This is a genomic window from Streptomyces sp. NPDC020965 (assembly GCF_044333555.1).
In the GTDB taxonomy this organism is placed as follows: Bacteria; Actinomycetota; Actinomycetes; order Streptomycetales; family Streptomycetaceae; genus Streptomyces.
The window spans coordinates 1-229117 of the sequence record NZ_JBIRRE010000011.1 but is presented as its reverse complement, the minus strand read 5'-3'; the positions used below and the strand labels follow the sequence as shown (position 1 = coordinate 229117).

General features: G+C 71.3%; 194 protein-coding genes, 1 pseudogene and 2 riboswitches (1 of these 197 cut by a window edge). Of the genes and pseudogenes, 104 read left to right on the top strand and 91 right to left on the bottom strand.

What is annotated here, in order from left to right; all coding sequences use genetic code 11:
* The 4 genes from ACH4S7_RS29895 to ACH4S7_RS29880 form a co-directional block, all read right to left on the bottom strand.
* Window positions 1-1552: the 5' portion of a DEAD/DEAH box helicase gene (locus ACH4S7_RS29895; protein WP_398524455.1), read on the bottom strand. 5 nt of this gene lie to the left of the window's left edge; the window shows 1552 of its 1557 coding nt (coding positions 1-1552); its start codon is at window positions 1550-1552; its stop codon lies beyond the left edge, outside the window.
* 370 nt (window positions 1553-1922) lie between these two features.
* The gene (locus ACH4S7_RS29890) at window positions 1923-2126 is read right to left on the bottom strand and encodes a cold-shock protein (RefSeq protein WP_018536328.1); all 204 of its coding nucleotides are present in this window, start codon (window positions 2124-2126) and stop codon (window positions 1923-1925) included.
* A 421-nt stretch (window positions 2127-2547) separates the two neighbouring features.
* Window positions 2548-5787 carry an amidohydrolase family protein gene (locus ACH4S7_RS29885; protein ID WP_398524454.1) on the bottom strand — a complete coding sequence of 1080 codons (3240 nt, stop codon included), beginning with the start codon at window positions 5785-5787 and terminating at the stop codon, window positions 2548-2550.
* A 771-nt stretch (window positions 5788-6558) separates the two neighbouring features.
* The gene (locus tag ACH4S7_RS29880; protein WP_398524453.1) at window positions 6559-7062 is read right to left on the bottom strand and encodes a MarR family winged helix-turn-helix transcriptional regulator; all 504 of its coding nucleotides are present in this window, start codon (window positions 7060-7062) and stop codon (window positions 6559-6561) included.
* 664 nt (window positions 7063-7726) lie between these two features.
* Between ACH4S7_RS29880 and ACH4S7_RS29875 the strand changes: the two genes are divergently transcribed.
* The 8 genes from ACH4S7_RS29875 (at window position 7727) to ACH4S7_RS29840 (ending at window position 17774) form a co-directional block, all read left to right on the top strand.
* Window positions 7727-8884, top strand: a complete 1158-nt coding sequence (locus ACH4S7_RS29875) for an NAD(P)-dependent alcohol dehydrogenase (RefSeq protein WP_398524452.1) — start codon at window positions 7727-7729, stop codon at window positions 8882-8884.
* An 84-nt stretch (window positions 8885-8968) separates the two neighbouring features.
* Window positions 8969-10039, top strand: a complete 1071-nt coding sequence (locus ACH4S7_RS29870) for an MBL fold metallo-hydrolase (RefSeq protein ID WP_398524451.1) — start codon at window positions 8969-8971, stop codon at window positions 10037-10039.
* 112 nt (window positions 10040-10151) lie between these two features.
* Complete coding sequence (locus tag ACH4S7_RS29865) at window positions 10152-10679, top strand: MarR family winged helix-turn-helix transcriptional regulator (RefSeq protein WP_398524450.1); 528 nt, start codon at window positions 10152-10154, stop codon at window positions 10677-10679.
* 84 nt (window positions 10680-10763) lie between these two features.
* Window positions 10764-12308: an LLM class flavin-dependent oxidoreductase gene (locus ACH4S7_RS29860; RefSeq protein ID WP_398524449.1), complete on the top strand. Its 1545-nt coding sequence runs from the start codon at window positions 10764-10766 to the stop codon at window positions 12306-12308.
* A gap of 381 nt (window positions 12309-12689) precedes the next feature.
* Window positions 12690-14069 (top strand): polyprenyl synthetase family protein, encoded by a 1380-nt coding sequence (locus ACH4S7_RS29855; protein ID WP_398524448.1) that lies wholly within the window; start codon window positions 12690-12692, stop codon window positions 14067-14069.
* Complete coding sequence (crtI, locus tag ACH4S7_RS29850) at window positions 14066-15718, top strand: phytoene desaturase family protein (protein WP_398524447.1); 1653 nt, start codon at window positions 14066-14068, stop codon at window positions 15716-15718. The genes ACH4S7_RS29855 and crtI overlap by 4 nt, the downstream gene beginning before the upstream one ends.
* Entirely contained in the window at window positions 15715-16728 is a 1014-nt protein-coding gene (locus ACH4S7_RS29845) for a phytoene/squalene synthase family protein (RefSeq protein ID WP_398524446.1), read from the top strand. The genes crtI and ACH4S7_RS29845 overlap by 4 nt, the downstream gene beginning before the upstream one ends.
* Window positions 16725-17774 (top strand): DUF5914 domain-containing protein, encoded by a 1050-nt coding sequence (locus ACH4S7_RS29840; protein ID WP_398524445.1) that lies wholly within the window; start codon window positions 16725-16727, stop codon window positions 17772-17774. Before ACH4S7_RS29845 ends, ACH4S7_RS29840 begins: the two co-directional genes overlap by 4 nt.
* Window positions 17775-17970: 196 nt before the next feature.
* Here ACH4S7_RS29840 and ACH4S7_RS29835 read toward each other — a convergent pair whose 3' ends face one another.
* The 3 genes from ACH4S7_RS29835 to ACH4S7_RS29825 all read right to left on the bottom strand — a co-directional run bounded on the left by ACH4S7_RS29835 (window position 17971) and on the right by ACH4S7_RS29825 (window position 21869).
* The gene (locus ACH4S7_RS29835; RefSeq protein ID WP_398524444.1) at window positions 17971-19530 is read right to left on the bottom strand and encodes an FAD-dependent oxidoreductase; all 1560 of its coding nucleotides are present in this window, start codon (window positions 19528-19530) and stop codon (window positions 17971-17973) included.
* Between the two features lie 186 nt (window positions 19531-19716).
* On the bottom strand, window positions 19717-20952 hold the full coding sequence (locus ACH4S7_RS29830; RefSeq protein ID WP_398524443.1) for a lycopene cyclase family protein: 1236 nt from the start codon (window positions 20950-20952) through the stop codon (window positions 19717-19719).
* Window positions 20953-21251: 299 nt separating this feature from the next.
* The gene (locus ACH4S7_RS29825) at window positions 21252-21869 is read right to left on the bottom strand and encodes a sigma-70 family RNA polymerase sigma factor (protein WP_398524482.1); all 618 of its coding nucleotides are present in this window, start codon (window positions 21867-21869) and stop codon (window positions 21252-21254) included.
* 316 nt (window positions 21870-22185) lie between these two features.
* Here ACH4S7_RS29825 and ACH4S7_RS29820 point away from each other — a divergent pair, with 316 nt between their 5' ends.
* On the top strand, window positions 22186-23169 hold the full coding sequence (locus ACH4S7_RS29820; RefSeq protein ID WP_398524442.1) for a MerR family transcriptional regulator: 984 nt from the start codon (window positions 22186-22188) through the stop codon (window positions 23167-23169).
* A 136-nt stretch (window positions 23170-23305) separates the two neighbouring features.
* Here ACH4S7_RS29820 and ACH4S7_RS29815 read toward each other — a convergent pair whose 3' ends face one another.
* Window positions 23306-23935, bottom strand: a complete 630-nt coding sequence (locus tag ACH4S7_RS29815) for a TetR family transcriptional regulator (protein ID WP_398524441.1) — start codon at window positions 23933-23935, stop codon at window positions 23306-23308.
* A 341-nt stretch (window positions 23936-24276) separates the two neighbouring features.
* On the opposite strand from ACH4S7_RS29815, the gene ACH4S7_RS29810 reads away from it, so the two are divergent.
* The 4 genes from ACH4S7_RS29810 to ACH4S7_RS29795 all read left to right on the top strand — a co-directional run bounded on the left by ACH4S7_RS29810 (window position 24277) and on the right by ACH4S7_RS29795 (window position 29693).
* The gene (locus ACH4S7_RS29810; protein WP_398524440.1) at window positions 24277-25590 is read left to right on the top strand and encodes a UDP-glucose dehydrogenase family protein; all 1314 of its coding nucleotides are present in this window, start codon (window positions 24277-24279) and stop codon (window positions 25588-25590) included.
* A 194-nt stretch (window positions 25591-25784) separates the two neighbouring features.
* Complete coding sequence (locus tag ACH4S7_RS29805; protein ID WP_398524439.1) at window positions 25785-27002, top strand: glycosyltransferase; 1218 nt, start codon at window positions 25785-25787, stop codon at window positions 27000-27002.
* Between the two features lie 243 nt (window positions 27003-27245).
* Complete coding sequence (locus tag ACH4S7_RS29800) at window positions 27246-28880, top strand: MDR family MFS transporter (protein WP_398524438.1); 1635 nt, start codon at window positions 27246-27248, stop codon at window positions 28878-28880.
* Window positions 28881-29102: 222 nt separating this feature from the next.
* On the top strand, window positions 29103-29693 hold the full coding sequence (locus ACH4S7_RS29795) for a lytic polysaccharide monooxygenase (protein WP_398524437.1): 591 nt from the start codon (window positions 29103-29105) through the stop codon (window positions 29691-29693).
* A 108-nt stretch (window positions 29694-29801) separates the two neighbouring features.
* On the opposite strand, the gene ACH4S7_RS29790 is transcribed toward ACH4S7_RS29795, so the two are convergent.
* The 10 genes from ACH4S7_RS29790 to ACH4S7_RS29745 form a co-directional block, all read right to left on the bottom strand.
* Window positions 29802-30755 carry a restriction endonuclease gene (locus ACH4S7_RS29790; RefSeq protein WP_398524436.1) on the bottom strand — a complete coding sequence of 318 codons (954 nt, stop codon included), beginning with the start codon at window positions 30753-30755 and terminating at the stop codon, window positions 29802-29804.
* A 65-nt stretch (window positions 30756-30820) separates the two neighbouring features.
* Entirely contained in the window at window positions 30821-31909 is a 1089-nt protein-coding gene (gene ppk2 / locus ACH4S7_RS29785; RefSeq protein WP_398524435.1) for a polyphosphate kinase 2, read from the bottom strand.
* A 222-nt stretch (window positions 31910-32131) separates the two neighbouring features.
* The gene (locus ACH4S7_RS29780) at window positions 32132-32479 is read right to left on the bottom strand and encodes a PRC-barrel domain containing protein (protein ID WP_398524434.1); all 348 of its coding nucleotides are present in this window, start codon (window positions 32477-32479) and stop codon (window positions 32132-32134) included.
* Window positions 32480-32773: 294 nt separating this feature from the next.
* Window positions 32774-33595 carry an ABC transporter ATP-binding protein gene (locus ACH4S7_RS29775; RefSeq protein ID WP_398524481.1) on the bottom strand — a complete coding sequence of 274 codons (822 nt, stop codon included), beginning with the start codon at window positions 33593-33595 and terminating at the stop codon, window positions 32774-32776.
* Window positions 33596-33702: 107 nt separating this feature from the next.
* Window positions 33703-34758, bottom strand: coding sequence for a FecCD family ABC transporter permease (locus ACH4S7_RS29770; protein ID WP_398524433.1), 1056 nt, complete (start codon window positions 34756-34758; stop codon window positions 33703-33705).
* A complete protein-coding gene (locus tag ACH4S7_RS29765) occupies window positions 34755-35873 on the bottom strand; it encodes a FecCD family ABC transporter permease (RefSeq protein ID WP_398524432.1) in 1119 nt (372 codons plus the stop codon). The genes ACH4S7_RS29770 and ACH4S7_RS29765 overlap by 4 nt, the downstream gene beginning before the upstream one ends.
* Complete coding sequence (locus tag ACH4S7_RS29760; RefSeq protein ID WP_398524431.1) at window positions 35870-36757, bottom strand: siderophore-interacting protein; 888 nt, start codon at window positions 36755-36757, stop codon at window positions 35870-35872. Before ACH4S7_RS29760 ends, ACH4S7_RS29765 begins: the two co-directional genes overlap by 4 nt.
* Complete coding sequence (locus ACH4S7_RS29755) at window positions 36754-37773, bottom strand: ABC transporter substrate-binding protein (RefSeq protein WP_398524430.1); 1020 nt, start codon at window positions 37771-37773, stop codon at window positions 36754-36756. Before ACH4S7_RS29755 ends, ACH4S7_RS29760 begins: the two co-directional genes overlap by 4 nt.
* 254 nt (window positions 37774-38027) lie before the next feature.
* Entirely contained in the window at window positions 38028-38891 is an 864-nt protein-coding gene (locus tag ACH4S7_RS29750) for an AraC family transcriptional regulator (protein ID WP_398524429.1), read from the bottom strand.
* 114 nt (window positions 38892-39005) lie between these two features.
* On the bottom strand, window positions 39006-39950 hold the full coding sequence (locus ACH4S7_RS29745) for an erythromycin esterase family protein (RefSeq protein ID WP_398524428.1): 945 nt from the start codon (window positions 39948-39950) through the stop codon (window positions 39006-39008).
* A 257-nt stretch (window positions 39951-40207) separates the two neighbouring features.
* Between ACH4S7_RS29745 and ACH4S7_RS29740 the strand changes: the two genes are divergently transcribed.
* From ACH4S7_RS29740 to ACH4S7_RS29720, 5 genes are all read left to right on the top strand, one after another.
* Entirely contained in the window at window positions 40208-40546 is a 339-nt protein-coding gene (locus ACH4S7_RS29740) for a PadR family transcriptional regulator (RefSeq protein ID WP_398524427.1), read from the top strand.
* Window positions 40543-41421, top strand: a complete 879-nt coding sequence (locus ACH4S7_RS29735; RefSeq protein ID WP_398524425.1) for a hypothetical protein — start codon at window positions 40543-40545, stop codon at window positions 41419-41421. The genes ACH4S7_RS29740 and ACH4S7_RS29735 overlap by 4 nt, the downstream gene beginning before the upstream one ends.
* Before the next feature lie 287 nt (window positions 41422-41708).
* Window positions 41709-42638, top strand: a complete 930-nt coding sequence (locus ACH4S7_RS29730) for a DUF4184 family protein (RefSeq protein ID WP_398524424.1) — start codon at window positions 41709-41711, stop codon at window positions 42636-42638.
* Window positions 42639-42904: 266 nt separating this feature from the next.
* Window positions 42905-46303, top strand: a complete 3399-nt coding sequence (locus tag ACH4S7_RS29725; protein ID WP_398524423.1) for a hypothetical protein — start codon at window positions 42905-42907, stop codon at window positions 46301-46303.
* Between the two features lie 25 nt (window positions 46304-46328).
* Entirely contained in the window at window positions 46329-47441 is a 1113-nt protein-coding gene (locus tag ACH4S7_RS29720; RefSeq protein WP_398524422.1) for a HEAT repeat domain-containing protein, read from the top strand.
* A 490-nt stretch (window positions 47442-47931) separates the two neighbouring features.
* Here ACH4S7_RS29720 and ACH4S7_RS29715 read toward each other — a convergent pair whose 3' ends face one another.
* Genes ACH4S7_RS29715 through ACH4S7_RS29705 form a run of 3 tightly spaced genes read right to left on the bottom strand, consistent with a single transcriptional unit; the run spans window position 47932 to window position 49784 of the window.
* On the bottom strand, window positions 47932-48522 hold the full coding sequence (locus ACH4S7_RS29715; RefSeq protein WP_398524421.1) for a GNAT family N-acetyltransferase: 591 nt from the start codon (window positions 48520-48522) through the stop codon (window positions 47932-47934).
* Window positions 48523-48526: 4 nt separating this feature from the next.
* Window positions 48527-49147: a hypothetical protein gene (locus ACH4S7_RS29710; RefSeq protein ID WP_398524420.1), complete on the bottom strand. Its 621-nt coding sequence runs from the start codon at window positions 49145-49147 to the stop codon at window positions 48527-48529.
* Window positions 49137-49784, bottom strand: a complete 648-nt coding sequence (locus ACH4S7_RS29705; protein WP_398524419.1) for a TetR/AcrR family transcriptional regulator — start codon at window positions 49782-49784, stop codon at window positions 49137-49139. Before ACH4S7_RS29705 ends, ACH4S7_RS29710 begins: the two co-directional genes overlap by 11 nt.
* A 131-nt stretch (window positions 49785-49915) precedes the next feature.
* Here ACH4S7_RS29705 and ACH4S7_RS29700 point away from each other — a divergent pair, with 131 nt between their 5' ends.
* Window positions 49916-50401, top strand: a complete 486-nt coding sequence (locus ACH4S7_RS29700) for an Lrp/AsnC family transcriptional regulator (protein WP_398524418.1) — start codon at window positions 49916-49918, stop codon at window positions 50399-50401.
* A 64-nt stretch (window positions 50402-50465) separates the two neighbouring features.
* Here ACH4S7_RS29700 and ACH4S7_RS29695 read toward each other — a convergent pair whose 3' ends face one another.
* Window positions 50466-50951, bottom strand: coding sequence for an Lrp/AsnC family transcriptional regulator (locus ACH4S7_RS29695; protein ID WP_398524417.1), 486 nt, complete (start codon window positions 50949-50951; stop codon window positions 50466-50468).
* Between the two features lie 254 nt (window positions 50952-51205).
* On the opposite strand from ACH4S7_RS29695, the gene ACH4S7_RS29690 reads away from it, so the two are divergent.
* From ACH4S7_RS29690 to ACH4S7_RS29660, 7 genes are all read left to right on the top strand, one after another.
* Window positions 51206-52078, top strand: coding sequence for an ABC transporter permease (locus tag ACH4S7_RS29690; RefSeq protein WP_398524416.1), 873 nt, complete (start codon window positions 51206-51208; stop codon window positions 52076-52078).
* On the top strand, window positions 52075-52872 hold the full coding sequence (locus tag ACH4S7_RS29685) for an ABC transporter permease (protein WP_398524415.1): 798 nt from the start codon (window positions 52075-52077) through the stop codon (window positions 52870-52872). The genes ACH4S7_RS29690 and ACH4S7_RS29685 overlap by 4 nt, the downstream gene beginning before the upstream one ends.
* Before the next feature lie 162 nt (window positions 52873-53034).
* Window positions 53035-54108, top strand: coding sequence for a PotD/PotF family extracellular solute-binding protein (locus tag ACH4S7_RS29680; protein ID WP_398524414.1), 1074 nt, complete (start codon window positions 53035-53037; stop codon window positions 54106-54108).
* 1 nt (window position 54109) lies between these two features.
* Window positions 54110-55222: an ABC transporter ATP-binding protein gene (locus ACH4S7_RS29675; RefSeq protein ID WP_398524413.1), complete on the top strand. Its 1113-nt coding sequence runs from the start codon at window positions 54110-54112 to the stop codon at window positions 55220-55222.
* 61 nt (window positions 55223-55283) lie between these two features.
* Window positions 55284-56084, top strand: a complete 801-nt coding sequence (locus ACH4S7_RS29670) for a carbon-nitrogen hydrolase family protein (RefSeq protein WP_398524412.1) — start codon at window positions 55284-55286, stop codon at window positions 56082-56084.
* Between the two features lie 8 nt (window positions 56085-56092).
* Window positions 56093-56758, top strand: a complete 666-nt coding sequence (locus ACH4S7_RS29665) for an RraA family protein (protein WP_398524411.1) — start codon at window positions 56093-56095, stop codon at window positions 56756-56758.
* Window positions 56759-56808: 50 nt separating this feature from the next.
* Entirely contained in the window at window positions 56809-57528 is a 720-nt protein-coding gene (locus tag ACH4S7_RS29660) for a 3-keto-5-aminohexanoate cleavage protein (protein WP_398524410.1), read from the top strand.
* 106 nt (window positions 57529-57634) lie between these two features.
* Here ACH4S7_RS29660 and ACH4S7_RS29655 read toward each other — a convergent pair whose 3' ends face one another.
* Together ACH4S7_RS29655 and ACH4S7_RS29650 are read right to left on the bottom strand one after the other, a co-directional pair.
* Window positions 57635-58591, bottom strand: a complete 957-nt coding sequence (locus ACH4S7_RS29655; protein WP_398524409.1) for an endonuclease/exonuclease/phosphatase family protein — start codon at window positions 58589-58591, stop codon at window positions 57635-57637.
* A gap of 159 nt (window positions 58592-58750) precedes the next feature.
* Window positions 58751-59410: a DUF1707 domain-containing protein gene (locus ACH4S7_RS29650; RefSeq protein WP_398524408.1), complete on the bottom strand. Its 660-nt coding sequence runs from the start codon at window positions 59408-59410 to the stop codon at window positions 58751-58753.
* Between the two features lie 422 nt (window positions 59411-59832).
* Between ACH4S7_RS29650 and ACH4S7_RS29645 the strand changes: the two genes are divergently transcribed.
* The 3 genes from ACH4S7_RS29645 to ACH4S7_RS29635 all read left to right on the top strand — a co-directional run bounded on the left by ACH4S7_RS29645 (window position 59833) and on the right by ACH4S7_RS29635 (window position 70860).
* Window positions 59833-63483, top strand: a complete 3651-nt coding sequence (locus tag ACH4S7_RS29645) for a LamG domain-containing protein (RefSeq protein ID WP_398524407.1) — start codon at window positions 59833-59835, stop codon at window positions 63481-63483.
* Between the two features lie 133 nt (window positions 63484-63616).
* A complete protein-coding gene (locus tag ACH4S7_RS29640) occupies window positions 63617-70576 on the top strand; it encodes a polymorphic toxin-type HINT domain-containing protein (RefSeq protein ID WP_398524406.1) in 6960 nt (2319 codons plus the stop codon).
* Complete coding sequence (locus ACH4S7_RS29635; RefSeq protein ID WP_398524405.1) at window positions 70573-70860, top strand: hypothetical protein; 288 nt, start codon at window positions 70573-70575, stop codon at window positions 70858-70860. The genes ACH4S7_RS29640 and ACH4S7_RS29635 overlap by 4 nt, the downstream gene beginning before the upstream one ends.
* 284 nt (window positions 70861-71144) lie before the next feature.
* Here ACH4S7_RS29635 and ACH4S7_RS29630 read toward each other — a convergent pair whose 3' ends face one another.
* A complete protein-coding gene (locus tag ACH4S7_RS29630) occupies window positions 71145-71567 on the bottom strand; it encodes a secondary thiamine-phosphate synthase enzyme YjbQ (protein WP_398524404.1) in 423 nt (140 codons plus the stop codon).
* A gap of 111 nt (window positions 71568-71678) precedes the next feature.
* Between ACH4S7_RS29630 and ACH4S7_RS29625 the strand changes: the two genes are divergently transcribed.
* The gene (locus ACH4S7_RS29625) at window positions 71679-72788 is read left to right on the top strand and encodes an NAD(P)-binding domain-containing protein (protein ID WP_398524403.1); all 1110 of its coding nucleotides are present in this window, start codon (window positions 71679-71681) and stop codon (window positions 72786-72788) included.
* Here the strand turns inward: ACH4S7_RS29625 and mltG are convergent.
* Entirely contained in the window at window positions 72760-73623 is an 864-nt protein-coding gene (gene mltG / locus ACH4S7_RS29620; protein WP_398524402.1) for an endolytic transglycosylase MltG, read from the bottom strand. The genes ACH4S7_RS29625 and mltG overlap by 29 nt on opposite strands.
* Window positions 73624-73708: 85 nt before the next feature.
* Window positions 73709-75520 carry an ABC transporter ATP-binding protein gene (locus tag ACH4S7_RS29615; RefSeq protein ID WP_398524401.1) on the bottom strand — a complete coding sequence of 604 codons (1812 nt, stop codon included), beginning with the start codon at window positions 75518-75520 and terminating at the stop codon, window positions 73709-73711.
* Window positions 75521-75721: 201 nt separating this feature from the next.
* Here ACH4S7_RS29615 and ACH4S7_RS29610 point away from each other — a divergent pair, with 201 nt between their 5' ends.
* The 4 genes from ACH4S7_RS29610 (at window position 75722) to ACH4S7_RS29595 (ending at window position 81632) form a co-directional block, all read left to right on the top strand.
* On the top strand, window positions 75722-76168 hold the full coding sequence (locus ACH4S7_RS29610) for a MarR family winged helix-turn-helix transcriptional regulator (RefSeq protein ID WP_398524400.1): 447 nt from the start codon (window positions 75722-75724) through the stop codon (window positions 76166-76168).
* Between the two features lie 178 nt (window positions 76169-76346).
* Entirely contained in the window at window positions 76347-77783 is a 1437-nt protein-coding gene (locus tag ACH4S7_RS29605) for a Gfo/Idh/MocA family protein (protein WP_398524399.1), read from the top strand.
* A gap of 169 nt (window positions 77784-77952) precedes the next feature.
* Entirely contained in the window at window positions 77953-79788 is a 1836-nt protein-coding gene (locus ACH4S7_RS29600) for an ABC transporter transmembrane domain-containing protein (RefSeq protein ID WP_398524480.1), read from the top strand.
* A gap of 50 nt (window positions 79789-79838) precedes the next feature.
* Entirely contained in the window at window positions 79839-81632 is a 1794-nt protein-coding gene (locus ACH4S7_RS29595; protein ID WP_398524398.1) for an ABC transporter ATP-binding protein, read from the top strand.
* Between the two features lie 109 nt (window positions 81633-81741).
* On the opposite strand, the gene ACH4S7_RS29590 is transcribed toward ACH4S7_RS29595, so the two are convergent.
* Window positions 81742-82533, bottom strand: coding sequence for a metal-dependent hydrolase (locus ACH4S7_RS29590; RefSeq protein ID WP_398524397.1), 792 nt, complete (start codon window positions 82531-82533; stop codon window positions 81742-81744).
* A 135-nt stretch (window positions 82534-82668) separates the two neighbouring features.
* Between ACH4S7_RS29590 and ACH4S7_RS29585 the strand changes: the two genes are divergently transcribed.
* From ACH4S7_RS29585 to ACH4S7_RS29575, 3 genes are all read left to right on the top strand, one after another.
* A complete protein-coding gene (locus tag ACH4S7_RS29585; RefSeq protein WP_398524396.1) occupies window positions 82669-85182 on the top strand; it encodes a DEAD/DEAH box helicase in 2514 nt (837 codons plus the stop codon).
* A gap of 119 nt (window positions 85183-85301) precedes the next feature.
* Entirely contained in the window at window positions 85302-86249 is a 948-nt protein-coding gene (locus ACH4S7_RS29580) for an acyl-CoA thioesterase (RefSeq protein ID WP_398524395.1), read from the top strand.
* A gap of 10 nt (window positions 86250-86259) precedes the next feature.
* Window positions 86260-86748, top strand: coding sequence for a glutathione peroxidase (locus ACH4S7_RS29575; RefSeq protein ID WP_398524394.1), 489 nt, complete (start codon window positions 86260-86262; stop codon window positions 86746-86748).
* 55 nt (window positions 86749-86803) lie between these two features.
* Here ACH4S7_RS29575 and ACH4S7_RS29570 read toward each other — a convergent pair whose 3' ends face one another.
* Window positions 86804-88033 (bottom strand): acyl-CoA dehydrogenase family protein, encoded by a 1230-nt coding sequence (locus ACH4S7_RS29570; RefSeq protein WP_398524393.1) that lies wholly within the window; start codon window positions 88031-88033, stop codon window positions 86804-86806.
* A gap of 172 nt (window positions 88034-88205) precedes the next feature.
* On the opposite strand from ACH4S7_RS29570, the gene ACH4S7_RS29565 reads away from it, so the two are divergent.
* On the top strand, window positions 88206-88865 hold the full coding sequence (locus ACH4S7_RS29565; RefSeq protein WP_398524392.1) for a TetR family transcriptional regulator: 660 nt from the start codon (window positions 88206-88208) through the stop codon (window positions 88863-88865).
* A gap of 400 nt (window positions 88866-89265) precedes the next feature.
* Here ACH4S7_RS29565 and def read toward each other — a convergent pair whose 3' ends face one another.
* Window positions 89266-89811: a peptide deformylase gene (gene def, locus ACH4S7_RS29560; protein WP_398524391.1), complete on the bottom strand. Its 546-nt coding sequence runs from the start codon at window positions 89809-89811 to the stop codon at window positions 89266-89268.
* Between the two features lie 115 nt (window positions 89812-89926).
* On the opposite strand from def, the gene ACH4S7_RS29555 reads away from it, so the two are divergent.
* The 5 genes from ACH4S7_RS29555 to ACH4S7_RS29535 all read left to right on the top strand — a co-directional run bounded on the left by ACH4S7_RS29555 (window position 89927) and on the right by ACH4S7_RS29535 (window position 94431).
* Window positions 89927-91165, top strand: coding sequence for a MurT ligase domain-containing protein (locus ACH4S7_RS29555; protein WP_398524390.1), 1239 nt, complete (start codon window positions 89927-89929; stop codon window positions 91163-91165).
* Window positions 91166-91247: 82 nt separating this feature from the next.
* Window positions 91248-91976 (top strand): type 1 glutamine amidotransferase, encoded by a 729-nt coding sequence (locus ACH4S7_RS29550; protein WP_398524389.1) that lies wholly within the window; start codon window positions 91248-91250, stop codon window positions 91974-91976.
* A 150-nt stretch (window positions 91977-92126) separates the two neighbouring features.
* Window positions 92127-93152: a 6-phosphofructokinase gene (locus ACH4S7_RS29545; RefSeq protein ID WP_398524388.1), complete on the top strand. Its 1026-nt coding sequence runs from the start codon at window positions 92127-92129 to the stop codon at window positions 93150-93152.
* Window positions 93153-93255: 103 nt separating this feature from the next.
* Window positions 93256-94209: a cytochrome c oxidase assembly protein gene (locus ACH4S7_RS29540; protein WP_398524387.1), complete on the top strand. Its 954-nt coding sequence runs from the start codon at window positions 93256-93258 to the stop codon at window positions 94207-94209.
* 63 nt (window positions 94210-94272) lie between these two features.
* Entirely contained in the window at window positions 94273-94431 is a 159-nt protein-coding gene (locus tag ACH4S7_RS29535; protein WP_398524386.1) for a hypothetical protein, read from the top strand.
* Window positions 94432-94562: 131 nt separating this feature from the next.
* Here the strand turns inward: ACH4S7_RS29535 and ACH4S7_RS29530 are convergent, their stop codons facing one another.
* Together ACH4S7_RS29530 and ACH4S7_RS29525 are read right to left on the bottom strand one after the other, a co-directional pair.
* Window positions 94563-94967, bottom strand: a complete 405-nt coding sequence (locus ACH4S7_RS29530; RefSeq protein ID WP_398524385.1) for an SSI family serine proteinase inhibitor — start codon at window positions 94965-94967, stop codon at window positions 94563-94565.
* A 184-nt stretch (window positions 94968-95151) separates the two neighbouring features.
* Window positions 95152-95622, bottom strand: coding sequence for an ATP-binding protein (locus ACH4S7_RS29525; protein ID WP_398524384.1), 471 nt, complete (start codon window positions 95620-95622; stop codon window positions 95152-95154).
* Window positions 95623-95909: 287 nt separating this feature from the next.
* Here ACH4S7_RS29525 and ACH4S7_RS29520 point away from each other — a divergent pair, with 287 nt between their 5' ends.
* Together ACH4S7_RS29520 and ACH4S7_RS29515 are read left to right on the top strand one after the other, a co-directional pair.
* A complete protein-coding gene (locus ACH4S7_RS29520) occupies window positions 95910-97184 on the top strand; it encodes a serine hydrolase domain-containing protein (protein WP_398524479.1) in 1275 nt (424 codons plus the stop codon).
* 389 nt (window positions 97185-97573) lie between these two features.
* Entirely contained in the window at window positions 97574-98281 is a 708-nt protein-coding gene (locus ACH4S7_RS29515; RefSeq protein ID WP_398524383.1) for a lysophospholipid acyltransferase family protein, read from the top strand.
* 173 nt (window positions 98282-98454) lie between these two features.
* Here the strand turns inward: ACH4S7_RS29515 and ACH4S7_RS29510 are convergent, their stop codons facing one another.
* Window positions 98455-98733: a type II toxin-antitoxin system Phd/YefM family antitoxin gene (locus ACH4S7_RS29510; RefSeq protein ID WP_398524382.1), complete on the bottom strand. Its 279-nt coding sequence runs from the start codon at window positions 98731-98733 to the stop codon at window positions 98455-98457.
* 740 nt (window positions 98734-99473) lie between these two features.
* Window positions 99474-99631: riboswitch (cyclic di-AMP (ydaO/yuaA leader) on the top strand.
* Window positions 99632-99634: 3 nt separating this feature from the next.
* On the opposite strand from ACH4S7_RS29510, the gene ACH4S7_RS29505 reads away from it, so the two are divergent.
* The 5 genes from ACH4S7_RS29505 to ACH4S7_RS29485 all read left to right on the top strand — a co-directional run bounded on the left by ACH4S7_RS29505 (window position 99635) and on the right by ACH4S7_RS29485 (window position 103257).
* Window positions 99635-100111 carry a C40 family peptidase gene (locus ACH4S7_RS29505; RefSeq protein ID WP_398524381.1) on the top strand — a complete coding sequence of 159 codons (477 nt, stop codon included), beginning with the start codon at window positions 99635-99637 and terminating at the stop codon, window positions 100109-100111.
* 311 nt (window positions 100112-100422) lie between these two features.
* Window positions 100423-100914 carry a hypothetical protein gene (locus tag ACH4S7_RS29500; RefSeq protein ID WP_398524380.1) on the top strand — a complete coding sequence of 164 codons (492 nt, stop codon included), beginning with the start codon at window positions 100423-100425 and terminating at the stop codon, window positions 100912-100914.
* A complete protein-coding gene (locus ACH4S7_RS29495; protein WP_398524379.1) occupies window positions 100911-101300 on the top strand; it encodes a transcriptional regulator in 390 nt (129 codons plus the stop codon). Before ACH4S7_RS29500 ends, ACH4S7_RS29495 begins: the two co-directional genes overlap by 4 nt.
* A gap of 134 nt (window positions 101301-101434) precedes the next feature.
* Entirely contained in the window at window positions 101435-102313 is an 879-nt protein-coding gene (locus tag ACH4S7_RS29490) for an ABC transporter ATP-binding protein (protein ID WP_398524378.1), read from the top strand.
* A gap of 131 nt (window positions 102314-102444) precedes the next feature.
* The gene (locus tag ACH4S7_RS29485; RefSeq protein WP_398524478.1) at window positions 102445-103257 is read left to right on the top strand and encodes an ABC transporter permease; all 813 of its coding nucleotides are present in this window, start codon (window positions 102445-102447) and stop codon (window positions 103255-103257) included.
* A gap of 513 nt (window positions 103258-103770) precedes the next feature.
* Here the strand turns inward: ACH4S7_RS29485 and ACH4S7_RS29480 are convergent.
* Both ACH4S7_RS29480 and ACH4S7_RS29475 read right to left on the bottom strand, forming a co-directional pair.
* Window positions 103771-104187, bottom strand: coding sequence for an ATP-binding protein (locus ACH4S7_RS29480; RefSeq protein WP_398524377.1), 417 nt, complete (start codon window positions 104185-104187; stop codon window positions 103771-103773).
* A gap of 286 nt (window positions 104188-104473) precedes the next feature.
* Entirely contained in the window at window positions 104474-105619 is a 1146-nt protein-coding gene (locus ACH4S7_RS29475; RefSeq protein ID WP_398524376.1) for an 8-amino-7-oxononanoate synthase, read from the bottom strand.
* 209 nt (window positions 105620-105828) lie between these two features.
* On the opposite strand from ACH4S7_RS29475, the gene bioB reads away from it, so the two are divergent.
* The 4 genes from bioB to ACH4S7_RS29455 all read left to right on the top strand — a co-directional run bounded on the left by bioB (window position 105829) and on the right by ACH4S7_RS29455 (window position 109438).
* The gene (gene bioB, locus ACH4S7_RS29470; protein ID WP_398524375.1) at window positions 105829-106974 is read left to right on the top strand and encodes a biotin synthase BioB; all 1146 of its coding nucleotides are present in this window, start codon (window positions 105829-105831) and stop codon (window positions 106972-106974) included.
* Complete coding sequence (locus ACH4S7_RS29465; protein ID WP_398524374.1) at window positions 106967-108259, top strand: adenosylmethionine--8-amino-7-oxononanoate transaminase; 1293 nt, start codon at window positions 106967-106969, stop codon at window positions 108257-108259. Before bioB ends, ACH4S7_RS29465 begins: the two co-directional genes overlap by 8 nt.
* 98 nt (window positions 108260-108357) lie before the next feature.
* On the top strand, window positions 108358-109071 hold the full coding sequence (bioD, locus tag ACH4S7_RS29460; RefSeq protein WP_398524373.1) for a dethiobiotin synthase: 714 nt from the start codon (window positions 108358-108360) through the stop codon (window positions 109069-109071).
* Window positions 109072-109075: 4 nt separating this feature from the next.
* Window positions 109076-109438 (top strand): VOC family protein, encoded by a 363-nt coding sequence (locus ACH4S7_RS29455; RefSeq protein WP_398524372.1) that lies wholly within the window; start codon window positions 109076-109078, stop codon window positions 109436-109438.
* Window positions 109439-109488: 50 nt separating this feature from the next.
* Here ACH4S7_RS29455 and ACH4S7_RS29450 read toward each other — a convergent pair whose 3' ends face one another.
* Both ACH4S7_RS29450 and ACH4S7_RS29445 read right to left on the bottom strand, forming a co-directional pair.
* Entirely contained in the window at window positions 109489-109860 is a 372-nt protein-coding gene (locus tag ACH4S7_RS29450; RefSeq protein ID WP_398524371.1) for a fic family toxin-antitoxin system, toxin component, read from the bottom strand.
* A 146-nt stretch (window positions 109861-110006) separates the two neighbouring features.
* Window positions 110007-110210 (bottom strand): annotated as a pseudogene (locus tag ACH4S7_RS29445) (DUF6364 family protein); the annotation flags it as partial.
* A gap of 297 nt (window positions 110211-110507) precedes the next feature.
* Between ACH4S7_RS29445 and ACH4S7_RS29440 the strand changes: the two are divergent.
* From ACH4S7_RS29440 to ACH4S7_RS29415, 6 genes are all read left to right on the top strand, one after another.
* The gene (locus ACH4S7_RS29440; protein ID WP_398524370.1) at window positions 110508-111926 is read left to right on the top strand and encodes a hemolysin family protein; all 1419 of its coding nucleotides are present in this window, start codon (window positions 110508-110510) and stop codon (window positions 111924-111926) included.
* The gene (locus ACH4S7_RS29435; RefSeq protein ID WP_398524369.1) at window positions 111923-112936 is read left to right on the top strand and encodes a hemolysin family protein; all 1014 of its coding nucleotides are present in this window, start codon (window positions 111923-111925) and stop codon (window positions 112934-112936) included. The genes ACH4S7_RS29440 and ACH4S7_RS29435 overlap by 4 nt, the downstream gene beginning before the upstream one ends.
* A 174-nt stretch (window positions 112937-113110) precedes the next feature.
* Entirely contained in the window at window positions 113111-113971 is an 861-nt protein-coding gene (locus ACH4S7_RS29430) for an SGNH/GDSL hydrolase family protein (protein ID WP_398524368.1), read from the top strand.
* Between the two features lie 178 nt (window positions 113972-114149).
* A complete protein-coding gene (gene purB, locus ACH4S7_RS29425) occupies window positions 114150-115592 on the top strand; it encodes an adenylosuccinate lyase (protein ID WP_398524367.1) in 1443 nt (480 codons plus the stop codon).
* Window positions 115593-115636: 44 nt separating this feature from the next.
* Complete coding sequence (gene mug / locus ACH4S7_RS29420) at window positions 115637-116131, top strand: G/U mismatch-specific DNA glycosylase (RefSeq protein ID WP_398524366.1); 495 nt, start codon at window positions 115637-115639, stop codon at window positions 116129-116131.
* Window positions 116132-116288: 157 nt separating this feature from the next.
* Window positions 116289-117446, top strand: coding sequence for an ROK family transcriptional regulator (locus ACH4S7_RS29415; RefSeq protein WP_398524365.1), 1158 nt, complete (start codon window positions 116289-116291; stop codon window positions 117444-117446).
* A gap of 331 nt (window positions 117447-117777) precedes the next feature.
* Here ACH4S7_RS29415 and ACH4S7_RS29410 read toward each other — a convergent pair whose 3' ends face one another.
* Complete coding sequence (locus ACH4S7_RS29410) at window positions 117778-118542, bottom strand: GntR family transcriptional regulator (RefSeq protein WP_398524364.1); 765 nt, start codon at window positions 118540-118542, stop codon at window positions 117778-117780.
* Window positions 118543-118790: 248 nt separating this feature from the next.
* On the bottom strand, window positions 118791-119678 hold the full coding sequence (locus ACH4S7_RS29405) for an RNA polymerase sigma-70 factor (protein WP_398524363.1): 888 nt from the start codon (window positions 119676-119678) through the stop codon (window positions 118791-118793).
* Window positions 119679-119846: 168 nt separating this feature from the next.
* Between ACH4S7_RS29405 and ACH4S7_RS29400 the strand changes: the two genes are divergently transcribed.
* On the top strand, window positions 119847-120707 hold the full coding sequence (locus tag ACH4S7_RS29400) for an alpha/beta fold hydrolase (RefSeq protein ID WP_398524362.1): 861 nt from the start codon (window positions 119847-119849) through the stop codon (window positions 120705-120707).
* A gap of 76 nt (window positions 120708-120783) precedes the next feature.
* Here the strand turns inward: ACH4S7_RS29400 and ACH4S7_RS29395 are convergent, their stop codons facing one another.
* On the bottom strand, window positions 120784-121800 hold the full coding sequence (locus tag ACH4S7_RS29395; RefSeq protein ID WP_398524361.1) for a DMT family transporter: 1017 nt from the start codon (window positions 121798-121800) through the stop codon (window positions 120784-120786).
* 47 nt (window positions 121801-121847) lie between these two features.
* On the opposite strand from ACH4S7_RS29395, the gene ACH4S7_RS29390 reads away from it, so the two are divergent.
* Both ACH4S7_RS29390 and ACH4S7_RS29385 read left to right on the top strand, forming a co-directional pair.
* The gene (locus ACH4S7_RS29390) at window positions 121848-123305 is read left to right on the top strand and encodes a PLP-dependent aminotransferase family protein (protein ID WP_398524360.1); all 1458 of its coding nucleotides are present in this window, start codon (window positions 121848-121850) and stop codon (window positions 123303-123305) included.
* Between the two features lie 375 nt (window positions 123306-123680).
* The gene (locus ACH4S7_RS29385) at window positions 123681-125327 is read left to right on the top strand and encodes an alkaline phosphatase D family protein (protein ID WP_398524359.1); all 1647 of its coding nucleotides are present in this window, start codon (window positions 123681-123683) and stop codon (window positions 125325-125327) included.
* 70 nt (window positions 125328-125397) lie between these two features.
* On the opposite strand, the gene ACH4S7_RS29380 is transcribed toward ACH4S7_RS29385, so the two are convergent.
* The 3 genes from ACH4S7_RS29380 to ACH4S7_RS29370 are packed head-to-tail and all read right to left on the bottom strand — an operon-like array spanning window position 125398 to window position 127890.
* Complete coding sequence (locus ACH4S7_RS29380; protein ID WP_398524358.1) at window positions 125398-126063, bottom strand: hypothetical protein; 666 nt, start codon at window positions 126061-126063, stop codon at window positions 125398-125400.
* On the bottom strand, window positions 126056-126805 hold the full coding sequence (locus tag ACH4S7_RS29375; RefSeq protein ID WP_398524357.1) for an SDR family oxidoreductase: 750 nt from the start codon (window positions 126803-126805) through the stop codon (window positions 126056-126058). Before ACH4S7_RS29375 ends, ACH4S7_RS29380 begins: the two co-directional genes overlap by 8 nt.
* Window positions 126802-127890 carry a helix-turn-helix domain-containing protein gene (locus tag ACH4S7_RS29370; protein ID WP_398524356.1) on the bottom strand — a complete coding sequence of 363 codons (1089 nt, stop codon included), beginning with the start codon at window positions 127888-127890 and terminating at the stop codon, window positions 126802-126804. Before ACH4S7_RS29370 ends, ACH4S7_RS29375 begins: the two co-directional genes overlap by 4 nt.
* A 379-nt stretch (window positions 127891-128269) precedes the next feature.
* On the opposite strand from ACH4S7_RS29370, the gene ACH4S7_RS29365 reads away from it, so the two are divergent.
* From ACH4S7_RS29365 to ACH4S7_RS29355, 3 genes are all read left to right on the top strand, one after another.
* The gene (locus ACH4S7_RS29365; protein WP_398524355.1) at window positions 128270-129751 is read left to right on the top strand and encodes an SWIM zinc finger family protein; all 1482 of its coding nucleotides are present in this window, start codon (window positions 128270-128272) and stop codon (window positions 129749-129751) included.
* The gene (locus tag ACH4S7_RS29360) at window positions 129748-132735 is read left to right on the top strand and encodes a DUF6493 family protein (RefSeq protein ID WP_398524354.1); all 2988 of its coding nucleotides are present in this window, start codon (window positions 129748-129750) and stop codon (window positions 132733-132735) included. Before ACH4S7_RS29365 ends, ACH4S7_RS29360 begins: the two co-directional genes overlap by 4 nt.
* Before the next feature lie 83 nt (window positions 132736-132818).
* Window positions 132819-134303, top strand: a complete 1485-nt coding sequence (locus ACH4S7_RS29355; protein ID WP_398524353.1) for a GNAT family N-acetyltransferase — start codon at window positions 132819-132821, stop codon at window positions 134301-134303.
* Here ACH4S7_RS29355 and ACH4S7_RS29350 read toward each other — a convergent pair.
* Entirely contained in the window at window positions 134221-135438 is a 1218-nt protein-coding gene (locus ACH4S7_RS29350; protein ID WP_398524352.1) for a trans-sulfuration enzyme family protein, read from the bottom strand. The two genes, ACH4S7_RS29355 and ACH4S7_RS29350, sit on opposite strands and share 83 nt — an antisense overlap.
* 59 nt (window positions 135439-135497) lie before the next feature.
* Here ACH4S7_RS29350 and ACH4S7_RS29345 point away from each other — a divergent pair, with 59 nt between their 5' ends.
* Both ACH4S7_RS29345 and ACH4S7_RS29340 read left to right on the top strand, forming a co-directional pair.
* Window positions 135498-136004: an Lrp/AsnC family transcriptional regulator gene (locus tag ACH4S7_RS29345; protein WP_398524351.1), complete on the top strand. Its 507-nt coding sequence runs from the start codon at window positions 135498-135500 to the stop codon at window positions 136002-136004.
* A 70-nt stretch (window positions 136005-136074) separates the two neighbouring features.
* Window positions 136075-137757, top strand: coding sequence for a DUF885 domain-containing protein (locus tag ACH4S7_RS29340; protein WP_398524350.1), 1683 nt, complete (start codon window positions 136075-136077; stop codon window positions 137755-137757).
* An 89-nt stretch (window positions 137758-137846) separates the two neighbouring features.
* Here the strand turns inward: ACH4S7_RS29340 and ACH4S7_RS29335 are convergent, their stop codons facing one another.
* The gene (locus ACH4S7_RS29335; protein ID WP_398524349.1) at window positions 137847-138698 is read right to left on the bottom strand and encodes an SDR family oxidoreductase; all 852 of its coding nucleotides are present in this window, start codon (window positions 138696-138698) and stop codon (window positions 137847-137849) included.
* Window positions 138699-138929: 231 nt separating this feature from the next.
* On the bottom strand, window positions 138930-139412 hold the full coding sequence (locus tag ACH4S7_RS29330) for a rhodanese-like domain-containing protein (protein ID WP_398524348.1): 483 nt from the start codon (window positions 139410-139412) through the stop codon (window positions 138930-138932).
* 95 nt (window positions 139413-139507) lie between these two features.
* Between ACH4S7_RS29330 and ACH4S7_RS29325 the strand changes: the two genes are divergently transcribed.
* Window positions 139508-139954, top strand: a complete 447-nt coding sequence (locus ACH4S7_RS29325) for an Lrp/AsnC family transcriptional regulator (protein ID WP_398524347.1) — start codon at window positions 139508-139510, stop codon at window positions 139952-139954.
* Here ACH4S7_RS29325 and ACH4S7_RS29320 read toward each other — a convergent pair.
* The 3 genes from ACH4S7_RS29320 to ACH4S7_RS29310 all read right to left on the bottom strand — a co-directional run bounded on the left by ACH4S7_RS29320 (window position 139944) and on the right by ACH4S7_RS29310 (window position 145179).
* Window positions 139944-143117 carry an AAA family ATPase gene (locus ACH4S7_RS29320; RefSeq protein ID WP_398524346.1) on the bottom strand — a complete coding sequence of 1058 codons (3174 nt, stop codon included), beginning with the start codon at window positions 143115-143117 and terminating at the stop codon, window positions 139944-139946. The genes ACH4S7_RS29325 and ACH4S7_RS29320 overlap by 11 nt on opposite strands.
* On the bottom strand, window positions 143114-144298 hold the full coding sequence (locus ACH4S7_RS29315) for an exonuclease SbcCD subunit D (RefSeq protein WP_398524345.1): 1185 nt from the start codon (window positions 144296-144298) through the stop codon (window positions 143114-143116). Before ACH4S7_RS29315 ends, ACH4S7_RS29320 begins: the two co-directional genes overlap by 4 nt.
* Window positions 144299-144552: 254 nt before the next feature.
* The gene (locus ACH4S7_RS29310; RefSeq protein ID WP_398524344.1) at window positions 144553-145179 is read right to left on the bottom strand and encodes a YigZ family protein; all 627 of its coding nucleotides are present in this window, start codon (window positions 145177-145179) and stop codon (window positions 144553-144555) included.
* Window positions 145180-145241: 62 nt separating this feature from the next.
* Between ACH4S7_RS29310 and ACH4S7_RS29305 the strand changes: the two genes are divergently transcribed.
* From ACH4S7_RS29305 to ACH4S7_RS29295, 3 genes are all read left to right on the top strand, one after another.
* On the top strand, window positions 145242-145688 hold the full coding sequence (locus ACH4S7_RS29305; protein ID WP_398524343.1) for a CoA-binding protein: 447 nt from the start codon (window positions 145242-145244) through the stop codon (window positions 145686-145688).
* 216 nt (window positions 145689-145904) lie between these two features.
* Complete coding sequence (locus ACH4S7_RS29300) at window positions 145905-146522, top strand: LmbU family transcriptional regulator (protein ID WP_398524342.1); 618 nt, start codon at window positions 145905-145907, stop codon at window positions 146520-146522.
* 116 nt (window positions 146523-146638) lie between these two features.
* Window positions 146639-147865, top strand: coding sequence for a methyltransferase domain-containing protein (locus ACH4S7_RS29295; protein ID WP_398524341.1), 1227 nt, complete (start codon window positions 146639-146641; stop codon window positions 147863-147865).
* Between the two features lie 431 nt (window positions 147866-148296).
* Here ACH4S7_RS29295 and ACH4S7_RS29290 read toward each other — a convergent pair whose 3' ends face one another.
* A complete protein-coding gene (locus ACH4S7_RS29290; RefSeq protein WP_398524340.1) occupies window positions 148297-149829 on the bottom strand; it encodes an aromatic amino acid lyase in 1533 nt (510 codons plus the stop codon).
* 1109 nt (window positions 149830-150938) lie between these two features.
* On the opposite strand from ACH4S7_RS29290, the gene ACH4S7_RS29285 reads away from it, so the two are divergent.
* From ACH4S7_RS29285 to ACH4S7_RS29270, 4 genes are all read left to right on the top strand, one after another.
* Complete coding sequence (locus ACH4S7_RS29285) at window positions 150939-151487, top strand: LmbU family transcriptional regulator (RefSeq protein ID WP_398524339.1); 549 nt, start codon at window positions 150939-150941, stop codon at window positions 151485-151487.
* Entirely contained in the window at window positions 151484-152593 is a 1110-nt protein-coding gene (locus tag ACH4S7_RS29280; protein WP_398524338.1) for a DegT/DnrJ/EryC1/StrS family aminotransferase, read from the top strand. The genes ACH4S7_RS29285 and ACH4S7_RS29280 overlap by 4 nt, the downstream gene beginning before the upstream one ends.
* 340 nt (window positions 152594-152933) lie before the next feature.
* On the top strand, window positions 152934-153557 hold the full coding sequence (locus tag ACH4S7_RS29275; protein WP_398524337.1) for a dTDP-4-dehydrorhamnose 3,5-epimerase family protein: 624 nt from the start codon (window positions 152934-152936) through the stop codon (window positions 153555-153557).
* Between the two features lie 58 nt (window positions 153558-153615).
* Window positions 153616-154653 carry an NAD-dependent epimerase/dehydratase family protein gene (locus tag ACH4S7_RS29270; protein WP_398524336.1) on the top strand — a complete coding sequence of 346 codons (1038 nt, stop codon included), beginning with the start codon at window positions 153616-153618 and terminating at the stop codon, window positions 154651-154653.
* 63 nt (window positions 154654-154716) lie between these two features.
* Here ACH4S7_RS29270 and fabG (ACH4S7_RS29265) read toward each other — a convergent pair whose 3' ends face one another.
* Window positions 154717-155427 (bottom strand): 3-oxoacyl-ACP reductase FabG, encoded by a 711-nt coding sequence (fabG, locus tag ACH4S7_RS29265; protein WP_398524335.1) that lies wholly within the window; start codon window positions 155425-155427, stop codon window positions 154717-154719.
* A gap of 151 nt (window positions 155428-155578) precedes the next feature.
* On the bottom strand, window positions 155579-156340 hold the full coding sequence (locus tag ACH4S7_RS29260; RefSeq protein WP_398524334.1) for a TetR/AcrR family transcriptional regulator: 762 nt from the start codon (window positions 156338-156340) through the stop codon (window positions 155579-155581).
* A gap of 211 nt (window positions 156341-156551) precedes the next feature.
* Between ACH4S7_RS29260 and ACH4S7_RS29255 the strand changes: the two genes are divergently transcribed.
* The gene (locus tag ACH4S7_RS29255; protein WP_398524333.1) at window positions 156552-158162 is read left to right on the top strand and encodes an MFS transporter; all 1611 of its coding nucleotides are present in this window, start codon (window positions 156552-156554) and stop codon (window positions 158160-158162) included.
* A gap of 15 nt (window positions 158163-158177) precedes the next feature.
* Here the strand turns inward: ACH4S7_RS29255 and ACH4S7_RS29250 are convergent, their stop codons facing one another.
* From ACH4S7_RS29250 to ACH4S7_RS29240, 3 genes are all read right to left on the bottom strand, one after another.
* Complete coding sequence (locus tag ACH4S7_RS29250; RefSeq protein ID WP_398524332.1) at window positions 158178-158741, bottom strand: YbaK/EbsC family protein; 564 nt, start codon at window positions 158739-158741, stop codon at window positions 158178-158180.
* Between the two features lie 57 nt (window positions 158742-158798).
* Window positions 158799-159389 (bottom strand): helix-turn-helix domain-containing protein, encoded by a 591-nt coding sequence (locus ACH4S7_RS29245; RefSeq protein WP_398524331.1) that lies wholly within the window; start codon window positions 159387-159389, stop codon window positions 158799-158801.
* A 102-nt stretch (window positions 159390-159491) separates the two neighbouring features.
* Window positions 159492-160250, bottom strand: coding sequence for an acyltransferase (locus ACH4S7_RS29240; protein ID WP_398524330.1), 759 nt, complete (start codon window positions 160248-160250; stop codon window positions 159492-159494).
* Between the two features lie 476 nt (window positions 160251-160726).
* Here ACH4S7_RS29240 and ACH4S7_RS29235 point away from each other — a divergent pair, with 476 nt between their 5' ends.
* The 5 genes from ACH4S7_RS29235 (at window position 160727) to ACH4S7_RS29215 (ending at window position 165241) form a co-directional block, all read left to right on the top strand.
* Window positions 160727-162433 (top strand): ATP-binding protein, encoded by a 1707-nt coding sequence (locus ACH4S7_RS29235; RefSeq protein ID WP_398524329.1) that lies wholly within the window; start codon window positions 160727-160729, stop codon window positions 162431-162433.
* Window positions 162434-162590: 157 nt separating this feature from the next.
* Window positions 162591-163010, top strand: coding sequence for a roadblock/LC7 domain-containing protein (locus ACH4S7_RS29230; protein WP_398524328.1), 420 nt, complete (start codon window positions 162591-162593; stop codon window positions 163008-163010).
* Window positions 163007-163366, top strand: a complete 360-nt coding sequence (locus tag ACH4S7_RS29225) for a DUF742 domain-containing protein (protein WP_398524327.1) — start codon at window positions 163007-163009, stop codon at window positions 163364-163366. Before ACH4S7_RS29230 ends, ACH4S7_RS29225 begins: the two co-directional genes overlap by 4 nt.
* Window positions 163347-163961, top strand: a complete 615-nt coding sequence (locus ACH4S7_RS29220) for a GTP-binding protein (protein ID WP_398524326.1) — start codon at window positions 163347-163349, stop codon at window positions 163959-163961. Before ACH4S7_RS29225 ends, ACH4S7_RS29220 begins: the two co-directional genes overlap by 20 nt.
* Window positions 163958-165241, top strand: coding sequence for a cytochrome P450 (locus ACH4S7_RS29215; RefSeq protein ID WP_398524325.1), 1284 nt, complete (start codon window positions 163958-163960; stop codon window positions 165239-165241). Before ACH4S7_RS29220 ends, ACH4S7_RS29215 begins: the two co-directional genes overlap by 4 nt.
* 146 nt (window positions 165242-165387) lie before the next feature.
* Here the strand turns inward: ACH4S7_RS29215 and ACH4S7_RS29210 are convergent, their stop codons facing one another.
* The 3 genes from ACH4S7_RS29210 to ACH4S7_RS29200 all read right to left on the bottom strand — a co-directional run bounded on the left by ACH4S7_RS29210 (window position 165388) and on the right by ACH4S7_RS29200 (window position 167855).
* The gene (locus ACH4S7_RS29210) at window positions 165388-166614 is read right to left on the bottom strand and encodes a cytochrome P450 (RefSeq protein ID WP_398524324.1); all 1227 of its coding nucleotides are present in this window, start codon (window positions 166612-166614) and stop codon (window positions 165388-165390) included.
* Between the two features lie 208 nt (window positions 166615-166822).
* Window positions 166823-167356 (bottom strand): gamma carbonic anhydrase family protein, encoded by a 534-nt coding sequence (locus ACH4S7_RS29205; RefSeq protein ID WP_398524323.1) that lies wholly within the window; start codon window positions 167354-167356, stop codon window positions 166823-166825.
* A gap of 61 nt (window positions 167357-167417) precedes the next feature.
* On the bottom strand, window positions 167418-167855 hold the full coding sequence (locus ACH4S7_RS29200) for a DUF4442 domain-containing protein (protein WP_398524477.1): 438 nt from the start codon (window positions 167853-167855) through the stop codon (window positions 167418-167420).
* 145 nt (window positions 167856-168000) lie between these two features.
* Here ACH4S7_RS29200 and ACH4S7_RS29195 point away from each other — a divergent pair, with 145 nt between their 5' ends.
* Together ACH4S7_RS29195 and ACH4S7_RS29190 are read left to right on the top strand one after the other, a co-directional pair.
* Window positions 168001-169056 (top strand): hypothetical protein, encoded by a 1056-nt coding sequence (locus ACH4S7_RS29195; protein WP_398524322.1) that lies wholly within the window; start codon window positions 168001-168003, stop codon window positions 169054-169056.
* A 65-nt stretch (window positions 169057-169121) separates the two neighbouring features.
* Entirely contained in the window at window positions 169122-170420 is a 1299-nt protein-coding gene (locus ACH4S7_RS29190; protein ID WP_398524321.1) for an MFS transporter, read from the top strand.
* Here ACH4S7_RS29190 and ACH4S7_RS29185 read toward each other — a convergent pair.
* The 3 genes from ACH4S7_RS29185 to ACH4S7_RS29175 all read right to left on the bottom strand — a co-directional run bounded on the left by ACH4S7_RS29185 (window position 170382) and on the right by ACH4S7_RS29175 (window position 172955).
* Window positions 170382-171227 (bottom strand): spermidine synthase, encoded by an 846-nt coding sequence (locus ACH4S7_RS29185; protein WP_398524320.1) that lies wholly within the window; start codon window positions 171225-171227, stop codon window positions 170382-170384. The two genes, ACH4S7_RS29190 and ACH4S7_RS29185, sit on opposite strands and share 39 nt — an antisense overlap.
* 280 nt (window positions 171228-171507) lie before the next feature.
* Window positions 171508-172677, bottom strand: coding sequence for an elongation factor Tu (gene tuf, locus ACH4S7_RS29180; RefSeq protein ID WP_398524319.1), 1170 nt, complete (start codon window positions 172675-172677; stop codon window positions 171508-171510).
* A 143-nt stretch (window positions 172678-172820) separates the two neighbouring features.
* Complete coding sequence (locus tag ACH4S7_RS29175; protein WP_398524318.1) at window positions 172821-172955, bottom strand: hypothetical protein; 135 nt, start codon at window positions 172953-172955, stop codon at window positions 172821-172823.
* A 199-nt stretch (window positions 172956-173154) separates the two neighbouring features.
* On the opposite strand from ACH4S7_RS29175, the gene ACH4S7_RS29170 reads away from it, so the two are divergent.
* The 6 genes from ACH4S7_RS29170 (at window position 173155) to lnt (ending at window position 178908) form a co-directional block, all read left to right on the top strand.
* Window positions 173155-173862, top strand: a complete 708-nt coding sequence (locus ACH4S7_RS29170; RefSeq protein ID WP_398524317.1) for a TVP38/TMEM64 family protein — start codon at window positions 173155-173157, stop codon at window positions 173860-173862.
* A gap of 226 nt (window positions 173863-174088) precedes the next feature.
* A complete protein-coding gene (locus ACH4S7_RS29165; RefSeq protein WP_398524316.1) occupies window positions 174089-174961 on the top strand; it encodes an undecaprenyl-diphosphate phosphatase in 873 nt (290 codons plus the stop codon).
* 103 nt (window positions 174962-175064) lie between these two features.
* A complete protein-coding gene (locus ACH4S7_RS29160) occupies window positions 175065-175208 on the top strand; it encodes a hypothetical protein (protein WP_398524315.1) in 144 nt (47 codons plus the stop codon).
* 132 nt (window positions 175209-175340) lie between these two features.
* The gene (locus tag ACH4S7_RS29155) at window positions 175341-176519 is read left to right on the top strand and encodes a methyltransferase (protein WP_398524314.1); all 1179 of its coding nucleotides are present in this window, start codon (window positions 175341-175343) and stop codon (window positions 176517-176519) included.
* 103 nt (window positions 176520-176622) lie between these two features.
* On the top strand, window positions 176623-177078 hold the full coding sequence (locus tag ACH4S7_RS29150) for a nuclear transport factor 2 family protein (RefSeq protein ID WP_398524313.1): 456 nt from the start codon (window positions 176623-176625) through the stop codon (window positions 177076-177078).
* Between the two features lie 213 nt (window positions 177079-177291).
* Complete coding sequence (gene lnt / locus ACH4S7_RS29145; protein ID WP_398524312.1) at window positions 177292-178908, top strand: apolipoprotein N-acyltransferase; 1617 nt, start codon at window positions 177292-177294, stop codon at window positions 178906-178908.
* Here lnt and ACH4S7_RS29140 read toward each other — a convergent pair.
* The gene (locus tag ACH4S7_RS29140) at window positions 178832-179737 is read right to left on the bottom strand and encodes a Gfo/Idh/MocA family protein (protein WP_398524476.1); all 906 of its coding nucleotides are present in this window, start codon (window positions 179735-179737) and stop codon (window positions 178832-178834) included. The genes lnt and ACH4S7_RS29140 overlap by 77 nt on opposite strands.
* A gap of 619 nt (window positions 179738-180356) precedes the next feature.
* On the opposite strand from ACH4S7_RS29140, the gene ACH4S7_RS29135 reads away from it, so the two are divergent.
* Window positions 180357-180839 (top strand): hypothetical protein, encoded by a 483-nt coding sequence (locus ACH4S7_RS29135; protein WP_398524311.1) that lies wholly within the window; start codon window positions 180357-180359, stop codon window positions 180837-180839.
* A gap of 155 nt (window positions 180840-180994) precedes the next feature.
* Here ACH4S7_RS29135 and ACH4S7_RS29130 read toward each other — a convergent pair whose 3' ends face one another.
* The 8 genes from ACH4S7_RS29130 to ACH4S7_RS29095 form a co-directional block, all read right to left on the bottom strand.
* Window positions 180995-181495, bottom strand: coding sequence for a hypothetical protein (locus tag ACH4S7_RS29130; RefSeq protein ID WP_398524310.1), 501 nt, complete (start codon window positions 181493-181495; stop codon window positions 180995-180997).
* A 304-nt stretch (window positions 181496-181799) separates the two neighbouring features.
* Window positions 181800-182483 carry a uracil-DNA glycosylase gene (locus ACH4S7_RS29125; RefSeq protein WP_398524309.1) on the bottom strand — a complete coding sequence of 228 codons (684 nt, stop codon included), beginning with the start codon at window positions 182481-182483 and terminating at the stop codon, window positions 181800-181802.
* Between the two features lie 120 nt (window positions 182484-182603).
* Window positions 182604-184184: an ABC transporter substrate-binding protein gene (locus tag ACH4S7_RS29120; protein WP_398524308.1), complete on the bottom strand. Its 1581-nt coding sequence runs from the start codon at window positions 184182-184184 to the stop codon at window positions 182604-182606.
* A gap of 115 nt (window positions 184185-184299) precedes the next feature.
* Complete coding sequence (locus ACH4S7_RS29115) at window positions 184300-185058, bottom strand: SDR family oxidoreductase (protein WP_398524307.1); 759 nt, start codon at window positions 185056-185058, stop codon at window positions 184300-184302.
* A 16-nt stretch (window positions 185059-185074) separates the two neighbouring features.
* Window positions 185075-185836: a 3-oxoacyl-ACP reductase FabG gene (fabG, locus tag ACH4S7_RS29110; protein WP_398524306.1), complete on the bottom strand. Its 762-nt coding sequence runs from the start codon at window positions 185834-185836 to the stop codon at window positions 185075-185077.
* A 401-nt stretch (window positions 185837-186237) separates the two neighbouring features.
* A complete protein-coding gene (locus tag ACH4S7_RS29105) occupies window positions 186238-186678 on the bottom strand; it encodes a DUF3037 domain-containing protein (RefSeq protein ID WP_398524305.1) in 441 nt (146 codons plus the stop codon).
* Window positions 186627-187463 (bottom strand): HipA family kinase, encoded by an 837-nt coding sequence (locus tag ACH4S7_RS29100; RefSeq protein WP_398524304.1) that lies wholly within the window; start codon window positions 187461-187463, stop codon window positions 186627-186629. The genes ACH4S7_RS29105 and ACH4S7_RS29100 overlap by 52 nt, the downstream gene beginning before the upstream one ends.
* A gap of 571 nt (window positions 187464-188034) precedes the next feature.
* Window positions 188035-189864 (bottom strand): endonuclease/exonuclease/phosphatase family protein, encoded by a 1830-nt coding sequence (locus ACH4S7_RS29095; protein WP_398524303.1) that lies wholly within the window; start codon window positions 189862-189864, stop codon window positions 188035-188037.
* A gap of 473 nt (window positions 189865-190337) precedes the next feature.
* On the opposite strand from ACH4S7_RS29095, the gene ACH4S7_RS29090 reads away from it, so the two are divergent.
* The 3 genes from ACH4S7_RS29090 to ACH4S7_RS29080 all read left to right on the top strand — a co-directional run bounded on the left by ACH4S7_RS29090 (window position 190338) and on the right by ACH4S7_RS29080 (window position 196202).
* A complete protein-coding gene (locus ACH4S7_RS29090) occupies window positions 190338-191840 on the top strand; it encodes an FG-GAP-like repeat-containing protein (protein WP_398524302.1) in 1503 nt (500 codons plus the stop codon).
* 351 nt (window positions 191841-192191) lie between these two features.
* The gene (locus ACH4S7_RS29085; RefSeq protein ID WP_398524301.1) at window positions 192192-193853 is read left to right on the top strand and encodes a protein kinase; all 1662 of its coding nucleotides are present in this window, start codon (window positions 192192-192194) and stop codon (window positions 193851-193853) included.
* Window positions 193854-194045: 192 nt separating this feature from the next.
* On the top strand, window positions 194046-196202 hold the full coding sequence (locus ACH4S7_RS29080; RefSeq protein WP_398524300.1) for a prolyl oligopeptidase family serine peptidase: 2157 nt from the start codon (window positions 194046-194048) through the stop codon (window positions 196200-196202).
* Here ACH4S7_RS29080 and ACH4S7_RS29075 read toward each other — a convergent pair.
* Window positions 196180-196854 (bottom strand): cysteine hydrolase, encoded by a 675-nt coding sequence (locus ACH4S7_RS29075; RefSeq protein WP_398524299.1) that lies wholly within the window; start codon window positions 196852-196854, stop codon window positions 196180-196182. The two genes, ACH4S7_RS29080 and ACH4S7_RS29075, sit on opposite strands and share 23 nt — an antisense overlap.
* A gap of 260 nt (window positions 196855-197114) precedes the next feature.
* Here ACH4S7_RS29075 and ACH4S7_RS29070 point away from each other — a divergent pair, with 260 nt between their 5' ends.
* Window positions 197115-197576: a pyridoxamine 5'-phosphate oxidase family protein gene (locus tag ACH4S7_RS29070; RefSeq protein ID WP_398524298.1), complete on the top strand. Its 462-nt coding sequence runs from the start codon at window positions 197115-197117 to the stop codon at window positions 197574-197576.
* Window positions 197577-197612: 36 nt separating this feature from the next.
* Here ACH4S7_RS29070 and ACH4S7_RS29065 read toward each other — a convergent pair whose 3' ends face one another.
* Window positions 197613-198512: a LysR family transcriptional regulator gene (locus ACH4S7_RS29065; RefSeq protein WP_398524297.1), complete on the bottom strand. Its 900-nt coding sequence runs from the start codon at window positions 198510-198512 to the stop codon at window positions 197613-197615.
* A gap of 74 nt (window positions 198513-198586) precedes the next feature.
* On the opposite strand from ACH4S7_RS29065, the gene ACH4S7_RS29060 reads away from it, so the two are divergent.
* The gene (locus tag ACH4S7_RS29060; RefSeq protein ID WP_398524296.1) at window positions 198587-199531 is read left to right on the top strand and encodes a DMT family transporter; all 945 of its coding nucleotides are present in this window, start codon (window positions 198587-198589) and stop codon (window positions 199529-199531) included.
* Here ACH4S7_RS29060 and ACH4S7_RS29055 read toward each other — a convergent pair.
* Window positions 199522-200853 (bottom strand): aminotransferase class I/II-fold pyridoxal phosphate-dependent enzyme, encoded by a 1332-nt coding sequence (locus ACH4S7_RS29055; protein WP_398524295.1) that lies wholly within the window; start codon window positions 200851-200853, stop codon window positions 199522-199524. The genes ACH4S7_RS29060 and ACH4S7_RS29055 overlap by 10 nt on opposite strands.
* Window positions 200854-200889: 36 nt before the next feature.
* Here ACH4S7_RS29055 and ACH4S7_RS29050 point away from each other — a divergent pair, with 36 nt between their 5' ends.
* Window positions 200890-201564 carry a pyridoxamine 5'-phosphate oxidase family protein gene (locus ACH4S7_RS29050; RefSeq protein WP_398524294.1) on the top strand — a complete coding sequence of 225 codons (675 nt, stop codon included), beginning with the start codon at window positions 200890-200892 and terminating at the stop codon, window positions 201562-201564.
* A gap of 268 nt (window positions 201565-201832) precedes the next feature.
* On the opposite strand, the gene ACH4S7_RS29045 is transcribed toward ACH4S7_RS29050, so the two are convergent.
* The 3 genes from ACH4S7_RS29045 to ACH4S7_RS29035 form a co-directional block, all read right to left on the bottom strand.
* Window positions 201833-202831, bottom strand: a complete 999-nt coding sequence (locus tag ACH4S7_RS29045) for a DMT family transporter (protein WP_398524293.1) — start codon at window positions 202829-202831, stop codon at window positions 201833-201835.
* A gap of 162 nt (window positions 202832-202993) precedes the next feature.
* Entirely contained in the window at window positions 202994-204046 is a 1053-nt protein-coding gene (locus ACH4S7_RS29040; RefSeq protein WP_398524292.1) for an EamA family transporter, read from the bottom strand.
* Window positions 204047-204217: 171 nt separating this feature from the next.
* Window positions 204218-204742, bottom strand: coding sequence for a Clp protease N-terminal domain-containing protein (locus ACH4S7_RS29035; protein ID WP_398524291.1), 525 nt, complete (start codon window positions 204740-204742; stop codon window positions 204218-204220).
* Between the two features lie 212 nt (window positions 204743-204954).
* Here ACH4S7_RS29035 and ACH4S7_RS29030 point away from each other — a divergent pair, with 212 nt between their 5' ends.
* Together ACH4S7_RS29030 and ACH4S7_RS29025 are read left to right on the top strand one after the other, a co-directional pair.
* Entirely contained in the window at window positions 204955-205149 is a 195-nt protein-coding gene (locus tag ACH4S7_RS29030; protein WP_398524290.1) for a hypothetical protein, read from the top strand.
* Between the two features lie 78 nt (window positions 205150-205227).
* Window positions 205228-205656 (top strand): SRPBCC family protein, encoded by a 429-nt coding sequence (locus ACH4S7_RS29025; RefSeq protein WP_398524289.1) that lies wholly within the window; start codon window positions 205228-205230, stop codon window positions 205654-205656.
* 345 nt (window positions 205657-206001) lie between these two features.
* On the opposite strand, the gene ACH4S7_RS29020 is transcribed toward ACH4S7_RS29025, so the two are convergent.
* Window positions 206002-206607: a PadR family transcriptional regulator gene (locus ACH4S7_RS29020; protein WP_398524288.1), complete on the bottom strand. Its 606-nt coding sequence runs from the start codon at window positions 206605-206607 to the stop codon at window positions 206002-206004.
* A 358-nt stretch (window positions 206608-206965) separates the two neighbouring features.
* Between ACH4S7_RS29020 and ACH4S7_RS29015 the strand changes: the two genes are divergently transcribed.
* Both ACH4S7_RS29015 and ACH4S7_RS29010 read left to right on the top strand, forming a co-directional pair.
* The gene (locus ACH4S7_RS29015) at window positions 206966-207379 is read left to right on the top strand and encodes a YciI family protein (RefSeq protein WP_398524287.1); all 414 of its coding nucleotides are present in this window, start codon (window positions 206966-206968) and stop codon (window positions 207377-207379) included.
* A gap of 1 nt (window position 207380) precedes the next feature.
* Window positions 207381-208640 (top strand): RNA polymerase sigma factor, encoded by a 1260-nt coding sequence (locus ACH4S7_RS29010; protein ID WP_398524286.1) that lies wholly within the window; start codon window positions 207381-207383, stop codon window positions 208638-208640.
* A 15-nt stretch (window positions 208641-208655) separates the two neighbouring features.
* Here ACH4S7_RS29010 and ACH4S7_RS29005 read toward each other — a convergent pair whose 3' ends face one another.
* The 3 genes from ACH4S7_RS29005 to ACH4S7_RS28995 all read right to left on the bottom strand — a co-directional run bounded on the left by ACH4S7_RS29005 (window position 208656) and on the right by ACH4S7_RS28995 (window position 212939).
* Window positions 208656-209543, bottom strand: a complete 888-nt coding sequence (locus ACH4S7_RS29005; protein WP_398524285.1) for a hypothetical protein — start codon at window positions 209541-209543, stop codon at window positions 208656-208658.
* A gap of 599 nt (window positions 209544-210142) precedes the next feature.
* Window positions 210143-210937, bottom strand: a complete 795-nt coding sequence (locus tag ACH4S7_RS29000) for a CPBP family intramembrane glutamic endopeptidase (protein WP_398524284.1) — start codon at window positions 210935-210937, stop codon at window positions 210143-210145.
* Window positions 210938-211424: 487 nt separating this feature from the next.
* The gene (locus ACH4S7_RS28995) at window positions 211425-212939 is read right to left on the bottom strand and encodes a glutamate--cysteine ligase (protein ID WP_398524283.1); all 1515 of its coding nucleotides are present in this window, start codon (window positions 212937-212939) and stop codon (window positions 211425-211427) included.
* A 478-nt stretch (window positions 212940-213417) separates the two neighbouring features.
* On the opposite strand from ACH4S7_RS28995, the gene ACH4S7_RS28990 reads away from it, so the two are divergent.
* Both ACH4S7_RS28990 and ACH4S7_RS28985 read left to right on the top strand, forming a co-directional pair.
* Window positions 213418-214005 carry a hypothetical protein gene (locus ACH4S7_RS28990; protein ID WP_398524282.1) on the top strand — a complete coding sequence of 196 codons (588 nt, stop codon included), beginning with the start codon at window positions 213418-213420 and terminating at the stop codon, window positions 214003-214005.
* A 293-nt stretch (window positions 214006-214298) separates the two neighbouring features.
* Window positions 214299-214496 (top strand): DUF5999 family protein, encoded by a 198-nt coding sequence (locus ACH4S7_RS28985; protein ID WP_398524281.1) that lies wholly within the window; start codon window positions 214299-214301, stop codon window positions 214494-214496.
* 456 nt (window positions 214497-214952) lie between these two features.
* Here the strand turns inward: ACH4S7_RS28985 and gcvP are convergent, their stop codons facing one another.
* On the bottom strand, window positions 214953-217838 hold the full coding sequence (gene gcvP / locus ACH4S7_RS28980) for an aminomethyl-transferring glycine dehydrogenase (RefSeq protein ID WP_398524280.1): 2886 nt from the start codon (window positions 217836-217838) through the stop codon (window positions 214953-214955).
* Window positions 217839-218018: 180 nt separating this feature from the next.
* Window positions 218019-218115: riboswitch (glycine riboswitch) on the bottom strand.
* A gap of 114 nt (window positions 218116-218229) precedes the next feature.
* On the opposite strand from gcvP, the gene ACH4S7_RS28975 reads away from it, so the two are divergent.
* Window positions 218230-218628 carry a PRC-barrel domain-containing protein gene (locus ACH4S7_RS28975; protein WP_398524279.1) on the top strand — a complete coding sequence of 133 codons (399 nt, stop codon included), beginning with the start codon at window positions 218230-218232 and terminating at the stop codon, window positions 218626-218628.
* On the opposite strand, the gene ACH4S7_RS28970 is transcribed toward ACH4S7_RS28975, so the two are convergent.
* The 10 genes from ACH4S7_RS28970 to ACH4S7_RS28925 form a co-directional block, all read right to left on the bottom strand.
* On the bottom strand, window positions 218523-220223 hold the full coding sequence (locus ACH4S7_RS28970) for a DNA polymerase IV (protein WP_398524278.1): 1701 nt from the start codon (window positions 220221-220223) through the stop codon (window positions 218523-218525). The two genes, ACH4S7_RS28975 and ACH4S7_RS28970, sit on opposite strands and share 106 nt — an antisense overlap.
* A gap of 125 nt (window positions 220224-220348) precedes the next feature.
* Window positions 220349-220945: a MerR family transcriptional regulator gene (locus ACH4S7_RS28965; protein ID WP_398524277.1), complete on the bottom strand. Its 597-nt coding sequence runs from the start codon at window positions 220943-220945 to the stop codon at window positions 220349-220351.
* Window positions 220946-221152: 207 nt separating this feature from the next.
* Window positions 221153-221626: a bifunctional nuclease family protein gene (locus tag ACH4S7_RS28960; RefSeq protein ID WP_005475662.1), complete on the bottom strand. Its 474-nt coding sequence runs from the start codon at window positions 221624-221626 to the stop codon at window positions 221153-221155.
* Between the two features lie 53 nt (window positions 221627-221679).
* On the bottom strand, window positions 221680-222420 hold the full coding sequence (locus ACH4S7_RS28955) for a MerR family transcriptional regulator (protein ID WP_398524276.1): 741 nt from the start codon (window positions 222418-222420) through the stop codon (window positions 221680-221682).
* Between the two features lie 17 nt (window positions 222421-222437).
* Window positions 222438-223322 carry an FHA domain-containing protein gene (locus ACH4S7_RS28950; protein WP_398524475.1) on the bottom strand — a complete coding sequence of 295 codons (885 nt, stop codon included), beginning with the start codon at window positions 223320-223322 and terminating at the stop codon, window positions 222438-222440.
* Window positions 223323-223470: 148 nt separating this feature from the next.
* On the bottom strand, window positions 223471-224283 hold the full coding sequence (locus ACH4S7_RS28945; protein WP_398524275.1) for a DUF881 domain-containing protein: 813 nt from the start codon (window positions 224281-224283) through the stop codon (window positions 223471-223473).
* Between the two features lie 5 nt (window positions 224284-224288).
* Window positions 224289-224621: a small basic family protein gene (locus ACH4S7_RS28940; protein WP_003970459.1), complete on the bottom strand. Its 333-nt coding sequence runs from the start codon at window positions 224619-224621 to the stop codon at window positions 224289-224291.
* Window positions 224618-225550, bottom strand: a complete 933-nt coding sequence (locus ACH4S7_RS28935) for a DUF881 domain-containing protein (RefSeq protein ID WP_398524274.1) — start codon at window positions 225548-225550, stop codon at window positions 224618-224620. Before ACH4S7_RS28935 ends, ACH4S7_RS28940 begins: the two co-directional genes overlap by 4 nt.
* 97 nt (window positions 225551-225647) lie before the next feature.
* A complete protein-coding gene (locus ACH4S7_RS28930; RefSeq protein ID WP_398524273.1) occupies window positions 225648-228143 on the bottom strand; it encodes a sugar phosphate nucleotidyltransferase in 2496 nt (831 codons plus the stop codon).
* 112 nt (window positions 228144-228255) lie between these two features.
* A complete protein-coding gene (locus ACH4S7_RS28925) occupies window positions 228256-228864 on the bottom strand; it encodes a CDP-alcohol phosphatidyltransferase family protein (RefSeq protein ID WP_398524272.1) in 609 nt (202 codons plus the stop codon).
* Window positions 228865-229117: the final 253 nt, after the last annotated feature.

Sequence of the window (229117 nt, the reverse complement as noted above, 5' to 3'; positions counted from 1 at the left end):
CCGCGCGGCGGACCCGGGCGGCCTTGCGCGCCTCGGCGGTCTGCCGGGACTCGGTCGTACGGCGGGACTCGCCGCCACCGGAGCGGCCCCGGGCGGTGCCACGGCCACGGAACGGCGCGCCGCCGCCACCGCCGCGCTTCGGCTTGGCAGCCTCCACGACCGGCACATTGACGACGACCGGAACGCCGGACGGAGCCTGCGCGCCGGTGATACGGCTCAGCTCGGCCTCGCCGGAGCGGACCCGGGTGGACTGGGGCGTGATGCCCGCGTCCATCATGAGCCGGTCCATCTCACGACGCTGGTCGGGCAGGACCAGGGTGACGACACTGCCGGACTCCCCCGCGCGGGCGGTGCGCCCGCCACGGTGCAGGTAGTCCTTGTAGTCGGTGGGCGGGTCGACGTTGACCACCAGGTCGAGGTCGTCGACGTGGATACCGCGCGCCGCGACGTTGGTGGCCACCAGCACCGTGACATGACCCGTCTTGAACTGGGCCAGGGTGCGGGTGCGCTGCGGCTGCGACTTGCCACCGTGCAGCGGAGCCGCCCGTACACCGCTGTTCAGCAGGTGCTTGGTCAGCTTGTCGACCGCGTGCTTGGTGTCCAGGAACATGATCACGCGACCGTCACGGGCCGCGATCTCGGTGGTCGTGGCGTACTTGTCGGCGCCCTGGACGTGCAGCAGGTGGTGCTCCATCGTGGTGACGGCACCGCCCGAGGGGTCGACGGAGTGGACCACCGGGTCGTGCAGGTAGCGGCGGACCAGCAGATCGACGTTGCGGTCCAGGGTGGCCGAGAACAGCATCCGCTGACCGTCGGGGCGCACCTGGTCGAGCAGCGCGGTGACCTGGGGCATGAAGCCCATGTCGGCCATCTGGTCGGCCTCGTCCAGGACGGTGATGCTCACCCGGTCCAGACGGCAGTCCTTGCGCTCGATGAGGTCCTTGAGCCGGCCCGGCGTCGCGACGACGACCTCGGCACCGCCACGCAGCGCGCTGGCCTGCCGACCGATCGACATACCGCCGACGACGGTGGCCATCCGGAGCTGGAGCGACCTGGCGTACGGGGTGAGCGCGTCGGTGACCTGCTGGGCCAGCTCACGGGTGGGGACGAGCACCAGCGCCAGCGGCTGGCGGGGCTCAGCGCGCTGTCCGGCGGTACGGGCCAGCATGGCCAGACCGAAGGCGAGCGTCTTGCCGGAGCCGGTGCGACCGCGGCCCAGGACGTCCCGGCCCGCGAGGGAGTTCGGCAGCGTGGCCGCCTGGATCGGGAAGGGCTCGGTCACCTCAAGGCTGGTGAGCGTCTTCAGCAGGGGCGCCGGCATGTCCATCTCGGCGAAGGTCTCGGCCGCCGGGAGGGCCGGGGTGATGGTGTTCGGCAGCGCGAACTCGCCCTGCGGCGCGGGACGCCGACCGGATCCGGCCGAGCGGTTTCCACCGCGGCCCTGACCCTTCGGACGGGACCGGCCACCGCGCCCGGCAGCGGCGGCCGCGGAGCCACCCTGACGGGGGTTGGAGAAGCGACTGTTCGTGTTCGTGCGAGCTGAGCGGTTCAAAAGAGAACCTTTCCTCGATAGGGCACGTATCGAGGAATCCTCGGCAGAACTGAGCCGAACGAATTGCAAGAACGAGCCGAGTAAATACTTGTGACACCGACGGGTGTCACCACAGTAAAAAGCTTTCCGGGTGTCGTAGCACCAGGGAATTCACCGGTAGGCGGTGACTGTGGCCGGCGTCACGGGGCGCGGGCGGACGGATCTCCGGCCGCGAGCCCTGGACAGGTCCGTCCGCCGCGCGGCGGGCAGCCGCGCGTGGCCCGATGTCATGCGGACGTCACAGGCCCTGTGGGGCGGATCGCCCCACAGACACCAACGAGCTGGGGCCGCACCTTGAGGTGCGGCCCCAGCTACGTCGGGCGCTTCAGCGTCAGGCGGGAACGATGTTCTCGGCCTGCGGGCCCTTCTGGCCCTGCGTGACGTCGAAGTTCACCTTCTGGCCTTCCTGAAGCTCACGGAAGCCCTGGGTGGCGATGTTCGAGTAGTGGGCGAAGACGTCCGGGCCGCCACCCTCCTGCTCGATGAAGCCGAAGCCCTTTTCCGCGTTGAACCACTTCACGGTGCCAGTAGCCATTTTAAATCTCCTTCGGGGCAATATCCGGGGGCCGCACTGCGCGACCTCCGTGTCGCCGCGATGATTGCCCCGTCCGGAAAAAAGCACCGAAAACAAAAAGCGCCCAACGACATTCTGCCGTTGAAGCACTTGAAGCGCATGGGAACCACAACTGCAACTGAGACCAACAGTAGCACGACTACTCGGAAGACATCGAGTGGCGCCGTCGCCGATCTCTCCGCCAGCGCTATTGAACGAAGCCCCTTCCCCGGGCCCCGCACGGGGGAAACCACCGTCCCGGGTGTTTTCCGGGACCTTGAATCCGGGGCCGTTCCGACGACGGAACAGCGTCACGGCCCATATGGCACAACGATTGTCCCGCCATCCGCACCCGCGCACCGCACCACGGCGGCTCGACCGGCCCCCGACCGACCGGCCCGGCTCAGACGCCCGGGTCGCAGCAGCCGTCCCGCCGCATCAGCCGCCCGGCCGCCAGCCAGTCGACCCCGACCCCGGCCGCTCGCGCCCCGGGCACCGACTCCCGCCGGAAGGCTGCCACCAGGTCCGATGTGACGTATGACACTCCACCCCGGAACACCGACACCGTCCGCACCAGGGTGTCGAAATCCGTGAAGGGATCGCCGTCCACCACGGTCAGATCGGCGAGTTTGCCCGGCTCCACCGTGCCGAGGTCCCGATCGACGCCCAGGAGGCGGGCCGGGAGCACCGTCGCCGTGCGCAGCGCCGCCACCGGGGACAGCCCTTCCCGGTGCAGCGCCCGCAGGCCCAGATGGAGTGCGAGGCCGACCGGCGTGAGCGGCGCGTCCGAACCCAGCGCGACCAGCCCGCCGGCCGCCATGACCCGCCGGTAGACGCCGGTCTCCACGCTCAGCGTCGCGAGCTGCGCCGGGGTCGGTGGCCGCTCGGCCGTCCTGCGCACCAGCGCGACGTCCCAGGGGGGCATCACGGCGGTGACCCGGGGATCGTCGGCGAGCCCCGGATCGGCGCCCAACAGCGACAGCGCGGTGAAGGGGGTGGCGATCAGCCCGAAACCGATGCCCCGCCCGCTGTAGATCTCCACCACGTCGTCGTAGGCACGCCCCGACGCGGTCACCGCGCGCCCGGTCTCGGCCCGCTGGGTGGCCTGGAGGTGGGTGGTCAGATCGTGCCCCAGTTGGACGCCCGGTGACAAGAGGTGACTGCCGGTGCGCACCCCGAGGCGCTCCCGCGCGAAACGTGCGGCCTCCGCCATCACCCAGCCCGGGGCCCGTACATAGGTCTTGACCAGGTCCCAGTCGAGCGCGGCGCCCCGCTCCAGGGACCGGCGCAGTCCTTCCCGGGTGCGGTGGGCGCGGCCCATGCTGTAGGCGACCCGGGCCCCGTCGAGCAGCTCTCCGGTGGTCAGCAGGCGGGGCCCGGCCAGTTGCCCGGCCGCGACCGCCTCACGGATCCGCGCCTGCTCATGGGCGAAGCCGCCGAGGGAGACGGCGGTGGTGATGCCGTAGGTCAACTGTCCGACGCCCTGGCGGGCGCCGTAGGTGGTCTGCCACGGGTGGGTGTGGGTGTCCCACAGTCCGGGGACGACGGTCTGCCGCGAGGCGTCGACCTTCCGGAGCGCGGCCCGACGCCCCCCGCGGTGGGGTTCCACGGCGGCGATCCGCCCGTCCCGTACGACGATGTCGACGTCGTCCCGCACGGTGTCCCCGGTGCCGTCCCACAGCCGTCCCGCATGGATGACGGTGTCGGCAGGTGCGGGCCGGCGTCGGTCGAGCAGTACGGGGACGGTCCGGGCGGGGCCGCCGTCGACCCCGATGAGCCGCAGCCGGGAGCCGGACAGATAGAGCAGCGTGGTGGAGTCACCCGACCAGGAGGGGTGGTCGGCGGCTTCGGTGGTCAGGGTGCGGAGCGGGCCGGTCGGGGTGCCGTCGGGGTCGACGGGGAGCACACCGAGGGCGGATTCCACGATCACCGCCAATAGGCGGCCGTCGGGCGACCAGACGGGTCCCGAGTCGTAGCGGTCGGAGAGGGAGGCATGGGGCGCCACGGGGTGGAGCCGGTCGGCGCCGGTCGTGGCGTCGACGACGCGGATGAGGTTGTACCCCTCGCGGAAGCGCAGATTGAGGCGGTTGCGGTCGCAGAGGGCGAGCCGGCGCCCGTCGGGGGACCAGCTCGGCCGGCCGGGCAGTCCGCCCCCGCCCAGCGGCTCGACCAGTACCCGTTCGGCACCGGTCGCCAGATCGCGGACGAGCAGCCGGCCGGCCAGATCGAGACAGGCGAGCCGGGTCCCGTCGGGCGACAGCGCCGGGAAGACCCGGCCGCCGGTGGCGACGGCGGTCTCCGCACCGGTGGCGAGCGAGCGCCGGTACACCCCGAGCAGCCCGTCCCGGTCGTCGGCGTACAGCAGTGAGCGGCCGTCCCGCGCCCAGACGGGACCGAGGAGATAGCGGGTGGGGGACGATCGGCGCAGCGGCTCCGGCGGTCGGTGGCCCGCGGTGTCCGCCAGCCACAGGGTGTTGAGGGCGGCGAAGGCGATCCGCCGCCCGTCGGGCGAGAGCGCGGGCAGATGGACACCGCGCACCGGGCGCACCCGTCCGTCGCCGAGGTCGTACTCCTTGACCTGGTAGCGCGGCCGGTCCACCGGGAGCGTCCCGGTGAAGGGGATCGTCTCCGGCTCCTCCGGCCGGTCGGCCCGTACGAGGGTGAAGCGGCCGTCCACGGTCAGCAGCAGCTCGCCGGCGGCGGTCCAGCGCGGGGGCACGGCGGCGATGTCCCCGGCGACGGGGACGGCGGCGCCGTCGACGACGAGCGCGCAGGAGCCGTTGGGCGCCGCCGTGGTCCGCAGATGGGCCAGGCGCCGGCCGTCCGGCGCGAGGGCCGGGGTCATGATCTGGGTACCGGCCGCCGTCTCGGTGTGGACGACGGTGACCGGTCCGGTGCCACTCGCCGGGACGGCGGCGACGGTACGGGCCTCCAGTGCGGGCCCGGTGGGCGTGGTGACGGCCTTCGCGCGGACGAACAGGATGCGCCGGCCGTCCGGCGACCAGGTGGGGTCGAAGTCCTCCCAGGCGCCGTCCTGGAGGGGGCCGTCCTGCCCGGCGACCCCGGTGACGCGGGTCAGTTCGCCGGTGCGCAGCTCCAGTACGTGGACGCGGTAGGGACCCCCGGCCACCGGATCACCCGCCCGCTCGGAGGCGAAGGCGAGCCGGGTCCCGTCGGGCGACCAGGCGGGACCCCGGTCGTCCCAGGGCCCTTCGGTGCGCTGCCGCGGCTCCGACCCGTCGGGGCGGGCGGTCCAGAGGTGGTGGCCGCCGCCCCGGTAGGCGCAGAACGCGATGAGCGTGCCGTCCGGCGAGTGGGTGGGCCGGCTCGGTTCGAGTCCGGCCGCGGTGAGGGGCACCGCCCGGCCGCCGGCGCGCGGCACGGACCACAGGACGCTCTGGACCTCGGCGACCAGTCGCTCGCCGTCGGGCGAGAGGCTCGCCGCGCCGTTGGTGACGGTCGTGAAGGTCAGCGACAGCCCGGCACGCGCCCGGGCGACCGCCGCACCGGGCCGGAGCGCGGTGGCGGCCCCGGCCGCGCCCGCGACGGCGAGCAGTCCGCGGCGGGAGAGGGCGCCGTCGTTCTCGTGGGAGTGGGGCAGGGCAGCGTTCTCGTGGGAGTGGGGCGAGCCGGCACGGTCCATGGGGAAGACGCTGGCGCACTCGGCGACGGATGGGCAATACCGCCATGCGACACGTCCGGGTACGGCTGCGGGGCCGTACCCGGACGTGCGCTCCCCTCCGGGCCGGCGGGGGTGATCGGGCCGGCGCGTGGCGCGCCTCGCTCGCGGCGGACGACGCGTCCGTCCGCACCTGTAGGGCGTGTTGCGAAGGTAGCGCCGTCCGCCCGCGGGGCGGGGCCTGCGGCGTCCGGCCCCGCGGGGCCTCTCCAGGCCCCACGGGGCCGAGGCATGAGGTCTCCCCAGGCCCCACGGGCCTCAAGCGTGTTACAGAACCCACGAGGCGCTTCATTCGCGCCATGATCTCGCAACGCAGCGGGGACACTTTGCCCGCTTCTGGTGCACCCGGTGCACCCGAGTCGATCTTACCGATGGCGTGCCGAGTGATCATTCCGGCCGTTCGGCAACACCCCTTAGGGGACGCATCGCAAGGCGGTGGAGGCCCCCGGCGAAGCCGAGATCGTCCTCGTACTGGACATACCCCGAGGAGACCGACGACTCCGACAACACAGCGAGGGGGCACCTCCCGCGCCCCCAGGGCGCAGGAGGAGTGCGTGCCGGAGGTCGCGGGCCAGGCGGAACTTTCGCAACACGCCCTATTCCTGAACGGAGTTGGGAGAGGCGACGGAGGTTCCGTCACCCCGTCGGACAGGTGCCACCCGGACCCCGAGGTGCTGGGGTGCTGGGGTGCTGGGCGGCACGCGCCGGTCGGACGGCCGGTCGGACGGCGCCGAATCAGGGTCCCGTCGGTCGTGACTCCCCGGCCGTCGGGGTCGGCGACCGTCCGGTCAGGCGGTGTCGGAGCAGTTCGCTGATGTCTCGCAGTTGGTCGAGCTGGTCGGGGGTGAGGTGGTCCATCAGCCGGGTGTGCGCGCACTCCGCGTGCCAGGGGGCCGCTTCGGCCAGGGCGTTCCGGCCGGTGTCGGTGAGCTGGGCGAGGTGGACACGGCGGTCGGTCGGGCCGGCGAGGCGCCGGATCCAGCCGCGTTGTTCGAGTCGGTCGGCCAGGTGGGAGAGCCGACTGGTGGACACCCCGGTGCGCCGGGCCAGTTCGGTCATCCCCAGCCGGTGGCCGGGGCTCTCGGCGAGCCAGGCCAGCAGCTCGTAGTGGATCTGCGACATGTCGCTCTCGCGGCGCAGTTCCTGTCCCAGCTGTTCGGAGAGCAGGCGCGCGGCGGTCAGGAAGGCCCGCATGGTCTGCTGCGCGTCGTGGTCGGGGTGGGTGGGTGTGAGGGCCATGGGTGCTCCCGGGGCGGATGCCGTGGATCAGGGGTCGGACCGCCCGGCGCGGGGCCACCGGGAGCCGGTCGGTGTGCCGCGTCGACGCGGGTCGACGGCGGCTGACCAGGGGCGGCGGGATCGACAGGGTTGACGGGTTCCGTCAAACGGCACGGCGGGGGGCCGGGCGCGGGCGGGGAGAGGGGCGGTGCGGGGTCGCGCGGCCGTGGGTGGGGGGTGGGTCCGCCGTCCCGGGATGCGCGCCCGGCCGGCCGGGGGGACGGTGGTCACGACGAGCGGCCGGCGCCCGAGAGGCGTGGGCCGCCCGGCGTCGATGGGAGGTGGTCGAATGATCCGACCGGATCGCTCCTCACCAGCAGCGCGCGAAGCGGCAATGCAGTTCGTTCCGCAATCATCCATAACAGGGTCAGCGCTCGGGCGTGAGCAGGCATTCCCCCGACCGGAGCCCCTGATTCCGCTGCCGATACGGATCGCTTGACCCTGCCATAGAAGCGTGCATACTCTTGGTTGCGCAACGAACTAAATGTGGATCGGACGACCCCGTTGAGCGCATCTGTCGCCACCGGTCGGTCCGCCTTCCGCGCCACGCCGCCACGGCGGCCGATGGATCACCGCCCCCACCGGAGCACTCGGGGGGAGCGCATCCGGTTGGGAGAAATTGATCATGGCGGCAGCAGAGGTGTCCCCCGCGCCACCCGCCCACCCCGAGACCTCGGCCCTCCGGGTCACGGCCGCGGTGGTCAGAGACAAGGGGGCGCCGTTCGTGTTCGAGGAGCTCCAGCTCGACACCCGGCTCCGTCCCGACGAGGTACTCGTCCGGGTCGTCGCGACCGGTGTCTGCCAGACCGACATCCACGTACGGGACCAGGCGCTTCCGGTGCCGCTGCCGGCGGTCCTGGGCCATGAGGGCGCGGGGATCGTCGAGCGGGTCGGCCCCGCGGTCACCACGGTCGCTCCCGGCGACCGAGTGATCATGTCCTATCAGTCGTGCGGCCACTGCAAGCCCTGCCTGAGCGGAAGCCCGGCCTACTGCGCCTACTCCTTCCCCAGCAACTTCGGTGGCGCCCGGCTCGACCGGACCAATGCGCTCAGCGTCGCCGGAGCGGAGATCCACGGCCACTTCTTCGGGCAGTCGTCCTTCGCCACCCACGCCCTCGCCACCGAACGCAACGTGGTCAAGGTCGGCACCGATGTGCCGCTGGAGCTGCTGGGCCCGCTGGGCTGCGGCATCCAGACCGGCGCGGGCGCGGTGCTCAACTCGCTCAAGGTCCCGGCCGGGGCGTCCCTTGTGATCATGGGCACCGGAACCGTCGGCCTGGCCGCCGTGATGGCGGCCGTGGTCGCCGGGGCGAGTCCGATCATCGCGGTCGACATCGTCCCGGAGCGGCTCGACCTCGCCCGCGAGCTGGGCGCCACCCATACGGTCAACGCCAAGGAGGAGGACACGGGCGCGCGGATCGCTGAGATCACCGGCGGCGGCGCGGACTACGTCTTGGAGATCACCGCGCGGCCCGAGATGCTCACCCTCGCCGTCGACGCCCTCGCCCCGCTCGGCACCGCGGCCCTGATCGGCGGCGCCCCGGCCGGCGCCCACGCGCCGGTGAACATGAACGCGCTGCTCGGCGGCCGGACCCTCCGGGGCATCGCGCAGGGCGACTCCATCCCCCAGCTCTTCGTCCCCCAGTTGATCGATCTCCACCGGGCGGGGCGGTTCCCCTTCGACCGGCTGATCACCTTCTACGGCTTCGACGAGATCAACGAAGCCGTCAACGACACGCGGACCGGGGCTGCCGTCAAGCCCGTACTCCGCATCGGGGAGTAGCGGCACACCACCCGCGCCTCCCCTCCCCCAGGAGCGCGACACCACCGCCGCACTCCCTCTTCACCCACAGAGGACATACGCACCATGAACGACCACCGCAAGCCTGGCGTCCCCACCGACCGGCACCAGCTCGGCGCCGCCGGGATGCCGCTGAACACCCATGCCGACTACCGACCGATACCCGCCGACAGCTACGGAGCCCTCTTCCTGCCCGGGCGGCTCGCCAAGGGCTACCACGTCGAGGAGATCAACGACGGCGCCTACTACGTCACCTCGGGCGCGTACGACACCATGTTCGTCTCCACCGGTAACGGTGTCGTCGTGGTGGACGCTCCGCCGCTGCTGGGCGAGAACCTCAACCGCGCCATCGCCGAAGTCACCGACGAGCCCGTCACCCACCTCATCTACAGCCACTGGCACTCCGACCACATCGGCGCCGCCGGCATCTTCGCCGACGCCAAGCCGAAGGTGATCGCCCATGACTACACCCGCGAGATGATCGAACGCTGGCCCGACCTCGGCGGCGAGCGCGGCCTTCCCGTACCCACCGAGACGATCACCGAGAGCGACACCCTCGACGTCAACGGCGTCCGGTTCAACCTCGATTACCACGGCGTCAACCACACCCCGGGCAACATCTTCATCTACGCGCCCCAGCAGAAGGCGCTCGCCGCGATCGACATCATCAGTCCCGGATGGAGCGCCTTCAAGCACTGCGACGCATCCGAGAACATCCGCGGCTGGGCCGAGGCCCATGACTGGATCCTCCAGTACGACTTCAAGGGCGTCGTCTCCGGACACGTCAACCGCTACGGCACCCCCGAGGATGCCAAGGCGTCCCGCGATTACACCAACGACATCGTCGAGTTCTCCAAGGAAGCCCTCGAAAACGGCCAGGAGTTCGAGTACATCGAGCGCATCGGCTTCAGCAACGCCTGGCTGCTGTGGGAGAACTACTTCAATGAGATGACCAACTACGTCACCAAGAAGACCCTGGAGAAGGTCACCGACAACGGCCAGACCTGGGCCCAACGGCTCGCCGGCGCGGATGTCATGACCAAGTACCACGCCTACTCGGTCCTGGAGGCACTGCGCCTGGAGTACGGCATGGTCTCCGGCTTCGAGAAGCTCATCCTCCCCAAGCCCCGCGGCTGAGCCGGGCGAGCACCCGGGTCGGGGCCCCTGGCAGAGGGCGTCTGCCGGGGGCCCCGGCCCCGGTGGGGAACCCCTGAACCAACGCGTTGTGCAGCAGTCTTCCGGAGGAACCATGAGCCCGACGAACGGACCCGACGCCCCGGAGTCCGCCCCGCGCCGGGGCACGGACCGGGAGGCTTCGCCGTCCCGCCCGCTGAACCGCACGGAACGGGCGGTATGGCTCGGGTTCCTCGCCACCCATCTGCGGCTGCTGCGCACCCTCGACGCGGAGCTGACGGCCACCGAGCGCATCCCGACATCGACCTTCGAGGTGCTGCTGACGCTCGCGGAGGCACCCGGAGGGCGGGCTCGGATGAAGGACATCGCCGCGTCGCTGCTGATCAGCCGCAGCGGGCTCACCCGCATCGTGGACGACCTCGAACGCCGGGGCCTCGTCGAGCGCCACCGGTGCCCCACCGACGCCCGCGGCTTCGATGCCGTCCTCACGGACGGGGGCCGGAAGGCGTACCGCCGCGCCCGCAAAGTACATCTCGCCGGCCTCCGGCGAGAGTTCCTCGACAAGCTGAGCGACGAGCAGTTGTCGGCGCTCGGCGAGATCTGGACCGCCGTCGGCTTCGACGAGCCGGCCAACGCCTGCTGACCGGCGCGACGGGAGAGCAGGGCCTCCCGAGGGCCCCCGCCCCGGCGCGGCCCTCGGGAGGTCTCGTACGGAAGGACCATCCCCATGACCGACTACGGACACCCGCTCCGGTTCGGCGCGTTCCTGACGCCGACGGCCGATGACCACCAGGGCGTCGTTCGCCTGGCGACCCAGGCCGACCGCGCGGGCCTGGACCTCATCGGCGTCCAGGACCACCCCTACCAGCCGGCGTTCCTCGACACCTGGACCCTGCTGTCGCACCTGGCCGCCCTGACCGAACGCGCGACGCTCTTCCCCCATGTGGCCAACCTGCCCCTGCGCCCTCCGGCCATCTTGGCCCGCTCGGCGGCCACGCTGGACATCCTCAGCGGCGGCCGGGCCGAACTCGGCATCGGGGCGGGCGCGTTCTGGGACGCGATCGTCTCCCTCGGCGGTCCCCGCCGCACCCCGGGCGAGGCCGTCGCCGCGCTGGCGGAAGCGGTCGACGTGATCCGCGCGCTCTGGACCCCCGGACCCGGCGCCGAATTCCACGGCGACCACTACTCCCTCGACGGCGCCCGCCCCGGGCCCTTCCCCGCCCATCCCATCGGGGTCTGGATCGGCTCGTACAAGCGGCGGATGCTGGAGCTGACCGGCCGTACGGGCGACGGCTGGCTGCCCTCCTCCATGTACGCGCCGCCGAGCGAGCTGGCGGGCATGAGTCGGACCATCGACGAAGCGGCCCGTGCGGCGGGGCGTGACCCGGGGGAGGTACGGCGGATCTACACCGTCACCGGACGCTTCTCCCACCTGGCGTCGGACGATTTCCTCAACGGGCCGCCCGCGCAGTGGGCGCAGCAACTGACCGAGCTGGCCCTCACCCACGGGATGAGCGGTTTCGTGCTGGCCCCGGCCGGCGCGGACGCCGAACACGCATTGCGGACCTTCGCCGAGGAAGTGGCCCCGCTGGTCCGGGACGCCGTGGCCGCGGCCCGGGGCGGACCGGCCGCGGGGACATCGGTCGTCGCCGACGCGAAGGCCAGGACCGAGACAGATGGCGTTGTGGGAGGTCGGCCGCTCCCGTCGGAACGGATCGATCTGTGGTCGGCCGACCCGCTCGGCGAGGCGACCCGGCCCCGGGCGCCCAAGCACGGACCGACGGTGGCCGGGCCGGGGAGCACGGGCAACCGCCTGGTGCGGATCCACGACAATCTGCGCGAGGAGATGCGGCAGATCCGGGACGCGGTCGAGCAGGTGGCGGCCGGCCGGCAGGACGCCGCCGCGGCCCGCTCCCTGATCAACAGCCTCACCCTGCGGCAGAACTACTGGACGCTCGGTTCCTTCTGCACCGCCTACAGCCGCACCCTCACCACGCACCACACCATCGAGGACCAGTACATGTTCCCCGAACTGCGCGAGAAGCAGCAGACGCTGGCGCCCGTCGTGGCCCGGCTGGAGGAGGAGCACGAGATCATCGCCGAGGCACTGGCCCGGCTCGACGCCGCCCTCGTCACCCTCGTCCAGGACGACAGCCGAATGAGCGAGGTGCAGGACCTCACCCGGGTGCTGGACCGGATCCTCACCTCACACCTCGGCTACGAGGAGGAGGAGCTGGTGGAACCGCTGGACCGGCTCGGGATCAACGTCTGACCCCCGGGCGGGAGGGCAGCCGGGGGGGGCGTTCCACCGGCCCGTGGGCCCCGGGCCCCGGGCCCCGGCTCTGCCGCTTCTCGCCGTCCTCGGTGCCTCACCCGCTCGCCCCGTTCTCACTGTTCCCCGTGGAGGTTCCCCGTGGAGCTCGCCCGGGTGCGGCTCCCCCGGATGCCGTACAGCCGTGCGCACCTCCCGGGCGAACACCCGTTTCCATCGATCGTGGCGACGGAGAGTGACGGTGTGCCTGTGGTGGAGTGAGCGGCGGGGGCCGGTACGGACCTGGCCCCGCGAACCGCACCCGGCACCGCATCCGGAAGGGGCATCCGAACGGAATGAGCTGAAACGCCATACCGAAGGAACGCGACGAGAGGATGTGCGATGCGCCGCACCCGGACGGAGGCCCTGCCCTTCACCGGTGGTCAGGGCGGGCGGGGCGCCGGACACCAGCAGCCGGGGGTACGGGCGCGTCCGTCGGGCCCCCGCCCCCTGAGTCCGGACCGCGACCACGACCGCCACGGCACCCCGGGTCAGGCCGTCATCGACGGGGACGTCGCCGGAGCCGTCGGGCACACGCTCACGCGCCTGCTGGACGAACGGCTCGACGACGCGCGGGCGGTCGACGCGCTCTTCGCCCGTGACGTGGCCGAGCGCGTCGCCCGCTTCACCCTCGGCGGCGGCCGGCGCATGCGCTCCCAGTTCCTCTGGTGGGGGCTGCGGGCCTGCGGCGGGGGCTCGGACGCGGGACAGAACGAGGCGGCACTGCGGCTGGCAGCCGGGCTCGAACTCATCCAGACGTGCGCGCTGGTCCACGACGACGTGATGGACGGTTCGCCACTGCGCCGGGGCGGCGCCGCCATCCACACCGATCTGGAGGCCCAGTACGGCACCCGGGACGCTCGGCGGCGGGGGGAGTCGTTCGGCAGGGCCGCCGCCATCCTCGTCGGTGACCTCGCGCTGGTGTGGGCCGACGACACGGTGGCGGGTACGGCCCTCGCGCCGGACGCCCGGCAGCGGGTGGGCGCCGTCTGGCAGGCCATGCGGACCGAGATGGTCGCGGGCCAGTACCTCGACCTCCAGGGTCAGACGACCGGCTCCCGGTCCATGACGACGGCGATCCGGGCCGCCGCGCTGAAGAGCGCGCTGTACTCCGTGGAACGGCCCCTCGCGCTCGGCGCGGCCCTGGCCGGCGCGGACCAGCGGACCACCCGGGCGCTCTGCTCCGCGGGCCGCTGCGCGGGGATCGCGTTCCAGCTCCGCGACGACCTCCTCGGTGTGTTCGGCGACCCTGGCCGCACCGGCAAGCCGTCGGGCGGCGACATCCGGGAGGGAAAGCCGACCTATCTGGTGGCGTTGGCACGGGCGCGGGCCGAGGCCGCCGGGGACACCGGCGCGCTCGCCCTGCTGGACACCGCGGTCGGCGACGCCGACCTCTCCGACGACGCTCTGGACCGGGTCCGCGCCGCGCTGGTCGCCACGGGGGCCCGCGCCGCGGTCGAGACCCGGATCGAACGGCTGGTCGCGCACAGCACCCGGCATCTGATGGGCGTGGTACTCACTCCCCCGGCCGACCGCCGGCTGCCCGAACTCTTCCGCGCGGTCGCCGGTGTACCGCTCGGCACGGCGTCCGGCACACCACCCGAGCCGCACGAGCCACCCGAGCCACCCGAACAGCACGAACAGCCGCAGCCGCATGAGCCGCCGGACGGGTCCGCCGCGACCGCACCCCGCCGGACCCGTCCCGAAGCGAGGAACCGATGAGAACCCTCACAGGGCCGACAGACCATGTGGTCGTCGTCGGGGCGGGACTCGCCGGTCTCTCCGCCGCACTGCACCTCCTGGGCGCGGGACGGCGCGTGACCGTGGTCGAACGCGACCCTCTGCCGGGTGGCCGGGCCGGACTGCTCGAACAGGGCGGCTACCGGATCGACACCGGCCCCACCGTCCTGACCATGCCCGACCTCGTCGACGAGGCGTTCGCCGCAGTGGGCGACAGCCTCGCCGACCGGCTGGACCTCGTCCAGTTGCACCCCGCCTACCGGGCCCGGTTCGCCGACGGCGGCGGCCTCGACGTCCATACCGACGCCGAGGCGATGGAGGCCGAGATCGAGCGCTTCGCGGGCGCGCGCGAGGTCGTCGGGTACCGGCGGATGCGGCGGTGGCTGGAGCAGCTCTACCGGGTCCAGCTACGCCGCTTCATCGACACCAACTTCGACTCGCCGCTCCGGCTGGCGCACCCCGATCTCGCCCGCCTCGCGGCGCTGGGCGGCTTCGGCCGGCTGGACGCCCGTATCGGCCGGTTCATCTCCGACGAACGGCTGCGCCGCGTCTTCACCTTCCAGTCCCTGTACGCGGGGGTGGCACCGGCCCGCGCCCTGGCCGCCTACGCGGTCATCGCCTACATGGACACGATCGCGGGCGTGTACTTCCCCCGGGGCGGGATGCACGCCCTGCCCCGGGCGCTGGCCGACGCCGCCGCCGACGCGGGCGCCGACTTCCGCCACGGTCACGACGTCGTCCGGCTGGAGCGCTCCGGGGCACGGATCACGGCGGTCGTCACCGACCGGGAACGGATCGCCTGTGACGCCGTGGTGCTCACCACCGAACTGCCCACCGCCTACCGACTGCTGGGCCACCGGCCGCGCCGCCCGCTCCGTATCCGGCACTCGCCGTCCGCCGTGATCCTGCACGCGGGCACCGATCGCACCTGGCCGGACCTGGCCCACCACACCATCTCCTTCGGCTCCGCCTGGCGGGAGACCTTCCACGAACTGACCCGGGAGGGGCGGCTGATGTCCGATCCGTCGCTGCTGATCACCCGGCCGACGGCGACCGATCCGGCGCTGGCTCCCCCGGGGCGCCATCTCCACTACATCCTGGCGCCCTGCCCCAACACCGAGATCGGACCCGGCGCCCGGGAGTGGCGGGATCTCGCACCCCGCTACCGCGACAGCCTGCTCACCGAACTCGAACGCCGGGGTCTCGACGGCATCGGCGCGGCGATCGAGGAGGAGTGCCTGGTGACGCCCGCCGACTGGACGGCCCAGGGGCATGCGGCCGGTACGCCGTTCTCGGCGGCCCACACCTTCGCGCAGACCGGGCCGTTCCGGCCCCGCAACCTGGTGCGCGGCACCGAGAACGCCGTACTCGCCGGCTGCGGGACCACTCCGGGGGTCGGCGTACCGCCCGTACTGATCTCCGGGAAGCTCGCCGCGGCCCGGGTGACCGGAGTCGGACGGAGCCGCGCGGCCCGGACGTTCACCGGAGCCGCCCGACCAGCCGGACCCGCCGGACCAGCCGGAGCCGCCGGAGCCACCGGAGCCACCGGAGCCACCGGGCCGACTCGACCCGCCGGAACCGTCCGGAGGGACGGAACCACCGGCACGACCACGGAAGGGAGGCCGGCGTGACCAGGCGCGAACTCGACGCGGCGGGCATCACCGACCCCGACCTGCGCCTCGCCTACGCCCGCTGCCGTCGGCTCAACGCCCGGCACGGCAAGACGTACTTCCTCGCCACCCGGCTCCTGCCGATCGAGCGGCGGCCGGCCGTGCACGCCCTGTACGGATTCGCCCGCTGGGCCGACGACATCGTGGACGATCTGGAGTCCGATGCCGCACCGGCCGAGCGGGCCGCGGCGCTGGGGGCCCTGCGGGAGCAGCTCGAATCCGCCCTGCGCGCCGGGACCGGCACGGAGCCGACCGTGACGGCACTCGCCCACACGGCGGCCCGGTACGACATCGACCACCGGCACTTCACGGACTTCATGACCTCCATGGCCCAGGACCTGGAGGTCACCGAGTACGCCGACTACGAAGCGCTCCGCGCCTATATGCACGGCTCCGCCGCGGTGATCGGCCTCCAGATGCTGCCCGTGCTCGGCACCGTCGTCCCGCGCGAGGTGGCGGCCCCGTACGCCGCCGCACTCGGGACGGCCTTCCAACTGACCAACTTCCTCCGTGATGTCGGGGAGGACCTGGACCGGGGGCGGATCTATCTGCCCGGAGACCTGCTGGCCGCGCACGGGGTCGACCGGGAACTCCTGCGCTGGAGCCGGGCCACCGGCTCCCGTGACCCGCGGATCACCGCGGCCCTCAAGGCCGCCGCCGCGCTCACCCGTGAGGTCTACCGCGAGGCCGCTCCCGGGCTGCGGATGCTGCACGCCGTGTCCCGGCCGTGCGTCCGTACCGCCTTCGTGCTGTACCAGGCGATCCTGGACGCCGTCGCGGACGACGGGTACGCCGTACTGCACCGCCGTGCCGTGGTCCCCAGGCGCCGCCGCGCCGCCGTGGCCATCGACGGGCTGGCCCGGCTCGCCGCCGCCCGGGTACGCGCCCCCGGCACGACCGGCCCGGCCGCGGAAGCCCCGTACCCCCGCCACGAGGTCGTCCGGGAGCGGGCGCGGAAGGAGACGGCATGACCACCGACGACGCCGAGAACACCCGCGGCACCGCGGGCCCGGTGAGCTGGCCGCTGCGGCTGCGCCGCCGTCCCGTTCCGTGGGAGAGCCAGCGGCCCACCTGGCGCGAGGCCAGGCCCGACATCATCGGCGGGGCGCTGAAGCGCGCGCTGGCCCGACCGGCCGGCAACTGGTACGTGGTGGGCGGCAGCCGGGAGATCGCCTCCGACCGGCCGCTGGGGCGGACGGTCGCGGGCATCGAGATCGTCCTCTGGCGCGACGCCGGGGGCGTGCTCCGGGCCGGACCCGGCAGTTGCCCGCACCTCGGCGCGCCGCTGAAGGACAGTCCGGTGCGGTGCGGCACGCTCATCTGCCACTGGCACGGCCTCCCGTTCGACGGTGGTGCCACGGCGGGCTGGGAGCCCTACCCGGCGTACGACGACGGAGTGCTGATCTGGGTACGGCTGGACGCGGCCGGGGGCGAGGAGCCAGGGGTCCGGCCGGTCGTCCCCGAACGGCCGGACCCCGCCGCGTCGGTGACGGCCGTCTGTACGGTCGCCGGGCGCTGCGAACCCGACGATGTCATCGCCAACCGTCTCGATCCCTGGCACGGCGCCTGGTTCCACCCGTACTCCTTCGTCGATCTGACCGTGGTCGGCACACCGGGCGACGGCAACGGGGACGGCGGCGGCAACGACGACGGGGACTGCTTCGTCGTGGACGTCTCCTTCAAGGTGGCCGGACGCGCGGTGGTCCCGGTCCGGGCCGAGTTCACGGCGCCCGGGCCGCGTACGGTCGTCATGCGCATCACCGAGGGGGAGGGCCGGGGCTCCGTGGTGGAGACCCATGCCACCCCGCTCGGCCCGGACCGAACCGGACAGCCGCGCACCGCCGTAGTCGAGGCGGTGATCGCCGCCTCCGGGCGCCGGGGGTTCGCCGTGGCCAGGGCCACGGCGCCGGTGCTCCGCCCGCTCATGCGCAGGACCGCGGGGCGGTTGTGGCGTGACGACATCGCCTACGCGGAGCGGCGTTGGGAGCTGCGCCGCACGGGCCGGTTCCCGGGCTGAGGCCCCGGGTGAGGCCCCGGCCTCGGGGTGTCGGGGCCGGGGCCTGAGGTGAGGTACGGAGGCGGGGGTGCGGGCCTCGGGGCGTCAGGGCGGGGCGTCCGGGACGCGGGAGCGGGCGGTCCGGGGATCGGGGGTGGGCGGTCCGGGGGTCGGGGGTGGGCGGTCCGGGGGTCGGGGGTGGGCGGTCCGGGGAGCTTCAGACCCCGGCCAGCCGGTTGAGGGCGCGCAGCGCGCGCACCCGGCCCTCGGCCGGCACGGTCCACAACGTCTGTCCCCGCACGCCCCAGCGTTCGAGCTGCGCGTTCGCCGCGAGGAAGCCCGTCGTGGCCGCCCGCTCCATCAGCGCCACCGGCAGCTCCGTACGCACCAGGTCCCCCGCCAGCGTCACGGTCGGATCGGGGGTGCGCACCCCGGGCCGGTCCCGGTGACCGCCGACGGCGAACAGCGGGCAGTCGGAACGCCACTCGTGCCGTACGTCCACGATTCGGGCGTCGCCGGTCTCCGGGTACACCCGGCGCAACTGGGCGAGCAGACCGTCCTGTTCGGTCGCGTGGTCGGCGTCCGGGTCGACCGCGTACGCATGCAGTTCGACCACCGAGCCGCCGGTACGGGCCGACCAGCGCGCCGCCTCGCCCTCCCAGCGCTCCAGCACGCTCACGTTGTCCAGCGGCCCGTATCCACTCGTCCCCAGGAACCCGGGGCGGTCGGCCGCCACCCGGCGGTCCAGCCAGACCCGGGTGACCAGGAACGGGGGTGTGGTGCGCAGCCCCTGGACGCGGGCGCGCCAGCGCTCGTCGCCCAGCAGCGGCGAGCGGGAGACGACGCCCTGGAGACCGCCCGTGTCCAGCGCCAGGACCACACCGTCGTGGCGCTCCGCGCCGTCCCCGGTGACGACCAGCGATCCGTCGCCGTCGGGCCGTACGCTCTCGACGGCTTGTCCCGTCCGCACGTCCACGCCGTGCGAGGTGAGATAGCGCCCGAGCGGCTCCCACAGAGCGGTGGGGAACGGCTCGTCGGGCACGTCGAAGAGCAGGCCCTCGCTGGAGCCGAGGAAGTAGATATGGAACATCAGGACCAGTTCGGCCGCCGAGAGTTCACGCGGATCGGCGAAGAAGCTCCGGGAGAACACCTCGAACGCCAGGTGGTCCGCGGCGCGCGGGAAGCGGATCCGGTCCAGCAGCTCCCGGGCGCTGACCCCGTCGAACCGCTCGTACACCTCCGGTACCCGGACGTCCAGCAGGGGGAGCGCGGCGCGCGGGTTCATCGCGGCGAGGTCGCGCCAGCCGAAGGTGGGGCTCAGTGCGACGAATCCGAGTGCGCTCCACGGCGGAGTGCGGGGCACCCGGGCGAAGCTGTCCTGGAGCCCGCCGCTGTGCCGGAGCGGGTAGTCGGGCAGTCCGGTGAGCATGGCGAGGCCGGGATCCACCCGGCGGAGCAGCCCGCGCAGGTTGTAGTACTGGCGGAAGAACGCGTGGAACCCACGGCTCATGGTTGCCCGTGAGCCGTCGGCCAGCTCCACGGGCCAGCCCGCCAGCCGGCCGCCGAGCTGGTGGTCGCGCTCGTACAGGGTGACGGCGACGCCCCGTTCGGCCAGCCCGGTGGCGGCGGCGAGGCCCGCGATACCACCGCCGATCACCGCCACGCTGGGTGGTTCGCCCGAGACGCGCGGGCGTCCCGGCCGGGGGGTCAGCACTCGGGCGCGCCGGTCGCGTCCCCGGCGCGCGGCGCCGTTCAGCGGTGTGGCCCATCGGCTCATCGCGCGGCCCGGCGCGAAGAGACGGGGCCGAAGGCCCGGTACGGCGCGGCGGCGGCTCGGTACGGCGCGGCGATGGTGGAGCGGGCGCCCGCGCGCGGCGGAGTCATCTCGGATCGTCCCTCTCGTCGGAGGCATCTGGGGGCTCGGGATCATTTGGGGCTTCGGGGGGCTTCGGGGCGCGGTGCGTCAGGCCGTCGCCCGGTGGTGGGGCGGGCCGGGGCGTCTGCGCAGCCAGGGGAGTTCCACGGCGGTGCGCAGCATGGGGCGGACAGGGGTGCGCAGTCCGATGGTGAGGTCCTCACTCCAGCGGGTGCCGCCGTCGAGGAAGCGGAGGAGCCGTTCCATCGGCACCCCCCGGAACAGACCGGTGAAGAACTCCGCCCCGTCGACCCGGCCGGTGTCGAGCGCGCGCAGCAGCACCGCGTCCATGGCGAGGGAGCGGGCCGGGTGAACGGGCGGCGGCAGCGGTGTCCGCCCCCGCCGATACGCCTCGGCGACGGCGCGCGCCTGACGCTGCACGGCGGCGAAGGTGTAGCCGGTGGACGGGCGGGTCGCGCCGCCCGCGGTGCCGATCCGGAAGACCGAACTCCCCACCCGGCGCGGAAACCGGGCGTCCGTCATCGGGATCGCGCCCTGCTCGACCCCGGTCACCTCGAAGCGGTCCAGGCCGAGCACGTCCACCGCGTAGTGACGCAGCGCCCGTTCGTAGCCCTGGTCGTCGAGGGCGGCGGCGGAGAACTCCGTGTACTCCACCAGCGCTTCGTACGGGCTGGTCGGCAGGATGTAGCCGAACGACAGGCCGTGGGCGGGCCGGGGCGTCCGGAAGTCCATCAGATCGGCCACCCGGGGGTCGAAGACCGGTCGGGCGGCGCGGATGAACCAGCCGCGGAAGTGCTGGAGCAGAGCGGTGCGGCTGGGCGGCAGCTCGGGCAGCGGGCGGGAGTCGAACACCCACCGGGCCCGCAGCGTCAACTCCTCACCCCCGGCGGTGGTGCCCCGCACCCGGGCGCCCCGGCCCAGATCCTGGATCTCTGCGACCGTCGCCTCGATGCGGCGCAGGCCCGGCTGACCGTGGAGGCGCGCTCCGACCAGCGCTTCGAACGCGGTGGAGCGCAGCATCTTGTACCGCAGCGGGGCCGGCCGGCCGACCAGCGACTCCCCGTCGGGGCCCCGTACCCGCAGGGCGTCCCAGACCCCGGAGACCGCTGCGTCGTACTCACCGTCGGGCCGTTCCCAGAAGCACCAGGTGCGTTCGGGGGGCCGGGCCGGGCCCGGCGGGGCGTCGATGATCGTCACGGTGGGGCGGGGGCGGCCCGGCGGGGCGGCGCAGAGCCGGTGCGCGAGGGAGAGTCCGGCCGCGCCCGCGCCGATGACGGCGATCTCGCTGTCCCGGCTGTCCCGACTGTCCCGGCTTTCGCTCACGCGGCCCCTCCCCTTCTTCCTCGCCGTGCCGCCGCCCCGCCACCGATTCCCTTCGGGCCGGTCTCCTCCTCCGGCCGCCACCGTGATCCGGTCCGGGGCCGCCGGTGGGGCAGGACGGTCGGTCCGGATCCAGGGCGGTCCGGATCCAGGGCGGGGGCCACGGCACCCACGATTCCGTACCCGAGGGGCATTCGGATGCGGTGGCGGTGCCGGTGTCGCCTGTCCGCCGGACGGCGCTCCCCCGTTCGCGTCGTTCGCGCGCGTCGTTCGGAGCGCCTCACCCCGGGGTCATCGCCGGCTCATCGCCGACTCATCCAGGGACTGGACCCGTCGAGTTCGAGCGAGCGCCGGAGCCGGTGGAGTCCGCGGCGGGTGTGGCTCTTCACCGTGCCGAGCGGGAGTCCGGTCCGCTCGGCTATCTGTGTCTGGGTCAGGTCCTGGTAGAACGCCAGGTCCAGGACCTGGCGCTGGGCCGAGGGCAGCCGGGACATCTCCTGGGCGATCAGCACCCGGTCGAGTGCGGCCTCCGGGCGGGCGTCCGGGGCCGGCCCGGACGGGCCGCCTCCCACCGCTCCGACGGCGACGAGTTCACCGCGACGGGTCCGCGCGGAGAGGGCGTCGGCGGTCTTCCGGCGCGTGATGCCGACGAGCCAGGCGGAGAGCGGGCCACGTTCCGGCCGATAGCCGTGCCGGCCGCGCCACGCGGCGAGGAAGACCTGCTGGGTGACGTCCTCCGCCTCCCGGGGGTCGCCGAGGGTGCGGGCGGCGAGCCGGTGCACCAGGGCGCCCCAGTCGCGGTAGAGGGTGGCGAAGCTCTGTTCGTCGCCACCGATGAAACCTGCCGCCAACTCCGCCGCTTCGGCCGCCGCCGCTGTGCTCGGCGGTGCCACCGGGGCCGGGGCCGCCGCCGGGTCCAGGTCAGGGGCCGGTTCCGGCGCCCGCTCCGCCGCCCCCCGGCGCTCCGCGTCCCACGCGCCGCAAGGCACGTCCCGCACGCCGCAAGGCACCTCGACGGGCTTCCGCCCCGGCGCGGGACCCGGGCCCCGCGCTACTGCCGTCGTCGCCATGGCTCCGCTCCTCCTGCCTGACCCGGCACTCCGGTCGGACCGGACGGGGCATGGCCGACCGGTACCCCGCCGCCGGGACGCCCCGCGGCGCCCCGGTGGCCCCAAGGCTTGGGGTTGGCGAACCAGCCCGGCAACACGCGTCGATTGTGCGTCGTATGCTGCACGGATGAGCGACACTCCGGCCGGGCGGCGATCGGACACCACCACGACGGGACTGACCACCGGGGCCGTGGCACGGCGCTTCGGCGTCGCGCCGACCACCCTGCGGTCGTGGGACCAGCGCTACGGCATCGGCCCGGCCGCCCGCGAGGACGGCCGCCACCGGCGCTGGACCCCCCAGGACATCGCACTGCTGGAGCGCATGTGCGGGCTGACCGGCGCGGGAGTGCCTCCCGCCGAGGCCGCGCGGGCCGCTCTCACGACCGGGCCGGAGTCCGCCGGAGGGCCGTCCGACCGGGGCGGCCGGTCGATTCCGCCGCCCCGGAGCGCGCCCCCACCGGGTAGCGGTCGCCGCGAGAGCCGGGGGCTGAGCCGGGCGGCGGCACGACTCGACTCGCACGCCATCGACACCTTGCTGACGTCCGCCGTCGCCGACTTCGGTCTGATCGGCGCATGGGACGAAGTGATCATGCCCACGTTGCACGCGGTGGGGCGTAGATGGGAAGCCTCGGGCGAGAAGTACATCGAGGTCGAGCACCTGCTGTCCTGGCACGTGTCAACGGCCCTGCGCCGTGTCGCCGCTCCACCCGTCCGACGGTCGCCGGCCCCGCCGGTGCTCCTGGCGTGCGTCCCCGGCGAGCTGCACACGCTCCCGCTCGAAGCGCTGGCGGCGGCCCTGTCCCAACGCGGCCTGCCCGTCAGCATGTTCGGAGCGGCGGTACCGGTCGAGGCGCTGGAGGAGGCGGTCCGCCGGACCGGGCCCGTCGCCGTCGTGCTGTGGGCCCAGTCCCTGGGCACGGCCAGCCGTCCCCTGGTGCAGCGTCTGACTTCCATGGAATGGGGCGTACGGGGCGCCCGCACCCGCCCCACGGTGCTGGTGGCGGGCCCTGGCTGGGCGGGGCCTCCCGTACCCGGCACCCTGCGTCCGCACCGGTTCCGTGACGCGCTGGAGGCGCTGCTGTCGGTGTCCGGCCGGCGAGCGGCGGAGTAGGCGGAGGGAATGAGCCGGGTGCGGCGGCGGTCGCGGCGCCCCTGATCCCGAGCACGACCACCACCCGCGACCCGGCACCCCGACCGCGACCACCACCCGCCCTGAGCCCGCCCTCGTTCTCAGGGACCGCCCCGAGTCACGGGCAGTCGGTCCGCTCGTGGTCGTCGGGCAGTTTCAGCAGCGGGTCGATGCCCGCCTTCAGGTACTTGAGCAGCGTGCTGTCCGACACCGAGGCCAGCGCCGGGGTGCGGATGGCCGTCCGCATCAGGGTGGTGCCGAGCAGCCAGGCCGAGAGCAGCTCGGCGCGGAGCTCGGCGTCCGGCCCGTCGAGGCGTTTGGCGAAGCTCTCCGAGAAGATCTCGGATATCTCGTCGCGGAGCCGTCCGACGGCCTCCTCCCGGCTCGACGAGCGGAGCACGCACAGCACCGGGTGGGGGACCTCGTCCTCGCTCGGCGCGTTGGCGACGACGTCACGGACCCAGGCCGCCACGTCCTCCAGCGGTAGGCAGCGCAGCGGTTCGAACATGGTGGTGCTCGTTGACACCACCTCGAACAGTGCTTCTTTTGAGCCGAAGTAGCGGTAGACGAGGGCGGCGTCCACACCGGCGTCCCTGGCGATATCGCGCACGCTGGTGCCGTTGTAGCCGTACCGGCCGAAGCGCAGGGCGGCGGCACGTGTCAGGGCGGCGCGTGTGCTCGCCGCGTCGTGCTTACGGGCCTGCGAGGGGGCAACGCCGCCTCGCCTCGATTCGGCCGACGTGTTCACCTGTCATACCTCCGCCTGGTCATGCCGCACGTACTCCCGGTCCACTTACTCGATGTCCAAAAGTCATCGACCGTTGTCATCGATCGTTGACCCACGGCTGAACCGACCATATTTTTCTGGTCACCGGACGGTGACATCGGACGCTACCTTCCCGCTCCTCCTGACCGGGACGACGGCGTCCGACTCGCTTCTTCACGCCTCGTCGGACGTTCGCCGTCCAACAGGGCTCGCAGGGACAGTGGTTCGCGCGACCGCCACTGTCAAGGTCGCCGCTCCGGCCGATGCATCGGCCCAACCACCATGCGCCCCACCTCCGTACCCAGCAGAAGTGGTGATCTCCCGTGCGTGAACGACGCGTCGCCGTCATCGGCACCGGCTACGTCGGCCTGACCACTGGCGCCTGTCTGGCAGCCGTCGGCCATCGAGTGGTGTGCGCGGACGCCGACCACCGCAAGGTCGAGAGACTCGGGCGGGCGGAGGTCGACATCCTGGAGCCGGGACTGCCGGAGCTCGTCAGGGACGGACTGGACTCCGGCCGTCTCACGTTCGTCGGGGACTCCCGCGCCGCCGTCGGCGAAGCCGACGTGGTCTTCCTCTGCCTGCCGACCCCGATGGGCGTCGGCGGCGCCGCCGACCTCGCCGCCGTCGAGGCCGTGGCCGACGAAGTGCGTTCGGCCCTGCGGCGCTCGGCGGTGGTCGTCAACAAGTCCACGGTGCCGGTCGGTACGACGGAACGCGTGGCGGCGCTGCTCGGCCGGCCCGACATCGCCGTCGTGAGCAACCCGGAGTTCCTCCGGGAGGGCCACGCGGTCCAGGACTTCCTCCATCCCGACCGTGTCGTGGTGGGCGCCGCCGACCAGGAGGCCGGCCAGCGGGTGGCCGAACTCTACGCCGAGCTGGACGCCCCGGTCGTCCTCACCGACCCCGCCAGCGCGGAACTCACCAAGTACGCGGCGAACTTCTTCCTGGCCATGAAGCTGTCCTTCGCCAACAACCTGGCCACGCTCTGCGAACGCTTCGACGCGGACATCCACGACGTCGTCACCGGCATCGGCCACGACCCGCGCATCGGCAGGGCGTTCCTCGACCCCGGCCCCGGCTGGGGCGGCTCCTGTCTGCCCAAGGACACGCACGCACTGCTGACCGTCTGCGAGGAGTCCGGAGTGGATTTCCCGCTGCTGCGCGCCACCATCGACACCAATGTCGAGCACCAGCGCCGGCTGGTCGAGCGAGTGGTGGCCGGCTGCTCCCCGGGGAACGGCTCGCTCCGCGGCGTACGGCTGGCGCTGCTCGGTCTGACCTTCAAGGCGGGCACCTCCGATCTACGGGACTCGCCGGCGCTGGCCATCGCCCGGCTGCTCAAGGAGCGGGGCGCCGATCTGTACGCATACGATCCCGCGCTCAGTGAGTCGCCCCCCGACCTCAGCGATCTGCTCACCATCACCGACAGTCCGGAGCGGGCGGCCGACGGGGCCCGCGCCTGTGTCGTCCTCACGGAGTGGCCGCACTTCCGCGAGCTCGACTGGGAGGCCATGGCCGGTCTCCTCGAAGCCCCGGTCGTCTACGACTTCCGCAATCTCCTCGACCCGCTCCGACTCGATCGCGCCGCGCTGTCCTGGGAGGGCATCGGCCGCTCGTACGCGATGGCGGGCTGACTGACCCGGGCCCTCGTTCGTGACGGCGCCGCGACTCGACCCCGTACGCAGATGGCGGCCCGGACCGACCCCGTAGGCGACGGGGCCGGACGACCCCGTACGCGACTGCCGCGACGGGCGCGGGCCGACCCGGGAGGCCCACTCCCCCGACGCCCCACCAGCCGACTGGACCCCGCAACAGAAAGGTGTCATTCGTGCGCATCCTGGTCACAACCCTCGGCAGTCCCTCACACGGGCGTGCCCAACTCCCCCTGGTCCGGGCGCTCGCCGCGGCCGGCCATGAGGTGCTGGTGGCCACCATCCCGGCCCTCGCCACGGTCTTCGAACACGACGACGTCCGGGTGACCACCTGTATGGCCGATTTCGTGCCGGGCGCGCACGCAGCGGCCGAGCTGAAGGAGCTCGTCGAGCGGCCCGACCTGGACGACGAGCAGCAGCGTGCGGAGCTGTTACGCGTCATGTCCCGGACCCTGTCCGGCCCGATGGCGCAGGAGATCCTGGACTCCGTGCTCCCGGTGGCCCGAGAATTCCGGCCCGATCTCATTCTCCGCGACGGTATGGACATGAGCAGCGTCCTCATCGGCGAACTGCACGGCATACCGCAGCTCCCCACCCCGTCCGGGGCGAGCAACTGCTTCGATCCGGGCGAGATCCTGCCGGGGCTCAACGTCCTGCGCGAGACGCTCGGACTGCCCGCGCTCGACGATCCGCTGTCGATCATCCCGCGGGGGCGCATCGACTACGTGCCCCCCGCGCTCTCGTTCTCGCAGCACCTGCCGGCGTCGTGGTCGTACCGGCAGACGGTGGGCGTGGACCGCGCCTCCGTCCTGCCGCAGTGGGTCGTGGACCTCCCCACCGAGCGACCGCTGGTGTTCGCCGCCATCGGCACCGCGCTCCCCATGGTGCACAAGCAGTTGAATGACGAGGACGCTCCGGAGATGCCGTTCCGGATGCCGGAGCCGGCCGACACGCTGCGCTCGATCATCCAGGCCGCCGCACAGCTCGACGAGTGCACCGTGGTCGTGGCGACCTCGGGCATCCCCGCGGACACGGACGGTCTGCCGCTGCACGTCCGGGTCACGGACCGGCTGCCGCAGCCGATCCTGCTGGAAGCCGTCGATCTGTTTCTCACCCACGGCGGGTTCAACAGCGTCCGGGAGTCGCTGCGCACGGCCACGCCCATGGCGGTGCTGCCCCAGTTCGGTGACCAGTACAGCAACGCGGAGCGCGTCCAGGAGCTCGGACTCGGCCGGTGGATCACCGATCCGACGGCGGACGGCATCGCGACCGTCTGCCGTGAAGTGCTGGCCGACCCCGGTATCGGCGCGGTGGCGCGTTCGGCCCGTCTCGCGATGCTGGGACTGCCGGAGGTCGAGAGCGCGGTCGCCGATCTGGAGAAGATCGCCGGATAGTCCGCGCCGCCACGGGACCGGGGCCCGGCACGCGCGACCGGCGCGGGCCCGGCCCCGGTCCCGACCGCCCCGCCCCGCCCCGCCCCGCCCCCGCAGGACAACCAGGACAACCGCAGGCACGGAGCACAGACGTGCGGCAGAGAAGGTGCCGATGGCTTCCCCACTCCTCGCGATCGTCCGAGCCGTGCCCCCGGCAGCCGGCCCGGCTCCCCGCCCCCGCCCGTGCGCGGCGAGGGAGGCAGGGTGAACACCCCGGAAGCGGCCCCGGACGACACGGCGGACGGCCCGGTGGCGGAGTCGGCCGCCCCCGCCCGGCTGACGCACCGGCAGATCGTCACGGTGCTGTCCGGTCTCATGCTCGGCATGTTCCTCGCGGCGCTCGACCAGACGGTGGTCTCCACCGCGCTGCGCACCATCGCCGATGACCTGAACGGACTGACCGCGCAGGCGTGGGTGACGACCGCGTACCTCGTGGCGGGCACCGTCGCCACTCCGATGTACGGAAAGCTCTCCGACATCTACGGCCGCCGCCCGGTCTATCTGTGCGCGATCGTCATCTTCACCGTCGGATCGCTGCTCTGCGGATTCGCCACATCGATCCATCAGCTCGCGGGGTTCCGCGTGGTGCAGGGGCTCGGCGGCGGCGGGTTGATGTCCCTCGCCATGACGGTCATCGCCGATATCACCTCACCGCGCGAACGTGGCCGCTACCAGGGCTACATCACGGCGGTCTTCGCCGGCGCCAGCGTCATCGGCCCGCTGGTGGGCGGGGTGTTCGCGGAGCGCGCCACCCTGCTCGGGGTCGCCGGCTGGCGCTGGATCTTCCTGGTCAACGTGCCGCTGGCGGCGGTGGCCGTCATCGTGGTCCTGCGTGTGCTGCACGTACCGCACCAGCCGGTGCGACACCGGCTGGACTACGGCGGGGCGGCGACGCTGACGATCGGCGTCGTCCCCCTGCTCGTGGTCGCCGAGCAGGGCCGCGGCTGGGGCTGGGGCTCTCCCCCGGCACTGGCCCTGTACACGGTCGGGCTGCTCGGACTGGCCGCCTTCGTCCTGGTCGAGCGCCGGATGGCGGACGCCGCCCTGCTGCCGCTGCGGTTGTTCCGCATCAAAGCCTTCCGACTGGGAACGGTGCTGCACTTCGTCGTCGGGATCGGAATGTTCGGCGCGATGACGATGCTGCCGCTGTACTTGCAGATCGCCCGGGGCATGAGCCCGATGGGGGCGGGGTTCGCCTCCCTGCCCACGGTGGTGGCCAATGTGGTGGTGACGCTGGTCGTCGGCCGGCTGATGTCCCGGACGGGGAAGTTCAAGGTCCATCTGGTGGCCGGGGTCGGGTCCCTCGCCGCCGCCATGGCGGTGTTCGCGACCCTCCGGGTGGACAGCCCGCTCTGGTACATCTCCATCGGCATGGTGTTCCTGGGGGCCGGACTGGGCGCGGCCATGCAGACGATCACCACACTCGCCCAGTCCGAGATACCCCGGCAGGACATGGGGGCGGCGACCGCTTCGGTGAACTTCTTCCGGTCGAACGGCGGCACGGTGGGCACCGCCGCGTTCCTCTCGATCCTCTTCTCGCTGGCGGTGCCGCGGATCGGCGAACGCCTGACGGCGGCCTTCCAGGACCCGTCGTTCCGACGGCTGACGGAGGAGCCGGCGAACGCGGTGCCGCTGGAGGGTGTCATCCGCGCCGACGGCAGCGTGGATCTGGCGGATTCGGCCTTCCTCGACGTCGTGGATCCGCGGATCGCGGCGCCCTTCCTGGAGGGCTATGTGAGCGCCATGCAGGCCGTCTTCGTCACCGGCACGGTGGTGGCCCTGATCGCCCTGGTGATCGCCGCCTGGCGGGTGCCGGACACCAGGCTCTCGGCGGATTGACCGTCCCGGACGTGCTCCGTGCCCCACGGGCCGGCGTCGCGTATCCCGTATCCCGTATCCCGTATCCCCAAGTGTCAACGGGCGCGCATCGCCGGTGACTTGGTCTAGACCTGGCCAGCGGGGCGGGGCTACGCTCGGGCTTGGTCTAGACCGCACTGCTTGGGTCGCCTTTCCCCACGCACTCCAAGGCGACCACCCCCACACCTCCCTCAGGAGCGAAGTATGCGCAGAAAGATCACCTCCGCCCTGCTCGGCCTCGGCATCGTCGGCGGCTCACTCCTCGCGACCTCCGGCAGCGCCCAGAGCCATGGCTACGCCGACTCCGCCGTCAGCCGCCAGCAGCTCTGCGGCGCCGGCACCGTACAGAACTGCGGGCAGATCCAGTGGGAGCCGGAGAGCGTCGAGGGCCTCAAGGGGTTCCCGAGCCGCGGACCCGCCGACGGGAAGATCTGCGCCGGTGGCAATGGGCGCTTCTCCGAACTGGACGACCCGCGCGGCGGAGCCTGGCCCACCACCAAGCTCAACTCGGGCCAGAGCCACACCTTCAGCTGGCGGATCAAGGTCCGGCACGCCACGTCCGACTTCCGCTACTTCATCACCAAGGACGGATACAACCCGGCCAATCCGCTGACCCGGGCCGACCTGGAGCCGCAGCCCTTCCTCACCGTGCCGTTCGGCGGGGTGCGCCCGGGTGCCACGGTGAGCCACACCGGCACCCTGCCCCAGAAGTCCGGCAGGCATATCGTCCTCGGCGTCTGGACGATCGCGGACACCGCGAACGCCTTCTACGCCTGCTCGGACGTACGGTTCTGACACCGCACGGACACCGCTGACGCCCCGCGGCGTTGGGCGGCGGCCGGGTCGTGGGTTCGCCACGACCCGGCCGCCTGGGGGGGGATCAGTCCGTACGGTCGGTGTTCGTCACTCCGCCGCCACCGTGGTCGGCCGCTCGGGTACGGTCGCCTCCCAGGGCGCGGGGCCGGTACCGTCCGCCCAGGCGGCGAGCGCCCGGTGGTCGAAGCAGTGGATGCCGCACTCCGCCGCGTAGTCGGCCGCGGGCTGGGTGAACTCACCGGTGGTCACGATCGCGGCGACATCCGCCGCGTGAACGGCGAAGCAAGTGCCGCCGAAGCGCTGGGTGTCCTGCGAGCCGACCTTGTTCACCGGACCGTAGCGCTTGCACTGGATGACCACGCGCAGGCCGCTGGGGGCGATGGCCGTCACATCGGCACCGAGGTCTCCGGCGCCGCCGTTGACCTCCACGTCGCGGCAGCCGTCGCGCTCGCACAGGGCCGCCACGGCCTGCTCGAAGACCAGCGGATCCATGGAGCCGAAGTCAACGGGGCCGGATGCGGGGCCGGGTTCGGGCTCGTATTCGTCCCCGTACGCGTACTCGTGCCCGGCGGGCTCCGGGTCGGCCGGGGCGTACGGCTCAGGGGCGAAGGGCTCCGGGTCGAAGGGCTCCGCTCGGGTGGGCTCCGGCGCCAAACGTGCCCGCTCGACCGGCTCGGTCTCGGGCTCGACGAGCGCCGACTCCGCGGGGGCGGGATGTACGGGGGCGGTCGCCAGGGGCTCCGCACCGAGGGGCTCCCGCGCGTGGGGCACCTCCGGATGCGCGGCCGGCCACCGTGCCGTCCGCATCCGGGAGCGGCGGCGCGAGCGCACGACGGTCACGAGGAACGCGATGACCGCCAGGGCCGCCACCACCAGGACCAACGGGCCGTACTCGCCCGCGGCCCGGGTGAACGACCGCAGCGCGAGCCCCGCTCCGCAGAGCAGAGCGGCGGCCAGCCCGAACGCGAGCACCGTCTGGCGCAGACTGAACGCCGGGCCGCGCCGCCGTCCGTCGGCTGTGTGCCGCCGCTGTGCCGTCATGGCGGATGACTGCCTTCCTGCTCGGCGGGTACGGGGACTTTGAAGACACGACCTAGGGGCGCGCGTCACCGGCGCGGGCCCGCCGCGTCCGGACCCGCGCCGGGCTCGGGGTGGTTGCCCGAGCCCTGGTCATGGGCGGCCAGCGGAGTGGGCGAGAGATCGGTCGGTGCCTCGCCGGGCTCCAGCAGGGTGTCGGCGGGGCCGATGATCCGCTGGTCGGGGGTGCCGACCGCGTCCGGGTCCTTGGCCGGGTAGTCGCAGCGCCGCAGCAGATGCCGGATGGCTTCGAGCCGTCCCCGCCGCTTGTCGTTGTTCTTCACCACGGTCCATGGGGCGTGCGGGGTGTCCGTCGCACGGAACATGTCCACCTTCGCGGTGGTGTAGGCGTCCCAGAGGTCCAGTGAGGCGAGGTCGGTGGGGGAGAGTTTCCAGCGACGGACCGGGTCGACCTTGCGGATGGCGAAGCGGGTGCGCTGCTCACCGCGCGAGACCGAGAACCAGAACTTCACCAGCACGATTCCGTCGTCGGTCAGCATCTTCTCGAAGAGTGGTGTCTGTTCGAGAAAATGCCGATACTCCTGCGGGGTGCAGAAGCCCATGACGCGTTCCACACCGGCCCGGTTGTACCAGGAGCGATCAAAGAAGACGATCTCACCCGGCGAGGGCAGATGGGCGACGTACCGCTGGAAATACCATTGGCCCGACTCGCGTTCGGTGGGCTTGTCCAGCGCCACCACTCGGGAGCCACGCGGGTTGAGTCTCTCGGTGAATCGGTGAATGGCACCGCCTTTACCGGCCGCGTCACGTCCCTCGCAGACGACCACGATCCGCTGGCCGCTCTCCTTGGCCCACTTCTGGAGCTTCAGGAGTTCGATCTGAAGCAGCCGCTTGCGCTGTTCATAGGCGCGCCGCGCGATTTTGTGGTCGTACGGGTAGTTCTCGCGCCAGGTGGCGATGGGGCTGCCGTCGCCGTCCAGCAGGATCGGCTGCTCCGGCCGCGCCTCGTCCACCCGGAGGCCGTGCAGAAGGCTCTCCCCGTCGCCCGCCGGTGTGTCCGTGCGGCGGGGCGCGGACGGTGGCGGCCCGTCGCCACTCCCCCGCGGCTCGCCGGATGCGGGAGCGGATCCCGGCCGGGGGTGTCTCTCGGTCGGCATAGGTCTCTCCTCGGGGCCGGGTGTCATGGTCGCTGCGCGATATTCCGCGGCTACCCGCTCTTGGGAGACTCATACCAGGTCACGATGGGTTTGCCAGCACCAACCGGGCCGTCCGCCGGTCTGTCTGTCGGCCGTCGCCACGGGGCGGGAACTCCCCGCGACGCGGCGCGGTGGGCGTCCCGTGCCGTACGGGACGCCCACCGTCACACCGGGGCACGACGGTCAGTGACCGGAGCTGTAATAGCCACCGAGCTGATCGCGGTAGGCCGGGTCTCCGAGGTGCTTGTCCTTGTCGAACTCCGGGGACGCCTTGATCTCGTCCTTCGTACGGGCGACGCGGATCGTCCGGTTCTCGTGGTCGACGCTGGTGACGGTGCCGGCCGGCAGCATCACTTCCTTGCCGAAGATCCACACTCCGGTGTCGACGACGATGTACTGCGAGCCGACCTCGGTGGAGTACTTGTCCACCTTGCCGATATGGCCGTCCGTCGCCTCGACGCCGTATCCGGTGAGGTCGTCGTCCGCGGTGTGACCGGCCGTCGGAACGTAGGACCACAGGTGCTCAGACATGAAATACTCCTTCGTCTGTCAACGGTTCACCATTACGCCTCCACGGATTTCCAGTTCCCGATTTTCCGGGCTGACCGTGTACCGCGATTCCGGTGAATGTTGTGAGGATTACTCCACACCATCTGCCCGGATCCCCGACCGGTACTCCATTGCGGGCAGCAACTTTTCCGATGCGCACGGAAACCCCCGGCCGGAGTGCCTTTTCCGTCGACGTCAGGAGCACCGGAGGGCGGTCCGACGCGGCAGGGCTCAGTCGGGCCGGGCGGCGCGGTAGGGGCTCAAGCGGGCCGGGGCTCAGCCGACCCGGGCCGCTCCCGCGCTTCCCAGCGGTATGACGAGCGGGCTGCCGGCGACGGGGTCCTCGATGATCGTGCAGGGGAGCCCGAAAACCTCGTCGACCAGTTCCTCGGTGATGATCTGCGCGGGCGCGCCCTCGGCGACGACGGCGCCGTCCTTCATGGCGATGACGTGGTTCCCGTAACGCGCGGCCTGGTTGAGGTCGTGCAACACCGCGACCAGGGTGCGGCCCTCCCGGTTGAGGCGGGTGAACAGCTCCAGCAGTTCGATCTGGTGCGCGATGTCGAGGAAGGTCGTCGGCTCGTCGAGCAGTAGCAGCGGGGTCTCCTGGGCGAGGACCATCGCCACCCAGACCCGCTGGCGCTGTCCGCCGGAGAGTTCGTCCACCGGACGGGCCGACAGCGCGGTGACGTCCGTCGCCGCCATGGCCCGCAGCACGGCGGCCTCGTCGGCGGCCGACCACTGCCTGATCAGTTTCTGGTGCGGGTGCCTGCCCCGGGCGACGAGGTCGGCGACCGTGATCCCGTCGGGTGCGAGTGAGGTCTGCGGGAGCAGTCCGAGCACCCGGGCCACGTCCTTGGACCGGTAGGAGGTGATGGCCTTGCCGTCCAGTACCACCTGGCCGTTGGTCGGCTTGAGGAGCTTGGCGAGCCCCCGGAGGAGGGTGGACTTGCCGCAGGCGTTCGGTCCGACGATGACCGTGAACGATCCGTCCGGTATCCGTACGGACAGATCCCGCGCAATGGTGCGGCGGTCGTAGCCGATGGTGATGTTCTCCGCCCGCAGCCGGGCCGATGTCGTGTCCGTGACGTCCGTCATTTCCGTCGTGTCTGCGGTGCTCGTGGTGTCGGTGACGTCCGTGGTCTTGTGTATCTGGGCTCTGGTCATGTCCGGTTCCTCGGGTTCTTCGGCTGGCTGCGGTGGGGTCAGGCGGTCCTGCGGGCCTCGCGCACCAGCAGCCAGACGAAGTACAGGCCACCGATCGAGACGGTCACGATGCCGACCGGGAGCTGTACCGGGGCGAAGAGACGCTGGCCGATCAGATCGGCGAGGACGAGCAGGAACGCTCCGACCACGGCGGACGGCAGCAGCGCGACCGACGACGAGCGGGTGACGCGCCGGGCGATCTGCGGCGCCACGAGGGAGATGAAGGCGATGGGTCCGGCGGACGCCGTCACCAGCGCGGTGAGCCCCACCCCCAGGACGACCACGGTCAGGCGTAGGGCGTTGGGTCGGGTGCCGAGCGCCGCCGCCGCGTCGTCGCCGAGTTCGAGCTGTCGCATCCCCGGCCCGGTCGCCAGGGCCAGCGGTATCAGCACGGCGAGGATGGCCAGGACGGGCCAGAGCTGGTCGTACCCGAGGCTGTTGAGGGAGCCGCCGCCCCAGACGACGGCCAGCATGGCTTCCTCGATGTCCGTCCTCAGCACCAGCCAGGTGTTGAAGGCGCCGAGCATGGCGGAGATGGCGATACCGACGATGATGAGCTGGAACGCCTGGGTCCCCTGGCGGTAGGCGAGGACGAAGACCAGGAACGCGGTCGCGATGCCGCCCAGCAGGGAACCGGCGGCCACCTGGTAGTAGCCGCCGCCGGTCAGCAGCATGACGACGAGAGCGCCGGTGTAGGAACCGGAGGAGAAGCCGATGATGTCGGGTGAGCCGAGGGGGTTCCGGCTGACCGACTGGAAGATCGCTCCGGCGACGGCCAGGGCCGCGCCGAAGAGCACGGCGAGCAGCGCCCGGGGGAGCCGCCACTCGATGACGATCTTCCTGGTGCCCTCCGCCCCACCGCCCGTCAGCGTCCGGATCACTTCGCCCAGGGGAATCTCGTAGGTGCCGTACGCGAGGGAGACGAGCACCACCGCCGCCGTGAGCACCAGGAAGACGGCGCAGGTGACGGCGGTGCGCACATCGAAGCGGAGTGACCAGCGGGGGCCGCGGGACACGAGGACGGGGCCGCCGAAGTCGATGGATGTACCGCTCACAGTCCGCTCACCTTCTTGCGGCGGACGAGCAGGATCAGCACCGGGGCGCCGATGAACGCGGTCACGATGCCTACCTGGAGTTCCTGGGGGGTGAGGACGATTCTGCCGACGGTGTCGGAGGCGATCAGCAGGATCGGTGCGCAGACGGCGGTGTACGGGATGATCCAGCGCTGGTCGGGGCCGATGAACCAGCGGGCGACATGGGGGACCATCAGGCCGACGAAGCCGATGGGCCCGGCCGCCGCGGTGGCCGCACCGGCCAGCAGGGTGACGGCGATGACCACGGTCACCCGGGTGCGGCCGATGCTCGCGCCGAGGGACCGGGCGAGGTCGTCGCCGAGTGCCACGGCGTTCAGCGAGCGCGCCGCGACGACGGCCAGCACCAGACCCGCCCCGATGAAGGGGAGGACGGTCCAGAAGATGTCCCAGCCCCGGCCGGCGAGCGATCCCGCCGCCCAGCCCCGCGTCCCGTCGAGGACCTCGGGTTTGAGCAGGACGATGGCGGCGGAGACGCCGGCCAGCACCGCGCTGAGCGCGACGCCGACGAGGGTCAGCTGCACCGGTGTGGCGCCCGCCCGCCCCGCCGAGCCGAGCAGGTACACCAGGGTGGTGACGACGATCGCCCCCACGAAGGACATGCCGAGGTACTGGCCGATGGAGGAGAGCCCGAGGAAGGCGACGCCGATGGTGACGGCGAATCCGGCGCCGGCGTTGACGCCGAGGATGCCGGGGTCGGCCAGTGGGTTGCGGGTGAGGGCCTGGATGAGGGCGCCGGAGACGCCCAGCGCCGCCCCGACGATCAGGCCGAGGAAGGCGCGCGGCACCCGGAGGTCGCGGACGATGAAGGCGTCCTCCGACCCGTCGTAGGCCGTCAGCGCGTTCCAGACGTCCCCGAGGGGGATGGACTTGGCGCCGAAGGCCAGGCTCACCACCAGGCATACGGCCAGCGCGGCCAGCGCGATGAGGAGTCCGAGGGCGCGGCCCGCGTTGGTGCTCACCAGACCGGGACCGCGGCGGTCCCCGTCGTCCCGGCCGTCCCCGCCGGACGGCCCGGACGGCGGGGCCTGGTACCGTCCGGGCCGCCCGGCCGGAGCGGCGGCCACTGTGGTGCTCATAGCCCGAGACGCTCCAGCTGTACTTCGTAGAGGTCGCGGCCGAGTTCCTGGTCGCCGGTCTGTTCCCAGACGCTTTCGAGCCGGGTCACGGTCTCGTCGTCGAGGGCCTCGTACCGCTTCAGCCATTCCTCGTGCTTGAACGTCCAGTAGCCGATCACGGCGTACCACTCGGCCGACAGCCGGAGTTCATGGCGCAGGTACCGCCGTGCGTTGCGGAGTTCCTTCGACTCACCGGCGACCCATACGTAGGTGCCGGGCGTGACGGTGAGTCCGCGGAGCGCCTCGGTGATGGCGCTGGGCGCGACGCCGTTTCCGCGCCGGGGGATCCAGCGCACATCGAGCCGCGCGGCGGGGCTGGTCAGTTCGATGGCGTGGGAGGCGTCCGCGATCTCGATGACGGCCGTGGCCTCGGTCCCTGGTTCCATTTGTTCGAGGAGGCGTCCCAGGGCGGGCAGTCCGGTGGCGTCGGTGACGAAGATCTGCCGGGCCGCGCCGGCCGGGGGCTCGTACAGGCGGCGGGGTGCGCCGAAGACGATGCGGTCACCGGGTACGGCGCTGGTCGCCCAGCCCGCCGCGCGGCCGTGACCGTGCAGGACGAAGTCGATGTCCACCTCGCCGGCGGCCGGGTCGAACCGGCGGATCGTGTAGGGCGCGACATGCGGGTAGCGGCCTTCGGGGTAGTGCCAGTTGCCGTCCTCGCCGACCTCCGGGAGGACGGGTTCGGCTCCCTCGTCGGGGAAGTGCACGCGGACGTACTCGTCGCCGATGCGGGTCGATGGGTAGTCGCGCAGCGCCTCGGCCCGGAGGGTGATCCGGGTCATGCCCGGGGACAGCGACCGTGCTCCGGTCACCTCGGCGAGGACGTACCCGGGGGCGCCGGTCACGACCCGACCTTGGCGTCGATCCGGGCGAGGACCTTGTCGAGCTGGTTCAGGGACTCCGTGCCCCACTCGAAGGAGGAGACCACGGCGGCCGGGGTGTTCTCGAAGACGAGGCCGTTCTTCACCGCCGGGAGGTTCTTCCACACCGTGTTCTTGGCGAGGGAGGTGACGAAATCCTGGATGCCGTATCCGTGGATCAGGATGTCCGCGTTGGACAGCTTCCCGATCTGTTCGATCGACAGCCACTGGCTGACCGTGCCGGGCTCGCCCTTGTGCTCGCCCTTGGTGAAGGGCCGGAACTTGGCTCCCACGGCGTCCCAGGCGGGGACGTAGAAGTGGCCGGCCGGGTAGGTGCCCCAGGTGGTCATATCCTGGCCATAGGCGAAGACGGCGATGGTCTTCTTGGTCAGGATGTCCGCGTACTCCGTCTTCAGCTCGGCCGCGCGCTTGCGGAACACCGCCTGCTGCCGCTTCCCCTCCTCGGCCTTTCCGACGGCCGCGGCGATCATCAGCGTCCGGTCCTCCCAGGCGCCGACGCCCGAGGCGTCGAGCTGTACGACGGGGGCGATGCTCTGGAGGCGCTTCAGTTCGCCCTTCCGGAGGAAACGCGTCTCGGCGAAGATCATGTCGGGGTTCTGCTGGGCCACGGCTTCGACGTTGAGCTCGTAGTAGGTCCCGACGGTCGCGGCCTTGCGCAGCGCCTCGTGGTAGCGCTTGGGGCGCAGGTTGGGATCGGGGTCGTCGAATCCCTCGACGACACCGATCGGCTTGACCCCGAGGTCCACCAGGGCGGCGGGCGAGTAGAAGTCGACCGAGACGATGCGCTTCGGCTTCGCCGGCACCTCGACCTTGCCGGCGATGTCGGTGACCGTGCGGGTCGCGTCGTCCGAGGACTTCCCGGATTCCGTCCCACCCGCCGAGCAGGCACTCATGACCAGCACAGCGGCGAGGCCCGCCGCGGCTGTCGCAAGAGACCTGGCTCTCAGCCGGCGGGATACACGGGTGGTGCGGCGTGTCATCGGACTCCTTCAGGAACCCCGTACGCGGTCGACGGACCGGCGAATTCGGGCTTAGGGCAGGCTTGCCTAAGTAAGGTAACTCAGCCCCTATGAGGGTATGGCGACACTTTGTTCCGGTTTCACGACACGGTGGCCCGGAGGCGGCTCAACGGCACGGCGACGGTGCGGCCCCGGATCGACTCAACGGCGCGGCAAGGCAGCACGACACCGACACCACGGCACACGGCACCGCGGCACCGCGGCACCGGATCTACTCAACGGCCCGTGGCGTCGTCCTGACCGCTCACCGATCGGAAGTACGCGGCGGGGGTGTGGCCGGTCACCTGACGGAAGAGATCGATGAAGGTGCTCGGGTTGGCGTAGCCGAGGCGGCGGGAGACGGCCACCACCGGCTTACCCGCCGCGATGTCGATGAGCGCGGACCGGACCCGGACGAGGATGCGCCACTGGGTCAGGCTGACACCCGTGTCCCGCTGGAACCAGCGCATCAGGGTCCGCCCGCTCAGCCCCAGCTCCCGCGCCCACTCCTCCGTCGTACGGTCGTCCGCCGGGTCGGCGATGATCCGATCGGCGACCGAGCGCAGCTCCGGGGTCTTCGGCAGGGGGATATCGAGCGAGGCCGCCTGGACCGGCCTGATGAGGTCCACCCCGACCTGCTGGAGCCGCAGCCGCGCATCGTCGGGCATCTCCTCCCGCTGATTGTGGAGCAGCACCTCGCGCAAGAGCCGGCTCATCGGGATGCCGGTGACAGTGGGCCAGGCCGTCGGGGTCAGCCCGGGGTTGAGGTAGGTCGCGTACGTCACCGCGCCCGCGCTCGCCCTGACCCGATGCGGCATTTCGGCCGGCAGCCAGATCCCCAACGCGGGTGGCACGAGCCAGACGTGCTCGGCGGCCTCGACCGTCACATTGCCCGTACTGGACCAGAGGAGTTCGGGCTCGGGGTGGGACATCAGCTCCCACTCCATCGCCTCGGACGCGGTGAAGGTGCCCGTGGTGAGCAGCCAGGGATCTTCGACCTGGCGCTCCCCGCTCGGAACGTAGGCGGTCCACTCGTCGGGCTCCAGGGTCGGCGCACCCCAGAGGCGCACCGCGGACACCGCCTGCCGCTTCTCCGTCACGCCATGTGTCGCTTTACCGTCATAACACGCCACGATACCTGCTTGTGTAGCGATCCAGGACGTTCCGCTGATACGGCGATGACCGCCCACGGCCCCCTTCCGCCCGGAACTCCCTCAGCCGGCGAGGAGGCGGACCGGTGCGACCTCCCGTACGTGGACGACGATGTCGAACCAGTCGCCGAGCGAACCGCCGGCCATATGGTGCGCCGCGTCATCCGCGGGGTCGTAGCCGGGGCCGAGGAGTCTCGCCCTGGTCGGCGCGGCGAGCCAGGTCCGGACCGGCGCGGGACTTTCGGCGCGCAGATCCAGGAAGTACGCGTCCAATCCGGCACCGCCCAGTACGGCTTCGGCGAACCGGTCGGGCGGCGCGGGGATCGGACCGGGGGCGGCGCCGTGGTCGAACGTCAGGCCGACGGAGACATAGCCCGACCCCCATCGCTCGCGCAGGTGGCCGCCCGCGTTCCGGTGCGTCGTCGGCGAGGACGAGGGGGAGACGGTGCGCGGATCGCCGTTGGCGGTGTGCGCGAGGCCGCCCCAGTAGACGATCTTGTCCCCGGTGCGCTCGTGCCACCAGAGCGTGTTGTCGGCCAGGGTCCGCTCGATACCGGCGAGACCGTCCGGCACGGGTGCGGCCCCCACCGGACGGGCGGGAATCCCCGCGAACCGAACCGGGTCATCAGGGTGGCGTACGTTGTGGGCACGCATCCACCGGACGACATCGAGGATCTCCCCGGTCCGCCAGAACGACCGGGCTCCGGCCAGCAGCGCCCGCGGGTCCCCCACCCCCGTACGCACATACGCGTCGAGTCCCACCCGCGCCGGGTCGTCACCCTCCAGGGCCAGCGAACGGAATCCCGCCTCCTCGACCAGCAGCCGGAGGATCCGGTGCGATACGGCGGAGAGTTCATGGGCCTCACGGCCGGAGACGCCGAGGGCGACCACCCTCGCATCGCCCACCATCGCGAGCAACGGCCGCAGATCGGTCACCGAGTTCTGGGGGGCGAATGTGGTGACGGGGTACGCGTACTGCCTGATCCATCGGGTCACTGCCTCGGTCATGGCGGGAACTCCTCGATCGTCACGGAAGGCACCGCCCGGCCGGGCGACAGGGACACATCCTCGAAGCTCAAGCGAGGTTGAGGTCAACCCCACGACGACCCTGCGGCGACCCCCACACCGGGTGTGGAGGACGGGCGGCAGCCGCTCCGGCCGCTCAATCCGCCCCGCGTGCCACCCAGCGGCCCGGCTCGGATCGCGCGCGGGCCACCTCGCGACACCCCCGCCGGGAGGTCAGCCGGACGGAATATTCTGGGGGAATGAGTGAGCGTGCGATGCAGGAACTGGCACTGCTGGTGCTGACGGCTCTGGCCGACGCGCCCCGGCACGGGTACGCGATCGCCCAGGAGATCAAGGGCATCACCGACGGCCGGGTTGTCCCGCGCACCGGGGCGCTGTACGGGGCGCTGGACCGGCTGGTGGCGGAGGGCCTGATCGAGGTCCGGCTGGAAGAGGTGGTGGACGGTCGGGCCCGTCGCGTCTTCGCCCTCGCCACCGCGGGCAGGGAGCGATTGACCCTCGAAACCGAGCGGCTGACCGTGGCGGTCCGGGAGGCGCGGCGACGCCTGGGCATCAGCGGCACACCGGTGACCGGGTGATCGACCGCCTGCTCCTCCTGTATCCGCCCGGCTATCGGGCCGCGTACGGGCCGGAGATCGCCGACACCTACCGGGAGATGACCGCCGGCGTACGGCGCACGGCCCGGCTGCGAGAGGGCGCGGATCTGGCCGCGCACGCGCTGCGGGTCCGGTTCGGCCTGGGGTCGGCGGATCCGCTGGGCCGTTTCCTCGCACGGGCGGCTCCGTTCGCGCTGGCAGCGGCGGCGGCGAGCGAGGGCATCCGGCTGACGGCCCGCTACACGTCGATCGCCGCCGCCCCGATCTCGGGGTGGTCATGGCTCCGGAGCATGGACGGTGTTGACGCACTGGGCCTGCTCTTCTCGCTGCTCGTCTGCGTGGGCGCGATCGTCGCCCTGACGGGACGGTGGACGGTGGGCGCGGCGGCGGTCGTGTGCGGATTGTCGGGTACGGCCGTCCTCGCGGTCTGTGTGGGGTGGCTCTTTGGCGATCGGGTGGTCTTCCCCCTGCTCGCCCTGCTCACGGTCGCCGTGGTGCTGGCCTGCCCGCCCGACCTTCGCCCCGGCACGGGCGCTTCAGCCGCCGCCGGAGCGATGGCGGGGGTGGCATGGCTGCCCGCCATCGCCGTGGACGCGGGGGTGGTGGGCCGGGTGAGTACGGACTACGGCGCCTGGCCGCTGCTGGTGCTCACCGGTACGGGGATCGTCCTCGCGCTGCGCGCGCGGTCGTCGGGGCTGCGGGAGATGGCCGTGATGGCGGTGGCCGCGCCGCCGTTCGTCGCCCATGCCTATGTCTTCGCCTGGCACGATGTGCGGCCCGTCGCCGTCATGGTGCTGGCGTTGCCTGCCGCGGCGGCGTTCACCGTGGCCATCGCGAGAGTGCGCCGCCCGGGCTGACCCGACCCGCCACACCGAGAGCCGCCTTCCCCCGGGGAGGGCGGCTCTTTGTCGTGGCGGCGGAGGCGTGCGGAGGTGTGCGAGCCGGCGGAGGATATAGTCACTTCAACGGAATACTCTTCTGACCGGCTCATGCGCATCGGATGTGTCGGGACAGCAGCCGCCGAACCCACCCCTAGCCCGCGCGCCCGCCCGCACCCCGCACCGAAGCCAACTGCCTGCACCGAAGCCAACCGACCGCACCGACCGCACCGACCGCACCGACCCGAGCGAAAGGCCACCCCGAAGTGCCGTTCACCCTGTCCCACCCGGCCGCGGTCATCCCCTTGCTGCGCCCCCCGTTCGTCCCCGTGGCCCTGGTGATGGGCGCCGTGGCACCCGATATCCCGTACTTCCTCCAGATCCCGCGCATACCGGTGACCGCCGGCGCGTGGTACGAGCCGTTCCTCAACGCCACGACGTCCCACTCCCCGACCGGCGCCCTGACCGTCGCACTGCCGCTCGCCCTCACCCTGGTCGCCGGGTACCGGCTGCTGCGCGAACCGGTCAGCGCACTGCTTCCCCCCACGTTCACCCTCCCGCCGCCCGCGCCACCGCGCCGCGCGGGTGAGTTGGCCCGCCGCGCCGGGTGGCTGCTGCTGTCCGCGCTGATCGGTATCGCCACTCATCTGATCTGGGACTCCTTCACCCACGCCGACAGTTACGTGGCCGACCGGGTGGCGTTCCTGCGTGACCCCCTACCGGGCGGGCTGACCGTGGCCCGGCTGCTCCAGCACCTGAGTACGGCGACCGGTCTGGTGGCCATCGGCATCCACCTCCGACGCCTCCGCACCCGCCCGCGCGCAGCGCGCCCGGGGCGCCGTACACCCCTGACTCCCCGCGCCCGCTGGGGCGTGACGGCGCTGCTCATAGCGGCCGCACTCCTGGGCGCAGTGGCCCACACCCGCGGCCTCGACTCCTACCGGCTGGTGACCGTGGACGACACCAGCAACCCCATCACCCGCGACCTCGGCGGCGGGGTGACCGAGACGAGCTACCCCGCCACGACGGAGAACGCCCCCTGGGCCACGGTCGCCGAAGGCGCACTCTCCGACGCGGCCAAGGGCGCGGGCGCCTCACTCGCCGTCGCCCTGGTGCTCTACTCGGCCGCCTGGCACGGCCACCGGGCGCTCGGCCCGCGACGGAGGGTCGACGCCGAGACCTCTCGACGGCACTGAAGCGAGGCCCGAGGGACGCGGATCGAACGGGAACCATCCGTACCCGCCGGACGGCTCTGGAGACGGTTCGGCGACACTCCGACGACGGCCCCGTCACGCCCGTACTGTCACGCTTCGCGAGAAGTATCACGGGATACCGCGACCCTTCGTCACATGCGCCACTTGAGGGGTACGAGGAGTACGGGGAGGCCGCGATGGCACCGGCCCGGACGCGCGCACCCCGGCCGAAGGCGGTGGCACCCACTCCCGCCCCGGTCAGGGATCGGATGGGGACTCCCGCCCCGGTCAGGGACCGGGGCGAGACGCCCGCAGCCGGGGCCCGACCGCCGGGCCCGGTGTCCAACTCCGCCATGGCGGCTGCCCTGGTGGGCCGGCCGGGGGCCCGCCCCCCGGCACCGCAGCCGGGCGGGGCGGCACAGGCCCGGGTGGGAAACAGCGCGGTGGCGGCGGCCCGTGGCAGTGTGCCGGCGGCCGGCCCCACCGCGGCCGAACCCCAGCCGGTCGCCACTGCGGCACCTGCTCCCGACCAAACCGCGGCCCCCGCGGCCGGCGCCGGACGCCGACCCGGCCCCCACGCCGACCCGAAGTTCGCCGCGCTCAAACAGGACGTACGCCGTAAGAAGCGCGCGGTGTCGTCGTCGCATCCGCCGGCCCGGACGGAGGCCGCGGCAGCGCACGCCGCCGCACTGCCCCCGAAGGACGACGCCCAGGCCCAGGGCAGGTCCGCCAATGCGGAGCGGATGAACGAGGCCAAGCCCAAGGAGTTCGACAAGGAAGCCTTCATCGCCGCGGTGGAGAAGGCGATCAAGGAGAAGGCCCCCAAGAATCTGGATGAGGCGGATAAGTTCGCCGACTCGGGCAAGGCGGACGAGGTCCGCACCGAGGTCCAGGGCAAGGTTGGCGAGGGCAAGGAGCAGTCCGCCGGGGAGATCGCCACCACGACCGCGGCCCCGCCCGACACGTCCGCCGCCGTGCCCAAACCCGTCACACCGCTGACGGCGGACCGGCCGCCCGCGACCCCTGGCGCGCCCGACGCGCGGCACGCCGTACCCGACCGGCTGCCGCCCGCAGCCACCGACCTGTCCGCCGGACCCGCCGCGGTCCAGGGGCGGATGGCGGCGGCTCAGATCACCGAAGGCCAGCTCCGGAAGGCCAACGAACCGTCGTTCACCCAGGCACTGGGCCATCAGCGGACCGCCGAGGCACACTCTGCCACCGCCCCCGGCCGGATGCGCAAGGCGGAGGCGGCCGAGCTGAACGGCGCCACCGCACAGGCACGGAAGGCCGGCGCGGCGGCGATGGGGGCGATCGGTGCCCAGCGGCTGGCGGCGGGTCGACGCGTCGACGCCGGCAAGGAAGGCGCCAAGGGTCGCGACGAAGAGAAGCGGGCCCGGGTCGCGACCGTGCTGCAAGGCGTCTTCGATGTGATGAAGAAGGACGTCGAGACCGTCCTGAACGGCCTGGACAAGCTGGTGGACGAGCAGTTCACGGCGGGCGAGAAGGAGGCGCGGGAAACCTTCACCGCCGAGCACCGGCAGAAGATGGAGGAGTACAAGGACCGTCGGTACGGCGGGCCGGGCGGCTCACTGCGCTGGCTCCGGGATCTGTTCGCCGGGCTGCCCGCCGAAGCGGACCGGATCTTCGACCAGGCCCGGGAGGGCTATCTGCGCCGGATGCGGCAGGTCATCTCGAAGGTGGCGACCACCATCGGGACCCAGCTCAACCAGGCCAAGCAGCGGATCGCCACCGGCAGGTCCGAGATGCGCACGGCGGTGGACGGTCTTCCCGCCGAGTTGAAGGCGATCGGCCGGCAGGCCGCGGCCGGGTTCGAGGACCGGTTCGCGGAACTCACCCAGTCCGTGGACGACAAGGGCACCGAACTCGTCGACACCCTGGCCACCCGGTACACCGACGCCCTCAAGTCGGTGGACGACGAGATCGCGGTGGAGCGGGAGAAGAACAAGGGCCTGGTCGCGAAGGCCGTCGAGGCCGTCAAGGGCGTCATCGACACCATCCTGGAGCTGAAGCGGCTCCTGCTGGCGGTGCTGGCCAAGGCCGCGCAGGCGGTCATGATGATCCTCACCGACCCGATCGGGTTCCTCGGCAATCTGGTACGCGCGGTCGGCGCCGGCCTCCGTCAGTTCCTCAACAACATCTGGACACATCTGCGACAGGGCGTCATCTCCTGGCTGCTGGGTCAGGCCAGCGAGGCGGGTATGCAGATCCCGGCGAAGTTCGACGTCCAGGGCGTGCTGTCGTTGCTCGCCTCGCTACTGGGGCTGACCTGGGCCAATATCCGTTCCCGGATCACCCGCCGGGTGCCGGAGCGGCTGGTCGCGGCGGCGGAGACGGCCGTACCGATCATCGCGGAGGTCCGCAGGCGCGGGGTCGCCGCGATGTGGGACGACCTCAAGGCGCGCGTGGGCGACCTGCGCAAGAACCTCCTCGACAAGGTCATCGAGTACGTCGTCCCCACCATCGTCACGGCGGGGATCACCTGGATCCTCTCCCTGCTCAACCCGGCGTCGGCGTTCGTCCGCGCGGTCAAGCTCATCATCGACGTCATCACCTTCGTCGTCACCCAGGGCCGCCGGGTCATCGAGTTCGTCAACGCGGTCCTCGACGCGGTCATCGCCATCGCCCGGGGTGGCAGCGGCGGTGTCCCCGCGCTCGTCGAACGCGCCCTCGCCCGTTCCATCCCCGTACTGCTCGGCTTCCTGGCCTCACTGTTGGGCCTCGGCGGTATCGCCGCGAAGGTCAAGCAGATCGTCCAGGCGCTGGCCAAACCGGTCAACACGGCCGTGGACTGGGTGATCGACAAGATCATCGGTCTGATCAAGAAGGCCGGTTCGAAGCTCGCCGCGAAGTTCACGAAGAAGGACAAGCGCACCCCGCAGGAGCAGGAGCGGGCCCTGGACGCGGCGCTCGGCGACGCGCGGGGGCTGGTGAAACCGGACGCGACCGTCGACGGCGTACGGAAGGGACTGCCCGCGATCCGCCGCCGGCACCGGCTCTCGTCCCTGACACTCGTGGTCGAACAGAGCGACAAGGACAGCAAGACCGTCCACTTCAAGGCGGTCATCAACCCGGAGAAGGAGAGCCGGCCGGACAAGATCAAGGGCGGCGGCCCGGGACTCTACAAGGCGAAGAAGACCGGCCCCAACGCGTTCACCGGCGACTTCGCGAACCTCATCCCGGCCGCCTGGAGCAGATACGACGCCCTGCGCGCCATCGACAAGCATCCGGGCAATGTCTTCCTCAACCGGGCCGACGGCAATGTGCCCCGCCCCAGCGGCCCGTACACCGTCGCCGGCGCGGGCACCCAGAGCGCCCAGTTCACCAAGACCTGGCGCGACGAACTGACCCGCCAGCGGATCCTGGAAAAGGAAGCGCTGTTCCTGAAGAACCCCACCTGGAAGGTGCCGGGAAAGCTGCACCTCGCCGAGAACGGCGCGAAGAAGGCGGTGGCACAGCGGCTCGGACTCGGCTGGGAGGACCTCTGGCTGCTCCGGGGCAGATGGGAAGAGCACCACATCAAGCCGGCCAACTGGGGTGGTACGAACGACCTGCACAACCTGATCTTCATCAAGAACCACCAGCACAGCCCGATCACGACATACTTTGATAAGTGGCTCAAGGTCGAGATCATGAAGGACATCCCGTAGCGATCCCATGGGCGATTGGTGAGGTATGACCGCATACGGCCGGCTCATCCAGGAGGCCCTGGCGGCCGAAGCGACACCGGACACCGAACGGACCGAGCGGGCCGTCCGCGCACTGGCGGCAGCCGGCCCCGACGCGCTGCGCCACGTCCTGACCGTGGCCGACGAACAGGCGGACCGCCACCACCCGGCGCTGTACGAGGTCGTCCGGCGCGGCACGTACCCCGAGGCGGTTCCCGTGCTGATCCCCCACGCGGGTTCGGTGGCCACCGGGGTGGTGGAAAGCGTCCTCCACGCGCTGGCCCGCAGCGGCGAGGACGAGGGCCCGGCCTTCGTCGTGGCCCGGCTCACCGACCGCGCCGAGCCGTTCCTCACCCGGGCGGCGGCCTCGGCGGCCCTTCAGGGGGTTTCCGACACGGCGGCGGGCGACGCCCTCCGCGAGGTGCTGGCGGAGCAACGGGGGGAGCCGGACGAACCGGAATGGCCACTGCTGCTGGTCAACACGGCAACGGCGCTCGCCATGATGAACGACCACAGCGGGGCCACCGCCCTGTACCCCCTGTTCGCGGCCGGCCCGGAGACCGGCCGCTCGCTCGCCGTCGCCGCGTTCCGGCTGGTCCTCGACGAGGACACGCCGCACCAACTGTCCAGGGCCCTGGACGACCCGAGCGCCGAGGTCCGCGCGGCGGCCGTCGATCCGCTCTTCCTGATCGGATCGCCCACCGCCGCACGGCTGCTGTTGCGCCGGGCGGCGGAGGACGGGGACCCACAGGTCCGGCAACACGCCCTCATCCGGTTCGGCGACATCATGGGCCTCGTGCTGAACGACGCGGAGGATCTGCCCTTCGCGCGGGAGAAGTGGGAGGAGCGGGGGGAGGGCCTGGACCCGGCGGTGTGTCACCGTTTCGGAGGGCCCGTCACGCTCGGCGACCTCGTCGAGGAGTTCACGGAGGAGGCGACCCTGCGCGCCGGTGTCGCCGAGGAACTACGGCTCCTCACCGGGGTCGACGTGCCCGCCGTCCTCGCCCGGGACGGCCTCGAAGCGGCCCGGCGCAGCGTGCGGGACGTGCCCTTCACCGCCGGCCGGATCCACAAGTGGGGCCATGCTCAGCCGATGCCGCCGATGCCGCCGCCCGGATAGCCCTGCCCCTCCCCGGGAGACGGTCAGCCGAAGCGGTCGAAGACCGACTGGAGGTATTCCTCCAGCCTGCTCGTGAGCACCGCCGAGGTCAGGTCGTCGCGCCCCAGTTCCCGCCGGGGGGCACCGCGACCCTCTCGGCGTCCGGCGCGAAGACGAGCGCGTCGAGCAGGCGCCCGTAGAGCTGCGCGGCGGGGTCGTCGCTCAACCCGCCGCCGGGGCCGCCGTGTAGTAGTCGGCGAACCGCAGCCCCTCCCGGGGGCCGTGCAGCAGGGCGCGAGTCGTGGATCAGTGCGCCACGTCGAGATCGGCCGGGCCTCGACCGGTACCCGCAGCCGGTGCATCACCCTCAGGGCTGCGCGCACCCAGCGGCCCCCCGGTCAGGACCGCCGACCCCGACCGCCGACCCCGACCGTCATCGGCACGCGCGCCCCGGTCGCTCGCCGTCGGCGGGTCAGGCGGTGGCGGGGCGGGCGGTGGCGGGGCGGGCGGGTCAGGCGGTGGCGGGGCGGTGCATGGCCGTGATGTTCAGGGGCCCCGCGGTGAGGTGCCGCAGGGTGTCGAAGCCGAAGTGCCGGTAGATCGGTACGTTGCCGGGGTCCGCGGTGGTGAGGAAGACACCGGCGGTGGCCGGTGTATCGGCCAGCAGGCGGTCCAGGAGACGGCGCCCGCCGCCCCGGCCCGCGGCGGCGGGGGCCATGCCGATGAACTCCAGGGTCCAGGCCCCGTCGGGCACCTCCGCCTCAGTGGTGTGCAGATAGCGCAGGGTCCGTCCGAGAGCGCGCGGTCCACAGCGCGTGAAGGTCCGGGCGGCCCACCGCGCTTGGGCGATGGACGAGGGGGTGGTGGCGGGCGGGGTGAGGACCGCGGCGCCGACCGGCCGACCGCCCCGGCCGGCCAGGGTGTAGCGGCGGGCGGCGGGGAGGGCGGTCTGGGTGTCCAGGGTGGCGGTGAACCAGTGCCGGCGCGCGGTGGCGGAGGAGCCGCAGATCCAGGAGACGGCCGGCTCGCGGGCGAAGGCGTCGGTCAGGACCCGCGCGCAGGCGTGTGGGGATGGCGAGTCGTCGATCTCCCCGGGTGACATGGGCTCAGCCATCCTGGCGCCGCCGCTTCAGGGGTGCCTCGGGGACGAGGTGGCAGATGTGGAGCTTCAGGAAGAACAGGGGCGCGAACCAGGCGAGCGCGGTGGGTGTCCCCAGCCAGAACAGGTTGACCAGAACGGCGTTCGTGTACACGGCCATGGCCAGCGGTCGCTTGAGGTGCAGGGGGATGAACTCCACCGCGGCGGCGCCGGTCAGGAGCAGTGCGCCGTTGACCAGGGTCCAGGTCCAGTCGCCGGGCAGGACGAGCAGTCCCATCGCCGCGAGGTGCAGCAGATGGGCGCTGACGAAGACGAGCCTGGCGCGCCGGGCTCCCGGGTCCTGACGGTGGTACCAGCGCTTGGCCGCGTTGGTAGCGTTGGTGAGGATGCCGCCGATGAGGTCCAGTCCGGCGAGGACCACGATGGTCAGTTGCAGTGCGGACCAGGTGTGGTGGGCCTCGGTGGACCAGATCCCGGCGGCCAGTACGGCGGCGCAGACGGCCAGGCCCGTGTGCTCAACGGCCGATTCGGAACGGGACTTGCCGGGCCCCATGAACCGCTCCAGCCGCCCCGGCCAACCGCCCGGTGTCGGGGGTATCTCCCAGTCGACGCTCAGATCAGTGCGCATGGCCGCCGACCTCCGGGCCACGGTGGGTGGTGTCCGGCGCGGTCCACAGCCCGCGCAGCAGGCTCCACACCTGGCGGTCCGCGTCAGACCCGGCGGAGCCCGACGTCCCGCCGCCCGGGTCGGACGACTGGAGGCGGGCCAGCGCCCACTCGTCCGCGGCCTGGAACACCGCGGCGGTCACCGATACGAGCAGGTCCCGATCGGTGTCGGTGCGAACGATGCCGAGCTGCTGTCCGTTCTCCACCACCGCGTCGAACCACCGGAGCCACTCCCCCGCGTCACCCTGTGCGAGCGCGACGCCGGCGAGCGCCAGATCATCCGGATAGACGTGCAGATGCGTCACCAGGGCCTGCGACCCCTCTTCCAGCCGCGCCCAGAACTCGTCGGCGGCACCCGCCGCGGACCAGGGTCCCAGCGCATCGGAGAGCCGCTCGCGCACGCCCGCCAGGACCGCCGACAGGAGGTCGTCCCTGCCGTCGAAGTACTGGTAGGCGGCGGTCTTCGAGAAGCCCACGGCTTCGATGATCTTGTTGTACGAGGCGACTTCGGGGCCGTGTTCGGCGAAGTGATGGCGCGCGACGGACAGGATCTGCTCCTGGCGCTCGGGCGCCAGTCGATGGAATCGAGGAAGAGGCATGCACCAATGGTACACACCACTAGCGTGTACTAGTAGTACACATCATCGGTACACGTGGCATTCGACCCCCGAGGCATCGACCGCAGCCCTGGCCGACTGTCCCTTGTGACGGGTATGCCATGGTTGGAGGCGTGCTCGACGACATGGACCGCAGGATCGTGCAGACCCTGACCCGGGACGGCCGGACCCCTTACACGGTCCTCGCCCGGGACCTCGGCGTCTCCGAGGCGACCGTGCGGCAGCGGGTGTCCCGGCTCCAGGAGAGCGGTGTGCTGCGGATCGTGGCACTGTGCAACCCACTGACCCTCGGGCATCAGTCGGTACGGCTGATGATCCGCGTCCGGGACCTGACCCCGCGCGCGGTGGCGAAGTCACTGTCCGGGATGCCGATGATCAACCATGTGGCGCTCTGCGCGGGCAGTCAGGACATCTTCTTGGACGGCACCTGTCGCGACCAGGCGCAGCTCGTGCAGTTGCTGGACGACATCCGGATGCTGCCCGGCGTCTCCCGGGTCCAGGTACTGCTGCTGCTCGAACTCTTCAAGGACTACTCGTGGAACGGCCTGGCGAGCGCCGTGGGGCAGGGCGTCACGGCGGAGCAGGACCCGCCGGCGTGAAGCCGGGGCCCGGACGCCACCGGCCCCACCCTGCGGGCGGACGGCACTCAGCTCGAAACACGCCTCAGCCGGGGATGATCCGCTCGCCGGGCCGCACCGGAACCTCCCGGAAACCGGCCCAGAGGTAGGTGTCCTTGATGACCTCCAGCACCGTCAGCGCCTCCGCGTGTGCGACGCCGTTGACCCGGCGCACCCGTTCGGTGAGGAGTTCCGCGAGGTGTGCGAGGTCCCGGCAGCGGACGTCCACGATGAGGTCGTAGGGCCCGACGCAGGACGCCACGTACCGCATCTCGGGCATCCGGGAGAGTTCGCGGGCGACCAGGGCGACGGGTATGTGGTGGACGCGTACCGCGAGGTGGACCTCCACCTCCCCCATCCGTACCGCGTCCGTCATGCCCACCACCTGGAGCACGCCCTTGCGCTGGAGCCGCTGGTACCGGGCGCGTACGGATGCCTCCGAGAGGCCGACGGTGCGGCCGATCTCGGCGAAGGAGCGACGGCCGTCCACCCGGAGCTGGTCAATGATCTGCCGGTCCAGGTCGTCGATCACGGGACACCTCCAGAGATGGGTGGTACTGACAGTCATCATCTCCCGCACGTCAAGGGTCGACCATCGCCCCGACCCTCGACTGCGAGATCCGTGGAAATAGGCCCCACTTTCCACGGGATTCGTTTCACCTTTATCTTTTCAGCCACTGGCTGATGACCGACGCTGTTCTCCACCGGCGACCCCGCCCCGGACCAAGGAGAACAACGTATGCACACGACCCCTCCGCCCGACCGGATCCCGCGCCGGACGTCCCGGTGACGGCAGCAGCGCCGCGCTCCGCGCGCCGGGCCGCGGTGACCACGGCGCTTCTCGCGCCGGCCGGGATCACGGTGCTCGGTCTGGTGCTCGTGCCGCTGCTCCTGGTGGTGCGGAACAGTTTCGCCTCCGCCGACGCGTACGGCGGGGTGCGGGGCGGGTACACCCTCACGAACTACCAGGACCTGTTCGAGCCGATCTACCTCAAGGTCTTCGGCTACAGCCTCGGCATGGCGGCCCTGAACACCCTCGTCTGCCTCGTCCTCGGCTATGTCGTCTCGTACTACCTCGCCGGCCGGTCCCCGCAGCGCCAGATGCTGCTCCTGCTGCTGATCATCGTGCCGTTCTGGACGGACTTCCTGGTCCGGACGTTCGCGTGGATCAATCTGCTGAGCCCCGGCGGCCCGGTCAACAGCCTCACCGACGCCATCGGGTTCACCGACGGGCCCACCCAGTGGATACCGAGCCAGGGAGCCTCGTTCATCGGTCTGGTGTACGCGTTCCTGCCGACGGCGATCTTCCCGATCTACGCCTCGCTGCGCGGGGTGGACAACTCCCTCGGCGAGGCCGCCCGTGACCTCGGCTGCGGCTGGTGGCGGGTGCACACCCGGGTCCTGCTGCCGATCGCCCGGCCGGGAATGCTCGCGGCGGCACTCCTCACCTTCATCCCGACCCTCGGCGTCTTCGTCATCCCCGTACTGCTCGGCGGCGGACGTGACCAGTTGGTCGGCAACCTGATCGTGACCCTGTACACCGAGTTCCGCAACCAGCCGATGGGCGCCGCGGCGTCCGTGGTCCTGCTGGTGCTGATGGTGGCCTCGATGGCGGTGTTCGGACTGGCCGCCCGGCGGCTGAGGAGGAAGACGGCATGAAGCACGTCCTCGACACCGTGACGGCCTGGCTGGCCCGGGGCGTCATCGCCTTCCTCTACATCCCGATCGTCGTCGTGGTGGTGCTGTCGTTCAATGACTCCGAGGTCACCTACAAGTGGGCCGGGTTCTCCACCCGTTGGTACGGAACGCTCGCCGACAACACCGAACTCCTGGCCGCGCTGCGGGTCAGCGCGGAGGTCGCCCTGATCTCGGCGACCCTCGCCACCGCGTGCGGACTGCTCTCCGCAATGGGCATGGCGCGGCTGGCGAACCGCTGGAAGGCCGTGTTCTCCGGGGGTCTCTTCCTGCCGCTGATCATCCCCGAGATCGTGCTGGGCGTGGCCCTGCTGTCGGTCTTCGGGGCGATGAGCGCGGACCTCGGGATGACGACCCTCGTCCTCGGCCATCTGGTGGTGACCCTGCCGTACGCGGCACTCATCGTCCTCGGCGCCTACAACGCGCTGGACTCCTCGCTCGGGGAGGCGGCGACCGATCTCGGCTGCAATCCCTGGCAGGCGTTCCGGCGGGTGACCCTGCCGCTGCTGCGGCAGCCGCTGCTCGCCGCCTGGCTGCTCTGCTTCACCATCTCGTTCGGCAACATCGTGATGTCGACGTTCACCAACGGCATCGGCTCCACCACCCTGCCCCTGCGGGTGTACTCGATGCTCAAGGGCGGTCTGACACCCGAGATCAACGCGCTGGGCACCCTGCTCGTGCTCTTCACCCTGCTGATCATCCTCGGCGTCGGACTGCGTCAGATGCGTCAGGTGCTGCTGGGCGGCAAGCGCGACTAGCTCTCCCCCTCCCCCGTGCCGAAGCCCTCTCCCCCGAGACCGGGACCCGTCTCCCGACCCGCTTCCCGACCTCGCCTCCCGCCCCCGGATCCCGACCCGGGATCCCGGCCTCGTCTCCGCCCCTGCCTCCCACTTCGCCGACCTCGTGAAAGGCACACCCGCATGCGTACGAGAAGAGTTCGCAGAACCGTACTCGCCGCCTCCGTCGTCACCGTGACCGCGCTCGTCGCCACCAGTTGTGGCGGCTCCGACGCGGCCTCCGGGGGCGGTGGGAAGAAGCTGAACATCTACGCCTGGGCCGGGGAGATACCCGATTCCGTGGTGAAGAAGTTCGAGGCGGAGACCGGCATCAAGGTCACCCTCGACACCTTCGACAGCAACGAGACCATGACGGCCAAGCTCAGCTCCGGTTCGGCGGGCTACGACCTGGTGGAGCCCAGCCAGTACACCGTGCAGCAGCTCATCGGCCAGCAGTTGATCCAGCCGCTCGACCACTCCCGGATCAAGGGCCTGGACAACCTCGCGGCGAAGTTCCGCGACCCGTCGTACGACAAGGGCAACAAGTACAGCGTCCCCTGGATCTGGGGCACCACGGGCTTCGCTTACAACGACACGTGCGTCCCGTCCGCGACCAGTTGGAAGACCCTGTTCGACAAGAAGTACCAGGGCAAGGTCTACATGCTGGACAACATGCTGGCGGCCTATATCGCGGGCCTCCAGCTCACCGGCGCCCGCGCCACCAGCACCGACGAGGGCGAGATCAAGGCCGCGACGAAGGCACTGGAGGACCAGAAGGAGATCCTCGCGGGCTACAACTCCACCAACTACCCGCAGTTGCTCTCCACCGGGCAGGCGTGCGCGGCGCAGGCATGGAGCGGTACGGCGATGGCGAAGGTCGTCGCCGCCAACAAGAACGTCCACTACGTCATCCCCGAAGAGGGCGGCTCGATCTGGACGGACGGACTCTCCATCCCCAAGGCGGCCAAGAACACGGACGCGGCCTACGAGTTCATCAACTTCACCCTGCGTCCCGAGATCGCGGCCATGGCCACCGACGACGGCGGCAGCGCCAGCACCAACGCCAAGGCCCGCGAGTTCGTCAAGGACAAGAAGGCGCTGGAGAACCCGGCGGTCTACGCGACCGACGAAGCGATCAAGAGCGCGGACTTCCTGCTCGACCCGGGGACCGCGATGAAGCACTTCCAGCAGGGCTGGACCAAGGTGAAGGCATCCTGACATGACAGCCACCCTCAAGGCCCCGAAGCCCCGCGCGCAGGCCACCGCGCCCGCCGTCCGGCTGATCGGGGTCGGTAAGTCGTTCGGCGGCACGCCGGCCGTCCAGGACGTGACCCTCGACATCCGGGCGGGCGAGTTCTTCTCCATCCTCGGCCCGTCGGGCTGCGGCAAGACGACCCTGATGCGGATGATCACCGGCTTCGAGACGCCCACCGAGGGCACCGTCGAGCTGGACGGAGTCCCCTCGACGGGCGTACCGCCGCACAAGCGGGACCTCAACATGCTCTTCCAGAGCTACGCCCTCTTCCCGCACCTCAACGTCAGCGAGAACGTCGCCTTCGAGCTGAAGGTCCGTAAGTCCCGGCCCAAGGCGGAGATCGCGGACGCCGTACGGGACGCCCTCGCCCTCGTCCGTCTCGACGGCTACGGGGACCGGGCCATCGGTCGGCTCTCCGGCGGACAGCGGCAGCGGGTCGCCATCGCGCGGGCCCTGATAGGCCGTCCCTCGCTGCTGCTCCTGGACGAGCCGCTGGGCGCCCTCGACCAGAAGCTGCGGGCCGAGATGCAACTGGAGCTGAAGAAGATCCAGCGCGAGGTCGGCGTCACCTTCGTCACCGTCACCCATGACCAGGAGGAGGCGCTGACCATGTCCGACCGCATCGCGGTCATGGAAGGCGGCCGGGTGCTCCAGATCGACACCCCCGAAGCGATCTACGAACGCCCCTCGACCCGCTTCGTCGCCAACTTCATCGGCACCTCCAACTTCCTGACCGGCGTGCTCGGCGGCGGACGACTGGGAGTGGACGGGCTGGGGAACATCGCGGTCCCCGACGGCCACGGACAGCCCGACGGCACCCGGATCCATCTGGCCGTCCGCCCGGAGAACGTACGGCTCGGCCGTGCGGGCGAGGAGCCGGCGGACTGCCCGGTCGTCGCGGACGCCACCCTCCAGCAGATCGTCTACCTCGGCAACGCCACCCGCTACCACCTCACCCTCGCGGACGGCGGTGACTTCGTCGCCGAGGCGCGGGGGACGGACGCGAGCGGACTCGGGATCGGCGAACGGGTCGTCGTCGGCTGGCACCCCCGGCACTCCCGGGTGCTGGCCGAATGAGCACCCGCCGCCCCGCCCGACCCGGTCCCGACCCGTCCCCCCGCAGCAAGGAGATACGACCGTGAAGGTCGCCGCAGCCCAGTTCGCCCCGACCGCCGACCCGGCGGCCAATCTCGCGGTCATCGAGGAGATGACCCGGGACGCCGTCGCGGCGGGCGCCGAACTCATCGTCTTCCCCGAGGAGTCGATGCTCCCCTCGGACACCGATGAGTCCGAAGGGGTCCCGCTCCGCGAACTCGCCGAGCGCCACTGGCCCGTGTTCCTCGACGGGATCACCCGGATCGCTTCCACCCACGGCATCGCGGTCATCGCCGCCGGATTCGAGGGCAGCGGCGAGGCCCTCCCGTACAACACCATCGCCGCCGTGGACGCGAGCGGCGAGGTCCTCGGCCTCTACCGCAAGATGCATCTGTACGACGCCTTCAACTACCAGGAGTCCCGCAAGGTCCAGCGCGGTGACACCGGGCCCGTCGTCGTACGGATCGGTGACTTCAACGTCGGCCTGGTGAACTGCTACGACGTCCGCTTCCCGGAGTTCACCCGGTCCCTGGTGGAGATGGGCGCCGACCTGCTCTCGGTCTCGGCGGCCTGGGTCAAGGGCCCCCTCAAGGAGGACCACTGGGCCACGCTGCTGCGCACCCGGGCCATCGAGAACACCTGCTGGGTCGTGGCCTCGTCGCTGACCACACCCGACTGCATCGGGATGAGCATGGCCGTCGACCCGCTCGGCGTGGTCCGCGCCGGCCTCGGCGAGGAGGAGCGTTCGATGTTCGTCGTGGACGCCGACAAGGACCGGATCGACCGGGCCCGCACGGTCCTCCCCGTGCTCCGCAACCGCCGCATCATCATCGGACCGAGGTGAACCCCGTCATGCCACTCGACCTGCGTGACCTGCCCGCACCCGTCGACGGGGAACTCGTCGAAAAGCTGCGGAAGGTGGACTTCCCGACCCTCGGCCACTATCTGGAGGAGGGCTTCTGCGACCCCCTGCTCCAGCGGCAGGCCGGCACCGACCGGATCGTCGGCCGGGCCGTGACCGTACGGATCACCGCCACCGACTCCACGGTGCTGCACCACGCCGTCGGGCTGATCACACCCGGGGACGTGGTCGTGGTCGACTGCGGCGGCGACCGGCGCCACGCACCGCTCGGCGAGGTCGTCGTCAACGCGCTCGCCTCCCGTGGCGCGGCCGGCGCCGTCGTGGACGGCCTGTGCACCGATATCGACGCGCTGCGGGCGCTCGGACTGCCCGTCTACGCGTACGGGCGGACCGCCCTGACCACCAAGCTGCACGGGATCGCGGACGGTTCGCTGTGCGCGCCGGTCGTCTGCGGCGGTGTCCCCGTCCAGGCCGGTGACCTCGTCCTCGGTGACGCCAACGGCGTGATCATCGCATCCGCGGCGCGGCTCGCCGCCGTCATCGACGAGGCCCTCATCGACGACGCGGAGGAGCCGGCCCTCATCGCGGAGCTGTGGCAGGGCAGACCGCTGGGCGCGCTGACCGGGGCCACCGAGACGCTCCAGCGCCTGAGCTGACCCACCACCTCCCCGCCCCTCCCTCCCCGTACACCCCCGAAAGGACCATCGTGCTCCTCAAAGCCGCTGTCAACGGCGGGCGTTCGCCGGCCGAACGGCCCACCGTCCCGGTCACCGCCGCGGAGATCGCCGCCGACACCCTCGCCGTGCTCGCGGCCGGCGCGGACGTCATCCACTTCCATGTCCGAACCCCCGACGGGGGGCAGACCATCCGGCCCGAGCCCCTCGCCGAGGTGCTCACCGCGATCCGCGCGGTCGCCCCGGACGCCGTCGTCGGCACCACCACGGGCCTGTGGACCTGCTCGGGCCCCGAGGAGCGCTACCGGCTCGTCGAGTCGTGGGAGGTGCTGCCCGACTTCGCGTCCGTCGCCTTCAGCGAGGAGGACGCGGCACGGACGGCGGAGCTGGTCGTGGCGCGCGGCATGGTCCTGGAGAGCGCGGTGTGGACGATGGACGACGTCCCCCGGCTGCTGGCGTCACCGACGCTGCACGACAACGTCCGTATCCTCATCGAGCCCGTGGAGGAGGAGCCGGTGGAGGCCGTCAGGGCGGCCCGCGCGATGGCGGCGCGGATCCGGGAGGCCGGGGTGGTCTGCCCGATCCTCTACCACGGCGACGGCCCGACGGTCTGGCCCCTGGTACGGGCCGCGATCGAGGACGGACACGAGACCCGCGTCGGCTTCGAGGACGGCACGGACCTCCCCGACGGCACGGCCGCCCCCGACAACGCCGCGCTGATCCGTGCCGCCCGCGCCCTGGCCACCGACTGACTCACCGGCTGTTCCACCGGCAGCGGCGATACCTCCGGGGAGCACCGGGTACGGGGTGGGCGCGGCGGGACGGATCCCACCGCGCCCACCGCGCGGGCCTGTCAGGCTACGGCGTGAGGACCGTCAAGGTGGCGTCGACGATGCGATGGTTCGAGCAGGCGATGTACCCGCCGTTGCGATTGCGGCAGCGGTCCTGGGCGACGGGGAGGGCGTCCGCCTGGTACGAGACGAGGCGGCTCTCGGCGGCGAACACCAGGTCCACCTTGGCGGGCTGACCGCAGGCGCCGGCGAGCGCGCCCTCGGTGGTCTGCTCCCCCCAGCCGGGGCAGACCGGATCCTGGTCGTCGAGCTCCCGGAAGGGTCCGGAGTTGTTCCCGTTGGCCGGCGTGGCGACGGACGGCGCGTACCAGGTGTCGAACAGCGGATCGTGCGGCTGGACATTGAAGTCCCCGGCCGTGATCACCGTGCCGCCCGCCGCCGTCACCTCCACCATCTTCGTGTGCACCGCATGGAGCTGAGCCGTCTTGAACGCCGGCTTGAACGTGATGTGCGTGGTGCAGAACCGCGGGGCGCCGGGCAGGCCGGCGATCGGCACGCAGAGCAGCTTCCGGGCCTTGTCCCCGTCGTAGGGCAGCGTGATCCGGTCGGTGCCGGTCGGCGCGAAGCGGCTGAACACGGCCACGCCGTACGGGTCCTGGTCGGCGCCGGGATCGTTGCCGCAGAGGTCCGCGTCCACGTCCGGCATGGGCTCGAACCGGGCGAAGTTGGTCGCGCTCTGCGGCCAGCCGGCGTCCTGTAGGCCCTTGAGGATGGCGCGGTACTGGTCGGGACAGACCTCGTTGAGCGAGATGAAGTCCGGGTTCCGATGGGCCAGCGAACCGAGCACCGCGTCCACGAGGCCGTTCTGGGTGGATCCGTAATTCGCTTCATGGCCGGAGACGTTCCAGTGCCAGACCTTGTACGTCGCCGTGCCGGGCACCGCGGCCGATCCAGCGGGTGCCACCCATGTCGTGAACCCCAGCAGCGCGGCCAGCACGAGGACGATCGTGTGAACTCTTCGCATATGATCCCTTGCCCGATATCGCGGTCAACGCCGGTGCGCAGGCCGGTACCGGCGCGCGGGCGACTGCTCCACCGGCTCAGGAAAACCCTTCTCATGATCGTATGACTTCTCTGCCACACCTCACCGAAATCACCGCAATCACGGACCCGGCGGGGGGAGTCAATCGCGCGCGGGAAGGGCGGGAAGGGAAGGGGACCTGCGCAGCAGCCACTGCGTGAAGGTCCGACGACCGGGCCGCACCACCACGGGGCCGAGGGACTTCACGCCGACCAGCTCCACGCGCAGGGTGACCGGTGTATCGGGAATCGTCCGAGCCCGGCGATATGTGACCCTGCTGTGCACCAGTTGCAGACCGTCCGTATCGACCACGACGCCCGGCCTGGTGACCAGTGTCAGGGTCTTCCCCGTCATGCCGACGTCGATCCGCAGGGTGTCGTGCGTGATCACGGCGTCGGTGAAGTCGAGCTTCACCGGGCAGAAGGTCACCGCGAGCTCCAGCCGCCGCGGTACCACCCAGCGCCCCACCCGCTTGACCGCGCCGCCGTGCACCTGTTCGATCCGGACGACGTCCTTGGCCTCCTCCCTCACCGCGGCCGATCCCGGCGGCAGGTCGGCGGTGAGCGTGGTCAGTTCGCTCAAGGTCCGTGCCGACAGGGCGGTTTCCAGGCGCTCGTCCAACTCGTCCGCGGTCAGCAGGCCGTCCCCCGCGGCGATGCGCAGCACATCCACCACACGGTCCCGGTCCGCGTGGGAGGCGCGCAGTTCGGGCGGTGAGCCGGGCGCGGAATGCTTCCCGGCTGGCGAACTCTCTCCCGACATGCTTCCGTCCTGGTCCTGTCGAAGGTCTCCGCGCGACGCGGGTAGCGGCGTCGGGGTCGTGTCTTCGGAGTTCCCTGCCCGCCATTCCGGCGTGCCCTGACGCTCACACTCCCCGGGAGAAGACTAACGCCGTATCGCAATATGCCCCGGCGAAGGACCGGAATCGGGTTGGTTGAGGTGATGGAGATTTCCTGCGGTCCCTGACCATCTGCACCGATCAGAGATATCTCGTCCGACTCTGTCAATGGGCCAGGCTCCTGCAACTGCCCAGGTCACCGCAGTTTTTCCCTTGTCCGACCTCCACAAGTCCTCTACATTCCACTAACGATCTTTACTGATCGTTTATGTCGGTGGACGGGTCCGGGGAGGGCTCGGGGGTGGGGTGAGTCGTGTCTGCATGTCCACGACGGGTGCGTGCCCGGGTGGCGTTGATCGTGTCGGCGTTGGCGGCGGGGCTGTTGTCCGCCCCCGCCCACGCGGCGCCTGCCGCAAACCCCTCCCCCCAAAGTCCACCGGCTGCGGAACGCTCCCCCACCGAGCGGGCGGCGGCGACCGGCACCCCCGTCGAGGTGATCTCCGAGCGCACCGAGTACAGCCGGACCACCGCCAACCCGGACGGCACTTACACCCTCACCCAGTCCGTGACCCCGCAGCGGATGAAGCACGCCGACGGCAGCTGGCGCGAGCTCGACACCACGCTGGAGCGCCGCCCCGACGGCACGGTCGGCCCCCGCGCCGCCGCCGTCGGACTCTCCTTCTCCGGCGGCGGGGACGGCAAGGACATGGTCCGGCTCTCCGGCGGCAAGGGCTCGGTGACCCTCGGCTGGCCGGGCCGCTTGCCCGCACCGATCCTCCAGGAGGCCACCGCCACCTACCCGGAGGTGCTCCCCGGGGTCGACCTGCGACTGACCGCGACCACCGAGGGCTACCACGAGGTCCTGATCGTCAAATCGGCCCAGGCCGCCGTCAATCCGGCACTGGACGAGGTCTCCCTCCCGGTCACCTCCGACGGACTGACCGTGGCCCCGGGCGAGGGCGGCGGGCTGCGCGCCTTCGACGAGGACGGGAACACGGTCTTCTCCGGACCACCGGGGCTGATGTGGGACTCGGCCGGCAGCGCCACGCCACCGCCGGTGGCCCGAAGCTCCCGACCCGCCCGTACCGCAGCCGCCACGGAGGCGGACACGGCCCCCGGCATGGGGGACGCCAGCGCCGAACTGCCCATCCGGGTCGGCGCCGGAGCGGTCGCGGTCACGCCCGACCTCGGACTGTTGCGCGGTCCTGACACCGTCTACCCGGTCTACATCGACCCCTCCATGGGCCTCGGTGTCTCCGAGCGCACGGTCCTGTCCTCCAACGGCTCCCGATTCCCGGACTTCACCGGTGACCTCGGTGTGGGCCGCTGCTACCGGGTCGGCCCCTACTACTGCGACGCCGACCACACCAACCGGATGTACTTCGAGTTCGGCCCCGCCAGCCTGGTCGGGAAGTACGTCATCGACGCGACCTTCCGCGCCTACGAGACCTGGTCCTTCTCCTGCACGCCGCACTGGATCCAACTGTGGCGCACCGAGAACATCTCTGCCGCCACCCGCTGGCCCGGCCCCCAGCAGCTCGATCTGATGGGCGACCGGCAGGTCTCGGCGGGCCGGGGCGACCACTGCACCCCGGCCCAGCCCGACCGCTGGATCGAATTCAACGACGCGCCATCCGAGCCCGAGGAGAACCTCACCAAGACCGTACGCGCCTTCGCCGACGGCAGGTTCACCCGGCTGACGCTGATGCTGCGCGCCCAGGACGAGAACAACGCGGACGCCTGGAAGCGGTTCAAGGAGAACGCCGAGATCCAGGTGGTGTACGTGCTCAAGCCGGGGGCACCGACCGACGACGGGGTGATCCCCGGCAACGGCGACATACAGGGCTGCTCCACCACCGACCAGAAGCCGGTGATCGCCACCCGCCTCGACCCGATGTTCCAGGGCCGGGTGCGGACCTCCGTGGCACCGAAACCCGGCCTGGAGGAGCAGGGCTCGCTGCGCGCCCACTTCTGGTACGAGCGGAAGATGCCCGACGGGACCTGGCAGGCGGACCGACTCAACGTCCCCACCTCGGGATACCTCGTCCATGGTGATCTGGCCCGGCCTCGGCTGCCCGGCGGAGTCGACGGCGCGCTCTACCGGGTGCGCTCGCTGACCCAGTCGTTCTGGACGTACGAGGGCATCACCACGGCCATCTCGTCCGGGTACCGGCGTTGGTGCTACTTCAAGCTGGACACGGTCGCGCCGTCCGAGCCCCGGGTCACGGCGACCGGGGTGTATCAGGAGTGTGTCTCCTCCAACGACTGCCCGGCGCTGGGCGGCCCGGGAGTGCGGGGTTCCTTCCGGATCAGACCCAATATCGCGGACGACGACATCACGGGCTACCGCTGGCGGCTGCGGACCGAGCGGGGAGCCGCACTGGAATCCGGTACGGACGTCACCATCGAGCCGCGGCCGACCACCGCCGGGATCCAGGTACTGGAAGTGGAGGCCATCGACGTCCGCGAGCGGACGAGTGTGCCGGCTCTCTTCCGGTTCCGGGTGCGTCCGGCCGAGGGCGCGGTGGGCCGCTGGCACTTCGACGACGGCACGCCCGGTTCAGGAGTGGTCACGGCCGCTGACAGTGCCACCGTCGGCGTCCGCCGTCCGATCACCCTGCGCCAGGGCGCCGGAGTCGCCGACTGGTCCGCCCTGGGCCGCGGCGGTACCGGTGATCACTCGCTGCGGCTCAACGACGATGTGACCGACCCCGCCCGGCAGACGGCGTACGCCGACACCAGCGCCCCGCCGGTCAACACCCGGGACTCCTTCACGGTCTCCGCGTGGGTCCGGCTCAACGACGACGGCAAGACCCGGGTGGTCGCGTCGGCGCCCGGCGCCGAGAACACCGCCGCGTTCAACCTCTTCTACTCCGGCAGCGCGAAGAAGTGGGTCTTCAACCGAGGAGTCGCCGACTCCGCGACACCCGCCTACGTCAGCTCCCTCGCGGAGACCGCGAACCCTCCCCTGCGGGTGTGGACCCATCTCGCCGGCGTCTTCGACACGCAGGGCGACACCCGGAACAGCAACGACACCATCCAGCTCTATGTGAACGGCCGTCCACAGGGCGCACCGGTCGTCGTCGACGCGGCCAACCCCGCCTACATCCCGTGGGCGTCGTCGGTCGGGATGAGGGTCGGCGCCTCCAAGGCCGGTGAGCACCTGGTGGGCCGGATCGACGAACTCGCCGTCTGGCAGCGTCCGCTCACTGACGACGAGGTGGCCGAGGAGAGCCGGTACGAGGTCGCCGGGATTCCCGCCACGGAACTCGTGGCGTACTGGGACACCGCGTCGGCGGCGGGCGGCAAGGTGCCCGAGCTGAGTCCGTACGCGCCGGGCCCCATGGACCTGTCCGCGTCCGGGGCGGTCGCCGACCCGGACGAGAACGAGGTCCGCCTCGACGGCGCCTCCGGCCATCTCTCCACCACCGGACCGGTGGTGGACGAGACCGGCTCCTTCACGGTGACGGCCGCCGTCAAGCTCGACGCCGACAAGATGCTCGGGCTGCCGGTCGGCGGGCGCGCCCAGGTGCTGGGCCAGGCCGCGGCGGTCGGACGGGAGTCGACGTGGGCGCTGTGGGTGGAGCGGATCTCCGCGGCGCCGGACGGGTTCCAGTGGAAGTTCGGCCGGACCAGCACCGACGGGTCGGGGAGGGTCGTGGCCACGGCCTCCGCACCGTCTGGGGAAGCCGCCGAGTTCGACACCTGGGTCCAGGTGACCGGGGTTTACGACGCCACCGCAATTGTCGAGAACGGCCCCGTCGGAGCACTCCGGCTGTACCTCGGAGCGGTTCCTCAGCCCTCGCTCGACGACGAGAGCGTCTTCTTCTCCGACCCGCAGCACGGCGCGGGCGCCATCAGCGCGGGTCGGGGCGGCGCCAAGGGGGTCACCGGCCACCATCTGCCCGGAGCGATACGGGAGATGCGGGTCTGGACCGGCGCCATGGCCAGGGACCAGATCCTCGACAAGGTCATGGGTACGCCCGGGGCCGAGTAGGAACCGAGGTCGGCGCCTTCCCGGAAGGCGCCGACCTCCGGGCACCACACCCATCGCGGGGCCGTGGACCGACGGCTCCGCCAGGATCGCCGCTCCGTCGCACGGGCGGCCCAGCGAAAGCAGACACACACAGATGAAACGGTTCCCGTCGGCCGTGGCCCGGGGTGGTAAACGGTCGCGGCGGCGACTGGCCGCCCTCATCGGCTACTCCCTGATCCCGGGGCTGCTGACCCCCGTCGTCTTCGCCGCCCCGATCGCGGCGGCCGACGCCGCCGACCCACTCGGGCGGCTGAAACGCGCCGCCCCCGAGTCGGTCGATGTGAAGCCGTTCACCGAGCGGCCGACCAAGGAGACCAAGGAGCACGCCAGGATCTTCCGCGAGGTTGCCGAGGTCAAACGGAAGGAGATCGCCCGCGCCCGGGAGCACCAGGCGCGGAAGGTCACCTGGCCGGCGGGCGGAACCGCCACGGTCACCGTCCCGGCCAGCGGCACCGCGAAGGCCGCCCCGGGCTCCCTGCCGGTCACGGTCGCCCCGACCGGGAAGAAGGCCACGGCGGCCCGTTCACTCACCGTCGCGGTACTCGATCGGAGGAAAACCGCCGAACTCGGCGTCAAGGGCGTGGTGCTGACCGTCACCGCGCCCGCCAGCGCGCCGGGCACGGCCAGGCTCGGCATCGACTACCGCGCCTTCGCCGCCGCGTACGGCGGTGACTGGGCGGGCCGCCTCCGACTCCAGCGCCTGCCCGACTGCGCCCTGACCACCCCGACCGCCGCGGCGTGCCGGGCACGCACCCCACTGCCCACCACCCACCAGCGCGCGGCCGAGCGGCTGACCGCCGACCTCGCGTTCACGTCGAGCACCACCCGTACCGCCGCCGCCTCCACCACCGGCCGACCCATGGTGCTCGCACTGGCCGCGGGCCCCAATTCCGGCAGCGGTGACTTCAAGGCCACCCCGCTGTCGGCCTCGTCGACCTGGGAGGCGGGCGGCTCCTCCGGCACCTTCGGCTGGTCCTACCCGTTGGAGACCCCGGACCCGGCCGCCGGTCCGCAGCCCGATCTCACCGTGTCGTACGACTCCGGCGCGGTGGACGGCCGTACCGCCAACACCAACAACCAGGGCAGCCTGATCGGCGAGGGCTTCGACCTCACCTCGTCGTACATCGAGCGCAAGTACGGCACCTGTGACGACGACGGACAGACCGACAAGTTCGACCTCTGCTGGAAGTACGAGAACGCCTCACTCGTCCTCAACGGCAGGGCGACGGAACTGGTCAAGAACGACTCCGACGGCACCTGGCGGCTGAAGAACGACGACGCCTCCACCGTCACCCTCGCGACCGGCGCCGACAACCGGGACGACAACGGCGAGCACTGGATCGTCACCACCGGCGACGGCACCAAGTACACCTTCGGCAAGAACGTGCTCCCCGGCGCGCCCGCCGGCGACACCACCGACTCGGTGTGGACCGTGCCCGTCTTCGGCGACGACGCCGGAGAGCCGGGGTACGACCAGGGCACCACCTTCTCCGGCCGTGACCTCAAGCAGGCGTGGCGCTGGAACCTCGACCTGGTCGAGGACACCCGCGACAACGCCATGACGTACTGGTACACCGCCGAGACCAACTACTACGACACGCTCGGCAACGACAGCAACGGCACCTCCTACCACCGCGGCGGCCACCTCAACGAGATCCGCTACGGCCAGCGCGTGGGCGCCCTCTTCACCGGGGCACCAGCCGCCTCCCACAAGGTCGCCTTCTCCTACGCCGAGCGCTGTACGGTCGGTGACTGCGGCTCGCTCACCGAGGCGACCCGCAACAACTGGCCCGACGTGCCCTTCGACGCCGAGTGCAAGTCCGGCCAGAAGTGCACCGGCAACGCCGGCCCCTCCTTCTACACCCGCAAGCGGATGACGGGCGTCGCCACCCAGGCGTGGGACGCCGCAGCCACCACACCGGGCTACGCCTCCGTCGACTCCTGGGCCTTCACCCAGGTCTACCTCGATCCGGGCGACACCGGGGACAGTACCGACCAGTCGCTCTGGCTCGACCGCATCCAGCACACCGGCAAGCGTGGCACCGACATCAAGGCCAACCCGATCGTCTTCGGCCACCAGTCCATGCCGAACCGGGTCGACGGCCGGACCGACGACATCCTGCCGCTGACCAAGCCCCGACTGCGCACCATCGAGACGGAGACCGGCGGCCAGACCCGGATCGACTACAAGCCCGCCGACTGCTCGGCCACCGGTCCCAAGCCGAAGCTCGACGACAACAAGAGCAACTGCTTCCCGGTGTACTGGGCACCCGACGGCGGCAAGATCCCGATTCTGGACTGGTTCCAGAAGTACCCGGTCTCCTCGGTCCTCACCGGCGGCACCAACGGCGGTGTCGAGCTGATCGAGCACACCTACACCTATCCCGAGGGCGGCGCCTGGCGGTACAACGAGGACCCGTTCACCAAGGAGAAGGAGCGCACCTGGTCGCTCTGGCGCGGCTTCGGCGAGGTCGTCCACACCGTCGGCCGACCCGGCCGCACCCAGTCCAAGACCGTCACCGTGCATCTGCGCGGCATGAACGGCGACCGGAAGCTCGGCGCCGGCGGCAAGCCCGACCCCGAGGCCCGCAAGGCCGTCACGGTCACCGGGGTCAAGGCCGGGGCGATATCCGACAGTGAGCAGTACGCGGGCTTCGTCCGCGAGTCGGTGACCTACCACGGCGCCCGGGAGGTCCGGGGCACGATCAACGACCCGTGGTCCCTGCGGACGGCCGTCCAGAAGAAGTCGTACGCGGACACCGAGGCGTACTTCGTCCGCACCGGCGCCAGCCACTCCCGGGTCAGCGTCACCAGTTCCGGCACCGCCAAGGACCGGGTGCGCTCCACGGTCACGGCCTACGACGAGTACGGAATGCCCAAGACCGTCCTCGACCGGGGTGACAACGACAAGCTCGGCGACGAGACCTGCACCCGCACCTGGTACGCCCGGGGCAATGGCTTCACCAACCTGGTCTCCCGCACCAGGGTCGTCGGCAACATCGAACCCCCGGTGGCCGACCCCTGCGTCCTCACCAATGAGCAGCTCGATCTGCCCCTCGACTCCGCCGCCTCCGGTTCGGTGATCTCGGACACCGGGGTCCGGTACGACTCGACCTCACCCTGGAGCCTGTCCCAGGTGCCGACCAGGGGCGACGTCCGCTGGTCGGGCCGTGCCCAGGGCTACACCGCCGCATCCGGCGCCCCGGTCTGGCAGTCCACCGCCACCACCACCTACGACGCGCTCGGCCGGCCGCTGTCCGTCAAGGACAACCAGGACACCGTCACCGCGACCACGGTCTACACCCCGGCGACGACGGGCCCCCTGACCCAGACCCAGGTCACCAACGCCAAGGGCCACGCCTCGACCACCCTCTACGACTTCGCGTCGGGAGCGACGACCCAGGTCACCGACGCCAACCGGAAGGTCACCGCCAGCGAGTACGACAGCCTGGGCCGGATCCTGCGGGTCTGGCTGCCCAACCGCTCGAAGTCTCTCGGCCAGTTGCCCAATCACCTCTACAGCTATCACGTCTCGAACACCGCGAAGCCGTCCTGGATCGCCACCGGAGCCCTCACCAACCAGGGTGGCGGCCACATCACCACGTACCACCTGTACGACTCCCTGCTCCGCTCCCGGCAGACCCAGTCGCCCACGCCCGTCGGCGGCACGGTGATCGCCGAGACGCTCTACGACGAGCGTGGTCTCGCCGTCACCCAGAACTCCGACATCTGGAGCAGTACACGCACCCCGAGCGGCGAACTGGTCGCGACCGACGGCGGTCAGGCACCGCTCCAGGTCGACACGGTGTACGACGGCGCCGAGCGCCCCGTGAAGGCCGACACCAAGGTCAAGAACGTCACCAAGTGGAGCGTGGAGACCGCCCACCTCGGGGACACCGTTACCACCACTGCCCCTGTCGGGGGCCAGGCCGTCGCCGTCGTCAACGACGCGCGCGACCGGATGACCGAACGCCGGGAGTACGCGGGCCCGAATCCGACCGGCTCCGCCACCGCCACCCGGTACACCTACACCCGGGCGGGGAAGCAGGCGTCGGTACGGGGCCCGGACGGGGCCACCTGGTCCTTCGGCTATGACCTCTTCGGCCGTCAGACCCGGGCGACGGACCCCGACAAGGGCACCACGACCACCACGTACAACGACCTGGACCAGCCCGTCAGCGCCACCGACGCCCGCGCGACCACCCTGCACTCCGAGTACGACGTCCTCGGCCGCAAGACCGGTCTGTGGAACGGGTCCAGGACGGACGCCAACAAGCTGGCCGCCTGGACCTATGACAGCCTCGCCAAGGGGAAGACGGACACCGCCGTCCGCTATGTCGGTGGGGTGACCGGGCAGGCGTACACCCAGAAGGTCACCTCCTACAGCCCGCTCTACCAGGTCGTCGGCCGGCAACTGCAACTGCCCCCTGACGAACCGCTGGTCGAGGCGGGGGTGCCCGCCACGCTGGCCATGACGACCTACTACAACCTCGACGGCACAATCTCAGGGACCGACCACCCGGCCGTCGCGGGCCTGAAGTCCGAGGGTCTCAGCCACACCTACAACAGCTTCGGTCAGCACCTCTCCTCCAGCGGCACGACGGGATATCTCCAGTCGGCCCTCTACTCGCCCCTCGGTGAGCTGAACGAGCTCACGCTCGGCGTATCGAGCACGGGGAACAAGGCGTACCTCAGCTACGACTACGAAGCCGGCACCGGCCGCCTCAAGCGCTCCACCGTCTCGGACGACGTCCACAGCTACCTGCCGCAGGAACTGCTCTACACGCAGGACCCGGCCGGAAACGTCACCTCGATCTTCGACACGGCGACCCAGGGCGCCACGGCCAAGCCGGACTACCAGTGCTTCGGCTATGACGGCCACCGCCGACTGACCGACCTGTGGACCCCGAAGACCCCCGACTGCACCACCCCGGTCGCCGACGCGGTCATCGACGGGCCGGCGCCGTACCGGACCCGCTACACCCACAACGCGGCGGGACAGCGGGCCAGCCAAACCAACTACCGGACCACCTCGCCCTCCACCACCACCTACACCTACGGCCCCGCCGCCGATCAGCCCCACACGCTGCTGAAGGCGGACGTCGACAGCACCGGTGCCACCCGCACCTACGCCTACGACGCGGCGGGCAACACCACCAGCCGCCCGGGCCCCCAGGACCAGCAGACCCTGACCTGGAACCCCGAGGGACGGCTCGCCACCCTCAAGGAACCCGCGTCCGGCACCAAGCCCGCCAAGGGCACCGGCTACCTCTACGACGCCTCCGGCGAATTGCTGATCCGGCGCGCCACCACGGCCGACGGCGAAACCGTCCTCCATCTGGGCGCCGACGAGGTCCGGCTGACGGTCAAGGGCACCACCAAAACCCTCACCGGCACCCGCTACTACAGTGCGGCGGGCAAGACGATCGCGGTCCGCACCGGCAAGGCGGGCTCCACCGAGACGGAGCTGACCTTCCTCGCGGGCGACCACCACGGCACCTCGACCCTCGCTCTGGACTCGGTGACCTACGCGGTCACCAAGCGCCATCTGACCCCCTTCGGCGCCCCGCGCGGCAGCACCCCCGCCAACTGGCCCGACGACAAGGGCTTCCTCGGCAAGACAGCCGACACCACGACGGGCCTGACCCATGTCTCGGCCCGCGAGTACGACCCGGCCCTGGGCCAGTTCATCAGCGTCGACCCCCTCCTGGAGACCGACCGGCACCAGAGCCTCAACGGCTACGCGTACGGCCACAACAGCCCGGTCACCAACTCCGACCCCAGCGGCCTGGGCGTTCCCGAGTGCCACTCGGGCGTCTTCGACAAGTGCAACAACGGCACCCCGACGAAGAACTCGGGATACCACCCGGAGCGGGACCCGCAGGGCTGCGTCAGGAACTGCGGTGGCAGCGGCGGCGGGGGCGGTGGCGGCTCAGCCACCCAGAAATGGGGCTGGACCGACGAGTCCCACGGCTTCGACTACAACGGCGACGGGTTCGTCTCCCTGCTGCCGACGGTGGATGTCTCGGTCAAGTGGCGGAAGCTGCCGCAGATCGCGGACGCCTACGCGGCGCGGCTCGGAGATCTCTGCAACAACAAGGACTACCTGGCCTGCTACGCCTACCACGCGGACAAGCCGGTCATGCGCCAGACGGCCGGATCGGTCCTGCACGCCGCGTGCAGGGACGTCACCCGCACCGCCTGCCCCGGCGGCTACAAGATCGGCGCGGCGATCGCCGCCGCCATGCTCATGTCCTTCGAATCGGGTGGCGGGCTCGTCCAGGGCGTCGGCCGAGGACCGGGTAAGGGCCTGAAGAACGGGGGCGGCTGCAAGTGCTTCCTCCCGGGCACGGACGTCCTGATGGCGGACGGCCGCACCAAGGACATCGAGGACGTCAAACTCGGTGACATGGTCCTGGCGACCGACCCGGAGACGGGCGAGTCAGGCCCCCGTGAGGTCACCCACCTGATCGTCACGGACGAGGACCGGCACTTCAACGAGCTGACGATCGAGACGCGCGACGGCCCGGAGAAACTGACCGCGACGCATGAACACCCCTTCTGGTCCCCATCGGCCGACCGCTGGGTGGAGGCCAAGGACCTGACGACCGGCATGACCCTCCGCACGGACGAGGGGTCGACGCTGGAGGTTACGGGGAACCGGCCGTATGCGGAGAAGACGCGGACGTACAACCTGACGGTTGATGATCTGCACACGTATTATGTGCTGGCGGGTGACACGCCGGTCCTCGTTCACAACAGCGAATGCCCGCGGACTCCGACTGGCGGGCGGGGAACGAATTTCAGGAACCTTTCACCGAATAAGCCTGCAACGATCAACGGTCGCGAGTTTTCTGGGCACGCGCTTGATCGAATGCAGGAGCGCGGCATCATGCCTTCCGTGGTTGAAAACACAATCAGCGTCGGCGAAAGGTCGCCGGGAAAGAATGCGGGGACCAGCGCCTACTACGAATCAGGAAACAATGTGACCGTGGTTGTGGACACCGCATCCGGGCGGGTTGTCACAGCCAGTTCTGGAAGGATTAAGCAGTGACTGGGGATTCCGAGACTCAAGAATGGCTGCGTGACGGCGCGCGTCAGTCAATTGAGAAGTATCAGTCGGGAGGTATCACACTCCGTAAGCTGATCGATGATCTCGATGCGATCTGGTCCAACCTCACGCAATCCGCATGGAGTGAGAGCCTCCGCTCGCAATGGTGGGTCCTGGAGGAAATCTATGCTGTTGCTCTAGACCAGGGCGATCTAGAGAAGCTACCTCGCGAGGATCAGCAAGCCATTGAGGGTGCACTCGATGAGATGGTTCAGTTGTTGAGCTGATGGTGAGGGTGATGCCGTTCCAGTATCACCCTCACACCACGCATGACGGCTGCACCGAACGGCATTCTCGATGATTGGCCCGAACGGCTCTGCTGCCCGAAGCCACATCTATTGCACCGGGCAGCAGTAGCAAATACGAGCCCCCGTCAGGTGCGTCCTGGCGGGGCTTTTGCTCGGGGTGACGGCACGTCAGCGAAATAGGTCGGCTCAGGGTGGCAGTTCGCAGCCGTCGTCGGGCCGGCTGGTGGTATCGGAAGCAGCGTCAGAACCACCTGCGCCGCCGACTACCCCAGAAAACTCAACCTGACCCGCCGCCTCACATTGTCCACATTCGTGTCGACCAGGCAGACCGACTGCCAGGTCCCCAGCTCCAGCCGCCCCCCGATCACCGGCAGCGTCGCGTGCGGCGGCACCAGTGCCGGCAGTACGTGGTCGCGGCCGTGGCCGGGGCTGCCGTGGCGGTGCTGCCAGCGGTCGTCGGCCGGGAGCAGGGTGTGCAGGGCCGTGAGGAGGTCGTCGTCGCTGCCCGCGCCCGTCTCGATGACGGCGATGCCGGCCGTGGCATGGGGCACGAAGACATGGAGCAGTCCGTCGCGGCCGGCCGCTCTCTCCTGGAGGAAGCGCTCACAGGCACGGGTCAGATCGGTCACCGTCTCGGCCGGGCCGGTGGTGATGTCGAGCATCGTGGTGGTGAAGGGTCCGGGCATGGGGCCATCCTCTCCCCTCCGGGGCGGTCTCCGCCGTACCGCTGGCGATGTCGGCCGATCCCCGTGCCTGGCGGTGGGAAGATCCACGGCATCCGACCGGTTAGTAGAAACGTGAACAACTTCGGGGTACGGGACGTGGACGTGGTCGTCATCGGTGCCGGGCAGGCGGGACTGTCCGGCGCGCACCATCTGCGGCGGGTCGGGCTGGTCCCCGACCGTGACTTCGTGGTGTTCGACCACGCCCCGCGCCCCGGGGGCGCCTGGCAGTTCCGCTGGCCGTCCCTGACCTACGGCAAGGTGCACGGAATGCACGCACTGCCGGGCATGGAGCTGACCGGCGCCGACGGGACCCGGCCCTCGTCGGAGGTGATCGGTGAGTACTTCGCCGCCTATGAGGACCGCTTCGACCTGCGGGTCCACCGCCCGGTCGCGGTATCCGCCGTACGCGCCGGAGTGGGCGGAAGGCTGCTGGTCGAGACCTCGGAGGGGAGTTGGTCGGCCCGCGCCCTGATCAACGCCACGGGCACCTGGGACCGCCCGTTCTGGCCCCGCTACAGCGGACAGGAGACCTTCCGGGGGCGGCAGTTGCACACCGCCGACTACCCCGGGCCGGAGGAGTTCGCCGACCAGCGGGTGATCGTCGTCGGGGGCGGTGCCTCCGGGACCCAGCATCTGATGGAGATCGCCGAGCACGCGGCGGAGACGTTCTGGGTGACCCGGCGACCGCCCGTCTTCGTCGAGGGGCCCTTCGACGAGAACCTCGGCCGGGAGGCCGTCGCCCGGGTCGAGGACCGGGTGCGCCGCGGGCTGCCGCCGGAGAGCGTGGTCTCGGTGACGGGGTTGCCGTTGAACGACGCGGTGCGGCGGGCCCGCGAGCGCGGCATCCTCGACCGGCTGCCGATGTTCGACCGGATCACCCCCGGCGGCGTCGCCTGGGACGACGGCCGCACGGTGGCGGCGGACGTGATCCTCTGGGCCACCGGTTTCCGGGCGGCGATCGACCACCTCGCGCCGCTGGGGCTGCGCGAGCCGGGCGGTGGCATCCGGATGGAGGGCACCGCGGCGGCCAGGGACGAGCGGATCCATCTGGTGGGGTACGGCCCGTCCGCGTCGACCATCGGGGCGAACCGGGCCGGGCGGGCCGCCGTCCGGGGAATCCAGCGGCTGCTGCGACGCGAGCCGGCGACCGGAGTCAGCGTGCCCGCGCCCGCCGCGCGTTGAACTCCGCCACATGGCGCTGGTGCTCCGGGTAGTCCACGCTGAACCGGGTGTCCCCCGGGGCCACCGTGACGAAGTAGAGCCACTCCCCCGGCGGCGGATCGAGTGCCGCGCGCACCGCCGCCTCGCCCGGGTTGTCGATGGGGGTCGGCGGCAACCCCCGGCGCGCGTAACTGTTGTACGGGCCGGCGATCCTGGTGTCCGCGATCGTGGTGTCGAGCGTGCTGCGGTTCAGCGCGTAGTTCAGCGTCGAGTCCATCTGGAGCGGCATTCCGCGCGCGAGCCGGTTGTAGACGACCCGGGCCACCTTCCCCATGTCCCGCGCGGTGTCGGCCTCGGCCTGCGCCACGCTGGCGATGGTCACGGTCCGGTAGTCCGTCGCCGCGCCGCGCCGCGCGCCCGGTGTCCCCCGGTCGCCGCCGAAGCGTTCGTGGGCGGTGCCGACCATGTAGCGCAGCAGCCCGTGCGGGGTGGTGCCGGAGTCGATCGGGTACGTCGCCGGGAAGAGGTAGCCCTCCGGATTGCCCCGGGCCGCCGCGGGCAACCGCAGCTCCGCCGTGGCCACGGCCCGGCGGGTGGTGCCCGGCCGCTCACCGAGGGCCGCGTCGACGGCCGCGTACACCTGCGCGGCCCGCCAGCCCTCGGGGATCACCAGGGCTCCCGTCCGCTCCCCGGCCAGCCCCAGCAGTCTCTCCGCGGCGTCCCGGAACGGCGGTGACATAAGTACGGTGCCGGCCGCGACGGCGAGCGCCCCCATGAGCGCCCCGACGATATGAACCAGTCGGCGGCGGCCACCGGACCGGGGCCGACGCCCGTGCGACGAGGGTGTGTTCCTCATACGGGCACGCTAACCGCCGCACCGGCCGAACCCGGTCAGGACGCGGCCGATGCGGCGGAACGGCCCGGGGAGGGCGCCGATGTGGTCAGGACGCGACCGGGACGGGCACCTTGCCGTCCCCGCGCAGCAGCGCGGCGTACCGGCCGTCCCGTGCGAGCAGTTCCTCGTGCGTTCCGCGTTCGGCTATGCGCCCGGCCTCCAGGACGACGATGTCGTCGGCGTCCCGTACGGTCGAGAGGCGGTGGGCGATGGTGATGGTCGTCCGGCCCGCCGAGAGCGCGTCGACGGCCTGCTGCACGGCCTGTTCCGTACGGGTGTCCAGCGCGCTGGTCGCCTCGTCGAGGATGAGTACGGGCGGATCGCGCAGGATGGTCCGCGCGATGGCGAGGCGCTGTTTCTCGCCCCCGGAGAAGCGGTACCCACGCTCGCCGACGAGGGTGTCGTACCCGTCCGGCAGCGACGCTATGTGGTCGTGGATCTGCGCGGCCCGGGCGGCGGCCTCCATCTCCGCGTCGGTGGCGTCCGGTTTGGCGAAGCGCAGATTGTCCGCGACGGAGGCGTGGAAGAGGTACGTCTCCTGGGAGACGACGCCCACCGCGCGGGCCAGGGTGTCGAAGCCGAGGTCGCGCACGTCGACCCCGTCGAGCGTGACCCGGCCTCCGGTGACGTCGTACAGCCGGGGTACGAGATGGCTGAGGGTGGACTTGCCGGAGCCGGTGGCTCCGACGACGGCGAGGCTGCCGCCCGGCGGGACGGTGATGTCGATGCCGTCGAGGGTGGGCCGGGACTGCCGGGGCTCGTAGGCGAAGTCGACGGCGTCGAACCGGACCTCGCCGCGGATCTTCGCGAGCCGGACCGGTTCATCGGGCTCGGTGATGTCCACGGGCAGATCGAGGTACTCGAAGATCCGCTGGAAGAGGGCGACCGAGGTCTGCATGTCCACGCCCGTGGAGAGCAGGCTCACCACCGGTCGGAACAGGCCCTGCTGGAGCGAGACGAAGGCGACCAGGGTGCCGATCGAGATGGTCGGCCCGCCGCCCTGTAGCGCGAGGCCGGCGGCCCAGTAGATGAGGGCCGGCATGGCGGCCATCACGATCCCGATGGTCGACATCCGCCACCGGCCGGCCATGCTGGAGCGCACTTCCAGGTCGACGAGACGCTCCGACTCCTTCGCGAAGGAGTCGGTCAGTGAGTCGGCCCGGCCCATGGTGCGGCCGAGCAGGATGCCGCTGACGGAGAGTGATTCGGTGACGGTCGCGGCCATCGCGGCCATCTGCTTCTGCCGCTGGGTGGTGATCCTCTTGCGCTCGCGGCCGACCCGCCGGCTGATCCAGACGAAGAGCGGGAGCAGCAGCAGCGACACGACGGTGAGCCGCCAGTCGAGCGCGAGCATCGCGACGACGGTGGCGATCACGGCGGTGAGGTTGGAGACCAGGGAGGTCGCGGTGGAGGTGACGGTCGCCTGCATGCCGCCGATGTCATTGGCGATGCGCGACTGGACCTCTCCGGTGCGGGTCCTGGTGAAGAAGGCGAGCGGCATCCGCTGCAACCGGGAGTAGACCGCGGTGCGCAGATCGTGCATGACCCGCTGGCCGACGGTGGTGGAGATCAGCGTCTGGAGCACGCCGAAGACGCTGTTCATCACGGCGGTGGCGATCATGCCGAGCGCGAGCAGGGCGAGCAGTCCGGTGCGGCCCTGCGGGATCGCAGTGTCGAGGATCTCGCGCAACAGGAACGGCGAGGCGACGGAGACGACGGACGCCGCGCCGACGAGCAGACCGACGACGGCGAGCCGGCCGCGGTAGGGGCGGAAGAGCCGGAGGATGCGCCGCACCTGCGCGGGCGGCTGCTCCGGCGCACGGGCCGGGGGTGTCCATGGGGTCGGTTCGGGGTGCATGGGCTCCTTCGGGGCGCTGAGGGCTCAGGGGCGCCGGGTGGCATGAGCCGTGGGACATCCGGCCCGGCGGCGGGCGGGTGTGAGGCGTGGGCCCGGGCCGGGTGAACGAGGTGCGGGTGGAGAGCTATGGGTAGAGCTTTTGAGAGCCTAGCTCACTGTTACCTATACTCACAATGAACAAGGTCCTGATATTGTTCCCGTATGACCACACCCGACGCCGACGGCCTGCTGGCCGAACAGCTCCTGCGACTGAGCCGACGGCTCCACCGCAGTCAGAAGCGCCAGCTCGAATCGGCCGATGTCGCGATCACTCCCGCGCAGTCTCGTCTGCTGCGCACCCTCGCGCACTACGACGAGGCGCCCCGGATGGCCGACCTCGCCGCCCGGCTGGAGGTGGTCCCCCGGGCCGTGACCAGCCTGGTGGACGGCCTTGAGGCGAGCGGCCGGGTCCGCCGGGCCCCCGATCCGGCCAATCGCCGGGTGATCCGCATCGAGCTGACCGACACGGGCCGGGCCACGCTCAGGACGCTGCGCGACGCACGCCGGGCCGCCGCCGAGGACATCCTGGCCCCGCTCACCGCCGAGGAGCGTGAGCTGTTCGGGGGGCTGCTCACCACCCTGGTCGACGGGCCGGCACAGGACTGCTGACCGCGACCGGCTCCCCACGGACCGTCCGCGCCACCCTCCCCGCGCGCTCTCCGCGAAGAGTCCATGAAGTCGCACTCAGGAGTCCAAACGCCGCCCTTGCGCACCAGCCGCCCCACCGGCCAGGGTCCTTGCCGAGGTTCATGACCAGCCGCGCACCATCAGCTTTCGTGGAGGCTCGATGAACGACGCAGCAATACCGGACCATGACGGCGGCACGACGAACGACGGCTCCCCGAGCCGTCGTTCTGTTCTGTGGACCACGGCGGGAGTCGCCGGCGCCGGGCTCGGACTCGGCGCACTCGGTACCGGGACGGCCGCGGCGGCCGACAGTGCCGCCACCCCCGACCAGGCGGCGGCACCGGCCCGCAAGGGCCGCACGATGGTCGGCGTGCCCTTCGAGCGCCGTGACACCGTACGCATCGGCATCATCGGCCTCGGCAACCGTGGCGCCGGAATGCTCGATCTCTTCCTCGCCCTGGACGGGGTCCGGGTGGTCGCCCTGTGCGACCCGGTCCGGGCGAAGGCCGAACGGGCCGCCGCCAAGGTCGTGGCGGCCGGCCGACCTGCGCCGGCCCTCTACGCCAACGGAGACGACGACTACGAGAACCTCTGTGGGCGCGGCGACATCGACCTCGTCTATGTGGCCACGCCCTGGGAGACCCACTTCGAGATGGCGAAGGCCGCCATGCTGGGCGGCAAGCACGTCGGCGTCGAGTGCCCGATCGCCATGCGCCTCAGCGAGCTGTGGGCGCTCGTCGACCTCTCCGAGCGCACCCGGCGCCACTGTATGCAGTTGGAGAACTGCTGTTACGGCAGGAACGAGATGCGGGTGCTGCGGATGGCGCACGCCGGCACCTTCGGCGAGCTGCTGCACGGAGCCGGCGCGTACAACCATGATCTGCGCGAGCTGATGTTCGACCCCGACTACTACGAAGGCCCCTGGCGGCGGCTCTGGCACACCCGGCTGCGCGGTGACCTCTACCCCAACCACGGCTTCGGCCCGGTCGCCAACTACATGGACGTCAACCGCGGCGACCGGGTGGTGTCCATCTCCAGCTTCGGCACCCCCGCGCTCGGCCTCGCCGAGTACCGCGAGGCCCACCTGCCCCCGGGCGACCCGAGCTGGAAGGAGTCGTACATCGGGAGCGACCGGACGATCAGCATGATCCGTACCGCGAAGGGCCGGGTCATCCGCCTGGAGCACGATGTGTCCACCCCGCACCCGTACAGCCGGATCAACAGCCTCGGTGGCACCAAGGGCGTCTTCGAGGACTATCCGGCGCGGATCTACGTCGAGCCGGACCACACCGACCACCGGTGGGGCGACTTCTCGAAGTACGCCGACTGGGACCACTGGCTCTGGAAGGAGCACAGCAACCCGCCCGGCGGCCACGGCGGCATGGACTACATCATGCTGTACCGGCTGATCCAGTGCGTCAGGCTGGGCCTGGTGCCGGACTTCGACGTGTACGACGCCGCCACCTGGACGGCGCCGGTGCCGCTCAGCCACGCGTCGATCCGCGCGCAGGGCGCGCCCCAGCAGATCCCCGACTTCACGCGCGGCGAGTGGCGCCGGGCCCGCCCGGGGGTGGACTCCGCCAAGCCCGCGGGATGACGGTCGGCCCGGGGGCCGGTGGCGTCCCGGCCCGGGCCCCCGGGCGCTCCCCGGCAGGTCCCGGTCTGGCGGGATCCGCCCGATCACAAGGGAAAATCGTTTGCGGAAGCAGACCGTCGAGGGCGAACCTTGCACGGTTTGCGCCAACCTCGACTCCTGCTGGGACACCATGCAAATTCGCGACCTTCCGTATGCCGATCCAGGTGATCCCGACGTCCGCTCCGGTAGCCGATTCCTGTTCTGGCTGTGCCGCAACCAACTGGGCGGCCAGCTCAGAGCCCTGGTGTGGGGCCTGCTGAACCAACTGTCCATCGCCGGGCTGCCGTTCGGCGTGGGCCTGGCCGTCCAGGCGGTGGTGGACGATTCCGGCACCCGGCTCGCCTGGGCGGGCGCGCTGATCGTCGTGTGCGGCGCCGGTATCGCGCTCGGCGACACGATGCTGCACCGGGCCGCCATCACCAACTGGATCACCTCGGCCACCCGGGTGCAGCAATTGCTGGCCCGGACCGCCGCCGAGCTGGGCTCGGTGCTGACCCGCCGGGTCGCGGCCGGTGAGGTGGTCGCGGTCTCCACCGGCGATGTGGAGAAGATCGGCTGGTTCGTCGAGGTCATCTCGCGGTTCGCCGCCTCGGTCATCACCCTGATCGTGATCTGTACCGGTCTGCTCTTCTACCAGCCGGCCCTCGGCATCGTCGTCGCCATCGGCCTCCCGCTGCTCGCCCTCGCCGTCCTGCCGCTGCTGCCCGCCGCCACCCGGCGCGCGGACGTCCAGCGCGCGAAGGCCGGCTACGCCACCGAGCTGGCGTCGGACACGGTCGCCGGACTGCGGGTGCTGCGTGGGATCGGCGGCGAGGAGCTGTTCCTCCGCCGCTACCGCGAGGCGTCCCAGCAGGTGCGTCGCGCCGCCATCCGCAGTGCCCGGATGTGGTCGCTGATCGCGGCGATCCAGGTGCTGCTGCCCGGCGTCCTGCTGCTGACGGTCGTCGGATACGGGGCGAGTCTCAGCCTCGACGGCCGGATCTCGGTCGGCGAGCTGGTCACCATCTACAGCGCCGTCCTGCTCACCGGCCACCCGTTGCGGAACTTCGAGGAGATCGCGATGGCGTACTCCTTCTCCAAGCCGTCGGCGAACCGGGCCGCGCGCGTGCTGGCGCTCCGCCGCGCGACCGAGGGGACCGGCGCCTCGTACGCACAGTCCGGCGGGGACCTCTACGACCCGGCCACCGGCGTCCTCGCCCCGGCCGGCCGGCTCACCGCCGTGGTGAGCGGCGATCCGGACGCGGCCGGGGAGCTGGCCGACCGGCTGGGCGGCCATTCGGCGGCCGGTACGGAAGGAGCGGAGTCGGTCCTGCTCGGCGGGGTTCCGCTGGACGGCCTGACGCTGGACGAGGCCCGTACCGCCGTCCTCGTCCAGGACAAGGATCCGGTGCTGCTCTCCGGGACGCTGCGGGAACTGCTCGACGTTCCGTCGTCCGGGAAGGTCTCCGCGACCGACGCCCTGGACGCCGCCCAGTGCGGTGATGTGCTCACCGCACTCTCGCGGACGGCGACCGGCGGCACCGACGACCCGATGGAGGCCCGGATCACCGAACGCGGTCGCTCGCTCTCCGGAGGCCAGCGCCAGCGCCTGGCGCTGGCCCGTTCGCTGGTGACCGACCCCGAGGTGCTGGTGCTGGACGAGCCGACGTCCGCCGTGGACTCGCACACCGAGGCGCGGATCGCGGCCGGTGTCAGAGAGCTGCGCAAGGGCCGGACGACCGTGGTCCTCACCTCGTCGCCGCTGCTGCTGGACCTGGCCGACCAGGTGGTGCTGCTGGACGGCAATACGGTGGTCGCCGTGGGCACGCACCGCGAGCTGCTGCGCGGTGAACCCCACTACCGGGCCGTCGTCACCCGGGAGCCCGACAGCGAGATCGACCGCGGCGGGATCGAACGCGGCGGGATCGAACGCGGCGGGATCGAACGCGGCGGGAAGAGCCTCGCGGAGATAGAGGGATCGGCGTGAGCGGCACGAAAGCGACGAAAGCGACGAGAGACAGGAAAGACGGGCCAGTAGTGGACACGTTCCGGGTGACACCGCCGACGTTCGACCCGGCGGCGTCCGAGTCGGTGACGACCCTGCCGGTCGGCAGCGCCGCGACCGTACGCACCTATGTGCGCGATATGTTGCGCCGCCACCGGCGCGCCTTCGCGGTGCTGATCACCGTGAACACGATCGCCGTGATCGTGTCCATGGTGGGCCCCTATCTGCTGGGCTCCGTGGTGGACCGGCTGACGGCCGGCTCCCGCGAACTCCACCTGGAGCGCACGGTCGCGGTGTTCGCGGTCGCCCTCCTCGTCCAGGCCGTGTTCGTACGGATGGTGCAGTTGCGCGGCGCGATGCTCGGCGAGGAGATGCTCGCCGATCTGCGGGAGGACTTCCTCGTACGGTCGGTGCGGCTGCCCCCGGGCGTGCTGGAGCGGGCCGGGACCGGCGATCTGCTCTCCCGGATCACCACCGATATCGACCGGCTGGCCAACGCCATGCGCGAGGCCGTGCCACAGCTCGCCATCGGTGTGGTGTGGGCGGCGCTGCTGCTCGGCGGCCTCGCCGTGACCGCGCCCCCGCTGGCGCTGGCGGTACTGCTCGCGGCGCCGGTCCTGCTGATCGCCTGCCGCTGGTACTTCCGGCGGGCGCCCGACGCCTACCGCTCCGAGGCGGCGGGGTACGCGGCGGTCGCCGCCGCGCTCGCCGAGACCGTGTACGCGGGACGGACGGTGGACTCCCACCGCCTCGGCGCCCGCCGTACCGCCCTCTCCGACCAGCGGATCAAGGAGTGGACGGCCTGGGAGCGGTACACGCTGTACCTGCGCTCGGTGCTGTTCCCCGCGATCAACCTGACGCACATCACCGTGCTCGCCTCGGTGCTGCTGATCGGTGGCTCGTTCGTCCTCCAGGGCTGGCTGGACGTCGGCCAGCTGACGACCGGCGCCCTGCTGGCGCAGATGCTGGTCGAACCGGTGGGCATCATTCTGCGCTGGTACGACGAGCTCCAGGTGGCCCAGGTGTCGCTGGGCCGGTTGGTCGGCGTCCGCGAGATCGAGCCGGAGGCGGGCGACGATTCGGTACGGCCAGAGGGGCGGGACATCGACGCGGACCGGGTCCGGTTCGGGTACCACGACGGTGTGGACGTCCTCCACCAGGTGTCCCTGGCGGTCGCGCCGGGCACCCGGATCGCGCTGGTCGGCCCGTCCGGCGCCGGTAAGTCGACACTGGGCCGGCTGCTCGCTGGCATCTACGCCCCGCGCGAGGGGCGGGTCGCGCTGGGGGGCACCGAGCTGTCCCGGATGACCGCCGAGCGGGTGCGGGAGCATGTCGCACTGGTCAACCAGGAGCACCATGTGTTCGTGGGTTCGCTCCGCGACAATCTGCTGCTGGCCCGGACCGGCGCGACGGACGCGGAGCTGTGGGCCGCGCTCGGCGCGGTGGACGCCGACGGCTGGGCCCGGTCGATGGACGACGGACTGGGCACCGAGGTCGGCTCCGGCGAGACCGGCCAGCCGCTGACCCCGGCGCAGGCCCAGCAGATCGCCCTGGCCCGGCTGGTCCTGGCGGACCCGCACACCCTGGTCCTGGACGAGGCGACCTCACTTCTCGACCCCCGCGCGGCGCGCGATCTGGAACGCTCGCTCGCCCGCGTACTGGAGGGCCGGACGGTGGTGGCCATCGCCCACCGCCTGCACACCGCCCATGACGCGGATGTGATCGCGGTGGTGGAGGAGGGCCGGATCAGCGAACTGGGCAGCCATGACGAGCTGGTCGCCGCTGACGGGGCGTACGCGGCGCTGTGGCGGTCCTGGCACGGCTGATCGCGACCGGGCGCCGCCCGGTGACAGGACGACCGGGGGCGGGTGTCGGCCGACACCCGCCCCCGGTCCCGTGTGTACGGGCTCCCCCGGCCGGGGGGCCCGTACACCGTCAGATCACATTGAGCGCCGCCGCCCCGCCCACCCCGCCCAGCAGCATGAACACCGGCATCAGCACCTTCAGCTCCACCCAGCTCCCGGCCCGGAAGCGCATCGCCTTCGGCGGGCCGATCGGATACCAGCGCTTCCGGCCGATTGGGATCGGCCACAGGATCGGACAGCCCGAGATGGTCAGCGCGTCCCCGATGTCGTGCACCAGCGCGCCCAGCACGATCGGCAGCCCCAGCCAGAGGTACTCCTGGCCCGGCGCGGTGAAGAGCCAGTCCGCGCCGTTGCCCGGCTGGTCCAGGACGCCCGCCAGGATCCAGGCGCTGGTGGCGCCCAGCAGCCACACCAGCACATCGCTGGAGACCCGCGCCGCCCGCCACAGCAGGCCCTCGACCGCTAGCACCAGATGGACGAAGAGGATCGCGAGGACCGCCCAGCGGCCACCGGTGACCGCCAGCGCCGACGCTCCCCCGCCGATCATGACCGCCCACAGCCAGGTGTGGGTGAGGGTGCGGTGGCCCCCGGTCCTGCGCTTGTCGCCCGGCTTCCGGGTGGCCTGGTAGACGGCGAAGGACATCTTGTCGACGATCTCGCAGAGGATCCGGGAGACCGGCCCGAAGGCCCGGGAGATCGTCGCCGCCTTGTGGTCCAGATCGGGCGCGAGCGCGGCCCCCGCGCAGATCAGCGCGCCGACGACAAGAACCGGCCAGGGCATCGGATGGCCCGCGGCAGTGGTCGCCGCACCCACCCCCAGCCAGGCCGCCGCCCCGGAAAGCGAGTGCGCCGGTCCCATCATGTACTTTCCCCACCCCGTTGGCCGGGCCGCGACAGCGCGGCACGGAAGCCCAGTTGACATATCAGCGTATCGTTCGTGATCTTTCCCGTGTGGTCCGGTTCCCTCATCCGGCCGGAAGACAGGCAAGATGGGGGCGTGACGCTTATCGATCAGTTGCCGCCGGATGCCGACCCCGATGCCCTCTTCGAGGCTTTCTCCTCCTGGGCCGAGGGGAGTGGTATCTCGCTCTATCCGGCGCAGGAGGAGGCGCTGATCGAGGTGGTCTCCGGCGCCAACGTGATCGTCTCCACCCCCACCGGCTCGGGAAAGAGCCTGATCGCGGCGGGTGCGCACTTCACCGCGCTGGCCAAGGACCAGGTCACTTTCTACACCGCGCCGATCAAGGCGCTGGTCTCGGAGAAGTTCTTCGACCTGTGCAAGCTGTTCGGCACGGAGAACGTCGGCATGTTGACGGGTGACGCGTCCGTCAACGCGGACGCGCCGGTCATCTGCTGCACCGCCGAGGTGCTGGCCTCCATCGCACTGCGGGACGGCAGGAACGCCGACGTCGGCCAGGTCGTGATGGACGAGTTCCACTTCTACGCGGAGCCGGACCGTGGCTGGGCCTGGCAGATTCCGCTGCTGGAGCTGCCCCAGGCACAGTTCATCCTGATGTCGGCGACCCTGGGTGACGTCTCCCGGTTCGAGAAGGACCTGACCCGCCGCACCGGCCGCCCGACCGCCGTGGTCCGCTCCGCGACCCGCCCGGTGCCCCTGTCGTACGAATACCGGCGCACCCCGATCACCGAGACGCTGACCGAGCTGCTGGAGACCCGGCAGGCACCGGTCTACATCGTCCACTTCACCCAGGCCGCCGCCGTGGAGCGGGCCCAGTCGCTGATGAGCATCAATATGTGCTCGCGCGAGGAGAAGGACCGGATCGCCGAGATGATCGGCAGTTTCCGGTTCACCACCAAGTTCGGCCGCAATCTCTCCCGCTATGTCCGGCACGGCATCGGCGTCCACCACGCGGGGATGTTGCCCAAGTACCGGCGGCTGGTCGAGAAGCTCGCGCAGGCGGGCCTGCTGAAGGTCATCTGCGGTACGGACACCCTCGGCGTCGGGGTCAACGTCCCGATCCGTACGGTGCTGTTCACCGCGCTCACCAAGTACGACGGCACCCGGGTGCGCACCCTGCGGGCACGCGAGTTCCACCAGATCGCGGGCCGCGCCGGGCGGGCCGGATTCGATACGGCGGGTCTGGTCGCCGCCCAGGCGCCCGAGCACGTCATCGAGAACGAGAAGGCGCTCACCAAGGCGGGCGATGACCCGAAGAAGCGCCGCAAGGTCGTGCGGAAGAAGGCGCCGGAGGGCTTCGTCGCCTGGTCGGACACGACCTTCGACAAGCTGATCGAGTCCGATCCCGAGCCGTTGACCTCCCGGTTCAGGGTCACGCACACGATGCTGCTGTCGGTGATCGCGCGGCCGGGCAACGCCTTCGACGCGATGCGCCATCTGCTGGAGGACAACCACGAGCCGCGCCGCAACCAGCTCCGCCATATCCGCCGCGCCATCGCGATCTACCGTTCGCTGCTCGCCGGCGGTGTGGTGGAGCGACTGCCGGAACCGGACGCCCAGGGCCGGATCGTCCGGCTCACCGTCGACCTCCAGCAGGACTTCGCGCTCAACCAGCCGCTGTCGACGTTCGCGCTGGCCTCCTTCGAGCTGCTGGACCCCGAGTCCCCCTCGTACGCGCTGGACATGGTCTCGGTCGTGGAGTCCACGCTCGACGATCCGCGTCAGATCCTCGCCGCCCAGCAGAACAAGGCGCGCGGCGAGGCGGTGGCGCTGATGAAGGCGGACGGGGTCGAGTACGAGGAGCGGATGGAGCGGCTCCAGGAGGTGACGTACCCGAAGCCGATGGAGGAGGTCCTCTGGCACGCGTACGACGTCTACCGCACCAGCCATCCCTGGGTCGGCGACCATCCCGTCTCGCCGAAGTCGGTCGTCCGTGACATGTACGAACGGGCGCTGTCGTTCACGGAGTTCACCTCGTTCTACGAGCTGGCGCGCACCGAGGGCATCGTGCTGCGCTATCTGGCCGGCGCGTACAAGGCGCTGGAGCACACCATCCCGGACGATCTGAAGTCCGAGGACCTGGAGGACCTGATCGCCTGGCTCGGCGAGATGGTGCGTCAGGTGGACTCCAGTCTGCTGGACGAGTGGGAGCAGCTCGCCAATCCGGAGGTGGAGACCGCCGAGGAGGCCCAGGAGCGGGCCGACCAGGTCAAGCCGGTCACGGCCAACGCGCGGGCGTTCCGTGTGCTCGTACGGAACGCGATGTTCCGCCGGGTGGAGCTGGCCGCGCTCGACAAGGTGCGCGAGCTGGGCGAGCTGGACGCGGAGTCCGGCTGGGACGAGGACGCGTGGGGCGAGGCCATGGACGCGTACTGGGACGACCACGATGAGCTGGGCACCGGTCCGGACGCCCGGGGGCCCAAGCTGCTGCTGATCGAGGAGGACGAGCCGCACGGCCTGTGGCGGGTGCGGCAGATCTTCGCCGACCCGGCCGACGACCATGACTGGGGCATCAGCGCGGAGGTCGATCTGGCCGCGTCCGACGACGAGGGCCGGGCGATCGTCCGGGTCACCTCCGTCGGCCGGCTCTGAAGCGCCGCCCGGACGGAACAATCCGCCCGCCCCGGGAATCCAGCGGCCCAGCCGATCAGCGACCCAACGGATCAGCCCAGCAGTCGAGCAGTCGAGCAGTCGAGGACAGGAGACACCCGATGGCGGACCAGTCGGACCAGACGCCCCGGCCTGACCAGCCGAACCGGACCAACCCGGCCGAGCGCCTGGTGGATCTCCTCGACCTGGAGCGGATCGAGGTCGACATCTTCCGCGGCCGCAGCCCCAACGAGTCCCTGCAACGGGTCTTCGGCGGCCAGGTGGCGGGGCAGGCCCTGGTCGCGGCCGGGCGCACCACGGACGGGGAGCGCCCGGTGCACTCCCTGCACGCGTACTTCCTGCGGCCGGGCCGCCCCGGTGTGCCGATCGTCTACCAGGTCGAGCGGGTCAGGGACGGCCGGTCGTTCACCACCCGCCGGGTCACCGCGATCCAGCAGGGGCGCACGATCTTCAATCTGACGGCCTCCTTCCACCGGCCGGAGGACGGCGGCATCGAGCACCAACTGCCGCCCCGGCTGGACTTCCCGGACCCCGAGACGCTGCCCACGGTGGCCGAGGAGATCCGGGAGCACCTGGGGGCGCTCCCCGAGGCGCTGGAGCGGATGGCGCGGCGCCAGCCCTTCGACATCCGCTATGTCGACCGGCTGCGCTGGACGGCGGAGGAGATCAAGGAGAAGGAGTCCGATCCGCGCAGCGCGGTGTGGATGCGGGCGGTGGGTCCGCTGGGCGACGATCCACTCGTGCACACATGTGCGCTGACCTACGCCAGTGACATGACGCTGCTGGACGCGGTACGTATTCCGGTGGAGCCGCTCTGGGGCGAGCGGGGCTTCGACATGGCGTCGCTGGACCACGCGATGTGGTTCCACCGGCCGTTCCGGGCGGACGAGTGGTTCCTGTACGACCAGGAGTCGCCGATCTCCACGGGGGGCCGGGGGTTGGCGCGCGGGCGGATCTACGACCGCTCGGGCGCGTTGCTGGTGTCGGTGGTCCAGGAGGGCCTGTTCCGCCCGCTGAACGGCCCCGCCACGACCCGTCCGACGACCTGAGGAGAATGTGATGACGACGCTGTACGAGATCCCGCTGCGCACCCTCGCCGGTGAGCCGGCCTCCCTCGCCGACTACCGGGGCCGGGCGGTCCTGGTGGTGAATGTGGCGTCCCAGTGCGGGCTGACCCCGCAGTACGCGGGTCTGGAGCGGTTGCAGCAGCGGTACGCGGAGCGGGGCTTCACCGTCGTCGGCGTCCCGTGCAACCAGTTCGCGGGCCAGGAGCCGGGGACCGCCGACGAGATCGGCACCTTCTGCTCGGCGACGTACGGGGTGACCTTCCCGCTGCTGGAGAAGACCGAGGTGAACGGCGTCGGCCGGCATCCGCTGTACGGGGAGCTGACCCGGGTGGCGGACGCGGCCGGCGAGGCCGGCGACATCCAGTGGAACTTCGAGAAGTTCCTGATCGATGGCCGCGGCGAGGTCGTGGCACGGCTGCGCCCGGGCACGGAGCCGGAGTCGCCCGAGCTGGTGTCGGCGATCGAGGCGCTGCTGCCGTGACGGGCGGGCGGGCCCGGTGGACGGGCCCGCCCCCGCGTGCGGCGGCCGGCCGGTGTCAGCGGATCGGCATCCCCGAGAGGGTCCGGGCGATGACCAGTCGCTGGATCTCGCTGGTGCCTTCGAAGATCGTGTAGATAGCCGCGTCCCGGTGCATCCGCTCGACCGGATACTCCCGGGTGAAGCCGTTTCCGCCCAGGATCTGCACGGCCTGCGCGGTGACCTCCTTGGCCACCTCGCTCGCGTACAGCTTGGACATCGATCCCTCGGCCGCGGTGAACGGCTTTCCGGCCGAGGCCATCCAGGACGCCCGCCACACCAGCAGCCGGGCGGCGTCGATCCGGGTGCGCATGTCGGCGAGCTGGAAGGCGATGCCCTGGTTGTCGATGATCGGGCGGCCGAACTGGGTCCGTGTCTTGGCGTAGTCGAGGGCGACCTCGTACGCGGCACGGGCGGTGCCCACCGCCATCGCGCCGACGGCGGGGCGGGACGCCTCGAAGGTGGCCATGGCGGCGTTCTTCACCCGCTCCGACGCTCCGGCCCGAACGCGTTCACGGGCGCGGGCGAGCCGTTCGTCCAGTTTCTCCTTGCCGCCGAGGAGGCAGTGACCGGGGACGCGCACGCCGTCGAGGACGACCTCCGCGGTGTGCGAGGCGCGGATGCCGTGCTTCTTGAACTTCTGCCCCTGGCTCAGGCCGGGGGTGTTCGGCGGAATGATGAAGGACGCGTGGCCCTTGCTGCCGATCTCGGGGTCGACCACGGCGACGACGACATGGACATCGGCGATGCCGCCGTTGGTGGCCCAGGTCTTGGTGCCGTTGAGCACCCATTCGCCGGTGGCCCCGTCGTGTACGGCGCGGGTGCGCATGGCGCCGACGTCGGAGCCTGCGTCCGGTTCGGACGAGCAGAAGGCGGCGACCTTGACGTCGTCGGCGTCACCGTACATCTGCGGGATCCAGGTGCCGATCTGTTCCTCGGTGCCGTTGGCGAGGACGCCGACGGCCGCGAGTCCGGTGCCGACGATGGAGAGTCCGATGCCGGCGTCGCCCCAGAACAGTTCCTCCATCGTCATGGGTATGCCGAGGCCGGTGGGATCGAAGAACTGTTGGGCGTAGAAGTCGAGCGAGTAGATTCCCACCTTGGCCGCTTCCTGGATGACCGGCCAGGGGGTCTCCTCGCGCTCGTCCCACTCGGCGGCGGCCGGACGCATCACCTCCGAGGCGAAGCCGTGCAGCCAGTCGCGTACCTGCTTCTGGTCATCGTTGAGTTCAAACGTGAACTCGGTCATGTCCCCTCCAGAACTACGGTGACCGCCACCAGTGTTACTTGCGGTAACCGCAGTCTGTTACCGGTAAGTAGACGCTGTCAACCGGCTATCGTCGATCACCAAGCACCGGACGGACCGGGTGTTGGTTCGCGCAGGCGTCAGGCACATCGCAGGGGCGGGGAGAGAAGCGCACATGGAGACCAGACAGCAGCCATCCGAGCAGGCTCGGTCGGCCGCACGGCGCCGCCGCGAGCTACTCGAAGCGGCGGACCGGGTGGTGCTCCGTCAGGGCCCGCGGGCGTCCATGAACGCCATCGCGGCGGAGGCGGGCATCACCAAACCCATCCTCTACCGGCACTTCGGCGACAAGGGCGGCCTCTACCGGGCCCTCGCCAAGCGCCACACGGACGCGCTGCTGACCTCGCTACGGGCGGCGCTCGACGCACCGGCCGAACGGCGCGAGCGGGTGGAGGCGACCCTCGACACCTATCTGGCGGCCATCGAGGCACGGCCGCAGGTCTACCGCTTCCTCATGCACCCGGCGGACGACGCCCACCAGCCCGAGACCGGCTCGGAGGCGGGCTTCGACGTGGGCCGCCACTCCGCACCACTGCTGCGGCGGCTGGGCGAGGAACTCGCGACGGTGATCTACGAACGGGGCGAGCTGGGGCCGGACGGCGAACGGCTGGCCCGGGTCTGGGGCCACGGGATCGTCGGCATGATGCACGCGGCGGGCGACTGGTGGCTCGGGGAGCGGCCGTGCTCGCGGGCCGAGCTGGTACGGAGCCTGGCGGACCTGCTGTGGGGCCGCCTCGCCGAGATCCCCGACAAAACGGAGGGCCCCCGCTTCTGACCCTCCCGTCCGGGGCCTGCCCCGGACCCCGCGCCTCAATCGCCGGCGAGGCTGATCTTTCCCGCCACTGCCCCGTGCGCCGGGAAAGCCCAAGCCCAGCCCGTCCGCGGGCACTGAAGCCCAGCCCGTCCAGGGGCGCTGAAGCCCAACCCGTCCGGGGGCACTCAAGTCCAACCCGTCCGCGGGCACTGAAGCTCAACCGTCCGGGGGCGCTGAAACTCAGCCCGTCCGGCGATTGAGGACGGACCCTGGCGCCCAAGGAGCCGCACGGGCGCGGGCCTCCGCCAAGGGGGGCCTGCCCGTCCGGGGCTCCCAGCGGCAGCCCAGGAGAGCTCAAGTCCAGCCCGTCCGGCGATTGAGGACGCACCCTCCTACCCAAGGAGGCCGCACGGGCGGGGGCTCACCCCCGCCCCGCCCAGGGGGCCCGCCGCGCCGCGCGGAGGACGCGGGAGCGCCGCCACCCCTGCACCCGGTCCGGATAGACCAGCCCGTCCAGGTGATCGCACTCATGCTGGAGGCAGCGCGCGAAGAACCCCGTCCCCGTCACCCGCACCGGCGCCCCGTCCGAGGTCACCCCCTCCACCACGGCCCGGTCGAACCGCTCCGTACCCGCTTCGAGGCCCGGCAGCGAGAGACAGCCCTCCGGCCCCCGCACCACCACCCCGTCCGCCTCCACGAGACGCGGATTGACGACATGTCCGAGATGACGCTCCTCGTCGTCGTCCGGGCAGTCGTAGACGAATACCCTGAGACCGACCCCGACCTGATTCGCCGCGAGGCCCACCCCCGGCGCCGCGTACATCGTCGCGAACATGTCCTCGATGAGTCTGTCGAGCGCGGGACCGAAGTCGGTGACACTCTCACAGGGCGCGTGCAGCACCGGATCCCCGAGGAGGCTCATCGGCCTCACGAGTCCGGAACTGCCGGGGATCGGCCGTTTTCGCATGGAGGCAAGCGTACGTTCAGCCGGCACCGTCCCGGTCCGCGGTGGTGCCGAGGTAAGGGCCGCGGCTCGGACCTGGATAGGCTTGGCCGGACCGATGCAAGGAGGATCAAGGACGATGTCAGGCAACTCGGAGCCACTGACGCCGCGTGCCAAGCTCGCCGTGACGGCGGGCAGAGCCGCTGCCGCGGTCTCGCGCGCGGCCGGACGCGGCAGCGGTTCGGTGATCGGCGGCCGGGTCGCGCTCAAGCTCGACCCGGATCTGCTGGGACGGCTGGCGCAGCACCTGGACGTCGTCCTCGTGTCGGCGACGAACGGCAAGACCACGACGACCCGGCTGATCGCGGAGGCCCTGCGCGCCGCGGGCCCGGTCGTCTCCAACGCGCTCGGCGCCAATATGCCCGCCGGTATCACTTCGGCGCTGGCCGGCGGTTCGGACGCCAAGTTCGGTGTGATCGAGGTCGATGAGAAGTATCTCGCCGGTGTGGCCCGCGATGTGACCCCCAAGGCCATCGCACTGCTCAACCTCTCGCGCGACCAGCTCGACCGCGCCGCCGAGACCCGGATGCTGGCGGAGAAGTGGCGTGAGGGGCTGGCCGGTTCGAAGGCCATCATCATCGCCAACGCCGACGATCCGCTGATCGTGTGGGCCGCCTCCTCCTCGCCGAACGTGGTGTGGGTCGCGGCCGGCCAGGAGTGGAAGGACGACGCCTGGTCCTGCCCGTCCTGCGGTGGTGTGATGCAGCGCCCCGGCGACGACTGGTTCTGTGGTGAGTGCGGTTTCCGCCGCCCCGCCCCGAGCTGGGTGCTCAGCGGCGACTACGTACTGGACCCGCACGGTTCGGCCTGGCCGATCCACCTCCAGCTCCCCGGCCGCGCCAACAAGGCGAACGCGGCGACCTCGGCCGCCGTGGCGGCCTGCTTCGGCGTGCCGCCACAGGTCGCGCTGGAGCGGATGTACTCCGTCCAGGCCGTCGCCGGCCGCTACGACGTGGTCAGCTTCCTCGAACGCGAGCTGCGGCTGCTGCTGGCGAAGAACCCGGCCGGCTGGCTGGAGACGTTCTCGCTGATCGACCCGCCGCCGACGCCGGTGATCCTGGCCGTGAACGCCCGGGGCGCGGACGGCACGGACACCTCCTGGCTCTGGGACGTCGACTACACCCGGCTGGCCGGTCACCCGATCTTCGTGATCGGTGACCGCCGTCTCGACCTGGCCGTCCGGCTGGAGGTCGCGGGGCTGGACTTCCGGGTCTGCGACACGGTGGACGACGCGGTGCACGGGTGCCCGCCGGGACGCATCGAGCTGATCGCCAATTACACCGCCTTCCAGGACGTGCGCCGTCGCGTCGGCAACTGACCCCGCCGGGTGGTCCCCCCGGCCGGGGGGCCGTCCGACGCGGCAACAGAGACTTCGAGCAGAGACTGAAGGACGTACGAGCATGAGCGACAGCAGCCTGCGATTGGTCTGGGTCTACCCCGACCTGCTCAGCACCTACGGTGACCAGGGCAACGCCCTCGTCGTGGAGCGCCGGGCCCGGCAGCGCGGACTCGATGTGCTGCGGATCGACGTACGCAGCGACCAGCAGATCCCGACCTCGGGCGATATCTATCTGATCGGCGGCGGTGAGGACCGTCCGCAGCGGCTGGCGGCCGAGCGGCTGCGCCGCGACGGCGGTCTCTCCCGGGCCTCCGAGAACGGCGCGATCATCTTCTCGGTCTGTGCCGGGTACCAGATCCTCGGCCATGAGTTCATCAACGACCTGGGCGAGCGGGAGCCGGGGCTCGGGCTGATCGACGTGGTCTCCACCCGGGGCGAGGGCGAGCGGTGCGTCGGTGACGTACTGGCCGATATCGACCCCCGGTTCGGTCTGCCGCAGCTGACGGGCTTCGAGAACCACCAGGGCGTCACCCACCTCGGCCCCACGGCCCGCCCGTTCGCGCGGACGGTCATCGGCCGGGGCAACGGCACCGGCGACGGCACCGAGGGCGCGTACAACGACACCGTCTTCGGCACCTATATGCACGGTCCGGTGATGGCCAGGAACCCGCAGATCGCGGATCTGCTGCTCAAGCTGGCCCTCGATGTGAACGCCCTGCCGCCAACGGACGACCGTTGGTACGAGGCCCTGCGCAACGAGCGGATCGCCGCCGCCACCCAGCCGGCCTGAGTCGACGGGCCGCGGCAGCCGTATGGGGCGTCCCACCAGGCGGACGCCCCATTCGATTCCCGCCACCCGGCGCCGGTAGGGTGACGGGGATAGATCCAACCGGACGACGTGGTCCGGGAGTCGGCCCACGTTGCAAAGGTATCTCGGGCAATGCGCATTGGTGTGCTCACCTCCGGCGGCGACTGCCCCGGTCTGAACGCCGTCATCCGCTCCGTCGTGCACCGCGCGGTCGTCGACCACGGCGATGAGGTCATCGGCTTCCACGACGGCTGGAAGGGCCTTCTGGAGTGCGATTACCGCAAGCTCGACCTGGACGCGGTGGGCGGCATCCTGGCCCGTGGCGGCACCATCCTCGGCTCCTCCCGGGTCCGCCCGGAACATCTGCGTGATGGCGTCGAGCGGGCCAAGGGCCACGTCGCGGACCTGGGCCTGGACGCGATCATCCCGATCGGCGGCGAGGGCACGCTCAAGGCGGCCCATCTGCTCTCCGAGGGCGGACTGCCGATCGTCGGCGTGCCGAAGACCATCGACAACGACATCGCGTCGACCGATGTGACCTTCGGGTTCGACACCGCCGTGGGAGTCGCCACCGAGGCGCTCGACCGGCTGAAGACGACCGCCGAATCGCATCAGCGGGTGCTGATCGTGGAGGTCATGGGACGGCACACCGGCTGGATCGCGCTGCACTCCGGCATGGCGGCGGGCGCGCACGCCATCGTCGTGCCCGAGCGGCCCTTCGACATCGAGGAGCTGACCGCGCGGGTCGGTATGCGCTTCGAGGCGGGCAAGCGGTTCGCGATCGTCGTGGTCGCCGAGGGCGCGAAGCCGCGCGAGGGCTCGATGCACTGGGACGAGGGCGGCAAGGACATCTACGGCCACCAGCGTTTCGCGGGCGTCGCCCGGCAGCTCTCGATCGAACTGGAGCAGCGCCTGAACAAGGAGGCGCGTCCGGTGATTCTCGGCCATGTCCAGCGCGGTGGCACACCGACCGCGTACGACCGGGTGCTGGCGACCCGGTTCGGCTGGCACGCGGTGGAGGCGGCGCACCGGGCCGAGTTCGGGATGCTCACCGCGCTCCGGGGCACCGACATCGTGATGGTGCCGCTGGCCGAGGCCGTGGAGACGCTGAAGACCGTCCCGGCCGAGCGTTACGCCGAGGCCGAGTGCGTGCTCTGAGTCACCCACTCCGATGGAACTGCCCCCGGTCGCGTCCGCGACCGGGGGCAGTTCTACGCTGGTGCCCGGCAAACGCACATTCCCGTACGAATCAGGAGCCGGCATGGATCACAGCGGGCACGGCATGACGATGGATCTGCCGCCGTTCACGCTGGGGCGGGGGTTGGAGCTATCACCGGACCCGTTCTTCCTGATCGGCTCGCTGCTGGCACTGGCCCTGTACGCGTACGGGGTGCTGCGGCTGCGCCGGCGCGGCGACGCGTGGCCGGTCGGCCGCACGGTCTTCTTCACGGTCGGTGTGCTGACCGTGCTGTTGGTGATGTGCACCAAGCTCAATGACTACGGCATGGTCATGTTCAGCGTGCACATGGTGCAGCACATGATCATCAGCATGGTCTCCCCCATCTTGCTGCTGCTGGGCGCGCCGGTGACGCTGGCCCTGCGCGCGCTGCCGGTCGCGGGCCGGAACAACCGCAAGGGGCCGCGCGAGCTGCTGCTCGCGCTGCTGCACAGCCGCTATATGCGGATCGTGACCCATCCCGCCTTCACCATTCCGCTCTTCATCGCGAGCCTGTACGCCCTTTACTTCACCCCGCTCTTCGACACGCTGATGGGCTCCAAGCCCGGACACATCGCGATGATGGTGCACTTCCTCGCGGTGGGTCTGGTGTTCTTCTGGCCGATCATGGGCGTGGACCCCGGCCCGCACCGGCCCGGCTATGTGATGCGGATGCTGGAACTGTTCGCGGGGATGCCGTTCCACGCCTTCTTCGGGATCGCGCTGATGATGGCCAGCGAGCCGATGATCAAGGCGTACGAGAACCCCCCGGCCTCACTCGGCATCGACGCGCTGGCCGATCAGCACGCGGCGGGCGGGATCGCCTGGGCGTTCAGTGAGATCCCGTCGGTGATCGTGCTGCTCGCGCTGGTCTTCCAGTGGTACCGCTCCGAGGAGCGGCAGGCCCGGCGCACGGACCGGGCCGCCGACCGGGACGGTGACAAGGAGCTGGTGGCCTACAACGAGTATCTGGCGGCGCTGCACGCGCGCGGCCGGTAGCGGAGAACCGCCCCTCCGGGTGACGATGACCTTCGGCGGCCGAGGGCCGCCCGAGGAGGGCGCATGTCCGGATCCACGAAGGTGATGGGAGTGCTCACGGTCTCGGCCCTGGTGGTCGTGACCGCCTACACGGCGGCACTCGGGAGCAACGGCTGGCTCTGGTTCGGCTGGGTAGTGCTCGGGATGGTGACGATCGGGGTGATCGCCTCGCGCAGCGGCTGAGCGGGTCCGCACCGGCACCCGCGGGCCCCCGGGCCCCGTCCGGCCCCCTGCACACGCCGCAGTCCCGGCCGGGGGCTCCAGGCGGCCCCCGACCGGGACCGGTCGGGTTCAGCGGCGGGGACGGGACGTGCTCAGAAGCGGAACACGGCTCCGGTCGCCGCGCCGAGTTCGCAGGCGTTGCCGTAGGTCCTGGTCCACTCCGTCGGGCGGTCGCCCCAGGTGCCGGTGGCCGCGACCGTCACCGGGTCATACCTCTTGTTGCAGGCGCGGGACTCGGCGGGCAGCTTGTCGAAGTCGCCACGCGCCTTGGTGAGCGCGGCACACGCGGCCGCTGCCTCGGGGTGCGTACCGGCCGGTTCGGGGTCGCACAGCAACTGCACCCCTCGTGTCCAGCCGTTCTCGTTCCCGGAGACGGTCAGCCGGAGCCCTTCGGCGGGCTCGTCCCGCGCGCCCTGGGCGGGACCGGCCAGGGCGAGAGCGAAGAGCGTGGCTACGGCGATGACGAGTCCGCGCCGGGCGCGGTGACTGAGGTGCATCCGGGGTGCTCCTGGGGATCGGGACCGGCGCACGGCCGGGCCGGGGGAACCGGCGGGGAGCCAAGAGCACCCCGCGGCGGCGGCCCCGGGCAAGGGGCCGCGCGGTCGGGGTCGCGCGTACGGGCGACGGAAATCGCCCGTACGGCAGCGTTCGCGGAGAGCGACTCGGCCGTCCCCGGTCAGGTCAACCGACTTCCACGACGGCGGGCAGCGGGCGGAGCGCATGGGTGGGTGGCGTCGGGGCGGGGGCGGCGCCCCGGACGCGTTCGGCGCGGGAGACCCGGCGGCTGAACCAGATGACCTTGCCCGTGGCCGTGGCACAGGTGCCCCAGCTGTCGCTGAGCGCGGCGACGGTGGCGAGCCCGCCGCGCGCCGGGCAGGACGTGGTCAGCCTCGGCATCTGGTGGTCGTTGTCCGCCACGGACGCGATCAGATGGCGTCCGGTCCAGCGCAGCTCGACCACACAGCTCTTGTCGTCGGGGACGTGCCGGACGACATTGCCGATCAGTTCGTCAATCGCCCGGCAGACGGGGCCGACATGCGATTCGAGTTTCCAGTACCGCAGGTACGCGGTGAGAATGCGGCGGACCCGGGGGATCCGATCTGTGGATGCCTGCACTTCCACGATGTACCGGCAGGCGGCCTGAACGTGCATGACCGTTGCTCCTCGTTTCCGCGGCCGGGCCAGCTCTTCGACCGCGGACCCCGAGTACGAAGAGTGACCGTTCAACACTTTTGGGTCACTGCCCAGGGTGACGTCGGCTGCGCGTCTCCGCAACAGATCGCCGGGCGGGCAGGGGCATCCCCGACCGTGCGGCCGGGGGACTACGGGCGGTGGGCGGCGGTGGCGGAACGCTCGTCGCGCGGGGGCGCCGGGGCGGGCCTAGCCTGGTCGGGAGTGTCGTCCTCGTCGGGCAGGAGGCTGCCGTGAGGTACTCGCAGATGCGTTGGCGCAAGGCGTGCGTGGGTCTAGTGGCGATCGGGGCGCTGGTCGCACCGGTGTCCCCGGGGGTCGCACACGGCGCCCCGTCACCGGAGCCACCCCCGTCCACGTCATCGGCTTCCCCCTCCGCCGTCTCCCCCTCCCCCACATCCCCGTCCTCCCCTTCCTCGCCCTCGCCCTCGGAAGGCGGCTTCCCCGAGCTGGGCCCCGCCGTCGCCGGCCGGCTGGACTCCGCGATCCAGCAGGTCATGCGGGAAGCCTCGGTGCCCGGTGTGATCGTCGGACTCTGGGCGCCCGGCAAGGGCAGCTACGTACGCGCCTTCGGCGTCGCCGACAAGTCCACCGGCGCGCCCATGAAGCCCGATCTGAACATGCGGATCGGCAGCGAGACCAAGACCTTCACCGTGACCGCCCTGCTCGAACTGGTCGACCAGGGGAAGGTGGGGCTGGACGATCCGATCTCGCGTTACATCAACGGAGTCCCCAACGGAAGCCGGATCACCCTGCGCGATCTGGCGGGTATGCGCAGCGGACTCTTCAACTACTCCATGGACGAGGACTTCTTCAAGGCCCTCACCTCGGACCCCGAACGCCCCTTCACACCACAGGAGTTGCTGAGCTACTCCTTCCGCCACCCCATACAGTTCCAGCCCGGTGCGGAGTTCGAGTACAGCAACACCAATCTCATCCTGCTGGGACTGGTCGTGGAGCAGGCCGGCGGTCTGCCGCTGAACGAGTACATCGAGCGCCATGTGCTGGAGCCGGCCGGACTGAACCGTACGGTCTTCCCGACCGGCGCAGAGTTCCCCAGCCCACACGCCCACGGCTACACGGAGCAGACCGCCGACGGGAAGATGGCGGACTCCACGGACTGGAACCCCTCCTGGGGCTGGGCGGCCGGGGCGATGATCTCCGATCTGGAGGATCTCCGCAGTTGGGCCAGGACCGTCGCCACCGGCACCCTGCTGACCCCCGAAACCCAGGCCGAGCGCCTCAAGACCGGTCCGACCACCATTCCGGGCGCGGGGTACGGCCTCGGCATCTTCAATGTCCAGGGCTGGATCGGCCACAACGGCTCGCTGCCCGGATACGAGACGCTGACCGTCTACCTCCCCGAGTCGCAGGCGACGATGGTCGTGCTTCTCAATACGGACGTCCTGCACGACGAGGCGGAGCCCAGCACTCTCTTCGGTCAGGCCATCACCCGCATCGTGACCCCGGACCACGTGTTCAATCTGCCGGTGCAGCCGGCCCGTCCGTCCAAGAGCCCCTGAGACAGGCGATTCTCCGACAGCGCGTACGGAGTGCCGCACCCCCGCTCGCCGGTGGCGCCGGCCTCCTCACGGAGGTGGTCCGGGACCAGGGCCGCTCGCTTGGATCCCGGTGACCCACGCCCTCGTGAGCCCGCAGACACCCGCCGTGCGGCGTCGGGCGGTTCCACCATCCGCCCGACGAACAATCTCCCCCTGCCGGAGCGCGCCCCGCCGCCGCGCTCCGGAACACCGCCGAAAAGCCGTCCGACCAGTGGCACCCGCCCGTCATGAGTACGATCGGACCTGGCCGCGGGGGACGGGACCCGCGACCGCGCCGCGCACCCTCAGAACACGCTGCGAGCTGGGATGACGTATCCCCAGAACCAATCCGACCGAGCTGGGAGTTCCTCGTGTTCTACTACGTGCTCAAGTACGTCCTCCTGGGGCCGCTGCTGCGGCTGCTGTTCCGGCCCCGGATCGAAGGACTGGAGCACATCCCCGAGGACGGCGCGGCCATCGTCGCCGGCAACCATCTGTCGTTCTCGGACCACTTCCTGATGCCGGCCATCCTCAAACGACGCATCACCTTCCTCGCGAAGGCGGAGTACTTCACCGGGCCAGGACTCAAGGGCCGGCTGACCGCCGCCTTCTTCCACAGCGTGGGGCAGATCCCGGTGGACCGGTCCGGCAAGGAGGCCGGTCAGGCGGCGATCCGGGAGGGACTCGGGGTGCTGAGCAAGGGTGAGCTGCTGGGCATCTACCCGGAGGGCACCCGTTCCCACGACGGCCGGCTCTACAAGGGCAAGGTCGGAGTCGCGGTGATGGCGCTCCGGGCCGGCGTCCCGGTGATTCCGTGCGCGATGGTGGGGACCTTCGAGATCCAGCCGCCCGGACAGAAGCTGCCGAAGATCAAGCAGGTCACCGTGCGGTTCGGCGAGCCGCTGGAGTTCTCCCGCTACGAGGGCATGGAGAACGAGAAGGCGGTCATCCGCGCGGTCACCGACGAGATCGTCTACGCGATCCTCGGGCTCTCCGGCCAGGAGTACGTGGACCGGTACGCGGCCGAGGTCAAGTCCGAGCTGGAGCAGGCGAAGAAGGCCGGCCGGAAGAAGTCATGACGGGGCCCCAGCCAGGGTTGCCACAGTCAGGGGTTCCCCGGTCGAGCGGCAGAGGGCCGGGCACCATGCGGCCCTGCGGTCAGCCCGGCCGTGCCCATGGTGGCGCTCGGGGCGGGGTGTTGACGTCGGTCGCGGGACGAGCGGAAGGCTGAACGAACCGTACGCGGGCCGGCTCAGCCGGGCGGGTCGGGGTGCCGGTGGTCCGGGGTGAGCCCGAAGTGGCCTCGTTCGGCGGCGGTGGGCAGCGTCCCCAGCGAGGGGACCGATCCGATCACCCGTTCCTCGGCAATCTCCGGGTCTTGTTCGAGCCGCGTCAGGTCGGCGGCGGACACGAGTGCCACGAGCGGTTTCCCATGCCGGGTCACGACGACCCGCTCCCCGCCGTACACCACGCGGTTGATCAGATCAGCGAGCTCTGCACGGGCTTGCGTCACCGGAATCTCGTAGGCCATGGTCCCCAGCTTAATCGGCGGGAACGGCGTCCACATGATTCGCACAAAATAGCTAAACCCCAGGTCAGAGGCGCTCTGGCCAGAACCGATACGCAGTCATGGCGAGAAGCGTCCACGACGGGGGGCCGCCCCAACCTCCCCCGTCTCCTTGACCACATGTCCACAAGGATTCCTCAGACCCGTACACCTCCCAACCGCCTCCCAACCGCCTTCCAATCGTCTTCCGGTCGGCACGCCCACCCGGTCGGGGCCAGGCGAAAACGGTCCCATCGGCCGCCGCGCCCCCGCCCACCGCCCCTGCGTGTTCGAGAAGCCGACGCGCGGCCGATCCCCGACGCGCCCACCGGAGGAACCACCGCCCGACTCCCCCGCACCACCCGGTCGTCGGGCGGGAGGGCGCCGGACCGGGGTGTCAACCGCCATTCGGGTACCAGGGCGGATACCCCATTTGATGTACGCATCACCCGGCCCGCAGTTACGGTCAAGTTGCGTGGTGCGCCGGCGGGTCGTTCCACCCACCGACGTCCGCCCCTGGTGCGGGCATGGTCGCCCGTCGCGCGGCGGACCGGGCGGAGCCACTGTCCACCCGAACAGACGAAGGGTGTGAAAACTCACATATCGCCGTTTCGCTCGGATATTTGACGGGTCGTGGGTCAAGATCCCTGGGACGACAAGCCCCCGTCACCTCGGCGGGGCGGTCCGGGCGGACGCCGAGTCCTGCCGCCGCTTCGGACGACTGGTCGACAGAAGGGCTTCGGCAGGAGTGGAGGACCCAAGCAGTACGGGACACGCCGGAAGGCCCGGAAGTCCCTCGGGGTGAAGCCGCACCGCGCGGCAGGGCACCTTCGTCCGCCCGAACCCGACAGGTCATCCTTCACAGGCGGCTGACGAAGGGTCGCGCATGAGTGCGCAGAACACCGTCCCGTCGCTGATGAGCCGGGCGGGGGCCGTATCGGCCCTCACCCTCGCCGCCGTCGGTGGTTCGCTGCTGGTGCCAGGCGGCACCTCCGAGGCCCATGCCGCGTCGTCGCACGCCGGCAAGGCACTGGAGATCGCCGCGTCCAAGAAGGGCGCCCCCTACCGGTACGGAGCCGCGGGACCGTCCCGCTTCGACTGCTCGGGCCTGACGCTGTACTCGTACAAGAAGGCCGGGAAGAAGCTCCCACGCACCGCGCAGCAGCAGTACAACAAGACGCGCCACATCTCCGCCGGCTCTCGCCAGGTCGGCGATCTGGTCTTCTTCCACTCCGGCCGGAGCGTCTACCACGTCGGCATCTACGCCGGTAAGGGCAAGATCTGGCACTCACCCAAGAGGGGGTCGTGGGTGAAGTTGGACAAGATCTGGAGCAAGAGCGTCAAGTACGGCCGGGTGGGCTGACGATCCCCTACTGAGCGCGCCGGCCCCATCCACCCCTCGGGTGTCCTCCCCCCGCGGGTGTCGCACAGATGCCCGGGTCGGCCGCACAGGACTCCCGGCATGGATCCGTCCGTGCCGGGAGTCCTTCTGTGTCACCCCGCCTCCGGCCCGCGCCCGTCACCGCCCCCTCCGACTTGCCCAGCGGGAAAGTCAGGAGTAGCTTTCCCAGTAGGAAAGTAAAGTGGGCTCGTGTCGCACGGCCATGCGCCACCCCGCCCCTCTCGAACTCCCGTGCATGTCCATCGTCGTGAATCGTCAGGGAAAGGCGGACCGTGAGCACACCGGTCAATGCCGAACAGGCATGGAAAGACCTCCAGCGGATCAGGGTGCCGCAGGAGCGGGTGTACGACGAGATCGAGCGGAGCGCGTCCGGCGGCCCCGGCGCGGCGTACGCCACGGCCGCGATCATGTGGCTCTTCCTGGCCGGTCTGGGCCTGGACCTGCCCCGGTGGGGTGTCTGGCTGGTCGTCGCCGGGTACGTCGCACTGCTGGGCGCGCTGGCCGTGCACCACAACCGCGGGAGCCGGGTGCGGCTGCACCGCTCCCGCTGCACCTGGCGGATGTTCGCCACATTCGCCGCGGGCGGAGTGGTAACCGGCGGGACGGCCCTGCTCTCCGGCCACCTGGTCGAGCCGCTGGAGCCGATGTTCGCCGGTCTGATCCAGGCCACGGTCTCGGCGGCGGTGTTCCTGCTGTACGTCGGGCCGGCGAGCCGCTGGGCGACCGGTTCGCTGCGTGGCCACGGCGTACGGGCGGGCCGATGAGCACCCCCACCGGCTTCGACGAGCTGATCCATCCGGCCACCCGGCTGTCGGTGGTCGCGCTGCTCTCCGCGACGGAATGGGCGGACTTCGCGTTCATCCGCGACAGCCTCTCGCTCAGCGACTCCGCGCTGTCGAAACAGCTCCACACCCTGGAGGAGGCCGCGTACCTGGAGATCCACAAAGAGGGCGGCGGTCGTAAGCGGCGCACGCGGGTGCGGCTGACGGACCGCGGCCGGACCGCCTTCGACGGGCATGTGGCGGCGCTCCGGGCGATCGTCGACGGCGCCGGGCCCAGGGCGGCGACCGGACCGGCTGCCGACGGTGTCCCGACGGCCACGCCCGGGGCGGCCCAGCGGCCCCGGGACCACGCGGAAGCAGGACGATGACGAAGCGCGAGCACCCGCCCGGACAACCCGCCCGTCCCATCCCGTCTCCCCTCCCCACTCCCCGCACCCCACCCGTCTCGCCCAGGCCAGCCGCCACAAGGGCGCAACCCGTCATCCGGGCACGCGATGTGACCATGACGTACGGCGACAACGATGTCCTCCAAGGCATCGATCTCGACATCCACCGCGGCGAGGTCTTCGCACTGCTCGGGCCCAACGGCGCCGGGAAGACCACCACCGTCGAGATCCTGGAGGGCTTCCGGCAGCGCACCTCCGGCGAGGTCCGCGTACTCGGCGCGGATCCGGAGCGGGGCGACGACGCCTGGCGCGGTCGCATCGGACTGGTCCTACAGTCCTGGCGCGACCACCGCCGCTGGCGGGTCGCCGAGTTGCTGACGCACTTCGCGACGTACTACCCCGACCCGCGCGACCCGGTCGAGCTGCTGGCCCTGGTCGGCCTCACCGACCGGGCCGACCAGCGGGTGGACCGACTCTCCGGCGGCCAGCGGCGACGACTGGATGTCGCGCTCGGCATCGTCGGCCGTCCCGAACTCCTCTTCCTGGACGAGCCGACCACCGGATTCGACCCGGAGGCGCGGCACGAGTTCCATGTCCTGATCGAACGACTGGCCCGCGACGACGGCGTCACCGTCCTGCTCACCACACACGATCTGGTGGAGGCCGAGCGGCTCGCCGACACGATCGCCATGCTGGTCAGCGGCCGGATCCGGGCCTTCGGCACCCCATCGGAACTGGCCCGCCGGGCCGCCGCACAGGCCGAGGTCCGCTGGACAGCCGGCGACGGGACGCCCCACCGCGTACGGACCGAGGACCCCTCACGGCTGGTCTGGGAACTGCACCAGGAGGCGGACGGCCCCATCGCCGGTCTGGAGGTCCGCCGCCCGACGCTGGAGGACACCTATTTGCACATGGTGCACCAGGCCAACGACGCCACGGACGGCACGAACGGCACGGACACGGCGGCACGGACGCCAGGAGGGGAACACCGGTGACGAACGAGACGGACAGGGCCGACGAGGCCCATGCGCCGGGCCCGGCGGACGGGAACGACGCACCGGGCGCGACGGGGAAACCGCGCCGCCCCAGCCGTCGCTACTGGCGTGCCGGCCTCCGCCGCGGCGGCATCGAGCTGCGGCATCTCCTGCGCGACCCCAAGGAGTTGTCCGGCCCGCTGACCAATGTGGTCGTCGCGCTGCTGATCGGCGCCTACATCAGCGACGCCGTACCCGGCACCCGGACCCCGATGGCCCATCTGGTGCTCGCGGGCTTCGCCGCCTATCTGGTGTTCCAGATCGGGCTGATCAACCTCCCGCAGATACTCGTGACCGAACGGGAGGAGGGTGCCCTGCTGCGGCTGCGCGCCACTCCGGGTGGGATACCGGCCTATCTCATCGCCAAATGCCTGTTCGTGGTCGTGCTGGCGGTCGGCACTCTGGCCCTGCTCCTGGCGGCGGCGGCGCTGCTGGTGGACGGGCCTCTGCCGCACGGCCCCGGGGGCTGGGTGACGCTGCTGTGGGTCACCACGCTCGGACTGCTCGCCGTCGTACCGCTGGGCGCGGCCATCGGTGCCGTCCTGCCCAACCCGCGCGAGGCGCTGGCGTTGATCATGCTGCCCGCGATGGGGCTACTGGTCGCTTCCGGAGCGGTCTTCCCGATCACCTCGCTGCCCCTGCCGGTCCAGCAGGTGGCCTCGGTCTTCCCGCTGAAGTGGATGGCCCAGGGCCTGCGCTCGGCGCTGCTGCCGGACTCCGCACGGGCCGCCGAAGCGGCCGGCTCCTGGGAGCTGCCCATGGTCGCCCTGGTACTGACCGCATGGGCGGCCCTCGGGTTCCTCCTCGCGATCCCCCTGCTGCGCCGCGCCGCCCGCCGCGAGTCCGGTTCCCGCCTGGCCGCGCGCCACCGCAAGGCGGCACAGAGCGGCGCGATGCCCTCGTAGGCGGGCTCGTGAGGCCGCTTAGGCCCGGTCCGGGCGATGTTGTCGGGCCCGCGACGACAGCTACGGCCGTCCCCTCGGCCCTTGGTGCCTGGGGAGACCCCACGCCTCGACCCACGGAGGCCCGGGGAGGCCCGGGGAGGCCCCACGCCTCGGCCCACGGGGCCTGGGGGGACCCCCACGCTGAGTTGTCCGGAGTCATCGAAGCCATCGGGGTACGTCCAGTACGAGGACGACCTCCCCCTGGCTTCGCCTAGGGGACCCTCACCGCCTTGCGATACGTCCCCTAGGCCCTTGGGGCCTGGGGAGGCCCCACGCCTAGGCCCTTGCGGACCTGGGGAGACCCCACACCACGGCCCCTGCGGGCCTGGGGAGACCCCACGCCTCGGCCCTTGCGGGCCTGGGGAGGCCCCACGCATCTGACGCCGCGGGCTGACCCTCGAAGATCGCCCGGACAGGACCTGGTGCCGTGGGCCCCCGGCGGCCTCAGCCCGGCCGCGGCCGGATCCGGAGCGGCTAGGGCCAGGGGAGGGCGATCCAGACGGTCTTACCGCCCTCCGGGGTCGGGATCACTGACAACCGCCCCCCGCATTCGGCCATCAGGCTGCGGACGATGACCATGCCCCGCCCGTTGTCCTGCCGGACCGCGGCCGGCAGCCGTTGGGGCCAGCGGGGGTGACTGTCGGTCACCCCGATGCGGAGATTCTCGTCCCGCTCCAGGATCAGATCGACGGTGAAGGTCGGCGACTGGCCGAAAGTGTGCTGAACGGCGTTGGTGGTCAGCTCCGAGACGATCAACCGGACGGTGTCGACGGCGTCGGAATCGGCCGACAGGCCCCACTCGGAGACGACATCGGTGGCGTAGGCCCGGGCCGCGGACACCGAGGCGGGATCGCTCGGCAGGGTGATGGAGGCTTCCTGAAGGTCTGCCATGGCGACGTCTGTCCCTTTCCCACCACGGCCGGACTCCCCCTCGTGGCGGAGGGATGCGCGGACGGCCGTGGCTTGCGCTGTCGCGCCAGACTGCCATTCATCCCGCGCCAAAGAGCGGTGATCCACCAAAGTGCGCACATATCTGTCGTTCCCGGTGGTGAACCCTCCTCAGCGAGGACATATTCGGCCACTTACTCCCCGTGAAGCACGGTCGAACCGAGCGGATGAACGAAAGTGGTCGAACACGACAACCACCCCGAGCCGGACCGAGGTTCCGGCCGGGGTGTCAGCCGGCCGGCGCGGTCCGCGCGATGGTCGTGACCGCCCAATCGATCTGCTCATCGGTCAGATCGGCGCGGGCCGTCAGCCTGAGCCGGGAGACCCCGTCCGGCACCGATGGTGGGCGGAAACAACCCACTCCGAGCCCGGCCGCCCGGCAGTCGGCCGCCCAGCCCACCGCCGCATCGGCGGACGGCGCCCGCACCGAGATCACCGCCGCGTCCGGGCGCACGGCGGTCAGACCACGCGCCGTCAGACCGCGGTGCAGGCGCACCGCGACCACGCGCACCCGTCGCGCCCGCTCCGGTTCGGCGCCCAGCAGCCGCAGCCCGGCCAGGGCGGCACCCGCGGCGGCCGGTGCGAGCCCCGTGTCGAAGATGAAGGTCCGGGCGGTGTTGACCAGATGGTCGATCACCCGCGCCGGCCCCAGGACGGCACCGCCCTGGCTCCCCAGGGACTTGGAGAGCGTGACCGTGGCGACCACCCCCGCGCTCCCGGCGATCCCCGCGGCGTGCGGCGCGCCCCGCCCGCCGTCGCCGAGCACTCCGAGGCCGTGCGCGTCGTCCACCAGCAGCGCCGCGCCGTGCGCCCGGCAGGCGTCGGCGACGGCCGCCAGCGGCGCCGCGTCCCCGTCCACCGAGAAGACCGAGTCGGTCACCGCGAGCGAGCGCCGTCCCGGATGCGCGCCGAGCGTCTTCCGCACGGCCGCCGCGTCCGCGTGCGGGACGATCGCCGTCTCCGCCCGGGAGAGCCGGCAACCATCCACGATCGAGGCGTGGTTGGACGCGTCGGAGACGATCAGCGAGCCCGCGGCGGTCAGCGCGGTCACGGCGGCCAGGTTGGCGGCGTAGCCGGAGGACAGCACCAGCCCGGCCTCGAACCCGCAGAAGGCGGCGAGTTCGCCTTCGAGTTCGGCGTGCAGCGCGGTGCTACCGGTGACCAGCCGGGAACCGGTGGAACCGGCACCCCAGCGGCGCGCCGCCGCGGCGGCGGCCCCGGTGATCGCGGGGTGGCGGGTGAGCCCGAGATAGTCGTTGCCGGCGAGATCCAGCAGGGTGGCGTCGGCGGGGCGGGGCCGCAGCGCGCGCACGAGGCCGGCGCGCTCCCGGCGACGCGCCTCCTCGTCGATCCAGTCGAACGGGTCCTGGTTCACGGTGCTCCGGTCCTCCGTTCAGGCGCCCGCCCGGTGTCCGATTCGGGGGACCCGTACGGCGCCCCGCGCCGCGCGCATTTTGTAGGCAGCGCACAGACCCTAACCGGCGCCGCTCAAGGAACCGATGTGGCCATACACACACCTCAACAGCGGTCTGTTGTGGGATTCCGCCTTTCCTCCGACGTGTGCGGTACGCCAGGATCGGCGCCATGGACCTGCTGAACACGCTGGTGGAGAAGGGGCTGCGGCGCGAGTCGCCGACCCGTGAAGAGGCGCTCGCCGTCCTGGCGACCTCCGACGACGAGTTGCTCGACGTGGTGGCGGCGGCGGGCCGGGTACGCCGTCAGTGGTTCGGCCGTCGGGTGAAGCTGAACTACCTCGTCAACCTCAAGTCGGGGCTCTGCCCCGAGGACTGTTCGTACTGTTCCCAGCGGCTCGGGTCGAAGGCGGAGATCCTCAAGTACACCTGGTTGAAACCGGATGAGGCGTCACGGGCGGCGGCCGCCGGGGTCGCGGGCGGCGCCAAGCGCGTCTGTCTGGTCGCGAGCGGCCGGGGTCCGACCGACCGGGACGTCGACCGGGTCTCCAAGACCATCGAGGCGATCAAGGAACAGAACGAAGGGGTCGAGGTCTGCGCCTGCCTCGGACTGCTCCAGGCCGGACAGGCGGAGCGGCTCCGGGACGCGGGGGCCGACGCGTACAACCACAATCTCAACACGTCCGAGGGAACCTACGGGGACATCACCTCCACCCACACCTACGCGGACCGGGTGGAGACCGTGCGGCACGCCCAGGGCGCGGGCCTGTCGGCCTGCTCGGGCCTGATCGCGGGCATGGGCGAACGGGACGAGGATCTGGTCGACGTGGTCTTCGCACTGCGCGAACTGGACCCGGACTCGGTGCCGGTGAACTTCCTGATCCCGTTCGAGGGCACCCCGCTGGCGAAGGAGTGGAACCTCACTCCGCAGCGCTGTCTGCGGATTCTGGCGATGACCCGGTTCGTCTGCCCGGACGTCGAGGTACGACTGGCGGGCGGGCGGGAGGTCCATCTGCGGTCGTTGCAGCCGCTCGCGCTGCACCTGGTGAACTCCATCTTCCTGGGCGACTATCTGACCAGCGAGGGTCAGGCGGGCCAGGCCGATCTGGACATGATCGCGGACGCGGGGTTCGAGGTGGAGGGCGCGGGCACCACGACGCTCCCTGAGCACCGGGCGGCCGGCGGCTGCGGATCGGTCTGCGCCGACACCCCGGCAGCGACTGCCGGGACCGACGAGACGCCCGCCACCGGCCCCCGGACAGATCTGGTGGCGGTGCGCCGCCGCGGCGCCGGCACCGATCTGGCGCCCAATGCCTGAGCACCTCTCCCCCGGTGAGCTGGTGGCGCTGGACCGGGCCCATGTCTGGCATCCGTACGGCCCGATGCCGGGCCGGGTCGACCCGCTCGTCGTGGAATCGGCATCGGGGGTACGGCTGAGGCTCGCCGAACCGGTCCACGGCCAGCGGGAGCTGCTCGACGGCATGTCGTCGTGGTGGTCGGCGATCCACGGCTACAACCATCCCGTCCTCAATGAGGCCGCACAGAGCCAGTTGGGGCGGATGAGCCATGTGATGTTCGGCGGGCTCACCCATGAGCCCGCCGTCCGGCTGGCCACCCGACTGGTCGAGATCACACCCGAACCACTGCGGCACGTCTTCCTCAGCGACTCGGGCTCGGTCGCGGTCGAGGTCGCGGTCAAGATGTGCCTCCAGTTCTGGCGCTCGACCGGCCACCCGGCGAAACAACGGCTGCTCACCTGGCGTGGCGGATACCACGGCGACACCTGGCAGCCGATGTCGGTCTGCGACCCCGACGGCGGAATGCACCAGCTCTGGTCGGGAGCGCTACCGCGGCAGATCTTCGCCGACGCACCACCGGCCGACTTCGACCCGGCCTACGCGGACCGGCTGCGCGCCCTGGTGGCCCGGCACGCCGACGAACTCGCGGCGGTGATCGTGGAACCGGTGGTCCAGGGCGCGGGCGGGATGCGGTTCCACTCCCCCGCCTATCTGGAGGTGCTGCGGGAGGCGTGCGACGCCTACGGGGTGCTGCTGATCTTCGACGAGATAGCGACCGGGTTCGGACGGACGGGAAAGCTGTTCGCCGCCGAGTGGGCGGATGTCTCGCCGGATGTGATGTGCCTGGGGAAGGCGCTCACGGGCGGCTATCTGACGATGGCGGCGACGCTCTGCTCCGCGCGAGTGGCGGAGGGCATCTCCCGCGGCGAGGTCCCGGTACTGGCCCATGGCCCGACGTTCATGGCCAATCCGCTGGCGGCCTCGGTGGCGAACGCCTCGATCGACCTCCTGCTCTCCCGGGACTGGTCCCGGGAGGTGGCCCGGCTGGAATCGGGGTTGCGCGAGGGACTGGCCCCGGCCACGGGAGTGCCGGGGGTGAAGGACGTACGGGTGCTGGGCGGTATCGGGGTCGTCCAGTTGGACCACGAGGTGGACATGGCGGCGGCGACGGAGGCGGCGGTGCGCGCGGGCGTATGGCTGCGGCCGTTCCGGGACCTGGTCTATGTGATGCCGCCCTATGTGATGTCGGAGGACGATCTGGCGCAGGTCTGCGCCGGGGTCTGCGCGGCGGCCCGAGCGTCCTGAGCCCCCACCCCCACTCACTCCTCACTCACCCCTTCACTTCACCACCCTCCCCCGGCCCCCCCGCCCCCACAGCAGATCAAGAGAGGCAGCACAGCACCATGTCCGTCATCGTCGTCTCCGGAACCGGAACCGAGATCGGGAAGACCGTGGTCACCGCCGCGCTGGTCGCCCTCGCGGGAGCGACCGGCGCACGCATCGCCGTACTGAAACCCGCGCAGACCGGAGTGGGTCCTGGCGAGCCGGGTGATCTGGCCGAGGTGGCGCGGCTCGGCGGCGAGGCGCACGGGGTGGAGCTGGTTCGGTTCGGTGAGCCGCTGGCACCCGCCACCGCCGCGCGACGGGCCGGCGCGGCCGGGGTGCGGGCCGAGGAGGTGGCGGAGACGGTCGAGAAGCTCCGTACGGAGTACGACCTGGTGTTGGTCGAGGGCGCCGGGGGGCTGCTCGTCCGCTTCCACGACGGCGGTGACACCCTCGCCGACGCCGCACGACTGCTCGCCGCCCCGGTGCTCGTCGTCACCCCGGCCGGGCTCGGCACCCTCAACTCGGTCGCGCTGACCGGCGAGGCCCTGCGGGCACGCGGGGTGGAGCAGCTCGGGGTGGTCGTCGGTAGCTGGCCGGAGGTGCCGGACCTCGCTGCGCGGTGCAATCTCGTGGATCTGCCGGAGGCCGCCGGGGCACCACTGCTCGGGGCGGTGCCGGAGGGGGCGGGACGGCTGGCACCCGCGGAGTTCCGGGCGGCGGCGGGGGGCTGGCTGGGACCGAGCCTCGGGGGCGGATGGGACGCGGAGGCGTTCACCGCCGCCGTAGGCTGAGGAGATGCGCGCACGAATCGACGAGATCGTCTACGACTGCCACGACCCCGCCCGGCTGGTGCGTTTCTGGGCGGCCCTGCTCGGCGGGGAACCGGTGGACCGCAGCCCCGACTGGTCCTATGTCGACCCGCCAGGGCCGCTACGGATCGCCTTCCAGCGGGTACCGGAGGGCAGGGCCGGCAAGAACCGGCTCCATGTGGATCTCGTGGCCGGTGACGTCGACGCCGCGGCGGACGAGGCCGTGACGCTCGGCGCCGTACGGCTGGGACCGCCCGTCGCCGACGACTACGGGCGGTTCCAGGTTCTCGCGGATCCCGAGGGAAACGAATTCTGCTTCGTCCCTTCCGGGCACGCCGAGTCCGAATGATCCGGAGCCCGGGTGATCCGGAGCCCGGGTGATCCGGAGCCCGGGAGCGCTCAGCCGCTCCAGCGGCGCAGCTCGTCGGCGATCACCCGGACGTCCGCCTTGCCCTCCTGGACCAGCCGCGCCAGGTCCCGTACCCGCTCGGGCGTCGTGACGACCTTCAGCCCGCTGGCGACCAGATAGCCATAGGCGACGGCGGACGCGAACAGCGCGTTGGAGCGCTCCAACGCGGGGACGAGCACGAGCAGTTGGAGCAGGGCGGCGGCACGGGCGTACGGATCGCTGTAGACGGGGATGCCGAAGATCTCCGCCTCATGGCGGCTGACGGCTGCCACGAGGGCTCCCCAGTCCGCCACCTGAGGATCTCCCGGCGTCTTGTGTTCGGCGATCATCAACAGCCAGGCGAGGTCGATCCGCAGGGTCAACGCGCGCCTTCGGGGCCCGCCGTACCGCGGCCGGTCCGTTCATCGCCCGTGCCGCCGCCGGTCCGATCGTCACCCGCACCACGCCCGGCCCGATCGTCACCCTTGCCGCTGCCGATCGTCCTCGCCCCGTGCCCCCCGAAGCCCTCCCCGAACTCCTCCGCGAAGACCGTCTCGTACTGCTTCATGAAGTCCGACGCCGCGTCCACGAAGGTACGGCCCTGCTCCCCCGCGTCCTGCTGGACCAACTCTTCGATGTAGCGGTTGACGCTCATACCGCGCTGCTGGGCCCGTTGGCGCGCCGTCTGTGCCGTGGACTCGTCCACGCGAACGTTCAACTGGGTCTTGGCCATGCCACAACGCTAGCGCGCGGACGCTAGCTCCACCACTCGACTGAGAGGACGGCGAGCGGGTACCGACACGGGGAGCGGTGGCGACGCTGGGTGAAGCCGTCAGGTGATCCCGGCCGGTCCGCGCGCTGGGTAGTCTTGTCCGACCTTCCCTTCGTTGGACTTTGCCGGTCCTTTACGATGGGTGGAACATCACTCTCCGTATGAAAGGTGTGAGCGTCCGTCCATGGACGAGCCTCCCAGTAGACGTCGTCGAGCAGTCCCTCCCCCCCTGACTGATCATGGGACGGAGGTGACCCGATGACTGAAGTGCTACTTCTGTTCGTGGCGCTGTTGCTCTCCCTCGCGTGCGGTGTGTTCGTGGCGGCGGAATTCTCCCTCACCACGATCGAGCGCGGAGACCTCGAACGCGCCGCCGAGCGTGGTGAGCGCGGAGCCGCCAGCGCCCTGAAGGCCGTACGCGGCCTCACCTTCCAGCTCTCCGGGGCCCAGCTCGGCATCACCGTCACCAACCTGGTCGTCGGCATGCTCTCCGAGCCCTCGATCTCGAAGCTGATCCGCGGTCCCGTCGAGGACCTCGGTATCTCCCCCTCGATCGCCTCGTCGATCGCCCTGGTCCTCGGTACCGCGCTCTCCACGGTGGTGCTGATGGTCGTCGGCGAGCTGGTTCCCAAGAACTGGGCCATCTCGTCGCCGCTGGCCGTGGCGAAGGTCGTGGCCCCGGCCCAGCGGCTGTTCACGGCTGCCTTCAAGCCCCTCATCAGCCACCTCAACAACACCGCCAACCGCATTCTGCGACGCCTCGGCATGGAACCGACCGAGGAGCTGGCCTCCGCCCGCAGCCCGCAGGAGCTCGTCGCCCTCGCCCGTCACTCCGCCAAGGAGGGCGCGCTGGAGGCGGACACCGCCGAGCTGTTCGTCCGCACCCTGCACCTGGCCGAGCTGACCGCGGAGAACGTCATGACCCCGCGCGTCCAGGTCACGGCGCTGGAGGTGCAGGCCACGGCGGAGGACGTCGCCAACGCCACCCGCGCGACCGGGCTCTCCCGCTTCCCCGTGTACCGGGGGAATCTGGACACCGTCGTCGGTATCGCGCACATCAAGGACGTCCTGGCCGTGCCCGCCCATCTGCGGCCGCGCCGGAGCGTGGCCGAGGTGCTGCGGGAACCGCTGCTGGTGCCCGAGACCCTGACCGTCGACCGCTTGATGGACCGCCTGGGCGGCCGGTCCACGATGGCCGTCGTCATCGACGAGTACGGCGGTACCGCCGGCGTCGTGACGATGGAGGACATCGTGGAGGAGGTCGTCGGCGAGGTGCGGGACGAGCACGACCCGCATGAGACCCCCGACCTGGCCGCGGCCGGTCAGGACGCCGACGGCAGGTCGCTGTGGTCGGCCGACGGCGCCGCCCGTACCGACCAGCTCGAACGGGTCGGTCTGAAGGTGCCGGAGGGCCCGTACGAGACCCTCGCCGGTCTGGTCGCCACCGAACTGGGCCGCATCCCCGCGGAAGGCGACCGCATCGACCTGGAGGGCTGGCGGCTGGACGTGGTCGACGCGTCCGGGCGGCGCGCCGCCCGGGTGCTGATGCACGCGCCGGAGCCGGGGCTCGCCGGAGACGAGATGGCTGAATCCCGCTCCGTCGGGGTCGGGTCCGGCCGGTCCGCCGGCGGCTCCGGTGCCGCTGGTTCCGCCGCTTCCGGGAGGGACGGCCGATGATCGCCATCCAGTTGTTCATCGGTTTTCTGACCCTGGTGGTCAACGCCTTCTTCGTCGGCGCGGAGTTCGCCCTGATCTCCGTGCGCCGCAGCCAGATCGAACCCGAGGCGGAGGCCGGCAACCGCCGGGCCCGCAGTGTGCTGTGGGGTCTGGAGCATGTGTCGGCGCTGCTGGCGGCGGCACAGCTCGGCATCACCCTGTGCACCCTGATCCTGGGTATCGTCGCCGAACCCGCCATCGCGCACCTGTTGGAGCCGGTGTTCCACTCGTTGGGCGTGCCGGAGGGCGCGATCCATCCGATCTCGTTCGTGATCGCGCTGTCGCTGGCGACCTATCTGCACATGCTGCTGGGCGAGATGGTGCCGAAGAACATCGCGCTGGCCGAGCCGACGCGCACCGCGCTGCTCCTCGGTCCGCCGCTGGTGGCGCTGGCGCGGGCGCTGCGTCCGGTGATCTTCACGATCAACGCCTTCGCCAACACCCTGCTGAAGCTGTTGCGGGTCGAGGCCAAGGACGAGGTCGCCGCCACCTACTCGGACGACGAACTCGCCCGGATGGTGCGGGACGCGGGCGACGCCGGGCTGCTGGACGACCGTTCGGCGGAGCGGCTGCGGGACGCGCTGGAACTGGGCCGCCGCCCGGTGCGCGATGTGGTCATGCCGGTGGAGCAGGTCGTGTACGCCCGGGTCGGGACCACTCCGGAGCAGCTCGAACAGTTGTCGGCCGAGTCCGGGTTCTCACGCTTCCCGGTGATCGACGCGGGCCGCAGCATCCTCGGCTATCTCCATGTGAAGGACGCCCTGGACGCCACGCCGCGTGATGTGCCCTTCCCGGTCACGGCGATGCGACCGATCGCCCGGGTGCGCGCGGTGGCTCCGCTGGACGACGTGCTGACGGCGATGCGCCGCAGCCGGACCCATCTGGCGGCCGTCCTCGACGAGGACGGCACCCCGGAGGGTCTGGTCACCATGGAGGACGTGCTGCGGGAGCTGGTCGGCAGGCGCGACTGAGTTCTGTCGTACGAGGGCGGGCGGCCCCGGGTCTCGATGAGGCCCGGGGCCGCCGTCCCATGGGTGCCCCCGCACCGGTCGCCGCGCGGGCGGCACTCCGCTCCCGGCGAGGAGAACGCCGCTCCCGATTCGGACCGGCGGCGGGACCATACCGCGCGGTACGATCGCTCCGCCATGGTGATGAGTGCTGACTACACAAGCTTTGTCGCGGTAGGGGATTCCTTTACCGAGGGCATGTCGGATCTACTGCCCGACGGCACCTACCGCGGGTGGGCGGATCTCCTCGCGACCCGGATGGCGACCCGTACACCCGGGTTCCGGTACGCGAATCTCGCCGTCCGCGGCAAGCTCATCGGCCAGATCGTGGACGAGCAGGTCGATATCGCGGTGGCGATGCGCCCGGACCTGGTGACACTGGTCGGCGGCCTCAACGACGCCCTGCGCCCGAAGTGCGATATGGGCAGGGTGCGCGGACTGCTGGAGGAGGCCGCGGCGAAGCTGGCGCCCGCGTGCCAACAGTTGGTACTGATGCGCAGCCCCGGACGGGAGGGGCCGGTGCTGGATCGGTTCCGCCCACGGATGGAACAGTTGTTCGGGTACGTCGACGAAGTAGCCGCCCGGCACGGTGCGCTGGTGGTGGACCTGTACGGCTCCGGAGCGCTCGGCGATCAGCGGCTCTGGGACCGGGACCGGCTCCATCTGACGGCGGAGGGGCACCGGCGGGTCGCCGAGGCCGTGTGGGAGACGCTCGGACTGGCGGCGGAGGACGACTGGCGGACACCGCTGCCGCCCGCCGTGCCGATGGGCTGGGGCGCGCGGCGGGCCGAGGACCTCCGGTTCGCGCGGCGGCACCTGGGGCCGTGGATCGGGCGCCGGCTGACGGGGCGCTCCTCCGGCGACGGCCTGCCCGCCAAGCGGCCGGAGCTGCTGCCGTACGAGTCGCCGCAGCGGGCCGATTCACTGCCACCACGGCCCGACGTGCCTCCGAACCGGCCTCTGGAACGGCCTGCGGAGTTCGAGGACCCGGCGCCCTGAGCCGCGCCCGGCGCCTGGGTTGCGAAGGTCCCTCCCCAGGGCCCCGCCTGGAGCACCTCCCCCGGGGGCCTTCCGGCGTCCCCGGGAGTCGGCCCGACGGCCGGGGACGGCCCCTCTCGCGGCCCACCAGCCGGACCGGGGCGCCGGCCTGCGGAAACCGCCAGTAGAATCTGGCCGTGTGACTGCTGTGTCTGCGAAGCCTCGTATCCCCAATGTCCTGGCCGGCCGCTACGCCTCTGCGGAGCTGGCTGCCCTGTGGTCCCCCGAGCAGAAGGTACGGCTGGAGCGTCAGCTCTGGCTCGCGGTGCTGCGCGCGCAGCGGGACCTCGGCGTCGAGGTGCCCGAATCTGCCGTCGCCGACTATGAGCGCGTCCTTGACCAGGTCGACCTCGCGTCGATCGCCGAGCGGGAGAAGGTCACCCGCCACGATGTGAAGGCGCGCATCGAAGAGTTCAACGCGCTCGCCGGGCATGAGCAGATCCACAAGGGAATGACCTCCCGGGACCTCACCGAGAACGTCGAGCAGCTCCAGATCCGCCGTTCCCTGGAGCTGACCCGGGACCGTACGGTCGCGGTCCTCGCCCGGCTGGGCCGGCTCGCCGGGGAGTATGCCGAGCTGGTGATGGCAGGGCGTTCGCACAATGTCGCGGCGCAGGCCACGACGCTCGGCAAGCGGTTCGCGACGACGGCCGACGAGCTGCTGGTGGCGTACGGCCGCCTGGAGGAGCTGATCGCCCGGTACCCGCTGCGCGGGATCAAGGGCCCGGTCGGCACGGCGCAGGACATGCTCGATCTGCTGGGCGGTGACGCGGCGAAGCTCGCCGATCTGGAGCAGCGGGTCGCCGGGCACCTTGGTTTCTCCGACGCCTTCACCTCGGTCGGCCAGGTCTACCCCCGTTCCCTCGACTACGACGTGGTCTCCGCGCTGGTGCAGTTGGCCGCCGCGCCCTCGTCGCTCGCCAAGACGATCCGGCTGATGGCCGGGCACGAACTGGTCACCGAGGGCTTCAAGCCCGGTCAGGTCGGCTCGTCCGCGATGCCGCACAAGATGAACACGCGCTCCTGCGAGCGGGTCAACGGTCTGATGGTGATCCTGCGCGGCTACGCCTCGATGACGGGCGAGCTGGCGGGCGACCAGTGGAACGAGGGCGATGTGTCGTGCTCGGTGGTGCGCCGGGTGGCGCTGCCGGACGCGTTCTTCGCCTTCGACGGACTGCTGGAGACCTTCCTGACGGTGCTGGACGAGTTCGGCGCCTTCCCCGCCGTCGTCGCCCGGGAGCTCGACCGCTACCTCCCCTTCCTCGCCACCACCAAGGTGCTGATGGCCGCCGTACGGGCCGGAGTGGGCCGTGAGGTCGCCCATGAGGCGATCAAGGAGAACGCGGTCGCTTCGGCGCTGGCGATGCGGGAGCAGGGCGCTGAGCGCAATGAGCTGCTCGACAAGCTCGCTGCGGACGAGCGCGTTCCGCTGGACCGGGGTCAGCTCGACGCCCTGATGGCCGACAAGCTGTCGTTCACCGGGGCCGCCGCCGACCAGGTCGCCGCCGTGGTCTCCCGTATCGAGGACGTCGTGAAGCGGCACCCGGCGGCCGCCGCCTACACCCCGGGGTCGATCCTCTGACACCCGACGAGCGGGAAGCCGCCCGCGACCGCGTCATCGACGACGTGGTCGCGGACGGTCTCGCCGTACTCTTCTGCGGGATCAACCCCGGGCTGATGTCGGCGGCGACCGGCCACCACTTCGCCCGCCCGGGGAACCGGTTCTGGCCGGTACTGGAGCTGTCGGGGTTCACCCCCCGGCAGCTCCAGCCGTCGGAGCAGCGCGAGTTGCTCACGTACGGCCTCGGGATCACCAATGTGGTCGCGCGGGCGACCGCGCGCGCCGACGAGCTGACCGACGACGAGTTCCGGGCGGGCGGGCGGCTGCTGACCGCCAAGGTGGAGCGACTGCGTCCGCGGTGGCTGGCCGTCGTCGGCATCACCGCCTACCGCACGGCCTTCGGCGACCGCACGGCGCGGATCGGTCCGCAGGAGCGCGTCATCGGCGCGACGCGGCTCTGGGCGCTGCCCAATCCGAGCGGGCTGAACGCGCACTGGACCGCGGAGTCGATGGCCGAGGAGTTCGGACGGCTGCGGGAGGCGGCCGAATCGCCCGTTTGAGATCTTCTCGGACGGTGGGGTCTCCCGGGCCGGGAGGCCCTGCGCAGAACGTCCGTTGCACCCTTTGCAGCGATCGTGCGCGGCCCTGCGGCCAGCGAGTACGATCCGGCAGACACACACGCCCGAACCGCACGAGCGAGGGCTGGAAGGACACATGGTGGGGCGGCTGACCGGCGGGGATCCGTCGCTGCTGCGGCGGATCAACTCCGCGGTGGTACTCCATGCGCTGCGGGGAGCAGGCTCCCCCACGCTCACGGATCTGACCCGGGCGACCGGCCTGTCCCGGCCGACGGTCGAAGGTGTGATCGAGGGACTGATCGAGGCGGGGCTGGTCGCCGAGTCCCTGCCCGAGGAGGGCGAGGCGCGCCGTCAGGGCCGCCCGGCGCGGCGGTTCCGCTTCCGGGTGGAAGCGGGGCATCTGCTGGGCGTGGAGATCGGCCCGCACCGGGTCGCCGCGCTGGTCTCCGGACTGGACGGGCGCATCATCGGCGCGGGGTTCCGCGAGGTGTCCGAGTCGGCGTCCGCCGCCGACCGGCTGGAGCGGGTCCGGCTGGTGATCGCCGATGTGCTGCGGCGCACCGGGATCCCCCGCACCAGTCTGCGGGCCGTCGGGGTGGGGTCGCCGGGGATAGTGGAGGCGGACGGGACGGTACGGCTGGGGACGGCGCTGCCCGGCTGGACCGGGCTACAGCTCGGGCACCGGCTCCAGCGTTCGTTCCGCTGTCCGGTGCTGGTGGAGAACGACGCCAACGCGGCGGCGGTCGCCGAGCACTGGAAGGGGTCCGCACGGGACTCCGACGACATCGTCTTCGTGCTGGCCGGGCTGAGCCCCGGCGCGGGGTCGCTGATCGGCGGCCGGCTGCACCGAGGCTTCGGCGGGGCGGCGGGGGAGATCGGGGCCCTGCACCTGCTGGGGCGCGAGGTACGGCCCGAAACGCTGCTGTCGACCACGGACGAGCCGCTGCACCCGCTGGACGAGCAGGCGGTGGCCAATGTGTTCGCACTGGCCAGGCAGGGGGACTCACGGGCCCAGGCGGCGGTCGAGCGGTTCATCCAGCGGCTGGTGCACGATGTGGCGGCGCTGGTGCTGGCGTTCGATCCCGAGCTGGTGGTGGTCGGCGGCTGGGCGGCCGGGCTCGACGGCGTACTCGATCCGCTCCGTGACGAGCTGGCGCGGTACTGTCTGCGCCCGCCGCGGGTGACCCTGTCACTGCTCGGTGAGGCGGCCGTGGCGACGGGCGCGCTGCGGCTGGCGCTCGATCATGTGGAGAAGGAGCTGTTCGCGGTGGAGAGCACGGTGACGGCCCGGCGTTGAGCCGGCCGGACCCGGTCTGAGAGGGGCCAGGGCCGGCCTTCAGAGGGCCGGGGCCGGCCCGACAGACCTGGCTACGGTCTGGGGGTACGTTCGAGCCCCCCTGCCGCCTCGGGGCGGCAGGGGGGCTCGAACGATTCTCGGTGTGCGACGTGCCCACTTGCGTCGCGGACGCGCCTTACCTGATTACCTGAGAGGGCTTCCGGGACGCCGTGCTCAGTAAGCCCGGCGCTCCGTCCTGTGTGGTGCCGCGGTCAGAAACCCCGGCGCACTGTCCTGTGTCATGTGCCGGGCTCAGGCAGCCCGGCGCACTGTCCTGTGTCATGTGCCGCGTTCAGGAGGCCCGGCGCTCCGTCCCGTGGTGGCTGATCTCCACGTCGCCCGAGGCGCCGAAGGTCAGCCGGCAGGTGTCCGCCCGGTAGGTGGCGACGGTCACGGCCGCCGTCCTGCCCCGGGAGAAGTAACGCGTGGTGACGAGCAGCACGGGCGCGCCCGGGAGCCGGTCAAGCTCCTTGGCGTCGTCGGCACGGGCCGACCCCAGCTCCACCGCGCGGTCCTGTCCGTCGAGGTCGAGGCGTTGCAACTCGCGCAGCACCGCCCGCGCCAGCGCCGCTCCCGAGGGTGCGTCTATGGCCGTCAGCTCGGGCACGGACGAAGCCGGCACATAGAGCAGTTCGGCCGCGACCGGCTGACCGTGAGTGACGCGCAGCCTTCGCAGCGCGTATGTCTGATCGTCGGCACCGGTCCCCAGCACCCGGGCCACCGCCGCGGGCGGTACGGCCTTGGCGCAGTCGAAGGACTGCCAGGCGTCCTGCGCCGACCCGGGCCAGGCGTGCTGGGTCGTCGAGACGTCCACTCCCATGCGCGGCGGGGCGACGGTCGTACCGACACCCCGGCGCCGCTGGAGCCGCCCTTCGAGTTCGAGTTGTTCGAGTGCTTGTCGGAGCGTCGCGCGCGCGACTCCGAAGCGAGCCGCCAGATCCCGTTCGTTCGGCAGGATCTCCCCGACGGCGAAGTCCGAGTCGAGTGCTTCGCCAATCACTGTCTTGAGGTGCCAGTACTTCGGTTCCGGCACTGATTCCAGCTGCGTGGTCCCCACCCTGATCCTCCGCATTTCGCCGTGTCAGCGGCGGCTTTTCCGCGCCTTTGTTTATTAAAGGTTCCTGCACTATCTCTGCCGACCATAGGGCTGTAGGTCACCTTGGTCAAGACCAATCCTGCGGTCGCCATTCCACGAAGTCGACTCACTTGGCCGAGCATTCACGCGCCGTTAGCACCCCAGTGAAGCGCCCACACCGCCCTGTCCATGGGTTTTCGGACAGGGGGCAGGACAGGCGAGGCGTACGCTCACGCGGTGGCCACCCCGGAGAGTTTGTCGGGGTTGCGCACGATGTAGACACACTGGATGCGCCCGTTCGCGATCCCGAGCTGGAGCACCGTGTCCGGCCTTCCGGCCGACAGGACGAGCAGTGCCGGGGCGCCATTGATCTCGACGAATCGCAACACCATGTCCGGATCCGGCTCTTTCGCCACAGCGAAAAGGAATCGTCCGACCTTGTCCGCAGTCTCCATGATCCGCAGGGGTGCCTTGGATTTGCCGCCGCTGTCGCCGATCAGGCGCACATCGGGGGCGAGGAGGGAGAGCAGGGCATCAAGATCGCCGCCTGATGCGGCGGCCAGAAAGCGTTCGGTCAGATCCCGACATTGTGCGGGATCCACGTCATACCGGGGTTTGCGCTCCTCGACATGACGGCGCGCGCGTGCCGCGAGCTGGCGCACGGCGGCCTCGGACCGGTCGAGGGTGGCGGCGATCTCGGCGTACGGGAACCCGAACGCCTCACGGAGCACGAACACCGCCCGCTCCGAAGGGGAGAGCGACTCCAGCACGACCAGTACGGCGAAGGAGATGGATTCGGCGAGAACTGCCTGTTCAGCAAGGTCGTCGGGGGCGGTGCCCCAGGCTGCCGTGGCGATCGGCTCGGGCAGCCAGGGGCCGACATAGGACTCGCGCCGCGACTGGAGGTGACGCAGTCGGTCGACGGCGAGGCGGGTGGTGATCCGTACCAGATAGCCGCGTGGCGCCACGACGTCCGCCCGATCCTGGGCCGACCAACGCAGCCAGGCTTCCTGCACCACGTCCTCGGCGTCGGACACACGTCCGAGCATGCGATAGGCCACTCCGGTCAGGAGGGGCCGGTGCTCTTCGAAGACGTCGGTCAGAGTGTCGGTCGCCACCTACCCATCCCAACCGACATCACCGTCGGTGTCCAGGCGATCGGGGTGCGTCACTCGTCACGACGGCTGGAAGTGACAGTCCCCTTGAACTGGAAGCTACCGGACGGTAATTGTTACGGACGGGCCGTCCACCACACGGGGAGGGGGCCACGGCAGGAAGCGGTGGACATGGCGGCGACGATTTCCTTCCCCGTCGCATCACCCCGGGGCAGCCGGACAGTGGCCGTTTCGTACGAGCGAAAAGGCACCGGCGAACCGCTGCTGCTGCTCCATGGCATAGGCCACCACCGCCAGGCGTGGGACCCGGTCATCGACATCCTGGCCGTTGAGCGCGAGGTGATCGCCATCGACCTGCCCGGATTCGGTGTCTCGGCGCCGCTGCCCGACGGTGTCCCGTACGAACTGCCGGCCCTCGCCTCGGTCCTGGGCGCGCTCTGCACGGCGCTGGACATCGGACGACCGCACGTCGCGGGCAACTCGCTCGGCGGGCTGCTGGCCCTGATGCTGGCGCGGGAGAATCTCGTACGGTCCGCGACGGCCCTGTCGCCCGCGGGGTTCTGGAGCGAGAGCGAGCGGATGTACGCCTTCGGGACGCTGCGGGCGCTGCGGGCGGCGGCGCGTTCCCTGCCGCTGCCCATGATCGAACGGCTCTCCCGTACGCCGGCCGGCCGGGCGGCGCTGACCGGCATCATCTGTGCGCGGCCCGGCCGGCGCTCGCCCGGGGCGGTCGTCGCCGAGACCTTGGCGCTGCGGACCGCTACCGGTTTCGACCGGACGCTCGCCGCGGGCCGCGACGGGCTCTTCACCGACGACATCACCGGTGTCCCGGTCACCATCGCCTGGGGCACCCGGGATCTGCTGCTCCCGCGCCGCCAGGGAATCCGCGCCAAACACACCGTGCCGGGCGCCCGGCTCATCCGGCTACCGGGCTGCGGTCATGTCCCGATGAACGACGACGCGGCGCTGGTCGCCCGCGTCCTGCTCGACGGTAGCGGGGGCGGGGCGGCCCCCGGGGGCGACGCCGGCTGACGCGCGCACCACCCGGGGCGGCCTCGGCTCCCCCCGGCCGCCCTGGGCCTAGAGGGTCTACGGGATCTCAACGGGCCTACCGGGACTCCTGTGGCCCTTCGGTCCTCTGCGCCCCCGGCACTCCCACGGGTTCACCCAATGTGCCGGATTTACTCGGCTCCCCGGCGCCTGGTGTCCTGTGGCCGGCCGGCGCCTTCCGGGCCCCGACCAACCCCGAGCCGAGCACCGCGCCCGCACCGACCAGCACCCCGCCCGCCGCCTGCGCGGCGCCGAAACCGCCCGTGCCCACCAGTGGTGCGGTGAGCGCGGCGGCGACGGGGATCAGTCCGGTGAAGAGGGTGGCGCGCTCGGTGCCGATTCGCTGAACGCCCATGTACCAGGTGACGAAGCCGATGACCGTCACCACGGCCGCCTGCCAGAGCAGCGCCCAGGTCTCGCCCTGGTCGGGCACCCGGACGAAGCCCGAACCGTCCACCACCAGCCCGATGATCGTGGACTCGACCGCGGCGATCCCACAGACGCACGCCGTGAGCAGCCGGGGCCCGAGCGGACGCAGCACCGGCGCGGCCAGCACCGCGAAGCCGACCTCTCCCAGGAGGGCGGCCACCGACCAGACGATGCCCATCGCGTCGGTACGGCCCCAGCCCTGGACCGTGAAGGCTCCGGCGGCGACCAGGAGGGCCCCGTACAGCACGGGTCGGGTCGGGCGGCGACCGTTCGAGAGCGGTACCAGGACGGCGACGATGACCGGCGCACAGCCGACGAATACGCCCGGAACGGCCGGTTCGGAGGTACGTTCCGCCGCGAGGATGGCCAGATTGAAACCGACCATGCCGACGCCCGCGAGCAAGGCGAGCCGTCCCCACTGGCGCGCGGTCAGGGCACGCAGGGGGCCGAGCGCCCGGCGACCGCCGAGCAGGGGCAGCAGCAGGATGAAGGCGAGGGCGTAGCGGACGGCCTGGCCGCCCGCGTACGGATAGTCGCCGAGGACGCTGTTCGCGGTGAAGGAGGCTCCGACCAGGCAGTAGGCGAATGAAACGAGCAGGACCCCGCGCAGCGCCTGGGCGTTCACGGGGTTTGACGGGTGACTCATGGGGCCGACGCTAAGGATCTGCGCGGTCCCCTTTAAGGTCCACTTCCATGACGTCATCGAGGACCACTTCGGGAGGCCGCCGGGAAGTAGCCGGCGCCGACGGGCCCTGGAGCACCGCGTGGGAACTGCTGCTGCCCGCGGCGGCGGCCCCGGCCAGGCGGCGCGGCCGGGCGCTCCAGTCAGCGCTGCGGGAAGCGGTCCGAACGGGCCGACTGACCGCGGGCACCCGACTGCCGTCCAGTCGCGAGCTCGCCGCCGATCTGGGCGTCTCCCGCGGTCTGGTCACCGAGGCGTACGAGCAGCTCACCGCTGAGGGATATCTGCGCAGCGACCGGGGCTCGGGCACCTGGGTCGGAGACGCAGCGCGCGCCGGGGCGCGCACGGCGCGGAACCTGGCGCCGCGCACGCCCGGGGTCCTGGTGGATTTCCGGCCGGGGACACCCGATCTGTCGCTGTTCCCGCGGGCCGCGTGGGCGGCGGCGCACAAGTCCGTCCTCGCCCGGTTGCCGCACCGGGCACTCGGCTACCCCGATCCGCGCGGGCTCCCCGAACTCCGCACGGCGCTGGCCTCGCTCCTCACCCGACGGCGCGGCGTCGTGGCCGATCCCGAGCGGCTGGTGGTCTGCTCCGGCGTCACCCAGGCGACATCGTTGCTCGGTTACGTCCTGAATCGCCGGGGGATACGGACGGTCGGGGTCGAGGACCCGGGGAGCCCGGAGCACGGGGGCGTGTTCACCTCGGTGGGTCTGACGACGGCTCCCCTGCCGCTCGACGGCGAGGGACTGGCGATGGAGCCGTTGCGCCGTTCCGGGGTACGGGCGGTGATGACCACACCGGCTCATCAGTTCCCCTCCGGGATCGCCTACTCCGCACGCCGTCGCGGCGAACTCCTGGAGTGGGCGCGCTCGGTGGACGGGTTGATCGTCGAGGACGACTACGACGGCGATTTCCGCTATGACCGGGCGCCGGTGGGCGCGCTCCAGGGTCTCGATCCGGAGCATGTCGCGTACAGCGGTTCGGTGAGCAAGTCGCTGGCGCCGGGGCTGCGGCTCGGCTGGCTGCTGGTGCCGCGGGAGTTGACGGATGAGGTGGTCGACCGGAAGCGCGCGATGGATCTCGGTAATCCCGCCCTCGACCAGGCGCTGCTCGCCGATCTCATCGACCGCGGCGGCTACGACCGGCAGTTGCGCCGCTGTCAGCGCGCCTACCGGGAGCGGCGTGACGCGGTCGTCGGCGCCCTGGCCGAGCACTTCCCGGGCACCGAGGTCAGCGGTATCGCGGCGGGATTGCACATCATCGCCCGGCTGCCGGAGCGGTACGGGCCCGAGGAGCTGTTCCTGGCGCGGGCCGCGCGGGCGGGGGTCGGGGTCCGGCCGCTGAGTGCCCATGCGACGGCGCGGACGGCGGATCCGGGGGTGTGGCTGGTTCTCGGATACGCGCATCTGACGCCGTCCGACATCGCGCGGGGGGTGGCGTCGCTGGCGCGGGAGCCCGCGACGGGCTGACGGACGGGCGGGCAGGCGAGGCTGACGGGCGGACGGGCCGGCACTCTGACGGGCGAGCGGGCGGTTTGACGACGGAAATGGGCTGCCGGGCGGGCTGACGGCAGCGGCAAAGCAGCGGGGGCGGAGGCGACGACCGGGGGCCGCAACGGTGTTCCCGCCGGGCGGGCGGTGGCGGCACCTGGGGCCGGGACCCAGGACCCGGGGCCGGAGGGCATCAGGGCGGCACCGGCCGGGGCCCCGCACGTATGCGCGAGGGACAGGGTGGGCCGGGGGCGCCGACAGCGACCCGCACGCCGTTCACCGGGGGTTCTTCCACCCGTCGTGACCGGGCGCTATGCATGGGCTCGGCACCCCCGACCGGCCAGGAGGCCAGCGATGCCGCACAGCCCGCCCCACCACTCCCCGCCCCCGTCCCCCGCCCGCCGCTCCCTGCTGCGCGGCACGGTGGCCGCGTCGGCCGCCCTGGCCCTGCCGGCGCTCGGCCCGCCGAGCGCGCTGGCCGTGCCGGAGCGCGCGCCCGCGCTCACGCTCTCCGGGCGCCCGCGCGCGTCCTGGGGAGTCCAGAGCGGCGATGTGAGCACGTCGTCCGGGGTGGTGTGGGTGCGTTCGGACCGGCCCGCGCGCATGATCGTGGAGACCTCGGCGACGGAGTCCTTCCGGCGCGCCCGGCGCTGGTACGGGCCGCTGCTGGGGCGGGGTACGGACTTCACGGGGACGACCGCGCTGCGCGGACTGCCGCCCGGCGAGCAGATCCACTACCGGGTGACGCTCGCCGACCCGGACGACCCGCGCCGCACCGGAGAGCCGGTGTACGGGACGTTCCGTACGGCACCCGAGCGCCGGCGGCAGGGCGTGCGTTTCCTCTGGTCCGGCGATATCGCGGGACAGGGCTGGGGCATCAATCCGGACACCGGCGGCTACCGGGTCTACGAGGAGATGCGCCGGCTCGATCCGGACTTCTTCCTGTGCAGCGGTGACACCGTCTACGCGGACGGGGTGATCGAGCCGAGCGTGACACTGCCGGACGGCAGAATCTGGCGCAATATCACCACCGTGGAGAAGTCCCGGGTCGCGGAGTCACTGGACGACTTCCGGGGCAACTTCCGCTACAACCTCCTCGACGAGCACGCCCGGCGCTTCAACGCGCAGGTGCCCACGGTGGTGCAGTGGGACGACCACGAGGTCCGCAACAACTGGTACCCCGGCCAGATCCTGGACGACCCGCGCTACACGGAGAAGAACGTGGATGTGCTGGCTCGGCGGGCGATGCGCGCCTTCGGCGAGTACTTCCCCGTCTCGACCCTGCCGGGCGGCGGACCCGGGGCCGGCGACCGGCCGGGTAGCGCTCGGGAGGGACGGCTCCACCGGGTGGTGCGGCACGGGCCGCTGCTCGATGTGTTCGTCCTGGACATGCGCTCCCACCGCGATGCCAACTCCCCCGGCCGGCAGCCGGAGAACCGGCAGGGCATCCTCGGCGTCGAGCAACTGAATTGGCTCAAATCAGAGCTTGCTCGGTCACGCGCGGTGTGGAAGGTGATCGCCGCCGATATGCCGCTGGGGCTCGTCGTACCGGACGGGGCGACGGACTTCGAAGCGGTGGCGCAGGGCGACCCGGGGGCGCCGCTGGGCCGGGAGCTGCAAATCGCCGAACTGCTGCGGTTCATCAAGCACCGGCGGATCACCGGCACGCTCTGGCTCACCGCCGATGTGCACTACACCTCGGCCCAGCACTACGCACCGGAGCGGGCGGCCTTCCGGGACTTCGCGCCGTTCTGGGAGTTCGTCTCCGGCCCGCTGGCGGCGGGCGGTTTCCCGGCGAACGCGCTGGACGGCACCTTCGGCCCCGAGCGGGTCTTCGTCCGGGCGCCGGAGCGGGCGAATGTCTCGCCGATGGAGTCGCCGCAGTACTTCGGGGAGGTCCATATCGACGGCGGCAGCGGGGAGTTGACTGTACGACTCCGGGCGGAGGGCGGCACCGTGCTGTTCGCCAAGGTGCTACAGCCGGGGCGGGTGGGGCAGTAGGGCCCGGCCGCCGCCACCTACGCCACCGACACCGACGCCGGATCTCCTGTCCGGGGCCGGCTCGTACGGCTCAGCCAGGTCCCACGCGCCGTGCTTCCACTTCGGCCAGCACCCGGTCGATCCGGCGTGATCGGCGCAGCAGGCCGGGCGACTTCGCCCCGGTCAGGGCGAGAAGGGCGACGGGGAGCGGGCGGCCCGCCAGTATGGCCAGGGCCACCGTCCAAGGCGGTATCCCGACCAGCGCGCACATCACCACGGCGGCCCGGGGCGTCCACGGAAGCAGCGCGAGAGCGGCCAGCGCCCACCCGCCGTAGCTCTCCACCAGCCCTGCCACCTCGCGCAGTTCGGCCCGGCCGGGCGCGATGGAACCCACCGTCTCCAGCAGCCAGGGTCCGGCCGCGTGGACGGCGGTCGCGGTCAGGAAGGCTCCCAGCACCGACGCGGTGACGAAGGTCAGAGCGATCGTCAACCAGCGTCGGGGATGGAGCGCCGACAGCCCCACGAGCAGCATCTGGTTGGGCAGAACCGGCAGTACGTAGTCGCTCAGTGGGAAGACGGCGAGAGTCGGCAGGAACCAGCGCCGGTGCGCGGCCCGGTCGAGCCGCAGCAACAGCCGTACCGTACGGGTGGAGCCGCTCTTCTCCGGACTCTCCTGCGGGGGCTCTTGCGGGGCTTGCCCCGGGGCGGGGGCCGGGGTCGCGGCGGGGGTCGCGGCGGGGGTCAGGGCCTCAGCCATGGCGGAGGGTCCGGTATCCCAGCGACGGCGAGAGGCGCATCAGGGACGGGAGGAGGCGCGCCTTGCCGATGTAGATCTCCGCCCGGTCCCGGCGGACACCCTCGATCACCGCGTGCGCCGCCTGGGCCGGGCTGATCTTGCCCCGGCCCCGGCCCCGCGTCATATCGGTGTCGACGAGCGGGAGGACCGCGTCGATCACCCGGATGTGCGGCGCACCGTCCTCGCACTGGTAGCGCAGCGACCGGGTGAAGGTCCGGACCGCCGACTTGGCCGCGCAGTACACGGGGGCCGAGGGCTTGGGAACGATGGCCAGTCCACTGGTGATGTTCACGATCGCGGCCGAGGAACGGCTGCTGAGATGGGGCAGCAGCCCGGTGGAGAGGGAGATGACGGCGTCCAGATTGACCGCCAGCTCCCGCCTGAGCACCGATCGCGACTCACGTGGATCGGCGGTGAGGAAATCGCTGAGGTTCTGCACTCCGGCGTTGTTGATGACGACCGAGAGTCCGGGGTGACGGCCGGGCAGTTCATCGCCGAAGGTGTCGACGGCGTCCGGGTCGGAGAGGTCGACGGCCTCGGCGGACACCCGATCGCCGTACTCGGCCTGAAGGGCCGCGAGCGGGCCGGGCGCGCGACCCACGGCCACCACATGCGCGCCGAGCCCGACCAACTGCCGGGTCATCTCGCGGCCGATGCCGCGGGCTCCGCCGGTGACGAGCACCGTTGTGCCGGTGAGTCTCATGCGGTCCTTCTCCTCGCTGGTTCATGGGTACGGGCCGTCCGCGCGGCCGGGCCGGGCGCCTCGTTCGGGCCGGGCCGCTCGTTCGGGCCGGTTCTCCGGAACGCCGCTCGGTAGGCCGCCGGTGTCATCGCGGTACGGAGCCCGAAGTGGCGGGTGAAGTGCGGCTGGTCCGCGTAGCCGCAGGCGAACCCGATGACGCCGATGCTGTGGGCGCTCCGCAGGAGCAGCGCGGCGGCGGCCTCTGTGCGCAGCTCGCCGAGGAGGCCGGTGAATCCGCCCGCGCCCGTCAGCCGCCGCTGGAGGCTCCGCACCGGCAGGTCCATTTCGGCGGCGAGTGCGGCCAGTGTCCAGCGCCGGGCGAGATCGGCGCCGAGCAGTCCCCTGGTGCGCACGACCAGGTCTCTACTGGATTCCGCCGTGGGCGGGTGTAACGGCGGTCCGGTACCCGGGTGGACGGCAGTTGCCCTATGCGGGTGCACGACGGGTGCAATATGCGGGGGTACGGGGGGTGCGGTACGCGGGGGTACGGGGGGTGCCGTGCCAGACCAGGTGAACCGCCAGAGCCCGCTGCCGTGGGCGGGCGGTGCCGCCCTGACAGCACCGTCGGCGAACACGGTGGACGGCGTCCCGCGCCCGACGTCGACGGTGATGTCCCGCGCGCCGGTCAGCGGCAGCAGCGCGGTCAGTACGCCGAGAACCAGGGCGTGTTCGGCGAGTTCGGGCGGCTCCCTGGGCGGTCCCAGATGCTCGGCGACGAGGTGTCCCGTACCGGATTCCCGTACCACCACTCGGTGCCGTGAGTGGGTGAACCGTTCCAGCCGCTGCCACCGTGCGAACAGGTCTCCCGGACCGACCGCGCTCAGCAGCGCCGTTACGGCCGGATCGGACGGGTTGGCCGGTACCAGCGCGCCGGCCCGCAGCAGCGGCAGCAGCCCATGATCGCGCGCCACACCCCTCAGGAACCGCCGCTTCGCCTCGAACGGCAGCAGCGCCCCGCCGCCCCTCGGCGCGATGACCCGGATCCCCTCATCGGCCAACGACCGCTGGACCAGCGCCACCAGTCTGGCGCTCGCGAACTCGTCCATGTCCGGCACCTCTTTCCGTCATCGCCGCCTCTTCCGGAGACGTTAGGCCGGTTGGCGGGGGGTGTCTTGAACGATTGCGCCACCGGCGGCGGCCGGTGCCGGCTGCTCGTCTCGTCGGGGGAGCCTGCCGGGAACTCCTCCCGCCCTTGCGGGCGGTGCCCCGATTGGCGTGAACTCGCCCATCAGGCCGAACCAGCGGCGCTCGCCCCCTGGCGCGAACCCGACCGACCGCGGTGGAACGGTAGCGCCCTGCCGCTGGCGTGGACTCGCCGATTCCGCCAGGAACAGCAGGTGGGAGCCCGGGGGGCGGCCGGTCGGTGTGCCGTGCGCCGACGAGCTGCCGGGCCGATTGTCAGTGGGGCGCTCTACGGTCCCTTCCATGACGCGATCAGTCCAGTCACTCGCCTATCCCCGTCCGTCCGCCGTCGAGTCGTCGGCGGGTGGACGGCTCCTCGGCCTGGAGACCTCGGGTGGCCTCACCCCCGTGGGGGCGCAGGCCCACCCGACCTTCTTCTCCGGCTTCCTGACCTCACCACAGACGGCGGCCCGTGCCCTGCTCGCCGTCGCGGACGTGGCCGCCGCCCGCTATCTCGATCTGACCCGGCGGGCGCTGCTCGATCCGGTGGTGACGGGCAATGGCGACCGGCTGAGATTTGAGTCCTTCTCCGGCTGCTGCGGGGTGTACGCACGGCTCGATGTGCTGCGGGACGGTCTGGACGGCGCGGACACCGGGCACGGCACGACCAATGTCGATGTCAACAACCCACTGCGGGAGGCGCTTTCCCGGCTGACCGGCGACAGCCCGCTCCATCTGCGGGTGGGTCCCGGGGAGCTGGCGGTCACCACACTCGACGGATCGGTGGTGGAGAAGAAGGTCCCGCTGCCGGACCGCTGGCTGCGCGGTTTCGCGGAGGCCCAGGTGGCCACCGCCGGATTCGATCTGCGGGCCGAGCTGAGCGGGGCCGAGGCGGTGCGCTTCCTCCGCTCGCTGCCGCGTTCATCGGTACGGGCCTCCCGGGGCGCGAGCTGGGTGGTGCCGAGCGGCAAGACCCTGCGGCCGACGACCCGACCGGTGGCGGGCGCGGTGTGCCTGCCGGGTCCCGAGCGGCTGGTGGCGCTCCAGCGGGTGCTGCGCCACGCCACCGCCCTGCGGGTGTACGGGCCGGCGGTGACGGACGGCGCGCCGACCTCGGCCGCCTGGGAGGTGGTGCTGCCGGGGATGCGGCTGACTCTCACCCTCTCCCCCGACACCGGGCGCGGTTTCTCCGGCGAGGGGGGCGTGCTGGAGGCGCTGGCGACGGAGGAGGCGGCGCAGGACGCCGAGTTGGTCTCGGTGCTACTCGCCTGGGAGCCGATCATCGACCCGGCCGAGCTGGCCGCGCGGTCGGGTCTTACGGTGGCCCGGGTGCGGGCGGCGCTGGTCCGGCTGGGCACCGCCGGTCGGGTGGGGTACGACGTGGCGGACGCCGCGTACTTCCACCGTGAGCTGCCGTACGACGCGGATCGTGCCGAACGGCACAATCCCCGGCTGGTCGCCGCCCGGACGTTGGCGGCGGCCGGGGCCGTGACGCTGGACGGGCCGTCGGCTTCGGTCGTCTCCGGTGACCGCGTCTACCGAGTCCGGGACGCGGGCGGGCAACTGCGCTGCACCTGCGTCTGGTGGACCGACCACCAGGGCGGTCGGGGACCGTGCAAGCACGCGTTGGCGGTGCGGATGGTCCGGCGCGGGTTGACCGCGACGGACGCGACGGGATCGGCCGCCGCGACGGCGGAGCGGGTTACGGACCCGAGTGTGGGCACGGGCGCGGGTCAGGTTTCGGGTGCGGGTGCGGGTACGACGGGGTTGGGGGACGCGCGATGAAGGAACTGATCGACGTGGTGCGGGCGGGGCGGGTCCAGGAGCTTCCGGGGCGGCTGAAGCCGTTGCCCCGGGACGAGCGGAAGGAGCTGCTCGTCCAGTTGAAGACGCTCCGTTTGGAGCTGCGGGACTCGTCCTGGCGGCAGTGGCGCGAGCGCACGCTCGCCGCGTCCGGCCTGCTGGTCGCGGGCGCCGGCTGTCACACCGGGGTGGCCGCCGCCGCGGCCTGGATCGGCGCCCGTGAGCTGCGCCTCTCCCCGACCATCACCCAGCCGAAGGTACGCGCCGCGCTCCTCGATGTGCTCGCCGACAGGGAGCCCGACTGGCTGGGTCGGCTGGCGCACCGCCTCGCCGCCCGTTCCTCGACCGCGGAGGAGGACTACCACCTGGTCCGTGAGCTCGTGGTGCGGTCCGGCTGTCCGGTGCCGACCACGGACGGATACCTGCGGGGCTGGGTCAACTCGCTCTCCTCGCGGGGCGATATGCGCAAGCGGCTCCACGAGGACCCGCACGCCCCCGCCATGGTGGCCGGGCTGTTCGAGCTGACGGCCTTCCCGCAGGAACTCACCTGGTACTCCGATCCGGACGACCCGTCCCACTGGCCGACGGTGCTCACCGGGCTGATCGGCCACGGCGTCGTGGCGCGATCGCTGCTCGTGGACGGCACGGTCGCCCGGCTGCTGCGCGGCGGCGGCCGGCCGACCGACGCGCGGCTCTTCCTGGCGCTGCTGGAGCGGCTCGCGCTGACGCCCGACGAGCGGGCGGAGCGGGTTCCCGACTGGCTCGGCATGGTGTCGGACGGCACCACCCAGGTGACCGTCTACGCCCAGGGGGTGCTCGCGGAGCTGGCCGAGGACGACCGGCTGTCCACATCGGCGCTGGCTGAGCTGTCGAGCACGGTGTTCTTCCGTCCCGAGAAGAAGTTGGCACGGACACATCTGACGGTGCTCGGCAAGGTGTTGCGGAGGCGCTCGAAGGACACCGCCGCCGTCCGGGAACTGCTGCCGCTGGCGGCGGACGGTTTCGCGCACGAGGACCCCGTGGTCCAGGAGCGGGCGCTGAAGCTGGTGGTCCGGTATCTGCCCAGCGCCGACGACGGACTGCGCGAGGTACTGGCCGAGGCCGCCGCACTTCTCGGCCCGGCGCACCGGGAGGCCGCGCGAGCCGCCTTCGGGTCGCTGCTGCCGGTGGAGGACGCCGCGGTGTACGAGGAGTTCCTGCCCGCGGTGCCGGGCCGCCGCGAACTGGCCCCCGCGACCGACTCGGTGGCGGAGCTGGTCGAGGACTTCATGGTCGGGCTGCGGCGCCGGGACGAAACGGTGATGGTCGACTTCGAGCGGACCCTGGACGGACTGGTGCGACTGGCCCACAGCGACCGCGAGCCGCTGACCAAGGCGCTGCGGGAGGCACTGGCCGACCGCGGGTGGACCGACCCGGAGCACTTCCGGGGCTCACACCTCCACCACCGCTTCGCCCGCGATCCGAACAGCCTGGGCGTGGTGGCCGCCACGCTGCTGGAGGCGCTGCCGGACGACGTGATCCGGAAGACCCGCACCCACGCGGTCCCGTCGGACCTCTGTCAGTACAGCGGACTCACGGCCATCAACTCGGCCCGGGTGTGGGAGGTCGCGCACCACGTCAGGAACGCTCCGCTGCCGTTCCTGCTGGCGACACCCACCTGGGACACGGGGGCGCTGGACCCGGACGACCTGATCGCGCGGCTGCGGGAGTACCACCGGCTCGGCGCGACACCGGCCGCGGCCGATTTCGCGCAGGCTCTGCTCCGGGTGGTCCAGGACGGCGGCGGGCGGGCGGCGGAGGCCGCGGCCGGGCTGGGGACCGCCGAGGGCGACCGGCTGGCCGCGTGGCTCTGCGGGGAGGGGCCGGAGCTGGCCGCGCTCCAGGAGGGTGGCGCGGCCACGCCACCCGTCGGGACCGCCATCGGACTGCTGGGCCATCCGGCACGCACCGCCCGGCTGCTGCTGGACCGCAACCGGGAACGGCGCACCGTCCAGCGGGACTTCCCCGCCGCCTTCCGCTGGCTCGGGCAGCGGCCCAACCCCCGGCACAATCACGGCTACTCCTGTGTGAGCCCGCAGACGACATGGCAGGCAGTGGTACCGCACTGGCCCGCCGTGCTGCCGCACGACCGGGAGAGGCTCGCCGAGTGGCTGCTGCCCGGCCTACTGCTCTCGGCGGAGGCCGGCGCGTACGGATGGGAGATGCCCGCAGCCTCCTGGTGTCTGCCCCGGCTGGCCGAGGGCGAAGGTCCCGGATCCCCCGCCGGTGCGGAGCTGCATCGGGCGCTGGCGGCCGGAGTGGGTGCCCGCACGGTGAGTGACCGGCTGTTGGCGGTGGACGCCCTGCTGGTGCTGGCGGCCCGCGGTCAACTCGACGGCGCGCTGCTCGGCCGGCGGCTGGCCGAGCTGGTCCAGCACGGCCCGGTGAAGATCAACCGGTTCACCGACGCGGCTCGTACGGCGTCGGCGACCGGTGCGTACCGGACGGTCTGGAGCGTGCTCGCCGCCGCACTGCCCCAGCTCGTGCGGGCGCGACCGTTGCCGCGCGGGCTGGGCGGGATCCTGGCCGTGGCCGCGGACTGTGTCGAACAGTGCGGCCCCGCGACAACGGACCCGGCGTCGAACCCTGCGTCGGGTCCGGCGACGACCAGCGCGGAGCCGCGCGCCGCGGACGCCGTGGAGATGGCGGCCGGCCTGGACACCCCCCGTACGACGGCCCCGGCTGAGCGACCCGTACCAGGCGGCACCGCGCGTACGGCAGATCCGGCCGGCCAGGGCGATGCCGTGGACACCACGCGTACAGCGGGTGCGGAGAGTGTGGTGGACGGCGTCGCCGAGGTGATACCCGGGTTGGGCGAATTGGCCGGGCGGGGCGGGTCGGCCCAGGTCGTCGTCCAGGCAGCGCGGCTGCTGGCGGCGCTGCGGGAGGGAGTCGACTCGTCCAGGCCAGAAACGGTCAAAAAATAGTCAATATCCGCATCGATTAATGCTTTACCCATCAGTCACAAACCGTTCGTGATCGCGCAACACGGTTCGTTCACAGTGAGGTCATGAACCAGGTGACCTCCACGAAGATCGCCCGTCGCCCACACCCCTGGCGGCGGGGCCTCGTTGAACCGGCCGCCGTGTGCGCGGCACTGGCGGTCGCCCCTGTCGTCGCGCTCCTCGCCGGGTACGGAACCGTCGGCACATCGGCGCTCATCGCGTCAGCGGTGACCCTGATCGCCACGGCCGTCTTCCTCAGTCGGCTCAGTCGGCTCACGCGGCTCACGCGGCTCATCCGATGGGGACGGCGCCACGGCGCCACCCGTCCGACCCAGCCCACCACCCCGACCTCTCCCACCGAAGCCACCGAAGCCACCGAAGCAGCACAGCAGGAGCGGACATCCGGGCGGGGCGGGGCCGTCGTCGGCACGGCGGACGCCCCGGCGGTGCTCTGGCGGGCGCGCACCACCGTGCGGGACACCCCCGGCAGCCTGGCCGCGCTCTGCACGGCATTCGCCGGCCTCGGCGTCGACATCCTGACCCTCCAGACGCATCCGCTCACCGATGGGACGGTGGACGAGTTCCTGCTGCGCGCGCCCGTGCCGCTCCAGCCCGAGCGGCTGCGTCGGGAGATCGCCGCGGCCGGGGGCGAGGCCATCTGGATCGAGCGGGCCGACCCGCACGACCTCGTCGACACCCCGACACGGATGCTCGGCCTCGCCACCCGTACCGCACTGGACCCGGCCGAGCTGCCTCTCGCCCTCCGTCAACTGCTGGGCCGCTGCACCATCCGCTCACGGCCCGCCGTCTCCTCCACCGGCCGGGCCAACGGCCATCCGCTGCCGGTGGAAGGCGTGCTGGAGGAGACGGTGATGCGGCTGCGCGACCCGGCCGGAGGGGAGCTCACGGTCGAGCGCCCGCACCTCCCCTTCACCCCGACGGAATTCGCCCGGGTGCGCGCGCTGGTGGAGCTGGACGCCCGGCTCGGTACCCGGGTGCCGCGCGGTCAGGAGGTGCTCACCCTCGCCGAGGCCGGTGAGATCACCGTGCGCCGCGCCGGCCGGGGCGACGCCGATGCGGCCCGGGAGATGCACGACCGCTGCTCCGAGCGGACCCTGCGGCAGCGCTACCACGGCCCGGTGGTCGACGCCCAGCGCTATCTGGACCATCTGCTGAGCCCCCGCTTCGGCCGCACCCTCGCCGTGCGGACCGCCTCCGGCCGGCTGATCGCCCTCGGTCATCTCCTCTGGGACGGGGACGAGACCGAGGTGGCCCTCATCGTGGAGGACGACTGGCAGCGCCGCGGCATCGGCGCCGAGCTGCTCGGCCGGCTGGTCGCGCTCGCCCACGAGGCCGGCTGCCGCAACGTGTACGCCGTCACCCAATCGTCCAACACCGCCATGGTGGCGGCGATGCGGGGGCTCGGACTGCCCCTCGACTACGAGACGGCCGAGGGCACGCTCGTCATCACCGCCCGGCTGGACGGAACGGACGGGTACGGATCGGCGCCGCGTTCGTGGTCCGGCTGGTTCGAACCGGCTGAGCGCTGAGGGCTTCGGTCAGATCACGCCAAAGGTCCTCCACGTCCTCAAGCCCCACCGACAGCCGCAGCAGCCGGTCGCTCACCCCGGCCGCGCGGCGGTCCGCGGCGTCCACGACGCGGTGGCTGATGGAGGCCGGATGCTGGATCAGCGTGTCCACGCTGCCCAGGCTCACGGCGGGGGTGATCAGCCGGACACCGGCGATGACGGCGTGCGGATCGCCGTAGACCTCGAAGGAGACCATCGCCCCGCCGATCCGCGGATAGTGGACCCGCGCGATCCGGGGATCGGCGGCAAGCCGGCAGGCCAGGTCGGCGGCAGTGACGGATGCGGCCCGCACCCGTACCGGCAAGGTGGAGAGTCCGCGCAGCAGCAGATAGCCCGCCATCGGATGCAGGATGCCCCCGGTCGCGAAGCGGATCCGGCGCAGCACCCCGGCGAACTCCTCGTCGCAGGCCACCACTCCGCCCAGCACGTCCCCGTGGCCGCCCAGGTACTTGGTCGCACTGTGCAGCACGATCCGGGCGCCGTGCTCCAGCGGCCGTTGCAGCACCGGGGTGGCGAAGGTGTTGTCGACCAGCAGCGGAACCAGGCCGCAGGCGTGTCGTACGGCGTCGAGGTCCACCTCGGCGAGGGTCGGATTGGCCGGTGTCTCGACCATGACCAGACCGGTGTCGGCACGGATCGCGGACTCGATCCCGGCTGGATCGGTCCAGGTCACCTCCGTGCCCAGCAGCCCGGTCGAGAGCAAATGGTCGCTACACCCGTACAGCGGCCGTACCGCCACCACATGGCGCAGCCCCTGAGAGGCGCGCGCCAGGAGTACGGCGGTCAGCGCGGCCATTCCGCTGGCGAAGGCGACCGCGCTCTGGGCGCCTTCGAGTCGGGCGAGGGCGGTCTCGAACCTGGCCGTGGTGGGGTTGTCGAGCCGGCCGTAGACGGGCGGCCCCTCAAGTCGCCCACCGGTGGCGGCGAAGGTGTCTATGCGTTCGGCCTCGGCCGCGGCGTCGTAGGAGGGGTAGGTGGTCGACAGATCCAGCGGTGGGGCGTGCAGCCCGAGTTCCGCGAGGTCGTCCCGTCCGGCGTGGACCGCTTCGGTGGCCAGGGCCCGGCGCGCGGGTCCGGCGAAGGCTGGATTCTCCATGCACGCAGGGTGAACAGTTACCGGAAGGTAGCGGGATCGTCCCGTGTTACGTTCGGCGGATGGCCGAATCTGTCGCTCTTGACCCGGTGGACCTGCATATTCTCCGGCTGTTGCAGAACGACGCCCGGACGACGTACCGGGAGCTGGCGGCCGAGGTCGGAGTGGCGCCCTCCACCTGTCTGGACCGGGTGACCCGGCTGCGGCGGTCCGGGGTGATTCTCGGACATCGGCTGGCGCTGGACCCGGGGCGGCTGGGCCGGGGGCTCCAGGCGCTGCTCTCGGTGCAGGTCCGCCCCCATCGCCGGGAGTTGATCGGCCCGTTCGTGGAGCGGATCCGGGCGCTGCCCGAGTCCCGGGCGCTGTTCCACCTCACCGGCCCCGAGGACTATCTCGTACATGTGGCGGTGGCGGACACGGCGGATCTCCAGCGGCTGGTGGTGGACGAGTTCACCTCGCGGCGCGAAGTCGCCCGGGTGGAGACACGGTTGATCTTCCAGCAGTGGGAGTGCGGCCCCCTGCTGCCCCCGGAGCACCCGTCGAGTTGTGGACCGGAAGGCGGATTGTGACCGGACAACCGCAGGCCACCGCCCTGCGGCGGAGGTGACGCGGAGGCCCCGTCCGTATGAGGATGTGGGTATGTCTGTCACCCCCAGCAGCCCGCTGCCCCGTCAGGTCGCCGACGCCTACGTCGACGCGCTCATCGAACTCGATCCCGCCATCGGCACCTATCTGGGAGCGCGGGAGAGTTCGTCCCGACTCCCCGACTACTCACCCGCCGGCCAGGAGAAGATCGCCGTGCTGGCGCGGGAGACCCTCGCCGCGCTCGACGCGGCCGAGAAGCTGCCCGGTGCCGACAGCGATGTGGAGAGGCGCTGCGGCCGGTTGCTCCGCGAGCGTCTGACGGCCGAACTCGCCGTGCGCGAGGCGGACGAGGGGCTGCGGGTGGTGAGCAACATCAGCTCACCGGTGCATGAGGTGCGGGAGACGTTCACGATGACTCCCGCGAAGACCGAGGAGGACTGGGCGGCCATCGCCCAGCGGCTGCGCGCGGTGCCGGCGGCGCTGGCCGGCTATCGTGCGTCGCTGGAGCTGGGTCTTGAGCGGAAGCTGCCGGCCGGGCCGCGGGCGACCCGTACCAACATCGGGCAGATGACGGAGTGGATCGGTACGGAGCGGAGCTGGTTCGGGGAGTTCGTCTCCGACGGGCCCGACACCCTCCGCGCCGAGCTGGACACGGCGGCCGGAATCGCCACCGATGCCCTGACCGGACTGCGGGACTGGATGCGCGATGTGTACGCGCCGGCCGTGGCGGACGCGCCGGACACGGTGGGCCGGGAGCGCTACGCCCGCTGGTCGCGCTATTACAACGGCACCGATCTGGATCTGGACGAGGCGTACGCCTACGGCTGGTCGGAGTACCACCGGCTGCTCGCCGAGATGCGGGTGGAGGCCGACCGGATCCTGCCGGGAGCGGGCCCGTGGGAGGCGCTCGCCCACCTGGACGAGCACGGCCGGCACATCGACGGTGTCGAAGAGGTACGGGTCTGGCTCCAGGAGCTGATGGACGAGGCCATCGAGGCACTGGACGGCACCCACTTCGAACTCGCCGAGCGGGTCCGGAAGGTGGAGTCCCGGATCGCTCCCCCGGGCAGCGCCGCCGCCCCGTACTACTCCGCGCCCTCCGAGGACTTCTCCCGGCCGGGTCAGACCTGGCTGCCGACGATGGGCGCCACCCGGTTCCCCGTCTACGACCTGGTGACGACCTGGTACCACGAGGGGGTGCCCGGTCACCATCTGCAGCTCGCCCAGTGGGCGCACGTCGCCGACCAGCTCTCCCGCTACCAGGCCACGATCGGCGGGGTCAGCGCGAACCTGGAGGGCTGGGCGCTCTACGCCGAACGGCTCATGGACGAGCTGGGCTTCCTGCCCGACCCCGAGCGGCGGCTCGGCTATCTGGACGCCCAGATGATGCGGGCCTGCCGGGTGATCGTGGACATCGGGATGCATCTGGAGCTGGAGATTCCGGCGGATTCGCCGTTCCATCCGGGTGAGCGCTGGACTCCGGAGCTGGCGGAGGAGTTCACCGACACCCACAGCGGGCGCCCCTCGGATTATGTGGAGAGCGAACTGACCCGCTATCTGTCGATGCCGGCGCAGGCCATCGGCTACAAGCTCGGCGAACGGGCCTGGCTGCTGGGCCGGGAGAACGCCCGCAAGGCGCACGGTGACGCCTTCGACGCGAAGGCGTGGCATATGGCGGCGCTCTCGCAGGGGTCGTTGGGGCTGGACGATCTGGTGGACGAGCTGTCGAAGCTGTGACGGTGAGTGGCCGGGCCCACCGCGGGCCCGGCCGGCCCAGCAGCCAGGCGGTGGTCCCGGCCGACCGCGCTCCCGGGCGGTGGTGCCGGTCAGCGGCGGAAGCCGCCTTCGGAGTCGATGACCTGGCCGGTGATCCACTCCGCCTCGTCGGTGGCCAGCCAGGCGATCAGCCGGGCCGGATCGTCCGGCGCCCCCCACCGCCCGCCGGGGAAGGCGTCCGCGACCCGCCGGTGGTCCGCACCCTCCAGATAGCCGGTGTCCACCGGGCCCGGGTTGACGGTGTTGACGGTCACGGCCAGCTCCGCGAGCGTGGTCGACAGGGACCGGGTGGCCGAGGCGAGAGCGCCCTTGGCCAGTCCGTAGGCCAGTTCGTTCGGCATCCCGCCGGCGATGTCCTGACCCGAGGTCATCATCACGACCCGGCCGCCTGGTGTGCGCGGCGGCAGCTCGGCCCGCCGCCGGGCGTACGCCTGGACCAGCAGCACCACCGCGCGGGTGTCGATGGCCCAGTGGGCGTCGAGCATGGCGGCGTCGATCTCCAGCAGGGTGCCGTCGGTGCCGCTCAGGGCGTGGTTGGCGACCAGGATGTCGAGCCGGCCGCCGAGCGCCTCGGCCGCCGTGGCGACGAGCGCGGCCGGGGCGGCGGCGTCGGACAGATCCCCGGGGCCGTGGACGACCCGCGCCCCGGGGTCCGCGAGGGCCGCCCGCACCCCCGCCGCCACGGCGTCCGGGCCCCCCGGATCCGCTCCCCACGGCAGGCGTTCGTCATGCGGGACATGGTGGTGGAGATAGACGCTCGCGCCGTACGCGGCGAGCCGCCGGGCCACCGCGTACCCGATGCCGGCACGCCGGCTCGCGCCGGTGACGAGGGCGGTACGGCCGCGCAGCGGCAGCGGGTCACGGCGCAGGGCGTCGGGGTGGGGGTGCGGGATCTCGGGCATGGAACCCATCGTGAGGGAACGGCCGGTGGCCGTCATCCGGATTTCGACCGTGGCGCGGGCGCGGGTGTAACGCCGCCCGCGCGCCGGTCCTTTCGGCCGTTTCCCCGGCCGCTCCTCGCTGGCGGGTCGGCCGTCCCTCGGCGCCGGCCGGCCCCCCGGTCGTTCTCGTACGCTCCCCGGCTGTTCCCCGGCGCCGGCTCGGCAGTGGGTCAGCGGTCGGCCGTCGGCGGCTCAGCAGCCGCAGTCGGCCGCCGCGACGGGCGCGGTCAGGGGATCGGTCTCACGCCGGGCGCCGCCGTCCCCCGTCTCGTACCGAAACCCCTCCCGCGCCCAGTACTCGAAGCCGCCGAGCATCTCCTTCACCCGGTGGCCGAGTTCGGCGAGGGCGAGCGCCGCCCTGCCGGCACCGTCGCAGCCGGGGCCCCAGCAGTACGTGACCACCGGCACCGAGCCGTCCAGCAGCCGGCCGGCGTGCTCCGGGATGAGAGCGGTGGGCAGATGGATCGCGCCGGGAATGTGCCCCTGCTCCCAGGATGCGGTGGAGCGGCAGTCGACCAGGACGAAGCCCGGATCGCCCGGTGCCGCCAGTGCGGCGGCGACGTCGGACACATCGGTGTGGCAGGCGAGGCGGGCGGCGAAGTACGCGGCGGCGACGGCGGGCTGGGCCGCGGGGACCCGGAGGACAGGGTTCAGAACCGGCTGTGTTGTCGACATGTCAGTGAATCTATGGCCGGTGACACCGCCTCCTGAAGGAGGAAGCCACGGACCCGAGCTTGATCCACCGGGGATTCCCCTGTTGTCTGTGCGATATGACGGGATATTCACCGGACGCCACGGACTGGCGCATTCTGGCGGCCCTCCAGCGCGACGGCCGGACCGGTTTCGCCGAGCTGGCCCGCACGGTCTCCATGTCCGCCAGCGCGGTGACCGAGCGGGTACGACGACTGGAGGAGGCCGGGATCATCTCCGGCTACACGGCGGTGGTCGACCCGGAGCGGCTGGGCCTTCCGATCCTGGCGTTCGTCCGGCTGCGGTATCCGAACGGCAACTACCGGCCGTTCCACGAGCTGCTGGAGACGACGCCGGAGGTTCTGGAGGCCCACCACGTCACCGGGGACGACTGTTTCGTACTCAAGGTCGCCACCCGGTCGATGAGCCATCTCGAAGAGGTGGCGGGCCGGATCGGCGCGCTCGGCTCGGTGACGACGAGCGTCGTCTACTCGTCGCCCCTACCGCACCGCGCGATCAGCCGCTGAGCGGGGCGGTGCGGAGCCGGACCACCGACCCCCGGCGCTCCTTGACGACATCGAGCTGGGTGGGGATACGGCGGCGGAGATCGGCGACATGGCTGACGATGCCGACACTGCGGTCCTGTTCGCGCAGGGAGTCCAGGACGTCGATGACCTCGTCCAGGGTCTGTTCGTCCAGGCTGCCGAAACCCTCGTCGATGAAGAGGGTGTCCAGTCGAACGCCCCCGGCCTCCTCGGTGACGACATCGGCGAGCCCCAGAGCCAGCGCGAGACTCGCGAAGAAGGTCTCGCCGCCGGAGAGGGTGGCCGTGTCCCGCTCACTGCCGGTCCAGGCGTCCACCACATGGAGCCCGAGCCCCGAGCGCTTCCCGCCCGCGCGGGCGTCGGAGTGCACCAGGGTGTACCGGCCGGAGGACATCCGCCGCAGGCGCACGGTCGCCGCGGCGGCGACCTGCTCCAGCCGGGCCGCCAGGACGTACGACTCCAGGCGCATCCTGCGGTCGTTGTCCGCGGAGGTGCCGGCGGTGAGGGCGGCGAGCCGGGCCACCCGGTCGTAGTCGTCGCGCAGCGGGCCGAGGCGGCGCACCTCGGCGGCGGCCTCCCGGGACAGCTCGGCGAGTGCCGCGCACCGGGCGCGGGCGGCGGCGAGCGCGGAGTCGGCGGCGCGCAGGGCGCGTTCCGCGAGCGCGTGGACGGTCCGGGTTGCCTCGGGATCGGCGGGCGGCCCCTCGGCGGCGGCCCTGGGTTCCGGCTCGGCGAGCCGGTCGGCGACCGCGGCCGCCTCGGTTCGCCAGTCGTCGATCCGGTGCTGGAGTTCGCGCTGCTCCGCGTCGGTGAGCAGGACGTCGGCGGCGGCCGCTGGGGTGGCGAACCCGGCCCGGTACGCGGCGTCGGCGAGCCGGTCATCGGTCTGCTTGAGCCGCAGCGCCGTGAGGTCGAAGGCGCGGACGGCGTCGGCCGCATCGGCGAGTAGCCGGGCCCGCCGCTCCAGGACGGTGACGCGTTCGGCGACGGTGCCGTCGCTCCCCCGGACCCGGTCCAGCTCATCGGCGAGACCGGCCCGCTCCCGGTCCAGCCCTTCCCGCCGCTCGGTGCGCGCGGCGGCCCGGCGCTCGGCGTGCCGCCGCTCCGTGAGCCGCCGCTGATGCTCCTGCTCGGCCCGGTCGAGCGCTTCCCTGGCGGCGTGGGTGTCGGAGGCGAGCCGGTGGGCGTGGCCCTGGTCGCGCTCCAGACCGGCGACGAGCGAGGCCAGCTCGGCCTGGTCCGGATCGCGGGGCGGGTCGGCGGGTCGGTCCGCGATCGGGGTGGTGTCGGCACCGCCAGCGGTGCCGGGGGCCGGAGCGACGGCCGGGGGTGTGGTGACGCGCGGCCGATCGCCGGCCCGGTCGAGCGCTTCCCTGGCGGCGGGGACATCGCGCCGTACGGCGGTGGCCGCACGGGCCTCGTCGGCCGCCGCCGCCAGGGCCTCCCTGACCACGGCCAGCTCCCGCTCCGCCGCGGCACCGGCCGCGTCGGCGCGGGCGTACGCCTCGTACGCCGCGTCCTCCTCGGCGGGGGTGACCTGGTCCTCGGTCGCCCGCGCGGGCGCGGGGTGTTCCGTCCCGCCGCAGACCGCGCACGGGTCCCCTGAGGTCAGGGCGGTGGCCAGCTCCGCGGCGATACCGCGCAGCCGCCGCTCCTTGAGATCGAGCCAGCGCTCCCGCGCCTCGCCCGCCAGGTCGCGGGCGACCCGCAGAGCGGTCTCCCCTTCCCGGGCGCGGTCCGCGAGCCGGTCGCGCTCGCGGGCGGCGCGCAGTCCGCGGCGGGCCGGGTCCAGCAGGCGCGCGAGGTCCGCCGAGCGAGTGCCCGCTTCCTGCGCCGCGGTCACCCGGTCCTGGTGGGAGCGGCGGAGGGTGTCCCACTCGGCCAGCCAGCCGGCCGCATCCCCGAGCAGATCGTCGTCCGCGCGGGCCTCGCGGTCCAGCTCGGCGCGCTCCCGGACGATCTCCTCGGCACGGCGCTCGGCGCGGCGCGCGGCGGCCAGGTCGCCCAGCTCCTGACGGAGTCCGCGCTCCAGCGCGGACAACTGGTCGGCGCCGGCCCCGGCCAGGTCGGGGGAGAGGGCGGCGCGTGCCCGGTCATGGGCCGTGCCGGCGGCGCGGTGCTCGCGCTCGGCGTCTTCCCGCAGCCGCAGCGCGGGGGCGACCAGCTCGGCCTTGCGGGCCCGGTCCAGCCGGGCGCGCCGGGTCTCGTACGCCGGGCGGGCGGCCTCCACCGTCGCATGGCGGCTCAGCGCCTCCTCGTACCGGCGGCGGAGCCGGTCGCGCTCACGGGCGTCGTCGGACGCGCGCCGCGCCGCGGCCTGGCGGCTCTCCGCCGACGACAGCGCCCGGTCGGCGATGTCCGCCCGCTCCAGCGCGCCCGCGCGGGCGACGGCCGCCCACTCCAGGACCGCGTCGGCCAGCCCCGGGTCCCCCGGCTGCTGCCGGGGCGGCGGCCAGTCGTCGGCCGCGGTGCCCGCCGCCTGGGCCATCCGGTGCGCGACCGCGAGCAGCCGTTCGTCCCCGGCCCGCACCCGGGCCTCCGCCGCGCGGCGGCGCTCGCCGAGGCGTTCCTCGACGGCGGCGAAGCGGCGGGTGTCGAAGAGCCGGCCGAGGAGTCTGCCCCGCGCCTCCGCGTCGGCGCGGAGGAAGCGCGCGAAGTCGCCCTGCGGCAGCAGCACCACCTGGCAGAACTGGTCCCGGCTCATGCCGACGAGCTGGGTGATCTCCTCGCCGATCTCCTGGTGGGATCCGCTCAGCGCCCGCCAGGTGCCGCTCTCCGCGTCGTACTCGCGCAGTCCGCTGCGGGCCCGCTCGGAGGTGAACCCGCTGCCGTTCTTCTTGGGGCGGGGCTGGGCGGGGCTGCGCCGGATCTCCAGCCGCCGCCCACCCACGGTCAGTTCGAGCAGCACCTCGGTGGGGGTGCCGGGCTCGGCGTGATCGCTGCGCAAGGAGGCCCCGGGACTCTGCCGGGCGCCGGGGACCGCCCCGTACAACGCGAAGCAGACGGCGTCGAGCACGGAGGTCTTACCGGCCCCCGTCGGTCCGTGGAGCAGGAAGATGCCGCCTTCGGAGAGGCTGTCGAAGTCGACCTCCTGGGTGGCGCCGAAGGGCCCGAAGGCGGTGACGGTCAGCCGGTGCAGCCTCATCGGGTCACCTCGCGCGCGCCGCCGCTCTCCCGCGCCGCCTCCGCGACCCGCACCTCGTCGAACGCGCCGCGCAGCACGGTGCGCTCGCCGTCGTCGGGTCCGCTGCCGCCGCGCACATGCGCCACGAAGTCCTCCGCGATCTGCTGGTCGTCGCGCCCCTTCAGCCGCTGCGCGTAGGACGCGGAGGCGGCTTCGTCGGCGCGGTCAGGCTCGAAGACGAGGCTGAGGGTGTGCGGGAATCGCGCGCTGAGCCGGGCCATCGGCTCGGCCGGACGGACCGGGTCGGTGAGCGTCGCCTCGACGAAGGCGTGCTCGTGCCGGTCGAGCGCCGGATCGTCGAGCAGCTCCGTGAGGTGTCCGCGGAGCCGGGCGAGCGGTCTCGGTACGGGGCAGTCGACGCGCTCGGCGTCGATCTCGCCGCCGGGTCCGAGGTCGATGAGCCACATGGTCTTGCGGTGGGTGGTCTCGGAGAAGGAGTAGGCGAGCGGCGATCCGGAGTAGCGCACCCGGTCGGTGATCGTCTGGCAGCCGTGCAGATGTCCGAGCGCCACGTAGTCCACGCCGTGGAAGACTCCGGCGGGCACCGCGGAGACCCCGCCGACGGTGATGTCCCGCTCGCTGTCGCTCGCCGCGCCCCCGGCGACGAAGGCGTGGGCGAGGACGAGCGACCGGGTCCCGTCGGGGCGGGTCGCGAGATCGGCGCGGACCCGGTCCATGGCCGCACTCAGCACGGCCTCGTGGTGGGCCCTGGCCGTCCGGAACTCGTCCTTCACCAGGGCCGGTTCGAGATAGGGCAGCCCGTAACAGGCGACCTCGCCGTGGGCGTCGGCGAGCAGTACGGGGGTGCCGCAGCCGGCCGGGTCGGTGCGCAGGTGTATGCCGGCGCGCTCGATCAGCCCGGCGCCGACACCGAGGCGGCGTGCCGAGTCGTGATTCCCAGAGATCATCACCGTCGGCACGCCCGCGTCGGCGAGGCGGTGCAGCGCCCGGTCGAACAGCTCCACCGCGGACAGCGGTGGCACGGCCCGGTCGTAGATGTCTCCCGCCACCAGCACCGCGTCCACGTCGCGGGCGCGCACCGTCGCCACCAGGTGGTCGAGGAAGGCGGCCTGGGCGTCGAGCATGGTCACCCGGTGCAGCGACCGCCCCAGGTGCCAGTCCGACGTATGCAGGAGTCTCATGATTCCCGAGAGTATCGGTGGGGTCCGACAGTGGGTGCGGCCCGGGCCGCACCGGTCGCGGTCCGGGGCCGCCCGCCCTGGTTCCGTATGCCTGTACTCAGTGGCCCGCCCGGTTCCGTGTACGCGTACTCCGGCGGCCCGCGAGCCCCGGTTCCGTGTTCCCGGCTGCGGCGGCCCGTACGCTCCACAGGTCGGACACCAGGGACCGGGATACCGCCGCGCTCCCCGGTTGGGGGCGTCTCCGGTGCGCGAAATCACGCGTCGCCGTACGCCTCGCCGCCGAGTTCGAGCCGTGCCGCGCCCGCCGTGGCGTCCGCGAGCCAGCCCCGGAAGGTGTCGACCTCGGCGTCCGGCAACCCGATCTCGATCACGACATTCTCCGCATAGTTCACATTCCGCACAGATCGCCCGGTGGCTCGCAGATCGTTCTCCAGCTTCCCCGCCCGCTGATGATCGACGGTGACGGTGGCCAGCCGGAAGCGCTGCCGGGTGATCGTGCCGAGCGCGTCCAGGGCCTCACCCACCACTCCCCCGTACGCCCGGATCAGTCCGCCCGCGCCGAGCTTCACCCCGCCGTAGTAGCGGGTGACGACGGCCACGGCGTAGCGCACGTCCCGCCGCGTCAGCATCTGGAGCATGGGGACACCGGCCGTACCACCGGGTTCACCGTCGTCGCTCGCCTTCTGTACGGAGGCGTCGGCGCCGATCACATAGGCGAAGCAGTTGTGGGTGGCGGTCGGGTGCTCCCGGCGGACGCGGGCGACGAACGCCTGCGCCTCCTCCTCGGTCGCGGCGGGGGCGAGCGCGCAGATGAAGCGCGATCTGTTGATCTCTGTCTCGTGCACACCCTCATGGGCGACCGTCCGGTACCGCTCCTGCATCAGGCCACCCTATGCGGCAATCGAAGGGGAATGCTCCGCATGGGTCGCCCGTTGTGATCTACATGGACGCAGACACGGACACCATCCACGGCGACGCCGAGGCGGAGACGATCCGCCGGATCCTGACGACGACGGGCGACACCTGGGCGGTGGTGGGCCTGTCCGACAACCAGTCGCGGGCGGCCTACGGCGTCGCCCGCGTCCTCCAGCGCTTCGGCAAGCGGGTGGTGCCCGTACATCCGAAGGCCGCCACCGTCCACGGCGAGCGGGGGTACGCGACACTCGCCGACATCCCCTTCCCCGTCGACGTGGTCGACGTCTTCGTCAATTCCGATCTCGCGGGCGCGGTCGCCGACGACGCCGTCGCGATCGGCGCCAAGGCGGTCTGGTTCCAGCTCGGAGTGGTCGACGAGGAGGCGTACGACCGGACGCGTGCGGCCGGTCTGGACATGGTGATGGACCACTGCCCGGCGATCGAGATCCCCGCACTCACCGGGCAGCCGGGCTGAGGCGTTGGCATCGCGCCCGGCCCGTGAGGCCCCGTACGGCGCGGCCCTTGCACCGCGGGAACGCCGCCCCGTACGGCGCGGCCCTTATACCGCACGAACGGCCCGCCGTCCCGGACACCGCGAGAAACCGAACGATTTCATACAGCCCATGAATGCTTCTTTACGGTCGCTTTAGACAGCATCTAGTCTTGACCGCCCATGGGTTGGAGGTCGTGCATGCAACAGCCGGATGGGGCCTTACCAGCGGCGAGAGCCTCCCGGGGGCGATTGCCGCTCGACGGCAGGGCACAGACCCGGAGATCCTCCCTTTCCCTTCCCGAGGATTTGGCGCTCGACAACTGGAAGGCCATCGGCGAGCAAATCTTCGTCATCGCCGACTCCTCCGCCTGGTGGCTGGGGGACTGGCTCGTCTACGGCCAGGACACATACCCCCATCGCTACCGGCAGGCGATCGAAGAATCATCCCTGGATTATCAGACATTGCGCAACTACGCCTGGATCGCCCGCAAGTTCCCCGCGTCCCGCCGGCACTACGCCCTCAGCCTCCAGCACCATGCCGAGGTCGCCGCGATGGCCGCCGATGAGCAGGACCACTGGCTGGGCCGGGCGGAACGGCTCGGCTGGTCACGCAATGAGCTGCGGCGCAGGATCAGAGCCGCCCGGCCCTGCCGCGAGGGGGCCGGGCGGGACGCGACCGCGGTCCTGGAGGTGATCGCGTCGCCCGAGCAGTGCGAACGCTGGGAAGAGGCCGCCCAGCGGGACGAGCGCGATCTCAGCGGATGGATCATCAAAAGGATCGACGAGGCCGCCGACTCCGCACTCCGACGACACTGACGTAGGCTTTTCCCCATACTTGCGCACCCTGCCTGCCCGTATTCTCGGAAGTGCCGCCGCTTTGCTGAAAGATGAAGCGACTCAACGGCACATCACCATTCACCGAGGAGCCGTATATGCAGGAAACATCCGTGTGCCGCATCTGCGACGGAGAGGTCACTGAATTCATCGACTTCGGCAAGCAACCCCTGGCGGACCGTTTCGTCGCCCCCGGTTCCTCAGCGCCGGAGATGTTCTACCGGCTGGCGGTCGGGAGTTGCTCCACCTGCACGATGGTGCAGTTGCTGGAGGAGGTGCCGCGCGAGTCGATGTTCCACGAGGAGTACCCCTACCACTCCTCCGGCTCGTCCCGGATGCGGGAGCACTTCGCCGCCACGGCCCAGCGCTTCATAGACACCGAACTGACCGGACCCGACCCCTTCATAGTCGAACTCGGCTCCAATGACGGGATCATGCTCGGCACGGTGGCGAAGGCCGGCATCCGCCACCTCGGTGTGGAGCCGTCGGGCGGCGTCGCCGACCTCGCGGCGGCGCACGGCGTCCGGGTGCGGAAGGACTTCTTCGAGGAGTCCACGGCCGCCGACGTCCGGGCCACCGACGGGCCCGCGGACGTCATCTTCGCCGCGAACACCCTCAGCCACATCCCGTACATGGACTCGGTGCTGCGCGGTGTGACGACCCTGCTGGCGCCCAACGGGGTGTTCGTCTTCGAGGACCCGTACTTCGCCGACATAGTACGGAAGACGTCCTTCGACCAGATCTACGACGAGCACTTCTACTTCTTCACGGCGCGGTCGATCCAGGAGATGGCGGCCCGGAACGGCCTGGAGCTGGTCGATGTGGAGCGGCTCCCGGTCCACGGCGGAGAGGTCCGGTACACCCTGGCCCGCGCCGGTGCCCGGCAGCCGACCCCCGCGGTCGCCGACCTGCTCGCGGAGGAGAAGTCCGTACAGCTCACCGAGCGCCACACCCTGGAGGGTTTCCAGCGGTCGGTGCTCAAGACCCGGGACGACCTCGTCAAGCTGCTCCGCGAACTGCGGGACAGCGGAAAGGTGGTGGCGGGCTACGGCGCGACGGCGAAGAGCGCGACGGTGCTCAACTACTGCGGGATCGACTCCGACCTGATCTCGTACGTCAGTGACAGCACCCCGGCCAAGCAGGGTCGGGTGACGCCCGGTACGCACATTCCGGTCGTCTCCCCGGAGGCGTTCGCGGACGACTACCCCGACTACGCGGTCCTGTTCGCCTGGAACCACGCCGAGGAGATTCTGGCGAAGGAGGAGGCATTTCAGAAGGCGGGTGGTCGGTGGATCCGCTATGTCCCCGAGGTGCATCTCGCCTGAGCCGGGACGACCCGGACGGCCCCCGCCACCGGCGATGATCGCGCGCCCATCGGCGTGGCGCGGTCGTCGCCGGTGGTACAGCGCGTGCGGCGGGCCCCCGGCACACGCGGAGGCGCGGCGCCGTACGGGCGCCGCGCCTCCGTCCCTCCGGGCCCGCCGCACGGTGTGCCCCGGTGTGCCGGGTGCCGTCCGCCCAGATGCTCGATGCGGTACGGCGGGGTCCCGGAGCGCCCCGTACGCGCACCCCGCCCTCCCGCGACGCCCCCGCCGACGGCGCGGCGTCGGGCCCCCCGCCGGGGCGAACGGGAGGCGAACGGGAGGCGGACGAGGGCGGTGAGCGGGGTCGGCGCACGGAGGACCGGCCGGCGGGGGGCTCCGGATCCTCGACGACCACCTCGGCGCTGACCGGTGGACCGGCCCGCGCCGGGGGATCAGGAACCGTAGCCGGCGTCGCCGCTCTCCTCCTCGGTCATCAGCCGGGTGGCGTACGCGGTCAGGGCGTCGCGCGCGGCCCGCACCTCGGCGGCGAGCGGCCGGTCGGCCGTCAGCGGGGGCGAGCTGCGGGCGAGTTCGGCCCAGACGCCGTCGCCGGTGACGGACTTTCCGGTCATGGCCGCGTACTGGGTGACGCCGAGGCCGAGCGAACCGACGATCAGCCAGGCCAGCTCGACGGCCTCGCCGACGGAGTTGGCGCCGTTCAGCGCCATGGGTACGTGGTCCTGGTTCCAGCCGTTGGTGGGCAGCGCGGTGAGGCCCGCCGGGTAGACGAGCTGCCGGATGCGCGAGGTGAAGGAGGTGGCGCTGAGCTGGACACCGGCGAGCCCGCTGCCCCCGCCGGGGTTGGGGGTGAGCATGGGCGGCAGATCGCCGTTGGTCTGGGGGGCGCAGAGCAGGGCGAGCTGGCGGTCGGCGAGGAAGGCGATCTGCTGGAGGCAGAGTCCGATCTGGTCGGAGGCGAGGCCGACGGGCATCGCGTGGAAGTTGCCGGCGTGCAGGAACTCGCCCTCGAAGTAGACGGGGTTGTCGGTGCAGCCGGTGGCCTCGCGGACGAGGATGTCCTCCTGCGCGGCGAGCTGGTCGACGACGGCGCCGATGACCTGCGGGGCGCACCGCAGGCTGTACGGCTCCTGGAGGGGGCGGGCGGGGTCGCGCCGCTGGCCGTCGGGGAGACCCTCGCGGATCCAGCGGGCGGCGACGATCTGGCCGAGCTGGCCGCGGACGTGGCCGACACCGCGGTGGTACGCCTCCGGTCCGGCGCCGAGGAGTTCCACGGCGCGGGCGGTGAGCGCGGCGACGGCGCGGCAGAGCAGCATCACCTGGCGGTGGTTGATCATGGTGACGGCGAGGCCGACGCTGGTCCCGTTGACGAAGGCGAGGGCCTGGCGGGCCTGCCAGTCGACCGGGCTCGCGCCGATGGCCGCCAGGGCCTCGGCGGCCGGGCGGACGGTCCACTCCCCCGCGTCGTCGCGCAGCCACGCCTCGCCCTCGCCGGCGAGGGCGAGGGCGGCGTGGGCGAGTGGCTGTAGGTCACCGCTGGCGCTGACCGTGCCGTCGCGCGGGATGACGGGGGTGAAGCCCTTGTTCCACAGGTCGGCGAGACCGTCCCAGAATTCGGGGGCGACGGCCGAGTGGCCCTGCCGCATACTGTTCAGCCGTATCCAGAGCACGAGCCTGCTGACCTCGGGCGCCAGGGGTCCGCCCTGGCCGGTGGCGAGGTGGGCGATGAGTCCGGCGCCCTGTTCGGCGTGGGACTCGCTCGCGGAGTACAGGACGAGGGGGCCGAACCCCCGGGTGACGCCGTAGAGCTGCTCCTCTCCGGCCAGTACCCGGTTGAGCCCTTCGACCCCGGCCCGCATCCGCTCGGCTTCGAGGGGGCCGCACTTCTCCAATACGGCGTCGGCGCGGGCGGAGTGAAGGATGTCGACGAGGCGTTCCTTCGGCGACCCTACGGCCTCTGTGATCACGTGACTGCTCCTGCGTCTGTCGGAAACGGTGACCGGACCCGGCGCAGCTTGCCAGTGCCGGAGCGGTCCATCCGCCCGACAGCGGCCGGCCGGCGCACCGCCGCGGACGGACCCCCCGCGCCGGTGCGCGCGATCAGGACCCGTACGGAGGCGCTCTCGAGCAGCTCGCCGGTGCGGGACTGTCGGTCGGCCCGACCGGGGGGAAGCGACCGGGCAAGCCACATACCGTGGTCGATCAGCAGCGGATCAATAAGGCACCGAACGGTCCCCCCGGCGGCGGCGACATACTCGCCGGGCATTAAATTCCCGACCTTTTCGCTGAACCGTACGGGCGTCCCCAGTCATGGAAAGCGAATCGATTCCGGGCCCGTCGGTCAGGGTTCCTGGGGCGCGAGGTCCGAAGCGCGAACTCCGGCCGCTTTCCCCATCGTTTCGGCGACGCGTTGCAGTGCGCTTCTTTCACCGCCGAGGGCGCCCATTTCCATCTCCCCATTCTTTTGACCGGGAGCAGCGGAACCCCACTCGTGACCGAAACGCAGAGGCTTGTGTCCCGTGTCCCGCCGGCGGGACGGCGGCGGGACACGGGCCTCGGGTCGCGGGTCGGGCGGGATCAGGACACCGAGCCGACAGCCCCGGGGCCGCCCGACCCGCCACCCGGGGGGCCGAACCCCCGCGCGTAGCGGGCGGTGCACCGATCCGAGGAGGACACCCCCGCCCCACCGCCACCGCCAGTGATTCGGACCAATTGACTCCGCATATAACCGCACCGACGGGCGAACGTATGCATGTCAGACCCTGGCAGTTCTTACAGAAACGGCGCATTCCTTTCGCTGGACATCGCAGGTCCGCGTGCGGCAGACTGCCGAGAATACCCGGGCCGGACGGGTAATCAGCATGCTCGAACGGAGGTCACCGTGCCTGTCAAGTTAGGGGAAGAGGCAACTCCCCGCGCGATATCCATGTGGCACTCTCTTCCGCGAACGCCGCAATCCTCGAAAGCGAATACCGTCGCGGAAGTATCCCCGCCAGGGGCCACGAGATCCCCGCTCACCACCTGTCGCACATCACTCGACCTACCGGCCGATATGCCCATGGAACGGTGGAAGAGCGTGGGGAGGCATATCTTCGTCATCAACGACTCCTCCGGCTGGTGGCTCGGTGACTGGCTCATCTACGGCCAGTCCCACTACCCCGACCGCTACAAGGCCGCGGTCGCGGATACCGGCCTCAGCTATCAGACGCTGCGCAACTACGCCTGGACAGCGGGGCGGTTCCCGGTCGCCCGCCGCCACGGCCGCCTCAGCTTGCAGCACCACGCCGAGGTGGCCAGCCTGGCCGTACCGGAACAGGACCGCTGGCTCCGGCTGGCGGAGAGCTCCGGATGGTCCCGGAACGAACTGCGCGGACATCTCAGGGAGAGCCAGCGGCGGGCCCTCGTACCACCACCACCGCCCCGGCCGGCCGGGGTGACGTCCACGCCGCGCGGACCGGACGGCGCGATCCGGTTCCAGGTCTCCACCGAGCGAAGAACGCACTGGGAGAAGGCCGCGGCCAATCAGGGGCAGCACCTGGCCGAATGGATCGTCTCCGTGCTCGACAACTGCCTGCCTGCTCCGACCCCGTCCCCGTTGGTCCACGGAGGGAACGCCCGAGCATGACGATCAACGTATGGAACTACCTCGCGGAGTACGAGGCCGAGCGCGAGGAGATCCTCGACGCCGTCGACACCGTCTTCCGCTCCGGCCGGCTGATCCTCGGCCAACAGGTGACCGACTTCGAGAACGCCTTCGCCGAGTACCACGGTGTACCGCACTGCGTGGGCGTCGACAACGGAACCAACGCCATCGTCCTGGGCTTACGCGCCCTGGGCGTGGGCCGCGGTGACGAGGTCATCACCGTCTCCAACACCGCGGCCCCCACGGTGATCGCCATCGACGCCGTGGGCGCCACCCCGGTCTTCGTCGACATCGATCCGGACACCCTCCTGATGGACGTCGACCGAATACCGGACGCGATCACGGATCGCACCAGGTGCGTCATACCGGTCCATCTGTACGGGCAGTGCGTCGACATGGCCCCGCTCACGGAGCACGCGCGGACGCACGGACTGAAGGTCCTGGAGGACTGCGCCCAGGCCCACGGCGCCCGGCAGCACGGCAGACTGGCCGGGACGACGGGCGACGCGGCGGCCTTCTCCTTCTACCCCACCAAGGTGCTGGGGGCGTACGGCGACGCCGGAGCGACGATCACCACCGACCCGGAGGTCGACGCGGCGCTGCGCAGGCTGCGCTACTACGGCATGGAGGAGCGCTACTACGTCGAGTCCACCCCGGGTCACAACAGCCGGCTGGACGAGGTGCAGGCGGCGATACTGCGGCTCAAGCTGAAACGTCTCGACACCTATCTCGCGGCCCGGCGGGCCGTCGCCGACCGGTACGCCGAGGGGCTCGCCGGCACCGGTCTCGTGCTGCCCCCCGTGGCCCCGGGCAACGAGCACGTGTACTACCTCTACGTCGTGCGACACCCTCAGCGCGACAAGATCATCCATGAGCTGGGCAAGCGCGGTATCGCACTCAACGTCAGCTACCAGTGGCCCGTGCACACCATGAAGGGCTTCGCCCATCTCGGTCACGGACCGGGCGATCTGCCCGTGACGGAGGCGGCGGCGGGCGAGATCTTCTCCCTGCCGATGTACTCCTCGCTCTCCACCGCCGAACAGGACACCGTCATCGAGGCCCTCCGCGAGACCGTCGCCACGCTGTAGCGACGGCCCGCCCCCACCCCCCACTCCTCACACCCAGCGCTCCGGAGGTGCGTCATCGTCGGAACGGACGCCCGGGAGCGCGGCGCGTCGACGGCCGCCGACGCGACCGCGTCCGAAGGCTTCGCCGCCCGGCCGGCGGGGGGCGGCCGTCGGTCACCCCGGTCCCCTTCACCGGCCCCCGGCCGGGCCGGCGCTCCAGCCCTCGCTCCGGTCCGGCCGGCCCGCCGGTCCCGGCACGCCCCCCTGAACACCCCGTGAGCCGGTTCCCGGCATCTCTCCCGAACGGCACCGGCCGTACGCCCGGTCGGCCATCCCCCCATCTGATCGAGAGGATCCCGCCTTGCAGTGGAACGAGTTAGGGGTGCGTGGCGCGTTCGCCTTCACCCCGGACGTCTATCCCGACCGGCGCGGCCTGTTCGTCTCCCCGTTCCAGAACGGACCGTTCACCGAAGCGACCGGCCGGCCGCTCTTCCCGATCACCCTGACCGGACACAGCCGCAATCAGCGCGGCGTGGTGCGCGGGGTGCACTTCACCACCGCGCCCCCCGGCATGGCCACCTATGTCACCTGCTCCCGGGGCAGCGCCGTCGACATGGTGGTCGATCTGCGGGTGGGGTCGCCCACCTTCGGCCAGTGGGACTCCGTGGTGCTGGACTCGGAGAAGTTCCGCGCCGTGTACCTGCCGGTCGGAATGGGCCACGCCTTCCAGGCGCTGGAGGACACCACGGTGATCTCCTACCTGATGTCGGGGGGCTACGTACCCGAGCACGAGAAGGCGATCTCCGTCTTCGACCCGGCGCTCGCCCTCCCCCTGCGGGACGACATCCCGCCGATCCTCTCCGACCGGGACCGCGCGGCACCCACCCTCGCCGAGACCCGGGAACTGGGGCTGCTGCCCGACTACGCCGAATGTCTGCGGCTCGACGCGCTGCTCGGCCGGACCACCGCCCCCGGCGGCGCATGAGACCGGAATGCTCCGAACACGGGGGAGACCGATGTTGCCGACGGCGAGGGAGGCCGCGATGGATGAAGTACAGGGCTGGGCAGGGCTGGGCGGAGAGGAGCGACGGCCCCGGGTGACCGTACTCGGCGCCTCGGGGTTCCTCGGCTCCACCGTCGCCGCGATGCTGTCCCGCGCGCCCGTACGGCTGCGGCTCGTGTCCCGTCGCCCCGGCACGCTCCCGCCCGGCGGTGACGCCGACGTGGAGGTGGTGACGGCCGACCTCACCGACACCGCGCGGCTGGCGGAGGTCGTCGCCGACGCCGACGTGATCGTGCATCTGGTCTGTCACCGGTCCGGCGCCCAGGCGTGGCGCACCGGCGACGATCCCCTCAGCGAGCGGATCAACGTGGGCATGGTGCGCGATCTGGTCGAGGTGCTCCGCGCCCGCACCGGTGAGCCCCGGCCGGTCTGTGTCTTCGCCGGCTCCACCAGTCAGGTGGGGCTCGTCGCGTCCGACCGGGTCGACGGCACGGAGGAGGACAGACCGGCGAGCGGCTACGACCGGCACAAACTGACCGCGGAGCGGGCCCTGTTGGACGCCACCCGGGAGGGGGTGCTCCGGGCCGTCTCCCTGCGGCTGCCGACGGTGTTCGGGGAGTGCTCCACACCGACGGCCTCGGACGGTGGCGTGATCACCGCCATGGCCCGCCGCGCGCTCGCCGGGCAGCCGCTGACGGTCTGGCGTGACGGGGACATCGGGCGTGACCTGCTCCATGTCGAGGACGCGGCCCGCGCCCTGATCGCGGCGGTCGGCCATATCGACGAACTCGCCGGGCGGCACTGGCTGGTGGGCACCGGGCGGACCACCAGTCTCGCCGAACTCTTCTCGACGGTCGCGGAGATCACCTCGGAGCTGACGGAACGACCCCCGGTGCCGGTGATCACGGTGGAGCCGCCGGACCACGCCACCGCGGCGGACTTCCAGAGCTTCACCATCGATTCGTCGGCGTTCTGGAAGGTCACCGGCTGGGAGCCGAGGGTGCCGCAGCGCCAGGGGCTGGTACGGACCGTCGGCTTCCTGGCCCGCACGGCGGCGCCCGGCGGTCCGTCCGTCTGAACGGCCGCAGAGTCGTTCAGGGGGCGGCGACCCGTGTCCCGGGGCGTCGCCCCCTCCCGTCCCTCAGTGCCCCATACCCAGTCCGCCGTCGATGGGGATGACGGCACCGGTGAGACAGCCGGCGTCCGGCCCGGCCACGAACAGCACGGCACGGGCGACCTCCTCGACCGTGCCGGTCCGGCCCAGCGGAATGGCCCGCACCATCGCGGCCCGCCGGGCCTCCGGGATCGCCGCGCTCATGTCCGTGTCGATGAGACCGGGGGTCACGACATTCACGGTGATGTTCCGCGGGGCGAGTTCCCTGGCGAGTGAACGCCCGAATCCGATGAGCCCCGCCTTGGACGCCGAGTAATTTGCCTGCCCGGTCGCGCCGAGCATTCCGGAGACGGATGACACAAGGATGATGCGCCCGCCCCGGTTCTCCACCATCGGCGGCACGGCGCGCCTGGCGACCCGGAAGGCACCGGTGAGATTCGTGTCCAGCACGGTGGCGAATTCGGCCTCCGACATCACGGCGACCAGCCGGTCCGCCGCGATCCCGGCGTTGGCGACCAGCACCTCCACCGGCCCGTGCTCCGCCTCGACCTCCGTGAACGCCCGGTCGACCTGCCCGGCGTCGGTGACATCGCACCGGACGCCGAAGAGGCCGGGGGGCGGGGCGTCGGAGCGGTGGGTGATCGCGACCCGGTCCCCGGCCGCGGCCATGGCCCGGGCGACGGCCAGTCCGATTCCGCGATTTCCCCCGGTTATCAGAACGGACCGTGAGACGGCCACGGGCATTCGCTCCCCCATCGTCACCAGAGCGCTGAAACCGTGCGACGGCTCCCCTCCGCGCGGACGCCCGGAGAAGGCCCAGAGAAGCAGAGAGGCTTTACCGATTCAACCCCGGTGGGAGGGGCTCCGGGGGAACCACCAGCGGCGGGGGTCAGCGGTCCGCCTGGTCGGCGCGGCTCTCGATCAGCCGCTCGATGCCGTCGAGCAGCCGCTGGAGTCCGAAGTCGAACTGATCTCCCGCGTACGGAGTGGCGCCCTGCGACAGGGCCCGCCGAAGCGCCGGATAGCGGTCGAAGTCGACTAGCCGGCCGAGGGCGTCATCGCGCTGGCGGGTCTCCTCGACCCCCGGCACACCGGCGCCCCCGGGCGGCTGACCGCTGTCCAGCCGCAGCCGCGCGAGCCCCCGCACATACGCGTCCACCGACTCGACGGCGGCCAGCTTCTCCGGCTCGCTCAGTCCGGTCGCGTCGAAGACCCGCAGCGCCGAGTCGAGCCAGCGCAGCATGTTGGGGCCGGGCACCTGCTCGGCCCCGCGCAGTCGCAGCACCCAGGGGTGGAGCTGGATCTCCCGCCAGTCGTCATGGGCCCAGGACTCCAGCTTGGCGCGCCAGTCCCCCGGCCATTCGTGCGGCAGTACGGGTCCGGTGGCGACGGCGTCGAGCATCAGCGCCTCCAGCTCGGCCTTGCCGGGCAGATAGGTGTAGAGGGATGCGGTGCCGATGCCGAGCCGGGTCGCCACCCGGCGCATCGACAGCGCGGCCGCTCCCTCGGCCTCCACCAGCTCGATCGCGACGCGCACGATCCGGGTCAGGGTGAGCCCCCGCTCGGGGCCGCGGGAGCCGCGCCGCCCGTCCCTCCAGAGCAGCTCCAGAGCACGCTCCCGCGTGCCGGTCCCGATGGGCGCGTGTGCCATTGATAAGCCCCTGACCTGTCGTTCGACCATCTCTCGCCTGCGCACCGGCGGGAGGGCCGTTTCGCGCACCGTGCCCCCGGCGGGCGGCCTCCACCTGTCCGTGCCCGTACTTTCGCACTCGTACGTCCGCACCCGCGCTTTTGCGCAGCCGAAAAACTCAATATAACGTTCGGAGTTAGACGAACATCGTTCGGAGTTATGAGGTCTGAGCATGATCGGAGACATTCCGGTGTCAGCGGCGAAGGACCCGCGGACACGTCGCCGCCGCGAGGAGAACACCCTGCTGGCGGCCACCCTGACCCATGGGCCCACCGAGCTGATCGACTTCCTGCTCCCCCTCTGGGCCGGGGCGGCCATCGGCCTCAGCGCCACCGAGGTCGGCATTCTGCTCGCCGTGGAGATGGCCGTTTCGGTCGTCATGCGGCCCGTCGCCGGCATCCTCGCCGATACCTACGAACGCCGTAACGTGGCCGCGACCGGTGCCGTGCTCTACGCGCTCTCCGCCCTGGGCTACGCGCTCGCGGAGAGCGCGCCCCTCGCCTACGCGGCGGCCGCGGTCGGCGGGGCGGGCGGCGCGCTGCTCTGGGTCGCCGTCCGGGCGATCATCAGCGAGCGGCTCACGGAGGACTCCGCCGTCTTCCCCCGGCTGCTCGCCGCACAGGAGAACGGCTCCTGGATCGCCTTCCTCGTCGGCATGACCCTGATCAGCGCGATCGACTACCGGGGTGTCTTCCTGGCCTGCGCCGCCGCCTGCGTCGTCGCCGCGGTCCTGCTGCTGGTCTCCCCCCGCCGCGCGGTCCCCGAGAAGCGCGCCGACGAGGGCACGGCGGCGGCCGGGCTCGGCACCGTGGGCCGGAAGCTGCGGCCGATGCTCTTCGCCGTCGCCTTCACCATGACGGCCGAGGCCGCGATCTCCCTGCTGCTGGTGCTCCATCTCCAGCGCGGCTTCGATCTGGAGGTCCTGGAGGTCGCCTTCGTCTTCCTGCCCGGCGCCATCGCGATGAGCATGGCCGCCGAGCGGCTGCACACCTTCGTGGTCCGCTTCGGCCGGACCCGGGTGCTGACCTTCGCCTCGCTCTCCAGCGCGGCGTTCGCCGCCAACCTGGCGTGGGCGCCGCATCCGGTGGTGATCGCGGTGCTCTGGATTCTCAGCGGACTCGCCTGGGCGACCGTGATGCCGATCCAGCAGGCCGTGATCGCCGAGGCATCCGGCGAGCAGGCCGGCCGCGGCATGGGCGTGTACGAGTCGGCGAGCCTGCTGGGCGCGCTGGCCGGGTCGCTGGTGGCGGGCAAGCTCTACGACAGCGCGAACTGGACCGTCGCATGTCTGGTCGCGGCGGCAGCACTGTTGGCCGGGTCGGTGATCGTGCCCCGCTCCGTACGGAGCCTCGGCGTCGCCGACGTACCGCCCCCACCTCCGCCGAAAGCACCCGAAGAGCACAAGGCGCCGGAGGCACCCGAGCACCCCGGTCAAGCCGCTCCGAAGCCGGCCCCCGAGGCCGCTCCGAAGGCACCGCGCCGTCCCGTCAGGGAGCTGGGGGCCCGGCTGGCCGCGTTCGCCGTCGCCCAAGTGGTGCTGCTGATCCTCGGACTCTCCTGGATCGGGGACCTGGTCGCCGAGGGTTTCACCACCAGGCTGATCAATGGTGGCGGCCGGGAATCCGGCTTCGAGGGGATGGTCTACGGCACCGGCAAGATCTGGACCTTCATCGTGCTGGTGGACGTGTGCTGGTCCTGCGGCCTGCTGCTCGTGGCACGGGCCCGCCGCCGGGCGCCCGAGAGCGCGACCCCGGCGAAATCACCGCCGGACGGCGGGAGTTAGGCCGTTCCCGATGGATCAGGCTGGGTCAGCCCCGAGCCCCGCCAGCACGATCGCGCCCGGCAGCGCCGCGAACGCCTTGCCGGGCACGATCAGCTTTCCACGCCGCCGCCCGCTGCCGATGAGCACCCACGGGGTGTCCACGACGGCGGAGTCCACCAGCAGCGGCCAGTCGGCCGGCAGTCCGACGGGCGTGATTCCGCCGTGCTCCATCCCGGTCTCGCCGGTGGCGGTCTCCATAGCGGCGAATGACACCTTGCGGGCGCCGAGCTGTCTACGGACGGCACCGTTGACATCGACACGGGCACCGGAGAGCACCACACAGGCGGCGAGCGTGGTCACACCGCCCCGTTTGGCCGCCACGACGACACAGTTGGCGGACTGTTCGAGCAGCTCAAGGCCGTGTCGTTCGACGAAGACCGCGGTGTCCGCGATCTCCGGCTCGGTGTCGACATGGAGGAACCGTTCGGGGGAATCGGGGTCGTCCAGGTCGCGTACGGCGGCGGCGACCGGCGCGGGCAGCAGATCAAGGCGGTCGGCGGCGGGCCGGGCGTCGTCGAAGGTTCCGATGGGTGCGCGCATACGCGGCACGCTAACAGCGCCGCGACCGGGGGCACCCCACCGTCCCAGGGAGCGGGATCACCGGCCGCGGAGCGTCTGATGCAGCGCCGGGACCGAGACCGCCATCGTCATCTCGACCGGCTCGGCGCCGTCGTTGCGGTACCCGTGCGGCACCTGGGCCTCGAAGCTCGCCGAGGTCCCGGCAGGGACGGTGTACGCCTCCCCGTCGACGATGAGGGTGAGCTCCCCGGCGCTGACGTGGATCAGTTCGACCGTCCCCTCCGCATGCGCGTCGGATTCGCTGCTGTCGCCGGACATCAGCCGCCAGCCCCAGAGCTCCAGCGGACCGGGCTTCTCGGTGCCGATCAGCAGCCGGCCGGAGCTGCCGGTCGATGTGGACCACATCCGCACCGCCTGGTCAGGGGCGACCAGACGGACCTGTGCGCCCTGTTCGTAATCGAGGAGCGTGGTGATGCTGATGCCGAGGGCGTCGGCGAGCTTCACCGTGGTTCCGACGCTCGGATTGGTCCGGGCCTGCTCAATCTGGATGATCATGCCCCGGCTGACCCCCGCGCGAGCGGCGAGGGCGTCCAGGGTGAACGCCCGCTCACCGCGCCAGCGCTTGAGGTTCCGGGCGAGCGACTGGGTGAGCTGGTCGAGGTCCGACACATTCCATCCATGGAGTTAAATGACAGGGTCAAATGTTTTGCACTACGGCGTGCCGCACCCCACCGTTCGCCGCACTGTACTGCGAGGCCCCCCGGGGCCGGATCACTCCGGCGCCGCGATCCGGCCGTCCTCAGCCAGCTTCGCCAGCCCCACGAGCTGCTCGGGAGTGATGTCGTCCGGGATCGGCACCGGCGCTGGCGTACGGATCGGGGGCTGCCAGCCCCGCTCGGGGTCCCAGCTCCGGACGGTGCGCGCAGGGGCCCCGGCCACCACGGAGTGGTCGGCCACCTCACCCCGTACGACCGCACCCGCGGCGACCACCACATTCCGGCCGAGCCGCGCACCGGGAAGCACCACGGCGCCGGTACCCAGCCAGCAGCCGGGGCCGATCGTCACCGGCTCGGTGCGCGGCCACTGCTTGCCGACGGGCTGCGCCGGGTCGTCGTAACTGTGGTTGGTCGAGGTGATGTAGACGTACGGGCCGCAGTACGTGTCGGAGCCGATGATCACCCGGGTGTCGGCGATGACATGGCTGCCGCGGCCGAGGACGACGCCGTCCCCCAGGGTCAGGATCGGGTCGGGGCCCAGATCCAGACCGGGCATCATGCCGGCCGTCAGGGTGACCTGTTCGCCGATGACGCAGTGGTCACCCAGTTCGATCCACTCCTCGCCGAACACGGTGCCCTGCGGAAAGGCCAGCCGGGTGCCGGGCCCGATGGACCGGAAACGCAGCCGTCCGGGGTGCGCGGCGGTGACCGCACCCACCTCGCGGACCCAGTGCCAGCCACGGTGGACGGCGCGGCCGAGAACACCCCGCCACCAGACGGATGGCGATGAGAACGTGTTTCGGTTTCTGGGCACGCGCCCACGGTAGTCGGCGGGACATGGCCGGATCAGGGCAGTGAGCTGTGATGTTCACCCCACGGTCCGGTTGACCCGCGTCATCGGTCGAGATCGGGGCAGGTTGGACTTCAGATGGCTGAAAACAATCGCTCCAACACGCGGATTCGGACTCCTGTGCGCCGTTTTCACCGCTGCCGCCAGGGCACCCGGCGGCCGCCCCACCCCGCACGGCCCCCGACTTTGGGCAGTGTCCTTGAAGAAACACCCGCTTACCACGACCCCCGGAACCAGACGACGACTTCGGGACGAACTCCCCCGATCTGTGGGCTGCGGGCCCCGTGCGGACTCGCCGACTGCGGGGCGTGACTAGCATGAACGCCACATACACACGGAAGATCACCGTCAACTTGTCGGTGCCCCAGTCCACGTGTTCGGCCGACGCGGTGCCGGTCGGCCTGCCTGTTCTCCCCCGGACTAGAGCAGCGAGGGACCGCATGTCAGTGCCAGTCGCCCCCAAACCGCGCAGGATACGAACGTCACGGCCGTTGACCCTCGCCGTTCCGCTGATCTCGATGGCGGTGGCCGGGGCCGTCGGTGGCGCGGCGGTGATGGCGGCTCCCGGCGCCGCCCGCGTCTGGGTCGCGGCCACCGTCGCCGTCGCCTGGCTCTGCCTGGCCGCCACGGTCGCCGGCACCACGCTCAACGCCCGTCGACTGCGCGCCACCGCCATCGCAGCGGGGACCGAACTCCGCGCGGTGCAGGCCGAGTCGGCGCAGGCCGGCGCGGACTCCGCCCATCTCCTGAACGTCACCCTCCCGTCCGTGGTCAAGCGGTTGCGCGACGGTGAGAGCGCCGAGGCGACGCTCTCCGTCACCGCGCCACCCGCCGACCTGCGGCTGCGCAGGCTGCTCCAGTCGTTCGCCGGCGAACTGGCGGCGAGCGAGCGGCGGGCCAGGACCGCCGAGGTGGACAGCGCCAACGCCGTACGACAGCTCGCGCGGGCGGGCGGCGATCTCGACCGACTGACGACGGTCACCCTGCCCGCCGCCTTCGACCGACTGCGCGGCGGCGCCTCCGCCGACACCGCGCTCGCCGAACTGGAGCAGCCGTCCGATCAGCGACTGCGGGTGGCCCTCGACTCGATCGTGCGGGAGTTCGCCTTCAGCGAGCGGCGCGCGGCGGTGGCCCAGGGCGCGAGCACCAAGGTGCTGAGCCGGGTCCAGGCCAAGGCCGTCAGCATGCTCGCCGAGCTCCGCGAGATGCAGGATCGTCACGGCGAAGACGTGTTCGGGGATCTGCTGAGGCTCGATCACAACACCTCACAGCTCGGTCTGCTGACCGACCGGCTGGCGCTGTTGATGGGTGGCCGGGCGAGCCGGGCCTGGAACAAGCCGATCGGCATGGAGAGCATTCTGCGCGGCGCGGTCGGCCGGATCGCGTCCTACCAGCGCGTGCGACTCCACTCCTCCAGCACCGCGGCCGTCGCCGGTTACGCCGCCGAGGGCGTGATGCACCTGCTGGCCGAGCTGATGGACAACGCCGCCAACTTCTCGCCGCCGATCGACGAGGTCCACGTCTACGTCGAGGAGCGCACGGCCGGGCTGGTCATCACCATCGAGGACAGCGGTCTGAAGATGGCCGACGCCGCCATGCGGCGCGCGGAGGAGGCGGTGGCCGGGCGCTTCGACGACCTCGCCACCCTCCAGAGCACCCGGCTCGGGCTCGTCGTGGTCGGCAAGCTGGCCGCCAAGTACCACCTGAGCGTCAACTTCCGGCCCTCGTCGCGTGGCGGCACGGGTGTCGTGGTGCTCTTCCCGCCGCAGTTGCTGCACCAGCAGTCGGGGGTCAATGCCGTGGAGCCGCTGAGCCACCGTCCGGCCCTCGTCCCTGAGCAGTCCCAGCCGCTGCCGCAGGCCCCGGCCCTCCCGGCGACCCCGCCCCCTCCCGGGGGGCACTCCCCCACCGGTTCGGCGGCGCTCCCGGCACCGAACGGCCCCCAGCTGGCGACGCCCAACGGACTGCCCGTACGGCCCCCGGGGCGGACCATGGCCGCCGCCGACCGGGGCCGGCCTGATGCCGATGAGACGCCGGCGCCCCGGCCTCCCGACACCCCAGGCCGCGACGCCGGTACCCAGTTCGGCGCCTTCCACCGCGGGCGCCAGGGCCGGGGCGAGCAGCCCTCGGCGACGCCCGAGCCCTAGGTCGTGGCGATCTTGCCGGGCTGATCCTCGAAGATCGCCCGGACAGGACCTGGGCGCATTGCGCAAGTCCCGCCCGCCGTACCTCCGGGTACGCATCCCAGACAGGAGGCACGGGCCGGTGACCGGACCGTCCGGTATCACTCGCCCCACGCAGACCATGCAGACCACTGACAACAGCCTGACCTGGCTACTCGAAAGCCTTCTTGAGCGCACCCCGGGCACCCGGCACGCCCTGGTGCTCTCCCGGGACGGGCTGAAGCTGTGCTGGACACCTCATCTGACGCTCGACCAGGCCGACCAGCTCGCCGCGATCTGCTCGGGCATCCAGGCGCTGGCCCAGGGCGCGTCGGCCGAGTTCGGCAACGGCAGCGGCGGTGTCCGGCACTCGATGACCGAATTCCACGGTGGGCTGCTCTTCATCGTGGAGGCGGGCGCGGGCGCCCATCTGGCGGTCGTCGCCGCCGACGGAGCCGATCCGGGGGCCGTCGGACACCAGATGACGGAGCTGGTCGAACAGATCGGCGACCATCTGCGGGCCGAACCCCGCCAGTCGTCCCCGGAGAGCCCGCTCTCATGATCCGCCGCCCCGTGGACATGGGCGATCCCGACCGGCTCTACACCGTCACCGGCGGCCGCAGTCGCGCCAACGACGACAGCTTCGATCTGGTGACGCTGATCGTCAGTGAGTGCGACCCGTCCTCCGGCACCCAGTCGGAGCACGTACGGATCCTCGACCTCTGCCGGCACCCGATCGCGGTCGTGGAGATCTCGGCGGAGCTGAAGCTGCCGGTCACGGTGGTACGGATCCTGCTGGGCGATCTCCTGGCGATGGGGCGCATCACGGCCCGCCATCCACGGGCGGCCCGCTCGCTCGTGAACCTGCCCGACTCGGCCCTCTTGGAGGAGGTGCTCCATGGACTCCGTAACCTCTGAAACGACCGGCCGTACTCCGCTCGCCGACTCCGCCGAGACCGGACTGAAGATCGTGATCGTGGGCGGCTTCGGGGTGGGCAAGACGACCCTGGTGCGCTCGGTCAGCGAGATCCGTCCGCTGAACACCGAGGAGCTGATGACCCAGGCCGGTGTCGGTGTCGACGAGACCTACGGGCTCACCACCAAGACCACGACCACGGTGGCCTTCGACTTCGGCCGGATCAGCCTCAACGACCGGATGGTCCTGTACTTGTTCGGGGCACCGGGTCAGGAGAGGTTCTGGTTCCTCTGGGACCGGCTCTTCACCGGCACGCTCGGCGCCGTCGTCCTGGTCGACACCCGCCGGATGAGCGACTCCTGGTACGCCGTCGACCGGCTCGAACACCACCGGACGCCGTTCGTCGTGGCCGTGAACCGCTTCGACGACGACTCCGCCACCCATTCGCTTGACGAGATACGCCAGGCGCTAGCGCTGCCTGCCCATGTGCCGCTGATCGACTGCGACGCCCGGGTCCGCTCTTCCGGCAAGCACGTCCTGATCAGCCTTGTCGACCATCTGCACGCACTGGCCACGGCACGGGAGATGACCCCATGACCGAACTCACGGGACCCGAGACACCCGAAGCGATCCGCCACGGGAGCGCGCCGCCACCGGGCTGTCCCGCGCACGCGGGCGCCATTCCACTGTCCGGCCTGGAGTACCAGCAGAGCCCGTCGGAGCTGTACCGCACGCTGCGTCGGGAGCACGGCTCGGTGGCGCCGATCCTGCTCGACGGCGACATTCCGGCCTGGCTGGTGCTCGGTTACGCCGAGGTCACCTATGTGACCGCGCACGACGAGCTGTTCGCCCGGGACTCGCGGCGCTGGAACCAGTGGCCGGCGATCCCGGCGGACTGGCCGCTGATGCCGTTCGTCGGCTACCAGCAGTCCGTCCTGTTCACCGAGGGTTCGGAGCATCAGCGGCGGGCCGGGGTGATCACCCAGGCGCTGGAGTCGGTGGACCAGTTCGAACTGGCCGACTGGAGCCGGCGGATCGCCCAGCGGCTGATCGACGCGTTCGCCGGCAGCGGGCGGGCCGAGCTGATGTCCACGTACGCCCACGCACTGCCGATGCGGGCGGCCGTCCAGATGTGTGGGATGCCCGCGGGCAGCTCGGACACCGAGGAGCTGGTGCGCGACCTCCAGATCTCGCTCGACGCCCATGAGGGCGACGATCCGGTGGCCGCGTACATCCGGGTGCAGGAGCGCATCCAGCGGCTGGTCAAGGAGAAGCGCACCGCTCCGGGGCCGGACGTCACGTCCAGGATGTTGAGCCATCCGGCCGGGCTGACGGACGAGGAGATCGTCCAGGACCTGATCTCGGTGATCGCGGCGGCGCAGCAGCCGACGGCCAACTGGATCTGCAACACCCTGCGTCTGCTGCTGACCGACGACCGTTTCGCGCTCAATGTGTCCGGTGGCCGGCTCAGTGTCGGTCAGGCGCTCAATGAAGTGCTCTGGCTGGACACGCCCACCCAGAATTTCATCGGCCGGTGGGCGGTGCGGGACACTCAGCTCGGCGGCCGGCAGATCCGGGCCGGCGACTGTGTGGTGCTGGGTCTCGCGGCGGCCAACACCGATCCGCAGATCTGGCCCGAGGGACATGTCGGCGCGGAGAACTCCGCCCACCTCTCCTTCAGCAACGGCGAGCACCGCTGTCCCTATCCGGCGCCGCTGCTGGCCGATGTCATCGCCCGTACGGCGGTGGAGACCCTGCTGGAGCGGCTGCCGGACGTGGTGCTCGCAGTGGAGCCGGAGGAGTTGACCTGGCGCCCGTCGATCTGGATGCGGGGCCTCGCCGCCCTCCCGGTCCGATTCACCCCCGTCATCAGATGACCCCACCCGCCCCCGGGGCCCACTTCCGGGGGCGGACCACCCAGGCATCACTGCACGGTGGTCACGGGAGCAGGGGCGGGAGGGGGCGCCCCGGCCCCACCCGCGCACCCGCGCACCGCCCCCGTTCCCACCCGAGCAGCGCGCCGCTAAGCCGCCACAGGGGTGAACCGCACGGGCAGGGAGACCGGCCCCCGCGTGAACACGCCCTGCTCCGAAGGGGTGAAGCCGTCGGCGAACCGCATGTCCGGCATCGCGTCCAGCAGCAGGTTCACCCCGATCTCCACCTCGGCCCTGGCGAGCAGCGCCCCGACACAGAAGTGCCGCCCGAGCGCGAAGGCCAGATGGTCGGCGGCGGCGGAGAACGCGGTCGTCGCGGTGAGGTCGTCGCGGAAGATGTCGAACGCGTCGGGCTCCCGGTAACGCTCCTCGTCCCGGTTGGCCGCCCCGATCAGACAGGTGACGGTGGCGCCCGGCGGAATGGTCCCGCCGCTGACGGTCACCTCCGTCGCCGTCTGCCGCATGATCATGTGGACCGGCGGAGTGAACCGCAGGGTCTCCGCGAACGCCCGGTCGATCAGAGTGCGGTCCGCGCGGACCGCGGCGAGCTGCTCCGGGTGGGCGAGCAGATTGGCGAAGATGCCCGCTATGGCCTTGTCGGTGGTCTCGCCCCCGGCCGCGAGCAGCAGGCTACAGAACGCCTTGATGTCCTCGTCGCTCATCCGGACACCGTCGACCTCGGCGGCGCAGAGGGTGGAGAGCAGATCGTCGCCGAGGTGCTCGCGTCGGTGCTGAATGATCGGGACCATGTACTCGGCGAACTCCACCCGGGTGCGCTCACCGGCCGCCATGACCTCCGGGTCACCGGCGAGGTTGCCGAGGAAGGCGATGACATTGGTGTACCAGCCGTGGAACCGGGCGTGGTCGGCCTTGTCGAGGCCGAGCATGTCGGCGATGACATTGACGGGGAAGCGGGTGGCGAAGGCGTCGACGAGGTCGGCCTCGCCGGTGTGTCGGACGGCGTCGATGAGTTCGCGGGCGTTGCGCTCGATGACCGGCAGGAATTTCTCCTGGAGGTCGGTGCCCCGGAAGGCGGGGGCGACGAGCGCCCGTCGTACGGCGTGCTCGCGCCCGCTGAGTTGGAGGATCGTCCGGCCGTGGACGGGTTCGATCTGCCAACGGTAGTTGTCGGTGGTGTAGACGGCCGCCTTGTCCTTGAAGGCCCGTTCGACGTCGTCGTAGCGCGAGATCAGATAGCTCTTCGTCGGTTCGTGCCAGAGCAGCGGGGCGTGCTTCCGCATGGCGCGGTAGGCCGGATAGGGGTCGGCGGCGAACTCGGGCGAGAGAATGTCGGGAATGGGCAGGGTGGTGGACATGGACGCTCCCTCGACAGTGACGGACAACGCACACAAGGTTATTGATCGTTCATCAGCCAAGACAGACCGATCTTGGCCGAATCCGATTGTTCACGCCCCGCATGGGTTCCGCCAGGGACGTTCGACCCTCCTGAACGAGCCGCCCGAGTCCCACCCGAGTCCCACCCGGGCGTCGCGCCCACCCGAACGGCCCCCCGCCCAGGGCACTTCACTCCACCCGGACCGCGCCGCGGTGCCCCTCGGCCAGTTCCAGATACATGGCGGCATTGAGCCGGATACCCGCGCGCTCCTCCTCGGTCAGCTCACGCCTGACCTTCGCCGGAACGCCGGCGACGAGGGAGTTGGCGGGGACCCGCATCCCCTGCGGGACGAGGGCCTGCGCGGCGACGAGTGAACCGGCGCCGATGTGGGCGCCGTTGAGAACGGTGGCCCCCATCCCGATGAGCACATCGTCCTCGACGGTGCAGCCGTGGAGCACGGCATTGTGTCCGACGGTGACCCGTTCGCCCACCGTGACGGGGAAGCCGGGGTCGACATGGACGGTGCAGTTGTCCTGGATGTTGGTGTCGGCGCCGATGACGATGGGGCCGCAGTCGGCGCGCAGCACGGCGTGGTACCAGACGCTGGCACCTGGACCCAGGGTGACCTCACCGATCACCACAGAGGTCGGGGCGGTGAAGGCATCCGGTGCGATCTCCGGCTTCCGGCCGGCCACGCCCGCGATCCATGCCTCTGCCGTCATTGACGTCTCCTTCCGGCGCACGCCCCGTCGGCGCACGCCGGGCAGCCTATCCAGCGGGCGATCAGGAGTGCGGGCGCAGGGTCCAGACGACGGTCATCTCACCGGTCACGGCGTCGTCCGCGCGCTGGATGGCTATCCGCACGGGGAACTCCGGGCGCCGGCCGGCGTCCAGTTCGGCGACGACCTCGGCGATCGGTCGACCGAGGGTCGCCGTCGCGGTGACCTCACCCATCGCCAGCTTCTTGTAGCCGATTTCCGCCTTGACAGCGAGCGGTACGGCTCGGTTCATCTGGTCGCCGAAGGCGGCCATGACGACGGCGCCGCTGGCGGTCTCGGCGAGGGTGAACATGGCGCCGGCGTGGGGGCCGCCGAGGTGGTTGTGGTATTCGGGCTGGTCGGGCAGGCGCACCACCGCACGCTCGGCGGTGGTCTCCAGGAATTCCAGCTTGAGGGTGCCGGCCATGGGCACGGTGGCGGCGAGCAGCTCGCCGACGGTCATCTGTTCAGCGTCCATGACAGCGATGTTACCTATGGGTAGCTTCACTGGCCATAGCTGCCGCCGTCGCCCCGGAGAGCCCCACGCGTCCCGGCCGAGTGCCCCACGCGTCCCGACCGTCGCTCCGGCACCTCTATCGTTACTCGCCATGTGGCCAGGACAGCAGCAGCCCGGGGGCGAGAACCCGCAGCAGCAGAACCCGTACCAGCAACCGGGGTACCACCAGCCGAACCCCTATCAGCAACCGGGGTATCAGCAGCCCGATCCGTACCAACAGCCGGGCCAACAGCCGGGCCAACAGCAGCCCGGGTACCAGCAACCGACCGCCCCGCAGTACGTCGTCCACGGGCAGCCGCCCGGTCCACCGCAGCCCCCGGGCGGTGGCGACGACAAGAGGCGGACGGTGATCGTCGCGGTCGTCGCCGCCACGGCGGTCGTCGCCACGGCCGTGATCACCGGCGTCGTGGTCCTCAAGGACGACGACAAGGGCACGTCCGACGAAGGCGCGAAGAGCACGGTCTCGGGGACTCCCAGCGCGCCGCCGTCGTCGGGCGGCGCCGCCCCGGCGCCGTCGGGGAATCCGCGCGCCGCCGACGAGGCGCGCCCGACGATCGCGGGCTGGAAGGTCGTCACCAACCCCCGGCACGGCACCCGGTTCGACGTGCCCGCCGACTGGGAGGTCGCCGCTTCCGGCGTGAACACCGGCTTCGAGGACAAGAAGAAGGGGGACGGCACCCCCGTCAACACCATGTCGGCACCGGCCCACTTCAAGAGCGCCTGGTGCACCGTCGACTCCAACAAGGACGGCCGGGACGAGAAGCACGGTCTGGCCAGCGCCGGCACCAAGGGCGCCAAGGGCGCCAAGGACACCGGGACCGCCGCCTTCAACGAAGCGGGCTCCTGGGCCTGGGCCGCCTATGCCCAGACCGAACCCAAGGGCACGGTCAAGGTCGCCAAGGCCACCCCGTACACCACGAAGTCCGGACTGGTCGGCAGCGTGTCGACGGCCACCGCGACCGGCGTGCGGAAGACGACGAAGTGCGACACCGACGGCAAGGCGATCGCCTTCACCTTCAAGGACGCCAAGGGCGACTTCCGGACCTGGGCGCTGTACGCCAACAAGGGCGTCCCGGACGAGGTGCCGGAGACCACGGTGCGGCGGATCCTCAGCACCGTACGGCTGGCGGACAGCCCCACCGGCTGACCTGAAGGAGTCGCTGACCGCGTTTTTCGTTTGGCAGGACCCCCCGGCGGCGGGATAGTCCCGTGGTGACCAATCCCGCCGCACCGAAACGCCGCCGACCCGAGTGGGCAGGCCGGAACTACACACTGCTGACCGTCGCCGCGGTCGCCACCAATCTCGGCAGCCACGGCGCGCTGATCGCGGCGGCGTTCGCGGTGCTGGAGACCGGTGGTGACACCGGCGACGTGGGGCTGGTGGCGGCGGCCAGGACCGCACCGCTCGTCCTCTTCCTCCTGATCGGCGGCGCGGTCGCCGACCGGCTGCCACGACACCGGGTGATGGTCGCCGCCAACGCCCTCAACTGCGTGTCACAGGGGGTGTTCGCGGCCCTCGTCCTGACGGGCGAACCGCAGTTGTGGCAGATGATGCTGCTGACCGCACTCGGCGGCACCGGACAGGCGTTCTTCAACCCCGCGGCCGAGGGGATGCTGCTCTCCAGCGTCACCGGTGAACAGGCCAGCCGGGCCTTCGCCCTCTTCCGGATGGCCACCCACGGCGCGGCCATCGGCGGAGCCGCGCTGGGCGGGGCGATGATCGCGGCCATGGGCCCCGGCTGGGTGCTCGCGGTGGACGCGGCGGCCTTCGCCGCGGCGGGCGCCCTCCGGGCCTTCCTCGACGTCAGCCACATCCGACCGCGGGAACCCGGCGGCGGGCTGCTCTCCGATCTGCGCGAGGGCTGGCAGGAGTTCATCGGCAGACCGTGGCTGTGGTCCATCGTCCTCCAGTTCTCGGTGGTCGTCGCCGTCACCGGTGCAGCCGAGGGGGTGTACGGGCCCCTGGTGGCCCGGGACGAACTCGGCGGCGCGGCCCCCTGGGGCATAGCCCTCGCCGCGTACGGGGTGGGCACCCTGCTGGGCGCCGTCCTGATGTTCCGCTGGAAACCCCGGCGGCTGCTGCTCGCCGGGTCGCTCTGCGTCTTCCCGCTCGCCGGAATTCCCGCCGCGCTCGCGATACCCCTGCCCGTGGTGCCCCTGTCCGCGGTCCTACTGCTGAGCGGGGTGGCGATCGAGGTGTTCGGCGTCGCCTGGATGACCGCACTGCACCAGGAGATCCCCGAGGAGATGCTCTCCCGCGTCTCCGCCTACGACTGGTTCGGGTCGGTGGCGATGCTGCCGATGGCGATGGCCGCCGCCGGTCCGGTCGAGAACCTGTTCGGGCGGCGCGAGGCGCTCTGGGGGTGCGCGGCGCTGGTGGTCGTGGTGACGGCGGCGGTGCTGCTCGTCCCCGACGTACGGAACCTGACCCGGCGCACCAGGGAGGTCGGCACATCGGCCGGGCGCGGGGACTCAGCCGATGCCGAAGGCCCCGTCGGGCGGCTCGGGTGACGGCAGCGCGGCACTGTCCGCCACCGGTACCGCCGCCCCGATCAGCCGGGCCAGTGACGCGCCGTGCACGACCCGCGCGGGAAACGGGTCCGCGGCGGCCCTACGGGCCAGCGCCTCGGTGTCCAGCGGCGCGTGCGAGGCGACCAACAGGGTGTTGCCGAAGCGACGGCCGCGCAGCACGGCCGGTTCGGCGATCACCAGGAGTTCCCCGAAGACCGTGGCGAAACCGGCCAACTGGGAGCGGAGGAAGGTGAAGGGCGCGCTGTCGGCGAGGTTGGCGGCGTACACCCCGCCGGGGCGCACCACCCGCTCCGCAGCGCGCGCGTACTCGACCGAGGTGAGCTGGGCGGGGACCCGGGAGCCGCCGAAGACGTCCGCGATGACGACGTCCGCCGAATCGGCGGGCGCCGCCTCGACCCATGCGCGGGCGTCGGCGGCGGCCACCTCGATGCCGGCATCGGCGGCCAGCGGCAGCCGCTCCAGAACCAGCGCGATCAGCTCACGGTCGGCCTCCACGACCCGCTGCCGTGAACCCGGCCGGGTCGCGGCGGTGTACCGGGGCAGCGTGAGCGCCCCGCCACCGAGGTGGGTCACATCGAGCGGGGCGCCGTCGGCGGCGTGGCAGTCGATGACATGGGCGAGCCGCCGCGCGTACTCGAACTCCAGATGGGTGGGGTCGTCCAGATCGACGTACGACTGGGGCGCGCCGTCGACGGTGAGCAGCCAGGCCCGCTCCCGATCGATATCGGGCATGAGCTTGGCGGTGCCGGAGGCGACGGTTCGGGTCACGGGTACGGGGTCGTCCACGGGTCCATTGTGCGGCCGGCCACGGTGCCGGCCCGTCCCCGGTATCCGGCACCGCTGCCGGCCGGTGGAGACCCTGTCGCGGTGGAACCGGACGAGAGGGGGGCGCGCAGGAGTGGTGGCGGGACGTAGAGCGTGATTTGTGGCGCTGAGGGTGCCCCGGAAAACGAGCACCCGAGTAGCGCCGTAAATCATGCAGTCCCGCCGCCACACCGGAGCGCACCCCAACCCACCCACACACCCGCACCCGGGCACCGCCCCCGGTCCACGGCGCGGCGGCGAATCAGAGGACGGCCGTCACCGTGCCCGCCCCCACCGTCCGTCCGCCTTCGCGGATTGCGAAGCCGAGCCCCGGCTCCAGCGGTATGTCACGGCCCAGTTCCACGGTCATGGTGACCGTGTCGCCTGGCCGGGCGACGGCCCGCTCGCCGAGGTCGACATCGCCCACGACGTCGGCCGTACGGATGTAGAACTGCGGCCGGTAGCCGGTGGACACCGGAGTGGTCCGGCCGCCCTCCCGCCCCGAGAGCACGTACACCTGCGCGGTGAAGCGCCGGCCCGGGGTGACGCTCCCGGGCGCGGCCACCACATGGCCGCGTCGTACCGCGTCGCGTGGCAGCCCGCGGAGCAGGATCGCGACGTTGTCCCCGGCCTCGGCGGACTCCATCGGCTTGCCGAAGGTCTCCAGGCCGGTGACGACCGTCTCGGTGTCCGCGCCGAGCACTTCCACCCGGCCGCCGACGCGGAGCGTGCCGCGCTCGACGGCGCCCGTGACGACCGTGCCGCGTCCGGTGATGGTGAGCACGTTCTCCACCGACAGCAGGAACGGCGCGTCGGTGTAGCGGACGGGCATCGGCACATAGGTGTCGACGGCGTCGAGCAGCGCCTCCACGGCGGCGGTCCACCGGGGCTCACCCTCCAGCGCCTTGAGTCCGGAGACCCGTACGACGGGGGCCGCGTCCCCGCCGTACCCGTGGGCGGTGAGCAGGTCGCGGACCTCCAGCTCCACCAGGTCGGTCAGCTCGTCGTCGCTCATGTCGGCCATGGTGAGCGCGACGACGATGTGGTCGACGCCCACCTGCCGGGCGAGCAGGACGTGCTCGGCGGTCTGGGGCATGACCCCGTCGAGCGCGGACACGACGAGGATCGCGCCGTCGAGCTGTGCGGCACCCGTGACCATGTTCTTGATGAAGTCGGCGTGGCCGGGCATGTCGACATGGGCGTAGTGCCGGGTGTCGGTCTCGTACTCGACGTGCGCAATGTTGATGGTGATTCCGCGCCGGGCCTCCTCGGGGGCCCGGTCGATGCGGTCGAAGGGAACGTACGTACTGAAACCGCGTCCGCTGAGCACTTTGGTGATGGCGGCGGTGAGGGTGGTCTTGCCGTGGTCGACGTGGCCCATGGTGCCGATGTTGAGGTGCGGCTTGGTGCGCACGTATGCCGTCTTGGACATGCTGCTTCTTCCTCTACCTGAGCGCTTCCTGAACGCTTCCCGGACACTTCCCGGACGCTTCTGGGGAAGCCGAATGCGAGTGAGGACCCCTGGGCCGAGCCGACCCTCCCCCTGAGGGGTCCCACCGGACGGTCCGGGGAGGGTCAGCTTCGGGCGCCGCCGAACGGCGGCAGCGCCGGTGCGGGAGCCGCGGCGGCATCGGCCGCCACGAGGAAGACGGCAGCCTTCGGCGCGTCCGCGACTGCGGACGGCGCTGCGAGGAAGGCGTACCGGAACATGTCCACGATCATCTCGGACGGGCATGACCGCGTCGACCGAATTTCCCCCGGGGGTGGGCGGCGGTGTTTCCCGCGGGGGTGGGCGGGCGTCGATCGTTGTCCCGGAACCGTGCCGGCAGGGGTTCCCCATTCGGTACCGAGACGGCCGTATAGTCCCCCATTGCGGCGATCACCCGCCGATTTCGGTTAGTCTCCCTTGATGTTCGAGCCCGTCCCCAGGCCGACCTCCGCCGGCCTCGCCGTCCGCTGCACCAGGGTGTTGCTCTCCCCCTGGTCGCGGCTCTCGCTGCTCGTCCTCGTGCTGGCCTCGGCCGGCGCGCTGGTGGTGCTGTACGAGCCACAGCGCCTGCTCTCGGACGGCTGGCCCGGTCAACTGGGCGGCGTGGCGGCGGTGGTGCTGTACGCCGTGGCGTACGGGGCGTGCACCGCGGCCTTCGTACCGCGACCGCTCCTCAACCTGGCCGCCGGCGCGCTCTTCGGCGCCCAGGCGGGTCTGGTCTCGGCGCTCGCCGGTACGGTGCTGGGCGCGGGAATCGCCTTCACGCTCGGCCGGTTGCTGGGCCAGGACGCGCTCCGCCCGCTGCTGCGCGGTCGCTGGGTGAAGGCGGCGGACACCCAGTTGAGCAAGCACGGCTTCCGCTCGATGCTGGCGATACGGATCTTCCCCGGTGTGCCGTTCGCCGCCGCCAACTACTGCGCGGCGGTCTCCCGGATGGGGTACGCGCCGTTCCTGCTGGCGACGGCGCTCGGTTCGATCCCCAACACGGCCGCGTATGTGATCGCGGGCAGCCGGGCCGGGTCGCCGACCTCGCCGACCTTCCTGATCGCGATGGGGTTCATCGTGGTGACCGGACTGATATCGGCGGCCGTCGCCTGGCGCAAACGCCACGGCTTGAGCCGCGGTTGAGAGGCGGCCCGAGCAGCGGCCTGTCGGTACCGGGCGCCCCGTCGGAGTGGCCGGCCGGCACCCCGGACCGACAGCCAGGCGACCCCCTCCGAACCCGTCGCTCCCTGTTCATCTGGGGGCGCTACTCTTCCTCACGCACCGGCGCCCGAAGGGCATATGCCGGGCTTTGACCGGGATGGCTGCGCGCCGTCGGACGTGAGCTTCTTCTTGGGTGGCGTAGGTTTCCATGTCGTGGTTTGAGTCATTCATCCTCGGTCTGGTCCAGGGACTGACCGAATTCCTGCCCATCTCCTCCAGCGCGCACCTGCGGCTGACGGCCGCCTTCGCCGGCTGGCACGATCCGGGCGCGGCGTTCACCGCGATCACCCAGATCGGCACCGAGACCGCCGTCCTGATCTACTTCCGCGAGGACATCACGAGGATCGTCTCGGCCTGGTTCCGCTCGCTCACCGACAAGTCGATGCGCGGCGACCACGACGCCCGGATGGGCTGGCTGGTGATCATCGGCTCCCTTCCGATCGGTGTGCTCGGCATCACGCTCAAGGACCAGATCGAGGGCCCGTTCCGCGATCTGCGGCTGATCGCGACCACGCTGATCGTGATGGGCCTGGTCCTCGGCATCGCCGACCGGCTGGCGGCCCGGGACGAGGCGGGCGGCCGGCACCGCGCAGTCAAGGAGCGCAAGACCCTCAAGGACCTGAGCGTCAAGGACGGTCTGATCTACGGTTTCTGCCAGGCGATGGCCCTGATCCCGGGCGTCTCCCGGTCCGGCGCCACGATCAGCGGCGGTCTGCTGATGGGCTACACCCGGGAGGCCGCCGCGCGGTACTCCTTCCTGCTGGCGATTCCCGCGGTGCTGGCGTCCGGCGCGTACGAACTCAAGGACGCCGGCGAGGGACATGTCTCCTGGGGTCCGACGATCTTCGCGACGGTCATCGCCTTCGCGGTGGGGTACGTGGTGATCGCCTGGTTCATGAAGTTCATCACTACGAAAAGTTTCATGCCGTTCGTGATCTACCGCGTGCTCCTGGGAATCGCCCTGTTCATCCTGGTCGGGACGGACACCCTGAGCCCCCACGCGGGCGAGTCGGGTGACTGAGGGCGGCCGTCGGGGGGCAGACGGTGACCTGCGGAGGCCGTAATCTGTTCGCATGTCCCCCCTTCCACGCGAGCCAGAGACTGCCTTGCCCCCCTTGTCCCCTTTGTCGTCGGATTCCGCCGCTGAGCTCAACGCGCGGATCCGCGAGCTGTGGGCCGACGGGCAGCTGCCCGAAGACCGCCGCGCGGAGTATGAGGCGCTCGTATTGAAATGGGCGGCCCTGGAGCGGGTCGAGCGCGCGGCCTGAGGGCAACGGTAGAACGAGTACGCGGGAGCGGAGCCCGGCCGACACGGCCGGGCTCCGCTCCGTTCACACCCCGCGCCACCCGCGCCTCCTCAGGCGCACGCGTCCTGCCGACTCGGCTAGCCTGACGGCACGATGAACCGTTTGAGCACGGCATGGGGCGATGTCGCCCTCGCCCGTTACCCCGAAGACCCCCGCGAGACCCTCCGCGCGTGGGACGCCGCCGACGAGTATCTGCTGCGGCGGCTCGCCGAGGACGATATGAGGGCCTCGCTGCCGTCCCCGCCCGCCGCACCGACGGGGAGCCTCGTCGTCCTCGGTGACCGCTGGGGCGCGCTGACCGTCTCGCTCGCCGCGTACGGCCCCGTACAGATCACCGACTCCTTCCTCGGCCAGAGCGCGACCCGGGCGGCCCTGGCGCGCAACGGCGTCGAGGAGACGGCCGTACGGATGCTCTCCGCCCGGGACACCCCGCCCGCGCGGATCGACGTCCTGCTCGTACGGGTGCCCAAGAGCCTCGCGCTCCTGGAGGACCAGCTGCACCGGCTGGCGCCGGCCGTCCACGCGGACACCGTGATCATCGGGACCGGCATGGTCACCGAGATCCACACCTCCACGCTGAAGCTCTTCGAGCGGATCATCGGTCCGACCAGGACGTCGCTGGCGGTGCGGAAGGCACGGCTGATCTTCTGCACGCCGGACACCTCGATCCCCCGGACGGCCGGACCCTGGCCGTTGCGGTACGCGCTGCCCGACGACGCGGGAACGCCCGGCGGGCGTCCCGGTGTCATCGTCAATCACGCGGGCATCTTCTGTGCCGACCGGCTGGACATCGGCACCCGGTTCTTCCTGAAGAACCTCCCGGCGCGGCACGACGCCGAGCGGGTCGTCGATCTGGGGTGCGGCAACGGTGTCATCGGCACGGCGGTGGCCCTGGCCAATCCGCGGGCGGAGGTGACCTTCGTCGACGAGTCCTTCTCCGCCGTGGCCTCCGCCGAAGCCACCTACCGCGAGAACGTCGACTCCGACGCCCCCGCCGCATTCCTGATCGCCGACGGGGTCTCCGGGATCGCGGACGGATCGGTCGATCTCGTACTGAACAATCCGCCGTTCCACTCCCACCGGGCCACCACGGACACGACGGCACGCCGAATGTTCGAGGGGGCGCGGCGCGTGCTGCGGCCCGGGGGCGAGCTGTGGGTGGTCGGTAACCGGCATCTCGGGTACCACGTACGGCTGCGCAGGCTCTTCGGGAACTGCGAGGTCATGGCGAGCGACCCGAAGTTCGTGGTGCTGCGGGCCGTCCGGAGCTGAGCCCCGCCGTCAAGGCGCTGGTTTCGCTCTCCTGCCGGATATCTCCGGGCGACTGGCGTGCACGGCTCTTGGCCTGAGGGCGCTCCTGCCGGAGACTGAGCCGATGACGCAGCGTGTGGATCTCGCGACGGTGATGGACCGCCTCGCCATCGACGACTTGGTGACCGGCTACGCGGTGGCCGTGGACGACGCCGACTGGGGCGGCTACCGGGCCCTGTTCACCGGGGACGGGCGAGCGGACTACCGCAGTTCGGGCGGGATCGAGGGCCCGGCGTCCGAGGTCGCCGACTGGCTGGCGGAGACGATGCGCCTCTTCCCCGTACGCCAGCACCTCATCGTCAACCGCCGGCTCCGCATCCAGGACCTGGGCGGCTATCCGGGTGACGAGGCCGAGGTGTCGGCCGACTATGTGAATCCGATGCGGCTGGAGTCGGGCGACGAGTACGTCTCCGGCGGCCGGTACGGCTTCGGGGCGCTGCGTACGAACGAGGGGTGGCGGCTGCGGAGCGTGGTGATCGAGGAGAGGTGGCGGCGGGGCGCCGGAGCGGCGGCCGGCTGACCCCGGGACCGGCTCCTAGGCCCCCGCTCCGGGCCGACGCGGTGTTGAGGCGGTCTCCGTTCGCGCCCACACTGGAAGGGCTCCCGCGCGTCGGGGGCTCCGAGCGGCGGCTGCGGAGGTCACCCCCCGGCGGGGGGGGCCGGCACTGCTTCCCGTCGTGGCCGTGCCGTGTGGTGTCGTGGTCCCCTTTCGACGCAGGACGAGGAGGCGCGGATGCGGATCGCGCCGGGCCGCCCGGAAGGCCGCTCCGTCCCCCGCGCCCGCCGACTGTTCACCGGTTCCTGGGGGCGGGCCGCCGGCGCCGTCGTGGCGGGCGCACTGCCCGCGTTGGCGTTTCCGGAACCCGGCCTCTGGTGGTTCGCGTACGGGGCGCTGGTGCCGTGGCTGCTCCTGCTGCGGACCGCGCCGACGGGACGGCGTGCCGCGGTGGAGGGCTGGCTCGGCGGCGTCGGGTTCGTGATCGCGGTGCACCACTGGCTGGCGCCGAGTCTGCACGTCTTCATCGTGGTGCTGGCGGCGCTACTGGGGCTGCTCTGGGCGCCCTGGGGGCTGCTGGTCCATACGCTGCTCCGGGGGAGACCGGGCCCCGCCCATGCCCTGGCCGCGCTCGCGGTCGTCCCGTCGGGCTGGCTGATGATCGAGCTGGCGCGGTCCTGGGAGGGGCTGGGCGGGCCCTGGGGGCTGCTGGGGGCGAGTCAGTGGGAGGTCTCCCCCGCGCTGCGGCTGGCGTCGATGGGCTCCGTATGGCTGGTGAGCCTGTTGGTGGTGCTGGTGAACACCGCGCTCGCCGTGCTGATCGCCGTGGACGGCGCCCGTACGGCCGTGGTCGGCGGTGTGGTCGCCTGCGCGCTCATGGCCGGGGCGGTGTGGGCGGCGGCCCCGCGCCCGGAGGAGGCGGGGCGGACCCGGATCGCCGTCGTCCAGCCCGGGGTGATCGAAGGACCGGGGAGCGTGGAGCGGCGCTTCGCCCGGAGCGAGGAGCTGACCGGGCAACTGGCCGGCCGCGATCTCGACCTGGTGGTCTGGGGCGAGAGCAGTGTGGGCGCCGATCTGGGCGAGCGCCCCGACCTGGCGGCGCGGCTGGCCGCGCTGTCCCGCGCGGTCGGCGCCCATCTGCTGGTCAATGTGGACGCGCGGCGCCCGGCCGCGGACGGCGCCCGTGGGATCTTCAAGAGTTCCGTGCTGGTGGGCCCCCGGGGACCGACCGGCGACCGCTACGACAAGATGCGGCTGGTCCCCTTCGGGGAGTACATACCGGCCCGCGGGCTGCTGGGCTGGGCGACCTCGGTGGGCCGGGCGGCGGATGAGGACCGGCTGCGCGGCAGCCGCCCGGTGGTGATGGACCCGCCCGGCGATGGGCCCCGGCTCGGGCCGCTGGTCTGCTTCGAGTCCGCGTTCCCCGATATGAGCCGGCGGCTGGTCCGCGACGGCGCCGGACTGCTGGTGGCCCAGTCGGCGACCTCGTCGTTCCAGGGGAGCTGGGCGCCGGAGCAGCACGCCTCCCTCGCGGCGCTGCGCGCGGCCGAGACCGGCCGGCCGATGGTGCACGCCACGCTCACCGGGGTCAGCGCGGTCTACGGGCCCGGGGGCGAACGCATCGGCCGCCCCCTGCCCACGGAGAGCAGCGCGGCGGCCGTCTACGACCTACCACTGGCGCGCGGGACGAGCGGGTACACGCGATTCGGCGACTGGCCGGTGTACGGCGCGTTCGCCGTCCTGGCGGGGTTCTGCGCGGTGGCGGGCGTCCGCTCCCTCAGGCCGCCTGCTCCAGGGCCCGGAGCACCACCTGTTCACACAGCTCATGGGTCCGCAGCGCGTCCCGCGCGCTGAGGAGTTCACCCGCGCGCACCGCGTTCAGGAAGGACAGCACGACCTGTTCGATACCGCGCTGGCGGGCGACCGGCACCCAGTCGCCCCGCTTGCGGATGCTGGGCTGCCCCTTGTGGTCGACGATCTCCGAGAGATCGCGCACCTCGCGCTTGCTGTCCCGGCCCGAGACCTCCAGCAACTCCTCGGTGGAGCCGCTCATCCGGTTCATGGCGCCGATGGCGGTGAATCCGTCACCAGAGAGCTGGAGGACGACATGGTGCATCAGTCCGTCGACGATCCGGGCCCGTACGTCGGTGTGCTCCACGGTGCCCGGGACGAGGAAGCGCAGGGTGTCCACGACATGGATGAAGTCGTCGAAGACGAGGGTGCGCGGGTCCTCGGCGAGCCCGACCCGGTTCTTCCGCAGGAGTATCAGGTCGCGGGGGTGCTCCAGGCACTGCGCGTAGCCGGGTGCGAAACGGCGGTTGAAGCCGACGGCGAGGCTGGTGCCGCGCGCCTCGGCGAGCTCCACCAGCCGCTCGGAGGTGGCCAGGTCATAGGCGAGGGGCTTGTCGACGTAGGTCGCCACCCCCGCTTCGAGGAGTGCAGTGGTGATCTCGGCGTGCACCGTGGTCGGGGCGTGGACGAAGGCCGCGTCCAGGTCCTGGGCGAGCAGTGACTCCAAGGTGGTGTGCCGTCGTTCGGCCGGCACGTGGTAGGTCTCGCCGATCTCGGTCAGCGTGGCCGGGGTGCGGGTCTGGAGGTGGAGTTCCACTCCGGGCAGGACTCCGATGACGGGCAGATACGCCTTCCGTGCGATGTCTCCGAGACCGATGCAGCCGACCTTCACAGATGCCTCCTTGTGCGGTGTTCCGGACCCCCGTCGGGGCCCGGTCAGCATACGTGCGGGGTCGGTGGCCGCCAGTCGGCGATACCGACGAAGGCCCGTACCGCGACAGCGGGTCCGAGCCTTCCGGCCAGTGACATCAGCGTCTGCCGGGCGACGACGGCCGGGGCGGCGGCGAGCGACACCGGCCGGTGTGGTGACGACGGCCGGGCGGCTCCCGGGGGACCCGGAGTCGAGCAGCTCGGCCGGGCACCCGGTGCGGACGGCGTCGGCGGGGAGCCGGGCGGCGCTCCGGTCGATCAGGGTGGCGCGGTGGACCAGCACCAGCGGGCCGCCGAGACGCTCGGCCAGGTCCTCACTGTTCACCCGGGAGTTCCAGCGGCCCCGTGGGGTGCGCAGACCGCCGTCGCCCTGCCAGGCGGCGAGGTCGCGGATCTCGTCGCCGAGGTCCCCGGCCCGGCCGCCCTGCGCACCGGGTGCACCGAGCTGCTGCGCGGACTCCTCGGCGACCGGCCGGCGGCGGGGGCCGATAGGGCCTAACGGGTTCTGCGAGGTCACCCGTCCGGGCCATTGTGTGTCCATACGACGGATGGCGGCGTGGTCGGTCCACCACAGTTGCCGGGTGACCACCACCTCGAAGATCCTGCTCGGAACGGCCGTCTGGGCCGTGTCGGGACTGGCCCTGGCGGGCTGTGTGACCGTGCAGCCCCGGTCATCACCCCCGCTCGCGCCACCGGCCCGGAGCGAGTCGCCCGCGCCGGTCGTGGGTCCGCGGATCGCACAGGGCCCGGGGCGGGCGGTCCTGGCACCGGCGCCGCCGGCACGGACCGTCGACCCGCCCGCGCCCAGGCCGCCCCGGCGGACCTGGTCACCCCGGCCGCGGGCCGCCGCCGAACCGACCGCGCCCCGGCCCGTGCCCGCCGCGCCGCCCCCGCGGGCCAGGAAGCCGGAACCGCGACAACAGCAACCGCGGGCGCGCGGAACACGCCACCGCATCCCGGACGTCTGCGCCCTCGGTGAGCGGTATGGGAGCTGGCGGCCGGACAGCGCGGCCGCCCGGCTCTGCCGCGAGGCACTGCGCGACGCGCGCCGACGACTGCCCTGAGCACCCCGGCGGGGGGCCGGCACGCGGTCCGGCCCCGAATCACCCGCCGCAAGGTCCGGGGCACATATCAGGCCCCGGGTCACTCGCCGCAAGGTCCGAGGCACAAGGTCAGAACCCAGGCCAGCCGCCGCAAGGTCGCGGTCCCGCCTCCCGGGTCACTCCCCCCGCAGCGTCCGCTCCAGCCGGGTGATCGCGGCGCGCATCCCCTGGCCGTATCCGTCGTCCGCCAGGGCGTCCGCCGCCGCCCGCGCCCGGTCCAGATGGACCCACGCGGCCTCAGGACGCCGGAGCTTCACATAGTCGGCGGCGAGGTTGAGATGGAGCGACGGATAGAAGGCCCGGACGGCCGGTGCCGCCGCGGGCCGGGGCGGCCACTCCCGACCCAGCCCGTCCGCCGCCGCGAGGGCCCGCAGGTCCCAGGCCAGCTCATCGCCCGGGTCGTCCTGGGTGTCCGCCAGATAGTGCGCGAGGGTGCAGCGGTGGAGGGCGTCCCCCGCTTCTCCGATCTCGGCCCAGAGCGCGCCGAACCGATTCCGCGCCTCTTCCCGATCGCCGCCGTGCAGCAGCATGACCGCCTGTCCGATCCGGGTCATGACGGCTTCGTCCGACGCCCCGTCCGACGCTTCCTGCGGCTCCCTCACTGCGGCCTCCCACATCGGTGCGGCACCAGGGCCCCTCGTTTCCCGACCACGCTCGCTGATCCAGCCTGATCCAAACGAAAGACCCTGGCGGCGCTCCAGGGCTCATGGTGATCCATGAACCTTGAAGCTAACCGCCGACACCCGCAAACCCGCAGAGGCTCAGGCACCGGGCCCGGCCCGTGTCCCCCGTCCGACGGGCGGTGACGCCCCGGGACCCCTCGGCCCGGGGACCGATCCGCCCGCCGCCCAAAGGCTGTCTCCTGATCCCCCCGCCTGGGGGGCACCACGGATCAAGGGGCAGCCTCGGACTCAACCCGGCTCAGCCCAGGTCGGGGATGCGCCAGTCGATCGGCTCGTGCCCCTGGGCCGCGACCGCCTCATTGATCTGGGTGAACGGGGCCGAACCGAAGAACTTCTTCGCCGACAGCGGCGAGGGGTGCGCCCCCTTCACCACCACATGCCGGGTCTCGTCGATCAGCGGCAGCTTCTTCTGGGCGTAGTTCCCCCAGAGCACGAAGACGGCCGGATCGGGCCGCTCGGCCACCGCCCTGATCACCGCGTCCGTCACCTTCTCCCACCCCTTGCCCTTGTGCGAGTTGGCCTCGCCCGCCCGCACCGTGAGCACGGCGTTGAGCAGCAGCACTCCCTGCTCGGCCCACGGCATCAGATAGCCGTTGTCCGGGATGGGGAGGCCCAGCTCGGCCTGCATCTCCTTGTAGATGTTCCGCAGGGAAGGCGGGGTCCTGACGCCGGGCCGCACCGAGAAGCAGAGGCCGTGCCCCTGGCCCTCGCCGTGGTACGGGTCCTGACCGAGAACGAGCACCTTGACCCGGTCGTACGGTGTGGCGGCGAGGGCGGCGAAGACCTCTTCGCGGGGCGGGTAGACCGGCCCCTTCGCCCGCTCCTCCTCGACGAACTCGGTCAGCTCCTTGAAATAGGGCTTCTGCAGCTCTTCGCCGAGGACGCCACGCCAGGACTCGGGCAGCAGGTCGGTGTCGGTCACGTCAAGAACCTCCGGAATGCGTTCAGTTACGAACACAGAACCTACCCGGCACCACTGACAACGGCCGCACTGACGACCGCCCCAGGGGCGGGCCCGACGACCAGTCCGGGGGGCCGGGGGCTACCAGCTCGCCTTCCGGTACAGCTCCCAGAGCTGCATCACCGTCTGCGGGTCCAGGGCGCGCTCGGCGCCACCGATCTCCTCACCGGTGGCCACGTACAGCTTGCCCTGCCACAGCGGCAGCAGCCGAACGTCGTCGGCGAGGATCTCCTGAGCCCGCCGGAACTTGCCGGCCACGGCACCGCGGTCGCTCTCGCGCCGGGTCGCCGGCAGCAGCACCCGGGTGATCTCGGGGCTCTCGTAGGGTGTCGCGATCACATTGTTCTCGCCGACGAACGGCGCGATGAAGTTGTCCGGGTCCGGGAAGTCGGGGAACCAACCGCGGCCGAAAACGGGATAGGACCCGGACTTGAGCCCCCGCAGGAATTCCGTCTCCGCCTTGCCCCGCACGGTGATCTTGAAAAGGCCCGAAGCCTCAAGCTGCCGCTTGAGTTCGGCGAACTCCAACGCCGTGGCCGATCCGTAACGGTCGGTGACGTACCAGAAGTTCAGCGCCACCGGCTTCTCGATACCGTCGTCGGCCAGAATCTTTCGAGCCCTGGCGACATTCGGCTCACCGAAACGGTCGAAGAATTCGGTGGTGTGACCGGCGATGCCCTTCGGAACCATGGAGTACAACGGCTCGGCGGTGCCCTGATAGATCTTGGCGACAAGGGCACCCCGGTCGACGACCTGTGCCACCGCCCGCCGCACGGAGACCCTGCCGGCCAGCGGGTCCTTGGAGTTGAAGACCAGATACCGGATGTCGGCGCCGACCGTCTCGACCAGTCGGAGGTGGTCGTTCTCCGGCCGCTTCTGCTGGAGCTTGACGACTTCCCCGGCGCCCAGACCGCGGTAGGTGACATCGATCTGCTTCTTCTTGAGAGCCGCCACCATCACGTCGGAATCCCGGTAATACCGGATGGTGACGGCATCGTTTCGGCGCTTGGCGAAGCCTTGGTAACGATCGTTCTTAGCCAGTTCCGCCTTGTTGCCCTTACTGAAGGAATTCAGCACATAGGGCCCGGAACCGGTCAGCTCGCCATCGTCACGGAGCTTGTCCGCGGGGTATTTCCCCGGCGGAACGAGGGAGGTGGCGGGGGTCGCGAGGATGAACGGGAACGTGGCGTCGGAGGATTTCAGCCGGAAGACGACCGTGCGGTCACCGACCGCCTCCACTCTGGCCAGCGAGCTCAGCAGACCGAGCGGACCACCCGACTCGCCGATGGTCCGAATACGGTCGATGGAATGCTTCACCGCCCGCGCGTCGAGCTTCTCACCGTTGGAGAAGACGAGCCCCGAACGCAAACGGCACTCGTAGACCTTGTTCGCAGTGTCCGTGAACCGGCACTCCTTCGCCGCATCCGGCCGCGGCGCGTTGCTCCCGGTCGGAAAGCTCAGCAGCGTCTGGAACACATTCCGGTACAGCTCCCAGGAACCGTTCCAGGCGGCGGCCGGGTCAAGGGTTGTCGGCTCACTCGTCGTACCGACCGATATCTTTCGTTTGCCACCCGATTCCGCATCGGTGAACAGACCGCACCCCGCCAGCAGGGATATGGAGGCCAGCGTCGCAGCGGCCCTCGGACAGGTCCGGTAGAACACGTGCACGCTCCTCGTTCGGCCGTGGGTCGGCCGACCATACCGCAGCGCCCTGCCGGGTCAACCAGGCGGCCCGGCAGGGCACTTGACTCATCGCGTAACAAACAACGCAGTTCGCTCAGTGCACTCCGGCGTTGAGGAAGAGGCCCCCGTCGACCACCAATGTCTGCCCGGTGATCCAGTCCGACTGGTCGGAGGTGAGGAACGCGGCGGCACCGCCAATGTCCTCCGGCATTCCGAGCCGGGCCAGCGGGTAGGCGGCCGCGGCTTCGGCCTCCCGCCCCTCGTAGAGCGGCTCGGCGAATCGCGTCTTCACCACGGCCGGCGCGATGGTGTTGACCCGCACGGATGGCGCGAATTCATGCGCCAACTGGAGGGTCAGATTCACCATGGCCGCCTTGCTCATCCCGTACGCCCCGATGAATGGCGACGGCGAGAGGCCCGCGACCGAGGCGATATTCACGATCGCGCCGCCATTCTCCTTCTGCCACGCTCGATAGGTCTGCTGGGCGAAGCCGAGCGCCGAGATCACATTCGTCTCGTACACCTTGCGCGCGACACCGAGATCAAGCTCCGCAAGCGGTCCGTAGACCGGATTGGTGCCCGCGTTGTTGACGAGGAAGTCGACCCGGCCGAACACCTCCATGACCCGCTCGACCGCAGCCGCCTGATGCGCCTCGTCATGGGCCTTGCCCGCGACGGCGATGGCCCGGTCACCGCCGAGCCGCGCCACCGCGTCGGCGAGCGCGTCCGCACCCCGGCCGGTGAGACACACCCGGTCGCCACGGGCCACGAGCGCCTCGGCGACTCCGTAGCCGATGCCCCGGCTTCCGCCGGTGATCAGCGCGACCTTTCCACTGTCGGGTACTTCCGTCATCGTGAGGACCCCCGATTCAGTTGAGCGGTCCGCCGGCCACGTACAGCACCTGGCCGGAGACGAAGCCCGCGTCATCGCCGGTGAAGAAGGCGATGGCATTGGCGATGTCCTCGGGGCGCCCGACGCGCTGGACCGGGATCTGGGTGGCGGCGGCGGCCTGGAAGTCCTCGAAGCCCATACCGACCCGGGCGGCCGTCTGTGCGGTCATCTCGGTGACGATGAAGCCGGGGGCGACCGCGTTGGCGGTGACACCGAACTTGCCGAGCTCCTTGGCGAGGGTCTTGGTGAAGCCCTGGAGGCCGGCCTTGACCGCGGCGTAGTTCGCCTGACCGCGATTGCCGAGCGCCGAGGACGAGGAGAGCGAGACGATCCGTCCGAACCCGGCGTCGACCATGTGCTTCTGACATGCCTTGGCCATCAGGAACGCGCCTTTGAGGTGCACGTTCATCACGGTGTCCCAGTCGGACTCGCTCATCTTGAAGAGGAGGTTGTCGCGGAGCACCCCCGCGTTGTTGACCAGGATCGTGGGCGCGCCCAGCTCGGTGGCGACCCGCGCCACGGCGGACTCCACACGGGCGGAGTCGGACACGTCGCAGCCGACGGCGAGGGCGGTGCCACCGGCCTCGGTGATCGCGCCGACCGTGTCCGCGCAGGCCGCCTCGTCGAGGTCGAGCACGGCGACGGCCCGTCCCTCGGCCGCGAGCCGTACCGCGGTGGCGGCGCCAATGCCGCGTGCCGCGCCGGTCACGACGGCGACGCGCTGCTCGGTGGTGGACATGTGGTTCTCCTCGCCCTTGGATGCGGCTCATCCGGCACGTCCCGTACGCCACGCGAATGAGCGACCGCTTAGTACCTTCAGCAGACGAGACGCTAGAAGCCCTGGCACCCGGTGTCAACGGCCCACCGGGGCGCGCCACGTCGGCGAGGAACACCTCCGCGCGACGGTCCGGTGCCGTCACCCCGCGCTCCGGGACGGGAAAACCGGCCGGGAGGACGGGAAAACCGGCCGGGAGGACGGGAAAACCGGCCGGGAGGACGGGAGAACCGGCCGGGGGCAGGAGAACCGGCCGGGGCCCATGCGGGGGTCGACGGGTTCATGGAGTCCGTCGGCACGGAACGCGCACGCCGTTCCCGGCCCCCGCGCACCACACTCTGTTCACCGGGCGCCCGGCCCGTCCCTCACCGCACGAGCAGCGTGAGCAGCCGGTCCACTTCGGCCTCCGGGTCCGCCGTCAGCCCCGTGTGCACCGGACCCGGTTGGACCACGGTCGAGCGGGGCGCGATCAGCCAGCGGAAGCGGCGTCCCGCGTCGTCCTGGGCCGCCTGTCCGGCCCCGACACCGCCGCAGCACACCTGCTCGACGGCGTGCAGCGCGGCCCGTACGCCCCGGACGTCCGCCGTCGGGTCCAGTGCCCGCAGCTTCGCCTCGTCCAGGAACGTCCGGGCGGCGACGTAGGTCCTGGCCCGCGAGTAGACCACCACCCCCGCGTTGAAGCACTCACCGCGCTCGATCCGGGGGACCACCCGCAGCAGCGCGTACTCGAAGACCTCTCGCACCTGGTGCTCGCTCACGCGTCGACTCCCGTCCCGGCCGTGGCGGACGGTCGGCCGGTCAGCCATCCGGGCGCCTGGGAGGGCCGGTCTCCGGTCGGTTCGCTCAGCGTGATCCTGGTGTGGATCGTCGCCGCGCGCGACAGCAGCGCCTCCACATAGGCGCGGCGCAGCGCGTCCGTGCTCGCGAAGCCGGGCTCGTCGACCAACCATTCGTCGGGGACATCGGCGGCGGCCCGGGTCAGCAGTTCCTCGGTGACCAGCGGTGCCAGCTCGGCCGCGGCCGCGGCGATGTCCGGCGTGAAGCGGGCCAGTGCGTGGTCCGACGCGTCGTACGGCTTGGCGGCGGAGGTCGCGGCGCCGGGCCAGTTGTGGTGCCAGATCATGGTGGCGCCGTGGTCGATGAGCCAGAGGTCACCGTGCCACACCAGCAGATTGGGGTTCCGCCAGGACCGGTCGACGTTGTTGATCAGTGCGTCGAACCAGATGACCCGACCGGCTTCGGCGGGACTCACCTCGTAGGCGAGCGGATCGAAGCCGATCGAGCCGGGCAGGAAGTCCATGCCGAGGTTGAGTCCACCGCTGGCCTTCAGCAGCTCCTGCACCTCCTGATCGGGCTCGCCGAGCCCGATCACGGGGTCGAGCTGGATACTGACCAGCTCGGGGACGCGCAGCCCGAGGTGGCGGCCGAGCTGTCCGCAGATGACTTCGGCCACGAGGGTTTTACGGCCCTGTCCGGCACCGGTGAATTTCATGACGTAGGTGCCGAGATCGTCGGCCTCGACGATTCCTGGGAGCGAGCCGCCCTCACGCAGGGGCGTGACATAGCGAGTCGCTGTGACTTCTGTCAGCATTTCCTCAGGCTATACGGCACGGCTCCCTGCGAATCCGCAGACCGGGTCGGACCGTACAGCCGGGCGGTCCTCGCCCCCCGCCGGCCCTGGGGAGAACCTGGGGAGCTCCCACCGGCACGGCATTCCCTCCGGCTCCCCAGGAACTTCCGGTGCCGCCTGTCGGCCCCGGGGCTCCCCCACGGCAGTGCCACTTCGACGGGCGGAACATCTCGACGTGCCGCTTCACCTCGTCCGCGACCGGGGGCGGCATGTCCACGGTCCGCGTCTTCGCCCACTTGGGAGGTTCCTCGCCGCCCACCCAGCGCCCGCCGCGACCGCCGATGCTCTGGTCCACGACAGCCGGGGCAAGGTCCTTCTGGTCAACCCCACGTACAAGGTCGGGCTGGGATCTTCCCGGGGGGCATGGTCGAGGGAAGACGATGTCGACGCGCATCACACGAGGATGCTCCACCCAGAACGCGCCACGGGCCCGCCGCAGTCGATCGCGGCAGGCCCGGGCACCAGCGGGCCCCGTCCTTACCGGACGAGCGGGTCGTCGGAGGGGCGGATCGTCAGGGTTGCCAGAGGGGCGTCAGAGGAGAAGGTCGTTCACGGGGAAGCCCCAGCCCGCTCGGGTGTCGGGCGGCGGATTGGTGAACGGCTGGGCGAGGTCCCCGGTCCCGGCGTAGAAATAGAGATCGCCGTTGGGCTTGCGGCCCAGGAGATCGGGCTTGGCGTCGCCATTCATATCGCCGGGGGAGATAACGGTGTTGTAGATCTCCCAGCCCCAGCCGATCCTGACCTGGGGTTTGAAGGTGCCGTCGCCGTTGCCCTCCAGGAGGAAGAGTTCGTCACCCGTGCTCGTACCCGATGGTTTGCGGACCACGAGATCGGGGCTGGCGCCGCCCGCGACATTGCCCGGGGCCAGGATCGTGTTGTACGCCCCCCAGGGGCTGCCAGCGTTGGCCACGACCGTGGCCGGGGTGCCGATGCTCCCGTCGGGCTCGATGGGCATCCGCTGGAGCACGTCACCGGTCCTGACCAGGAGTTCGGCTCGGCCGTCGGCGTTCATATCGGGGCTCACGGCCAGCAGGTCTGCGCTTCCGAGGCCGTTGCCGACCGTGCGGGGCGCGATGAAGAACAGTTCGGTGGGATGGCCCGGGTGGAGGCGGAGGTTGCCGCTGCCGTCGATCGAGTAGAGGTCTTCGTCACCGTCCCGGTCCGCGTCACCGGCGCGCGCGATGTGTCGCAGCGAACTCCAGTTGGTGTTCCAGGCGGCACCGACCTTGCAGTAGAGGGCCTGAATCTTGTTGTCGGTCCGGCCGAAGTGACGGTACAGATCGCCGTCGGCACCCCGGCGCAGCATGTCGGCCCTGCCGTCGTCGGGGTTGTTGCACTGGGTCCATGTCGCGGCGCCGCGGTAGGCGTAGTGGTCGGAGACCCCGGCGTGCCGGGGCATCGCGTCCGCCACCACGTTCTTGAAGTGCGCCTCGCTCACAAAGATGTAGTCGTACTTGGCCTCGACCCGGCCGATGGTCGTGTCGGCGCGCAGGGTCGGCTCACCGGAGCGACATTGCCCGGCCGGCGGGGCGAGGGCCAGACACTCCGGTGTGAAGCGTGCGGCGTCCGCCTGGTCCGTCTCGATGAACTGCCCGGTTCCGCCCGAGTGGCTGTACAGCCGGCTGAGGGGTTCCGCCAGGGGGGCGAGGCGCGGTTCGATGATCTTCTTGGTCGGGTCGTTCGGGTCCGTGATCTCGTGTTGCGGGTTGAAGTCACCGCCGAGGACCACCGGTATCCCCTGGTCGATCCACGGCTTCACCTGGCGGGCGAGGCTCTCGGCCTGCTTCGTGCGCTCGGGTCGGTCGTTGTGGGTCAGATGGACGGAGCACGCCCGGGTCGTCCGGCCCTGGAGCGCGGTCTCCAGGCACGCCGCCTTCCACCTGGCGTCCTTGGTGGGCGAGTAGAGGTGCAGGGCGGGCAGGGCCACGATCGGCCCCTTGGCGAAGACCGCGATACCAAAGTCGTTCTCGGGTACGGCCGTGCCCCCGGACGGCGTGTACTTGCAGAGGTCCCCGCTGCCGTCCTGGGCGGGGGTGAGCATCCGTTCGAAGGTGCCCTCGTAGCCGAGGCTCGCGAGCCGCCTCCGTACCTCGTCGTACTGGGACCTACAGACCTCCTGGAGGAACAGGATGTCCGAGTCCCACTCCGTGGCCTGCCGGACGACCTCCGCGGACCGCTGGTTCACCTCGTCCGTGAGGGAGCAGTCCGCCGTTGTGTCGTTGTTCCCGCAGATGTTGTACGAGAGGAAGCGCAGCACCGGGGCCGACCCCGGTGACACGGTATCGGCGGACGACACGGGAACCAGTAGGCCACCGGCCATGACCGCGGTCAGCAGCGCGATGAACAGCGCGCGTAGTCGCATGTGGGTCCTTTCTCAAGGCATCACTGACTGTTCGTGCGTTCACAAGAACGGAGCGCACGATGCTGCGACTGACGACGGAACCGGATGGTTGTACCGGCGGAAGTTCGGCCCGGTCCGGAGCGCGTGATCGCCCCCGGCGCGGCTGTGACGGCAGCCCGACTGGGCCCGGCCACAGACATCATGGTCCTCCGGGCGGGGCACACGGGCGCGCCGGACGACGAGCCTGTCGGCGTCGCAGCGCGCTCGATACCGGCCCGGGCCCCGGGGGGCACGCACCGTGCTGACCGCGGCGGACCTCGCCATCACCGGGAGTCACGCGGTGATAGCGATCACGGCGCAACCATTGGCGCTCCCCAGGCGTCCGGCAGCACGACGGAGGGATCGTCAGGTCCCTCTCCGCACCGCTGCCCCTGTTGTCCGGCGCCCGGCCCGGCTCATCCGGCCCGCGCCATCCCGGCCCCGAGGAGTACGTCATGACGTCACAGCGTTCCGCCCTGAGCTGCGCCCTGGTCGTGGCCGCCGCCACCGCCTCACTGCTCAGCCCGACGGCCACGGCCGCCCCCAGCTCCGCGCCCACCGCCAGCCCCGCCAACACCGCCTCGGGGAGCACCGAGGACTTCGACGGCGACGGCTTCCGCGATATCGCGATCGGTGCGCCGTCGGCCCAGGTGGGTCAGGCGAGACAGGCGGGACAGATCACCGTCCTCTACGGCTCGCAGAGCGGCGCGGTCACCTCGCGGCAGCAGACCCTCCACCAGGACTCGCCCGGGATTCCCGGCGACGCCGAGGCGGGCGACCGCTTCGGCCAGCGGCTCACCACCGGCGACCTGGACAACGACGGCTACACCGACCTGATCGTCGGGGCCCCCGGCGAGGACTACTTCCCGCCCCACGATCACAACCAGGGCGCTCTCGCCGTGATCTGGGGCAGCGCCGAGGGACTGACCGGCGAGGCGACCCCGATCGACGGCGCCTTCATCGGAGCCCGCTTCGGCGAGCAGTTGGCGACCGGTGACTTCGACGCCGACGGCGATACTGACCTCGTCGTCAACAACGGCACCAACGGCCTGCGGCAGCTCTCCGGTCCCTTCCTCCGGAACGGCACATCGGCCGGGATGAAGCTCGTCGGCGGCAGCCAGAACACCATGTACGTCGACATCGCCAGCGGCGATCTCAACGGGGACGGCCTGGCCGACCTGGTCACCACCACGTACACCCCGCTGGGGCAGTACAACGACGGCCGGTCCGTCCTCTACGCGCTGGGCACCCCCCAGGGTCTCCCCCTGTACCCCACCCCGGTGATCAACGGCTTCGGGAACCATGTCCCCGGGGGCGACGCGGTCGCCGTCGGCGACATCGACAACGACGGCAAGGACGAGATCGTGATCGGCCGCGGCCGGGAGGCCCTCAATGACTCCACCGTGCCGCCGGGCGCCGTCGGCGGCATGATCAGCTATGTCCCGGGCTCCGCCCAGGGTCCGCGCGGCGACCTCGTCCAGAACATCAATCTGGCCAACTCCGGGCTGACCTTCCAGCCGGGCGACGGTCTGGGCAGCGGGATCTCGGTCGGCGATATCGACGGAGACGGGTACGGCGATGTGACGGCAGGCGTCCCGGGCGAGGACCTGCCGGGGGTGGCCGGGGCCGACCAGGGTTCGGTGGTCACGCTGAAGGGCCGCTCGTTCGGCCTGAACGGCATCGGGGCACGGAAGTTCACTCAGGACACCGTCGGGGTGCCCGGTGAGGCGGAGAGCGGCGACGGCTTCGGCAGGACCACCCGGCTGCTCGACACCGACGGTGACGGCAAGGCCGAGCTGTTCGTGGGGGTTCCCGCCGAGGGCGCGGGAGCCGGTGGGGTCTGGGTCCTCGACGGGACCGCCACCGGGGCGTCCGCCCAGGGGTCGGTCACCTTCGGTCCGGACGCGGTGGGCATCCCCGCCGACAGCGCCGGGTTCGGCGCCGGCTTCACCGACTGAACCCGGCTGAACCCGGCTGAGCCCGACTGAACCCGAATCGGCCAGGGGCGCGGTCGACCGCGCGGGTGGCCCGGGCCGCGCGGGTTTTACGTGTGGCTCAGGTGACGCGGATGGCTCGGGTTTCGCGGCCACAGGGTGAGCGCCGGTCGGTGGCGGTGGCGCACAGGCAGGGCCCACCGTGCCGGCCGGCCTGGCGACAGTGTCCCCCGGCCGATTTCCGCTCACCACCAAGGAAATCGTCCTGCCTTCTGGCCTCATGTCCCGTTACGCGTGGGGCACATGCGCGGGCCGAGGTTCACCACCCATGATCCCGTTCCGTAATCTGGGTCACCGAGAAGTGAGGGCGGGGACGTGGAAAACTCACCAAGTACGGACGTTGGTCTGCTCATCGCGGGCAGGTACCGATTGGCCGAGAGCATCGGCCGGGGCGGCATGGGCAGGGTGTGGCGGGCACATGACGAAGTGCTGCACCGGGTCGTCGCCATCAAGGAACTGACGGCGGGAATGTACGCCTCCGGCGCCGACCGCGCCGTGTTCCACACCCGGACCCGGACGGAGGCGAGAGCGGCGGCCCGGATCAGCCACCCCGGTGTGGTCACCGTTCACGATGTGCTCGACCACGACGACCGCCCCTGGATCGTCATGCAGTATGTCGACGGGCCGTCACTCGCCGACGCGACCGGGAGAGCCGGGCGCATCCCCGCACCGGAGACCGCCCGCATCGGACTCCAGCTCCTGCGCGCCCTGGACGCCGCGCACCTGGCCGGAGTCCTGCACCGCGACATCAAGCCCGCCAATGTGCTGCTCACCCAGGACGGCCGGGCGCTGATCACCGACTTCGGCATAGCCTCCATAGAAGGCGATCCGACGCTCACCCGGACCGGGGAGATCATCGGTTCCGTCGACTATCTGGCCCCCGAGCGGGTACAGGGTGCCGACCCCGGCCCCGCCTCGGACCTCTGGTCGCTGGGCGCGACGCTCTACACGGCGGTGGAGGGCGTGTCCCCCTTCCGTCGTTCGTCACCGCTGACTACCCTGCAAGCCGTCATGGCCGAGGAACCGGCGCCGCCCGTGCACGCCGGTCCCCTCGCCCCGGTGATCACTGCGCTGCTGTGCAAGGACCCGGCTGGACGGCCCTCGACCGCGCGGATCGAGGAGATGCTCCAGGAGGTCGTGGAGGGTCGGGCCCCGGCCCCGTACGCCGTCCCGGGGCCCACGGAACGCATCGAGCCGCCGCCCCCGCACCAGCCCCCACCGCCGGCTTCCGGAGGGTCGGAGGACGGCGGAGTCAAGCGCTTCGGGCGGATGCGCATGGCGGCGGTCGTCACGGCGCTGTCGGTCGTCGCCGGAGTGGGCGCCGGGTACGCGGTGATGGCCTACGGGGACGACGAGAAGAACCCGGCCACCGGGCGGACGACGCCCAAGGAGTCCGGCAGCCCGGTCGCCGGCACCACCCCCGGCCCCGGCACCGCGGAGGACCCCGGAACGGCGAAGGATCCCGGCACCTCGAATGCTCCCAGTACCTCGAACGGCTCCGGGCAGGTGCCGGAAGGCTGGCGCAGGGTGCAGGACCCGAAGGGCTTCAGCCTTCTCGTACCGGACGGCTGGACCCGGCAGGTCGTGAACAATCAGATCGACTACACCCCCGACAACGGACGTCACCTCATTCGGATCGGTATCGACCCGGCGCCCGACTTCGAACACCCCTACGGCCACCTTCAGGACCTGGAGGGGACTCTCAGCAAGTTCCCGGACTACCGCCAACTGCGGTTGGAGCCCAATACCTACCGGGACCGGGAGAAGTCCGCGATCTGGGAGTTCACCTGGACCGAGCGGGGAGACCTCGCCGGCCCCCGGCGTGCCATCAACCAGGTGTACTACGGGGACGACGGCACCGAGTACGCGCTCTACATGTCGGCCCCGGTCGACGACTGGGCAGAGACACGGGAACAGTTCAACACTCTGCTCCAGAGCTGGCGGCCGCCCGGGGATCCCCCGGCCCCTTCCTCCTGACGCCCCTCACCACCGGGCGGCGGTGAACGAGCGGACTCCCCGGCCACCCGGCCGAGGGGCAGCCATCGGGCCCGCCAGGTCCGGCGCGGGCCGACAGCGCTCCGATGCAGACCGGTTAGGGAGTGGGCGCCACAGGTTCCCCGTCCCGAAACCCGGTTGCCAGGACGGCCGCGCGAATGCCAACGATGCCCCATGAACGATGAGATCAGGAACCCTGGCTTCCCCGACCAGTTCGCCCGCACCCGGCGCTTCTCCCTCGGTGTCCCCCAGCATTTCACCGTCTCCCCGGACGGCGCGCGCGTCGTCTTCGTACGCTCCGCCGGTGGCGCTGACCCGGTCAGCGGGCTCTGGCTGTACGAGCCCGACACGTCGGGCGGGGGCCGGGAGCGACTGCTCGCCGACCCCCTCGCACTGGGCGAAGGACCACCGGCCGATGTGCCCGAGGCAGAGCGCATCCGCCGCGAGCGCGCCCGGGAGGCCGCCACCGGTGTGGTGACGTACGCGACCGACGCCGACGCCCGGATCGCGGCCTTCGCACTGGGCGGCGACCTCTGGACGGTGCGTACCGACGGCGGTGCGCCGCGCCGGATCGCGACGGCCGGTCCGGTGGTCGATCCGCGTCCCGCACCGGACGGTGGCTCGATCGCGTACGTCTCCGGGGGCGCCCTCCGGATCGTACGGACCGACGGCACCGGAGACCGGCCGCTAGCCGTGCCGGAGGACCCGGAGGTGTCCTACGGCCTCAGCGATCACGCGGCGGCGGAGTCGATCGGCCGGGACCGCGGCTACTGGTGGGCGCCCGACGGGAGCGCGCTGCTGGTGGCGCGGGTGGACAACACTCCGGTGGGACGCTGGTACATCGCCGATCCGGCTGATCCGACGAAGCCACCGCGGTCCGTCCCGTATCCGGCGGTGGGCACCGCCAACGCCGTGGTGTCACTCCTCCTGGTCCGCGTGGACGGCGGCCGGCGGGAGGTACTACTGCCGGCGCGTGCGCCGCTGGACGCGCATCCCGAGGGCGAGTGGACCGACACGGCGTTCGAGTACGTGGCCGCGGCGGGCTGGGACGGCCACGGCCCGTTCGCCCAGGTGCAGACCCGTGACCAGCGCACCCTCCACCTGCTGGACATCGACCCGGAGACCGGCGGGACCGCGGTGGCGCGCACCCGGCACGACACGGCATGGGTGCAGTTGGTGCCGGGAGCCCCCGGCCGTACCTCGTCCGGCACCCCGCTGTGGACCTTCACCGGCGACGACGATCTGGAGCGGCTGGCGATCGGGGACGCCCGCTCCCCCGACGGCCTCCATGTCCGTGAGGTCCTCGGGGCCGTCGGCCAGCGGGTCTACTTCACCGCGAACGAGGATCCGACCGAAGTGCACGTCTGGTACCACGAGCCCGCGGTCGGCTTCGTCCGCCTCAGCGCCGGCCCCGGGGTGCACGGCGCCAGCTTCGGCGGCGACACCGTCGTCCTGGCGAGCTGGACGGAGTCGGGCCCAGCGGTGACCGTGCTCCGCGGTGGTGCGCCGGCCGGTGAGATCGCCGTGCGCGCCGAGGAACCACAGGTCACACCGGCACCGGTGTTCCTCACCCTCGGCGAGCGGGACCTCCGCGCCCAGCTCTACTTCCCGTCCTGGTACGAGCCGGGCTCCGGCACCAGGCTGCCGGTGCTGCTCAATCCGTACGCGGGTCCCGGGATGCAGCTGGTGGTCCGGGCGCGCGGTTGGTGGACCTGTGTCTCGCAGTGGTTCGCCGAGCAGGGCTTCGCGGTGCTCGTGACGGACGGCCGGGGCACCCCCGGACGGGGCCGGGCGTGGGACAAGGCCATCCACGGCGATCGGCTGGGGCCCGCACTGACGGACCAGATCGACGCGCTGCGGGCCGCCGCCGAGCGGTACCCCGAGCTGGATCTCGGCGCGGTCGGCATCCGCGGCTGGTCGTACGGGGGGTATCTGGCGGCGGGCGCGGTGCTGCACCACCCCGAGGTCTTCCACGCGGCGTCGGCGGGGGCCGCCCCGACCGACCGGCGGCTCTACGACACCCACTGGGAGGAGCGCTTCCTCGGGCATCCCGACGTCTTCCCCGAGGCGTACGAGCGCAGTTCACTGGTCCCGTACGCCGATCGGCTCACCCGCCCGCTGCTGCTGGTGCACGGGGTCTCCGACGACAATGTGTACTTCGCGCACGCGCTCCGACTGTCGTCGGCGCTACTGGCGGCGGGGCGGGAGCACAGTGTGCTGCCGCTGTCGGGGGCGGGGCATCTGGTCACCCAGCGGGAGCAGACCAGCAATCTCCTCCTCTTGGAGCGCGCGTTCCTCAAGAAGTCCCTCAAGGGGTCCCTGGCGGTGTGAGCGGTCGGCCCCCGTCCGCACGGAGCCGTTGCCAGCAGGCCAGGACCTCGTCACCGGTGGTGATGGTGGCGACGAGCGCGAGTGTGTGACGGATCATCGCGGCGGTGTAGTCGGCGGGCACCCCCGCGACGGCGTCCCGGGCGACCACGGCCGTATAGCCGAGGTTGACCAGGTCGAAGACGGCGTTGGGGACGGCGACGTTGGCCGAGACCCCGGTGACGAGGACGGTGCGGCAGCCGAGATTGCGCAGCAGCGGGTCGACGTCGGTGCCCGCGACCGGGGAGAGTCCGTGCAGCCTGCGGACGACGATGTCCTCGTCGGCGACCGTTATCGGGGGTGCGATCCGCACGGCCGGGGTGCCGATGTGCTGGGGTACGGGGAGTCGTGCGGCGGCGCGGAAGAGCCGGGCGTTCCGGTTGGCGCCCCGGCCGTCGGGCCGCCGTTCGGCGACCGCGTGCAGCACCTGTACGCCGGCGTCGCGGGCGCCCTCGACGAGCCGGGCGATCTGGTGCAGGGCGCCGGACGAGCGGGCCTCGGCGGCGAGTTCGGGCAGCGCGCTCTCCGTACCGACGACGCCGCGCTGGCACTCGACGGTGAGCAGCGCGGTGGTCGTCGGGTCGAGCTGCCGGGCGAGCTGTTCGTCGGAGACCATGGCGAGTCCTCTGTCGTCGCGGAACGGCAAACCGGTAAACCGGCAGGCCGTTAAACGCGGCAGACCGGGAGGCCGGCATTCCGGTGCATCGGTGCACCGGCGCGCGGACGCACCGATGGCCCGGTGCGGCGCCGGAACGCGACCGGTACGGACGGCCTGCCGGGGCGCGCGAATGTAGCCCCCATTGCGTCACGGGGGAAGAGCCTCCATGATTCCGACAGGATTTCTGACTCCCCGTCAGAATTGAGGGAGGGACCGCCATGCCCGCCAGCCAGCGCCGGGGTCGCCGGATCATGATGACGCCCACCGAACTGGACGCGTTCCTGACCGAGCGGCGCACCTGCCGGGTGGCCACGGTGTCGGCGGACGGCCGGCCGCACGTCAGCGCGCTCTGGTTCGCCTGGGACGGGACTGCGCTGTGGCTGTACTCGATCACCCGCAGCCGCCGCTGGGCGGAACTGCGGCGCGATCCGCGGCTCGCGGTGGTCGTGGACGACGGCGAGGAGTACGGCGAACTGCGCGGCGCCGAACTGTCGGGCACGGCCGTCTTCGTCGGCGAGGCCCCGCGCACCGGCGCCCCCTGCCCCGAGCTGCGGGAACCGGAGCGGCTCTTCGCCCGGAAGAACTTCGGCCTGCCGGAGATGGTGCACGACGGACGGCACGCGTGGCTGCGGCTGACGCCGGACACGGTCGCCTCCTGGGACTTCCGCAAGCTCCGCTGACCGGGCCCCCCGCGGGGGGCTACCAGCCGTGGGAGGTCAGGGCTGCCGCACCGCCGCGCGCAGGGCGTCCACCGTCGCCCGGAGGGAGGGCCGGCGCCCGGCGTCCGTACGCCACACCGCGTACACATGCCGCCGCATGAGCTGCCGTACGGGAACGAGCGCCACCCCCTCCGGCACCGGCCCCCGGCCCAGCCGGGGTGCGACGGCGACCCCGAGCCCGGCCGCGATCAGGGCGAGCTGGGTGTGGTGCTCGGCCGCCTGATGGGCGATCCGGGGTTCGAGCCCGCGGGAACGCAGGGTGAACAGCAGCCACTCATGGCAGAACTCGCCCTCCGGCCAGGAGACCCAGTCGTCGTCGGCGAACTCCTCCAGATCGACCTCGGCCCGGTCCGCGAGCGGATGACCGGCCGGCATCGCGACATCGGCCTCGTCGTCCAGGAGATGGGTGTGGGCGAGGCCGCCGGGGACGGGCCGTCGTTTATTGCTCCAGTCCAGCACCACGGCGAGATCGAGATCTCCCCGGATGACGGACCTGATGCCGTCCTCGGGTTCCAGCTCGCACGACCGGACGCGGAGTTCGGGGTGGTCGGCGCGGAGCGCGGTGAGCACGGCCGGGAAGAGGCCGCGGGCGGCGGTGGGGAACGCCCCGAGCCTGACCTCCCCGACGACCTGTCCGCGCTGGGCGTCGATATCGGCCTGGGCCAGCTCGACCTGGGACAGGATGTGGGCCGCGTGGTCCGCGAGCAGCCGGCCCGCGTCGGTGAGCCGCACCCCGCGCCCGTGTTTGGCCAGGAGGCGCTGACCGACCTCCCGCTCCAGCTTCGCCAACTGCTGGGAGACGGCGGAGGTGGTGACATGCAGCCCGTCGGCCGCGCCACTGACCGAGCCGTGCCGGGCGAGGGCGTCCAGGGTCCGCAGGCGCTCCAGATTCAACATGTAAGTAATGCTAAGTGAATACTTCCATTAATTCTCACTTGTTCTAAGAGATAAGAACACCGAGGGTGGAGGCCATGGACTGGCGTATCCGCTTCGCGATTCTCTCCACCGTGTGGGGCTTCAGCTTTCTTCTCATCAAGGTCGGCACCGAGGGGTACGCGCCCTTCCAGGTGACCTTCGGCCGGCTCTTCTTCGGTGCGGCGGTGCTGGTGGTCGCCCTGGTGGTGCGGCGGCAGCGGCTGCCGCGCGGATTCCGCGTCTGGGGCCATCTCACGGTCGCCGCACTGCTGCTGAACGCGGTGCCGTTCTCGCTCTTCTCGTACGCCGGAGAGCTGATCCCGTCGACGCTCTCGGGCATCTGCAACGCGACCTCACCCCTGTGGGGCATGGCGCTCTCCATGGTCGCGCTCTCCGAGGACCGGCCGACCCGGCGCCGGGTCGCCGGTCTGGGCCTGGGGTTCCTCGGGGTGCTGACCGTGCTCGGCGCCTGGCAGGGCTTCGCCGGGCTCGATGTCAGGGGTACGGCGCTGGCGCTGCTCGCCGCGCTGAGCTATCCGATCGGCTGGATCTACGTCCGCCGTACGCTCGCGGGCAGTGGCCAGTCGCACCTGGCGCTGACCGGGGCTCAGCTCCTGCTCGCCACCCTCCTCCTGGCCCTGGTCACCCCGCTGTTCACGGCGTTGCCGACGTCGTTCCCGATGGTTCCGCTGCTGGCGGTGGTGGCGCTGGGCGCGCTGGGGACGGGGTTCGCGATGCTCATGCAGTACGGGCTGGTGGCCGAGGTCGGGCCGACGACCGCGCAGACGGTCACGTACTTCATCCCGGTGATCGCGACGACGGCGGGGGTCACGCTCCTGGGCGAGGAGTTGAGCTGGAACACCCCGGTGGGGGCGGCGATCATCCTGGTGGGTGCGGCGCTGACCCAGAGCCGGGCGAGGAGGCCGGCCGGCCCGGCGGCGACGGCCGTCCCGACACCGGTCACGGCGGTGCCGCCGAAGGAGGTCGCCGGTCAGCCGTAGCCGCGGGCGGGGGTGGGCCCGGCGGCCGCCGCCACCGCGTCGGCGACCGCGCCGATCTCGTCCATCGCCAGCGTGGACACGGTGATCCGCACCCCCGGCGGCGTGGACATCCGGAACCTGGCCCCGGGGGCCACCGCCCACCCGGCGTGCAGCAGCCGCGCCACCGCGCCCGTCTCGTCGGGCACCGGCACCCAGACGTTCATGCCACTGCGTCCGTGCGCCTCGATCCCGTGGCCGGCGAGCGCCCGCACGACGGCATCGCGCCGCTGCCCGTACGACTGCGCCACGGCGAGGGGGTCGACGGCGCCCGACTCCCACAGATGGACGACGGCGTGTTGGAGGAGCCGGCTGACCCAGCCGGGTCCGAGTCCCTGCCGGCCGGTCACCCGGTCGACGGTGATGGCGTCGCCGGTGAGGAACGCGACGCGGAGATCGGGGCCGTACGCCTTGGCGGTGGAACGGATGAAGGCCCAGTGGTCGGTGACCCCGGCGAGCGGGCGCACCGGCTGGGCGACGATGGCGTGGCCGTGGTCGTCCTCGATGAGGAGGGTGCCCGGGAACCGGGCCAGGACCGCGCGGAGCCGGCCGGCACGGTCGGCGGTCACCACGGCGCCGGTGGGGTTCTGGGCACGGTCGGTGACGATCAGGGCCCTGGCACCCGCCGCGAGGGCGCGCTCCACCTCCTCGACGAGCGGACCGTCGTCGTCCACCGACACGGGGACGGGCCGCAGCCCGAGCGCCGGAACCAGATCGAGCAGGCTGCCCCAGCCGGGGTCCTCCACGGCGACGGCGTCACCGGGGCGCAGATGGGCGGCGAGGACGCGTTCGACGGCGTCGAGCGAACCGGAGGTGACGGCGACGGGCCCGGCGGGCACCCCGTCGGCGTCCAGCGCGGCGCGGGCGCGCCGGGCGAACTCCTCGTCCACGGGGGCCTGTCCGTACAGGCCCGGACGCCGTTCGGCGCGCAGCGCGGCGGCGGCGAGCGCGTCATGGAGCGCGGGCAGCAGGGCGGGATCGGGGTTGCCCGTGCTGAGGTCACGCACGCCGGGCGGAGCGTCGACCCGAATGGAGCCGCGCGCGGTGCTGGCGGGCCGTGGGCGCACCCGGCTGCCGCGGCGGCCGGAGGTCTCGATGACACCGCGTTCGCGCAGGGTGCGGTAGGCGGCGGCGACGGTGTTCGGGTTCACCCCGAGCCCGGTGGCCAACTCGCGCATGGGCGGCAGTGACTGCCCCGGCTCCAGCTCACCACTGCCGACCGCGCGCTCGACGCTCGCCGCGATCTCCGATGCGCGTCGCCCTGTGATCCGATACTCTCCTAGCACAAAAGCGATTATGCACTAGTGCAATGGAGGCCGCAAATGCCGGACGCCCAGCCAACGCCTGATGCCTACGAGCCGACCGGACGCACCGTCCCCACTCGCTCCCGCGAGCGCGCCTCCTACGACCGGTCCGTGGTGCACGCCATCCTCGACGAGGAGTACGTCTGCCATCTCGGGTTCATCCGGGACGGCGCCCCGGTGGTACTGCCGACGCTGTACGCCCGCGTCGGGGACCGGGTCTATGTGCACGGCTCGACGGGCTCGCGACCGCTGCGGCTGGCGGGCGAGCCGGACCCCGGCCTGGCGGTGTGCCTGACGGTGACCCGGGTCGACGGACTGGTCCTGGCCCGCTCGGCGTTCCACCACTCGCTCAACTACCGCTCGGTCGTCATCCATGGCACGGCCCACCAGGTGACCGACCCCCGGGAGAAGAGCGAATCGCTGGACGCCCTGGTCGAAGCGGTGGTGCCGGGCCGGGCCGGGGACTCGCGCCCGGCGAACGCACGGGAGCTGGCGGCGACCGCCGTACTGCGGCTGGAGCTCGCGGAGGTCTCGGCGAAGATCCGCACCGGGCCGCCGAACGACGAGCCGGAGGATCTGGAACTGCCGTACTGGACCGGGGTGGTCCCGGTGGCGAGGACGTACGGGACACCCGTTCCGGCCGACGATCTGGCTCCGTCGGTCGGGCTGCCCGGGTACATAGCGGCGATGTGACCGCGGCGGGGGCGAGCGTCCCGGCCCGCCCCCACCGAACCCCCCGCCGGGGGGCAGGCGCCGCGCCGGGGGCAGGCACCGCGCGCCTCAACCCCACGCCGTCCGACGGCTCAGCTCCTCCCGTACACCCAGCCGCTCGCATGCACCCCGGCCGCTCAACTCCTCCCGTACACCCGACCACTCGCATGCACCCCGGCCGCTCAGCTCCTCCCGTACACCCGACCACTCGCATGCACCCCGGCCGCTCAACTCTCCTCCCCGGGCCTGCTCAGCTCCTCCCGCGCCCCCGGCCCGTCCGGGTCTCGGCCAGGGCCAGCCCCGCCACCGCCGTCAGCAGCAGCGCCGTGCCCGCCGCCGTCGCCCAGGTCAGCCGCTCATCCAGCAGCACCACCGCGATCACCGCGGCGCTCACCGGCTCCAGGAGCATGACCACCGAGACCGTCGTCGCCCGGACGACCGCCGCGCCCGCGAAGTAGAGCGCGTACGCCAGCGCCGTCGGCACCGCCGCCACGTACACCAGCAGCCACAGCACCCGGGCCACCTCCTCCGTGTGCGGGAGCAGCCCCTCCGCGATGGCCATCGGGAACAGCCCCACCATCCCGACGCCGAACGCCCACGCCGTCGTCGCGAGCGCGTCACCGCCGCCGCCCGACCGTCCGAGCCAGCGGGTCAGCAGGGTGATGGCCGCGTAACCGGCCGCCGAGAGCACCGCGAACACCACTCCGTGCGCGCGGACCGTGCCCGCGTCACCACCGAGTACGAGCACCGCCAGTCCGGCGAGCGCCCCGGCCACCGCCGCGACACCACCGCGGCCGAGCCGCTCCCCCAGCGCGAACCGGGCGCCGAGCGCGATCAGCACGGGGCCCGCGCCCAGCGTGACGACCGTGCCGACGGCGAGCCCCGTCGACTGGACCGCCGCGAAGTACGCGCTCTGGAAGACCGTGAGACCGATACCGGTCCCGAGGATCCGGATCAGCCGGCGCCGCCGCGGCTCCGCGACACCAGCGGGACCGGCCGGCGCGGGACGCCGCAGCGCCCGCAGCCCCAGCGCGCCCAGCAACAGCACCAGCCCCCCGGCGCACCGCCAGAAGGAGAGCGCGAGCGGGCCGAGGTCGCTCACCGCGAAGACCAGCGACGCGGCGGCGCCCGCGGTCCCCCAGGCGACTCCGGCGAAGATCAGATAGAGCAGGCTCCGCCCGACGGGCAGGGGTGCGACGGCAGACCGCGCGGGCACACCGAGGACGGAAGCCGAGGAAGGGTTCGACACGTGACGTCTCCGTACGAAGAACGGGATGGTGGGTCGTCCTGCTCCGTCACGCGGGCAGCGACAGACCGCTCGGGGACGCCCCGAGCCCGGTCCTCGTCAACAACCTGCCGCCCGCGCTAAGCGGCAGGAGGCGGCAGTACGGTCGAATGCATGATCGTGACCCTACTTTCCGGCCGGGCCGGCCGACAACTCCCCCGCACCGGGGCCCGGTCCACCCGCATCGACCGTCGGCTCGTCGTCGGTGGCGACCAACCCCCCGCCCAGAGTGCCGACGGGCGTTCCCGACGCCACCGGCCCCGGTGACGGCGCCTTCGGTGCCTGCGACTGCGCGATGAACGCGCCCATCAGCACCAATCCACCACCCAGGATCTGTGGCAGCGAGAGGTGCTCCTGAAGCAACACCCACGCCAGTACGGTCGCGATGACCGCCTCCAGACACGCCACCACCCCGGCCACCTGCGGCGACAGCCTCCGTACCGAGATCACGCCGGTGACATAGGCGAACACCGTCGCGAGCAGCACGACCCACGCCAGCAGCAGCCAGGCGGCGACCGGGGTCCCGCCCATGCTCACGTCCCCGCCCAGCAGGCCGAAGTCCATCCGCCACGGCCGCGCGACCAGGGTCAGCACCAGCGCGCCGACGAGCAGTCCGTACGCGATGACGCCCAGCGGGTCCGCCCGGTCCTCGCCGTCAGCGCCGTGGTCGGACAGGATGAAGTAGCACGCCTGACAGCAGGCCGCGCCGAGCGCGAGCAGCAGCCCGAGTACGTCGAAGCTCAGTCCCGCCCACACCTCGACCACACAGGCGAGCCCGGTGACGGCGAGGACCACCCCGACCGCCGCGGCACGGGTCACGGGCCGGCGCTGGACGAAGCGGATCCAGCCGAGGACGAGAGCCGGGCCGAGGTACTCGACCAGCAGCGCGACACCGACGGGTATCCGGGAGATCGCGGCGAAGTAGAACGCCTGGACGCCCGCGACCGCGAGCAGTCCGAACCCGACGAGCAGGGCCGGCTTGCGCAGCACCAGATCGCGGTGGCGCCAAGCGAGCGGCAGCATGATCAGCGCGGCGCCGGTCACCCGCAGCCACACCACATGCAGCGGATCGAGACCCGCCTCGATCAGCGGCTTGGCCGCGACCCCTGACCCACCGAACGCGAACGCCGAGGCCAGGGCGATCCCCAGGCCGGCGCTCCTTCCCCGAGACGCGTGCATCGGCACATCATGTCAGCGGCGGTCAGCACCGTCGACCCTGTCGCACATGTCGAGACACGTGACCCCCGGCACACGGGTGTGGTGGTCCGGAACGGCTGGGCGGGAGGCGGTTCCGGGGTCGGAGGGTTCCGGGGGCAGGGGTCAGGAAGTCCGGGGTCAGGGATTCCGGGGTCAGGTGAGTTCGATCCGCCCGCCGAGCCACTCCGTGTCCACCCCCGCCCGCCGCAGCACCTCCACCGCCCGGCAGTCGGGATCCGCCGCCAGCCGGGCGAGCAGATCGACACCGGTCACCCGCACGGCACCGCGTGAACACGCCCGCTCCAGCGCCCCGTCCATCGCGGCGACCGCCGACGGCGACCACCCCGACGCACTGTCACCCGCCGCGGGGACCAGGGGCACCGCGCCGGAGTCCTCCACCGAACCCCGCCAGCGCAGGCCGTAGCCGATGCTGCGCTGGGCGAGATAGCCGAGCACCCGCGCGATCAGTGGGCCCGGCCCGAGCAATGCGCGGGCCTCGGGGTCCGTTTCGATCAGCGAGTGCAGCAGATGGGCGGTGTCGATCTGGCGGTCACCGCCGCGCAGCGCCCTACGGCGCGCACCCGCGACCACCGAGACCAGCTCCACGGTGAGCCTGGCGTCGAGTTCGGCACGGGTGGCGGCGGGCGGCCGGGGCAGCCTCGGGGTGGGACTCTGCACCTGACTACTCCATCAGGCGCGGACGGCTCGCACGTCCCCCGCCGGGTACCGTCCTCCCTCCCACGGAAGGTGGGCACAGCCGCCCGGTTTCTCCTCCTTCTGGATGAGATCGCGGCAGTTATCCCCGAGGGGGCGCGCGTCAGCTTGCCAACCACTCCCGCACCACCGCCGGATCCGGCAACCGCCGTACGGGGACGCGCGTCCCCCGGTGCGTGTTCTGGACGGTCGCGCTGCTCGCGCTCGATGGACGACAGTACGTGTACCGGGTGTATGCGCCGGCGAGTGCCCTGCTCGGCGATGTCTTCTGGGCCGCGTTCCACTGCCACGACGAGGGGCCGCACCCCCGGGCGTCGGACTGGTTCGACGCCGCCGAGATCGGACGGCACCGCACGGACCATCAAATCTGACTACTCATCAGTATTGAATGTTCTCCTCGGTGCGGCTACGTTCCGCGGCACCGTGACCCGACAGCGAGGGGTGGCCGCATGGCCGAAGTCAGCGCCGAGGCCCGTATCGAGGCACCGGCCGAGCAGATCTGGGCCCAACTGACCGACTTCACCGGCTACGGCCGGTGGAACGCCATGCACACCAGCTTCCCCAAGGGGGGCCCGGCCACGCTGGAACTCGGCGCCACCTACGAGGAGAACATGAAGCTCATGGGCTTCCCCGCCGAAATCGTCTGGACGGTGGGCGAGTTCGAGGCCGGCCGGGTACTGGGCATCAGCGGCAAGGGGCCGATGGGCGTCATCGTCGGCAACCGGTACGCCCTCACCCCGGACGGCGCGGGGACCCGGGTGCGCATCGAGGGCGAGTTCACGGGGGCCGCCGTGTCCCTGATGGCGGGGAAGCTCAAGGATTCGGCAACGGCCGCGCTGGAGGAGTCGCTGCGCAAGCTGACGGGGCTGGTCACCTGAGACCCCGCCCCCACCCCCGCCCGACCCCGTACACCTGCGCCGCCGCACCGACGCACCGCCGCACACGTACGACCACCCACGTACGACCACACCGGGCGAGCATGAACACCCCGGCACCACCCCGGCACCGAAAGGGGCCCCGCGCGACGGCGCGAGGCCCCTTTCACCGGCCCGCACCGACCGCATTGGCCACACCCGGCTGCGCTGGTCGCACCGGCTGCGCTGGTCGCACCGAGTTGGCCGGGGGGACCCTGCCCGCTTCCACGGCCCGGCCCCCCGGGCGCGGCTTCCACGAGCCCGGCCCCGCCGAGCGCGGCCTTCACAGGCGGCTCGGCCACCGATGAGTCAGCGCTCATCGGCGAGAATCAGATAGAGCTTCTTACGGGCCTCATTGATCACCTCGACGGCCTTGGTGCGCTGCTCGGCACTGCCGGTCTTCCAGACCTGACCGAATGCCTCCATCAGCCCCCAGCCGGCCTGCCGGATCTCATTGACCGTCTCCCAGTCGACCCCACGACCGGCGTCCTCCCAGGGCGCGTCCGGCCCCGCTTCAGCCTCGGCGCGCCCCGACTCGGTGAGCGTGAACAGCTTCTTGCCGCCTTCGCTCGCGCTGGTGATCAGGCCCTCGTCCTCCAGCAGTTGAAGGGTGGGGTAGACCGAACCGGGGCTGGGCTTCCAGGCCCCGCCGCTGCGCTCGCCGATCTCCCGGATCATCTCGTACCCGTGCATCGGCCGGTCTGTGAGCAGCGCCAGGATCGAGGCGCGCACATCACCGCGGCGCGCCCGCCCCCGACCGCCACCATGGCCGCGCCCGCCACCGAAGGGCCCGCCACCGAACGGGGGGCCGAACTGCCCGAAGGCTCCGCGCCACCCGTCGGGACCACCCCGGCCAGGGCGACCGGGCCCACACTGCCCCTGACCGTGCTCATGCTCGTATCCATGCGAACGCATCACTACGCTCCTTCTATCGTTGATCTGTCGCGATACCTCAACGATATATCGGAATAGCTCGCCGGGCCACCCCTGGCGAGCGATTCCGTCAGTTCCGTTGGTTCCGCCGGGCACGTCCCTGGTCCCGTCAGGCACATCCGTGGTTGGGTCAGGCACGTCCCTGGTGGCGTCAGGCGCGTTCCGCCCCCGCCCGTGCGCCACACCGTGGCCCCCGGACACCGCCAGACGGCCCACCCGGAATCGTCCACGGAAAAATTCACGCGGAAAAATACGACGAGGATGTCGAGAACCCGTGGCCGGCTCCGTCCCCGTGGTGAACGCGACCACAAGGGGTCGCACCAGCACAAGGAGAACCACCATGGCCAAGTACCTGCTGCTCAAGCACTACCGTGGCGCCCCGACCGCGGTCAACGACGTACCCATGGACCAGTGGACGCCTGACGAGATCTCGGCCCATGTGCAGTACATGCGCGACTTCGCGGCCCGGCTGGAAGAGACCGGCGAGTTCGTCGACGGTCAAGCGCTCGCCCCCGAGGGGACATTCGTCCGGTACGACGGCGAAGGCCGCCCGCCCGTCACCGACGGCCCGTTCGCCGAGACCAAGGACCTCATCGCCGGCTGGATGGTGATCGACGTCGACACCTACGAGCGCGCTATCGAACTGGCCGGGGAGTTGTCGGCCGCCCCCGGAGCGGGCGGGCGGCCCATCCACGAATGGCTGGAGGTACGCCCGTTCCTGGCCGCGCCGCCCACCATCGCAGAGTGCCACTGAGGTGAACGAGCTGCTGCTCCGGAGCCTCACCCCGAGCGTGCTCGGGATCCTCGTCCGCCGCGGAGCCGACTTCGCGGCGGCCGAGGACGCCGTGCAGGAAGCGCTGGTCGAGGCGGTCCGCGGCTGGCCAGCCGACCCCGCCTCCAGCGCTTCCACCGCCGCCACCCCTTCCAGCGGGGAACACCGCGTACGGGACCCAAAGGGCTGGCTGGTCACCGTGGCCTGGCGCAAGTTCCTCGACGCGACCCGGGCGGACGCCGCCCGCCGCCGCCGTGAGGACCTCGTCGACGAGGAGCCCGCGCCCGGCCCCGCGCCCGCGGTGGACGACACGCTCCAGCTCTACTTCCTGTGCGCCCATCCGTCGCTGACGCCGTCGTCCGCGGTCGCGCTCACACTGCGTGCCGTGGGCGGGCTGACCACCCGCCAGATCGCCCAGGCGTATCTGGTGCCCGAGGCGACCATGGCGCAGCGGATCAGCCGGGCCAAACGCACCGTCTCCGGCGTGCGGTTCGACCAGCCCGGCGACGTCGCCACCGTGCTGCGCGTCCTCTACCTGGTCTTCAACGAGGGCTACTCCGGCGATGTCGACCTCGCCGCCGAGGCCATCCGGCTCACCCGCCAGCTCGCGGCCCGGGTCGACCACCCCGAGGCGGCGGGACTGCTCGCCCTCATGCTGCTCCACCACGCCCGGCGCGCCGCCCGGACCACGCCCGACGGCAGCCTGGTGCCACTCGCCGAGCAGGACCGCGGCCGGTGGGACACCGGAGCGATCGCCGAAGGCATCGAGATCCTGCGGGCGGCCCTCGCCCGCGACCGGCTGGGCGAGTTCCAGGCCCAGGCCGCCATCGCGGCGCTCCACGCCGACGCGCCCACCGCCGAGGAGACCGACTGGACGCAGATCGTCGAGTGGTACGACGAGCTGGCACGCCTGACCGACAGCCCGATCGTCAGGCTCAACCGCGCGGTGGCCGTCGGCGAGGCCGACGGACCGCGCGCCGGCCTGGCGGCACTCGCGGCCCTGGACGACGCGCTGCCCCGCCACACCGCGGTGGCGGCGTACCTCCATGAGCGGGACGGCGACCTGACGACAGCGGCACGGCTGTACACGGAGGCCGCCTGGAAGGCACCCAACCTCGCCGAACGCGACCATCTGACGCGCCAGGCGGCCCGCCTCAACACCCACAGAAGTACTGATGGGTGCCGCGCGGACTCCCCCGCGGCGCCTGACACGGCCCCGGGGCCGTCGCCGCGCGGTGAGTGAGCAGGGGGGCGGGGCCTACTGCACGCCCGGCGTCAATTCGACGCGCACCCCGTCGGCTTCCCGCAGGACGTAGACATGGTCCGTCTTCGCGCGCCAGCCGACGGGCACCGCGTAGTAGCGCCCGCCCCGCGCCGCGATGAGCCGCAGACCGGTGTACCGGTAGCGGAGATGGACGCTCTCGCCGAGGTCCGCGAAGCGGAGGTCGGGTGACCGGGACGTCAGACCGAGCCGTTCGGCGCTGAACACGACGATTCCGGTGCGCTGGACGATGTCCCGCGCCGCGCTCCTGGCGTGCCGCTCGCCGAGTTGGCCGGCGATCAGGGTGACGGTCCAGAGCAGGAACAACCCGGCCGCGAAGATGGTCACGGCGGTGTCCCGCAGGCCCCTCGGAGAGCGGTCGGCGTCGGTCCGGCGGACCTCGCCCAGCAGCAGGCCGAGGCCGATGAGGAGGGGCCCGAGCCAGCGGTACGGCAGGAAGAGCTGCCCCACCCACCACAGGACGAGCAGCACCAGGCCGGCCACCACCACGACCAGGTAGGAGCGGGCCAGCACCGAAACGCCGTACGAGGCTCCCCGCACCAGTCCGCCGGGCAGCCCCTGCCGTGGCCGGCGACCGCTGACAGCGACGGCGATGAGCAGCACGACGGCGCCCACGAGGACCGGGAAGGTCATCAGCCGCAGGCTCTGCAGGACGAATTCGGCGAAGCCGAACCCGAGGAAGAAGGGGGAGAGGTGGAAATGGCCGTAGTAGGCGCTCGTGTAGATCACGCCGACGTAGAACATCAGGGCCGCGATGAACGACGCCTGCGCGACCACGATGTTGATCAGAGCTGTCGGGGACCCCGGATCGGCCCGGTCCTTCCGCTGGGCCCACCACGCGGCACGGGGCTCCGACTCACTCACGGAGCTTCCGGCTCGGGAATCTCCCCGGGAGGTGTCGGGCAATCGGGCGGGTCACAAGGTGGACCGGGCGATTCCGCGGGCGGCGTGATGTCGGGGCCCTCCTTCTTGGACGGTCCGACGGCCGACGGTGGCGGCGGGGGCGGCGGCACCGGCTCACCGCCCCCTCGGGAGGGATCGCCGGACGGCGTCGTCAGCGGCGTGTGCGAAGTCGGGCGTGAAGGTGAGGGCGAAGGCGATGTGGGGCTCTGCGACATCGGGCTGGGGGACTCGTCGCCGTCGTCAGGTCCCGCGTTCGACCCGCAGGCCACGACCAGCACGGCGACGGCCGCGAACACGACGGTGCGGGCCGTCCTGGCAAGGCCGTGGCTCATACGCGCTCTCCAGTCATCGCCGTGCGGGCCGGCACATCGCCGCGCGGGTGCGTCCTCGCGGTACGGGTCGGTCCCTTGGCGGTACGGGGCCGGCTCGTCGCGGTACGGGGGCGGCCCCTCGCGGTGACGGGCTCCTCCTCGCGGTGCGGTCAGCGTAAGGCCGTCCCCGCCCGCCGCACGGGAGCCGATCGGAGCAGGGGGCGCACACCGCCCGATCGGAGCAGCGCCTCACGGGGTGGGCAGCCACCCGACCTTCCCGGCCAGCAGCGCGTACCCGACGAACGCCACGATGTCGAGCAGCGCGTGCGCCACCACCAACGGGCCGATCCGCCCCCAGCGCCGGTACAGCAGGACGAAGACGACCCCCATCACCATATTGCCGATGAAGCCGCCGATGCCCTGGTAGAGGTGGTACGAACCGCGTAGCAACGAGCTGGCCGCCAACGCGGCCAGTGGTGTCCACCCCAACTGGTCGAGCCTGCGGAGCAGATACCCGACCACGATCACTTCCTCGACCACCGAGTTCTGGATCGCCGAGAGGATCAGTACGGGGAACTTCCACCACACCTCGGGCAGCGACTCGGGCACCACCGTCAGATTGAACCCGGTGGCCCGCGCCACCAGGTAGAACGCCAGCCCGGCGCTGCCAATGCCCGCCGCGACGAGCGTGCCGCGCCCGAGGTCGGGCCAGGGCCGCCGCCGGTCGAGTCCCATCGACCGCAGTCCGCCCGCCCCCTCACGGGTCAGCAGATGCGCGACCAGCAGGACCGGCACCAGGGCCGTCGTGATGCCGAAGAGCTGCCAGGCGAGATCGAGCCAGGGCCGTCCGGGCGCGTACGACCCGTTCAGCGTGGCCGCCTGGTCCTTCAACCCACCCGGTTTCGTCAACGATCCGACAAAGCTGATCAGCGCCGACACTCCGCTCGCCCCGAGCGACAGGGCGAGCACCAGGAGCAGCTCGGACCGCAGGATCTTCGGTGGCAACCGCTCGCCGAGTCCTTCGGGGGACAGCGAATCAGCCATGCGTCCTGCCTCCACCCGCACACGACCTCCCATTGCGTTGGTACCGGCTCATGCCCGTCCTCACCTCCGCCCGCGAGCCGAAGGCGGTCGTGCGGAGCGCGCTCGACCGCCGAGGAGGGACGAGCGCCATCGATGACTCGCTCTCATCCTTGTTCATCGTTCATCGTTCAAGGAGGAGCGGCACCGCAGGGGACCCACCAGCTTGCCCGATGCCGGCAGCACGGCGGCAAGCAGGTCGACATCAGCGCTCCGGCGACGACGCCGCCAGGCCGGCCCGCGCGGTACGGAGCGGGCCGGCCGGCCCGTACGGATCGCGACTGCTTGCCCCGTACGGCTCAGGAGGGACACCCGGCCGGGCGTACGTCACCCCTGCCGTGAGCCGCGCCCGCGACGGAACGCACACGACCGCTCAGGCCCGCACAGGCCGGACCACCCGACCACCCGAGCAGCCGAGCAGCCGAGCAGCCGAGTGTGGGGGGGCGTCCGGTTACCCACCCGGCCCCGGGAATCCCACCGGCCAGGTGTGCACCGGCTCCCCCTCATGCATCAAGGCGCAGTACCGCCGGGTCGTCGCCGCGAGGGCCGCCGTCCGGTCGAGACCGGCGTCCAACGCGCGGTGGAAGGTGTCGGCCTGCCAGGACGCGCCGTTCACCCGCCGTTTGCAGCGTTCCTCGATCACCCCGAGGTATCGGTCCCGGTCGGCGGGCTCCACGTTCCAGGCGTCGAGCCCGGCCGCCGCCAGGGGCAGCAGTTCGTCCCGTACGAGTTTCACGGCCGGCACCCGGGTGACCCCGGGCGCGCGGCCGGGGCGCGGCCACAGGAGTTCGGCGTCGATGCCCAGCCGGCACGCGGTGTCGAAGTTTTCCGCCGCCGCCGCGAAGGGCAGCCTCTTCCACACCGGCCGGGACTCGTCGGCGAGCGCGCGGACCAGCCCGTAGTAGAAGGCGGCGTTGGCGATCACATCGGTGACCGTGGGCCCTGCCGGCAGGACCCGGTTCTCCACCCGCAGGTGGGGCACCCCGTCGGCGACGCCGTAGACCGGCCGGTTCCAGCGGTAGACCGTGCCGTTGTGGAGCACCAGTTCCTGCAATCGGGGGACGCCGCCGTCGTCGATGATCCGCAGCGGGTCCTCCTCGTCGTCGAGGATCGGCAGCAGGGCGGGGAAGTAGCGCAGGTTCTCCTCGAAGAGGTCGTACGCAGAGGTCACCCAGCGCTCGCCGAACCAGGTGCGCGGGCGCACTCCCTGCGCCTGCAACTCGGGCGGCCGGGTGTCGGTGGCCTGCTGGAACAGCGGCGGCCGTGACTCCCGCCAGAGTTCCCGGCCGAAGACGAAGGGCGCATTGGCACCCACCGCGATCTGCACCGCGGCCACCACCTGGGCGGCGTTCCACACGTCCGCGAAGCGCGCGGGGGTCACTTGCAGATGCAATTGCACGGAGGTGCAGGCCGCTTCGGGCGCGATCGATGCGGAAGTGCAGGTCAGCCGTTCCACACCGTCGATATCGAGGGTGAAGTCCTCCCCGCGGGCGGCGATGATCTGCTCATTGAGCATCACATACCGATCGACATCGGAGAGGTTGGCGGAGACCAGATCACTCTGAGCGAGGGTCGGCAGAATGCCGATCATCACGATCCCGGCGCCCACTTCGTCGGCTTTTCGATGGGCATATCCGAGCCCGGTCCGCAACTCCTCCGCCAACTGATCGAGAACACGTCCGTCGATCCGATGTGGAACAATGTTTACTTCCAGATTGAACATTCCGAGTTCGGTCTGGAAATCTTGGCTCGCGATACGCTCCAGCACTTCCGCATTCATCATCCTGGGCATCCCGTCCGCACCCGCGAGATTCAGCTCGATCTCCAGACCCATCAGGTTCTTGGGCCGGTCGAACCTCTTCTCGTCCAGCAGTCGCCCCAGTCCCGCCAGGCACTGCTGAAGCTTTCGCCGGTACCGTTGGCGATCGGACAGTGCGAATCCGCCTGTCACGACCTTCTCCCCCATCGGAGGGTCCCTCCTCTAGTGGGCACCACGCAGCATCGGTCGCTCGCGTCACGGACGATAATGCCCAGACTGACTGATCCATAACGCGGCGCGGACGCTTCCCGGCCGGTACTGTGACAGGGGTCGTGGAGCGGTACCCCGGCGCGGCATAGTGCAGTACGCAGCTACCGCCGTCGGGAGCATGGTGAAAAACACAGACAGGTTTCGGACGACCGACGCGCCGAGAAATGCCCAGGCCATGACAGTGCGTCCGGCAGAAATCCGGCACAATCCCCCCGCCGGGAAAGACCTGAAGCCGCCTTGTCGGTAATGCGCACGGATGCTAGCGGAAACACCGCCAGAACACGTGTCGTATAAACTCCGCAAACGAGGCAGAGAGTTGGCGCCCGGTGGCCCATCGGCCCCCCAGGCCCCCGCCCGCTGACAGCGCCGTCCGCACCTGCCCCCGCTCCACCGTGTCTCCCAAGAGAGGCCCATCATGCCGCTGCATGTCCTCCCGGCGCCCGCGCCCGCCCTGCTCAGCGTTCTCGCCGCACTCGGTTCCCCGACCGCCGTCAGCGCAGACCGCATCCCGGCCCTCAGGTCCGTCCAGGGACCCGTGAGCCCCGAATCACCGCTGCCCGTCCATGTACTCGACCGGATCACCCCGGGTACGTCCCTCCCGTGCACCCACCTCACCGGCTGGCGTTTCCTGCTCCGCTCGGAGGACCGGTTCGTGGCGGCGGCCGAGACGCTGCTGACCCCGGACGGCTGGACGTTCTCCCACTTCTTCGAAGGCCCCTATCTCGGCTCGACCGAACGGGCGCTGCGACAGGCGGCGTCGATGAACACGCCCTTCCAGCCGCGTCTGCTCTCCATTCCCGAGCTCTACATGCTCACCCTCTGGCTGCACGGTGACACGGACGCCGAGGCGTCGTCCGGCGCCCCCCTGCCCACCGATGTCCTGGTGCCGCTCGCTCCCGCCCCGCCCGGTATCGCGGCCCATCGGCCGCACCGGGTCGCCGACCTGCTGCCGCTGATGACTCTGCGCCTCGCTCCCGAACCACTGCTCGGCTCACCGGCCTGACCTGCCGCGAGCACTTCCGGCGCCCCGTGGCCATACGGTCACGGGGCGCACTGCTGCTCATCCGGACTAGTCCATTTCGGCCACCCCGAACCACCCAAAAGGACAATGTAGTTGGGCTGAACCGTCCGCTCGGGTGACACGTCCTTAACGAGTAAGAAAGAGCTGTCGCAAAATCCCTGCGGATTGACGCCCGTGGGGCAACACTGGGGTTGGACCGAGAGATACGGGGGGCGGCCATGAACACCTCATCGAGCCGCAGGACTGTCATCACATCACAGCGAAAGAACCCGCCCATGTGCCAGCACCAACCACCCTGCCCGACATCCGACTCAGCCGACCGGGACGCGGCGCGTCTCGTGGCGCACCACCCGGAGCAGGGCTGGAGCCTGCTGTGCAACGGCGTCCTCCTCTTCGAGGACACCGGTGAGCTGCTGCCGGACGGACAGATCATCGCTCCGCACCGACCGCTGCAGGATCTGACGGCGGCATAGGTCTCCGAAGGCCGCGCCTTCATGGGCCCGTGTCTTCCCAGGCCGTGCCTTCCTGAGCAGCACCGCACCATCCGCACCACAGCGTCCGGCACTCCATCGATCCTCATCGACACCCCATCGGCACTCCACCAGCGCGGCGGGCCATGGGCCGGACGGACCACGACGACGGCACAGCGCGACGCACGACACATCGGACAGACCGGCCACCGGGGACGCGCCCACCAAGGACGCACCAGGCGGACCGGACCACCAGGGGGACGCACCACAACGCCCGAGGTCAGGGCATCCGCGCGGACGGAGCGACGGAGTACGACCACATGGGCGGGTGGATACGACGAGGGGCCGGCCGGAGAAGCTCTCCGTACCGGCCCCGACATATGTGCCGCCCGTCCGTTGACCGTCGTACGCCTCCGACTCGATCAGCCCGGACGGCGGTCACACGGACCGGGAGCCCGGTCAGCCGTCGTACTCGTCCAGCGGCGGGCAGGAGCAGACCAGATTGCGGTCGCCGAAGGCACCGTCGATGCGGCGCACCGGAGGCCAGTACTTCGACGCCGGGTTCACACCGCTCGGGAAGACCGCGTCGTGGCGGCTGTAGGCGTGCTCCCACTCCCCACCCAGCGCGGCGGCCGTGTGCGGCGCGTTCCGCAGCGGGTTGTCTTCGGCGGGCCACTCACCGACCGCGACCTTCTCGATCTCGCCGCGGATCGCGATCATCGCCGCGCAGAAGCGGTCGATCTCGTGCAGATCCTCGCTCTCTGTCGGCTCGATCATCAGCGTGCCGGCCACCGGGAAGGACATCGTCGGCGAGTGGAAGCCGTAGTCGATGAGCCGCTTGGCGATGTCGTCGACGGTGACACCGGTCGACTTCGCCAGCGGGCGCAGATCCACGATGCACTCGTGGGCCACCAGACCGGCCGGGCCCGTGTAGAGGACCGGGTAGTGCGGCTCCAGCCGCTTGGCGATGTAGTTGGCCGCGAGGACGGCGACCTGCGTGGCGCGCTTGAGACCCGCCCCGCCCATCAGCCGGACGTACGCCCAGGAGATCGGCAGGATGCCCGCCGAGCCCCAGGGCGCGGCCGAGATCGGTCCCACACCCGTCTCCGGGCCGGCGGTCGGCTGGAGCGGGTGGTTCGGCAGGTACGGCGCGAGGTGCGCCCGCACGCCGACCGGGCCCACCCCGGGGCCACCACCGCCGTGCGGGATGCAGAACGTCTTGTGCAGGTTCAGGTGCGAGACATCGCCGCCGAACTCACCCGGCTTGGCGAGCCCCACCAGTGCGTTCAGATTGGCGCCGTCGACATACACCTGGCCACCGGCCGCATGGACCTGGCCGCAGATGTCGGCGACGTGCTCCTCGAACACACCGTGTGTGGACGGGTAGGTGATCATCAGCACCGACAGCTCGTCGCGGTACTGCTCGATCTTGGCCCGCAGGTCCTCGACGTCGACCTCGCCGTCGCCGGCGGTCTTCACCACGACCACCCGCATCCCCGCCATGACCGCGCTGGCCGCGTTCGTGCCGTGCGCCGAGGACGGGATGAGGCAGACCGTACGCCGCTCGTCACCGTTGGCGCGGTGGTACGCGCGAACGGCGAGGAGACCGGCGAGTTCGCCCTGCGAACCGGCGTTGGGCTGGATGGAGACCTTGTCGTAGCCGGTGACCTCGGCGAGACGCTCCTCCAACTCTTCGATGAGGGTCACGAAGCCGGCGGCCTGGTCGATGGGGGCGAAGGGGTGCAACTGCCCGAACTCCGGCCAGGTGACCGGCTCCATCTCGGTGGTCGCGTTCAGCTTCATGGTGCAGGAGCCGAGCGGGATCATGCCGCGGTCGAGCGCGTAGTCGCGGTCGGCGAGTCGGCGCAGATAGCGCAGCATGGCCGTCTCGGAGCGGTGCTGGTGGAAGACCGGGTGAGTGAGGTAGTCGTCCGTCCGCAGCAGGGCGGCGGGCAGCGTGTCCTCGGCCGTGTCGTCCAGCGCCTCGATGTCGCCGGTCACGCCGAAGGCGGCCCAGACGGCGGACACCTGGGCGCGGGTGGTGGTCTCGTCGCAGGCGACGGAGAGCCGGTCCGCGTCGACCAGGTGCAGATTGACCCCGCCCGCGCGGGCGGCCGCGGCCACCTCGGCGGCCCGGCCCGGGACCCGTACGGTCAGGGTGTCGAAGTACGAGCCGTGCACGACCTCGACGCCGCCCGCCGTCAGACCCGCCGCGAGCACGGTGGCGTAGCGGTGGGTGCGTCGGGCTATCGTCCGCAGACCGTCCGGACCGTGGTAGACGGCGTACATGCCGGCCATCACGGCGAGCAGCACCTGCGCGGTACAGATGTTGCTGGTGGCCTTCTCCCGGCGGATGTGCTGCTCCCGCGTCTGGAGCGCGAGGCGGTAGGCCCGATCACCGTCCGCGTCGACGGAGACGCCGACGAGCCGTCCGGGCAGGCTGCGGGCGAACTTCTCGCGCACGGCCATGTAGCCGGCGTGCGGTCCGCCGAAGCCCATGGGCACACCGAAGCGCTGGGTGGTGCCGACCGCGATGTCCGCGCCCAGCTCGCCCGGCGAGGTGAGCAGGGTCAGCGCCAGCAGATCGGCGGCGACGGTGACGACGGCACCGATCTCGTGCGCCTGCTCGATGACGGGCCTCAGGTCGCGTACGGCACCGGAGACGCCCGGGTACTGGAGCAGCACGCCGAAGACACCGCGCCCGGCGATCTCCTCGGGGATGCCGTCGCTCAGGTCAGCGGTGACGACCTCGACGCCGGTCGGTTCGGCACGGGTCCGGATCACGGCGGCCGTCTGGGGCAACACCTCGGCGTCGACCAGGAAGACGCCTTCCTTGACCTTGCCGACGCGGCGGGCGAGCGACATGGCCTCGGCGGCGGCCGTGCCCTCGTCGAGGAGGGAGGCGCCGGAGGTGGGTAGCCCGGTCAGTTCGGCCACCATGGTCTGGAAGTTCAGCAGGGCTTCGAGTCGGCCCTGGGAGATCTCCGGCTGGTAGGGCGTGTACGCGGTGTACCAGGCCGGGTTCTCCATGACATTGCGCAGGATGACCGGCGGGGTGAAGGTGCCGTAGTAGCCGAGGCCGATCATCGGCGCGAGCACGGTGTTCCGGTCCGCGAGGGAGCGCAGCTCGGCGAGCACCTCCGCCTCGGTGCGGGCGTCGGGGAGCGCGAGCGCCTCGGTGCTCTTGATCACGTCGGGGACCGCGGCGGCGGTCAGCTCGTCCAGCGAGCCGTATCCCACCTGCGCGAGCATCTTGGCCTGGGCCTCGGCGTCGGGTCCGATGTGGCGCTGCTCGAAGGGGATGCCCCGCTCCAGCTGGGAGAGCGGAATACGGTTGGCGGTCATGTAGGCGGCCTCCTGGTCTGACACGACCTGCGAGGGGCATCGCGGCGGATGCCCTGGACGGCCTCCCCCTCTGTCATCTCAACCTGAGAGCTTCACCGGAACGTCAGCGTGCGACGCTCCGGCTTTCACCGTCGGTGAGAGCGGATGCCGTCAAACGCCCGCCCTGCTTTCCAGAGTGACCTCGTCCGTGCGGTACAGGTGCCTGAGAGATTCCGGGGAGGATTTGCTCCTTCGGCGCCACCGCTGTCCTTTCGGTGGACTCTCCCGCACGGGGTCAGCAGCCGCTTGCCAGCCTACCAGCGCGGCTTCCGGCCAATCGCTCAAGTGGCCGAATCCACCGATGTGCCCTTTCGTATGAATCACAGAGCAGTTGCGACCTTTTGGAGGGACCGTGCAGACCGATATCGATCCGCGCAGCCTGATCGGCCGCAAGGCGTTCGACCGCGACGGGGCCAAGATCGGAACGGTGGACGAGGTGTACCTCGACGACGCCACCGGTGCACCCGAATGGGCGGCGGTGCGCACCGGGCTCTTCAGCCGGGACGCCTTCGTCCCGCTCGAACCCAGCACCTTCGCCGACGACGTCCTGCGGGTCCCGTACGAGCGCTCGCTGATCAAGGACGCGCCCGACTTCGGTGTGGGCCGCCATCTCTCCCCCGAGCAGGAACTGCAGCTCTACCACCACTACGGTCTCGCGCTCTCCGCCGCCCCGGAGACGCCCGCCCCGCCCCCGGGCGCCGCCGCCCCCGGTGACCGCTCCTTCGGCCGGGTCGCCGGCGACGAGGAGTGAGCCGAGGTCACCAGGGGGACCGGCGCCGAGGGCTCCAGATCGGGGTCATCGACCAGGAAGGTGCGTACGCGGCCGGGCCGGGAGCCCGGTTCCTCGAAGCGCACGGTGACCCGGCCGACACCGCTGCCCTGGACCCATCCCCGTCCGTGCGTGGCATGGAGCACATCGTGTCCGGCCGACCAGCGCCGCCCACCGGGCGCCCCGGGCTCGCCCCCGGCGCCCGTCCGGTCAGCCGGGGCGGACGCGGGCGCGGTGGCGGCGGGCCCGACTCCGTCGGTCCGCTCCGTCTCGCCCCGGCCTCCCGGAGCGGCGGCTCCCGCGTGCTGATCGCCAGGCCCTCCCCCGGCGCCCTCCGGCGCCGCCACACCCGACTCACCCCCGCCTGAATCGACCGAATCACCGGATTCGACCGGAACCGCCCCACCGATCGTCGCCGCTGTCCGGGCCGCCGGCTGAGCCGCCGATCGGGCAGCCGCCGCCTGAGCCTCCGCCGCCTCGGTCTCCGCCGCGGCCTGGGCCGCCTGTGCCGCCTGGGCGAAGAGATCCTCCTGTGTGTAGTCCGCCAGTCCGCTCACCCCCACCCCCAGCAGCCGCACTCCACCCGTGGTGTCCACGGCCTCCAGCAGCCGCCCCGCCGCCTCCCGTACCACCGTGGCGTCGTCCGTCGGCCCCCGCAGCGTCTCCGACCGGGTCAGGGTCGAGAAGTCGTACCTCCGGACCTTGAGGACGATCGTCCGTCCCGAGTGCCCGGACTCCCGCAGCCGCCCCACACACCGCTCGGCGAGCCGCTCCACCTCGGTCCGGATCCTGACCCGGTCGTGCAGATCGACGTCGAAGGTGTCCTCCACCGACACCGACTTCGTGTCCCGCTCCGCCACCACCGGCCGGTCGTCGTGGCCCAGCGCCATCCGGTGCAGCGAGGTCCCGTGGGCGGTGCCCAGCAGCCGCACCAGCTCGTCCTCGCCCGCCTCCACCAGGTCAGCGCAGATCGTCATCCCCGCCCGCCGCAGGTGCTCACCGGTCGCCGGCCCGACCCCCGGCAGGGTCCGCACCGACAGGGGGCCCAGCAGCTCACGCTCCGTACCAGGCTCTATCAGCACCAGACCGTCCGGCTTGGCCCGCTCGGAACCGATCTTCGCGAGCATCTTCGACCCGGCGAGCCCCACCGATCCGGTCAGCCCGGTGACGGCGAGGATGTCCGCGCGCAGCAGCTCACCCGCCGCCCGCGCCGAAGCCGAGTCGTCGGCGGCGCCCGCCGCCTCCAGATCCACGAAAGCCTCGTCCAGGCTCAACGGCTCGACCAGCGGTGACAGCCCCCGCAACAGCTCCATCACCTGCTCGCTGATCGAGCGGTAGAAGGAGAAGCGCGGCACGAGATACGCGGCGTTCGGAGCGAGTCGCCGGGCCTGCGCCATGGGCATGGCCGAATGGATCCCGAACCGCCTCGCCTCGTACGAACAGGTCGCGACCACGCCACGCGGGCCGAGGCCGCCCACCACCACCGGTTTCCCGCGCAGGCTCGGCTTCGCCGCCTGCTCGGCGGCGGCGAAGAACGCATCCATGTCCAGATGCAGAATCGTCGGCGCGGATCTCACATCTCTGATGCTGCCCTACGCCACTGACAACCGCCCCGACCGATGACCCCGCGGCGCCACGGCCCGGACCGCGTCCGCCCGTACCAGAGGTGACTCCGAACCGCCGGGGACGGTGGTGGACCGCGTCAGACCGCCCGGTCGCGCCGACGTCTGGCCAGCTCATCGGTCGGATTGTTGCCGATCAGCGTCTCGCCGGTGTCGACCCGCTCGCCGTGCAACTGCGACAGCGCGGTCTCCACGTCCCGCCAGACCACACCGACGGCGATCCCGAAGACGCCGTGGCCGCCCTGGAGCAGGTTCACGACCTCGTCGGGCGAGGAGCACTCGTAGACCGTCGCCCCGTCGCTCATCAGCGTCATGCGCTCCAGATCGGCGAAACCGCGCGCCCGCAGATGCTGCACGGCGGCGCGGATGTTCTGCAGCGCCACCCCGGTGTCCAGGAAACGCTTGACGATCTTGAGGACCACGACGTCACGGAAGCTGTAGAGCCGCTGGGCACCGGAGCCGTACGCCGGCCTGACGCTGGGCTCGACCAGGCCGGTACGGGCCCAGTAGTCGAGCTGTCGATAAGTGATCCCGGCCGCCGCGCAGGCGGTCGGTCCCCGATAGCCGACCGTCTCCGTGGACGGTTCGTCCGCACTGCTCTGGAGCGGATACGGCCCGCTCTCCCCCAGACTTCGTCCGAGGGCGCCCCCCACCGCACCGTCGCCGCTGCTTCTCACGCCGACCCTCCGTCCTTGACCTGCCCACTCGAAGGTAGGGAGTCACCAGGGGTGCGTCAACGATCGCCACACTCGGCACGCCGAGTGATAATCACCCTGAGAGTGGTTTCCCGTGCCCCAATTCGGGGAAAGGGTGCTCGAATGGGTGGAAACGCTCGTTCGGTAAGGGAAATGGTTTCACCCTCGACACACCCCTGCCGGGAGCGGTCACTGGCTGTTGGTCCCGAAGTCCTCCGGCGAGATCTGGTCCAGGAACTCCCGGAACTTCTCCACCTCGTCCTCCTGCTCATCGGGGATGGCGATCCCCGCGTCGTCGAGCACCCCGTCACTGCCGAAGATCGGCGTACCGGTGCGCAGAGCGAGCGCTATGGCGTCCGACGGACGCGCGCTCACCTCGACTCCACTGGCGAAGACCAGCTCCGCGTAGAAAACCCCTTCACGCAGGTCGGTGATGCGGACCTCGGTGAGTTCCTGCCCCACCGCCTCCAGCACGTCCTTGAAGAGATCATGGGTCAGCGGTCTGGCCGGTGCCATGCCCTGCTGGGCGAAGGCAATGGCGGTCGCCTCCCCGGGACCGATCCAAATGGGGAGGTACCGGTCGCCTCCCACTTCACGCAGGAGCACGATCGGTTGGTTCGAGGGCATTTCCACCCGGACACCCACAACGTCGAGCTCGTTCACACAGCAACCCTAGGACGTGCCCGACCCGTTTGGGTAGTCGGGCACGTCCAAGATCAGTGGAGTCGCACTCCGAGAGCCGACTGCATCAGGGCCGCGTGCAGCCGTACGGACAGGCCGACCAGCTCTTTCGCGGTGGCCTCGGCATGTGCTCTGGTCTGCGGATTCCGGTGCCGCCGCAAGGGTGCCACCACCTGCTCGACCAGCCCCGCCTCCCGCTCGGCAGCGGCCTTCATGGCGCGAAGATGCCGCGGCTCAAGACCGAATCCGCCGAGTTCGGCCACCAGCCTGGCCACGGTCACCGCCTCGGCGTCGAAACCGCCGTCCGCCCGCTGGACGAGCAGCCCGTACGACTCCCACTCGGCCAGCTCCTCCTCGCCGACCTCGGCGGCGGCCAGCAGCTCGGCGCGGCCGATCCGGGCGGCGGTGCGCTGCTCGGTGTCGGCCTCCCAGCTACCGTCCAGCGTGTCGCGCTGCTGGCTCTGCGCGGGCAGCCGGACCTGCTCACCCCGGGCGAGCGCGTCGAGATGCTCTCGGATGACCTTCAGTGGCAGATAGTGATCCCGCTGCATCCGCAGGATCTGTGCCAGCCGCGCCACGTCCTCCGGAGTGAATTTGCGGTACCCGGAGGGTGTGCGCCTCGGTTCGACCAGCCCCTCGGCCTCCAAGAAGCGGATCTTCGAGATCGTGACCTCGGGAAACTCGTCACGCAGCCGCCCGAGCACCGTACCGATGCTCATCAGTCCGTCGGCCGCGGTGGCGGTGCCGTGACCGGCACCGCCCATCGGTGTTCGCATGTGCCTTCCCTGACGGGTTACACGCCCCGCTGGCTGGCGTAGAAGACCAGTCGGTACTTGCCGATCTGGACCTCGTCACCGTTGGCCAGATAGGCCGATTCGATCCGCTCACGGTTGACATAGGTGCCGTTCAGGCTGCCGACGTCGGCGACGCTGAAGCTGCCGTCGGGACCCCTGCGGAACTCCACATGGCGCCGCGACACGGTCACGTCGTCCAGGAAGATATCGCTCTGCGGGTGCCGGCCGGCCGTGGTCAGCTCGCCGTCGAGCAGGAAGCGGCTCCCGGAGTTCGGCCCACGGCGCACCACCAGCAGCGCCGAGCCGAGCGGCAGTGCCTCCACGGCGGCCTGCGCCTCCGGCGACAGTGACGGCAACTGCGTCTGGCCCGTCACCTCGGAGTCGTACGCCTCAAGGCCGGAAATGGAGATCGTCGAGGTCGTCTCCGACGCGCGCTCGGCGGGGACCCCGCCCTTCAGCGGCGCGCCACAGTTGGAGCAGAACCGACTGGACTCCGGATTGCGGTTCGCGCACCTGGTACACACCGTCACAGCCGCCATGGACGGAGCCTCCTGCCGCGGCTGACCCCCGTGGGGGTTGGTCGCATACGGGTCGGGGGTGAACCCACCACCCGCATTCGAGGTCGGTGGTTCCCCGAAACCTATGCGGCCGGGACCGGCGGGGTCAACAGACGACGCGCCCCGGCCCCCCGGATTGCCACCGCCCGGACCAGTGACCTCGTCCCGGTAGAGCGGCCGCTCAGTGCCCTGCTCCTCTTCCTGACCACCACGCCGCGCGCGATGCCTGGCGTTGCCGCCTTCGTCGCGTGCACTCTTGCCGAACAACTTCGCAAACAACTTCACGGGCGATTCCCCTTGACCGAAATAGACCCGCCCGTGGGGCAGGACGAACCCTCAATGACTACACCTGCCGACCCGGACATACTCACAACGTCCGTACCCGTCAGACAGTTTCCACCACGCGGCACCGGTTCGACATGCCGACCCCCCGCAACCTCGTGCCCCGGTCGGCGAGACCTCGTACGCCCCCGCCTCACTGGGCCGACGACCGAGCGTAGTCAGGCCGCTTCGCGGGCCGCAAGGCATCCACGACGATCTCCTCCGAGCGGGCCACCGTGGCGGTGGCCTGCTCCTTCTCCAGTGTCTGCACCACACCACCGGGGATGTTCAGGGCAGGCTCCAGATCTTGCGGTTTGCCGATGACCTTGAAGATGTACGGTGCGGCGATCCGGTTCCCATCCACCTCGATGTCACCGCCCGAGCCGGTGAGATAGGTATCGGCCACGACCCTGTTCTCATTGACCTGGATCGCCTCCGCCCCCGCGGCCCGCAGCTCCTGGATCGCGTCGAGAAGCATGTCCGACTCCACGGTGCCGGACTTGTCCCCGATCGTCAGCGTGATGCCGGGCCCCTGTGCCGCGACAGTACCGGCCAGGATGCCCAACTGCTGCTCCTTCCGCCGCGTCTGCTTGCGAGCCTCTTCCGCCTGGTCAGAACTGCTCTCCAGCTCCGTGCGCTGGTCCTCCAGACTCCGCTTCTCGTCCTCCAGCCGCTGGGTGCGGTTGTCCAGCTCGTCGAGGATACGGACCAGATCCTCCTGCCGGGCCCCGCGCAGGGCGCTGTTGTCACTGGTGGAACGGACCTGGATGGCGAGCCCAAGCCCCAGGACGAACAGCAGCACGGCCACGGTCAGTTGAGCACGGGTGATCCTCGGCGGCCAGAGACCGGCGAACAACCGCTGACGTCCGGTCAGGTGCCCGCCGCTACCGAGCTGCTTCGGCGCCGCGTCGGGCTCGGCAGCCCCGGAAGTCCGGCCCTCGTCCCGCGGCAGCTCGTCACCGCTCATCGGCCTCACGCCCGGAACACGTGGCGCCGGATGGCGGCCGCGTTGGAGAAGATCCGGATGCCGAGCACGACCACCACGCCCGTGGAGAGCTGGGCACCCACACCGAGCTTGTCGCCGAGGAACACGATCAGCGCCGCCACCACCACGTTCGAGAGGAAGGAGACGACGAAGACCTTATCGACGAAAATACCGTCGAGCATGGCCCGCAGGCCGCCGAACACGGCATCCAGGGCGGCCACGACGGCGATCGGCAGATAGGGCTCGACCACCGCCGGCACTTCGGGCCGGACCAACAGTCCGACCACGACTCCCACGACGAGGCCAAGTACCGCGATCACGATGTGCCCTTCCCTGTTCCTGCCGCGCCCTGCTCGCTGGCCTTCCCGGCGTCGGCGATGTGCGGCTCTGCTGTACGTACGATCAGGCTCGGAGCCGCCGGAAGACGCACCTCGTCCTTGTTGGAGATGCGGAAACGGATGGAGAAGTTCTCCCGCAGCGCGTGCAGATACTGTCCGTCGGCACTGTCCTGGAACGCCGTGCTCAGATGTTTCCCGTCCCCCACCGCCAGCACTCTGTACGGCGGCACCAGCGGTCTGTTGTCGACCAGTATGGCGTCGCCCGCGGCACGGATCGCCGACAGGGCGGTCAGCCGCTGACCGTTGATGGCCACGGCCTCCGCCCCGGACTCCCAGAGGCCGTTGACGATCCGCTGCATATCGCGGTCCCGTACCCGGCCGGTGTCACTGAAACCGCTGCTGTCCCGGGGGCCACCGCCGCCGCTCTGCTCGGTGTTCTTGGCGTCGTCCACGACGAGTTCGACACCGGGGCCCTCGACCTCGGTCGCCCCCGCGAGAAGTCCGACCGTCTGCTCCTGACCGCCGCCCTGGGTCCGCAGCGCGCGCCGCTGCCGCTCCCCCACCTCGTCACGGAGCTTGTCGACACGCCGCTCCAGGGCGTCCACGTCCGAGGTGTCCGCGTCGACGCGGTCGATCAGTTCCTCGCGCTCCTTCGCCACCACAGGCGCCGATATCCGCGCCTCGGCGACCCCCACGGTGACGATCACGGCCGCCAGCACCAGACCGGCAGCGAGCGCGAGCCTGGCCCGCAGGGTGGGCGGCAGCCCGCCGCCCTCCGCTTTCCGCCGGGCGGTCGCCTCGGCGTATCCGTCGTCGAGGCTGTGCTCCATCACGGTCGTCAGCAGCGACATCGACGCATCGGGACGTGGCGGTGGAGAACCAGTGCTCCGAACGGGGGGCTGCTGCGACATGCCGCACATCGTCGCACGTCGCGGGTGCTACCGCCGAATGGCCCCACCGGTGTGCCGGGGGCCGTCCACGGACGACTCCCGGCACATCGATCACACCTCAGTCACCAGCACCGTCCACGACCGATGCCCACTCGTCGAGCAGCGCCTGGGCCGACGCGTCGTCGGGCCCCTCGGCCCACAAATGGGTGACGGCTTCCGAGGGATCGGGCAGCACCATCACCCACCGGCCGTCGGCCTCGACCACCCGCACACCGTCGGTCGTGTCCACATGTCGCTCACCCGCCGCCTCGACGACCCGGCGCATGACGAGCCCCTTCACCGCCCACGGGGTTGCCAGATCACGCTTGAGCACATGCGCCCGCGGAATCCGGGCGTCGATCTGGCTGAGGGTGAGCTGCGTACGGGCGACCAGCCCCACCAGCCGCACCAGAGCCGCCGTACCGTCGAAGACGCTGCTGAACTCCGGCACGATGAAACCACCGCGCCCGTCCCCACCGAAGATGGTGGTGTCCTCACGGCCGACCCGGGTCAGATCGTCGGGCGACGTGGTCGTCCACTCCACCTGCGTGCCGTGGTACGCCGCCACCTGCTCGGCGATCCGTGTGGTCGTCACCGGCAGCGCCACCCGCCCGCTGCGCCGTTCCGCCGCCACCAGATCCAGCAGGACCAGCAGCGCCCGGTCGTCCTCCACGATCCGGCCACGCTCGTCCACCAGCGAGAGCCGCTCCCCGACCGGGTCGAACCGCACCCCGAAGGCCGCCCGCGCGGATGCCACGATCTCCCCGAGCCGCACCAGACCGGCCCGCCGCCCGTCGGCGGACTCGGTGGGTCGAGCCTCGTCGAGCCCTGGATTGATGGTCAGGGCGTCGACCCCGAGCCGCCCCAGCAGACTGGGCAGCACCAGCCCGGCACTGCCGTTGGAGGCGTCCACGACGACCTTGAGACCGGACTCGGCGATACCGGTGATGTCGATGTTGCGGAGCAGGGATCCGGTGTACGAGTCGAAGACACTGGCCGGGAAGTACAGATCCCCGATCTCACCGGGGAACGCCCGCCGGTACTCCTGTCGCGCGTAGACCCGGTCCAGCTTCCGCTGTCCGGCCTGGGAGAGATCCGCCCCCCGCTCGTCGAAGAACATGATGTCGACGGAGTCCGGCACGCCCGGCGAAGTCCGGATCATGATGCCGCCGGCACTGCCGCGCGCGGTCTGCTGCCGGGCCACCGGCAGCGGCACATTCTCCAGGTCCCGTACGTCGATGGCACTGGCCTGAAGCGCCGAGATCACCGCCCGCTTGAGCGCCCGTGCGCCACGGGAGTGGTCCCGCGCGGTGGTGACCGTGGAGCCCTTCTTCAAGGTGGTGGCGTACGCGCCGGCCAGCCGTACGGCCAACTCCGGCGTGATCTCGACATTGAGGATCCCGGAGACGCCCCGGGTGCCGAAGAGATGCGCCTGGCCGCGCGACTCCCAGATCACCGAGGTGTTGACGAAGGCGCCGGCCTCGATGGTCTTGAAGGGATAGACCCGGACATTGCCCTGGACAATCGATTCTTCACCGACGAGGCACTCGTCCCCGATCACGGCTCCGTCCTCGATCCGGGCGGCCCGCATGATGTCGGTGTTCTTGCCGATCACACAACCACGAAGATTGCAGTGTTCCCCGATGTACACATTGTCGTGTACGACGGCCCGGTGGAGGAAGGCGCCGTTCTTGACGACGACGTTGGACCCGACGACCGTGTGCTCACGGATCTCCACACCCGCTTCGACCTTGGCGTAGTCGCCGATGTACAGCGGGCCGCGCAGCACCGCGTCCGGGTGCACCTCGGCGCCCTCGGCGACCCAGACCCCGGGCGAGATCTCGAACCCGTCGATGTCGACGTCGACCTTGCCCTCCAGGACATCGGCCTGGGCCTTCACATAGCTCTCATGTGTGCCGACGTCCTCCCAGTAGCCCTCGGCGATATAGCCGTAGATCGGCTTGCCTTCCTTCATGAGCTGCGGGAAGACATCACCCGACCAGTCCACCGAGACATCGGCCTGGACGTAGTCGAAGACCTCGGGCTCCATGACGTAGATCCCGGTGTTCACCGTGTCCGAGAAGACCTGGCCCCAGGTCGGCTTCTCCAGGAAGCGCTCGACCTTCCCCTCTTCGTCGACGATGGTGATGCCGAATTCCAGCGGGTTGGGCACACGTGTCAGACACACGGTGACCATGGCGCCCTTCTCCTTGTGGAAGGAGATCAGGTCGGTGAGATCGAAATCGGTGAGGGCATCACCGGAGATGACGAGGAACGCGTCGTCCTTGAGTGCTTCCTCCGCGTTCTTCACACTGCCCGCGGTGCCGAGTGGCTTCTCCTCATTGGCGTAGGTGAGCTCCATGCCGAGCTCTTCGCCGTCGCCGAAGTAGTTCTTGACGAGTGAGGCGAGAAACTGCACGGTAACAACGGTCTCATTGAGCCCATGCCGCTTCAGCAGCCTCAGCACATGCTCCATGATCGGTCGATTGACGACCGGCAGGAGGGGCTTGGGCATGCTCGAAGTCATGGGGCGAAGTCGGGTTCCTTCGCCACCGGCCATCACGACGGCCTTCATGTCGGAAGTGTCCTCCTTGAGAGACCACGGTCCAGCCGACTTCGCTCGTCCAAAGAGGCCCTCTTGGCGTCATGCGCGGCCGGCCACACTGCACGGCACCGCATCGACGAGGTCAATCGGCCACTGCGTCCGCCTTCACGATGCGGCGGACCTGGACCACATACAGGATCCCTGCCCACCAATACAGAGTTGTACCCCATCCAGCGAAGGCCCATCCGAAAATAGCAGCGAGTGACGCAAGCCAGCCCGATCCGTCACTCAGCAGCAGCAACGGGAAGGCGCACATGAGGTTGAAGGTGGCGGCCTTCCCCAGGAAGTTCACCTGCGGAGGCGGATAACCATGCCGACGGAGGATTCCCACCATCACCAGCAGCATCAGCTCTCGCGCCAGAAGCGCGGCGGTGAGCCAGAGCGGCAGAATCTCACGCCAGGTGAGACCGATCAGAGTGGACAGGATGTACAGCCGGTCGGCGGCCGGATCGAGCAGGCGCCCCAGCTTGCTGACCTGATTCCAGCGCCGGGCGAGCTTGCCGTCCAAATAGTCACTGATACCGCTGAGCATGAGTACGAGCAATGCCCAGCCGTCACTCTTCGGCCCGCCGAACTCGGGACGGAGAATCAACCACAGGAAGAGCGGTACGCCGGCGAGACGCGCCATGCTGAGGATGTTGGGGATGGTGAGTACCCGGTCAGTCTGAACGCGGGTCTCCTGGACCTCCACCCGGGGGCCTCCTGTGAAGAACGTGCCAACGATGCCCCCTGACCCTACCGCCAGCAAGGCGAACCATCCGCACAGGGGCGTGGCCTCCTCGCACCAGACCGCCCCCGGACAGGCGAAAAGGACCCCGCACGCGCGCGCCCGTGCCCGTAAGGAGGGCGCAACGCAAAAATGCCTCAGTCTTCCCAGACCATAAAAGGTCTGGGAAGACTGAGGCTAAAAATTGTTCGGCGGCGTCCTACTCTCCCACAGGGTC

What these genes read in the sequence shown, in the direction of transcription:
- ACH4S7_RS29890 (WP_018536328.1), bottom strand. Translation starts at nt 2,126, where the DNA reads ATGGCTACTGGCACCGTGAAGTGGTTCAACGCGGAAAAGGGCTTCGGC.
- ACH4S7_RS29885 (WP_398524454.1), bottom strand. Translation starts at nt 5,787, where the DNA reads ATGGACCGTGCCGGCTCGCCCCACTCCCACGAGAACGCTGCCCTGCCC.
- ACH4S7_RS29880 (WP_398524453.1), bottom strand. Translation starts at nt 7,062, where the DNA reads ATGGCCCTCACACCCACCCACCCCGACCACGACGCGCAGCAGACCATG.
- ACH4S7_RS29875 (WP_398524452.1), top strand. Translation starts at nt 7,727, where the DNA reads ATGGCGGCAGCAGAGGTGTCCCCCGCGCCACCCGCCCACCCCGAGACC.
- ACH4S7_RS29870 (WP_398524451.1), top strand. Translation starts at nt 8,969, where the DNA reads ATGAACGACCACCGCAAGCCTGGCGTCCCCACCGACCGGCACCAGCTC.
- ACH4S7_RS29865 (WP_398524450.1), top strand. Translation starts at nt 10,152, where the DNA reads ATGAGCCCGACGAACGGACCCGACGCCCCGGAGTCCGCCCCGCGCCGG.
- ACH4S7_RS29860 (WP_398524449.1), top strand. Translation starts at nt 10,764, where the DNA reads ATGACCGACTACGGACACCCGCTCCGGTTCGGCGCGTTCCTGACGCCG.
- ACH4S7_RS29855 (WP_398524448.1), top strand. Translation starts at nt 12,690, where the DNA reads ATGCGCCGCACCCGGACGGAGGCCCTGCCCTTCACCGGTGGTCAGGGC.
- crtI (WP_398524447.1), top strand. Translation starts at nt 14,066, where the DNA reads ATGAGAACCCTCACAGGGCCGACAGACCATGTGGTCGTCGTCGGGGCG.
- ACH4S7_RS29840 (WP_398524445.1), top strand. Translation starts at nt 16,725, where the DNA reads ATGACCACCGACGACGCCGAGAACACCCGCGGCACCGCGGGCCCGGTG.
- ACH4S7_RS29835 (WP_398524444.1), bottom strand. Translation starts at nt 19,530, where the DNA reads ATGAGCCGATGGGCCACACCGCTGAACGGCGCCGCGCGCCGGGGACGC.
- ACH4S7_RS29820 (WP_398524442.1), top strand. Translation starts at nt 22,186, where the DNA reads ATGAGCGACACTCCGGCCGGGCGGCGATCGGACACCACCACGACGGGA.
- ACH4S7_RS29795 (WP_398524437.1), top strand. Translation starts at nt 29,103, where the DNA reads ATGCGCAGAAAGATCACCTCCGCCCTGCTCGGCCTCGGCATCGTCGGC.
- ACH4S7_RS29790 (WP_398524436.1), bottom strand. Translation starts at nt 30,755, where the DNA reads ATGACGGCACAGCGGCGGCACACAGCCGACGGACGGCGGCGCGGCCCG.
- ppk2 (WP_398524435.1), bottom strand. Translation starts at nt 31,909, where the DNA reads ATGCCGACCGAGAGACACCCCCGGCCGGGATCCGCTCCCGCATCCGGC.
- ACH4S7_RS29780 (WP_398524434.1), bottom strand. Translation starts at nt 32,479, where the DNA reads ATGTCTGAGCACCTGTGGTCCTACGTTCCGACGGCCGGTCACACCGCG.
- ACH4S7_RS29775 (WP_398524481.1), bottom strand. Translation starts at nt 33,595, where the DNA reads ATGACGGACGTCACGGACACGACATCGGCCCGGCTGCGGGCGGAGAAC.
- ACH4S7_RS29765 (WP_398524432.1), bottom strand. Translation starts at nt 35,873, where the DNA reads ATGAGCACCACAGTGGCCGCCGCTCCGGCCGGGCGGCCCGGACGGTAC.
- ACH4S7_RS29755 (WP_398524430.1), bottom strand. Translation starts at nt 37,773, where the DNA reads ATGACACGCCGCACCACCCGTGTATCCCGCCGGCTGAGAGCCAGGTCT.
- ACH4S7_RS29745 (WP_398524428.1), bottom strand. Translation starts at nt 39,950, where the DNA reads ATGACCGAGGCAGTGACCCGATGGATCAGGCAGTACGCGTACCCCGTC.
- ACH4S7_RS29740 (WP_398524427.1), top strand. Translation starts at nt 40,208, where the DNA reads ATGAGTGAGCGTGCGATGCAGGAACTGGCACTGCTGGTGCTGACGGCT.
- ACH4S7_RS29725 (WP_398524423.1), top strand. Translation starts at nt 42,905, where the DNA reads ATGGGGACTCCCGCCCCGGTCAGGGACCGGGGCGAGACGCCCGCAGCC.
- ACH4S7_RS29720 (WP_398524422.1), top strand. Translation starts at nt 46,329, where the DNA reads ATGACCGCATACGGCCGGCTCATCCAGGAGGCCCTGGCGGCCGAAGCG.
- ACH4S7_RS29715 (WP_398524421.1), bottom strand. Translation starts at nt 48,522, where the DNA reads ATGTCACCCGGGGAGATCGACGACTCGCCATCCCCACACGCCTGCGCG.
- ACH4S7_RS29710 (WP_398524420.1), bottom strand. Translation starts at nt 49,147, where the DNA reads ATGCGCACTGATCTGAGCGTCGACTGGGAGATACCCCCGACACCGGGC.
- ACH4S7_RS29705 (WP_398524419.1), bottom strand. Translation starts at nt 49,784, where the DNA reads ATGCCTCTTCCTCGATTCCATCGACTGGCGCCCGAGCGCCAGGAGCAG.
- ACH4S7_RS29685 (WP_398524415.1), top strand. Translation starts at nt 52,075, where the DNA reads ATGAAGCACGTCCTCGACACCGTGACGGCCTGGCTGGCCCGGGGCGTC.
- ACH4S7_RS29680 (WP_398524414.1), top strand. Translation starts at nt 53,035, where the DNA reads ATGCGTACGAGAAGAGTTCGCAGAACCGTACTCGCCGCCTCCGTCGTC.
- ACH4S7_RS29675 (WP_398524413.1), top strand. Translation starts at nt 54,110, where the DNA reads ATGACAGCCACCCTCAAGGCCCCGAAGCCCCGCGCGCAGGCCACCGCG.
- ACH4S7_RS29665 (WP_398524411.1), top strand. Translation starts at nt 56,093, where the DNA reads ATGCCACTCGACCTGCGTGACCTGCCCGCACCCGTCGACGGGGAACTC.
- ACH4S7_RS29655 (WP_398524409.1), bottom strand. Translation starts at nt 58,591, where the DNA reads ATGCGAAGAGTTCACACGATCGTCCTCGTGCTGGCCGCGCTGCTGGGG.
- ACH4S7_RS29650 (WP_398524408.1), bottom strand. Translation starts at nt 59,410, where the DNA reads ATGTCGGGAGAGAGTTCGCCAGCCGGGAAGCATTCCGCGCCCGGCTCA.
- ACH4S7_RS29640 (WP_398524406.1), top strand. Translation starts at nt 63,617, where the DNA reads ATGAAACGGTTCCCGTCGGCCGTGGCCCGGGGTGGTAAACGGTCGCGG.
- ACH4S7_RS29630 (WP_398524404.1), bottom strand. Translation starts at nt 71,567, where the DNA reads ATGCCCGGACCCTTCACCACCACGATGCTCGACATCACCACCGGCCCG.
- mltG (WP_398524402.1), bottom strand. Translation starts at nt 73,623, where the DNA reads ATGAGGAACACACCCTCGTCGCACGGGCGTCGGCCCCGGTCCGGTGGC.
- ACH4S7_RS29615 (WP_398524401.1), bottom strand. Translation starts at nt 75,520, where the DNA reads ATGCACCCCGAACCGACCCCATGGACACCCCCGGCCCGTGCGCCGGAG.
- ACH4S7_RS29610 (WP_398524400.1), top strand. Translation starts at nt 75,722, where the DNA reads ATGACCACACCCGACGCCGACGGCCTGCTGGCCGAACAGCTCCTGCGA.
- ACH4S7_RS29605 (WP_398524399.1), top strand. Translation starts at nt 76,347, where the DNA reads ATGAACGACGCAGCAATACCGGACCATGACGGCGGCACGACGAACGAC.
- ACH4S7_RS29600 (WP_398524480.1), top strand. Translation starts at nt 77,953, where the DNA reads ATGCAAATTCGCGACCTTCCGTATGCCGATCCAGGTGATCCCGACGTC.
- ACH4S7_RS29590 (WP_398524397.1), bottom strand. Translation starts at nt 82,533, where the DNA reads ATGATGGGACCGGCGCACTCGCTTTCCGGGGCGGCGGCCTGGCTGGGG.
- ACH4S7_RS29580 (WP_398524395.1), top strand. Translation starts at nt 85,302, where the DNA reads ATGGCGGACCAGTCGGACCAGACGCCCCGGCCTGACCAGCCGAACCGG.
- ACH4S7_RS29575 (WP_398524394.1), top strand. Translation starts at nt 86,260, where the DNA reads ATGACGACGCTGTACGAGATCCCGCTGCGCACCCTCGCCGGTGAGCCG.
- ACH4S7_RS29570 (WP_398524393.1), bottom strand. Translation starts at nt 88,033, where the DNA reads ATGACCGAGTTCACGTTTGAACTCAACGATGACCAGAAGCAGGTACGC.
- ACH4S7_RS29565 (WP_398524392.1), top strand. Translation starts at nt 88,206, where the DNA reads ATGGAGACCAGACAGCAGCCATCCGAGCAGGCTCGGTCGGCCGCACGG.
- def (WP_398524391.1), bottom strand. Translation starts at nt 89,811, where the DNA reads ATGCGAAAACGGCCGATCCCCGGCAGTTCCGGACTCGTGAGGCCGATG.
- ACH4S7_RS29555 (WP_398524390.1), top strand. Translation starts at nt 89,927, where the DNA reads ATGTCAGGCAACTCGGAGCCACTGACGCCGCGTGCCAAGCTCGCCGTG.
- ACH4S7_RS29550 (WP_398524389.1), top strand. Translation starts at nt 91,248, where the DNA reads ATGAGCGACAGCAGCCTGCGATTGGTCTGGGTCTACCCCGACCTGCTC.
- ACH4S7_RS29545 (WP_398524388.1), top strand. Translation starts at nt 92,127, where the DNA reads ATGCGCATTGGTGTGCTCACCTCCGGCGGCGACTGCCCCGGTCTGAAC.
- ACH4S7_RS29540 (WP_398524387.1), top strand. Translation starts at nt 93,256, where the DNA reads ATGGATCACAGCGGGCACGGCATGACGATGGATCTGCCGCCGTTCACG.
- ACH4S7_RS29535 (WP_398524386.1), top strand. Translation starts at nt 94,273, where the DNA reads ATGTCCGGATCCACGAAGGTGATGGGAGTGCTCACGGTCTCGGCCCTG.
- ACH4S7_RS29530 (WP_398524385.1), bottom strand. Translation starts at nt 94,967, where the DNA reads ATGCACCTCAGTCACCGCGCCCGGCGCGGACTCGTCATCGCCGTAGCC.
- ACH4S7_RS29525 (WP_398524384.1), bottom strand. Translation starts at nt 95,622, where the DNA reads ATGCACGTTCAGGCCGCCTGCCGGTACATCGTGGAAGTGCAGGCATCC.
- ACH4S7_RS29520 (WP_398524479.1), top strand. Translation starts at nt 95,910, where the DNA reads ATGCGTTGGCGCAAGGCGTGCGTGGGTCTAGTGGCGATCGGGGCGCTG.
- ACH4S7_RS29510 (WP_398524382.1), bottom strand. Translation starts at nt 98,733, where the DNA reads ATGGCCTACGAGATTCCGGTGACGCAAGCCCGTGCAGAGCTCGCTGAT.
- ACH4S7_RS29505 (WP_398524381.1), top strand. Translation starts at nt 99,635, where the DNA reads ATGAGTGCGCAGAACACCGTCCCGTCGCTGATGAGCCGGGCGGGGGCC.
- ACH4S7_RS29495 (WP_398524379.1), top strand. Translation starts at nt 100,911, where the DNA reads ATGAGCACCCCCACCGGCTTCGACGAGCTGATCCATCCGGCCACCCGG.
- ACH4S7_RS29490 (WP_398524378.1), top strand. Translation starts at nt 101,435, where the DNA reads ATGACGTACGGCGACAACGATGTCCTCCAAGGCATCGATCTCGACATC.
- ACH4S7_RS29480 (WP_398524377.1), bottom strand. Translation starts at nt 104,187, where the DNA reads ATGGCAGACCTTCAGGAAGCCTCCATCACCCTGCCGAGCGATCCCGCC.
- bioB (WP_398524375.1), top strand. Translation starts at nt 105,829, where the DNA reads ATGGACCTGCTGAACACGCTGGTGGAGAAGGGGCTGCGGCGCGAGTCG.
- ACH4S7_RS29465 (WP_398524374.1), top strand. Translation starts at nt 106,967, where the DNA reads ATGCCTGAGCACCTCTCCCCCGGTGAGCTGGTGGCGCTGGACCGGGCC.
- bioD (WP_398524373.1), top strand. Translation starts at nt 108,358, where the DNA reads ATGTCCGTCATCGTCGTCTCCGGAACCGGAACCGAGATCGGGAAGACC.
- ACH4S7_RS29455 (WP_398524372.1), top strand. Translation starts at nt 109,076, where the DNA reads ATGCGCGCACGAATCGACGAGATCGTCTACGACTGCCACGACCCCGCC.
- ACH4S7_RS29440 (WP_398524370.1), top strand. Translation starts at nt 110,508, where the DNA reads ATGACTGAAGTGCTACTTCTGTTCGTGGCGCTGTTGCTCTCCCTCGCG.
- ACH4S7_RS29435 (WP_398524369.1), top strand. Translation starts at nt 111,923, where the DNA reads ATGATCGCCATCCAGTTGTTCATCGGTTTTCTGACCCTGGTGGTCAAC.
- ACH4S7_RS29430 (WP_398524368.1), top strand. Translation starts at nt 113,111, where the DNA reads ATGGTGATGAGTGCTGACTACACAAGCTTTGTCGCGGTAGGGGATTCC.
- ACH4S7_RS29400 (WP_398524362.1), top strand. Translation starts at nt 119,847, where the DNA reads ATGGCGGCGACGATTTCCTTCCCCGTCGCATCACCCCGGGGCAGCCGG.
- ACH4S7_RS29395 (WP_398524361.1), bottom strand. Translation starts at nt 121,800, where the DNA reads ATGAGTCACCCGTCAAACCCCGTGAACGCCCAGGCGCTGCGCGGGGTC.
- ACH4S7_RS29390 (WP_398524360.1), top strand. Translation starts at nt 121,848, where the DNA reads ATGACGTCATCGAGGACCACTTCGGGAGGCCGCCGGGAAGTAGCCGGC.
- ACH4S7_RS29385 (WP_398524359.1), top strand. Translation starts at nt 123,681, where the DNA reads ATGCCGCACAGCCCGCCCCACCACTCCCCGCCCCCGTCCCCCGCCCGC.
- ACH4S7_RS29380 (WP_398524358.1), bottom strand. Translation starts at nt 126,063, where the DNA reads ATGGCTGAGGCCCTGACCCCCGCCGCGACCCCCGCCGCGACCCCGGCC.
- ACH4S7_RS29375 (WP_398524357.1), bottom strand. Translation starts at nt 126,805, where the DNA reads ATGAGACTCACCGGCACAACGGTGCTCGTCACCGGCGGAGCCCGCGGC.
- ACH4S7_RS29370 (WP_398524356.1), bottom strand. Translation starts at nt 127,890, where the DNA reads ATGGACGAGTTCGCGAGCGCCAGACTGGTGGCGCTGGTCCAGCGGTCG.
- ACH4S7_RS29365 (WP_398524355.1), top strand. Translation starts at nt 128,270, where the DNA reads ATGACGCGATCAGTCCAGTCACTCGCCTATCCCCGTCCGTCCGCCGTC.
- ACH4S7_RS29360 (WP_398524354.1), top strand. Translation starts at nt 129,748, where the DNA reads ATGAAGGAACTGATCGACGTGGTGCGGGCGGGGCGGGTCCAGGAGCTT.
- ACH4S7_RS29355 (WP_398524353.1), top strand. Translation starts at nt 132,819, where the DNA reads ATGAACCAGGTGACCTCCACGAAGATCGCCCGTCGCCCACACCCCTGG.
- ACH4S7_RS29350 (WP_398524352.1), bottom strand. Translation starts at nt 135,438, where the DNA reads ATGGAGAATCCAGCCTTCGCCGGACCCGCGCGCCGGGCCCTGGCCACC.
- ACH4S7_RS29345 (WP_398524351.1), top strand. Translation starts at nt 135,498, where the DNA reads ATGGCCGAATCTGTCGCTCTTGACCCGGTGGACCTGCATATTCTCCGG.
- ACH4S7_RS29340 (WP_398524350.1), top strand. Translation starts at nt 136,075, where the DNA reads ATGTCTGTCACCCCCAGCAGCCCGCTGCCCCGTCAGGTCGCCGACGCC.
- ACH4S7_RS29335 (WP_398524349.1), bottom strand. Translation starts at nt 138,698, where the DNA reads ATGCCCGAGATCCCGCACCCCCACCCCGACGCCCTGCGCCGTGACCCG.
- ACH4S7_RS29330 (WP_398524348.1), bottom strand. Translation starts at nt 139,412, where the DNA reads ATGTCGACAACACAGCCGGTTCTGAACCCTGTCCTCCGGGTCCCCGCG.
- ACH4S7_RS29325 (WP_398524347.1), top strand. Translation starts at nt 139,508, where the DNA reads ATGACGGGATATTCACCGGACGCCACGGACTGGCGCATTCTGGCGGCC.
- ACH4S7_RS29320 (WP_398524346.1), bottom strand. Translation starts at nt 143,117, where the DNA reads ATGAGGCTGCACCGGCTGACCGTCACCGCCTTCGGGCCCTTCGGCGCC.
- ACH4S7_RS29315 (WP_398524345.1), bottom strand. Translation starts at nt 144,298, where the DNA reads ATGAGACTCCTGCATACGTCGGACTGGCACCTGGGGCGGTCGCTGCAC.
- ACH4S7_RS29310 (WP_398524344.1), bottom strand. Translation starts at nt 145,179, where the DNA reads ATGCAGGAGCGGTACCGGACGGTCGCCCATGAGGGTGTGCACGAGACA.
- ACH4S7_RS29305 (WP_398524343.1), top strand. Translation starts at nt 145,242, where the DNA reads ATGGACGCAGACACGGACACCATCCACGGCGACGCCGAGGCGGAGACG.
- ACH4S7_RS29300 (WP_398524342.1), top strand. Translation starts at nt 145,905, where the DNA reads ATGCAACAGCCGGATGGGGCCTTACCAGCGGCGAGAGCCTCCCGGGGG.
- ACH4S7_RS29295 (WP_398524341.1), top strand. Translation starts at nt 146,639, where the DNA reads ATGCAGGAAACATCCGTGTGCCGCATCTGCGACGGAGAGGTCACTGAA.
- ACH4S7_RS29280 (WP_398524338.1), top strand. Translation starts at nt 151,484, where the DNA reads ATGACGATCAACGTATGGAACTACCTCGCGGAGTACGAGGCCGAGCGC.
- ACH4S7_RS29270 (WP_398524336.1), top strand. Translation starts at nt 153,616, where the DNA reads ATGGATGAAGTACAGGGCTGGGCAGGGCTGGGCGGAGAGGAGCGACGG.
- ACH4S7_RS29260 (WP_398524334.1), bottom strand. Translation starts at nt 156,340, where the DNA reads ATGGCACACGCGCCCATCGGGACCGGCACGCGGGAGCGTGCTCTGGAG.
- ACH4S7_RS29255 (WP_398524333.1), top strand. Translation starts at nt 156,552, where the DNA reads ATGATCGGAGACATTCCGGTGTCAGCGGCGAAGGACCCGCGGACACGT.
- ACH4S7_RS29250 (WP_398524332.1), bottom strand. Translation starts at nt 158,741, where the DNA reads ATGCGCGCACCCATCGGAACCTTCGACGACGCCCGGCCCGCCGCCGAC.
- ACH4S7_RS29235 (WP_398524329.1), top strand. Translation starts at nt 160,727, where the DNA reads ATGTCAGTGCCAGTCGCCCCCAAACCGCGCAGGATACGAACGTCACGG.
- ACH4S7_RS29230 (WP_398524328.1), top strand. Translation starts at nt 162,591, where the DNA reads ATGCAGACCACTGACAACAGCCTGACCTGGCTACTCGAAAGCCTTCTT.
- ACH4S7_RS29225 (WP_398524327.1), top strand. Translation starts at nt 163,007, where the DNA reads ATGATCCGCCGCCCCGTGGACATGGGCGATCCCGACCGGCTCTACACC.
- ACH4S7_RS29220 (WP_398524326.1), top strand. Translation starts at nt 163,347, where the DNA reads ATGGACTCCGTAACCTCTGAAACGACCGGCCGTACTCCGCTCGCCGAC.
- ACH4S7_RS29215 (WP_398524325.1), top strand. Translation starts at nt 163,958, where the DNA reads ATGACCGAACTCACGGGACCCGAGACACCCGAAGCGATCCGCCACGGG.
- ACH4S7_RS29210 (WP_398524324.1), bottom strand. Translation starts at nt 166,614, where the DNA reads ATGTCCACCACCCTGCCCATTCCCGACATTCTCTCGCCCGAGTTCGCC.
- ACH4S7_RS29205 (WP_398524323.1), bottom strand. Translation starts at nt 167,356, where the DNA reads ATGACGGCAGAGGCATGGATCGCGGGCGTGGCCGGCCGGAAGCCGGAG.
- ACH4S7_RS29200 (WP_398524477.1), bottom strand. Translation starts at nt 167,855, where the DNA reads ATGACCGTCGGCGAGCTGCTCGCCGCCACCGTGCCCATGGCCGGCACC.
- ACH4S7_RS29195 (WP_398524322.1), top strand. Translation starts at nt 168,001, where the DNA reads ATGTGGCCAGGACAGCAGCAGCCCGGGGGCGAGAACCCGCAGCAGCAG.
- tuf (WP_398524319.1), bottom strand. Translation starts at nt 172,677, where the DNA reads ATGTCCAAGACGGCATACGTGCGCACCAAGCCGCACCTCAACATCGGC.
- ACH4S7_RS29175 (WP_398524318.1), bottom strand. Translation starts at nt 172,955, where the DNA reads ATGTTCCGGTACGCCTTCCTCGCAGCGCCGTCCGCAGTCGCGGACGCG.
- ACH4S7_RS29170 (WP_398524317.1), top strand. Translation starts at nt 173,155, where the DNA reads ATGTTCGAGCCCGTCCCCAGGCCGACCTCCGCCGGCCTCGCCGTCCGC.
- ACH4S7_RS29165 (WP_398524316.1), top strand. Translation starts at nt 174,089, where the DNA reads ATGTCGTGGTTTGAGTCATTCATCCTCGGTCTGGTCCAGGGACTGACC.
- ACH4S7_RS29155 (WP_398524314.1), top strand. Translation starts at nt 175,341, where the DNA reads ATGAACCGTTTGAGCACGGCATGGGGCGATGTCGCCCTCGCCCGTTAC.
- ACH4S7_RS29150 (WP_398524313.1), top strand. Translation starts at nt 176,623, where the DNA reads ATGACGCAGCGTGTGGATCTCGCGACGGTGATGGACCGCCTCGCCATC.
- lnt (WP_398524312.1), top strand. Translation starts at nt 177,292, where the DNA reads ATGCGGATCGCGCCGGGCCGCCCGGAAGGCCGCTCCGTCCCCCGCGCC.
- ACH4S7_RS29130 (WP_398524310.1), bottom strand. Translation starts at nt 181,495, where the DNA reads ATGTGGGAGGCCGCAGTGAGGGAGCCGCAGGAAGCGTCGGACGGGGCG.
- ACH4S7_RS29115 (WP_398524307.1), bottom strand. Translation starts at nt 185,058, where the DNA reads ATGACGGAAGTACCCGACAGTGGAAAGGTCGCGCTGATCACCGGCGGA.
- fabG (WP_398524306.1), bottom strand. Translation starts at nt 185,836, where the DNA reads ATGTCCACCACCGAGCAGCGCGTCGCCGTCGTGACCGGCGCGGCACGC.
- ACH4S7_RS29105 (WP_398524305.1), bottom strand. Translation starts at nt 186,678, where the DNA reads ATGGCTGACCGGCCGACCGTCCGCCACGGCCGGGACGGGAGTCGACGC.
- ACH4S7_RS29100 (WP_398524304.1), bottom strand. Translation starts at nt 187,463, where the DNA reads ATGCTGACAGAAGTCACAGCGACTCGCTATGTCACGCCCCTGCGTGAG.
- ACH4S7_RS29095 (WP_398524303.1), bottom strand. Translation starts at nt 189,864, where the DNA reads ATGCGACTACGCGCGCTGTTCATCGCGCTGCTGACCGCGGTCATGGCC.
- ACH4S7_RS29090 (WP_398524302.1), top strand. Translation starts at nt 190,338, where the DNA reads ATGACGTCACAGCGTTCCGCCCTGAGCTGCGCCCTGGTCGTGGCCGCC.
- ACH4S7_RS29080 (WP_398524300.1), top strand. Translation starts at nt 194,046, where the DNA reads ATGAACGATGAGATCAGGAACCCTGGCTTCCCCGACCAGTTCGCCCGC.
- ACH4S7_RS29075 (WP_398524299.1), bottom strand. Translation starts at nt 196,854, where the DNA reads ATGGTCTCCGACGAACAGCTCGCCCGGCAGCTCGACCCGACGACCACC.
- ACH4S7_RS29070 (WP_398524298.1), top strand. Translation starts at nt 197,115, where the DNA reads ATGCCCGCCAGCCAGCGCCGGGGTCGCCGGATCATGATGACGCCCACC.
- ACH4S7_RS29065 (WP_398524297.1), bottom strand. Translation starts at nt 198,512, where the DNA reads ATGTTGAATCTGGAGCGCCTGCGGACCCTGGACGCCCTCGCCCGGCAC.
- ACH4S7_RS29060 (WP_398524296.1), top strand. Translation starts at nt 198,587, where the DNA reads ATGGACTGGCGTATCCGCTTCGCGATTCTCTCCACCGTGTGGGGCTTC.
- ACH4S7_RS29050 (WP_398524294.1), top strand. Translation starts at nt 200,890, where the DNA reads ATGCCGGACGCCCAGCCAACGCCTGATGCCTACGAGCCGACCGGACGC.
- ACH4S7_RS29040 (WP_398524292.1), bottom strand. Translation starts at nt 204,046, where the DNA reads ATGCACGCGTCTCGGGGAAGGAGCGCCGGCCTGGGGATCGCCCTGGCC.
- ACH4S7_RS29025 (WP_398524289.1), top strand. Translation starts at nt 205,228, where the DNA reads ATGGCCGAAGTCAGCGCCGAGGCCCGTATCGAGGCACCGGCCGAGCAG.
- ACH4S7_RS29020 (WP_398524288.1), bottom strand. Translation starts at nt 206,607, where the DNA reads ATGCGTTCGCATGGATACGAGCATGAGCACGGTCAGGGGCAGTGTGGG.
- ACH4S7_RS29015 (WP_398524287.1), top strand. Translation starts at nt 206,966, where the DNA reads ATGGCCAAGTACCTGCTGCTCAAGCACTACCGTGGCGCCCCGACCGCG.
- ACH4S7_RS29000 (WP_398524284.1), bottom strand. Translation starts at nt 210,937, where the DNA reads ATGGCTGATTCGCTGTCCCCCGAAGGACTCGGCGAGCGGTTGCCACCG.
- ACH4S7_RS28995 (WP_398524283.1), bottom strand. Translation starts at nt 212,939, where the DNA reads ATGGGGGAGAAGGTCGTGACAGGCGGATTCGCACTGTCCGATCGCCAA.
- ACH4S7_RS28990 (WP_398524282.1), top strand. Translation starts at nt 213,418, where the DNA reads ATGCCGCTGCATGTCCTCCCGGCGCCCGCGCCCGCCCTGCTCAGCGTT.
- ACH4S7_RS28985 (WP_398524281.1), top strand. Translation starts at nt 214,299, where the DNA reads ATGTGCCAGCACCAACCACCCTGCCCGACATCCGACTCAGCCGACCGG.
- gcvP (WP_398524280.1), bottom strand. Translation starts at nt 217,838, where the DNA reads ATGACCGCCAACCGTATTCCGCTCTCCCAGCTGGAGCGGGGCATCCCC.
- ACH4S7_RS28955 (WP_398524276.1), bottom strand. Translation starts at nt 222,420, where the DNA reads ATGCGAACACCGATGGGCGGTGCCGGTCACGGCACCGCCACCGCGGCC.
- ACH4S7_RS28945 (WP_398524275.1), bottom strand. Translation starts at nt 224,283, where the DNA reads ATGAGCGGTGACGAGCTGCCGCGGGACGAGGGCCGGACTTCCGGGGCT.
- ACH4S7_RS28935 (WP_398524274.1), bottom strand. Translation starts at nt 225,550, where the DNA reads ATGTCGCAGCAGCCCCCCGTTCGGAGCACTGGTTCTCCACCGCCACGT.
- ACH4S7_RS28930 (WP_398524273.1), bottom strand. Translation starts at nt 228,143, where the DNA reads ATGAAGGCCGTCGTGATGGCCGGTGGCGAAGGAACCCGACTTCGCCCC.